The 226,831-nt window shown below is 64.4% G+C and carries 214 protein-coding genes, 1 tRNA gene and 2 pseudogenes (1 of these 217 running past the window's edge); 113 read left to right on the top strand and 104 right to left on the bottom strand.

What is annotated here, in order from left to right; translation table 11 throughout:
* Positions 1–1,277: the 3' portion of a multidrug efflux RND transporter permease subunit gene (locus GGQ64_RS21670; RefSeq protein WP_183807414.1), read on the top strand. The gene continues 1,915 nt to the left of window position 1, outside the view; the window shows 1,277 of its 3,192 coding nt (coding positions 1,916–3,192); its start codon lies off the left edge, out of view; it ends in the stop codon at positions 1,275–1,277.
* 85 nt (positions 1,278–1,362) lie between these two features.
* On the opposite strand, the gene paoC is transcribed toward GGQ64_RS21670, so the two are convergent.
* The 3 genes from paoC to paoA are packed head-to-tail and all read right to left on the bottom strand — an operon-like array spanning position 1,363 to position 5,141.
* Complete coding sequence (paoC, locus tag GGQ64_RS21665; protein ID WP_183807413.1) at positions 1,363–3,546, bottom strand: aldehyde oxidoreductase molybdenum-binding subunit PaoC; 2,184 nt, start codon at positions 3,544–3,546, stop codon at positions 1,363–1,365.
* A 3-nt stretch (positions 3,547–3,549) separates the two neighbouring features.
* Positions 3,550–4,500, bottom strand: a complete 951-nt coding sequence (locus GGQ64_RS21660) for an FAD binding domain-containing protein (RefSeq protein WP_183807412.1) — start codon at positions 4,498–4,500, stop codon at positions 3,550–3,552.
* Entirely contained in the window at positions 4,497–5,141 is a 645-nt protein-coding gene (gene paoA / locus GGQ64_RS21655) for an aldehyde dehydrogenase iron-sulfur subunit PaoA (protein WP_183807411.1), read from the bottom strand. Before paoA ends, GGQ64_RS21660 begins: the two co-directional genes overlap by 4 nt.
* A 319-nt stretch (positions 5,142–5,460) precedes the next feature.
* On the opposite strand from paoA, the gene GGQ64_RS21650 reads away from it, so the two are divergent.
* The 10 genes from GGQ64_RS21650 to aguB all read left to right on the top strand — a co-directional run bounded on the left by GGQ64_RS21650 (position 5,461) and on the right by aguB (position 18,206).
* The gene (locus GGQ64_RS21650; protein ID WP_183807410.1) at positions 5,461–5,946 is read left to right on the top strand and encodes a (R)-mandelonitrile lyase; all 486 of its coding nucleotides are present in this window, start codon (positions 5,461–5,463) and stop codon (positions 5,944–5,946) included.
* Between the two features lie 184 nt (positions 5,947–6,130).
* Complete coding sequence (locus GGQ64_RS21645; protein ID WP_183807409.1) at positions 6,131–7,996, top strand: monovalent cation:proton antiporter-2 (CPA2) family protein; 1,866 nt, start codon at positions 6,131–6,133, stop codon at positions 7,994–7,996.
* Positions 7,997–8,246: 250 nt separating this feature from the next.
* The gene (locus GGQ64_RS21640) at positions 8,247–9,689 is read left to right on the top strand and encodes an NAD-dependent succinate-semialdehyde dehydrogenase (protein WP_183807408.1); all 1,443 of its coding nucleotides are present in this window, start codon (positions 8,247–8,249) and stop codon (positions 9,687–9,689) included.
* Positions 9,690–10,463: 774 nt separating this feature from the next.
* Complete coding sequence (locus GGQ64_RS21635; protein ID WP_183807407.1) at positions 10,464–11,582, top strand: ABC transporter ATP-binding protein; 1,119 nt, start codon at positions 10,464–10,466, stop codon at positions 11,580–11,582.
* 1 nt (position 11,583) lies between these two features.
* The gene (locus GGQ64_RS21630; protein WP_183807406.1) at positions 11,584–12,510 is read left to right on the top strand and encodes an ABC transporter permease; all 927 of its coding nucleotides are present in this window, start codon (positions 11,584–11,586) and stop codon (positions 12,508–12,510) included.
* A 4-nt stretch (positions 12,511–12,514) separates the two neighbouring features.
* Positions 12,515–13,327 carry an ABC transporter permease subunit gene (locus GGQ64_RS21625; RefSeq protein WP_183807433.1) on the top strand — a complete coding sequence of 271 codons (813 nt, stop codon included), beginning with the start codon at positions 12,515–12,517 and terminating at the stop codon, positions 13,325–13,327.
* Positions 13,328–13,346: 19 nt separating this feature from the next.
* On the top strand, positions 13,347–14,381 hold the full coding sequence (locus GGQ64_RS21620) for an extracellular solute-binding protein (RefSeq protein ID WP_183807405.1): 1,035 nt from the start codon (positions 13,347–13,349) through the stop codon (positions 14,379–14,381).
* A 69-nt stretch (positions 14,382–14,450) separates the two neighbouring features.
* Positions 14,451–15,632, top strand: coding sequence for a serine hydrolase domain-containing protein (locus GGQ64_RS21615; RefSeq protein WP_343059533.1), 1,182 nt, complete (start codon positions 14,451–14,453; stop codon positions 15,630–15,632).
* A gap of 21 nt (positions 15,633–15,653) precedes the next feature.
* Positions 15,654–17,324: an amidohydrolase gene (locus GGQ64_RS21610; RefSeq protein ID WP_183807403.1), complete on the top strand. Its 1,671-nt coding sequence runs from the start codon at positions 15,654–15,656 to the stop codon at positions 17,322–17,324.
* Between the two features lie 9 nt (positions 17,325–17,333).
* On the top strand, positions 17,334–18,206 hold the full coding sequence (gene aguB / locus GGQ64_RS21605; RefSeq protein ID WP_183807402.1) for an N-carbamoylputrescine amidase: 873 nt from the start codon (positions 17,334–17,336) through the stop codon (positions 18,204–18,206).
* 77 nt (positions 18,207–18,283) lie between these two features.
* Here the strand turns inward: aguB and GGQ64_RS21600 are convergent, their stop codons facing one another.
* Entirely contained in the window at positions 18,284–19,633 is a 1,350-nt protein-coding gene (locus tag GGQ64_RS21600; protein WP_183807401.1) for an MFS transporter, read from the bottom strand.
* 268 nt (positions 19,634–19,901) lie between these two features.
* On the opposite strand from GGQ64_RS21600, the gene cyoA reads away from it, so the two are divergent.
* The 10 genes from cyoA to GGQ64_RS21550 all read left to right on the top strand — a co-directional run bounded on the left by cyoA (position 19,902) and on the right by GGQ64_RS21550 (position 36,028).
* Positions 19,902–21,095 (top strand): ubiquinol oxidase subunit II, encoded by a 1,194-nt coding sequence (gene cyoA, locus GGQ64_RS21595; RefSeq protein WP_183807400.1) that lies wholly within the window; start codon positions 19,902–19,904, stop codon positions 21,093–21,095.
* Between the two features lie 31 nt (positions 21,096–21,126).
* Positions 21,127–23,130 carry a cytochrome o ubiquinol oxidase subunit I gene (gene cyoB / locus GGQ64_RS21590; RefSeq protein ID WP_183807399.1) on the top strand — a complete coding sequence of 668 codons (2,004 nt, stop codon included), beginning with the start codon at positions 21,127–21,129 and terminating at the stop codon, positions 23,128–23,130.
* A 1-nt stretch (position 23,131) separates the two neighbouring features.
* On the top strand, positions 23,132–23,752 hold the full coding sequence (cyoC, locus tag GGQ64_RS21585) for a cytochrome o ubiquinol oxidase subunit III (RefSeq protein ID WP_183807398.1): 621 nt from the start codon (positions 23,132–23,134) through the stop codon (positions 23,750–23,752).
* Positions 23,749–24,156 (top strand): cytochrome o ubiquinol oxidase subunit IV, encoded by a 408-nt coding sequence (cyoD, locus tag GGQ64_RS21580; protein ID WP_183807397.1) that lies wholly within the window; start codon positions 23,749–23,751, stop codon positions 24,154–24,156. Before cyoC ends, cyoD begins: the two co-directional genes overlap by 4 nt.
* 17 nt (positions 24,157–24,173) lie before the next feature.
* Positions 24,174–24,938 (top strand): SURF1 family protein, encoded by a 765-nt coding sequence (locus GGQ64_RS21575; RefSeq protein WP_183807396.1) that lies wholly within the window; start codon positions 24,174–24,176, stop codon positions 24,936–24,938.
* Between the two features lie 264 nt (positions 24,939–25,202).
* Entirely contained in the window at positions 25,203–30,716 is a 5,514-nt protein-coding gene (locus GGQ64_RS21570) for a DUF4082 domain-containing protein (RefSeq protein ID WP_246422829.1), read from the top strand.
* An 8-nt stretch (positions 30,717–30,724) separates the two neighbouring features.
* Positions 30,725–31,945: a GTP-binding protein gene (locus GGQ64_RS21565; protein ID WP_183807395.1), complete on the top strand. Its 1,221-nt coding sequence runs from the start codon at positions 30,725–30,727 to the stop codon at positions 31,943–31,945.
* 31 nt (positions 31,946–31,976) lie between these two features.
* The gene (locus tag GGQ64_RS21560) at positions 31,977–32,285 is read left to right on the top strand and encodes a hypothetical protein (protein ID WP_183807394.1); all 309 of its coding nucleotides are present in this window, start codon (positions 31,977–31,979) and stop codon (positions 32,283–32,285) included.
* Between the two features lie 21 nt (positions 32,286–32,306).
* Entirely contained in the window at positions 32,307–34,451 is a 2,145-nt protein-coding gene (locus GGQ64_RS21555; protein ID WP_183807393.1) for a peptidase domain-containing ABC transporter, read from the top strand.
* A 248-nt stretch (positions 34,452–34,699) separates the two neighbouring features.
* Positions 34,700–36,028, top strand: coding sequence for an HlyD family type I secretion periplasmic adaptor subunit (locus GGQ64_RS21550; protein WP_183807431.1), 1,329 nt, complete (start codon positions 34,700–34,702; stop codon positions 36,026–36,028).
* Between the two features lie 45 nt (positions 36,029–36,073).
* Here the strand turns inward: GGQ64_RS21550 and GGQ64_RS21545 are convergent, their stop codons facing one another.
* The 7 genes from GGQ64_RS21545 to GGQ64_RS21510 all read right to left on the bottom strand — a co-directional run bounded on the left by GGQ64_RS21545 (position 36,074) and on the right by GGQ64_RS21510 (position 44,158).
* Positions 36,074–36,715, bottom strand: a complete 642-nt coding sequence (locus tag GGQ64_RS21545; RefSeq protein WP_183807392.1) for an Isoquinoline 1-oxidoreductase subunit — start codon at positions 36,713–36,715, stop codon at positions 36,074–36,076.
* A 2-nt stretch (positions 36,716–36,717) separates the two neighbouring features.
* On the bottom strand, positions 36,718–38,871 hold the full coding sequence (locus tag GGQ64_RS21540) for a xanthine dehydrogenase family protein molybdopterin-binding subunit (protein ID WP_183807391.1): 2,154 nt from the start codon (positions 38,869–38,871) through the stop codon (positions 36,718–36,720).
* Between the two features lie 5 nt (positions 38,872–38,876).
* Positions 38,877–39,335 carry a (2Fe-2S)-binding protein gene (locus tag GGQ64_RS21535; protein ID WP_183807390.1) on the bottom strand — a complete coding sequence of 153 codons (459 nt, stop codon included), beginning with the start codon at positions 39,333–39,335 and terminating at the stop codon, positions 38,877–38,879.
* A 684-nt stretch (positions 39,336–40,019) separates the two neighbouring features.
* Complete coding sequence (locus tag GGQ64_RS21525; protein ID WP_210300346.1) at positions 40,020–40,811, bottom strand: alpha/beta hydrolase; 792 nt, start codon at positions 40,809–40,811, stop codon at positions 40,020–40,022.
* Between the two features lie 332 nt (positions 40,812–41,143).
* Positions 41,144–42,142, bottom strand: a complete 999-nt coding sequence (locus GGQ64_RS21520) for an aldo/keto reductase (RefSeq protein WP_183807387.1) — start codon at positions 42,140–42,142, stop codon at positions 41,144–41,146.
* Positions 42,108–42,548 carry a hypothetical protein gene (locus tag GGQ64_RS21515; RefSeq protein WP_183807386.1) on the bottom strand — a complete coding sequence of 147 codons (441 nt, stop codon included), beginning with the start codon at positions 42,546–42,548 and terminating at the stop codon, positions 42,108–42,110. The genes GGQ64_RS21520 and GGQ64_RS21515 overlap by 35 nt, the downstream gene beginning before the upstream one ends.
* A gap of 98 nt (positions 42,549–42,646) precedes the next feature.
* The gene (locus GGQ64_RS21510) at positions 42,647–44,158 is read right to left on the bottom strand and encodes an MFS transporter (protein ID WP_246422828.1); all 1,512 of its coding nucleotides are present in this window, start codon (positions 44,156–44,158) and stop codon (positions 42,647–42,649) included.
* Between the two features lie 67 nt (positions 44,159–44,225).
* On the opposite strand from GGQ64_RS21510, the gene GGQ64_RS21505 reads away from it, so the two are divergent.
* Positions 44,226–45,119, top strand: a complete 894-nt coding sequence (locus GGQ64_RS21505) for a LysR family transcriptional regulator (protein WP_183807385.1) — start codon at positions 44,226–44,228, stop codon at positions 45,117–45,119.
* A 325-nt stretch (positions 45,120–45,444) separates the two neighbouring features.
* Here the strand turns inward: GGQ64_RS21505 and GGQ64_RS21500 are convergent, their stop codons facing one another.
* The 5 genes from GGQ64_RS21500 to GGQ64_RS21480 form a co-directional block, all read right to left on the bottom strand.
* Entirely contained in the window at positions 45,445–46,161 is a 717-nt protein-coding gene (locus tag GGQ64_RS21500) for a maleate cis-trans isomerase family protein (RefSeq protein WP_183807384.1), read from the bottom strand.
* A 7-nt stretch (positions 46,162–46,168) separates the two neighbouring features.
* A complete protein-coding gene (locus GGQ64_RS21495; protein ID WP_183807383.1) occupies positions 46,169–47,284 on the bottom strand; it encodes an ABC transporter ATP-binding protein in 1,116 nt (371 codons plus the stop codon).
* 61 nt (positions 47,285–47,345) lie between these two features.
* Positions 47,346–48,428 carry an extracellular solute-binding protein gene (locus tag GGQ64_RS21490; protein WP_183807382.1) on the bottom strand — a complete coding sequence of 361 codons (1,083 nt, stop codon included), beginning with the start codon at positions 48,426–48,428 and terminating at the stop codon, positions 47,346–47,348.
* A gap of 50 nt (positions 48,429–48,478) precedes the next feature.
* On the bottom strand, positions 48,479–49,273 hold the full coding sequence (locus GGQ64_RS21485) for an ABC transporter permease (protein ID WP_183807381.1): 795 nt from the start codon (positions 49,271–49,273) through the stop codon (positions 48,479–48,481).
* Positions 49,270–50,241 (bottom strand): ABC transporter permease, encoded by a 972-nt coding sequence (locus GGQ64_RS21480; RefSeq protein ID WP_183807380.1) that lies wholly within the window; start codon positions 50,239–50,241, stop codon positions 49,270–49,272. Before GGQ64_RS21480 ends, GGQ64_RS21485 begins: the two co-directional genes overlap by 4 nt.
* A gap of 134 nt (positions 50,242–50,375) precedes the next feature.
* On the opposite strand from GGQ64_RS21480, the gene GGQ64_RS21475 reads away from it, so the two are divergent.
* A complete protein-coding gene (locus tag GGQ64_RS21475) occupies positions 50,376–51,368 on the top strand; it encodes a LysR family transcriptional regulator (protein WP_183807379.1) in 993 nt (330 codons plus the stop codon).
* Positions 51,369–51,749: 381 nt separating this feature from the next.
* On the opposite strand, the gene acnA is transcribed toward GGQ64_RS21475, so the two are convergent.
* From acnA to GGQ64_RS21450, 5 genes are all read right to left on the bottom strand, one after another.
* Positions 51,750–54,350, bottom strand: a complete 2,601-nt coding sequence (gene acnA, locus GGQ64_RS21470; protein ID WP_183807378.1) for an aconitate hydratase AcnA — start codon at positions 54,348–54,350, stop codon at positions 51,750–51,752.
* Between the two features lie 162 nt (positions 54,351–54,512).
* Positions 54,513–55,397 carry a GntR family transcriptional regulator gene (locus GGQ64_RS21465; RefSeq protein ID WP_183807429.1) on the bottom strand — a complete coding sequence of 295 codons (885 nt, stop codon included), beginning with the start codon at positions 55,395–55,397 and terminating at the stop codon, positions 54,513–54,515.
* A gap of 85 nt (positions 55,398–55,482) precedes the next feature.
* Entirely contained in the window at positions 55,483–56,982 is a 1,500-nt protein-coding gene (locus GGQ64_RS21460; protein WP_183807377.1) for a tripartite tricarboxylate transporter permease, read from the bottom strand.
* A gap of 10 nt (positions 56,983–56,992) precedes the next feature.
* On the bottom strand, positions 56,993–57,466 hold the full coding sequence (locus tag GGQ64_RS21455) for a tripartite tricarboxylate transporter TctB family protein (RefSeq protein WP_183807376.1): 474 nt from the start codon (positions 57,464–57,466) through the stop codon (positions 56,993–56,995).
* Positions 57,467–57,518: 52 nt separating this feature from the next.
* Positions 57,519–58,490, bottom strand: coding sequence for a Bug family tripartite tricarboxylate transporter substrate binding protein (locus GGQ64_RS21450; protein ID WP_183807375.1), 972 nt, complete (start codon positions 58,488–58,490; stop codon positions 57,519–57,521).
* A 1,070-nt stretch (positions 58,491–59,560) separates the two neighbouring features.
* Between GGQ64_RS21450 and GGQ64_RS21445 the strand changes: the two genes are divergently transcribed.
* The 10 genes from GGQ64_RS21445 to GGQ64_RS21405 all read left to right on the top strand — a co-directional run bounded on the left by GGQ64_RS21445 (position 59,561) and on the right by GGQ64_RS21405 (position 66,176).
* Positions 59,561–60,589, top strand: a complete 1,029-nt coding sequence (locus GGQ64_RS21445) for an alpha/beta hydrolase (protein WP_183807374.1) — start codon at positions 59,561–59,563, stop codon at positions 60,587–60,589.
* A gap of 47 nt (positions 60,590–60,636) precedes the next feature.
* A complete protein-coding gene (locus tag GGQ64_RS21440; protein WP_183807373.1) occupies positions 60,637–61,737 on the top strand; it encodes an alpha/beta hydrolase in 1,101 nt (366 codons plus the stop codon).
* 65 nt (positions 61,738–61,802) lie between these two features.
* On the top strand, positions 61,803–62,165 hold the full coding sequence (locus tag GGQ64_RS21435) for a carboxymuconolactone decarboxylase family protein (RefSeq protein ID WP_425488531.1): 363 nt from the start codon (positions 61,803–61,805) through the stop codon (positions 62,163–62,165).
* Between the two features lie 3 nt (positions 62,166–62,168).
* Positions 62,169–62,660, top strand: coding sequence for a (R)-mandelonitrile lyase (locus tag GGQ64_RS21430; protein ID WP_183807371.1), 492 nt, complete (start codon positions 62,169–62,171; stop codon positions 62,658–62,660).
* Positions 62,653–63,126 (top strand): cytochrome P460 family protein, encoded by a 474-nt coding sequence (locus GGQ64_RS21425; protein WP_183807370.1) that lies wholly within the window; start codon positions 62,653–62,655, stop codon positions 63,124–63,126. Before GGQ64_RS21430 ends, GGQ64_RS21425 begins: the two co-directional genes overlap by 8 nt.
* Positions 63,123–63,509 carry a tyrosine-type recombinase/integrase gene (locus GGQ64_RS21420; protein WP_183807369.1) on the top strand — a complete coding sequence of 129 codons (387 nt, stop codon included), beginning with the start codon at positions 63,123–63,125 and terminating at the stop codon, positions 63,507–63,509. The genes GGQ64_RS21425 and GGQ64_RS21420 overlap by 4 nt, the downstream gene beginning before the upstream one ends.
* Before the next feature lie 417 nt (positions 63,510–63,926).
* Entirely contained in the window at positions 63,927–64,163 is a 237-nt protein-coding gene (locus GGQ64_RS27885; protein WP_246422827.1) for a hypothetical protein, read from the top strand.
* 98 nt (positions 64,164–64,261) lie between these two features.
* Positions 64,262–65,128, top strand: coding sequence for a DUF4747 family protein (locus tag GGQ64_RS21415; RefSeq protein WP_183807368.1), 867 nt, complete (start codon positions 64,262–64,264; stop codon positions 65,126–65,128).
* Positions 65,128–65,688, top strand: a complete 561-nt coding sequence (locus GGQ64_RS21410) for a hypothetical protein (RefSeq protein ID WP_183807367.1) — start codon at positions 65,128–65,130, stop codon at positions 65,686–65,688. Before GGQ64_RS21415 ends, GGQ64_RS21410 begins: the two co-directional genes overlap by 1 nt.
* Positions 65,689–65,939: 251 nt before the next feature.
* Complete coding sequence (locus tag GGQ64_RS21405; protein WP_183807366.1) at positions 65,940–66,176, top strand: hypothetical protein; 237 nt, start codon at positions 65,940–65,942, stop codon at positions 66,174–66,176.
* Positions 66,177–66,793: 617 nt separating this feature from the next.
* Here the strand turns inward: GGQ64_RS21405 and GGQ64_RS21400 are convergent.
* From GGQ64_RS21400 to GGQ64_RS21385, 4 genes are all read right to left on the bottom strand, one after another.
* On the bottom strand, positions 66,794–67,102 hold the full coding sequence (locus GGQ64_RS21400) for a hypothetical protein (RefSeq protein WP_183807365.1): 309 nt from the start codon (positions 67,100–67,102) through the stop codon (positions 66,794–66,796).
* 327 nt (positions 67,103–67,429) lie between these two features.
* On the bottom strand, positions 67,430–68,209 hold the full coding sequence (locus GGQ64_RS21395) for a hypothetical protein (RefSeq protein ID WP_210300345.1): 780 nt from the start codon (positions 68,207–68,209) through the stop codon (positions 67,430–67,432).
* Entirely contained in the window at positions 68,209–69,306 is a 1,098-nt protein-coding gene (locus tag GGQ64_RS21390) for a GSCFA domain-containing protein (protein WP_183807363.1), read from the bottom strand. The genes GGQ64_RS21395 and GGQ64_RS21390 overlap by 1 nt, the downstream gene beginning before the upstream one ends.
* A 153-nt stretch (positions 69,307–69,459) precedes the next feature.
* Complete coding sequence (locus GGQ64_RS21385; protein WP_183807362.1) at positions 69,460–69,831, bottom strand: DUF1515 family protein; 372 nt, start codon at positions 69,829–69,831, stop codon at positions 69,460–69,462.
* A gap of 107 nt (positions 69,832–69,938) precedes the next feature.
* Here GGQ64_RS21385 and GGQ64_RS21380 point away from each other — a divergent pair, with 107 nt between their 5' ends.
* Complete coding sequence (locus GGQ64_RS21380) at positions 69,939–70,172, top strand: hypothetical protein (protein WP_183807361.1); 234 nt, start codon at positions 69,939–69,941, stop codon at positions 70,170–70,172.
* On the opposite strand, the gene GGQ64_RS21375 is transcribed toward GGQ64_RS21380, so the two are convergent.
* Entirely contained in the window at positions 70,145–70,318 is a 174-nt protein-coding gene (locus GGQ64_RS21375) for a hypothetical protein (RefSeq protein ID WP_183807360.1), read from the bottom strand. The two genes, GGQ64_RS21380 and GGQ64_RS21375, sit on opposite strands and share 28 nt — an antisense overlap.
* Before the next feature lie 11 nt (positions 70,319–70,329).
* Positions 70,330–70,992 (bottom strand): glycoside hydrolase family protein, encoded by a 663-nt coding sequence (locus GGQ64_RS21370; protein ID WP_183807359.1) that lies wholly within the window; start codon positions 70,990–70,992, stop codon positions 70,330–70,332.
* A gap of 80 nt (positions 70,993–71,072) precedes the next feature.
* On the opposite strand from GGQ64_RS21370, the gene GGQ64_RS21365 reads away from it, so the two are divergent.
* Positions 71,073–72,050: a class I SAM-dependent methyltransferase gene (locus GGQ64_RS21365; protein ID WP_183807358.1), complete on the top strand. Its 978-nt coding sequence runs from the start codon at positions 71,073–71,075 to the stop codon at positions 72,048–72,050.
* Here GGQ64_RS21365 and GGQ64_RS21360 read toward each other — a convergent pair.
* From GGQ64_RS21360 to GGQ64_RS21305, 12 genes are all read right to left on the bottom strand, one after another.
* Positions 72,047–73,300: a sialate O-acetylesterase gene (locus GGQ64_RS21360; RefSeq protein WP_183807357.1), complete on the bottom strand. Its 1,254-nt coding sequence runs from the start codon at positions 73,298–73,300 to the stop codon at positions 72,047–72,049. The two genes, GGQ64_RS21365 and GGQ64_RS21360, sit on opposite strands and share 4 nt — an antisense overlap.
* Positions 73,301–73,354: 54 nt before the next feature.
* Positions 73,355–74,239, bottom strand: a complete 885-nt coding sequence (locus GGQ64_RS21355; protein ID WP_183807356.1) for a hypothetical protein — start codon at positions 74,237–74,239, stop codon at positions 73,355–73,357.
* 3 nt (positions 74,240–74,242) lie between these two features.
* A complete protein-coding gene (locus GGQ64_RS21350; RefSeq protein ID WP_183807355.1) occupies positions 74,243–75,691 on the bottom strand; it encodes a baseplate J/gp47 family protein in 1,449 nt (482 codons plus the stop codon).
* A complete protein-coding gene (locus GGQ64_RS21345; RefSeq protein ID WP_343059532.1) occupies positions 75,663–76,199 on the bottom strand; it encodes a phage GP46 family protein in 537 nt (178 codons plus the stop codon). The genes GGQ64_RS21350 and GGQ64_RS21345 overlap by 29 nt, the downstream gene beginning before the upstream one ends.
* Positions 76,200–76,213: 14 nt before the next feature.
* A complete protein-coding gene (locus tag GGQ64_RS21340; protein WP_183807354.1) occupies positions 76,214–76,699 on the bottom strand; it encodes a phage baseplate assembly protein domain-containing protein in 486 nt (161 codons plus the stop codon).
* Positions 76,696–77,742, bottom strand: coding sequence for a phage baseplate assembly protein (locus GGQ64_RS21335; protein WP_183807353.1), 1,047 nt, complete (start codon positions 77,740–77,742; stop codon positions 76,696–76,698). The genes GGQ64_RS21340 and GGQ64_RS21335 overlap by 4 nt, the downstream gene beginning before the upstream one ends.
* On the bottom strand, positions 77,743–78,357 hold the full coding sequence (locus GGQ64_RS21330; RefSeq protein WP_183807352.1) for a hypothetical protein: 615 nt from the start codon (positions 78,355–78,357) through the stop codon (positions 77,743–77,745).
* On the bottom strand, positions 78,357–78,815 hold the full coding sequence (locus tag GGQ64_RS21325) for a DNA circularization N-terminal domain-containing protein (RefSeq protein WP_183807351.1): 459 nt from the start codon (positions 78,813–78,815) through the stop codon (positions 78,357–78,359). Before GGQ64_RS21325 ends, GGQ64_RS21330 begins: the two co-directional genes overlap by 1 nt.
* Positions 78,815–81,361: a phage tail tape measure protein gene (locus tag GGQ64_RS21320; protein ID WP_183807350.1), complete on the bottom strand. Its 2,547-nt coding sequence runs from the start codon at positions 81,359–81,361 to the stop codon at positions 78,815–78,817. Before GGQ64_RS21320 ends, GGQ64_RS21325 begins: the two co-directional genes overlap by 1 nt.
* 115 nt (positions 81,362–81,476) lie before the next feature.
* Positions 81,477–81,785 carry a hypothetical protein gene (locus GGQ64_RS21315; protein ID WP_183807349.1) on the bottom strand — a complete coding sequence of 103 codons (309 nt, stop codon included), beginning with the start codon at positions 81,783–81,785 and terminating at the stop codon, positions 81,477–81,479.
* 3 nt (positions 81,786–81,788) lie between these two features.
* Positions 81,789–82,163 (bottom strand): phage tail tube protein, encoded by a 375-nt coding sequence (locus GGQ64_RS21310; protein ID WP_183807348.1) that lies wholly within the window; start codon positions 82,161–82,163, stop codon positions 81,789–81,791.
* A gap of 27 nt (positions 82,164–82,190) precedes the next feature.
* Positions 82,191–82,436: a hypothetical protein gene (locus GGQ64_RS21305; RefSeq protein WP_183807347.1), complete on the bottom strand. Its 246-nt coding sequence runs from the start codon at positions 82,434–82,436 to the stop codon at positions 82,191–82,193.
* On the opposite strand from GGQ64_RS21305, the gene GGQ64_RS21300 reads away from it, so the two are divergent.
* From GGQ64_RS21300 to GGQ64_RS21260, 9 genes are read left to right on the top strand one after another with little or no spacing between them, the layout of a single operon-like run.
* On the top strand, positions 82,435–83,376 hold the full coding sequence (locus tag GGQ64_RS21300; RefSeq protein ID WP_183807346.1) for a phage Gp37/Gp68 family protein: 942 nt from the start codon (positions 82,435–82,437) through the stop codon (positions 83,374–83,376). The genes GGQ64_RS21305 and GGQ64_RS21300 overlap by 2 nt on opposite strands.
* Positions 83,373–84,266, top strand: a complete 894-nt coding sequence (locus GGQ64_RS21295; protein WP_183807345.1) for a DNA adenine methylase — start codon at positions 83,373–83,375, stop codon at positions 84,264–84,266. Before GGQ64_RS21300 ends, GGQ64_RS21295 begins: the two co-directional genes overlap by 4 nt.
* Positions 84,263–84,505 carry a hypothetical protein gene (locus tag GGQ64_RS21290; RefSeq protein WP_183807344.1) on the top strand — a complete coding sequence of 81 codons (243 nt, stop codon included), beginning with the start codon at positions 84,263–84,265 and terminating at the stop codon, positions 84,503–84,505. The genes GGQ64_RS21295 and GGQ64_RS21290 overlap by 4 nt, the downstream gene beginning before the upstream one ends.
* Positions 84,502–84,693: a hypothetical protein gene (locus tag GGQ64_RS21285; protein ID WP_183807343.1), complete on the top strand. Its 192-nt coding sequence runs from the start codon at positions 84,502–84,504 to the stop codon at positions 84,691–84,693. Before GGQ64_RS21290 ends, GGQ64_RS21285 begins: the two co-directional genes overlap by 4 nt.
* Entirely contained in the window at positions 84,683–84,889 is a 207-nt protein-coding gene (locus GGQ64_RS21280) for a hypothetical protein (RefSeq protein WP_183807342.1), read from the top strand. Before GGQ64_RS21285 ends, GGQ64_RS21280 begins: the two co-directional genes overlap by 11 nt.
* The gene (locus GGQ64_RS21275) at positions 84,886–85,479 is read left to right on the top strand and encodes a hypothetical protein (protein ID WP_183807341.1); all 594 of its coding nucleotides are present in this window, start codon (positions 84,886–84,888) and stop codon (positions 85,477–85,479) included. Before GGQ64_RS21280 ends, GGQ64_RS21275 begins: the two co-directional genes overlap by 4 nt.
* On the top strand, positions 85,476–85,997 hold the full coding sequence (locus tag GGQ64_RS21270; protein WP_183807340.1) for a hypothetical protein: 522 nt from the start codon (positions 85,476–85,478) through the stop codon (positions 85,995–85,997). Before GGQ64_RS21275 ends, GGQ64_RS21270 begins: the two co-directional genes overlap by 4 nt.
* The gene (locus GGQ64_RS21265) at positions 85,994–86,236 is read left to right on the top strand and encodes a helix-turn-helix transcriptional regulator (RefSeq protein ID WP_183807339.1); all 243 of its coding nucleotides are present in this window, start codon (positions 85,994–85,996) and stop codon (positions 86,234–86,236) included. The genes GGQ64_RS21270 and GGQ64_RS21265 overlap by 4 nt, the downstream gene beginning before the upstream one ends.
* 17 nt (positions 86,237–86,253) lie before the next feature.
* On the top strand, positions 86,254–87,348 hold the full coding sequence (locus tag GGQ64_RS21260; protein ID WP_183807338.1) for a tyrosine-type recombinase/integrase: 1,095 nt from the start codon (positions 86,254–86,256) through the stop codon (positions 87,346–87,348).
* A 58-nt stretch (positions 87,349–87,406) separates the two neighbouring features.
* On the opposite strand, the gene GGQ64_RS21255 is transcribed toward GGQ64_RS21260, so the two are convergent.
* A tRNA-Ile gene (locus GGQ64_RS21255) sits at positions 87,407–87,482 on the bottom strand.
* Between the two features lie 141 nt (positions 87,483–87,623).
* Between GGQ64_RS21255 and GGQ64_RS21250 the strand changes: the two genes are divergently transcribed.
* Positions 87,624–88,370 (top strand): SIMPL domain-containing protein, encoded by a 747-nt coding sequence (locus tag GGQ64_RS21250; protein WP_183807337.1) that lies wholly within the window; start codon positions 87,624–87,626, stop codon positions 88,368–88,370.
* A gap of 365 nt (positions 88,371–88,735) precedes the next feature.
* Here GGQ64_RS21250 and GGQ64_RS21245 read toward each other — a convergent pair whose 3' ends face one another.
* From GGQ64_RS21245 to GGQ64_RS21230, 4 genes are all read right to left on the bottom strand, one after another.
* Positions 88,736–89,119, bottom strand: a complete 384-nt coding sequence (locus GGQ64_RS21245) for a hypothetical protein (RefSeq protein ID WP_183807336.1) — start codon at positions 89,117–89,119, stop codon at positions 88,736–88,738.
* 444 nt (positions 89,120–89,563) lie between these two features.
* Positions 89,564–89,920 carry a nuclear transport factor 2 family protein gene (locus GGQ64_RS21240; protein ID WP_183807335.1) on the bottom strand — a complete coding sequence of 119 codons (357 nt, stop codon included), beginning with the start codon at positions 89,918–89,920 and terminating at the stop codon, positions 89,564–89,566.
* Positions 89,921–89,996: 76 nt separating this feature from the next.
* The gene (locus tag GGQ64_RS21235; RefSeq protein WP_183807334.1) at positions 89,997–90,419 is read right to left on the bottom strand and encodes a secondary thiamine-phosphate synthase enzyme YjbQ; all 423 of its coding nucleotides are present in this window, start codon (positions 90,417–90,419) and stop codon (positions 89,997–89,999) included.
* A gap of 93 nt (positions 90,420–90,512) precedes the next feature.
* A complete protein-coding gene (locus GGQ64_RS21230; RefSeq protein ID WP_183807333.1) occupies positions 90,513–90,866 on the bottom strand; it encodes a DUF1428 domain-containing protein in 354 nt (117 codons plus the stop codon).
* A gap of 309 nt (positions 90,867–91,175) precedes the next feature.
* Between GGQ64_RS21230 and GGQ64_RS21225 the strand changes: the two genes are divergently transcribed.
* Positions 91,176–92,207: a FecR family protein gene (locus tag GGQ64_RS21225; RefSeq protein WP_343059531.1), complete on the top strand. Its 1,032-nt coding sequence runs from the start codon at positions 91,176–91,178 to the stop codon at positions 92,205–92,207.
* Between the two features lie 155 nt (positions 92,208–92,362).
* Here GGQ64_RS21225 and GGQ64_RS21220 read toward each other — a convergent pair whose 3' ends face one another.
* A complete protein-coding gene (locus GGQ64_RS21220) occupies positions 92,363–93,256 on the bottom strand; it encodes an AraC family transcriptional regulator (RefSeq protein WP_183807331.1) in 894 nt (297 codons plus the stop codon).
* Between the two features lie 149 nt (positions 93,257–93,405).
* Here GGQ64_RS21220 and GGQ64_RS21215 point away from each other — a divergent pair, with 149 nt between their 5' ends.
* Together GGQ64_RS21215 and GGQ64_RS21210 are read left to right on the top strand one after the other, a co-directional pair.
* Positions 93,406–94,161, top strand: a complete 756-nt coding sequence (locus GGQ64_RS21215; protein WP_183807330.1) for an SDR family NAD(P)-dependent oxidoreductase — start codon at positions 93,406–93,408, stop codon at positions 94,159–94,161.
* 203 nt (positions 94,162–94,364) lie between these two features.
* Positions 94,365–94,526, top strand: a complete 162-nt coding sequence (locus GGQ64_RS21210; RefSeq protein WP_183807329.1) for a hypothetical protein — start codon at positions 94,365–94,367, stop codon at positions 94,524–94,526.
* Between the two features lie 74 nt (positions 94,527–94,600).
* Here the strand turns inward: GGQ64_RS21210 and GGQ64_RS21205 are convergent, their stop codons facing one another.
* The 3 genes from GGQ64_RS21205 to GGQ64_RS21195 all read right to left on the bottom strand — a co-directional run bounded on the left by GGQ64_RS21205 (position 94,601) and on the right by GGQ64_RS21195 (position 99,369).
* Complete coding sequence (locus GGQ64_RS21205; RefSeq protein WP_183807328.1) at positions 94,601–96,769, bottom strand: CHASE2 domain-containing protein; 2,169 nt, start codon at positions 96,767–96,769, stop codon at positions 94,601–94,603.
* A 252-nt stretch (positions 96,770–97,021) separates the two neighbouring features.
* Positions 97,022–97,597, bottom strand: a complete 576-nt coding sequence (locus GGQ64_RS21200) for a transglycosylase SLT domain-containing protein (RefSeq protein ID WP_183807327.1) — start codon at positions 97,595–97,597, stop codon at positions 97,022–97,024.
* A gap of 110 nt (positions 97,598–97,707) precedes the next feature.
* Entirely contained in the window at positions 97,708–99,369 is a 1,662-nt protein-coding gene (locus tag GGQ64_RS21195) for an alpha/beta hydrolase (RefSeq protein ID WP_183807326.1), read from the bottom strand.
* Positions 99,370–99,821: 452 nt separating this feature from the next.
* Here GGQ64_RS21195 and GGQ64_RS21190 point away from each other — a divergent pair, with 452 nt between their 5' ends.
* Positions 99,822–100,928 carry a branched-chain amino acid ABC transporter substrate-binding protein gene (locus GGQ64_RS21190; RefSeq protein WP_183807325.1) on the top strand — a complete coding sequence of 369 codons (1,107 nt, stop codon included), beginning with the start codon at positions 99,822–99,824 and terminating at the stop codon, positions 100,926–100,928.
* 254 nt (positions 100,929–101,182) lie between these two features.
* A complete protein-coding gene (locus GGQ64_RS21185; RefSeq protein WP_183807324.1) occupies positions 101,183–103,039 on the top strand; it encodes a methyl-accepting chemotaxis protein in 1,857 nt (618 codons plus the stop codon).
* Between the two features lie 281 nt (positions 103,040–103,320).
* Here the strand turns inward: GGQ64_RS21185 and GGQ64_RS21180 are convergent, their stop codons facing one another.
* The 10 genes and pseudogenes from GGQ64_RS21180 to dnaG all read right to left on the bottom strand — a co-directional run bounded on the left by GGQ64_RS21180 (position 103,321) and on the right by dnaG (position 117,972).
* Positions 103,321–103,614, bottom strand: a complete 294-nt coding sequence (locus GGQ64_RS21180) for a GYD domain-containing protein (protein ID WP_183807323.1) — start codon at positions 103,612–103,614, stop codon at positions 103,321–103,323.
* Positions 103,615–103,736: 122 nt separating this feature from the next.
* Complete coding sequence (locus tag GGQ64_RS21175; protein ID WP_246422826.1) at positions 103,737–104,897, bottom strand: DUF930 domain-containing protein; 1,161 nt, start codon at positions 104,895–104,897, stop codon at positions 103,737–103,739.
* A gap of 108 nt (positions 104,898–105,005) precedes the next feature.
* On the bottom strand, positions 105,006–106,403 hold the full coding sequence (gene eglC, locus GGQ64_RS21170; RefSeq protein WP_183807321.1) for an endo-1,3-1,4-beta-glycanase EglC: 1,398 nt from the start codon (positions 106,401–106,403) through the stop codon (positions 105,006–105,008).
* 200 nt (positions 106,404–106,603) lie between these two features.
* Positions 106,604–108,038 (bottom strand): annotated as a pseudogene (locus GGQ64_RS21165) (DUF1254 domain-containing protein).
* Between the two features lie 259 nt (positions 108,039–108,297).
* A complete protein-coding gene (gene rpoD / locus GGQ64_RS21160) occupies positions 108,298–110,346 on the bottom strand; it encodes an RNA polymerase sigma factor RpoD (RefSeq protein WP_183807320.1) in 2,049 nt (682 codons plus the stop codon).
* A gap of 418 nt (positions 110,347–110,764) precedes the next feature.
* A complete protein-coding gene (gene tdh / locus GGQ64_RS21155) occupies positions 110,765–111,799 on the bottom strand; it encodes an L-threonine 3-dehydrogenase (protein ID WP_183807319.1) in 1,035 nt (344 codons plus the stop codon).
* Positions 111,800–112,013: 214 nt separating this feature from the next.
* Positions 112,014–113,201, bottom strand: coding sequence for a glycine C-acetyltransferase (locus GGQ64_RS21150; protein ID WP_183807318.1), 1,188 nt, complete (start codon positions 113,199–113,201; stop codon positions 112,014–112,016).
* Positions 113,202–113,331: 130 nt separating this feature from the next.
* The gene (locus GGQ64_RS21145; RefSeq protein ID WP_183807317.1) at positions 113,332–113,781 is read right to left on the bottom strand and encodes a GFA family protein; all 450 of its coding nucleotides are present in this window, start codon (positions 113,779–113,781) and stop codon (positions 113,332–113,334) included.
* Positions 113,782–113,836: 55 nt separating this feature from the next.
* Entirely contained in the window at positions 113,837–115,711 is a 1,875-nt protein-coding gene (gene recQ, locus GGQ64_RS21140; RefSeq protein ID WP_183807316.1) for a DNA helicase RecQ, read from the bottom strand.
* Positions 115,712–115,953: 242 nt separating this feature from the next.
* On the bottom strand, positions 115,954–117,972 hold the full coding sequence (gene dnaG, locus GGQ64_RS21135) for a DNA primase (RefSeq protein WP_183807315.1): 2,019 nt from the start codon (positions 117,970–117,972) through the stop codon (positions 115,954–115,956).
* Between the two features lie 203 nt (positions 117,973–118,175).
* Here dnaG and GGQ64_RS21130 point away from each other — a divergent pair, with 203 nt between their 5' ends.
* Positions 118,176–119,060: a hypothetical protein gene (locus GGQ64_RS21130; RefSeq protein WP_183807314.1), complete on the top strand. Its 885-nt coding sequence runs from the start codon at positions 118,176–118,178 to the stop codon at positions 119,058–119,060.
* Positions 119,061–119,220: 160 nt separating this feature from the next.
* Here GGQ64_RS21130 and GGQ64_RS21125 read toward each other — a convergent pair whose 3' ends face one another.
* On the bottom strand, positions 119,221–119,670 hold the full coding sequence (locus GGQ64_RS21125) for a GatB/YqeY domain-containing protein (protein ID WP_183807313.1): 450 nt from the start codon (positions 119,668–119,670) through the stop codon (positions 119,221–119,223).
* 336 nt (positions 119,671–120,006) lie between these two features.
* Between GGQ64_RS21125 and carA the strand changes: the two genes are divergently transcribed.
* Complete coding sequence (gene carA, locus GGQ64_RS21120; protein ID WP_183807312.1) at positions 120,007–121,227, top strand: glutamine-hydrolyzing carbamoyl-phosphate synthase small subunit; 1,221 nt, start codon at positions 120,007–120,009, stop codon at positions 121,225–121,227.
* Positions 121,228–121,298: 71 nt separating this feature from the next.
* Here carA and GGQ64_RS21115 read toward each other — a convergent pair whose 3' ends face one another.
* Positions 121,299–122,684: an MATE family efflux transporter gene (locus tag GGQ64_RS21115; RefSeq protein WP_183807311.1), complete on the bottom strand. Its 1,386-nt coding sequence runs from the start codon at positions 122,682–122,684 to the stop codon at positions 121,299–121,301.
* A 207-nt stretch (positions 122,685–122,891) separates the two neighbouring features.
* Positions 122,892–124,142: a TCR/Tet family MFS transporter gene (locus GGQ64_RS21110; RefSeq protein ID WP_183807310.1), complete on the bottom strand. Its 1,251-nt coding sequence runs from the start codon at positions 124,140–124,142 to the stop codon at positions 122,892–122,894.
* Positions 124,143–124,479: 337 nt separating this feature from the next.
* On the opposite strand from GGQ64_RS21110, the gene GGQ64_RS21105 reads away from it, so the two are divergent.
* Positions 124,480–124,959: a DUF2938 domain-containing protein gene (locus tag GGQ64_RS21105; protein WP_183807309.1), complete on the top strand. Its 480-nt coding sequence runs from the start codon at positions 124,480–124,482 to the stop codon at positions 124,957–124,959.
* 73 nt (positions 124,960–125,032) lie between these two features.
* On the opposite strand, the gene ypfJ is transcribed toward GGQ64_RS21105, so the two are convergent.
* The 3 genes from ypfJ to GGQ64_RS21090 form a co-directional block, all read right to left on the bottom strand.
* Complete coding sequence (gene ypfJ / locus GGQ64_RS21100; RefSeq protein WP_183807308.1) at positions 125,033–125,962, bottom strand: KPN_02809 family neutral zinc metallopeptidase; 930 nt, start codon at positions 125,960–125,962, stop codon at positions 125,033–125,035.
* A 194-nt stretch (positions 125,963–126,156) separates the two neighbouring features.
* Complete coding sequence (locus tag GGQ64_RS21095) at positions 126,157–126,795, bottom strand: NrsF family protein (protein ID WP_183807307.1); 639 nt, start codon at positions 126,793–126,795, stop codon at positions 126,157–126,159.
* Positions 126,796–126,797: 2 nt separating this feature from the next.
* A complete protein-coding gene (locus tag GGQ64_RS21090) occupies positions 126,798–127,331 on the bottom strand; it encodes a sigma-70 family RNA polymerase sigma factor (RefSeq protein ID WP_183807306.1) in 534 nt (177 codons plus the stop codon).
* A 188-nt stretch (positions 127,332–127,519) separates the two neighbouring features.
* Between GGQ64_RS21090 and GGQ64_RS21085 the strand changes: the two genes are divergently transcribed.
* The 6 genes from GGQ64_RS21085 (at position 127,520) to GGQ64_RS27880 (ending at position 134,718) form a co-directional block, all read left to right on the top strand.
* Entirely contained in the window at positions 127,520–127,843 is a 324-nt protein-coding gene (locus tag GGQ64_RS21085) for a BufA1 family periplasmic bufferin-type metallophore (protein ID WP_183807305.1), read from the top strand.
* A 32-nt stretch (positions 127,844–127,875) separates the two neighbouring features.
* Positions 127,876–128,793 (top strand): MNIO family bufferin maturase, encoded by a 918-nt coding sequence (gene bufB, locus GGQ64_RS21080; RefSeq protein WP_183807304.1) that lies wholly within the window; start codon positions 127,876–127,878, stop codon positions 128,791–128,793.
* Positions 128,780–129,595: an HvfC/BufC N-terminal domain-containing protein gene (locus GGQ64_RS21075; protein WP_183807303.1), complete on the top strand. Its 816-nt coding sequence runs from the start codon at positions 128,780–128,782 to the stop codon at positions 129,593–129,595. The genes bufB and GGQ64_RS21075 overlap by 14 nt, the downstream gene beginning before the upstream one ends.
* Before the next feature lie 64 nt (positions 129,596–129,659).
* Positions 129,660–130,103, top strand: coding sequence for a DoxX family protein (locus tag GGQ64_RS21070; RefSeq protein WP_246422825.1), 444 nt, complete (start codon positions 129,660–129,662; stop codon positions 130,101–130,103).
* A 249-nt stretch (positions 130,104–130,352) separates the two neighbouring features.
* A complete protein-coding gene (carB, locus tag GGQ64_RS21065) occupies positions 130,353–133,838 on the top strand; it encodes a carbamoyl-phosphate synthase large subunit (protein WP_183807301.1) in 3,486 nt (1,161 codons plus the stop codon).
* A 262-nt stretch (positions 133,839–134,100) separates the two neighbouring features.
* Positions 134,101–134,718: a MafI2 family immunity protein gene (locus GGQ64_RS27880; RefSeq protein ID WP_246422824.1), complete on the top strand. Its 618-nt coding sequence runs from the start codon at positions 134,101–134,103 to the stop codon at positions 134,716–134,718.
* Here GGQ64_RS27880 and GGQ64_RS21055 read toward each other — a convergent pair.
* A pseudogene (locus tag GGQ64_RS21055) lies at positions 134,715–135,097 on the bottom strand (IS5 family transposase); the annotation flags it as partial. The gene GGQ64_RS27880 and the pseudogene GGQ64_RS21055 overlap by 4 nt on opposite strands.
* Before the next feature lie 360 nt (positions 135,098–135,457).
* On the opposite strand from GGQ64_RS21055, the gene greA reads away from it, so the two are divergent.
* A complete protein-coding gene (greA, locus tag GGQ64_RS21050; RefSeq protein ID WP_183807300.1) occupies positions 135,458–135,934 on the top strand; it encodes a transcription elongation factor GreA in 477 nt (158 codons plus the stop codon).
* A gap of 10 nt (positions 135,935–135,944) precedes the next feature.
* Entirely contained in the window at positions 135,945–137,024 is a 1,080-nt protein-coding gene (locus GGQ64_RS21045) for a glycosyltransferase family 4 protein (protein ID WP_183807299.1), read from the top strand.
* A 17-nt stretch (positions 137,025–137,041) separates the two neighbouring features.
* Here GGQ64_RS21045 and GGQ64_RS21040 read toward each other — a convergent pair whose 3' ends face one another.
* Together GGQ64_RS21040 and GGQ64_RS21035 are read right to left on the bottom strand one after the other, a co-directional pair.
* The gene (locus GGQ64_RS21040; RefSeq protein ID WP_183807298.1) at positions 137,042–137,941 is read right to left on the bottom strand and encodes a glycosyl transferase; all 900 of its coding nucleotides are present in this window, start codon (positions 137,939–137,941) and stop codon (positions 137,042–137,044) included.
* 4 nt (positions 137,942–137,945) lie between these two features.
* Complete coding sequence (locus tag GGQ64_RS21035; protein WP_183807297.1) at positions 137,946–138,413, bottom strand: winged helix-turn-helix transcriptional regulator; 468 nt, start codon at positions 138,411–138,413, stop codon at positions 137,946–137,948.
* 236 nt (positions 138,414–138,649) lie between these two features.
* On the opposite strand from GGQ64_RS21035, the gene trxB reads away from it, so the two are divergent.
* The gene (trxB, locus tag GGQ64_RS21030; protein ID WP_183807296.1) at positions 138,650–139,624 is read left to right on the top strand and encodes a thioredoxin-disulfide reductase; all 975 of its coding nucleotides are present in this window, start codon (positions 138,650–138,652) and stop codon (positions 139,622–139,624) included.
* Positions 139,625–139,739: 115 nt separating this feature from the next.
* Positions 139,740–140,636: a LysR family transcriptional regulator VtlR gene (locus GGQ64_RS21025; RefSeq protein ID WP_183807295.1), complete on the top strand. Its 897-nt coding sequence runs from the start codon at positions 139,740–139,742 to the stop codon at positions 140,634–140,636.
* 396 nt (positions 140,637–141,032) lie between these two features.
* On the opposite strand, the gene GGQ64_RS21020 is transcribed toward GGQ64_RS21025, so the two are convergent.
* The gene (locus GGQ64_RS21020; protein WP_183807294.1) at positions 141,033–141,185 is read right to left on the bottom strand and encodes a hypothetical protein; all 153 of its coding nucleotides are present in this window, start codon (positions 141,183–141,185) and stop codon (positions 141,033–141,035) included.
* Between GGQ64_RS21020 and GGQ64_RS21015 the strand changes: the two genes are divergently transcribed.
* The 4 genes from GGQ64_RS21015 (at position 141,178) to GGQ64_RS21000 (ending at position 145,291) form a co-directional block, all read left to right on the top strand.
* Complete coding sequence (locus GGQ64_RS21015) at positions 141,178–141,471, top strand: ArsR/SmtB family transcription factor (protein ID WP_183807293.1); 294 nt, start codon at positions 141,178–141,180, stop codon at positions 141,469–141,471. The genes GGQ64_RS21020 and GGQ64_RS21015 overlap by 8 nt on opposite strands.
* Positions 141,472–141,537: 66 nt before the next feature.
* Entirely contained in the window at positions 141,538–142,656 is a 1,119-nt protein-coding gene (locus GGQ64_RS21010; RefSeq protein ID WP_183807292.1) for an alkene reductase, read from the top strand.
* A 433-nt stretch (positions 142,657–143,089) separates the two neighbouring features.
* Entirely contained in the window at positions 143,090–144,043 is a 954-nt protein-coding gene (locus GGQ64_RS21005) for a lytic transglycosylase domain-containing protein (protein ID WP_183807291.1), read from the top strand.
* A gap of 150 nt (positions 144,044–144,193) precedes the next feature.
* A complete protein-coding gene (locus GGQ64_RS21000) occupies positions 144,194–145,291 on the top strand; it encodes a calcium:cation antiporter (RefSeq protein WP_210300343.1) in 1,098 nt (365 codons plus the stop codon).
* A 152-nt stretch (positions 145,292–145,443) separates the two neighbouring features.
* Here the strand turns inward: GGQ64_RS21000 and GGQ64_RS20995 are convergent, their stop codons facing one another.
* Positions 145,444–146,646: a pyridoxal phosphate-dependent aminotransferase gene (locus GGQ64_RS20995; RefSeq protein WP_183807290.1), complete on the bottom strand. Its 1,203-nt coding sequence runs from the start codon at positions 146,644–146,646 to the stop codon at positions 145,444–145,446.
* Between the two features lie 340 nt (positions 146,647–146,986).
* Here GGQ64_RS20995 and GGQ64_RS20990 point away from each other — a divergent pair, with 340 nt between their 5' ends.
* The 6 genes from GGQ64_RS20990 to GGQ64_RS20965 all read left to right on the top strand — a co-directional run bounded on the left by GGQ64_RS20990 (position 146,987) and on the right by GGQ64_RS20965 (position 152,141).
* Positions 146,987–147,871, top strand: coding sequence for an EAL domain-containing protein (locus GGQ64_RS20990; protein ID WP_183807289.1), 885 nt, complete (start codon positions 146,987–146,989; stop codon positions 147,869–147,871).
* Between the two features lie 215 nt (positions 147,872–148,086).
* Complete coding sequence (locus GGQ64_RS20985; RefSeq protein WP_183807288.1) at positions 148,087–148,548, top strand: hypothetical protein; 462 nt, start codon at positions 148,087–148,089, stop codon at positions 148,546–148,548.
* 136 nt (positions 148,549–148,684) lie between these two features.
* On the top strand, positions 148,685–149,890 hold the full coding sequence (locus tag GGQ64_RS20980) for a PQQ-dependent sugar dehydrogenase (RefSeq protein ID WP_425488530.1): 1,206 nt from the start codon (positions 148,685–148,687) through the stop codon (positions 149,888–149,890).
* A 106-nt stretch (positions 149,891–149,996) separates the two neighbouring features.
* Entirely contained in the window at positions 149,997–150,896 is a 900-nt protein-coding gene (locus GGQ64_RS20975) for an EamA family transporter (protein ID WP_183807287.1), read from the top strand.
* 458 nt (positions 150,897–151,354) lie between these two features.
* Positions 151,355–151,570, top strand: coding sequence for a cold-shock protein (locus tag GGQ64_RS20970; RefSeq protein WP_183807286.1), 216 nt, complete (start codon positions 151,355–151,357; stop codon positions 151,568–151,570).
* A 148-nt stretch (positions 151,571–151,718) separates the two neighbouring features.
* A complete protein-coding gene (locus tag GGQ64_RS20965) occupies positions 151,719–152,141 on the top strand; it encodes a BA14K family protein (RefSeq protein ID WP_183807285.1) in 423 nt (140 codons plus the stop codon).
* 76 nt (positions 152,142–152,217) lie between these two features.
* Here the strand turns inward: GGQ64_RS20965 and GGQ64_RS20960 are convergent, their stop codons facing one another.
* The 3 genes from GGQ64_RS20960 to GGQ64_RS20950 all read right to left on the bottom strand — a co-directional run bounded on the left by GGQ64_RS20960 (position 152,218) and on the right by GGQ64_RS20950 (position 153,743).
* Positions 152,218–152,859 (bottom strand): MBL fold metallo-hydrolase, encoded by a 642-nt coding sequence (locus GGQ64_RS20960; RefSeq protein WP_183807425.1) that lies wholly within the window; start codon positions 152,857–152,859, stop codon positions 152,218–152,220.
* 112 nt (positions 152,860–152,971) lie between these two features.
* A complete protein-coding gene (locus GGQ64_RS20955; RefSeq protein WP_183807284.1) occupies positions 152,972–153,151 on the bottom strand; it encodes a hypothetical protein in 180 nt (59 codons plus the stop codon).
* A 133-nt stretch (positions 153,152–153,284) separates the two neighbouring features.
* Positions 153,285–153,743, bottom strand: a complete 459-nt coding sequence (locus GGQ64_RS20950) for an Lrp/AsnC family transcriptional regulator (protein WP_183807283.1) — start codon at positions 153,741–153,743, stop codon at positions 153,285–153,287.
* A 134-nt stretch (positions 153,744–153,877) separates the two neighbouring features.
* Between GGQ64_RS20950 and hppD the strand changes: the two genes are divergently transcribed.
* Positions 153,878–154,987, top strand: coding sequence for a 4-hydroxyphenylpyruvate dioxygenase (hppD, locus tag GGQ64_RS20945; RefSeq protein WP_183807282.1), 1,110 nt, complete (start codon positions 153,878–153,880; stop codon positions 154,985–154,987).
* Positions 154,988–155,253: 266 nt separating this feature from the next.
* Positions 155,254–155,523: a hypothetical protein gene (locus GGQ64_RS20940; protein WP_183807281.1), complete on the top strand. Its 270-nt coding sequence runs from the start codon at positions 155,254–155,256 to the stop codon at positions 155,521–155,523.
* A 68-nt stretch (positions 155,524–155,591) separates the two neighbouring features.
* Here the strand turns inward: GGQ64_RS20940 and GGQ64_RS20935 are convergent, their stop codons facing one another.
* Positions 155,592–156,482, bottom strand: a complete 891-nt coding sequence (locus GGQ64_RS20935) for a branched-chain amino acid aminotransferase (RefSeq protein WP_183807424.1) — start codon at positions 156,480–156,482, stop codon at positions 155,592–155,594.
* A 272-nt stretch (positions 156,483–156,754) separates the two neighbouring features.
* Between GGQ64_RS20935 and GGQ64_RS20930 the strand changes: the two genes are divergently transcribed.
* From GGQ64_RS20930 to GGQ64_RS20920, 3 genes are read left to right on the top strand one after another with little or no spacing between them, the layout of a single operon-like run.
* The gene (locus GGQ64_RS20930) at positions 156,755–157,234 is read left to right on the top strand and encodes a MarR family winged helix-turn-helix transcriptional regulator (protein WP_210300351.1); all 480 of its coding nucleotides are present in this window, start codon (positions 156,755–156,757) and stop codon (positions 157,232–157,234) included.
* Between the two features lie 15 nt (positions 157,235–157,249).
* Positions 157,250–157,951: a response regulator gene (locus GGQ64_RS20925; RefSeq protein ID WP_183807279.1), complete on the top strand. Its 702-nt coding sequence runs from the start codon at positions 157,250–157,252 to the stop codon at positions 157,949–157,951.
* 41 nt (positions 157,952–157,992) lie between these two features.
* Positions 157,993–159,378, top strand: coding sequence for an ATP-binding protein (locus GGQ64_RS20920; RefSeq protein WP_183807278.1), 1,386 nt, complete (start codon positions 157,993–157,995; stop codon positions 159,376–159,378).
* Positions 159,379–159,387: 9 nt separating this feature from the next.
* On the opposite strand, the gene GGQ64_RS20915 is transcribed toward GGQ64_RS20920, so the two are convergent.
* The 4 genes from GGQ64_RS20915 to GGQ64_RS20900 all read right to left on the bottom strand — a co-directional run bounded on the left by GGQ64_RS20915 (position 159,388) and on the right by GGQ64_RS20900 (position 161,811).
* The gene (locus GGQ64_RS20915; protein ID WP_183807277.1) at positions 159,388–159,729 is read right to left on the bottom strand and encodes a tRNA-binding protein; all 342 of its coding nucleotides are present in this window, start codon (positions 159,727–159,729) and stop codon (positions 159,388–159,390) included.
* A gap of 112 nt (positions 159,730–159,841) precedes the next feature.
* Positions 159,842–160,660 carry a pyrroline-5-carboxylate reductase gene (gene proC, locus GGQ64_RS20910; RefSeq protein ID WP_183807276.1) on the bottom strand — a complete coding sequence of 273 codons (819 nt, stop codon included), beginning with the start codon at positions 160,658–160,660 and terminating at the stop codon, positions 159,842–159,844.
* Between the two features lie 2 nt (positions 160,661–160,662).
* Positions 160,663–161,163 (bottom strand): type III secretion system chaperone family protein, encoded by a 501-nt coding sequence (locus tag GGQ64_RS20905; protein WP_183807275.1) that lies wholly within the window; start codon positions 161,161–161,163, stop codon positions 160,663–160,665.
* A gap of 387 nt (positions 161,164–161,550) precedes the next feature.
* Positions 161,551–161,811 carry an accessory factor UbiK family protein gene (locus tag GGQ64_RS20900; RefSeq protein ID WP_183807274.1) on the bottom strand — a complete coding sequence of 87 codons (261 nt, stop codon included), beginning with the start codon at positions 161,809–161,811 and terminating at the stop codon, positions 161,551–161,553.
* A gap of 206 nt (positions 161,812–162,017) precedes the next feature.
* Here GGQ64_RS20900 and lgt point away from each other — a divergent pair, with 206 nt between their 5' ends.
* From lgt to GGQ64_RS20875, 5 genes are all read left to right on the top strand, one after another.
* Positions 162,018–162,851: a prolipoprotein diacylglyceryl transferase gene (gene lgt / locus GGQ64_RS20895; RefSeq protein ID WP_183807423.1), complete on the top strand. Its 834-nt coding sequence runs from the start codon at positions 162,018–162,020 to the stop codon at positions 162,849–162,851.
* A 16-nt stretch (positions 162,852–162,867) separates the two neighbouring features.
* Entirely contained in the window at positions 162,868–163,968 is a 1,101-nt protein-coding gene (locus tag GGQ64_RS20890; protein ID WP_183807273.1) for a class I SAM-dependent methyltransferase, read from the top strand.
* 118 nt (positions 163,969–164,086) lie between these two features.
* Complete coding sequence (gene pgeF, locus GGQ64_RS20885) at positions 164,087–164,863, top strand: peptidoglycan editing factor PgeF (RefSeq protein ID WP_183807272.1); 777 nt, start codon at positions 164,087–164,089, stop codon at positions 164,861–164,863.
* 34 nt (positions 164,864–164,897) lie between these two features.
* Complete coding sequence (locus tag GGQ64_RS20880) at positions 164,898–166,049, top strand: M24 family metallopeptidase (RefSeq protein WP_183807271.1); 1,152 nt, start codon at positions 164,898–164,900, stop codon at positions 166,047–166,049.
* A 119-nt stretch (positions 166,050–166,168) separates the two neighbouring features.
* Complete coding sequence (locus tag GGQ64_RS20875; protein WP_183807270.1) at positions 166,169–166,978, top strand: hypothetical protein; 810 nt, start codon at positions 166,169–166,171, stop codon at positions 166,976–166,978.
* A gap of 41 nt (positions 166,979–167,019) precedes the next feature.
* Here the strand turns inward: GGQ64_RS20875 and GGQ64_RS20870 are convergent, their stop codons facing one another.
* Complete coding sequence (locus GGQ64_RS20870; RefSeq protein WP_183807269.1) at positions 167,020–168,573, bottom strand: calcium-binding protein; 1,554 nt, start codon at positions 168,571–168,573, stop codon at positions 167,020–167,022.
* A 528-nt stretch (positions 168,574–169,101) separates the two neighbouring features.
* Between GGQ64_RS20870 and GGQ64_RS20865 the strand changes: the two genes are divergently transcribed.
* The gene (locus tag GGQ64_RS20865; RefSeq protein WP_183807268.1) at positions 169,102–170,034 is read left to right on the top strand and encodes a ribose-phosphate pyrophosphokinase; all 933 of its coding nucleotides are present in this window, start codon (positions 169,102–169,104) and stop codon (positions 170,032–170,034) included.
* A 310-nt stretch (positions 170,035–170,344) separates the two neighbouring features.
* Positions 170,345–173,626, top strand: a complete 3,282-nt coding sequence (locus GGQ64_RS20860) for an Ig-like domain-containing protein (RefSeq protein ID WP_183807267.1) — start codon at positions 170,345–170,347, stop codon at positions 173,624–173,626.
* On the opposite strand, the gene GGQ64_RS20855 is transcribed toward GGQ64_RS20860, so the two are convergent.
* A complete protein-coding gene (locus tag GGQ64_RS20855) occupies positions 173,535–174,284 on the bottom strand; it encodes a sulfotransferase family protein (RefSeq protein ID WP_183807266.1) in 750 nt (249 codons plus the stop codon). The two genes, GGQ64_RS20860 and GGQ64_RS20855, sit on opposite strands and share 92 nt — an antisense overlap.
* 103 nt (positions 174,285–174,387) lie before the next feature.
* Between GGQ64_RS20855 and GGQ64_RS20850 the strand changes: the two genes are divergently transcribed.
* From GGQ64_RS20850 to pth, 6 genes are all read left to right on the top strand, one after another.
* Positions 174,388–174,975 (top strand): Kazal-type serine protease inhibitor domain-containing protein, encoded by a 588-nt coding sequence (locus GGQ64_RS20850; protein WP_183807265.1) that lies wholly within the window; start codon positions 174,388–174,390, stop codon positions 174,973–174,975.
* Between the two features lie 165 nt (positions 174,976–175,140).
* A complete protein-coding gene (locus tag GGQ64_RS20845) occupies positions 175,141–176,334 on the top strand; it encodes a benzoate/H(+) symporter BenE family transporter (protein WP_183807264.1) in 1,194 nt (397 codons plus the stop codon).
* Between the two features lie 183 nt (positions 176,335–176,517).
* Positions 176,518–177,129, top strand: coding sequence for a 50S ribosomal protein L25/general stress protein Ctc (locus tag GGQ64_RS20840; protein WP_183807263.1), 612 nt, complete (start codon positions 176,518–176,520; stop codon positions 177,127–177,129).
* Between the two features lie 184 nt (positions 177,130–177,313).
* Entirely contained in the window at positions 177,314–179,716 is a 2,403-nt protein-coding gene (locus GGQ64_RS20835; protein ID WP_183807262.1) for a putative bifunctional diguanylate cyclase/phosphodiesterase, read from the top strand.
* 14 nt (positions 179,717–179,730) lie between these two features.
* Positions 179,731–180,486, top strand: coding sequence for a substrate-binding periplasmic protein (locus tag GGQ64_RS20830; protein ID WP_246422821.1), 756 nt, complete (start codon positions 179,731–179,733; stop codon positions 180,484–180,486).
* Positions 180,487–180,604: 118 nt separating this feature from the next.
* On the top strand, positions 180,605–181,321 hold the full coding sequence (pth, locus tag GGQ64_RS20825; protein ID WP_183807261.1) for an aminoacyl-tRNA hydrolase: 717 nt from the start codon (positions 180,605–180,607) through the stop codon (positions 181,319–181,321).
* A 42-nt stretch (positions 181,322–181,363) separates the two neighbouring features.
* Here pth and clpS read toward each other — a convergent pair whose 3' ends face one another.
* Entirely contained in the window at positions 181,364–181,675 is a 312-nt protein-coding gene (clpS, locus tag GGQ64_RS20820; RefSeq protein ID WP_183807260.1) for an ATP-dependent Clp protease adapter ClpS, read from the bottom strand.
* A 151-nt stretch (positions 181,676–181,826) separates the two neighbouring features.
* On the bottom strand, positions 181,827–182,213 hold the full coding sequence (locus GGQ64_RS20815; RefSeq protein ID WP_183807421.1) for a DUF983 domain-containing protein: 387 nt from the start codon (positions 182,211–182,213) through the stop codon (positions 181,827–181,829).
* A 287-nt stretch (positions 182,214–182,500) separates the two neighbouring features.
* Here GGQ64_RS20815 and ychF point away from each other — a divergent pair, with 287 nt between their 5' ends.
* Entirely contained in the window at positions 182,501–183,604 is a 1,104-nt protein-coding gene (gene ychF / locus GGQ64_RS20810; RefSeq protein ID WP_183807259.1) for a redox-regulated ATPase YchF, read from the top strand.
* A 57-nt stretch (positions 183,605–183,661) separates the two neighbouring features.
* Here ychF and GGQ64_RS20805 read toward each other — a convergent pair whose 3' ends face one another.
* Entirely contained in the window at positions 183,662–184,762 is a 1,101-nt protein-coding gene (locus GGQ64_RS20805) for a hypothetical protein (RefSeq protein ID WP_183807258.1), read from the bottom strand.
* A gap of 110 nt (positions 184,763–184,872) precedes the next feature.
* On the opposite strand from GGQ64_RS20805, the gene GGQ64_RS20800 reads away from it, so the two are divergent.
* Together GGQ64_RS20800 and GGQ64_RS20795 are read left to right on the top strand one after the other, a co-directional pair.
* A complete protein-coding gene (locus tag GGQ64_RS20800) occupies positions 184,873–185,340 on the top strand; it encodes a MaoC family dehydratase (protein ID WP_246422820.1) in 468 nt (155 codons plus the stop codon).
* Positions 185,327–185,794, top strand: coding sequence for a MaoC family dehydratase (locus tag GGQ64_RS20795; protein ID WP_183807256.1), 468 nt, complete (start codon positions 185,327–185,329; stop codon positions 185,792–185,794). The genes GGQ64_RS20800 and GGQ64_RS20795 overlap by 14 nt, the downstream gene beginning before the upstream one ends.
* 53 nt (positions 185,795–185,847) lie before the next feature.
* Here GGQ64_RS20795 and GGQ64_RS20790 read toward each other — a convergent pair whose 3' ends face one another.
* The 4 genes from GGQ64_RS20790 to petA form a co-directional block, all read right to left on the bottom strand.
* Positions 185,848–186,390: an adenine phosphoribosyltransferase gene (locus GGQ64_RS20790; RefSeq protein WP_183807255.1), complete on the bottom strand. Its 543-nt coding sequence runs from the start codon at positions 186,388–186,390 to the stop codon at positions 185,848–185,850.
* 125 nt (positions 186,391–186,515) lie between these two features.
* Positions 186,516–187,391 carry a cytochrome c1 gene (locus GGQ64_RS20785; protein ID WP_183807254.1) on the bottom strand — a complete coding sequence of 292 codons (876 nt, stop codon included), beginning with the start codon at positions 187,389–187,391 and terminating at the stop codon, positions 186,516–186,518.
* A gap of 28 nt (positions 187,392–187,419) precedes the next feature.
* Positions 187,420–188,694 (bottom strand): cytochrome b, encoded by a 1,275-nt coding sequence (locus GGQ64_RS20780; protein ID WP_183807253.1) that lies wholly within the window; start codon positions 188,692–188,694, stop codon positions 187,420–187,422.
* 14 nt (positions 188,695–188,708) lie between these two features.
* Entirely contained in the window at positions 188,709–189,287 is a 579-nt protein-coding gene (petA, locus tag GGQ64_RS20775) for a ubiquinol-cytochrome c reductase iron-sulfur subunit (protein ID WP_183807252.1), read from the bottom strand.
* A 225-nt stretch (positions 189,288–189,512) separates the two neighbouring features.
* Here petA and GGQ64_RS20770 point away from each other — a divergent pair, with 225 nt between their 5' ends.
* Positions 189,513–189,878, top strand: coding sequence for a nucleotidyltransferase family protein (locus GGQ64_RS20770; RefSeq protein ID WP_246422819.1), 366 nt, complete (start codon positions 189,513–189,515; stop codon positions 189,876–189,878).
* A gap of 32 nt (positions 189,879–189,910) precedes the next feature.
* Positions 189,911–190,129, top strand: a complete 219-nt coding sequence (locus tag GGQ64_RS20765) for a HepT-like ribonuclease domain-containing protein (RefSeq protein ID WP_246422818.1) — start codon at positions 189,911–189,913, stop codon at positions 190,127–190,129.
* 95 nt (positions 190,130–190,224) lie between these two features.
* Here GGQ64_RS20765 and GGQ64_RS20760 read toward each other — a convergent pair whose 3' ends face one another.
* Positions 190,225–192,093, bottom strand: a complete 1,869-nt coding sequence (locus GGQ64_RS20760) for an ABC transporter ATP-binding protein (RefSeq protein WP_183807250.1) — start codon at positions 192,091–192,093, stop codon at positions 190,225–190,227.
* Between the two features lie 417 nt (positions 192,094–192,510).
* A complete protein-coding gene (locus GGQ64_RS20755; RefSeq protein WP_183807249.1) occupies positions 192,511–194,364 on the bottom strand; it encodes an ABC transporter ATP-binding protein in 1,854 nt (617 codons plus the stop codon).
* Positions 194,365–194,758: 394 nt separating this feature from the next.
* On the opposite strand from GGQ64_RS20755, the gene GGQ64_RS20750 reads away from it, so the two are divergent.
* On the top strand, positions 194,759–195,220 hold the full coding sequence (locus GGQ64_RS20750) for a tRNA (cytidine(34)-2'-O)-methyltransferase (protein WP_183807248.1): 462 nt from the start codon (positions 194,759–194,761) through the stop codon (positions 195,218–195,220).
* Positions 195,221–195,242: 22 nt separating this feature from the next.
* Here the strand turns inward: GGQ64_RS20750 and GGQ64_RS20745 are convergent, their stop codons facing one another.
* Complete coding sequence (locus GGQ64_RS20745; protein WP_183807247.1) at positions 195,243–195,815, bottom strand: NADPH-dependent FMN reductase; 573 nt, start codon at positions 195,813–195,815, stop codon at positions 195,243–195,245.
* Positions 195,816–195,890: 75 nt separating this feature from the next.
* On the opposite strand from GGQ64_RS20745, the gene soxR reads away from it, so the two are divergent.
* Positions 195,891–196,346, top strand: coding sequence for a redox-sensitive transcriptional activator SoxR (gene soxR, locus GGQ64_RS20740; RefSeq protein ID WP_183807246.1), 456 nt, complete (start codon positions 195,891–195,893; stop codon positions 196,344–196,346).
* 72 nt (positions 196,347–196,418) lie between these two features.
* Here the strand turns inward: soxR and GGQ64_RS20735 are convergent, their stop codons facing one another.
* From GGQ64_RS20735 to GGQ64_RS20725, 3 genes are all read right to left on the bottom strand, one after another.
* Positions 196,419–197,702 carry a hemolysin family protein gene (locus tag GGQ64_RS20735; protein ID WP_183807245.1) on the bottom strand — a complete coding sequence of 428 codons (1,284 nt, stop codon included), beginning with the start codon at positions 197,700–197,702 and terminating at the stop codon, positions 196,419–196,421.
* Positions 197,703–197,786: 84 nt separating this feature from the next.
* The gene (locus tag GGQ64_RS20730) at positions 197,787–198,968 is read right to left on the bottom strand and encodes an MFS transporter (RefSeq protein ID WP_183807244.1); all 1,182 of its coding nucleotides are present in this window, start codon (positions 198,966–198,968) and stop codon (positions 197,787–197,789) included.
* Between the two features lie 125 nt (positions 198,969–199,093).
* Positions 199,094–199,354: a hypothetical protein gene (locus GGQ64_RS20725; RefSeq protein WP_183807243.1), complete on the bottom strand. Its 261-nt coding sequence runs from the start codon at positions 199,352–199,354 to the stop codon at positions 199,094–199,096.
* A gap of 177 nt (positions 199,355–199,531) precedes the next feature.
* Here GGQ64_RS20725 and hemF point away from each other — a divergent pair, with 177 nt between their 5' ends.
* From hemF to GGQ64_RS20710, 3 genes are all read left to right on the top strand, one after another.
* Positions 199,532–200,443, top strand: a complete 912-nt coding sequence (gene hemF / locus GGQ64_RS20720) for an oxygen-dependent coproporphyrinogen oxidase (RefSeq protein ID WP_183807242.1) — start codon at positions 199,532–199,534, stop codon at positions 200,441–200,443.
* Between the two features lie 152 nt (positions 200,444–200,595).
* On the top strand, positions 200,596–200,853 hold the full coding sequence (locus tag GGQ64_RS20715) for a hypothetical protein (protein WP_183807241.1): 258 nt from the start codon (positions 200,596–200,598) through the stop codon (positions 200,851–200,853).
* A 127-nt stretch (positions 200,854–200,980) separates the two neighbouring features.
* Positions 200,981–201,166: a DUF1059 domain-containing protein gene (locus GGQ64_RS20710; protein WP_183807240.1), complete on the top strand. Its 186-nt coding sequence runs from the start codon at positions 200,981–200,983 to the stop codon at positions 201,164–201,166.
* A 139-nt stretch (positions 201,167–201,305) separates the two neighbouring features.
* On the opposite strand, the gene GGQ64_RS20705 is transcribed toward GGQ64_RS20710, so the two are convergent.
* From GGQ64_RS20705 to GGQ64_RS20695, 3 genes are read right to left on the bottom strand one after another with little or no spacing between them, the layout of a single operon-like run.
* Entirely contained in the window at positions 201,306–202,568 is a 1,263-nt protein-coding gene (locus tag GGQ64_RS20705) for a CCA tRNA nucleotidyltransferase (protein ID WP_183807239.1), read from the bottom strand.
* Entirely contained in the window at positions 202,565–203,197 is a 633-nt protein-coding gene (locus tag GGQ64_RS20700) for an NUDIX hydrolase (protein ID WP_183807238.1), read from the bottom strand. Before GGQ64_RS20700 ends, GGQ64_RS20705 begins: the two co-directional genes overlap by 4 nt.
* Complete coding sequence (locus GGQ64_RS20695; protein ID WP_183807237.1) at positions 203,194–203,817, bottom strand: DUF1285 domain-containing protein; 624 nt, start codon at positions 203,815–203,817, stop codon at positions 203,194–203,196. The genes GGQ64_RS20700 and GGQ64_RS20695 overlap by 4 nt, the downstream gene beginning before the upstream one ends.
* Before the next feature lie 162 nt (positions 203,818–203,979).
* On the opposite strand from GGQ64_RS20695, the gene GGQ64_RS20690 reads away from it, so the two are divergent.
* The 4 genes from GGQ64_RS20690 to GGQ64_RS20675 are packed head-to-tail and all read left to right on the top strand — an operon-like array spanning position 203,980 to position 210,807.
* Complete coding sequence (locus tag GGQ64_RS20690; RefSeq protein WP_183807236.1) at positions 203,980–204,993, top strand: AAA family ATPase; 1,014 nt, start codon at positions 203,980–203,982, stop codon at positions 204,991–204,993.
* A gap of 13 nt (positions 204,994–205,006) precedes the next feature.
* On the top strand, positions 205,007–205,927 hold the full coding sequence (locus tag GGQ64_RS20685) for a DUF58 domain-containing protein (protein ID WP_183807235.1): 921 nt from the start codon (positions 205,007–205,009) through the stop codon (positions 205,925–205,927).
* Entirely contained in the window at positions 205,924–208,737 is a 2,814-nt protein-coding gene (locus GGQ64_RS20680; RefSeq protein WP_183807234.1) for a DUF4159 domain-containing protein, read from the top strand. Before GGQ64_RS20685 ends, GGQ64_RS20680 begins: the two co-directional genes overlap by 4 nt.
* Positions 208,738–210,807 carry a hypothetical protein gene (locus GGQ64_RS20675; protein WP_183807233.1) on the top strand — a complete coding sequence of 690 codons (2,070 nt, stop codon included), beginning with the start codon at positions 208,738–208,740 and terminating at the stop codon, positions 210,805–210,807.
* A gap of 186 nt (positions 210,808–210,993) precedes the next feature.
* On the opposite strand, the gene GGQ64_RS20670 is transcribed toward GGQ64_RS20675, so the two are convergent.
* The gene (locus GGQ64_RS20670; protein ID WP_183807232.1) at positions 210,994–211,539 is read right to left on the bottom strand and encodes a GNAT family N-acetyltransferase; all 546 of its coding nucleotides are present in this window, start codon (positions 211,537–211,539) and stop codon (positions 210,994–210,996) included.
* A gap of 282 nt (positions 211,540–211,821) precedes the next feature.
* Between GGQ64_RS20670 and GGQ64_RS20665 the strand changes: the two genes are divergently transcribed.
* Positions 211,822–212,808 carry a glutathione S-transferase family protein gene (locus GGQ64_RS20665; protein WP_183807231.1) on the top strand — a complete coding sequence of 329 codons (987 nt, stop codon included), beginning with the start codon at positions 211,822–211,824 and terminating at the stop codon, positions 212,806–212,808.
* Between the two features lie 22 nt (positions 212,809–212,830).
* On the opposite strand, the gene GGQ64_RS20660 is transcribed toward GGQ64_RS20665, so the two are convergent.
* A complete protein-coding gene (locus GGQ64_RS20660; protein ID WP_183807230.1) occupies positions 212,831–213,322 on the bottom strand; it encodes an NUDIX domain-containing protein in 492 nt (163 codons plus the stop codon).
* A gap of 282 nt (positions 213,323–213,604) precedes the next feature.
* Here GGQ64_RS20660 and GGQ64_RS20655 point away from each other — a divergent pair, with 282 nt between their 5' ends.
* The 4 genes from GGQ64_RS20655 to GGQ64_RS20640 all read left to right on the top strand — a co-directional run bounded on the left by GGQ64_RS20655 (position 213,605) and on the right by GGQ64_RS20640 (position 216,851).
* A complete protein-coding gene (locus GGQ64_RS20655) occupies positions 213,605–214,519 on the top strand; it encodes a metallophosphoesterase family protein (RefSeq protein ID WP_183807229.1) in 915 nt (304 codons plus the stop codon).
* A gap of 114 nt (positions 214,520–214,633) precedes the next feature.
* The gene (locus tag GGQ64_RS20650) at positions 214,634–215,236 is read left to right on the top strand and encodes a tetratricopeptide repeat protein (RefSeq protein WP_183807228.1); all 603 of its coding nucleotides are present in this window, start codon (positions 214,634–214,636) and stop codon (positions 215,234–215,236) included.
* A gap of 250 nt (positions 215,237–215,486) precedes the next feature.
* Positions 215,487–216,005, top strand: coding sequence for an RNA polymerase sigma factor (locus GGQ64_RS20645; protein ID WP_183807227.1), 519 nt, complete (start codon positions 215,487–215,489; stop codon positions 216,003–216,005).
* A gap of 3 nt (positions 216,006–216,008) precedes the next feature.
* Positions 216,009–216,851 (top strand): anti-sigma factor family protein, encoded by an 843-nt coding sequence (locus GGQ64_RS20640; protein WP_183807226.1) that lies wholly within the window; start codon positions 216,009–216,011, stop codon positions 216,849–216,851.
* A gap of 94 nt (positions 216,852–216,945) precedes the next feature.
* Here GGQ64_RS20640 and leuA read toward each other — a convergent pair whose 3' ends face one another.
* Positions 216,946–218,652 carry a 2-isopropylmalate synthase gene (gene leuA, locus GGQ64_RS20635; protein WP_183807225.1) on the bottom strand — a complete coding sequence of 569 codons (1,707 nt, stop codon included), beginning with the start codon at positions 218,650–218,652 and terminating at the stop codon, positions 216,946–216,948.
* A gap of 415 nt (positions 218,653–219,067) precedes the next feature.
* On the opposite strand from leuA, the gene GGQ64_RS20630 reads away from it, so the two are divergent.
* Positions 219,068–219,265 (top strand): hypothetical protein, encoded by a 198-nt coding sequence (locus tag GGQ64_RS20630; RefSeq protein ID WP_183807224.1) that lies wholly within the window; start codon positions 219,068–219,070, stop codon positions 219,263–219,265.
* A gap of 96 nt (positions 219,266–219,361) precedes the next feature.
* Here GGQ64_RS20630 and GGQ64_RS20625 read toward each other — a convergent pair whose 3' ends face one another.
* Positions 219,362–219,967 (bottom strand): ATP-dependent Clp protease proteolytic subunit, encoded by a 606-nt coding sequence (locus GGQ64_RS20625; RefSeq protein WP_183807223.1) that lies wholly within the window; start codon positions 219,965–219,967, stop codon positions 219,362–219,364.
* Between the two features lie 266 nt (positions 219,968–220,233).
* Here GGQ64_RS20625 and GGQ64_RS20620 point away from each other — a divergent pair, with 266 nt between their 5' ends.
* Together GGQ64_RS20620 and GGQ64_RS20615 are read left to right on the top strand one after the other, a co-directional pair.
* Entirely contained in the window at positions 220,234–220,812 is a 579-nt protein-coding gene (locus GGQ64_RS20620) for a HupE/UreJ family protein (protein ID WP_183807222.1), read from the top strand.
* Positions 220,813–221,027: 215 nt separating this feature from the next.
* Complete coding sequence (locus GGQ64_RS20615) at positions 221,028–221,381, top strand: SPW repeat protein (RefSeq protein WP_246422816.1); 354 nt, start codon at positions 221,028–221,030, stop codon at positions 221,379–221,381.
* 130 nt (positions 221,382–221,511) lie between these two features.
* Here GGQ64_RS20615 and queF read toward each other — a convergent pair whose 3' ends face one another.
* The 5 genes from queF to GGQ64_RS20590 form a co-directional block, all read right to left on the bottom strand.
* Complete coding sequence (gene queF, locus GGQ64_RS20610) at positions 221,512–221,976, bottom strand: preQ(1) synthase (RefSeq protein WP_183807221.1); 465 nt, start codon at positions 221,974–221,976, stop codon at positions 221,512–221,514.
* Entirely contained in the window at positions 221,973–222,890 is a 918-nt protein-coding gene (locus GGQ64_RS20605; RefSeq protein ID WP_183807220.1) for a cation diffusion facilitator family transporter, read from the bottom strand. The genes queF and GGQ64_RS20605 overlap by 4 nt, the downstream gene beginning before the upstream one ends.
* Before the next feature lie 176 nt (positions 222,891–223,066).
* On the bottom strand, positions 223,067–223,435 hold the full coding sequence (locus GGQ64_RS20600; protein WP_343059534.1) for a type II toxin-antitoxin system VapC family toxin: 369 nt from the start codon (positions 223,433–223,435) through the stop codon (positions 223,067–223,069).
* A gap of 124 nt (positions 223,436–223,559) precedes the next feature.
* On the bottom strand, positions 223,560–224,282 hold the full coding sequence (locus tag GGQ64_RS20595; protein WP_183807218.1) for a hypothetical protein: 723 nt from the start codon (positions 224,280–224,282) through the stop codon (positions 223,560–223,562).
* A gap of 95 nt (positions 224,283–224,377) precedes the next feature.
* Entirely contained in the window at positions 224,378–226,567 is a 2,190-nt protein-coding gene (locus GGQ64_RS20590; protein WP_183807217.1) for an anthranilate synthase, read from the bottom strand.
* Positions 226,568–226,831 lie beyond the last annotated feature (264 nt).

Raw genomic sequence — 226,831 nt, 5'->3', positions numbered from 1 at the left:
CGAGCTTCGCAAGCTTCGAGGAGCGGCTGGAGCACGGCCACAACGCCGACCAGATCATCGGCCAACTGTTCGGCAGCCTGCAGAGCATCCAGGAGGCCTTCATCATCGCCGTGCCGCCGCCCTCGATCCGCGGCGTCGGCAATTCCGGCGGCTTCAAGATGCAACTGGTCGATCTCGAAAGCGCCGACATGAGCCGCGTGCTGGGGCTTGCCTACCAGATGATGGGGGCGGCCAACCAGACCGAGGGGCTGACCGGCGTCTTCACCACTTTCTCCGCCTCGAGCCCGCAATTCTACCTGGAGATCGACCGCGACAAGGCGCGCGCCCTGAACGTGCCGATCCCCAACATCTTCGAGACGCTGTCGATCAACCTCGGGACCTCCTACGTCAACGACTTCAACGCCTTCGGCCGCGTCTACCAGGTGCGCGCCCAGGCAGACCAGCAATTCCGCCTCGACCGGGCGGACATCCTGGCGCTGAAGGTCCGCTCGGCCACCGGCGCGCTCGTGCCGCTCGGAACGCTGGTCGATATCCGCGACGCCAGCGGCCCGACGCTTGTCCAGCGCTACAACATGTTTGTCTCCGTGCCGCTGCAGGGCAATCCGGCGCCCGGCGTCTCGACCGGCACGGCGCTCGACAAGATGGAGGCGCTGGCCGGCGAGATGCTGCCCGCCGGCACCTCCTTCGAATGGACGGAACTCGCTTTCCAGGAGCGGGCGACCGGCAATACGGCGCTGTTTATCTTCGCCCTGTCGGTGGTCTTCGTCTTCCTCGCGCTCGCCGCGCAATATGAGAGCTGGGTACTGCCGCTGGCGATCATCCTGATCGTCCCGCTCGCGGTGCTTGCCGCCCTGATCGGCGTGTACCTGCGCGGGATGGACAACAACATCCTCACACAGATCGGCCTGATCGTGCTGATCGGGCTGGCGGCGAAGAACGCGATCCTGATCGTCGAGTTCGCCCGCCAGGCCCAGCGCGAGGGCAAGACGGCCGTCGAGGCTGCGGTGGAGGCGACGCGCCTGCGCCTGCGGCCGATCCTGATGACCGCGTTCGCCTTCATCTTCGGCGTGGTGCCGCTGATGATCGCGACCGGCCCGGGCGCCGAGATGCGCCAGTCGCTCGGCACCGCCGTCTTCTCGGGCATGCTGGGCGTGACCTTTTTCGGCCTGTTCCTGACGCCCGTCTTCTTCGTGGCACTGCGCTCCGCCGGCCGGCACCACCCGGAAAAGGTCAGCGAGCGCCGCAAGGACGCGGCACTGGAGGCGGCCGACCTCTGATCGCGGGCCGCCAAGCCACATAGCGCGGGCGGCAGGACATTGGCTGCCGCCCCCGCTTGTCGCTAGTCCCGGCTATCGCGGGCGCCTATGCCTGCGGCAGTCTGTCGATCATCTTGTCGATCGTGACCGGGTAGTCGCGTACGCGCACGCCGGTGGCGTTGTAGATCGCGTTCGCGATCGCCGCCCCCACGCCGCACAGGCCGAGTTCGCCCACCCCCTTCGCCTTCATCGGCGAGGAAAGCGGATCGGTCTCGTCGAGGAAGATCACCTCCTGCTCGGGAATGTCGGCATGCACGGGCACCTCGTAGCTGGCGAGGTCATGATTGACGAAGAAGCCGCGCTTCTTGTCCACCGCAAGCTCTTCCATCAGCGCCGCGCCCACGCCCATCGTCATGGCGCCGATCACCTGGCTGCGCGCGGTCTTGGGATTGAGGATGCGGCCCGCCGCGCAGACGGCGAGCATGCGGCGGATGCGCACCTCGGCCGTCAGCGCATCCACGCCCACCTCGATGAAGTGCCCGGCGAACGTCGCCTGCACCGAGCTCTCGTTGAATTTGCCGAACTCCATCGCATCCTCGGCGACGATCCCCTCGCCGCCGGCAACGGAGGCAAGCGGCATGGTCCGCTCACCCGTCGCGATCTTGCCGTCGGCAAAGGCGACGGCGTCGGAATTCAGACCGAGCTTCCTGGCGATCGCCTCGCGCAGCTTGACGCACGCCGCATAGACGCCGGCGGTGGCACTGTTGGCGCCCCACTGACCGCCCGAGCCGGCGGAGACCGGAAAGCGCGAATCGCCGAGCCGGACGGCAACCTTGTCCAGGGATACGCCCATCATCTCGGCCGCCGTCTGGGCGATGATCGTGTAGCTGCCGGTGCCGATGTCGGTCATGTCGGTCTCCACCGTGACGACGCCGTCGCTGTCGAGCCGGACCCGCGCAGCCGATGTCATGACCGGCGCGCCGCGATAACCCGCGGCCATCCCGATCCCGATGAGCCATCGCCCGTCGCGGACCTGCCCCGGGTTGGCATTGCGCCTGTTCCAGCCGAACCGTTCCGCCCCCATCCGCATGCACTCGACGAGCTGGCGCTTGGAGAAGGGACGATCGGGCTTTTCCGGATCGACCTGCGTGTCGTTCAGCGCACGGAAGTCGATCGGGTCCATGCCGAGCTTTTCCGCCATCTCGTCCATGGCGATCTCCAGCGCCATCAGGCCGGGCGCCTCGCCGGGCGCCCGCATCGCATTGCCCTCCGGCAGGTCGAGCAGCGCAAGCCGCGTCGCTACCATCCGGTTGGCGCCGGCATAGAGCAGCCGCGTCTGGTCGGTGGCATTCTCCGGCTCGCCGTCCTTGAGATTGCCCGACCAGGACTCGTGACCGATCGCGGTGATCCTGCCGTCCGCGTCCGCGCCGATGCGGATCCGCTGGATCGTCGCCGGACGGTGCGTGCCGTTGTTGATCATCAGCGGACGCGGCAGCGCCACCTTGACCGGTCGCCTGGCGGCGCGGGCACCGAGCGCTGCCAGAAGCGCATCGGCCCTGAGGAACAGTTTGCCGCCGAAACCGCCGCCGATATAGGGCGAGACCAGATGCACCTTTTCCTGCGGGATGCCGAGCGTCGCTGCCAGATCGCCCTGCCCCCAGTTGATCATCTGGTTGGAGGTCCACACGATCAGTTCGTCTCCCTCCCAGGCGGCGAGCGAGGCATGCGGCTCCATCATCGCGTGCGACTGGTCCGGCGTCGTGTAGGTCTGGTCGAACTGCACGGCGGCCGCGGGGAAGGCGCCTGCAAAATCGCCGACCTCGGCGTCGGGATTGCCGCGCACCTTGTCCTTCATGCCGGCGAGATCGTAGCTTCCCTCGACCGCCTCGTAGTCCACCCTGATCAGGGCCGCTGCCGCGCGGGCCTGCTCGAAGGTCTCGGCCACCACCACCGCAATCGCCTGGTGATAGTGGTCGATTTGCGGGCCGCCGAGCAGCTTGGCGACGTTCTTCTCACCCTTGCCGAGCTCGCCGGCATTCTCGGCGGTGACGATGGCCAGCACGCCGGGCGCAGCCTTGGCCTCGTGCAGGTCCATCGACCGGATCAGCCCCTTGGCGATGCCTGCCGCCACGGGATATCCATAGGCCGGCGCCAGCGTCGCCTCGCGCCATTCGTAGGCGTAGGTTGCCGTACCTGTCGCCTTGTAGCGGCCGTCGATGCGGTCGATCGGCTTTCCGACCACCTTCAGCTGGTCGATCGGATTGGTCGTCGCGGGACTATCGAATTTCATCGCTCAGCTCCTTGCCTCTTCCAGCACTGCGGCAAGCGTCCGCTCCACCAGCGTCAGCTTGAAGGCGTTGTGTTCGGTCGGTCTGGCGTCGGCGAGCAGGCGCTCGGCCACCGGCTTGGCCCCGCTCGGCATCTCGGTTTCGGCCGCCTCGACACGCCAGGGTCGCGGCGCGATCCCGCCGACGGCCACCCGGCCCGTTCCGTCCGGGTGGATCACCGCCCCGACCGAGACCAGCGCAAACGCGTAGGAGGCGCGGTCGCGGACCTTGCGGTAGAAGTGCCGGCCACCCGGCGGCGACGGCAGCGTGACCGCGGTGATCAGTTCGCCCGCCTCCAGCGCCGTCTCGACCTGCGGCGCCTCACCCGGCAGCCGATGGAAATCGGCGATCGGGATCGCCCGCGTCGCGCCGTCGGGCTTGACGGTCTCGACCTTCGCATCGAGTGCGCGCATCGCGACCGCCATGTCGCTCGGATGGGTGGCGATGCAGGCGTCGCTGACGCCGATCACCCCGAGCTGCCGGCTGAAGCCGTCGAGTGCCGAACAGCCGCTGCCGGGCCGGCGCTTGTTGCAGGGCTGGCTGGTGTCGTAGAAATAGGGACAGCGCGTCCGCTGCATCAGGTTGCCGGCGGTGGTCGCCTTGTTGCGCAACTGCCCCGAGGCGCCCGCCATCAAGGCGCGCGACAGTATCGCGTAGTCGCGGCGAACGCGCTCGTCCGAGGCAAGGTCGGTGTTGCGCACCAGCGCGCCGATGCGAAGCCCGCCGTCGTCGGTGCTCTCGATCCTGTCCAGCCCGAGCCGGTTGACGTCGATCAGGTGGGTGGGCGTCTCGATCTCGAGCTTCATCAGGTCCAGGAGGTTCGTTCCTCCCGCGATGAAGCGGGCGCCCGGGGTGCCGGCAGCCTTCGCGGCGGCGTCGGCCGCGGAGGTGGCGCGTTCATAGGTGAAGGATTTCATGCCTGCCTCCCCGCGACGTCCATGACGGCGTCGACGATGTTGGAATAGGCGCCGCATCGACAGATGTTGCCGCTCATCCGTTCGCGCAGCTCCGCCTTCGTCACCTGCGGCCGCTCGTCCGGCGCGACACCTGCATGGCTCGGAATGCCGGCCTTGATCTCCTCGAGCACGGCGACGGCGGAACAGATCTGCCCGGGCGTGCAGTAGCCGCACTGGAAACCGTCATGCTTGATGAAGGCCGCCTGCATCGGGTGCAGGTCGGTCGGCGCGCCGAGGCCCTCGATGGTGGTGATGCTGTCGCCGTCGTGCATCACGGCCAGCGTCAGACAGGAATTGATCCGCCGGCCGTCGACCAGCACCGTGCAGGCGCCGCATTGGCCGTGGTCGCAGCCTTTCTTGGTGCCGGTCAGTTGCATGTGCTCGCGCAGGGCGTCGAGCAGCGTCGTCCGCGTGTCCAGCTCCAGTTGCCGGCGCGTGCCGTTGACGTCGAAGGAGACCGACGTTTTCGCCGCAGCGCCTTCGGCCGGCCCCGTCGCCTGCTGCGCGCGGCTGGCGGAGACCGATGCGGTGACGGCAACCGATGCGGCGGTGCCGGCGAGCAATCCACGTCTCGTCATTTCCAGTTCTCTCCTGAGGTTCATGGCGCGATTCCATCCCTTGATAAGCTGTCGACAGGAAATCTGACAGTTGGGCGAACGAGGACGCCCGGTTGCCTAACGACCGTGTGGCCGGATGGTTCAATCCTCCTGCCTTCACGACATCGTGGGTCACCGACCGCAGGCAGCCGGCGGGGACCGCCCGCGCGATCACGATTATATGAACGCCATTCCCCGCTTCATGGGGATCGCAGCGCCCGACGGACTGGACTTCCGGCCGATATGCCACCATCACTTTTTCAGGAGGGGCGAATGGCGCGGCCCGCCGCGCAAGCATCGACAAGAGGCGAAGGAAGGGATCGACATGAAACCATTTTATGCGACAGGCATCTTGCTTCTTCTGCTGACTTCGGTCTGCTCCGCCCAGGATGCCCCCCAGGCTGCCCCCCAAGACGCGCTGGTGAAGATCACCCGCAGCGGCTCCCAGCCGCCCGAGATCGGCATCCCCGACTACTACGCCGGCACCGTTCGCAAGGAGGCGCTCTTCGACGCCGACGAGCCCTCGCGCGTCGTTGGCGGCGTGGTCACCTACGAACCCGGCTCGCGCACGGCATGGCACATCCATCCGCTCGGCCAGGTCCTGATCATTTCCGCCGGAGTCGGCCTGGTCCAGCAGTGGGGCCAGCCGGTCCAGGAGGTCAGGGAAGGCGACATCATCTGGATTCCGGCCGGCGTGAAGCACTGGCATGGCGCCACCGACAATTCCCGCATGCGGCACGTTGCGATCACGGAAGCCCTGGACGGCAAGTCGGTGGAATGGCTGGAAAAGGTCGACCAACAGGACGGCTGACCGTGCCGGCGGCGGCAGGCGCCGCCCCTGAGCCGCGTCACGCGCAGTTCTCCCGTTCCCCGGATGAAGGGTTATCTGGAACGCAGAAGGCTTGCGCATCCCGTATGGTTGCGTTACCCGGCCTTACGGGCAATTCTTGACATAAGCCAATACCCTCAGCAACGAAGCAGGAGACTGACGAACGATGGCCGCCGAAACAGCATCGCACGGTGTCGATCTCATTCCGGTCGTGACGCTCCTTGCAGCCGGCGTCATCGCGGTGCCGCTGTTCAAGCGGTTCGGCCTCGATTCCGTCCTCGGCTACCTCGCCGCCGGCCTCATCATCGGTCCCTTCGGCCTCGGCCTCTTCACCGATGCGCAGAGCATCATCCATGTCGCCGAACTGGGCGTGGTGATGTTCCTATTCGTCATCGGGCTGGAGATGCGGCCGTCGCGCCTCTGGGGCCTGCGCAGCGAGATCATGGGGCTCGGCTTGCTGCAGGTCGTCCTTTGCAGCGCGCTCCTGACCTTCGCCGGCATGGCGCTCGGCTATTCGCCGTCGGTCGCCTTCGTCTTCGGCATGGGCTTCGTGCTGACATCGACGGCGATCGTCTTCCAGATCCTGAACGACCGCGGCGAGCTTTCTACGCCGAAGGGACAGAGGATCGTGTCGATCCTGCTTCTCGAGGACCTGGCGATCGTCCCCCTCCTCGCCGCCGTCGCCTTCATGGCACCGGGCGCGGAATCCTCCGACCTGTCCTCGGACCTGATGCATGTGGCCATCGCCCTCGGCGCTTTGGTGGCGCTGATCCTGATCGGGCGCTATCTGCTGAACCCGCTGTTCAAGGTGCTGGCGCAGGCGGGCGCCCGCGAGGTGATGACGGCCGCCGCCCTCCTCGTCGTCCTCGGCGCCGCGCTCGCCATGCAGCTCGGCGGGCTGTCGATGGCGATGGGCGCATTTCTGGCCGGCGTCATGCTGTCGGAGAGCACGTTCCGCCATCAGCTGGAAGCCGACATCGAACCCTTTCGCGGCATCCTGCTCGGCCTGTTCTTCCTCGGCGTCGGCATGGCGCTGGACGTCAACGTGGTCGTGGCCAACCTTCCCCTGATCTCCTTTGCCGTCGTGGCCTTCATGCTGCTGAAGGGCATCGGCATCTACGCCGTCGCCCGCCTGCTCCGGTCGAGCCGTGAAGAGGCGATCGAGCGGGCGGCACTGATGGCCCAGGGCGGGGAGTTCGCCTTCGTGCTCTACGCCGCGGCGACGACCTTCGGCGTGATCGACGCGCAAACCAACGCCATCTTCACCTCGACCGTCATCATCTCGATGGTGCTGACGCCCTTCGTCACCATGGCCGTCAATGCGGCCGCCACCCGGCTCACGCCGGCCGCGGCCGCAACGTCGCTCGATGGCATCGATGCACCCGACGGGCTGACCGGCAACGTCCTCATCGTCGGCTTCGGCCGCTTCGGCCAGATCGTCAGCCAGCCGCTCCTCGCGCGTGGGCTGGAAGTCTCCATCATCGACAACGATGTGGAGATGATCCAGGCCGCCGCCGAGTTCGGCTTCAAGGTCTATTACGGCGACGGCACCCGGCTGGACATCCTCCACGCCGCCGGCGCCGAAAACGTCGGCGCGATCATCGTCTGCGTCGACAAGGCCGACGTGGCGCTGCACATCGTCGAGCTGGCCAAGGCGGAGTTTCCGCTGGTGCAGGTGTTCGCACGCGCCTACGACCGCGGCGCCGCGCTGTCCCTGATCGCCGCCGGCGTCGATTACCAGCTTCGCGAAACGCTGGAATCCGCGCTTGTCTTCGGCTGCTACGCCCTGACGAAGCTCGGTGTGCCGGAACCGGAAGCCGAAGAGATCATGGAGGAGGTCCGCCGCCGCGACGAACAGCGGCTTGCGATCCAGCAGGTCGAGGGATTGTACGGCGGCAAGCAGTATTTCCAGGGCAACCGACCGACGCCCACCCCGCTGACCACGCCGAAGCGGACCGGCCGGTCGGGCAACGCCGAAGCCGAGGCGGTGCTCAAGGGCTCCGCCGACGTCGGCGGCACGGCGGCGACCTGACGCCCGGCAACAGCGACAGGCGCATCAGGGCTGCACGATTTGCACAACAGGATCGCCCGCCGACGCGCTATCACAATCCCTCGACTTCGCCGGCCATGGTTTGACACAGCCGCGCCCGGCACGTTACGGCTCGCGAGCCCTGCTGCGACTGCGGCAGACAGATGCGGCCCCGCCCCGGGCGGCACCGCAAAATGACATCGACACTCGCCGGCCGCGGCCCTGCGGACCGATCGAGAACGGGAGTTCACGCATGGCAGACTATTCCTACCCGCACACGCACCTCTTCCTGAACGGCGAATGGAAGCCCGCGGCAGGCGGCGAGACGATCGCCGTCACCGATCCCGCCACGGGCGAGGTGATCGGCCAGGTGGCCAAGGCCGGCATCGCCGATCTCGACGCAGCCCTTGCAGCAGCGCAGGCCGGCTTTGCGACCTGGAGCGCCACGTCTGCCTACGAGCGCGCCCGCATCATGCGCAAGGCGGCCGACATCCTGCGCGAGCGCAAGGACAGGATCGGCTGGATCATGACCCGCGAACAGGGCAAGCCGCTCGCCGAAGCCATCGGCGAGGTGGCCGCCGCAGCCGACCTGATCGACTGGTTCGCCGAGGAGGCGCGTCGCACCTACGGCCAGGTCATCCCGTCGCGTGCGCCGAACGTCTCGCAGCAGACCATCAAGCTGCCGGTCGGCCCGGTCGCGGCCTTCACGCCGTGGAACTTCCCGATCAACCAGGTCGTGCGCAAGCTCTCCGCGGCCCTTGCCGCCGGCTGCTCGATCATCATCAAGGCGCCCGAAGAGACCCCGGCATCGCCCGCCGAACTGATCCGCGCCTTCGCCGACGCCGGCGTGCCGGCCGGCGTCATCGGCCTCGTCTACGGCGTTCCGGCGGAGATCTCGGAATACCTCATCCCCCACCCCGTCATCCGCAAGGTCACCTTCACCGGCTCGACCCCGGTCGGCAAGCACCTGGCCGCACTCGCCGGCAGGCACATGAAGCGCGCGACGATGGAGCTCGGCGGCCATGCGCCGGCGATCATCATGGCGGATGCGGATATCGACAAGGCGGCCAAGGTGATGGCCTTCTCCAAGTTCCGCAACGCCGGCCAGGTCTGCGTCTCGCCGACGCGCTTCCTCGTCGAGAAGCCCGCATACGGCCGGTTCGTCGACGGTTTCGTCGCGGCGACCAAGGGCGTTAAGGTCGGAAGCGGCCTCGATCCCGCCTCCACCATGGGCCCGCTCGCCAACGAGCGCCGCATCCCGGCGCTGGAGGAACTGATCGCGGACGCCGTCGAGCAAGGCGGCAAGCTCGAGACCGGCGGCCGCCGGATCGGCAACAGCGGCAACTTCTTCGAGCCGACGGTGCTGACCAACGTGCCGGTATCGGCGCGCATCATGAACGAGGAGCCCTTCGGCCCGGTCGCCATCATCAACCCGGTTTCCGGCCTCGAGGAGGCGATCACGGAATCGAACCGCCTCCCCTTCGGCCTGGCGTCCTACGCCTTCGCCTCCTCGCAGGCGGCCGTGCATGCGATCGGGACGCGGGTGGAATCGGGCATGACGACGATCAACCACCTGGGCCTGGCGCTGCCCGAAGTTCCCTTCGGCGGCATCAAGGATTCCGGATACGGCGACGAGGGCGGTTCGGCCGCGATCGAAGCCTACCTCGTGACCAAGTACGTCACCACCGCGGCCTGACGGCCGCACCGCGACCGGGACCTCGCACACGAACGCACGAAGAAGCCGCGGACCGATCCGGTTCGCGGCTTCCGACTACTGACAAAGCCTTGTTCCGGGCGTTCATTTCTTCAAGCAGGCCACCAAACGGGAGCCGTCATGCCGGACTAGATCCGGCATCCAGCGCGCGCAAGTCCTTGCGCGCAAAAGGTTTCTTTCGCACCGCAGACGCGACGCGGCTGGACCCCGGATCAAGTCCGGGGTGACGGAAGAAATGGGAGACACCGACAGGAACACGTTTGTAGGCAAACTGAAAGTGCGGACCGATCCGGTTCGCGGCTTCCTCATTCTTCTGCGCGGGGTTCACCACCCCCGCAGATGGCTCGGGCGATACCACTGTATAGTGTCGCCGCGTTCAGTTGACCGCTATCCTCTCTTCATCGCCCCCATCGGCGTGTAGCGCGGCCCCTCCCGCTACCGGCTCCGGAGATCTCCCCTCCTCCGAGGCCCGCGGATCGAGCGATCCGCCTGACCGCCCAGTCCCGCCCTGGGCGGTCCTTTTTGCTGCTCGATCATGGAACCGGATTCTGGCGAAGCCCTTGCCATTCGCGCCGCGCTGCTCAACTATTGCACACGCGTAGAATTTGCCCTTTACAGTTTTCATCGAACTGTGATTTGTTGTGATCATAATTATAAAAAGCCTATCACAAAGCTGAAGAAGAGCCGTCCAAACGGCCGCCCAACCCCCGGATCTCGGAAGAGGAAACCGAGTTCCGGACGAGACATGGGGAACTTATGGACCAATCCCGAGCGACGGCCGCCCATGGCGGCGCCATCGGAATGCATGGCATCAAGAAGTGGTTCGGGAATTTCCAGGCCGTCGACGACGTGTCGCTGGAAATCCGCCCGAACGAGTTCTTCACCCTGCTCGGCCCTTCCGGCTGCGGCAAGACCACGCTGTTGCGGATGATCGCCGGCTTCGAGATGCCGACCGAGGGCAGCATCCGGCTCGACGGCACGGAGATCGCGAGCCTCCTGCCCAACCAGCGGCCGGTCAACACAGTCTTCCAGAACTACGCGCTGTTTCCGCACCTGACGGTGGCGGAAAACATCGGCTTCGGCCTGAAGATGCTCGGAAGACCGAAGGCGGAGATCGCCGCCACCGTGGCCGAGATGATCAAGCTCGTGCATCTGGAAGGCCGTGGCGGCGATCCCGTCACCCAGCTCTCCGGCGGCCAGCAGCAGCGCGTGGCGCTCGCCCGCGCCCTTGCCCCCAGGCCGAAAGTGCTGCTGCTCGACGAGCCGCTCTCCGCGCTCGACCTGAAGCTCAGGAAGTCGATGCAGATCGAGCTGAAGCGGCTGCAGTCGGAGACCGGCATCACCTTCGTCTTCGTCACCCATGACCAGGAAGAGGCGCTGACGATGTCCGACCGCATCGCGGTGATGAGCCATGGCAAGGTCCGCCAGGTCGGCGAGCCCTGGGAGATCTACGACCGCCCGGCCGAGCGCTTCGTCGCCGACTTCATCGGCGACACCAATTTTCTCGACGTCGACGTGGTCGCGATCGAAGGCGAGCGGGCGCGCGTGCGGCTGGCCTCCGGCGCCGAGATCCCCGCCACCTTCCCCGCCGACATCCGCCCGGCAGGCAAGGTGACGATCGTCATCCGGCCGGAACACGCCCGCGCCGTCTCCACTGGCCTCTCGCCCGCAACCCCGCAATCAGTCCCGCTCTCAGGCACGGTCCACGACGTCGTCTATCTCGGCACGGACACGCATTTCCACGTGCGCCTCGAGGACGGGACGAATTTCATGGTCCGCCAGCAGAACGCCCGCAGCGGCCCGTGCGGCTTTGCGGTCGGCGATCCGGTGGGGATCGAACTCAGCGACGACGTCGCCCAGATCCTGAGGGATTGAGATGAGCGTCAGCCCCGCCGAACTCAGCGAGACGCTCCGCCGGAAGGACATCCGCGACCGCTGGTTCCTGAGCGCCCCCGCGCTCATCCTGATCGGCGTCGCCAGCGCCGGGCCGCTCCTGATCGTCGTGCTCTATTCCTTCCTGGCGCCCGGCAGCTACGGTGACGTGAAATGGGCGTTTTCCACGGACGGCTGGTTCAACGTCTTCTTCTCCCGCGACATCTTCGACGAGACCGTCTCGCTGGCCGAAGCCCATTTCAGCATCTTCTGGCGCTCGATCCGGGTGGCGCTTGCCACCACCGTCCTGTGCCTGATCCTGGGCTTCCCGACCGCCTATTTCATCGCCACCCGCCCCCCGCACAACCGCTCGATCTGGCTCTTCGTCATCACCATCCCGTTCTGGACGAACATGCTGATCCGCGCCTTTGCGATCCAGGAGGTGATCCGCACCGAGGGCCTCGTCAACACGCTGCTGCTCAAGCTCGGCATCATTTCCGCTCCGATCCAGATGCTGTTCACCGATTTCGCCATCCTGCTCGGCATGACCTACGTGCACCTGCCGCTGATGGTGCTGCCGCTCTATGCGAGCCTGGAGAAGCTGGACTTCCGCCTCGTCGAGGCGGCCTACGATCTCTATGCCTCGCGCCTGAACGTGCTGCTGAAGGTGATCGTGCCGCTGGTGAAGCCCGGCCTGATCGCCGGCTCCATCCTCGTCTTCATCCCGGCGCTGTCGTCCTACGTCATCCCCCGCGTGCTCGGCGGCGGCAAGAACCTGATGATCGGCAACCTGATCGAGCTGCAGTTCGGCCAGGGGCGCAACTGGCCGCTCGGCGCGGCCCTGTCGGTGACGCTGGTCGCGATCGTGCTCGTGGCGCTCCTCTTCTACGTCCGCAACGTCGGCAAGAGCGGAGGCGGCGCGCATGGCTAGAAACGTGGCCAGGAATTTCTCGATCAAGCGGCTGCCGGGCTTTGCGACGATCGCCATGCTCTGCTTCTTCGTCCTCTACCTGCCGATCGCCACGCTGGTGGTCTATGCCTTCAACGCCGGCACGTCGATCGCGATCTGGGAGGGCCTGTCGCTGCGCTGGTTTGCGAGCGCCTGGCAGAACCAGCAGGTGATCGACGCCTCCATCCGCTCGCTGCAGATCGCCTCGGTCGCAGCCGTCATCGCCACCGCCTGCGCTACGCTCGCAGCCCTTGCGACCACCCGGACGACACCTTATCGCGGCCTGACCTTCAAGTACTCGATGCTGAACATCCCGCTGCTGGTGCCGGAGATAGTCACCGCCGTGGCGCTCCTGATCCTGTTCTCGCGGATCAAGGTGTGGACCGGCTATTCCGGCCTCGGCTACCTCATCGCCGCCCATTCGGCCTTCTGCGTCCCCTTCGCCTACCTGCCGATCCGTGCGCGGCTGGAAAACATGGACCTGTCGCTCGAGCGGGCGGCGGCCGATCTCTACGCCACGCCCTACAAGACGTTCCGCTACGTGACCCTGCCGCTTCTCTGGCCCGGCATCCTCGCCGGCCTGATGCTCGCCTTCGTCATCTCCCTGGATGACGTGGTGATCACCGAATTCGTCAAGTCCGGCGGCCAGGACACGCTGCCGACCTACATGCTCGGCCAGTTGCGCCGCGTCGTCACCCCGGAGATGAACGCGATCTCGACCGTGTTCCTGATGCTGTCGCTCGCCATCGTCACCGTCTTCTTCTTCATCAGCCGAAATCCGCAGAAAGACGAACCATAACATCCTAAAGGAGAACAGCATGAAATCGGTACTGGGAGCAGCAACCTTCGCCGCAGGGCTCATGGCCTCGACGGCCATCGCATTTGCCGCCGGCGAACTGAACATCTTCAACTGGGGCAACTACACGAGCCCCGACATGATCAAGAAGTTCGAGCAGGCCTACGACGTCAAGGTGACGATCACCGACTACGACAGCAACGATACCGCCCTCGCCAAGATCCGCCAGGGCGGCCACGGTTTCGACATCGTCGTTCCCTCGGCAAGCGCGATGCCGACCTTCATCTCCGAAGGCCTGCTCCTGGAATCGCACCCCGATCAGATGGAGAACTTCAAGAACGTCGATCCGCAGTGGGTGGACGTGCCCTTCGACCCGGGCCGCAAATACTCCGTTCCGTGGCAGTGGGGCACGACGGGCGTGACCGTCAACAAGGCGGTCTATTCCGGCGACATCAACACGTCGGCGATCTTCCTGGACCCGCCGCCGGAGTTGGTCGGCAAGGTCAACGTCCTTCCCGAGATGTCCGACGTCATGCACATGGTCGTCACCTATGCGGGCGGCGAGCCCTGCACCGGCGACCTGACCGTGCTGAAGAAGGCGCGCGACCTGCTGCTCGCCGCCAAGCCGAAGTGGATCGCGATGGACTACGGCAACATCGAGAAATACTCGAAGGGCGATCTCTCGGCCGGCACCAACTGGAATGGCGCCTCCTTCCGCTCGCGCCTGCAGAACCCGGACGTCGTCTACGGCTATCCGAAAGAAGGCTATCCGGTCTGGATGGACAATGCCGCGATCCTGGCCGACGCCAAGAACGTCGACAACGCCAAGCTCTTCCTGAACTTCGTCATGGACCCCGAAAACGCCGCCATGCTCTCGGCCTTCGCGCGCTATGCCAACGGCATCAAGGGTTCCGACGCCTTCATGCCCGAAGACATGAAGGCCGCACCGGAAATCGTCATTCCCGACGAGCTCAAGGCCGCCGGCAAGTTCAACCTCGCCTGCCCGCCGGAAGTCCAGGAACTCTACACCAAGATCTGGACCGAACTGCAGAAATAACACGCATCGAACCGGGAGGACCGCGGACGCGGGAGCGCGAATGCTCCCGCCTGTCTGCGGAGAATGACCATGACATCGACATTCAAGGACGAGAACGGGTTCGCCCGCCGCGACGTGACGCTCGCGAACTGGCGCACCGCCCCTTTCAGCCGCTGGGCCTTCCACAACGTGCGCGATCTCGTGCCGACGGCCGAATTCCGAAGCCGCCGGCCGGAACCGGAAGAGGCGCTCGACAGCCGCGACCGGCTCGATGCGCGGCTTGAGACGGCGCTGGAGGGGGCCGCGACGATCCGCGCCTATCTGGAAAAGGCGCAGACCGACGGCTTCCTCGTCATGCGCGGCGGCCGTGTCGTCCTCGAGCACTATGCCGCCCACTCCGGCGTCAACGCCCGCCACATCGTCTTTTCGATCTCCAAGTCGCTGACGGCGCTGTTGTCGGGCATTCTCGAGGCCGAGGGCGTGATCGATCCCGACCGTCCCGTTTCCCACTACCTGCCGGAAGCAAAGGGCGGCGCCTATGGCGACTGCAGCTACCGCGACGTGCTGGACATGCGCATCAGCCTCGATTTCGAGGAAGCCTATCTCGATCCGAAGGGCGCCTTCGCCCGCTATCGCCGCGCCATGCTCTGGAACCCGCCCTTGCCGGACGAGACGCCGGAAACGCTGGCCGGCTTCCTGATGACGCTGAAGAAGGGCGACGGCCCGCATGGCGGCCCGTTCTCCTATGCCTCGCCGAACTCCGACATGCTCGGCACCATTATCGAGCGCGTGACCGGCGCACGGTTTTCCGACCTGTTCGAAGCGCTCGTCTGGCATCCGCTGGGCGCCACGAACGACGGCTACGTCACCGTCGACGCCATCGGCACGCCCCGCACCGCCGGCGGCATGTGCGTGAGCGCGCGCGACCTCGCCCGCATCGGCGAACTGATCCGCACCGGCGGCGTGGCCGGTGGCAAGCAGGTCGTCCCCGAGGCCTGGATCGTCGACATGACCCAGAACGGCGACCGCCAGGCATGGCAGGAGGGCCGCAACGTCGACCTTCCAAACGGGCGCTACCGCAGCCAGTGGTATCAGTCGGGAGAGGAGGACGGCGCCTATTGCGCGATCGGCATCCACGGCCAGTGGCTCTATGTCGATCCCTCGACCGAGACCGTGATCGTCAAGCTGTCCTCGCAGGACGACCCGCTTGGCGACGAAACCAACCACGACATGTTCACCTTCTTCCGGACCCTGTGCCGGATGGCGCTCTGACGCGACCGGGCAGGAGTTCCCATGCAGACCAAGGCAGACCTCATCATCCGCAACGCGCGCGTCCTCACCATGGACGAGGCCAGGCCGCGCGCAGGCGCGGTCGCGATTGCCGCAAACCGCATCCTCGCCGTCGGTGCGGAGGCGGACGTGCTCGCCCTTGCCGGTCCCTCGACCCGCGTGATCGACGCGCGCGGCGGCACCGTGCTGCCGGGCTTTAACGAATCCCACATGCACATCTTCCCGGGCTCCGTCGAGCTCAGCGAACTGTCGCTCTACAAGGTCAAGGGCTACGCGGCGCTGGAGGAGGCGGTCCATGCCTATGCCGCCCAGTATCCGGACCGTCCCCTGCTGATCGCCCAGCATGCCGACTATTCGATCCTCTCCGACGACGAGCGGCTGACCCGCCACGTCCTCGACCGCATCCTGCCCGGCCGGCCGCTGCTGGTCGTCGCCCCCGACCACCACACCGCCTGGGCCAACACGATCGCGCTGAAGAAAGCCGGCCTTATCGAGGGACGCGACGTCGGCATCGGCAACGAGATCGTCATGGGCGAGGACGGGCTTGCCAATGGCGAGCTGCGCGAAAGCAACGCCATCCGCCCGGTGGCCGCCCTCGGCGAGACAGGTGGCCGCGAGATGCTCGGCATCGGCACCGGCGGCGAGCCGGACGGCGTCACCGCCGAAGACAGGGCCAGCGACATCGCGGTCCTCAGGCAGGGCCTCGCCTATGTCGCCTCGCTCGGCATCACCTCGCTGCAGAACATGGACGGCAACCACTACCAGCTGGAACTGCTAGCCGAGATCGAGAAAGCCGACGGCCTGCCGGTGCGCGTGCGCATGCCCTATCACATGAAGAACTTCATGCCGCTTTCCGACCTTTCCGAGAAGGCCGCGCAATGGCGCGAGGAATTCTCCGGCGACCGCCTGCGCTGCGACTTCGTCAAGATGTTCATGGACGGCGTTACCGAAGGCGAGACCGCCGTCTTCGTCGACGACTATGCCCACAAGCCGGGCTGGAAGGGCGAGCCGCTGTTTTCCCAGGAGCAGTTCGACGCGATCGCCGTGGAGGCCGACCGGCTGCGCCTGCCCGTGGCCGTGCACGCCATCGGCGACGGCGCGGTGCGCATGGTGCTGAACGGCTACGAGGCGGCGATCAAAAAGAACGGCAAGCGCGACAGCCGCAACCGCATCGAGCATATCGAGGTCGTCCATCCCGACGACATTTCCCGCTTCGCCGAGCTCGGCACCGTCGCCTCCATGCAGCCGACCCATCCGCCGGGCTGCGCCGGCCTGCCGCTGGAGCCCTATCTCGGCTTCATCGGCGAGGCGCGCTGGCCGCTCGCCTTCGCCTGGAAGACGCTGGTGGACGCGGGTGCCGGGATCGTCTTCGGCACCGACTGGCCGGTCTCGCCGCTCGACCCGATGAGTTGCATCCGCGACGCCATGACCCGAACACCGTGGCGGGAGGGAGACCCGGACCAGCGGCTGTCGCTGGAGCAGACGCTTGCCGCCTATACAAGCACCGGTGCCTGGCTGGAATTCATGGAGGACCGCAAGGGCATGCTGAAGGAAGGCTACCTCGCCGACCTCGTCGTCCTTTCGGGCGACATCGAGGCGACCGCTCACGAGGATTTCCCCGCCATCCGCCCGGTGGCGACCATCTGCGATGGCCGCATCACCCACCAGGCCTGAGGATCGATCATGCGCACCGTCACCGTCGCCGCCACGCAGATGACCTGCACCTGGGATACGCAGGCCAACATCGAACGGGCGGAAGCGCTCGTTCGCAGGGCCGCGTCGCAGGGTGCGAACGTCGTGCTCGTCCAGGAGCTGTTCGAGACACCCTACTTCTGCCAGGACCAGGACGCGCAGTTCTTCGGCCTGGCGAAGCCGTTTGCGGATAACCCCGTGGTCGCGCACTTCGCCCGGCTCGCAGCCGAACTCGGCGTCGTCCTGCCGGTCAGCTATTTCGAACGGGCGGGCAAGGCCCATTTCAATTCGCTCGCCGTCGTCGATGCCGACGGCACCGTGCTCGGAAACTACCGCAAGAGCCACGTTCCCGATGGCCCCGGCTATACCGAGAAGTTCTACTTCTCTCCCGGCGATACCGGCTTCCGGGTCTGGAAGACCCGCTACGGCACGATCGGCTGCGGCATCTGCTGGGACCAGTGGTTTCCGGAGGCTGCCCGCGCCATGGCGCTCCTGGGCGCCGAGATCCTGCTCTACCCGACCGCGATCGGCAGCGAGCCGCACGATCCCTCGATCGACAGCGCCGCCCACTGGCAGCGGGTGATGCAGGGCCATGCCGCCGCCAACCTGATGCCGGTGGTGGCCTCCAACCGCATCGGTACGGAGGACGGGCGAAACGGAACGTCGATCACCTTCTACGGCTCTTCCTTCATCGCCGACCAGACCGGAGCGAAGGTGGCCGAAGCGGACCGGGAGACAGAGGTCGTGCTGACGGCGACCTTCGACCTCGATGCGATCGAACGCCAGCGCCAGGCCTGGGGGCTGTTCCGCGACCGGCGGCCGGAGCTCTACGCCCCGCTTTCGACCCTCGACGGCGCCCTTTGATCACCGCACCAACGTAAGAAAGGGCCCGCGCAACGACTGCTGCGCGGGCCCTTTGCATTTCCGGCCGGAGACTTGCCTCAGCGCCTCTCCGGTTCCGATCCGTCGCTGGTCTGGTCCAGGACACGGCTGACGGCGAGGACGACCAGCGTGCAGATCGCACCCGAGATCAGGTAGCCGCCGATGAAGATGATGCCGAAATTGGTGGCGAGCCCCAACGCCACCAGCGGCGCGAACGCGGCCCCCACGAGCCAGGCGAGGTCGGAGGTGAGTGCGGCGCCGGTGTAGCGGTAGTACTGGCCGAAGCGCGACGACATCACGCCCGAGGCCTGGCCGAAGGACAGGCCGAGGATACCGAAACCGATGATGATGAAGGCATCCTGGCCCTTGCCGCCGGCATCCAGCAGGAACGGGGCGGAGAACGAGAAGATGGCGATGATGACCGCACCCAGCATCAGCTGGCTGCGCCGCCCGATCCGGTCTGCGATCACGCCCGAAAGCACGATGCCGACGACGCCGACGGCAGCACCGATCACCTGCACGAACAGGAACTCCGCCGGCGACTGCCCGCCGTTCAGCGTGACCCAGCTCAAGGGGAAGATCGTCACCAGGTGGAACATGGCGAAGCTTGCGAGCGGCACGAAGGCCCCGAGCACGACGTCACGCGCATGCTTGCTCAGCATTTCGAAGACCGGCCGCGCCTCCAGTTCCTGGGCCTCCATCGCCGTGCCGAACTCCTTGCTGCCGACGATGCGCAGGCGCGCGAACAGCGCCACGACGTTGATGGCGAACGCCACGAAGAACGGATAGCGCCAACCCCAGTCGAGGAAGTCCTGCTCGGACATGTTGGAGATGAGATAGCCGAACAGCACGCTCGCCAGCGCAAAGCCGATCGGCGCGCCCAACTGCGGGATCATCGCATACCAGCCGCGACGGTTGGGCGGGGCGTTGAGGTTCATGAGCGAGGCCAGGCCGTCCCAGGCGCCGCCGAGCGCAAACCCCTGCCCCAGCCTGAACAGCGCCAGGAGCGCAACCGCCCAGTATCCGAAGGTATCGTAGCCGGGCAGGAACGCGATCGAGGCCGTGGAGCCGCCTAGGATGACGAGCGCCACCGTCAGCTTCGTCCCGCGTCCGTAGTTGCGGTCTATCCACATGAAGAAGAAGGAGCCGACGGGGCGGGCGATGAAGGCCAGCGGAAAGATCGCAAAGGACATCAGCGTCGCTGCGACCGCATTGGGCGCGAAGGGGAAGATGAGCTTGGGGAAGACGAGCACCGAGCCGATGCCGTAGACGAAGAAATCGAAGAACTCCGACATGCGACCGATGATCACACCGATGGCGACGCTGCCCGGCGAAATGGGCTTGTCGTCATGGAAGCGCCGGGCGTCGGCTTCGAGGCCCTTCGATGTGGGGTTGGCAACCGTTGCCATGTCATTCATCCTCCTGGCGATGATGCGCCTCTTCGGAATGTTGATCAAACCCCCGAAGAGATCAAGAAATGCGCTGATAAAAAACTTCGGCCGTGCCCGTTTGCAGCCTTTTCGTACCCGTCTGTGAGCATGCCTGAACCTCTGCTACAGTGCCCCGGCGCCTCTTGTGCAACGCGACAGATTGCTGCAGTGCGACAAATGAACCCATTTCCCCCGGCGCTCCGACGCGAGTAGTCAAAACTTAGACAAACGCAAATTCGAGTCCGAAATGTCTATTAAGTTCAAGTCCGCGGCAGGCCTGCTCGCCCTCCTGCCCCTATTGGCACTTTCCGGATGCAACATGGTCGTCATGTCGCCGTCCGGCGACATCGCCGCGCAGCAAAGGGACCTGATCGTCGTCTCGACCGTGCTGATGCTGCTGATCATCGTGCCGGTCATCTGCCTGACGTTCTTCTTCGCCTGGCGCTACCGCAACTCCAACGCCAACACCGACGCCAAGTACGATCCCGAATGGCATCATTCGACCGGCCTCGAGGTGGTGATCTGGTCGGCGCCGCTGGCGATCATCATCGCGCTCGGCGCGATCACCTGGATCAGCACCCACAAGCTCGACCCCTACCGCCCGCTCGAGCGGATCGATGCCGAGCGCGCCCTCCCGGCCGAGACGAAGCCGCTGGTGGTGGAAGTGGTGGCGCTGGACTGGAAGTGGCTGTTCTTCTACCCCGACTACGGCATCGCCACCGTCAACGAGATGGCAGCCCCCGTCGACATGCCGATCCAGTTCAAGATCACCGCCTCCTCGGTGATGAACTCCTTCTACGTGCCCGCCCTTGCCGGCATGATCTATGCCATGCCCGGCATGCAGACCCAGCTCCACGCCGTCATCAACAAGGAAGGCGACTTCGAGGGCCTGTCGGCCAACTACAGCGGCGACGGCTTCTCGCACATGCGCTTCCGCTTCCACGGCCTGCAGCAGGGCGGCTTCGACGAATGGGTCGCCCGCGTCAAACAGAACGGCACCGCATTGAACCGCGACGCCTACCTCAAGCTCGAAAAGCCGAGCATCAAGGATCCGGTCCGCTACTTCGCCACCGTCGATGACGGGCTCTTCCAGGACATTCTCAACATGTGCGTCCGCCCCGGCCAGATGTGCATGAGCGAGATGATGCATGTCGACATGATGGGCGGCGCCGGCGTCGAAAGCCACGAGAACCGCCAGAAGCTGGAATACGACAATCGCCACGCCGGCGAGGAAGCGCCCGGCGCGACCCATCCCGCCACCGGCAACGCCCCCCGCAGCGAGGTGCCGGCCGAAGGCGTGGAGGGCAGCGGCACACCTGCGGCCCCCGACATGAATCACAACATGAACCATGACATGCATCAGGGCCATTCCATGCCGGAAGACGGCCAGGACGGGCCGGCCCCGGCGCAACTGAACACCAACGACAGCACACAGCCCTGAGGCTGCATTTGTAGAGAATTTGGACAGATCGATGTTCGGCAACACTACTCTGACGCAATTCATCTTCGGGAGGCTCACCTGGGAGGCCATCCCCTACCACGAGCCCATCCTCGTGGTGACCTTCATCGCGGTCGCGCTCGGCGGCATCGCCCTGCTTGCGCTGGTCACCTGGTTCAAGCTCTGGGGCTACCTCTGGAAGGAGTGGTTCACCAGCGTCGACCACAAGAAGATCGGCATCATGTACGTGGTGCTGGCGCTGGTCATGCTTTTGCGGGGCTTTGCCGATGCGATCATGATGCGCATCCAGCAGGCCTGGGCCTTCAACGGCAGCGAGGGCTATCTCAACCCGCATCACTACGACCAGATCTTCACCGCCCACGGCGTGATCATGATCTTCTTCATGGCCATGCCCTTCGTGACCGGGCTGATGAACTACGTTGTGCCGCTGCAAATCGGCGCCCGCGACGTCTCCTTTCCGTTCCTGAACAACTTCTCCTTCTGGATGACGACTGCCGGCGCGATCATCATCATGATGTCGCTGTTCGTCGGTGAATTCGCCCGCACGGGCTGGCTCGCCTATCCGCCGCTGTCAGGGGCCGACTACAGTCCCGGCGTCGGCGTCGACTACTATATCTGGGGCCTGCAGGTCGCAGGCGTCGGCACGACGCTGTCGGGCATCAACCTGATCGCCACGATCGTGAAGATGCGGGCGCCGGGCATGACCTTCATGAAGATGCCGATCTTCACCTGGACCGCGCTCTGCACCAACATCCTGATCGTCGCCACCTTCCCGATCCTGACCGCGACGCTTGCCTTGCTCTCGCTCGACCGCTACGCTGGCACGAACTTCTTCACCAACGACCTTGGTGGCAATCCGATGATGTACGTCAACCTCATCTGGATCTGGGGCCATCCGGAGGTCTACATCCTCGTGCTGCCGGCCTTCGGCATCTTCTCCGAAGTCGTCGCCACCTTCTGCGGCAAGCGCCTGTTCGGCTATGCCTCGATGGTCTACGCGACCTGCGTGATCATGATCCTGTCCTACCTCGTCTGGCTTCACCACTTCTTCACCATGGGCTCCGGTGCGTCGGTGAACGCCTTCTTCGGCATCACCACCATGATCATCTCGATCCCGACGGGGGCGAAGATGTTCAACTGGCTCTTCACCATGTATCGCGGCCGCATCCGCTACGAAGTGCCGATGTACTGGACGGTCGGCTTCATGTTCACCTTCGTGCTCGGCGGTATGACGGGCGTTCTTCTGGCCGTGCCGCCGGCAGACTTCGTCCTGCACAACTCGCTCTTCCTGATCGCCCACTTCCACAACGTCATCATCGGCGGCGTCGTGTTCGGCCTGATGGCGGGCGTCGTCTACTGGTGGCCCAAGGCCTTCGGCTACAAGCTCGATCCCTTCTGGGGCAAGATGAGCTTCTGGTTCTGGCAGATCGGCTTCTTCTTCGCCTTCATGCCGCTCTACGTGCTCGGCCTGATGGGCGTGACCCGCCGCGTCAGCCAGTTCGAGGACCCCTCGCTGCAGATCTGGTTCATCATCGCCGCCTTCGGCGCCGTCCTGATCGCGCTCGGCATCGCCTCCTTCATCATCCAGATCGCCGTCAGCTACCTGAGGCGCGACCAGTTGCGCGACTTCACCGGCGACCCGTGGAACGGCCGCACGCTCGAGTGGTCCACGTCCTCGCCGCCGCCGGAGTACAACTTCGCCTTCACCCCGGTCGTGCACGATCACGATAGCTGGTACGACATGAAGAACCGCGGCTACGAGCGCCCGCTCGGCGGCTTCAAGCCGATCCACATGCCGAAGAACACCGGAACGGGCGTGATCCTGGCCGGCCTCAGCATCGCGCTCGCATTCGCCCTGATCTGGTACATCTGGTGGCTCGCGATCGTCTCCTTCGTCGCCATCGTCGCCGTGTCGATCGCCCACACCTTCAACTATAACCGGGACTTCTACATTCCCGCCGAGACAGTGACAGAAACAGAGGACGCGCGCTCCGAGCTGCTGGCGGAGCGGACCTGACATGAGCAACAAAGCACTCCAAGAAACCGAAGCGCCCCAGTTCTATCTGGAGGACGACCACCATCCCGAAGGCAGCACCATGCTGGGCTTCTGGATCTACCTGATGAGCGACTGCCTCATCTTCGCCGTGCTGTTCGCCACGCATGGCGTGCTCGGCCGCAATTATGCGGCCGGCCCCTCCCCGGCCGATCTGTTCGACCTGTCGATCGTCGCCTTCAACACGGCAATGCTGCTGTTCTCGTCGATCACCTACGGCTTCGCCATGCTCCAGATGGAGCGCAACGCCAGGATGGAGACGATCTTCTGGCTCGGCGTGACCGGCGTCTTCGGCCTGATCTTCCTCGCGCTGGAGCTCTACGAGTTCTATCACCTGATCCTCGAGGGCGCGGGCCCCGGCCGCAGTGCCTTCCTGTCGTCGTTCTTCGTGCTCGTCGGCACACACGGCCTGCACGTCACCTTCGGCGTCATCTGGCTCGTCACGCTGATGGTGCAGGTGAAGATGCACGGTCTCATTCCGGAGAACCGCCGCCGGCTGATGTGCCTGTCGATGTTCTGGCACTTCCTCGATGTCGTTTGGATCGGCGTCTTTTCCTTCGTCTACCTGATGGGAGTTCTCGGATGAGCTCGCAAGCCCACGCACCCGCCAACGAAGATGCCCACAACGTCCACCATGGCCACAGCCACGGATACGGCGCCGGCCACGGCTCGCTCAAGACCTACCTGATCGGCTTCGTCCTGGCCGCCATCCTGACCGCCATTCCCTTCTGGCTGGTCATGGGAGACGTGTTCGAGAACAAGCTGATCACGGCCGTCCTGATCATGATCTTCGCCGCCGTGCAGATCGTCGTGCACATGGTCTGCTTCCTGCACATGAACCCGCGTTCGGAAGGCGGCTGGACGATCATGGCGCTGATCTTCACGCTGATCATCGTCGCGATCATGCTCGCCGGCTCGTTCTGGGTCATGCATCATCTCAACGTGAACATGATGCCCATGTCGCCCGAGATGATGAAGAACATGCCCTGACCGGCCGGAGGGCACCCATGGCCGCCGGCCATAAAGCCCACGGCGACGTGGCGGCACCGGGTGCCGCCCGCGCCAGAAGATTCCCCTTGGCCTTTGCGGGCGGGATGCTCCTCCTGGCCGCCGTCTTCGTGCTGCTCGGCACGTGGCAGGTGCAGCGGCTCTTCTGGAAGCTCGACCTGATCGCCCGCGTCGAGGCCCGCATCCATGCGGCCCCCGTGGCGCCTCCCCCGCGCCCGACATGGCCGGATATCTCCGCGCCGACCCACGAATACCTTCGGGTGACGGCCGAAGGCACGTTCGACAACGCACGGGAAGTGCTGGTGCAGGCGGTGACGGAGCGCGGCGCCGGCTTCTGGGTCATGACGCCGTTTCGCCAGGCGGACGGCACGACGATCCTCGTCAATCGCGGCTTCGTGCCGCCCGACCGTCGCGATCCCGCCTCCCGCAGCGAGGGCGAGGTCACAGGGCCTTCGCGGGTGACCGGCCTGCTCCGGATGAGCGAGCCCGGCGGCGCCTTCCTGCGCTCCAACGATCCGGCGGGCGATCGCTGGTACTCGCGCGACGTCTCGGCAATCGCGGCCGCGACGGGTCTCTCGGGGACCGCTCCCTACTTCATCGACGCCGACGCGTCGCCCAACCCCGGCGGCCTGCCCACAGGCGGGCTCACGATCGTCCGTTTCCGCAACAGCCACCTCGTCTACGCGCTCACCTGGTACGCCATGGCCGCGATGAGCGTCGGCGCCCTGCTCGCCCTCAGGCGGCACGCACGCCGCAAGGACTAGCCCCCATCAGTTCGCCTCCGCCCGACATGTCCGGCCGCCGCCGCATGCGAATGGGCGCGCGTCCTACTCCCTTGACGCGCATGGCGCGCGCTTCGCACCGGCGGGGGGAATGCGCCCTAGTCAAATAGGGGGAGACCCCGCGCCGTCAGGTACTACCGATTGCGGTAGTTTGTCGGCGCCGAAATGTCGGCAGAATGCTCTGCGGGCAAAGTCGTTCGAGATCCAGTCGAGATCGTTTCGGCACAGATGGAGCGCGGGGCAATCATGTTCAGGTTTCAGATCAAGAACCATGACCTCTTGAGCGTATCGGGTGGTTCGGCAAGAACCTATGTCGGCGCGACCAATGGAGCACACCCTACCGGTGCGAACACCGACCTTTCCGCCGGCACACCGGCTTCGCACGGGGCGCAGACGGCCAACGATGCGGGCTTCGGACCCGCGCTGGGCCGCATGCTGCAGCCGATCGCATCTGCCCTGTCATTCGCATCGGATCTGAACCCGTCTTCGGGAACGCCGGCGACGCCGTTGCCGGGCGGGCCGGCCATCGCAGGCCCGGTCTCGCTGTGGTCCTACCTCTTCAGCGCGCCGCTGGGAGACTGGAGCGCCCTGAAATCCCCCGACACCGGGAGTAAGTCCGGCGCAACGGATGCCCGCGGCAAGCCGCCCATCTCGTCGTTCGGCGCGGCCGCGCCGGCTTCGGCCTCGGCGGATGCGGCGGGTCCCGCGAACACGCCGGTCGACAGCGGCGCAACGAGCCCGCAGACCTCCGCCACGCCGACCGTGAAGGTTCCGACGGGACAGACGGGCGGCAATCCGGAGGGGACGGGAAGTCCCACCCCGTCGATCAAGTCCGTCTCCCCCACCACGCAAGGCGGGCAGGAGAGTGCCCTCGAGGGCAGCGACAGCGAGACCATCGCGCCCGAGATGGTCGTCGGCCCGTCCGGCTCGGAGATGCCGGCCGAACAGACGATGACGCCCTCGGCTGCCGCCACGGATACGCAGGCCTTCGCGCCGGCCACACCCGGATCGGCGCCGGATGCCGCGCCGAGCGACGAACCCGGAGCCGCCACGCTTGCAGCCGCGGCCGCAGTGCCGAACAAGATCGCCCTGGAAAACATGAAGCAGGGCAACTCCATCGACGAATGGGGTATCTCCGGCGACGGCGACGGCAACATCCAGGGGTTTGCCACCGAAATCAGCACGGATGTCGGCGGCACCGTGGACTTCAAGATCGCCACGGATTCCACGCACTATCGCATCGACATCTATCGCCTGGGCTACTACGGCGGCGACGGCGCCCGCCTGGTGGACTCCGTCGAAAAGACGCTGACCACCGCCCAGGACCAGCCGCACCCGATCGTCGACATGTCGCTCGGCCTGATCGACTGCGGCAACTGGTCGGTCTCCGCAAGCTGGGGCATCCCGGAGGATGCGGTTTCCGGCGTCTACATCGCCAAGCTCGTGCGCCTGGACGGCACCGAGGGCGAGAGCCACATTCCCTTCGTCGTCCGCGACGACAGCTCGACCAGCGACATCGTCTTCCAGACGTCCGACACCACCTGGCAGGCCTACAATGCCTGGGGTGGCGCCAGCCTCTACTACGGCGAAGTGCCGGTCGATCCCGCCGACATGATCGGCTACATGCCGCCCAACTGCAGCTGCGGCCTGACTGCGATCGGGCGCGCCTCCGCAGTCAGCTACAACCGTCCGATCATCACCAATACCAGCCCGATCGGTGGCACCCACGACTTCATCTTCGGCGTCGAGCACTCCGCCATCCAGTGGCTGGAGCAGAACGGCTACGATGTCTCCTATATTTCCGGCGTCGATTCCAGCCGCAACGGCGCGCAGCTCCTCAACCACGATGCGTTCCTCTCGGTCGGCCATGACGAATACTGGTCCGCCGAGCAGCGCGCGGCCGTCGAGGCGGCTCGCGATTCAGGCGTCAACCTCGCCTTCTGGGGCGGGAACGACATGTACTGGAAGATCCGCTGGGAGAACAGCATCGACGGCAACGGCACGCCCTACCGCACGATGGTCTGCTACAAGGAGACTTGGGGCACCAGCACCGATCCGAGCGACACCGGCACGGGCACCTGGCGCGATCCGCGCTATGCCGATCCCGGGCAGGAGCCCGAGAATTCGCTGATCGGCACGATGTTCACCGTCGACGGCTACCGGACCGACGAGATCACCGTGTCCAGCGACTTCTCCAACCTCCGCTTCTGGCGTGACACCGATATCGCGGATCTGGAGGCGGGCGAAACCTACACGATGCCGAAGAACATCCTCGGCTACGAGTGGAATTCCGACGTCGAGAACGGCTTCCGGCCCGCCGGCCTGATCAACATGTCGCTGTCGACCGTCTCGGTGAACTCCTACCTGCGCGACTACGGCACCACGGTCGGCGACGCCGAGGTCAACCACAGCCTGACCATGTACCGCGCCGAGAGCGGCGCTCTCGTCTTCAGCTCGGGGACGGTATTCTGGTCGTGGGCGTTGAACGACCAGCATTCCGGCCCCGCCATGCCGACCGACAAAAACGTCCAGCAGGCGATGGTCAACATGTTCGCCGACATGGGCATCCAGCCGACGACGCTGGTATCCAGCCTGATCCTGGCATCGGAATCGACGGACACTCTCCGGCCCACATCGACGATCACCACCCCCGTCGTCGGTGCCAGCTTCATCGAGGGCCAGCATGTCACCGTCACCGGCACCGCGGCCGATCTCGGCGGCGGCGTCATCGCCGGGGTGGAGGTTTCCACCGATGGCGGCGAGACCTGGTTCAAGGCCACCGGCCGCGAGAACTGGAACTTCAACTGGGTCGTCCAGGCGAGCGGCACCTACACGATCATGTCGCGCGCAGTCGATGACAGCCTGAACCTGGAGACCCCGTCAGCCGGCAAGCAGGTCAACGTCAACCTGCCCTCCAGCACCGTCAGCCTGTGGACGCAGGCGTCGAAGCCGACGCAGGAAACCGTCATCGACCGCGACGCCGTCGAGGTCGGCCTGCGCTTCGAGACGACGGCCAACGGGACCATCGAGGGCATCCGCTTCTACAAGGGCTTCTACAACACCGGCAGCCACCGGGTCAGCCTCTGGGACGAAAACGGCAACCAGATCGCCACCGGCATATCCACGAACGAATCCATCACCGGCTGGCAGACGGTCAAGTTTACAAGCCCCGTCCAGGTCACCGCCGGCACGACCTATACCGCCTCCTACCACACCAAGGGCTACTACTCCTCGACCTACGACTATTTCGACACCGCTTACCAGAACGGTTTCCTCAAGACGGGGGAAAACGCCAGCGTCTATTCCTACACCAACACGCCGGGCACCTTCCCCGGCAGCGTCTCGGACGGGCGGAACTATTGGGTCGACGTCCTCTTCAACCCCGGCACGAACGCAGCACCTGTGGCCGTGGACGACAACGGCTTCACCATCGGCCGCAACGGCATGCTGACGCTGTCGATCGCGGCACTGGTCGCAAACGATACGGATGCCAATGGCGATCCGCTGACGATCACCGCCGTGGGCGGCGCCGTCAACGGTACCGTCACCCTCAACACGCAGACCGGCACCGTCGTCTTCCAGCCGAACCAAGGCTATTTCGGGCCGGCGAGCTTCACCTACACTGTTTCTGACGGGCGCAACGGCACCGACCAGGGCGCCGTCAGCCTCACCGTCGAGGAAGGCCCGAGCGGCGTCTCCCTGTTCGAGCCGACCGCTGCGCCAGTGGGCCCGGTCTATGTCGACGGGACCGGCGTCGAGCTCGGCATGAAATTCGTCGCCTCGTCGGCGGGCGAGGTTACCGGCATCCGCTTCTACAAGGCTTCCGGCGATACCGGCACGCATACCGGCGCGCTCTACAACGCGAACGGGACCCGGATCGCCTCGGTGACGTTCGCCAACGAGTCGCTCAGCGGCTGGCAGACCGCCACCTTCTCGACCCCGATCCAGATCACGGCGGGCCAGACCTATACGGCCTCCTATCACAGCAGCAACGGCACCTATTACGCCACCGGCAGCTATTTCAACTCGCCGCGGACGAACGGGCCGTTGACGGCCCCCCCCTCCGCCTCGTCGGACGGCGGCAACGGCGTCTTCCGCTACGGGGCCAGCGGGCTGGTCCCGACGCAGAGCTACAACGCCTCGAACTACTGGGTCGACGTCGTCTTCAAGCAGAGCACGGCGAACACGGTGCCCGTGGCCGCAAACGACAATGGCTACGTGGCGACCTACAACACCGCGCTCTCGATCGGCGCGTCCTTGCTGCTGGCCAACGATGACGACGCGGATGGCGACACGCTCGTCATCACCGGCGCCGGGAACGCGACGAACGGCAGCGTTGCCTACAACAGCCAAACCAATTCAGTCGTCTTCACCCCCACGGCGGGATACACCGGCGCGGCCAGCTTCTCCTACACCGTCTCGGACGGCCGCGGCGGCACGGATACGGCGACCGTGAGCCTGACGGTGGCGCCACAGTCGAACGCCACCAGCCTGTTCTCGCCCTCCGACACCCCGGCGGTGACGTCGAGTTCGGATACGTCTCCGGTCGAGCTCGGCATGAAGTTCGTTGCCTCCGCGAGCGGCCAGATCACCGGTCTGCGCTACTACAAGAGCGCCCAGGACACGGGCACGCATACTGGCTCGCTCTGGACCGCCGCAGGCGACCTGATCACCTCGGCCACCTTCGTCAACGAGAGCGCGAGCGGCTGGCAGACGGTCCTGTTCGCCCAGCCGGTCACCATCGCGGCCGGCACGACCTACGTCGCGAGCTACCAGTCGAACGGCCGCTACGCGGTAACCTCGAACTACTTCACCACGACCCGGACGAACGGCGACCTCAGCGCGCCCTCGAGCGCCACGAGCGGCGGCAACGGCCTCTTCGCCTACGGCTCCGGCAACGAGTTCCCCAACCAGAGCTGGAGTTCGTCGAACTACTGGGTCGACGTCCTGTACGAGCGCAACACCGCCAACACCGCGCCGGTCGCCGTGAACGACCCCGGCTACCAGACCCAGACCGGCACGCCGATCACGATCCAGGCCTCGGCCCTTCTCGGCAACGACAGCGACGCCGACGGCGACCCGCTCACGATCACCGGCGTCTCCAACGCCGTCAACGGCCAGGTTTCGTTCGACAGCCAGGCCAACACGGTCACCTTCACGCCGACCGCCGGCCACCAGGGCGCCGCGAGCTTCCGCTACACGATCTCGGACGGGCAGAACGGCACTGCGTCCGCCCAGGTCTCGCTCAACGTCAACGCGCCGGCCACTGATCAGACCGTATTCTCGGCCAGCGCGACGCCGACGACCGTCTCGGTCGACGACAACAGCCCGGTCAATCTCGGGATGAAGTTCCAGGCGGACGTCGCCGGTTCGATCACCGGCATCCGCTTCTACAAGGCCGCCAACAACAACGGACCGCATACGGGTTACCTCTGGACCGCGGACGGCGACCTGATCACCAGCGCCACCTTCACCAACGAGACGGCGAGCGGGTGGCAGACCGCCGATCTGGCCTCGGACGTGGAGATCGACGCGAACTCCACATACATCGTCTCCTACAGCACCAACGGCAACTACTCGGCGACCTCCGGAGGCTTCAACTCCGAGGTCTCGAACGGCAATCTGCGCGCCCTCTCCTCCACGCTGAGCGGCGGCAACGGGGTCTATTCCTACGGGTCCTCGGGCGTGATGCCGGCGAGTTCCTACAACAGCACGAACTACTACGTCGACGTGGCCTTCCGGCCGCAGTTGGCGGCATGAGGAGGTCGATGGCGGTCTTGAATGGCGACAATCGGCTCCCCGTAACCGTTCTTTCGGGGTTCCTGGGAGCCGGCAAGACGACGATCCTCAACCAGGCCCTGCGCAACCGCGAGGGTCGCCGCGTCGCCGTTATCGTCAACGACATGAGCGAGGTCAACATCGACGCCGATCTCGTGCGCGACGGTGCCGGCCTGTCGCGCACCGACGAGACGCTGGTCGAGCTGACCAACGGCTGCATCTGCTGCACGTTGCGCGACGACCTGCTGAAGGAGGTCCGCCGCCTGGCTGCCGAGGGTCGGTTCGACTACCTGCTGATCGAAGGGACCGGCATTGCCGAGCCTTTGCCAGTCGCGGCAACCTTCTCCTTCCGCGACGAGGCGGGCCAGGCCCTCAGCGACGTGGCGCGGTTGGACACGATGGTCACCGTCGTCGACGCCGCAAGCCTGCTCTCCGACTACAGGAGCGCCGATTTTCTCCGCGACCGCGGCGAGGCGCGCGACGAGGCCGATGCGCGGACCCTTGTCGACCTTCTGGTCGAGCAGATCGAGTTCGCCGACGTCGTCGTCGTCAACAAGGTCTCCGAGGTGGCTGCCGGCACGCGGGCAGAGATCCACCGGATCATTACAGCGCTCAACCCCGATGCCCGCGTCGTCGAGGCGGACTACGGCCGCATCCCGCTGGAAGCGATCCTCGATACCGGCCTGTTCAGCGAGGCCAAATCCGCACGGCACCCGTTCTGGCACAAGGAGCTCTTCGGCTGGGGCGACCACGTGCCGGAGACCGAGGAATACGGCATCGCAAGCTTCGTCTATCGCGCAAGGCGTCCCTTCGATCCGGCGCGGTTCCACGCCTTCCTGGCGATGGAGCGGCCCGGCCTCTTGCGCGCAAAGGGGCACTTCTGGCTCGCCAGCCGCCCGGACTGGATCGGCCTCCTGTCGATCGCCGGCACGCAGGTCCGCGCCGAGCCGAAGGGGATGTGGTGGGCAAGCGTGCCGCGCGCCCACTGGCCGCGCCACGCGCAGTTCCAGGAGATGCTGCAACGGCACTGGACCTCCGCCTGGGGCGACCGGCGCCAGGAGATCGTCTTCATCGGCAGCGGCATGTCCGAAGACGCCATCCGCCAATCCCTCGACGATTGCCTGGTCGGCGCGGACACCGGCTACGACCCACGCCTCGCGCGCGGGCTCTTCGACCCCTTCCCCGTCTGGGGACACGATCATGTCGCCTGAGCGACGCAACGCAACAACCAAGGAGGCCAAAATGTCCAGCGAACTCTATTCCGACGGCATCGGCGAGATCACCGTCACCGGCACCATCGTCCGCATCGACCTGATGTCGCTCTCGGCCACCGAGCGCGACGCCAGCAACAACCCCGTCCCCGTCTTCCGCCAGCGCATCGTCATGCCCGTCGATGCCTTCGCCAACGCCGTGGACCTGATGCAGAAGGCACTGGGCGGGCTGGTCGAGGCCGGCGCTGTCCGCCGCATCAGCGACGCGCCGAACGTGCAGGCGGCCGAGGCCGCGCAGAAGGGACAGCCGACCTCGAACGCATCGCCCAACTTCAACTAGACCCGTTCGGGGCCGCAGCGCATGACCACGAACCCGCATACGAACCTGCAGTGCCTGGTGCTGGTAGCCCGTCATCATGGCGTCGACCTCTCGCCCGAGCGGCTGATGCACGACTATGCCGTGGGCGATGTCCCCGTCACCCGGCGCCAGATGCTGCGCATGGCGAAGGATGCGGGACTGCGGGCGCGCCACGTCACCCTCGACTGGGACGGTCTCTTCACGCTCGGCGAGGCATTTCCCGTCATCGCCGAGCTGGAAAACGGCAACTGGATCCTGATCGCCGGCGCCGGCGGCGAGGGCGACAACCGGATGATCCGGGTCCTCGATCCGCTCGCCGAGCGCCCCGAGTTCATGCTTCTGGAGAAGGAGCGCTTCCTGCGGTCCTGGCGCGGCTCGGTCATTCTCGTCAAGCGCAACTACCGCATGTCGGACGTCGATCAGCCGTTCGGCTTTCGCTGGTTCATCCCGGAGATCATCCGCCAGCGCAGCCTCTTTCGCGACGTGGCGCTTGCAGCACTCGTGCTTTACGGGCTGGGGCTTGCGACCCCGATCTTCTTCCAGCTCGTGATCGACAAGGTGCTGGTGCACCAGAGCTATGCCACGCTGACGGTGCTGACGATCGGCATTGCGATCGCGCTCGTCTTCGACGCCGCCTTCACCTTCCTCAGGCGATACCTGCTGCTCTACGCCACGAACAAGATCGACATCAAGATCGCCACCCGCACCTTCGGCCACCTGCTGAACCTTCCCGTGGCCCTCTTCGAGCAGACCTCGGCCGGCGTGCTCGTCAAGCACATGCAGCAGACGGGGCGCATCCGCGAATTCCTCACCGGCCGCCTCTTCCTGACGCTGCTGGACGGGCTGTCGCTCTTCGTCTTCGTGCCGATCCTCTTCCTCTACAGCGTCAAGCTGACCCTCGTCGTCCTCGCCTTCGCCGCTCTCGTCGGCCTCGTCGTCATGCTGCTGGTCGGCCCCTTCAACCGTCGCCTGCAGGCGCTCTACCAGGCCGAGGGCGAGCGCCAGGCGCTGCTGGTCGAGACCGTGCACGGCATGCGCACCGTCAAGTCGCTGGCGCTGGAGCCCCGCCAGCGCAAGGTCTGGGACGACAGCTCTGCCCAGTCCATCTCCGTCCGCTTCCGCGTCGACCAGATCTCGGCAATCGCCCAGTCGCTCATCGGGCTGGTGGAAAAGCTGATGAGCGTCGCCATCATCGGGCTGGGTGCGCTCGACGTCTTCAGCGGTGCGATGACCATCGGCGCGCTCGTCGCCTTCAACATGCTCGCCGGCCGGGTTTCCGGACCGCTCGTGCAGATTGTCACGATGGTGCATGAGTACCAGGAAGTCGCGCTGTCGGTGCGCATGCTGGGCGAGATCATGAACCAGCGGCCCGAGCAGTACGGCCGCGGGCGCGGCATGAGGCCGGAGTTGCACGGCCGCATCGAGTTCGACAACGTGACCTTCCGCTACGGCGCGGACGGCCCGCCGGCACTGGACGCCGTCTCCTTCACCGTCCCGGCCGGCTCGGTCTTCGGCATCGTCGGCAAGAGCGGCTCCGGCAAGACGACCGTCACCCGCCTGATCCAGGGCCTCTACCAGAACCAGCAGGGGATCGTCCGCATCGACGGCTACGACAGCCGCGAGATCGACCTGGTCCACCTGCGCACCAGCATCGGCGTGGTGCTGCAGGACAACTTCCTGTTCCGCGGCACCGTCCGCGACAACATCGCCGCCGCAAGACCCGACGCCACCATCGAGGAGATCGTCGAGGTCGCGCACATGGCGGGCGCCGAGGAATTCATCGAACGGCTGCCGCGCGGATTCGAGACCATGCTGGAGGAAAACGGCTCCAACCTTTCGGGCGGCCAGAAACAGCGCCTCGCCATCGCCCGCGCGCTGCTCACCAATCCGAAGCTGCTGATCTTCGACGAGGCGACCAGCGCGCTGGATCCGGACAGCGAGGCCATCGTCCGCCAGAACCTCAGCCGGATCGCCGCGGGCCGCACCGTCATCATCGTCTCCCACCGCCTGTCCACGCTCGTCGATGCCGATGCCATCCTCGTCGTCGATCGCGGCAAGGTCGCCGACATCGGCCGCCACGACCAGCTCGTCTCGCGCTGCATGACGTACCGGCACCTGTGGAGCCAGCAGACGAGGCAGGTCGCATGAAAAAGAGAACCGGACCCCAGGGGAGCGCCCCCCCGAACGGCGCCGGCCCGGATGACAGGCCGAGCGACGGCAAGCCGGACGTGGACAGGTCAAATGAAGACGGGCCAGTCGAAGCCGATGCCAGCAAAGTCGAGGTCAGCAAAGTCCAGGCCGGCGAGCGCAAGGCGGCTGGAGACGACCGGGCCGCTGCGAAGAGCAACCTGCCGGTCCCGGTCAAACAGCCTGGCACCGACCTCGTCGTGCAGCGGATGCTGCCGCCGGTCATCGCCGAGTTCCAGAGCGACGCAGTGGAACTGGAGGAGCGCGTGCCGCCGCGCATCGCCCGGCTGACGCTCTACGGCATCACCGCGCTGATCGCCGCCGCGATCGCCTGGGCGAGCCTGTCTGAGATCGACGAGGTGGTCGTCGCGCCCGGCAAGCTGATCACCACCAAGCCAACGATCGTCGTCCAGCCGATCGAGACGTCGATCGTGCGCACCGTCGACGTTGCCCAGGGCGATACGGTGCGCGCCGGCCAGGTGCTCGCGACCTTCGACCCGACCTTCAGCCAGGCCGACGTGGATCTGCAGCGCGCCAAGTTCGCAGCCCTCGATGCGCAGTTGAACAGGCTTTCGGCGGAGCTCGGCGGCAATGACTATGCGAAGTCTGCCGGCTTCTCTCCCGACGAGAGGCTGCAATTGCAATTGTTCGGCCAGCGTCTCGCCTTCCATACCGCGCAGTTGCAGAACTTCGACCACCAGATCGCCGGCCAGAACGCCACCCTCGTCGCCAGCGCGAACCAGCAGCACATTCTCGCCAGCCGCAAGCAGAACCTGGCCGAGATCGAGGCGGCCCGCGAACTCCTGTGGCGGACCGACAGCGGCTCGCGCATCAATTTCCTCGGCGCGCGCGACGCGCGGCTCGACGTCGAGTCCGACCTGTCGCAGTTGCAGGGCCGTGCGGCGGAAGCCGTCCATGCGCTCGCCAAGCTCAGGGCCGACCGCCAGGCCTTCATCGAGGATTTCCGCCGCACCACCATGGAGCAACTGGTCGAGACGAAGACCCAGCACGATGCGGCCGCCGAGGAACTGAAGAAGATGGAGCGCCGACGCGACATGGTCGAGATGCGGGCGCCGGCCGACGCGGTCGTCCTCGACATGGCGCAGCGTTCGGTGGGGTCGGTCGTGCGCGAGGCCGAGCCGATGGTGACGCTCGTCCCGCTCGACGCGCCGCTGGAAGCCGAGATCTCGATCAATTCCCGCGACATCGGGCAGGTCACCGTCGACAAGGACGTCCGTGTCAAGTTCGACGCCTATCCGTTCCAGAAATACGGCACCGTCACCGGCAGCATCCGCACGGTCAGCCGCGACGCCTTCAGCCCGAGCCAGCAGGAGACCGCTGCAGGCCAGCCGCCCACGCCCTACTTCAAGGCGCGCATCCCGCTGGCGAACACCGAACTCCACTATGCCGGAAAACCCGTGCGTCTGCTTCCGGGCATGACCGTGTCGGCCGAAGTCAAGGTCGGCCGCCGCACCGTCATCTCCTATTTCCTCTATCCCCTCGTCCGCGGACTGGACACCGCCCTGCGCGAGCCGTGACGATCAGGCTCGTCGGGCGCGAATCTGAAAGGATCGCGACGTACTTCAATCAGGACATTCGGCCCCTGTCGTGACCCACGCGTCGATCAGGGCGGCAAAGGTTACCTGCGAGCCCGGGGGCGCGCTCCTGCCTTCGCCCGGATGCCAGGCCCAGCCGACCAGGTGGTCCTCTCCCATGTGGCGCACGAGGTCGGCATGCGAGCGATTGCCGTTCCGCTCCGTGTCCTTCACCTGCCGGCAGATCTCGCCGACCGTCAGTCCCTGCCAGGCCATGCTGGCCGGCGCCAGCGACCAATGGGCATTGCCCGGAATGGATTTCAGGCGGCTGCCGACGATCGGACGGTTCTCGGCGCCGTGGCAGGCGGCGCAGGCAAGCCCCGCCGGGCCCACGGCGCTCTCGGCTGCGATCATCAGCGGCACATGCGGATGCAGGTTTTCGCCCTGGGTGGGGCTGCGCGTTGCCGGATGGCAGTTGATGCAGCGTGGATGCGTCAAAACACGGCTGGCCTCCACGAAAATCGCCTTCGAGCGTGCCCCGGTGTCGGCAATGGTCTCGAAGTCGGAGACCGCCTTGAGGGTTCCGCCATCGGACGTTTCGGCATGACTGCGCAGGGGCCCCATGCCGGCGGCGACGCCGACCGCGACTAGCGCGGCAAGGAGCGGCATTGCAAGCAGTTTCCCGGCCATGGTCACACCCTCCGCAATTCACTTTGGTCGATCGGGAGCGATCGCAGCCGCTTGCCGGTGACGACGAAGAGCGCGTTGAGGAGCGAGGGCGCCACACCGGGGGTGCCGATCTCTCCAATGCCGCCCGGCGCCTCCGAACTCGGCACGATGTGCACTTCGATCTTCGGCGTCTCGTGGATCCGCAGAACGGGGGAATCGTCGAAGTTGCCCTCGACGACAGCGCCGTTCTCGACCGTGATACGCCCATAGAGGGCGGCGCTCAGGCCATAGACGATGCCGCTCTGGATCTGGGCCTCCACCGTGTCCGGATTGATGACCTGGCCGCAATCGACCGCGCAGACGATGCGATCGATCTTGAGGCTTCCGTCCTCGGCGATGCCGGCTTCGGCGATCATCGCGGCAAAGCTGCCGAAATCCTCCGCAACGGCGATCCCCCTGCCCATCCCTTGCGCAGGCGCGGTCGACCAGCCCGCCTTCTCGGCCGCAAGATCGAGCGCGCCCAGGAGACGCGGCTTGTGCTGGAGCAGCCGGCGGCGGTATTCGAGCGGATCGACGCCGGCGATATGGGCCAGTTCGTCGATCCCGCCCTCGACCGGCGGGATGTTGCGCGTGGCGCCGACGCCGCGCCAATTGCCCGTCAACATGCCGTCCGGCGCCTCGTGCCGCACGAAGTCCGTATATTTGTTGGCGATGGCATAGGGAGATTCCGCGCCGGCCATGATGTCGAGGTCTATGCCGTCGCGCGTGAAGGCCGGCAGCCAGCGCGCCATGACGGAGGGGCCGATGACGCGGTGGCGCCAGGAAACGGGCATGCCGTCCGCATCCAGGGTCGCCGTGACCTTGCTGTAGTTGAGGTAGCGATAACAGTCGTGGCGGATATCCTCCTCGCGGCTCCAGGTCACCTTGACCGGGCCATCGACCTGCTGCGCGATCTTCGCCGCCACGATGACGCTGTCGACGTCGAGCCTGCGGCCGAAGCCGCCGCCCAGCAGGTGGTTGTGCACCACGACCTTGTCCACCGGCAGCCCTGTGACATCGGCCACGGCCTGCCTCGCCCGACCCATGACCTGCGTGCCGACCCAGACCTCGCAGCCGTCGCTGCGGATATGGAGCGTGCAGTTCAGCGGCTCCATCGCCGTATGCGTCAGGATCGGCAGCCGATAGACGAACTCGTGGACAGGACCGTGCTCGGCTTCCGCCTTTTCGACATCGCCCTCGTTGATATGCGGCAGGGCGCTGCCCTCGATCGCATTCTCGGCGCGTCCTTCGAGATCGGCCAGCGTAAGATTGCCGTTCGGACCCGGATCCCAGTCGATGGACAGGGCAGCGAGCCCCTTGCGGGCGGCACCGGTATTGTCGGCGACGACGGCGACGGCATCATCGATCCGCACGACCTGCCTGACGCCCTTGACCGCCAAGGCGGGGGCATCCTCGAGCGAGCGCAGCTTGCCGCCGAAGTGGGGACAGAGTGCGATCGCCGCATAGGACACGCCGTCCGGGCGGGCATCGATCCCGAACTTGGCCGAACCGTTGACCTTCTCCGGACTGTCGAGCCGCCGGACGGACTGGCCGATCACCTTGAAACTGGTCGCAGGTTTCAAAGGCACTTCCTGCGGGACGGCCTGCGCCGCTGCCGCCTCCACCAGGCTGCCATAGGCGGCGCGGCGGTTGCTTGCGGCATGAACGACCTGCCCGGCCTCGGCCGTGCAGGTCTCCGGCGCCACGTCCCAGCCACGCGCAGCGGCGTTCACCAGCATGACGCGCGCGGTGGCGCCGGCCTTGCGCATCTGCTCGTAGACGCCGCGGATGGCAAGCGAGCCTCCGGTGATCTGGTCGCCGAGCAAGGGGTTTGCATATAGCGCAGGATCGGCGGGCGCGTGCTCCAGTTCCACCTGATCGAGGGAAACTTCCAGTTCCTCGGCCAGAAGCATCGCCACGGCCGTGTAGATGCCCTGCCCCATTTCCACCGACGGCATGACGAACACGATCTTGCCTTCGGCCGGAATGCGGATGAAGGCACCGGCCTCGAAGGCCTCCGGTGCGGCGGACGAAGGCGCAGGCCTCAGGCCGATGACGAGGCCGGAAGCCGTCAGCGATGCGCCGATCAGGAAATGACGGCGCGATACGGGAAGGGTGACTTTGTCGTGGATGGACATCACACTCACCTCTCCGCCGCGGCCAGCTTGATCGCGGCGCGAATGCGCGGATAGGTGCCGCATCGACAGATATTTCCGGCCATGACCGCGTCGATGTCCTCGTCGGTCGGCGACGAATTGGCCGCAAGGAGTGCCGTGGCGGACATGATCTGCCCGGACTGACAGTAGCCGCACTGGACGACATCGATGTCGAGCCAGGCCTTCTGCACCCGCGCGCCCTCCACGGTCTCGCCGATCGCCTCGATCGTGGTGATCGGCTTGGACACCGCGTCGGAAACCGGCATGACGCACGACCGCACAGGCAAGCCGTCGACGTGCACCGTACAGGCGCCGCACATGGCGATCCCGCAGCCGAATTTCGTTCCGGTGAGGCCTATGGTGTCGCGCAGGACCCACAGCAGCGGAATATCGCCGTCTACATCGATGGAATAGGACTTACCATTGACCTGGAGATCGTATGACATGTGAATATCGGCTGTTAGCCGCCCCCGGGGATCCATGCCGCAACGCGAAAGCTAGCAGAACTTCCGCGCAACCACGGATTAACTTTTTTGTGAAGCCAGGATACGTGATAGCTCTTGCAAGCCACCGTTTGGCCACATTCCGGATGGCCCAGACTTGCGATCGCCACCGCGATGCTTGAAGCTCCGCTGGTGGAAAACTGGTTCATCGCGGAGCGCTCGGTGCCAATGCTGGTAGGAGAGTTCAGGCAGCCAAGGGGTCTCTCCTTTCAGCATGAATCCTTCGGTGCATTTGGATGCACGACACCACTTCACTTGCTTTGGGTACGTGGCAAATTGGCGAGGACGACAAACCATTGGTATGTGCTCGGGCAACCGGCATTGGATGGAACGGAGTCCTTGAATCAATGGGACTTTCGTGCTGGCGGCTCGGCGGCCGCGACCGTTGTTAGAAAGTCGTCGCGAGGATGAATGGCAATGCACAAGCTGATCGTGGAGCCGAGAGCGAACCTCGAGGGAAACGCCGAGAGACGCTGAAGAAGCGGGCTTCCGCGACGCCATCAGCCCAGGCCGTCCGGCCCGATGTGCGGACCAGCGCCCGAACTCGGTGGCCTGCCCTCAGTGCCTCGTCATCGACAAGCCTGCCAACACTGCCTGTCGCGCCGATCACCAGCACCAGGAGCCTGCTCATGGAGCAACCTTTCCGTCCGGTCTTGGCATAGATTTCTTCCAGAATTCGCACGCGGCCGCTATCCAGCCCTGCGCGGACGTGCCCGCACCGGTACCGAAGCCGTGGCCGACGCGCGGGTACTCGAGATATTCCACGGATGTCCCCGTCCTGCGCAGCGCATCGATCCGACGGCGCATGGTCGCGGGCGACGCGATGCCATCGTCTTTTCCGACGACTGCGAAGGTGGCCGGCTCCACGGGCGCGCGGGCCGTATACGCCATGACGACCGTAGTGGGCCCGTCGATCCTGTCGCCGCCAAACGCGGCCACCCCGCGCGACCCGATAGATGCGGCCATTCTTGCACCCGCCGAACTGCCCCACAGCGAGTAGCCTTCCGTGGATATGCCAAGCTTTCGGGCGTTGTGGAACACGAAGGAGAGTGCCGCGGCCATGTCTTCGGTGGCTACCAAGCCGCCAGCACCGGCCCGGTATCGGACGACGAAGGCGTTGTATCCGCAGGCGTTGATCTCGTTGGCGTAGGGAAATCCTTCGTGAACTGAACCGACATAGGCAAACCCGCCTCCCGGCGCGATCATCGCGAAAGATGCGTCGGGTGGGCCTCGGAAGAAGAACAGCCCAGCCCTCGCCTTGCTGGGGTCGCTACGCTTCTCCTCCTCGGAGTAGATGTCGAAGAATACCTGATGTCCGGCTGCGAGGTCCTCGATCATGCGATTCAGTCCGGCCACCACAACGTCAGGCTTGACTTCGCTGTGGTAGGGCAGCAGCGAAGCGATCTGGTCGAGACGCATCTCCGGATCGTAGCCCCGACCATCCCACGGGAGAATGAGCGGTGCGAATCCTTTGAAGGCGGGATGTGAGAGTAGATGGCCTATTCGCTCGCCAGTTGCGAGATGGCGCACGGACGAACTATCCGCGAGTTTGTCAGCTTGACCCGGCTGGACTGACAATTTGTCCGCCTTCTCCGCGGCTGCCGACATTGGGGCAATCGTAAGCGACAGGACGAGGCCTGCAGCCCGCAGGGGGCCGGGCTTCGCCCTTGAGGGTCGTCCGGCGGATTTGGATTCGAATGCGGACATCGTTGCGTCGGGCCGCCTGCCGATCGAGCGGCCCGTCATACTGTTCAGTGACCGGTCATTTTGAGGACGGCCTCCGGGAGGCGCTCGCCCTGCACGTCTATCTTCGATGCCTCCTGATCGATCTCCGACAGATCCTCAGGTTTCAGCATCAGATCTGCGCCGCCTATATTCTCTTCGAGGCGGTGGATTTTGGTGGTGCCGGGGATCGGCACGATCCATGGCTTCTGAGCCAGAAGCCATGCAAGCGCCACCTGTGCCGCGGTGGCCTGCTTGCGTGCCGCAACCGTCTTGATCACTTCGACCAGCGCGAGGTTGGCCTTTCTAGCCTCGGGAGAGAAGCGCGGCACCGCATTCCGGAAGTCTCCTTCCTCGAACTTGGTGTTCTCGTCGATCTTCCCCGTGAGGAAGCCCGCGCCGAGAGGCGTGAAAGGAACAAAGCCGATGCCGAGTTCTTCGAGAACCGGAAGCAACTCCTTCTCAGGACCGCGCCAGAAGAGCGAATACTCGCTTTGCAGCGCCGTGACCGGCTCGACCGCGTGGGCGCGTCGGATCGTCTGGACGCCCGCCTCCGAAAGGCCGTAGTGCTTCACCTTGCCCTCGGCCATCAACTCCTTGATGGTGCCTGCGACATCCTCGATCGGCACGTTCTGGTCGACGCGATGCTGGTAGAAGAGGTCGATGCGATCGGTCCTCAACCGCCTCAATGCAGCATCGGCGACGTCCCTGATGTGCTCCGGCCGGCTGTTTGTTCCGCCCGAGCCGCGCTGTCCGGTTTCGAGGTCGATGTCGAAACCGAACTTCGTGGCGATGACAACCTGGTCGCGGATGGGCTGAAGCGCCTCGCCGAGAAGCTCTTCGTTTGCAAACGGCCCGTAGGCTTCCGCCGTATCGAACATGGTGACGCCCCGGTCATGGGCGGCGCGGATGAGATTGATCATCTCGGCCTTGTCGCCGCCCTTCCCGTACACTCCTGTCATGCCCATGCATCCCAACCCGAGGGCCGAGACTTCAAGTCCGGTATTTCCAAGCTTGCGCTTCTGCATTGTCTTTTCCTTCTTGATATTGGGCGACCCGAGTGATCAGCTTGGCTGCGGCGCTTCCACGCCAGAGTAGACAAGCACCTGATCTGGAAGCCTTGCGCCGCGAATCTCGATGGCGTCGACCGCCTCGTTCAGCTCCTTGAGCTCCCGACGGTTCGATCGTCGTCTGATACGTGTGGCTCATGTTCTGGACGCCGATGCCGATGCTGGAAACCTCCAGCGAGCCGAGCCGGCGAAGGCCAAGCCCCGCAGACGCGGCGGCAGAAGCGCCCGCCTCCTGCGCCAGCGTGGATCCGACTTCCAGGATCGGAACCGATGCTAGAGCGCCTGTGGCACCGAGGAAGAGACGGCGGCTGAGCGCGGCGCTCTCGCCGACCGGATGCGGTGTATCGCTGTTCTCATTGGACATGTTGTTCTCCATCAGCTTCGTGGTCGAATGTAGTGTGTGCGTTCGGTCGGATTAGACGCCGAGGACCGCATGTCCCTATTGGAAGAGCTTATGAATGGTCAGGCATCGGCAGCGCAGGCAGTCCTGGCTTCATCGAGCTTGGCCGAGTTAGCCTCGCCGACCGACGGGACAATGGTTGTCAGTGTGATCAGAAACCCTAGGATCAGCATGACCGTTCCAGCGTCGAAGGCGTGCGAGACGCGGTAGGCGGTCAGATCCGCACCGCTGAGGCCGGCCGATCCAATGGCTGCAATCGCTATAAGGGCACTGAGACCGACGGAGCTTCCAATCTGGTGGGCGACGTTGACCACGCCAGAGGCCGCTCCGGCATCTGAATGATCCACACGGGCCACACCGGAGGATGTCAGGGGGCTGAGCGTCAGACCCTGGCTGACCCCGATCAGGATCATCGGCAACGCTACGGCGCTCCAGTAATCGGATCCCACGCCCGCACGGCTCAACCAGCCCATGGCGATGATGCCGATGAGCATTCCGGCGACCAGAACCGTATTGCGACCGAAGCGGCGGATGAGACGCGGCACGATCATCGCGATCGGGACGTGCAGGATCGTCGCAGGGACGAAAGCCAGGCCCGTGAGAGCGGGGCGGAAGCCGGCGACTTCCTGAAGATAGAGCGTCGTGAAAAAGAAGAACCCGACCATCGCGGCGAGATAGAGGACGCGCGCACCGTAGGCGCCCGATCGTTCCACGTCAGAGAACAGGCGGAGCGGAAGAATGGGCTGCCGCGCACGGCGTTCGATCAGAACGAACAGGCCAATGAGGACGATGGAGGAAAGGAGAATTGCGACGGTGGTGGCGTCCCAGCCTGCCTGTGCCGAGCGAATGAACCCGTAGACGAGCGCGCTCATTCCGATTGTCGATGTGAGCGCACCCGGGACATCGAAGGCACCTGGACGCTTGCCTGTTTCAGGGATGTAGGCGCGCGCCGCGAGGATCATTGCTATCCCGATCGGCAGGTTGAGCAGGAAGCCGACACGCCACGACAGCCAGTCGGCGAGAAGGCCGCCGGCGATCAGCCCAACGGTGGCGGAAACCCCCGCCGCGGCGCTGTAGAGCGACACCGCCCGGACACGCTCTTCGCCCTCGTCAAAATGTGTCTGCAACAGAGCCAGCGTCGAAGGTGCGAGAATGGCCGAACCCAGCCCCTGGATCGCTCGCCAGGCAAGCATCCATGCGGATGATTGCGAGGCACCGATCGCGACTGAAGCCAAGGTGAAGATCGCCATGCCGACCATGAACATCCGACGGCGGCCGAGGATGTCACCCGCTCTTGCGCCGAGCAGAAGAAATCCCCCGAAAGTCAGCGTGTAGGCGCTCTGCACCCAGGCAAGCCCAGCATCTGTGAAACCAAGTTCGTGATGGATCTTGGGCAACCCTGTGAGCACGACCGAGATGTCGAGGACGATCATCACATAGCTGATGAGGATGATGGCGAGGATCGCGGTCTTGTTTGAATGGGAGGCGGTCGATTGTTCGGTAGGCATCGCTCGTCCGTTCTGCGCTTTGCAAGGCCGTCCTCCACGACGAAGCTGCGGTTTCGATGCTGGCAAGATATTCCTTGCCGACCATTTCGATTAGAGGCACTAATCGGGATGAAGCTATAAGGGCGCCTAATGAATGCCGCAGGAGAACTTCAACGATCTGGTCGCGTTCGTCACGGTGGCGCGCGAGGAGAGCTTTACCCGGGCGGCCGTAAAACTCGGCGTCTCCCAGTCGGCGCTCAGTCAGACTGTGCGCGGTCTCGAGGAGCGGCTTGGTCTTCGGCTGCTGACAAGGACGACCAGGCGCGTCTCGCCGACGCCTGCGGGAGAGCGCCTCCTTCAGACGGCGGGGCCTCGGTTCGATGAAATCCAGTCAGAACTGTCGGCGCTCAGCGAGATGCGGGATAAACCTGCCGGAACCGTCCGGATCACGGCGGGTGAGCACGCCGCGATCTCCGTTCTCGCTCCCGCACTCGAAAAAATCCTGCCAAATTACCCCGAGATCAACGTCGAGATTACCGTGGACTACGGGCTGACGGACATCGTTGCGGAGCGATACGACGCGGGTGTTCGCCTTGGGGAGCAGGTCGCCAAGGACATGATCGCCATTAAGATCGGTCCGGAGATGCGTATGGCCGTCGTGGGAGCGAAGTCGTATTTCCAACGCAATCCGTGGCCCGAAACGCCCCAAGACCTCACGAACCACAACTGCATTCAGATTCGCATGCCCACCTATGGAAACATATTTCCCTGGGAGTTCGAAAAGGACGGGCATGAGGTCAAGGTCAGGGTCGAAGGCCAACTCGTCTTCAACAACATGGGAATGCGTCGCGACGCCGCGCTACGTGGACTTGGTCTGGCGTATATGCCCGAGGACCAAGTGGTGGAAGATGTCCGTAGGGGTGATTTAATCCGGGTTTTGGAAGACTGGTGCGAGCCGTTTGCGGGCTATCATCTGTACTACCCCAATCGAAGGCATGCCTCTCCGGCATTCGCGGCTGTCGTGGATGCGCTGCGCTTCCGAGCGTAGCGTTCCTTTCACGCGTAGCAACCACCGCTCTTGCCGCTCATGTTCGACCTATCTGGGCCTACAGCAGTCAAAATGCCTCTGTCCACTTTGCGCCCGACAGCGGACACGGGCTCTGCTTGGAGAAGTGGCCGATTTGGGGCCGCTGGCCGACCGTCCGCTGCCAGGACACCCAACACGAAAAGCTAACATCAGAGCTATTGCCGCCGAGGTCTGGGATCCGCCGATCTCGTTGAAAAACTCGGCAGGTTGAACTGCTAGCAACGGTGAAGCCGGCATGCCTGAGAGTTTTCGCCCCTCTGCCCTATCATCAACATAAAGCTGGGAATCAAAATTCGCGACAAGCCCAAGAAAACTCTTCATTTGTAACACCGAGTTTCCGGATAGCAGACAATATGCCGATTGCAGCAGAATCGAAAACGGTGATGCCAAGCTTGGACGTCAGTGTTCCGGCAAGCGCGTAACCGGAGAGATTGGTGCTCCAGATCAGAATTCCGTCGGGCTTGCCAGCGGCAAGTTCGTCAACGAGGCGCGCCATGGTCTCGATATTGACGTTCGCAGCCTCGAAATTATCGCGGACCTCAAGGTCGCGGCGCGTGACGATCTCTATTCCTTCCCGCGCAAAGTTTTCCTCGAGACGGACGCCCTCAGCGGGGGTGCCCTGTTGAAGAATTGCGATGCGTCTGATGCAGCGTGATCTGAAAAGTGCCACAGTCTCCAGCGCCGTCGTGGTTGCGGGGATGCCGGTTTCCCGTTCGATCAACTTGCAGAGCTTACGGTCAGGTTCGAAACCGAGCAGTGCCCCCCGGGTGGCGTTCCACAGTATGACACCGGGGCGAGCCTGCGCCAGCATTCCTGCCGCGTTCAGAAAGGCCGCCTCGTCATAGCCCGCGGCGGGATGGCCGCCATAGGGAACACGGGAAAAACATGCATCGATGCCCGGAAAACCCTCGATGATCGCTCTAGTGACGCGCTCGACGACGCGGTTGGACGAAGGCAGGAGCACGCCGAATGCGCGCGCTGCCACGGAAGCTGTCATCTTCATCTGTCTGTCACTGCTCCCGGACGATCAATGTGCGCTCGGCGGACCAGTTCGCGGTCCATCTCGTTCCCGGTTCGGGCGGTGTCGCGCCGATGGCTTCGATCGGCAGCGCGCAGACGAATTCGAGGCCCGGAACGTCCAGCCAGACGGAAAGCGATTGGCCCTTGAAGACCGTTCTGAGAACGTTTCCGCTGATCGTGTTGGTCTCTCCACCGGAAGGCTCGCCGGGTGTAAGACGGATGCTTTCCGGCCTGACTGCAACGATCGCCTTTTCGCCTGCGCCAAGGTTGGTCGTCATGCTGCTGGTGAAAACATTCCCGGAAAGTCCCGCCAGGGTCGTCATGCCGTTCCGGCTTTCGAGGACCGCCGAGGGTATGAAATTCGACGTACCGATGAAATCCGCGACGAAATGCGATGCCGGTCGCTCGTAGACCTCGCGTGCGGAGGCAACCTGCTCGATGCGTCCGCCGCGCATGACTGCGATCTGGTCGGCCAGCACAAGCGCCTCTTCCTGGTCGTGGGTCACGAGGATCGTCGTCAGCCCCAGTTTGTTGCAGAGCTGGCGCAATTCGATCTGCATCGCCTCGCGGAGCTTCTTGTCAAGCGCTCCGAAGGGCTCGTCGAGGAGAAGGACCTTCGGTTGGTAGACGATCGCGCGGGCAAGCGCGACACGCTGCTGCTGCCCGCCGGAAAGGGCGGCCGGCATGCGATCTTCGAAACCGGTCAGATGCGTGAGCGCCAACGCCTGTTTCACGCGATGGGCCATTTCCGCCTTCGGGGTGCCGCGCATCGACAGGCCGAAGGCGACGTTTTCCAGAACGGTCATATGCGGAAACAGGGCATAGTTCTGGAACAGCATGCCGAGATTGCGGCGATGGACCGGAAGCGTGGTCACCGGCTTTCCGTCGATGGAGATCTCGCCCGATGTCGGCTGGACGAGGCCGGCGATCATGCGCAGCGTCGTCGTCTTGCCGCACCCGGAGGGGCCGAGTAGCGCCAGGATCTCGCCGCTTCGCGCTTCCAGATTCACGTCGCTGACCACCTGGCTGGCGCCATATCTCCGGCTGATGCCGCTAAGGCTGACACTGCCGCCGCCGCGGTTGGTTGTCACTGCAGGATTGCCCATCGGCACTCTCCATCGGTTCGAGACGACCGGCGATCCGCCGGCCGTCGCTCAGGCTTCAAGGTCAGACGGCGAAAATGCCGTTCATCTTCTCGGTCCAAGCGGAACGCTTGGCATTGATGAATTCCCAGTCGGGCGTAAACAGACCACGCTTGTCCATTTCGGAAAGCGGATAGGCGATGTATTTCAATGTGTCTGCCGAGAATTCAATGCCGCTGACCGGCGGTGCCGTCAGGGCATATTCGCTGAAGGCCTTCTGGACCTTGGGTTCAAGCATGCGGTTCATGAAAGCGACCGCGACATCCCGGTTCGGCCCGCCCTTGACGAGGACCTGGCAGTTGTTACCGGCGAAGCTGCCTTCCTTCGGGAAGCTCATGGTCACCGGCGCGCCCTTGGCCGTGTAGGGATAGATGTATTTTGACAGCTCCAGAAGACCGATGTCTGCCTGGCCCTGTGCCACCTCGTTCGCAGCCTGCGGACCGTTGTCGAACAGGTTCATGATGTTCGGCTTCAGTTCGGCGACCTTGTCGAAGCTGTCATCGATCAGATACTGCGCCTCTGCAAACGGCTTTCCGGACTTGATCGACGCTGCGACGATCAAGAAGAAGACCGAAGGCGTGTTCTTCGGACTGACAAGCTTCAGCTTGCCGGCATATTCCGGCTTCCACAGGTCGGCATAGCTTGCCGGAGGGCTGACGGCAGTATTGTGGAACATGCTTGCGACCGATATCGCAAGTGCGCTGCCCCAGCCGCCGAAAGCGAACTTGTCATAGAGGTTGGCAAGCGCGGGCATGTCACCTTTCGGCAACTGGTCGATCAGGTCCTCCGCCTTGCAGATCGGAATGGCCACGTCGTCAATGAACATGACCGAGAACTTCGGATTGTCCTTTGTCGCGCGCATCTTGCCGACATTTGCAAGCGTGAAGCCCTCTTCCGCCGTGACCTTGCAGTTGAAATCCTTCTCGAAAGCCGGAATGATTTCCTTCTTGACGAACTCGCCTTGCGAGCCGCCCCAGATCCCCACATGGATTTCCTTGCCGGCGGCGAAGCCATTGCGGACGAAACCCGCCGGGGCCGCCAAGGGTGCGGCAAGCGCTGCGGTAGCGAGCGCAAGCTTGCCGAATTTACGTCTTGAAATGTCTGTCATGTAACTTCCCCTATTGTGGTTGATTCGGTGATTGGAGACTGAGGACCGGATCAGCTTGCCAAGCGGGCGAGGTTGATCCCGAAAACCCTTTCGATGACGAGCACGAGAAGCAGAGCGAAGAAGATCATCAGCGAGGCGATAGCCGCGATCGAAGGATCGAAGGATCGTTCAATGACGGTGTAGAGATACAGCGGAATCGGGAAGTGGTTACCATCGGCAAGCCACATCGAGATTGGGTAGTCGTCAAAAGACACGATGAAGCAGAACACGCCGCCGGCGAGGATGCCGGGCCTTACCTGTGGCCAGACGATCCGCGTCGCGACAACATGCGGCGGCGCACCAAGAACGGCTGCAGCATCTTCCAGATTGCGGTTCGCCAGAACGAAGCTCGCTGACACCGACCGGATCACATAGGGTAAGCAGACGACGGTGTGACCGATAACAAGCTGCAGCAGCGTGGCGCGGAAATTCATCATCGAGAAGAACTGCAGCAGCGCGATACCGGTAACGATGAGCGGCACGATGAGCGGCGATAGAATGATGCCGAGCATGATGTCCTGTCCGGGCACCTTGAAACGCGTGAGTCCTGCGGCACAAGGAATACCGAGCACGAGCGAAACCGTCGTGACGATCGCCGCCAGTTCAAGGGAGAATAAGAAGCTGCCCCGCGCTTCCGGGTTTGCGAGCACCGCGGCGTACCATTTCAGGGTGAAGCCCTGCGGCGGGAAGACGATGAAGGCCGTGTCGGAGATCGACATGAGCAGTGGCACGACGAGCGGTGCGACCACCATCAGAAGGATGATTGCAACGACGATCCTGATGGCTGGACTGACAGTTTCGGTCATCGGGCGCTCTCCGTCCAGCGGGCGAAGCGCCGGTTGACTGCATTAAGGAAGACGAGGTTGACGGTCAGCACCATGACGATCAGCAGCGTGGAGATGGCGGCGCCGAAGGGCCAGTCGTTGAGTGTCAGGATCTGCTGCTCGATGAGCGTGCCCAAGAGCGGTGAGAAATTGCCGCCAAGGATCTGCGGCGTGACATAGGCCGCCGAACTTAGCGAGAAGACCAGCGATGCTCCGACGGCCAGCCCCGGCAGGCTGAGCGGGAAAACGATCCGGATAAAGACCTTGAGCCTTGTTGCGCCTGCGACGCGTGCCGCTTCCTCGACCGTGCGGTCGATGCGGCCTATCGCGGCTGCGAGCGGCATGACCATGAAGGGCAGATACACATGGACGCAAGCGATCAGGACCGCCCATTCCGTATACAGCAGGACTGGCGGGCTGGTGATGCCAACCTGTTTCAAAATCCAGGCGAACGCGCCGGCCTTGTTAAGGATCGTCTGCCAGCCATAGGAACGGACGACCACATTGACCAGAAGCGGCGCGAGGATCGTGATCGTCACGAGTCTTGCGAGCGACGGGCCGCCACGTGCGATGGCGATGGCCAGCGGGTAGGCGAAGACCATGGCACAGAGACTGGTCAGCAGCGCGATCCGCACGGTCCGCATCAGGATTCTGAAATAAAGATCGGAGGAAAATAGGCGGGTATAGTTTTCGAACGTGATGCCCTCGACCATCACGCCATCGACGCTGTGGGAAGAAAAGCTCGACACGATCATCGAGAGGACCGGCCAGAGGAACCAGATCGCCAGGAACAGAAGCGCTGGAGCAACGAGAAACAGGCCTGTATGGCGGGTCGACGAAAATGCCGTCCAGAACATTTCGGCGGGGCGCGAGAAGCGTCCGGCGACGGGGCCGGCCGCCATTACCTCTTCGCTCTCCCGCGGAGTTTCGAAGGGTATTGTTCTTTCCATGCTTCGCATCAGAATTCACCTTCGGCGGTATCTTGCCTTGCTCTCCGCCTTGACAATCGAGGAGATTCGCGTTGCCGTCTATCGCAGAATGGGCAATTCTCCATTCGAGAAATTAGAATGCCGAAGGATATTGGATGCGCGGATCTCTGGTACCTGCATCGCTACGCTATGCCGATCAGGTCGCTCGCTCCGGCTCGATCCAGAAGGCCGCGAAAGAACTGAATGTTGCGGCATCCGCAATCGACCGGCAGATCCTGCTGCTGGAGGAGGATCTGGGAGTCGAGCTTTTCGAACGCCTGCCACGCGGAATGCGGCTGACGGCGGCGGGCGATGCCCTGATCACGCTCGCTCGTCGCTGGAAAAGCGACGAGCGCCGCGCGGTGACCGAAATCCGGCAGTTGCAGGGTGTCCATCAGGGGCATATGCGGCTGGTCGCCATGGATAGCCATGCCAACGGCTTCCTGCCGCAGTTCATTGAGAAGCTGGCGGTCCAGCATCCGCGTATTTCTCTAGCAGTGGAGATAGCAAGCCCCGACGACGCGTTGACCATGCTCATGTCCGGTGAGGCGGATATCATCGCCGCCTTCAATCTGTCTCCACGACGCGACGTACATGTTCTGTGGAGCGCCGAACTGCCGTTCGGCTGCGTCGTGGCACCCGGCCACGAACTGTCCAAAGTCGCAACGACCAGTCTGCAGGAAGCCGTGCATTATCCGATCGCCCTGCAAAGCCGAGCGCTATTCATCCGCCGCTATCTGGATGCCCGTTACAGTTGGCTTTTCAACGATCCGCAGAAGGCGGTGGTGACCAATTCACTGCAACTCGTCAAGAATCTGGCGCGAAGCGGCCGATATATCGCCTTCACATCCGAGTTGGATGCTGCACCGGAGATCATTGCGGGCTCGCTTCTGTTCCGGCCAGTGCGCGACAAGGGCGCCGAGCCTCAGACCGTAGGCCTGGCGATCGATGCAAAGAAGCCGCTTTCGCGCGTCGGACGTATTGTCGGTGACCTGCTCAAGAGCGAACTCGAAATATGCCTGCGATCAGTTCGCCAGATATCCGAAGTATCGACACGGCTTGATGACCGAGCGACGGGTCCCCCGACGAAAGGGCGCCGCAATTCATGACTGCGACCTTGTTGCGTTCATATCCTCATTCAAGGAGGCCGTGAATTGGACCAATGGTTTGAGCGTTTGACCGAGCCGGTCGCCCTGCCCGAGTTCGCGGCTGCAAGCATCGGCCGGCAAAGCTATACCATCAGGCTCGACGTCGAACTCCCTGAAATCGCCTACGGTGTGCTCTATATGGTGGGCGGCTCGGGAGAGGCCTCTCGGTCTATATGCACTGTCGCGCTAAGGGCTGGCCAATCCTACGGATCGACCGTCTGTCATCTCACTAGATTTGATGGCTGCTTTCAGGACGGCAAGTAAAAGATCCGAACGACCGAGTTGCCGGCGTAAAGCCGCCGAAGCCGATAGTTGAAAAATGTCGGCTTTGTGCGCCTTGTGTCATTTTGCTGACGTCAGGTCCTGCAATATGCGCGGTAGGATTCCCCCCGCCCTCAGATTCTCGACTTCGGCCATCGTCTCGATTGCCGCTGTTGCCACAAATTCATGGATGGTTCCGTCGGCCCGTCGAATGGTTACGTTTACGGGGCAGCGGGGTGCAATGAGAGATTCGTCCGCTTCAATTTCAAGGATATCACCTACCTCCAAGCCCAGTGCTGCAGGACCATATTGAGGTGGCAATCTCATCGGCAGAATTCCAATGCCGATGAGATTGGAGCGATGAATACGCTCGAAGCTCAAGGCCAGCACTGCCCGGACGCCCAGGAGTGAGACACCTTTGGCTGCCCAGTCGCGCGACGACCCCATGCCGTATCTCTCTCCGGCAATGATCACGACAGACTGATCTGCTGCTGCATATTTTTGTGCAGCACTCCAAAGCGGAAGAACCTCTTGCGACGGCCAATGAATGGTCGATCCGGCCGGTATTCCGTCCCCCAACATGTTGTCGACCGTGCGGTTCGTAAATAGGCCGCGAACCATGGCCTCCCAATTGCCGCGGCGAGACGCGTAGACGTTCAGGTCCTTCGGGTCGTCGCCCATCCCGATGAGATACCGGCCGGTCTCGCTCTCCTCAGCTATGGCGCCGGCAGGTGATATGTGGTCGGTCGTGATGTCGTCGCCCAGAACGAGCAGTGGGCGCGCTGTATAGTTTCCAAGTAGACTTCCTGTGCCGACACATGCGAAAGGCGGCCGACGGATGTAAGTCGACGCTTCATCCCATGGAAAAATCGTCGTCTCGGGAGCATCGAGCTCACGCCAGACGCGGCTGGCTTCAGCCTCTTCGTAGGCAGGCGTGTAGTCACCTGCGTCTGCCGCCAAGGCAAGGGCTTCGTCAATCTCGGAACTCTTCGGCCACAGCATCGACAGAGTGACGGCTTCCCCGGTCTGCGAATAGCCGATGACGTCAGTCAAGATGTCGAGGTCAACAGTTCCAGCCAATGCGAATGCAATCACCATCGGTGGCGAGGCCAGGAAGCCCGCCTCGAGCTGCGGATGAACGCGTCCGGGGAAATTCCTGTTGCCGGAGAGGACTGCGACAGGGAGGATGCCACGTTCGGTCATCGCTTTGGAAATCGGCTCCGTCAGCGGACCGGAGTTGCCGATGCAGGTCGTGCAGCCATACCCAACGATCCCAAAGCCCACGGCCTCGAGGTCCGAAAGGATGCCGGAGCGCCGGAGATAACGCTCGGCCGTTGGCGAGCCCGGCGCTAGAGAGGTCTTGACCCAGTGCGGTGGGTGAAGCCCGTATATCCGGGCTTTACGGGCGAGCAGGCCTGCGGCCAGGACAAGTCTGGGATCTGACGTATTGGTGCAGCTTGTGATGGCCGCTATAGCAACAGCACCGTCATCAGGCCCGCCCCCACCAGCGGCCGGCGTTCCATCCTTCTTCATCGGCGCGATGGCAGCTCTGGTCTGGCTGACGGGCAACCGATCCTGCGGCCGGGAAGGTCCGGCAAGACTCGGTTCAACACGAGACAGGTCGATTTCGACAACGCTTGTGTAGCGCGGCGTCGCCTCAGGATCGAACCAGAGGCCGACGCGACGGCAGTACGTCTCCACCAGGCGTATGTGGACCTCCACTCGTCCGGTGGAGCGCAGATAGGCAAGCGTGTTCGTGTCGATCGGGAAATATCCGCTGTTGCCACCGAATTCAGGGGTCATATTCGCAACGACGGAGCGATCGCCGGCCGTGAGTTCCGACACGCCAGGTCCATAGAATTCGACGTATTTGTCCTGAAGGTCGATACGGCGAAGGACGTGCGTCACCACAAGAGCCAGGTCCGTCGCCAGCACGCCATCTTTCAGTTTTCCCGACAGTCTCACGCCGACGACGTCGGGCACGCGAAGGGCAACCGGCATGCCGAAGAAGACGCTTTCCGCCTCCAGCCCTCCCACGCCCCAGGCAAGCACCCCGATGCCGTTGATCATGGGGGTGTGACTGTCGGTACCGATCAGAGTGTCTGGCGCAATCCAGCGCTTTTCTTCATTGGGAACAAGGCTCACCACCGTCGCCAGCTTTTCGAGGTTCAGGGTGTGCATGATACCCGTCCCGGGAGGATGGACGTGAAAGTCCGCCAGGGTACTGGTCGCCCATTTCATGAAGCGGTATCGCTCAGCGTTCCGTTCGAACTCACGCGCCATGTTGCGCTCTAGTGCGCCCACGCCACCAAAGAAATCTACCGCCACTGAGTGGTCGGTGGAGACGTCGACGCGCACTACGGGATTGAGCAGTGCCGGATCAGCGCCGGCCTCCGCAAGCGCAGAACGCATGCCGGCGATATCGACAAGGGCCGGACCGCAGGTCGTGTCATGCATAAGAACGCGGTTTGGCAGGAACGGGATCTCCTGGTCGCTGGTGCCGGTATCGATCCATCCGAGGATTGCCGCCTTCGCCCGTTCAGCATCTTGTCCCGCGGTACGAAGCACGTTCTCCAGCAAGATGCGATGGATATAGGGAAGGCGTTCGAGCTTATCGCCGGCCACCTGCGGCAGGTCGATGAAGTCATATTCCTCATTCTCGATGGTGATTTTCTCTGTCATCATTGGCTCTGCACTTCCGCATGTAGTCGTTGGTGGCGATTGCGATCTGGAGCTAAGACCTCCATTTTTTCATTATATGATCATATGGTGCATTTTGAGAATCGCCGCACTCTCACCTCATCCGTCTCACCGGAATCTCAAAACAGCTAGTTGGCATGCGAATTAGACCTGCGGGGCCTTTATGCGACCTGCGCCCATAATGTGGGTGTAAAGAAAAGCGGCCGCCTCGGTTCGTCGACCGGCTTCGAGCAGGTCCAGGATATGCAGATGTTCCGTCGTCTGCCTCGGCAACCGGCTTCTGTCGATCGTGACGTGATACTCGACAAGCCGGCGCAGTCTGTTGATGCGCTTGATGGAATCCAGGAAGAATTCGTTTCCTGCGCAAGCAACAAGCGTCTCATGGAAGTCGTTGTTCGCCTTGAAGATCTCTGCGCGCGACCAGTGTTCGTATCCGCCGTCGCGCAGCGCCGTCTGTGTTTCACGCGCCTTGAGGAAGCCTTCCTTGTTCAGCTCGAACGTCGGCAACAACATGGCCTGCTGCTCGATAACGGCACGAAAGACATAGCCCTCCTCGTAGCTCTGACGGGAAGTGAGGGTTCTTGTAAACGACCATCCGTTTCCTGGAAGCCTCTCGATCCATCCCTCCTCGGCGATGCGATGGAGAACCTTCAAAAGCTTCGTGCGCGGCAGTTCATAGATCCGCATGAGTTCGCTTTCGCTCACACGCTCGCTCAGAGCGCCGGAAAGGCGGTCTTCCGCGATCCGGAAGTAGGCGGCCTCGTCGCCCTCCGGATGTTCGCCTCCGTCCTCCTTCGCCACCTCGATCTTATCGCTATCCATCCCGAGGAAATATCCGCGATTGGGTTCAGCACGGACGATGCCCCGCTCTTCCAGCTTGCGTAGCGCACTCATGACCGGCGCACGGGAAACGCGAAACGTATCAGCAAGCATCTGCAACGGCAGGTGTTCGCCTTTTCGCATGCCATTGGCCCGCACGAACTCGATGATGCTCGTGCTGATCTGAGGTGAGAGGCTATTTCTTGCCATGTCCGTCTCGAGCCACTTCTTCTTCACTATGACAATCGGACCAGTTCATCCTGCTCATGACTTAGTCGGCACGAGCCGCCGCGCGTCAATCCTCGTCGTGCTGGAACCGCGACAACCCACGGAAGATAAAGGGCGCAATCAAGGCGATCGTCGCAATGGCGATCATGATCGCGGAGCTGGGATGCTGGAACAGTATCATTGGATCACCAAGGCTCATCTGCAAGGATCGACGCAGCGCGTTGTCGGCGAGCGGGCCTAGGATCAGGCCGACAACAGCCGGCGCTATCGGATAGTCGTATCTCCTCATCAGGAAACCGATGACGCCGAATCCCGTCAAAAGGAGGAGCTCCACAACAGAGGGATTGGCCGCTATCGTTCCCATCGACGCGAAAACCAGAATGCCAGCATAAAGCCATGGCAACGGGATCTTGAGCAGTTTCACCCACATGCCGACCAGCGGGAGGTTGAGGACGAGCAGCATGACATTGGCAATGAAGAGACTTGCGACTAGCCCCCACACCAGATCGGCATGCTGGGTGAACAGCAGTGGACCTGGCTGGATATTATATTGCTGGAACCCGGCGAGCATCACTGCGGCGGTCGCCGACGTCGGTAGCCCGAGTGTCAGAAGCGGGACGAGTGTGCCGGCTGCCGATGCGTTGTTGGCAGCCTCGGGCCCGGCTACACCCTCGATTGCGCCCTGACCGAACTCCTGAGGCTTCCTGCTCAGCCTGCGTTCGATGTTGTAGCTGAGGAAGGTCGGGATTTCGGCACCGCCGGCCGGCAATGCGCCAATCGGGAAGCCGAGAACGGTTCCGCGAAGCCAGGGCTTCCAGGAGCGTCCCCAGTCTTCCTTCGTCATCCAGATCGACCCTTTCACCGGAATGGGCTTTTCCGGCTTATGGAGGTGGCGGGAGGCCACCAAAAACGCCTCGCCGATTGCAAACAGGCCGACCGCCAGGGTGGTGACTTCCACGCCATCGAGGAGTTCTGGAACGCCGAACGTCAGCCGGGCCTGTCCGGTGAGCTGATCGATCCCCATCAGGCCGAGCCAGAGGCCAAATGCCAGGCTCGTGAGACCGCGCATCGGCGACGAACCGAAGGTCGCAGAGACGGTCACGAATGCGATCAGCATCAGACCGAAGTAGTCCCAGGGACCGAATTTCACGGCAACCTTGACCAGTATCGGAGCCAGAAAAGCAAGGCCAAGGGTGGCTATGAGAGCGGCTACGAACGATCCTATCGCCGCGGTTGCAAGTGCCGGACCGCCTCTGCCCGATCGGGCCATCTTGTTGCCTTCGAGGGCCGTAACGACCGAGGCACTTTCACCGGGTGTATTCAGAAGAATTGCAGTGGTGGAACCGCCATACATGCCCCCGTAGTAGATCCCGGCGAACATGATGATCGAGCCGCCCGGATCGAGCTTGAATGTCACTGGCAATAGCAATGCGACGGTCAACGCCGGACCGATCCCCGGCAAAACGCCGACAGCCGTGCCAATCATCACGCCGATCGCAGCATAAATCAGGTTTGCGGGCTGGATCGCAAGCGCAAAGCCCTCGATGAGGAAGGAAATGGAATCCATCTGACGAACCTCAGAAAAGCTTCTCGAGCGGGCCTTGCGGCAGCGCAAGCGTCAGCAGCTTGTTGAACAGTAGGAACACGAACACGCCGATAGCGGCCCCGAGACAGAGGTCAACTAGGAACGCTCGGCGGCCGAAAGCGTGGGCAGTCAGAGCGAAGAGCAGGGTCGACCCGAGGATGAAACCACCGCCAAGCCATATCGAGCCAATGAGCCCACACAATGCGAGGCCGATCCAGCCAACGGCCTTCCAGTCCGCGACTTCCACTTCGACATTCGAGGGCTTGAACGCGGACACCAGATGCCCGACCGCAAGAACGGCAAACAGGAGGGCGACGAAATAGGACGCGGCACTCGCGCTCATTCCGTAGGCCGCGCGGGTCGTCATCTGACTGGCGTCCCAGTAGGTGATCACTGCTATCGCGAACAATACGATGGCAATCACCGCCGGGGGACGGTTCGGAGTGTGGATCGGTCTAGGAGTCATTGTGTCCTCGTCGCAAGCGGGAGGAGCAGAGCCCCTCCCTTCCAGCGTCACATCAATCGGCAAGGCCAATGGAGGTCAGGATGGACCTGACGCGGTCATTCTCCGATGCGATGAAAGTCTTGAATTCATCGGTGGGCGCGTAATAGTCGGACCAGCCGCGGGCCTTCAGGATTGCCTGCCACTGTTCCGATTTAACTGTGTTGTCCACGGCGGCCTTGAGCGCATCGAGATCAGCACCCTGGACATCCGGACCGGCGAAGATGCCGCGCCAATTCACCAGCTCGATGTCGAGGCCCTGCGCCTTGAGCGGCTTCGCTTCTATACCTTCGATCGGTTCCGGATAGGAGATCGCCAGTGCCCTCAGATCGCCGGACTTGATCTGGCCTTCCCATTCGCCATAGCCGGAAACACCGGCAGTAGCCTGGCCGCCAAGCATTGCCGCGAGAGACTCGCCACCACCGGAATATGCGACGTAGTTGATCTTGGCCGGATCTGCCCCGGCCGCCTTGGTCACCAGAGCTGCCAGAATATGGTCAGCACCACCAGCCGACCCGCCGACCCAGATCGTCTTGGCGACGTCCGTCTTGATGGTGGCCAGGAGATCGTCGATCGTTTTGATGGGGGAGTCCTTTGAGACCACAATGACGAGAGGATCGCCGGTGAGGCGCGCGAGAGGCGTTACCTGCGTCAGGTTGACCGGAGACTTGTTGGAAATGCTAGCGCCTACAAGGGTAATGCCAGCGACCAGCAGTTGATTGGGGCTACCTTTGGCCGATCCAATGAACTGGGCAAGGCCGACAGTCCCACCCGCACCCGGAACGTTGACCACCTGCACGCTCTTTGCGTTGCCCGTCGCCATCATAGCCTCCTGCAGCGAACGGGATGCAGAGTCCCAACCGCCACCCGCACCCGCAGGGGCCGTGATTGTCAGCTCGAGATCCTGTGCAGTTGCCGAAAGGCTTCCGAAACTAAGAACGCTTCCGACGATGGCGGCCATCAAACCGTATTTCATAAAATTGCGCATCGCGATTTCTCCTCCTCGCATCGCGGGGCTCACCTCCTGAGCCGGACATCGCAGAATTTGCATTATATCGTTATAAAAGTAAATATGGGAAATTAGACATTCATGCCCGGTGCCCACCAGCTGAGCTCTAGCCAGATGATCGGTCGCCGCGGCCGGTAAGAAGCGGAAATTATTGCCGCCAACCGACCCGGTTGCCTAGCTCCAAAGCCAGGGCACAAAAATTGCGTTCGAGGCAAAGCGGACCGGGCGGCTTGCAGGATCCTCACAGTGTTGGGCGAACGGCCGGAAGGAGGGCGCGAAGCCGTATCGAGTCCTCTATGTCAGCTTCGGGCCCAAAAGCGGATACGTCAGTTCCGGTATCGCCTACGTGAATCCAATTCCGTCGAGCGCTTTTTTGGATCGAAGAGATGTGTCACTGGTTTCCAGCTTCCGTGCATATCGGTTTGCCCCGGTGCGAACCCCGAGTACGATCAATCTGACAGCACATATAGGTCGACGCGCCTCTGCCTATTCCGGACGCTCGTGGAGCCCAGGTATTTGAGGCCGCAGGCGCTGCCGACCGCAAGTAGCCCCACAGCGCCGCCCCCGCCATCAGCGACGCTGCGACGGTCCGGCCATACACCGCGAGCTTGATTCCCCTCCGCTCAGCGAATGCAAGTGCTCGACTCGTCGGCTCGGCCAGCGTCGGCGTATCGGTTTCCAAGGCATATCTCCGGACACTTGATGTGGTCGCCGGGGTGCGTGAAAGTCCTATGGCGGTACAAGAGCGCAAACTTTGTAATTTGGACAATCCTGTGGCAGCAGAACTGCGCCGAACGCAAAACAATCAGCTCCTTTAGCGCTATTTCCAGGGCTTCGAGGTCGATGCGCCCTCCGAACATTATCGAAAAAGTAATCAACAATTCGTGATTGATTAGGACAGCTAATAACCTCATCCTGTTCGCGCCGACTAATCCGGTCAGCCTACTCGGGATATCGTTTCTCATCGCAATCCTCGAGAGAGTATGATGAGACCCGAATTCAAAACGCTGGCGACCGTACTGACATTTCTGTGTGGTCTGGGAGCATCGATGCCGGCTTCGGCTTCGGCTTCCGACGTCACGAAGCCTGAACCCCTGGTCATACAGGAGCAGGGCAGCTTCGCGGTCGGCGGCACGGTGTCGACCACACCCGGGACTTACGACAACAACGCGCCGACGGCCGAAGGCCAGACCCTGCACGGCGACCACGCCTACGTATTCTATCAGGCTCCGCAGAATCCGAAGCCGCTCCCGATTGTCATGCTCCACGGAGCCTATCAGTCCGGACGTAGCTGGGAGACGACACCGGACGGCCGCGAAGGATTCCAGAACATCTTCCTCCGGCGCGGCTACTCGACCTATATCGTGGACCAGCCGCGCCGAGGCCGCGCTGGCAACAGCACGGTCGGCACGACGATCGAGCCAACGCCCTACGACCAGCTCTTCTTCGACCAGTTCCGCATCGGCAAGTGGCCGAACTACTTCAGCAACGTACAATTCTCCCGTGATCCGACGGCGCTCGATCAGTTCTTCCGGTCCGTCACCCCGAACACCGGACCTTTCGATGCCAACGTGATCTCGGATGCCATGTCGGCGCTGTTCGACAAGACTGGACCTGGAATCCTGTTCACGCATTCTCAGGCAGGCGGCCCGGGATGGCTGACGGCAATCAGGAATCCGAACGTCAAGGGCATCGTGGCGCTTGAGCCGGGTAGCGGCTTTATCTTCCCCGAAGGCGAGGTCCCGGCCGACATGCCGAGTGCTGCCGGCACGCTCAAGGGCGAGGCCGTTCCTGCGGCCGACTTCGAGAAGCTGACCCGCCTGCCGATCGTCATCTACTACGGCGACAACTTCCCGACCGAGCCCACCGCCGAGCGCGGACAGGACAACTGGCGTGTCCGGTTGGCGATGGCGAAGCTCTGGGTCGCCGCCGTCAACAAGCATGGCGGCGACGCGACGCTCGTCCACCTGCCGGACATCGGCATCAAAGGTGGCACGCATTTCCTGATGTCGGACCTGAACAATGTCGAGATCGCCGATCAGGTCTCGAAGTTCCTCGCCGACAAGAAGCTGGACTGACCCGGCAGCACGCCCCGCGCACGTCCGACAAACTGAGGATACCTACGATGACCGACGAAATCATCAACACGAAGAGACGTGAGTTCCTCGGAGCATCCGCCCTCTTCATCTCCGGGGCAATGTTAGGAGTTTCAACCATGGCAACCACCAAGGCTGTCGCAGCCGACTACAAGCAGAATCCTTTCACCCTCGTCTACGATGGTGCGATCACCAGGAACGAGCCGGGCAAGGTCAACATCCATCCGGTGAAGTACAAGCTCAATGGCCTGGACATCGTCGCCAATGTCTACACCCCGGCCGGCTACGATCCCAACAAGAAGTACCCTGCAATCGTCCTCGCGCATCCCAACGGAGGCGTGAAGGAGCAGACAACAGGCCTGTATGCCCAGCGTCTCGCGGAACGGGGCTTCATCACGATCACGGCCGACGCCGCCTATCAGGGGGGAAGCGGCGGCGCACCACGGAGCGTCGACAAGCCTCAGTACCGCATCGAGGACATCCATGGGATGGCCGACTTCATTAGTGGCTTCCCCGGCGTCGACACCGCACGGCTTGGACTGTTCGGCATATGCGGCGGCGGTGGCTACTCGCTGGCTGCTGCCAAGACCGACAAGCGATTCAAGTCCGTAGCGACGCTCAGCATGTTCAATTCGGGACGCGTCCGCCGCAATGGCTTCCAGGACTCGCAGATGGATTCGATCCAGAAGCGGTTGCAGCAGGCATCCGCGGCCCGTACCCAGGAGGCTGCGGGCGGAGAGATGATCTATGCGGGCGACGCCAATCTGACGGACGCGCAGATCGATGCCCTCCCATTCGATCTCTATCGTCAGGGCTACCACTACTACTGGCGCACCAATGCCCATCCCGGCTCGACCTTCAAATACACGATGAGCAGCCTGATGGACTTGATGCGCTGGGATGCCACAGACGAGATCGAGCTGATTGACGTCCCGCTGCTGATGATTGCAGGCAGCGACGCTGACACCCTTTACATGACCGAAGACGCCTTCCCCAAGGCCACTGGCACCAAGGACAAGGAACTCTTCAAGATCAAGGGCGCGAAGCACATCGAGACCTACTGGGTTCCCGAATATGTCCAGTCGGCGCTGGACAAGCTGACACCATTTTTCAACCGAACGCTGGTCTGAGGTGGAACCCGATGAAGCATCTCCTCCTGAACACTTTCCTCACCGTCGGCATCGTCGTGGCGGCGATGCCGGGCGCTGCCTGTGCCCAGTCAAATAGCGAAGCAAAGGACAGCCCCGTGACCTCTCGAGCTCAGCAGTTGATGGGTGGCACCGCGCCGAAACTGGCGGAACTAACCGATGACGTCCTCTACAAAGACATATGGGAACGCCCCGAGCTATCCAAACGCGACAGGAGCCTTGTGACGATCTCGGCCCTGATCGCGCTCAATCGCCCCGATCAGCTTCGCTCTCATATCCGCCTGGGGCTGCAGAATGGCCTGACCAAGGAGGAGATCGTCGAAACGATCACCCACATGGCGTTCTATTCAGGATGGCCGAGTGGCGTCTCCGCCGTCGCAATCGCCAAAGATGTATTTGCGGAGAAGTAGTCCATGAACACCAGATCGATGCTCACCGCCGCCGTGGCCTTTAGCGCCTCGGCAGCTCTCGCCGAACCTGATCGTGCCGTCGTAGTCACCCACTCCGGCTCTCAGGTCGCCACCGCAGGGTCTCCCCAGAACTTCACCGGCTCCGTCAAGGTGCAGTCTCGCTTCCAGGCCTCGCCGCCCGCCCGAGTCGGCGGCGGCCTCGTATCCTTTGAACCCGCCGCCCGCACCGCCTGGCACACGCACCCGCTCGGCCAGACGCTGATCGTTACGGAAGGAACGGGACGCGTCCAGCACTGGGATGGCGACATCCAGGAGATCGGGCCTGGCGACGTCGTGTGGATTCCTCCCGGTGTGAAGCACTGGCACGGCGCTTCGCCGGAACAAGCGATGTCGCACATCGCCATCGCGGAGGCCCTGGATGGAAAGACGGTCGATTGGATGGAACACGTGACCGACGAGCAGTATAGCCCGAGCAACGGAGATGCGGATGAATAGGATCATCCACACGATCGGAGCAGCCGCCTTCGTGGCGAGCGCCGTGATCCTCGTTGGCGTGCAGGTCCACGCCGAACCAACCCGGGCAACCATGCCGGACATTGACAAGCTCGTCCACTACACCACCGTCGAGCGTGGCGAGGTGACTGAGCATATCATGACCACGCGCGAGGCGATCGAGGCCGTCAAACGCGGCGAGCCGATCCCGAATGGCACCCATGTCGCACTGGTTGACTACCGCGAGGGCAAGGTCTTCCGCTACTTCATCATGGAGAAGGGCGAAGGCTGGGGACAGGATTACGACGAGAACCGCCGCACCGAAGACTGGCAGTTTCAATGGTTCAAGCCGGACGGCACCATCAACATGGACGAGAACACGGCCCGTTGCCAGCGGTGCCATACGTCGCGGTCCGACAGGGACTTCCTGTACACATTCAACGACATGCGGCGGTTCGAATTCGAATGAACGGCATCTTCCGCGTCCGCCTGATCCTTGATTTCATCGAAGTCGGATTGATTGTCGCCTGCCTTGCCTATTGGTGGCTCGACAACCTTTACGGCAAGCCGTTCTCCCAGAAGAGCCTGACGAACCATATGGCCGTTTGGTGCGAGCAAGCCGGTATCCCACCCGGTTACACCCTGCATGGACTGAGGTCGACCTTCGCCAATAAAATTGCCGAGGGCGGCGCCGATCCCTTCGCCGTCCAGAAAGCGTTGGGCCACAGGAATTTTCGAACAACTCAGATCTATCTCAAGAAGCTAGACGCGACGCCCATGGCTGTACGAGCTGCGGACGCGGCGGCACGAAGAGTGGCGCAAATTCGAAGGATTCGAGATAGTGAAAAGTAGCCCGATCCGAGAGTCACTTATCGATTTGTGACTCGTTTGTGATTCTTGTGGTTAACCCATTGAAATGGGATAAAGATGGTGGGCCCGGAGGGCCGCATAATACATCGCAAAAACAAATGGATAACCGGACGGTTAGCCAGCAGAGTTTCCCCTCTGTTCCCGATGTTTGCCAACCGTCTCGATCGGTCAGCCGCGGACCGCAGCGCAAAGGTTCGAGACAGAAGAATTCTCCGCAAAGGCTCCAATCCCATTTAAAATAAATAATATCAATTACATGTACGCGTTATGGACATTTGTAGTTGCCACGGAATTGCTACGCTTTTTTCAAAAGTGTCCAGCCAGGTGAGCCGCAACTAAATCTCCAGTTGACTTCGCCCGCTAGAGAGAACATTTATAGAACATCGAAAAGGTGCTCCGATGGCAATGGCTGAGAAATATATCGTCCTTCCCTTTAAGCGCGTTCGAGGCGGTCTAGCGCCCGGGGAAATGCGTGCTGCATCAACCGCTGCTGGCGCCGAGAAGGTGGCCTCCGCCATGGCGCCCCGCCACATCGGCGTAGCCGCCTATGCGGTCCAGGTAGACATGGAAAGCGGCAACATGAGTAGCCCCCGACTTCTAGCTCAGTTCGGTGAAATTGGAGACCTGACTGCATAAGTCGACACTTCCCTGCGCCATCCAACCACCTGTGGTGGGGCTTCCCAAACTCACGCAACCCGTTATAACAGCGCGTGAAACTCGCCGGTGAGGGGAAAATGGCGCGCAAAATTAAGATATCGTCTTCTATTCTCAACATCAGGCTGCATCCACACAGCCCTGAAATCTACAGTTCGTTCATCAAGGATGCTTATGATCTGAAGAGGATCATTCGCCTGCACGGCGATCGGCACGGTATTATTTCTTTCCTTGATAGAAGTAGAGCGGATCGCGGCATAATCACTGGGACCATAACAACATTCGTCGTTGTGGAGATTGACGGTGATTGGTTTGATACAGAAAAACTTTCTGAGGCTACGGACACGCAGGTATCACAAGTTAGCATTCCAGAAAACCTGCACCCGAATTCAGCCCAATTTTTGTTTCACTTTGACATCAATCGGCATAAAATTTATGTCCAAAACTACTCAAGAGGTAAGGTTCTAACGCCTTCTCAGGGGTTGCTGTTCTTTAATTCTTTGGCGCAGTCAATAGAAATGACTGAGAAATATAATTACGCAAATATCACATTGGTACAGAGTAAGGATGGGCTTAAAAAGCTATTCAAATTGGACAGGATTGATCGTATTACCATTACAATAATGAAGCCAAACGCGGACATTTTATCAGACGACTTCGAGGCGCAAATTGAAGCACATCTAGCGGAGTCGCACGCTAAGAAACTCTCCATTACATACCACGCAGAGCCTGGCGAGTCGTTGGTGCCAACTCCCGATATCAATACGTTGAGCGACGCTGCACTGGAGAATGGCGACGTCGAAGTCGCAGGCCGAAATGATGGTGCTAGCGTCCGAATGTCTACCAGCGAAATTCCGCGCGTCTTGCAGGATAGATATGATCCAGACCTAACGACTGAGAGTCAGGCGTTCACACGTCTAGTTACAGAGGGGGCAGACGGAAACTAGTGTCCGCTAAAAGTCAACTCATTGCCTTCAAGCGCTCACTGCAACGCTACTTCCATGCCTATGGTGGTTGGGCGGACACGGTGTCATCACCGCTATTCCTCCTCTCCATTATCATTACCGCGATAAGCTACAGTCATTGGATAAGCCCCGACTGGCTTCCTTTGAGCCAGTCACTTGTGCCAAGCCTTTTGGGGTTTAGTCTGGGAACGTATGCGTTGCTTTTCAGTCTTATGACGGGGCGTTTGAAGCGCGCGCTGAAGCTGGTAAAGAATAGTCGAAATATAAGCTATCTTGATGAAATTAATGCCACTTTTTTTCATTTTATCATGGTTCAGGTGATTTGTCTGGTGTGGGGTGTTCTCTATAGTGGAAGATGGCTGGTGGATCTCATGGAGATAACTTCTCCATACTTCGAGTATCCTGAGGCTGCGTTTTTCTACCTAGCTGCGACTGGGTCTTTTATAGGGCACTTTTTTCTGGTGTATTCGATTCTTCTCGTCATAGCTTCTGCTCAGATTGTTTACCGACTGGCTTCGATCACCGACCCCGCAGACAGCTGATACATAGTTCGGAGCTGGCGACGAAGCGGTGAGGGAAAGCCTTCTTCGTTATATGTGATTGCGGCGTTCGAGACAGAAGAGTTCTCCGCAAAGGCTTCAATCCCAATGGCTTGCGCATTTGTGGGGCAGAAAATCTGGCATTGATATCCCTATGCTATTTTTCTTCGGCGTCCCACAAACGCTGCGATTGGCCGGCCATTGACATACCTCGACAACGAGAACATTTATAGAACAAATGAAGAGGTGATCCGATGGCAATGGCTGAGAAATATATCGTCCTTCCGTTCAGGCGCGTTCGCGGAGGCCTAGCGCCCGGCGAGATGCGCGCCGCGTCAACGGCCGCCGGCGCCGAGAAGGTGGCCGCAGCAATGGCGCCGCGTCACATCGGTGTCGCCGCGTACGCAGTTCAGGTCGATATGGAAAGCGGCGACATGAGCAGTCCCAGACTGCTAGTGCAGTTCGGCGAGATCGGTGAGCTGGCTGCGTAGAAGCTGGATAAACCTGACCAAGTTTTGACTGATCGCGGAGGGGCGGGCAGAACCGCTTTAGTTCCGCCCGCTGGGGCCGAAACTACGCCGAGCGCGGTCCGTTGCTGCTCGCAGCGGAAGATTGCGCCCATGGCGGGGCATCGCCCGTGACCTGCGTAATCGCTTCGCACACAGACTGGCTGAGAGCGCTCAACGCCTTGTAGTCGTCTCCGGATGTTGTCAGTTCCCTGCATATGTCCTGAAGCGCGCCATGCAGCACGGTCGCTGCGCGCATGAACTTTTCGCGCTCACTGCCGTACATTTCCAGGTGTCGGGAAGATCGTCGAGCCATTGGCTGGTTCCTCTTGTTTTCGTCGGGCCGCATGCCTCCATGAAGTCATGCCACAGCGAGAACGAAAATGGAACATCTACAGTGAGCGACAGGGCGAGCCGCGCGCCGTCCCACATGGATCAAGTCCCCTCATGATGGCACATTGTGGCGGCGAATAACGACGCGATGGCGGGAAGGCACTTCGGCATGACCCAACATGACGTCGCGGATATTCTCGCTCACGAGGAATTCATGCGGAAGCGAAGGGCGGGTCTGATTTGAGGCGCGATCTATGTGGCTCTACGAACTACGATAATCGGCTCTTCGAAACGTCGAAGCTGCGGCAGACCTGTACTATTTCTTCGAGGACAACGCGCTCGGGCGGGATCCGCATCTCGAACCCGCCATCCGGATTCGACTGTTTGCTCTCGCCTCCCATGATCGGAACCACCTGAAAGTCGTCGCTCCTGAACGGGGAGTTTCCCGCGATACGGAATTCATAGCCGGGGAAGTGGTCCGAAAGGTATACTGAGAAGCGGTCCTGGGCGCCGATAAATTCTTCCACCCGTCTCGTAGGCGGGACTATGATGAACTGGCTCACTGCTTTCCGCGACATTTTCTTCTCCCCTATTCAGGGTTGAAGAGCATGCTTTCGGGAGAAAGTCGATTCGTTTGCGGTGGAGAGTGTGGCCGGGGCATGCATCTAGCGGTCCCGCTGGGCCAGCTTGCGTGCCGATTCGCAGGGTTGACGAGCCTTTTTCAGTTTGGTGAAATATCCTCGTTCTGATGCGTGCCTGAACTTAACTGCCGGCGGCAAATCCGCCGGTTCTTTTTGGGCCGAGGCGGAGGGTGCGATGCGCGATCCGTGGTGGCTCTACGCGATGCTGGTTGCATGCATTCTACTGGCGCTGGCGAGCATGGTAGGGCATGTGTGGCAGGCGCTCTAGCGGTCCGGCAGAGCCTTGCGTATGATCGCGAGCGCGTCTCGCAAGGAGATCTCGCCGAACTCAGCATTCATATGGACGTAGTCGCGAACGTCGTGCGCCCGGTCCAGCCCCTTTTCGAGCCTGACGGCGCCCACGCAATACTTGCCCTTCGTGAATATGCCGTCGACGACCGTCTCCTCGGGCTGGGGAGCGACGGTGCAGTGCTCCCGCAACCTGTCGAGCATCGAGTTGTAGACATTCATCATATAGTCGCGACCCTTGACGAACCGCCAATAGGCGTAGGACGCGTCGTCGAGGGCGCGTTCGCTGACGAGGGGGCAAGGAATGTAGAAGACAGGCGCGGACGTGATCGCGTGCACATGCTCGACATTCTGGACGGCGCCCGAAGCGGAATAGAAGTACTCGGTCGCGGCCCGCAGGTACGACTCGGATATGGGCTGAACGCTATGCTTCAGGGTCTCGATCATGTCCGGCAGCCGGTGGTTCTTGAACATGTGCACGAGACGTTCGTAGCTCAGCCCCATGCCGATCAGCAGGAAGGCGTCATAGTCGCCGGTAATCCGATCGAGGCCGCCGGAGGTCCAAAGAAGCGACTCGCGGACGCGGTCATTGTCGGGCACGATCGCACCGTCCTCGACGTGCAGGCGGCTGACGACGCCCTTGATCCCGCCGAAAAAGGTGATCCTGACGTCGGGATAGTCCTGCTTGATCGCCTCCCAGGCCAATTTGAAGGCCGCCATGTGGGAATTGCCGAGAATACAGATATTGAGAGACATTATTTCGAAAACGCCTTCAGGAGTGCTTCCTCGCAAACAACATCCTCTTGCGACGCGGTGCGCAGACGCTTGCCGTCCAGCGGCGGATGCTCGCTAAAGAAGTGCCGCATGACCATGGCGACGGCCCTCGGCTGAACCTCGCGCTTGTCCTCCTCGAAACGCGCCGCTCCGAGAAATGGCGTGCTCAGCAGTTCGAAGGAGGGGAAATAGTCGACGTCGGCAAAATCCTCGTAGAGCTGCGCAGCGGCGGCACGAAGGACAGCCTTGGATCGAACAGTGGCCGCGAGCACATGCGTATCGACCGCGGACACGGCAAGCGGCACCGGAGAGACGGTCACCAGGAACTTCATCTCCGGGTTGAAGCTGTGCGCAATCTTCCGAAACGCGACAAAATCGTCGTAGACGTCCTGGACGCGGAAGTTCACGAAGGCATGCGCGCTCTCGTCATAGGAACCGACCAAGCGCCCTTCGATCGGCGTGCCGGGCGCCTGCGCATAGACGAGACCGGAGCGCCTGCTCATCCAGGCTTCCGTAAGCCCGAACGTGAAGACGAAGAGCTTGGCCCTTTCCAGGAGCCGCCGGACACGCGAAACGTGGTCCGCGCGCTGCAGGAGCACCTCTTGAGGTGAAGCGAGCCCCTTCGGCTCGACGCTGGGTCGCAGAGCGTCCCAGTAGCGGTTCGCCCGGCTCCAGACGAGATCGTCGGCATCCGGCTTCATCAGGCCCGCCGCCTCCTCCGCAAGCTGGCGAAGGCGCCTTGTGGTATAGATATTGCCGTAGCGCGCGGAATAGGTGTCATAGCCGAACCGCTTTGCCACCATGCCGGCGACGGAGGGCAGGCCCGGCTCGAGGTCGAGAACCGTATAGCCGTTCAGCTTCAGGTTCTTCGCCACATGCTGGGCGAAACAGCTTCCGGCGGTGGCAGTGTCCAAGCCTTCGATCGAGAACTTCTTCGTATAGATGTTCTCCACCGACTTGAAATCGGCCGGCTGCACCGCCTTCGACCAGAACTGGCGGTCGGGAAGACGCATGTACGGCGATGCTTTCGGCTGGGTGTCCGGCGCTCCGACCGGCTCGACATTCTTGGAGTCCCTCATGACCGCCACTACGACTACTTCCGATACACTGTGACCCGGACCACCCCGAAAGAAAACGCCGAGCGGTGGATTTTGGCGAGATCTATCGTCTCGCCAATATGAGGTCAACCGCAAGCCGCCGCCGCGGTCCCCCATTGGCGCGGCCGAGCCGTTTCATCCTTTGCCGATGATCACCATGCCAATTCGCCTGACCGCATCGGCGAAGGTGACGCCGAGCACCATCCCGCCGATGCCGATCACGCCGAGTGCGCCGATCCCCATCAGCTTCCAGCGCTTCACATCGTCGGTGACCGGCTTCATCTCGGAGACGTCTTCTTTTATCTCCGACGAAACCGCCTCGAGAGTGCCGACGCGCGAGACCAGTTCGTCCATTCGCTTGTGGACTACCGCCCGGCTCGCGTCGGACTTGTCCTCCGATCGCCGGCCACTTTTCTCCATCCGCTGCATGGATTGCTGCAACCCGCGCATACCCTCCGCGAGTTCGCCAAGCTGACGGTGTACATAGGCATCCTCATTTGGCGACATGTCTGCTCCTGGTTGTCACGGGATATTGACGCCCGCGACACGAATTTCCATCTTAGTATCGTTTTTCGGGGCGCCACGGGCTGACGCCCCGAAGAGGGAGAAACGTCATGATCCATCGTCACCTTCCGAATGAAGGCTTCATCGATCCTGCAGGTCTCTCGATGCTGGGGGACGTGTTCGACGAAGTGTGCCGGCAACGGCAAATCGTGGCTGAGAGCGAGCCAGCATTCGCTCTGGCCAAGCAACTGCTCAGCCTCTACCAGCAGGGTATCCGTGATCGCGAGAAGCTGCTCGCGATAGTCGAACCGCCCGATCAGGACTTGTTCGCAGGCGCGATGTAGGTCAGCACGGCCGGCAGCAGCGTCGTGATGGCGTAGAGCGCGAGATAGCCGTACCAGGGCGTGCCTTCCGGCATGAACGGCAGGCCGATGGTTCCGGTTGCTGCACCGCCGGCTGCTGCTGCGATGGCTTTCGAGATCTTCTGCATGGTCAGTCCTTTCAGGGCTTGAGGAAAAGAGTACGTTCGGATGCACGGCGCTTGACGAGGCCCGGCATTGTCTTGCCGGCCGCCTTAACCCACACGCCGAACTGATCGGCCGCGCCCGGCCGATCACCGGCATTCAGCTTCTTGACGAGCGTGGATTTCGAGAACGCGCCGACGCCGATGTTGAGGGCCAGCGAGACGAGCGCGTCGAACTCGTTCTGGTTCAGCGGCACCTTTACGGCGGAGCGAACGCCGGCCTCGAATGTCTTGAGGTCGCGCGACAGGATTTCATCGCTTTCCGCCGCGGTGATCCTCATGCCCTTGACGACCTTCGGGGGGCCAGCGGCACTCGTATGGCCGACGCCGATCGTCCAAGGCTCCCCGCCCGTCGCCGGGTCCGGATATGCCGTCAGGACATTGTCCTCGTGAGCGGTGATAGCCTTGCGGCCGGCCGGGCTGGTTGCCATCACTCCGGCGGGGATCACGGCCGGCGCGGCCTTGGCTCGCAGGCGCTCCCATGTCTTGGGACCAGCGATGCCATCGACCGCCAAGCCTTCCGCAATCTGGAAGATCCTGACGGCGGCCTTGGTCTTTGCCCCGGCGATGCCATCGGCCGGACCAGGGTTATAGCCAAGCGCGGTCAAGCGCCGCTGCAGATCCTGCACGGTCGTGTTCATAGTGATGTCCTTTTGAAGATGGTTTGGCTTTAAATTTCGGGCGCGTTGTGACAAATGGTCAGTGGGTAAAAGGGGCCGAGATGACCGACGAACTCATTGCCGCAGCAAAGCGAAAACACGACTGCCGCGATGGCGCGGGCGCCCACCGCGCCCAGCACAAGATGTCGACGTCCTACAATCGGTATCCGACCATCTTTCGCAGCAGCCAGGCGTGGGCCGTAAACAAGTATGGGCCATCCATGAATGGCGGCGCCCTCAAGATACTGTCATTCGGCTGTAGCGATGGCTCGGAGGTGGCGACCCTGCGGGCGTACTTCCCTTCAGCCACCATATTTGGATGCGACGTCGACCCGATCCCGTACTCAAAGAATGTGGTCGCTCGTCGCGCCGGGATCTATTTCGACAGCACGCCCGAAACGATCGCGGAAAACGGCCCATTTGATTTGATCTTCGCTCACTCTGTGCTTTGCAAGCACCCAGTGGCGCTCTCCATCCAGGCAGAGTTTCCGTTCGATCAATTTGAGGCGCTCGTCGGCCCGCTACATTCATCACTCATTGATGGTGGCCTGATTTCCATCTTCAACGCGAGCTATCTGTTCACGGACTTGGGGATCTCTGAAGGGTATCGACCTGTTCGAACTCCCGAGATCTATACGAATGGCAGAAACCCCAAGTGGTCCCGGTCCTACGAAGCCCTGACCAGTATCGGCGCAGGTCGGCTATCAGTCATCGAAAGTGATCAAGTCAGCTCCAATGATCTCCGGGACTGCCTATTCGAAAAGCAACCGGGATCGGCCATCGATCTTGAGTGGGGTGCCCCCGAGCCGAAGGGCGCGCAACAGGTAGCGAAGAGGACATACCTTAGCGATCGAGACGAGCTTCGTGAATCGCTCCATCGCGATGCAAGTGGCGACTACTGGGCTCGCCGCCATTGGATCATAGTTTCCGGCCTCAACTCGACCCAAGCGCTTCCGGCCTGGTGGGAACGCAGCAGCCCCCATCAGTTTTCCAACACCGCCCCATCGATCACAGGCTTGGTGATAACCAGAGACGACTAGATCAGATCCATCAAGGTCGCGAGATTTGCCTCAAACAGCGCTCCGCCAGCCGGCGCTGCGGAGCCCGCGAAATGGACGCCATCGATAGTCGTGAGGCTACCAACGTCCGCGCATTTGACGCGGGGCCTTGTAAGTGGGAGCGATTCCAACACTGCTTTGATGTTCGCCCGCGCCGGTGCGACGGACCCAACGACGACAGGCGCCAACGAGGACAGAATTTTGTCGGCGTCAAGAAAGCCGAGCATTTCATCGAACTGGTCCGGGTAAGTGCCTGCGGAAGTGTCATCCGCCTCGCCCTGCATCCATAGCATAGCGTCCACGAAATGCACCCCTGCCGCGCTAAGGACCGCCTGCATGCGGGTGTACAGGTCAGCGCGGGCATTCCCGTTGACCCACCGTTCTATGGGCATGCCGTTTGCCGCCACGAGGATGATGCGGACATTCTTGCCCGTTCGCATGTGCAGGTGGTGGGCCGCGTGGGCGAAGAAGTTGTTCCGATGCAACCCCGCATCAGGCAGCCGGAAAGGGTCATCGCCCTGACGGCATCGGCCCCATCGGTTTCCAAGAGCGGTCAGATCCAGAATATTGTTGGAGCAATTCCAGACGGAAACATTAGGCGAGATGTTCCACGGCCCTCCGGTCCCCTGGAACCACGCGTTACTCTGGCCCATGCAGAGCAGTGTGAGCGTCCCGGGCGACAGGACGGGGTCGAGCCACCAGCCCGACGCATCAAGACGCTCTTCCCCGAGTGTGGCGCTCACGGTCGATCCCATCTGCGCAAAGATGGCGCCGGAGTTGCTGCGAGCGTAAGCGTTGATCCATCTCCCAGTGTGGTTCACGGCCATGCCCCTGACGGCAGGCAGCGTTCCGGGAGCAAAGGGGGAAGGGAATGTCCACACGGACGGAGCTGACGACCGGGCGATATTGAACGCCATTGTGGCGGTGTCCATCAGCGGGCCGTCGCTATGAAGGCACTCCATCCGGCCATTTGCGAACTTCACGAATTCGCCGTTGGCATTGCGTCCACTATCAAAAATCGCGCCACCGGGCATCCGAAACCAAGAAGTCCCGTCGAACTCGAGCGCCGCAATATCACCCCATCGCGAAAGACACGCCACTGGGCAGGAGTGATCGTCGACAACGTTCACCAGGTTGGGAGAATTGTCGGTTTTTTGAACAGCCACGCGGAAGCCCACGGGAGCACTGGGCAGCGATACGGTCAACAAACCGGTCAAGGCATTGGCGGCCATGACCTTTCGATTGTCCGATAGGCCCACCGAGATGATGCAGAACCCGCCCATAGCTTAAAACCACGTCCCGATAGCGCGAGCCGTAGTATTTACCACTGTTGCCGATGTGGCGGATGCGAACTGCCGCAGTATTGCTTGGGTCGTGGTCGGGCTATCGTTTGCCGCCCAACGAGATGTCCCGGCCTCGCAGGCAGGATTTACCGTTGGCGCGACGTTGAATGCCATTGGGAATATCCATATGATGTTCGAGCCAGAGCGGAAAATATTGCCAGTGGCAGTCTGAGTGTCCAGCGTTCCGGCGGCAGAATTCCAGCATTCCTGCACACCATTCGCGCGCCTGATAAATGATCCGTTGGCATTGCTACCGTACACCTCTTCGCCGACCCGATCCGCGATGAGCCAGTTCGTGCCATCGGATACCAGCTTCACCGACTGACCGGGGAGCCGGAGGACGAACGTCGCCGCTCCGTCGATCGTGCCTGCCGCCGGCGTGATCGTGACGGCATTGTAACCGGTGCCTGACTTCTTGATCGTCACCGAGTAGCCGGCCCCGGCCGTCACCGCACTCAGCAGTGAGCAGGCCAGCGCGCCGCTTGTAGCGTCACCGCTCACAAGGGCGCCGTTGTGGGCTGCCGTCACCGAGAACGCGGCAGAGAAAGACGCAGGCACGGGGGCGAGCGCTGCGTTGACGCCGCTCTTCTGAAGGGCTCCAGCAACGTTGACGCTCCCCTCTACCGTCCCGCCCGACTTGTCGAACTTGCCGTCCAGTGCGTCGGCAACCGTGCCGCCGTCGTGAGAGACATCCGTCGACTCCGTCAGCTTGTTGATCTGGTCGACAGTGAGCCGCGCGACCGCACCGTCCATCATCGCGGGAACAGAGTGGAACTTCGAAGGAAAAGGGGTCGTGTCGAGGTCTTCGATCGTTACGCCTTCGGCCATCGGTCAAGCTCCTGCTGAAAAGTGCATGGTGATGGATTGCATCATGTCGTACATGACCACCGCGTTGAGGCCGTAGCGGTCGACCGGGATCGCCGGAGCGGCCCCCGTCATGGCAACCGCGTCCGCACGGCTCGGCCCGGGCGCGAAGATGTTGAAGTCATGGTCGGCGCCGGCAATGGTGTGATTGTAGGAAAGCCGGGCCTTCACCAGGTCGACGACCCTCGGTCGGCGCGCCCAGTCGTAGACATGCTGCATGAGCACGTTGGCGCCGTTGTCGCTTGCGAGCTGGATGTCCGATCCGTTCACCATTGCCCGGAGATCGAGCCGCGCCCTGTTGGCAAGATTTTTGACGGTCGGGACGTTGGCGCCGTTTGTGACGACCCTTGCAAAGAGGATGTCGTCATAGCTGCTGTCCAGCACTTCGTTCGCCTCTGTCGTGGGCGAGCCGCCGGCGTTGTACCCCGCATCTGCGAGATCCTTGGTCTCCGCAATCCATGACCGCGAAAGCCAGAACGGATCGCTTGCAACCCCCGGACGCCCCCGCTCGAACAGCATGGAAGTCAGCGCAGCAGAGATCCGCGCGCGGACATCGGTCGTATCGCCGGCGAGGTTGGCGATACTGACGTCGATCGTGCGCGCGATCGGCGCCGCAGCGACCCCGTCATCCACGCGGATCAGCCGGCGCCGATCGATTTCCGCCTGCACCCCCTCGATGTCGCCGTCGGTCGGGATAAGACCGGGACGCCCCTCGAAGAGGAAAAGCACCGACAGGAAGGACGGATTGTTGCTGCCTCGGAATGCCCAGGCCTTGACCACGCCGGGCACGGAAAGTGCGGCGCGCTCGTAGTCGGCAAGCGTGCCCGCCCCGGGCGGGTTGCGCTTGCGCTGCAAGCCGCGCCGCCTCAGGCTTTCGTCTTCCTCGACGTCCGCCCCCCCGCCCAGGCCGGCGTCGTCGACAGTCCAGGTTGCCGCCAGGTCGGACCAGAGGATCGGGTCGGCCAGCGAAAGGGTCCCGCCTGCGTCACGATTGGAGGTCGCACCCAGCTTTTCCGCCTTGACCGGGATTGTAATCAGGCCGACCGGCGAGGCCGCCGCAGACTGCACCGAGACGTAGATGTCCGATCCGGATGTAAAGCGCACCCCGGCGGGAACGCTGGCGTTCGCGGTCGCGGTCCCCTCGATGCGGCCCGCCGCCGCCGCGGCAGGCTTGCGGTAGATCCCGACGTCCGAGCAGTGCCGCACCAACCACGCGCCTGTCGCCGTCGACAGGAACAGCTGCCGCGTGAGATAGGCCATGCGCAGTTCGAACTCGTGCGACAGGGCGGCGATCACCTTGCCGGTCACGGTCAGGACATTGTTCGCGAGCGAGGCATCAGTGCCCGGCATGTACTCGCGATAGGCGCCCCGCACACGTGCGGAGATTTCAGCCAGCGAGCGGACGGTCCACGCCATCGATCTGCCTCCAGAGAATTTCGAATTTCGTTGCAAAGACCTGAGCGCCGTCGCGGCCATAGAGCGAGACGGAGAGGTCGAGACGGTTGGCGACGCGGTTGACGGTCGCGTTCGCGACGGCACGTGTGACGGCGCCCTGGTTGATCAGCGGCTGCAAGGCCTCGGAAGCGTAAGTTTCCGCGATCGTCTCGATGCCCTCGAGGAGCGCCGAGCGCCGCAGCAGCCAGAGACGGGAGCCGAGCGGCGTCTCGTCAGGGCCGAGGTCGAAGCTGTCGCCGATCCATCCCCGGTTTGCGACGCCGTCCGGCAGCTCGTGCGGCTCGACGCGCCGGTCGGTCATCAGGCAGATCAGCACCTGCGTGGCGAGCCCCTGTTCGGCGCGCAGGTCGCCCGGCGCTTCGACATGGTCGAGCCTGTTGATGGCAAGGTCGCCGGCGAGCCCGTCCCACACCAGATCAGGCGCGCGATAGGGTTCCGCGGCGTCCGGCAGCGGAATGATTTTCAGCACGATAGATCCATCCTTCAGGCCGGCTCGGCCGTGTTAGCCCCGCCAGGCAGGACGCCCCCGTGCACATGGTCGTGGCCGATGTTTTTGCCGTTGTGCGTGACCGCGCCGCCCTGGAAGTCAAAACCGGAGGCGGAAATCGTAAGGGAAACGCCACCCTTTCGGATGACATAGGCCTCGCCGGCAACGTCGATGACGATACCGTCCCCCATGAGGACCTTGATGATATTGCCCTGCGCGTCGTAGAGCGCCGACCCGCCGGACGGCAGGTCCTTCGGGCGATGATCGGCATGCTCCCCTCCCAGCAGGAAGGCCTCGTCCGATTGTGCGTTGGGCTGGAACAGCAATCCCTTCGCGCCCTTGATCGGCATCGACGCAAAGCCGTGCGGTTCGGGCCGATGCACGCGCGTGAACCCCTGAGCGTAAGCGCCCCGGCCGTTGACGAATTGCTGCCCGCCCTTTTCCTCGACCGTGCCGTCGAACTCGAAGCGCCTGCCGGTCATTCCTCTTCCCACTCCGCTGTGATGTCCCCCGGCGCCTGGTAGGCCGCAGCCGATTTGCCGCGCGGGTTCTCGCCGCCGTAACCCCGCGGGTCCGCAAGCGAGAGCGTTGCCGTCGTGCCGTCCTCGCTGTCGCCGCTCTGCACCAGTGTCACGCTCTTGATCAGCATCATGCCGTTGATGCCGATCCAGTCGTCTTCGACATGGACGAGATAGTTCGGGGTCCAGACCCGGCCCCCGCTGTCACGCCAGCCCATGACGGTGATTTCCGCCGTCGAGCCGTTCCCTGCCGCACGCTTGGCGCGCCACTCGGCGCGTTTCTTCATGCGGTCGACGGTGCTCTCGCCCTCATGCGACAGGATCAGCGGCCGAGAACGGGCCACGCCGCTGTCACGTACTGTCGCCTGTCCGCGCAGCTGCTGCGATTCCATGCCTTCGGTCAGTTGGCCGCGCACCTTGACGTCCGAATGCCGGCCCTCCTCGGTGAAGGTGGCGGATGCGCGCTCGATGTTCCGCCCGAACACCAGCCCGCCGGAATGGGTCCCGGCCGGCTTCGTGGCAAGCTTCAGCTTCCCCTCGGCGGTATCGTGCAGCAAGATCCCGCGCCCGCGCGCCCGTCGCTCCAGCGTCCCGAAGAGCGTTTCCCCGACACGCAGGCGATGCACCGGCTCTTCCGGGAGGCCACCGTCGTCCTCGATGCCTATCCCGAGCCCGTCGAATTCGCGGCCGATATCGGCAAGGTTCTTCTTCAGAACTTCGCCGGTCGGATGATCGACGGAGCACTCGGTGGCATCGACGGTCCGGGACACGAGCGTCACCACAAGCGACCGCATTTCCCGGTCGTGTTCCGGGGTCACATCCCGCACGTACCCCGTCAGCAGCACGCCACCGGCCGATACCGTCACCGCCTGGCCGGTCCGCACACTGACGGCGGGGCCCGTTGGATCGACGTCGACCGTCGCCGTGCGCACAGCCTCCTCGATCGACATCGACAGGGAAAAGCTCTTGATCGCCGGCAGGCCGGGGATCGAAACGGTTTCCAGCATCTATTCCGCCAGGACGTCAAACAGGGATGGCATCAGCATCGGCGTCGCCGATCGCGCGATGTCGACGACCTGCCGCGCGCGGTTCGCGTCGCCGTAGAGATGATAGGCCGCGACCGTCGAAGGGATCGAGAGCGGCGTCGAGACCTGCGCCATCGGCGCCGCATTCGCAGCGATCTCAGACACGAGCCGCACCGCCACCTGCACGAGCGAGCGCAGCCACGCGTAAAGATCCGGACCAAGCGGAGAGGCAACCGCATAGGCCTCTTCCGCTCTCGCCTGCAGCGTGGATCGCGCCTTGCGGGCCGCCTGTCGCGATGGCCAGCCGATCCGGCCGACCGCAAGCGCCAGCGCAACGGCGGAGAGCAGCACAATCGCATCGCGACTGGCGCCGGCATCGAGGTCGACCTCTGCCAGCGCGGCATAGGCCGGCTCGTCATCGGCATTCTCCGCGACAATCCGCACGAGATCGATGACCTCGGCCGCGAAGGCCGCGGCATCGAGGGCCGCCGCTGCATCCACGCGACGCGCGATCTGCGCCTCATCCTCGGCATCGCGCACGATGCTGCCCGCCACGGAGGTGAGCCAGACGAGAACGGTGCTCCGGTCGGCCGCCATCAGAACAATCCTCCAAAGGACGCCGCCGCGGCGGCGATCCCAATCGAAAACGCGGCCCGTACATCGCCCAGCAAGAGTCCGACCGCGCCGGCATACCCCGGAACGGCGGCACGAATGTCGAAGGCGACATAACCGTTTCGGTCACGCTCACGCGCCCGGCGCCAGTCGAGCACGTGGACGGAGATCGCGCCGTCGATGGGCAACATCATCATTCCTGCACCGGGCGCATCGAGCGCCGCCGTCAGGCCGTGCGCCCGTCCATCGGCTGCGTCGCCCGTCACATAGGCGGTGACGTCGACCATGCGGGTACGCCGTCCCTGATCCTCAATGACCGAGATCTCGCCGCCCGCGAATTCGTGGATGGCCGCCCGCCGCCCGCCGGAGAGGTCTTCCCCTTCGACGTAGAACGCGACGCCGCGAAACGAGGCCGGCAACAGTGTCAGCGCCCAGTCACGCATCAGAATGCACTCCCGCCATTGGCTCCGGAAAGTTCGGGCATGCTGCGCCCCGTATTGGCCTTGACCGGATTGGACTTGGCCGGATTGGCGCTCGCTGCGCCCGGTACGTTCACGCCCACCTTCACCTGGCTGGCCGACGCGGCAAAGGCCTGACCGATTGCCGCGCCGATCTGGGGTGCGATGCTGGCGAGGATGTCGCGCACGACGCCCGCCATCTCGGTCCCAACCGCCCCGGCATCGGAACTCATTCGGGCGATGGCCGCCTGTGCGAGCGCCTCGCCGACCGGCTGCGCCTCCTCGGGACTGAAGAAATCCTTGATCCCTTCCCAGGCACGCGTCGGCGTCCACGGCTCCATGCCGGCATGGCGCTCGACATAGGAGCGGCGGTCACCGTCGCGCATCGCCTCCACGGGGCTCTTGTCGAGCCGTGGGTACTGCTTGTCCACGACGCTGTCGCTATAGACCTTCTTCGGTTCCCAAGGCTGATACCCGACCGCGGGCCCGGAGAAATCGTCCGGCGCCGAGGGGTGGTTCCAGTCCAGCCCGGACTTGTTGAGATAGTCGATCTCGGCGCGACGCGCGAGCATCACAGCCGTCATCTGGTCGCGTCCGGCGTCCGCCTCGATATAGGTCGGGCGGCTGACGGGAACGGCGACGGTGCCCGTCGACTTGCCGAGATCGGACAAATCCGGCGCAGCGCGGCGCTTCGGCGCCTCCGACGGAAGCTCCTTTTCCGGCCCACCAGGCGGCTTCGGCCCGAGATCGGACAAACCATGCGCGGGACGGGGCGTTGGTATCGGCCCCGCCTCCGGCATGGCGCCTTTGCTCGCTCCGCCGCCCGGAAATTCCTTCTCCGACTTCCAGCCTTCAGGCTGCTTCGGACCAAGGTCGGACAAATCCTGCGTGAGGCGCCGCGCCGGTAACGGTCCCGTCTCCGACATGGCGGCTTTGCTCGTTTCGCCGCCGCCATCAGGCAGCTTCGCACCAAGGCCGGAGACATCAGGCGCGGGTCGGGGCACCGGCATCGACCCCGCCTGCGACATGGCGGCTTTGGCTGCTCCGCCGCCCGGAGCCCCCTTCGCCGGCGTGCCGCCATCAGGCAGCGTTGGACCGAGGTCGGCCACGTCCTGCGCGGGGCGCGGCGACGGTATCGGCCCCGCCTCCGGCATGGCGCCATTGCTCGTTCCACCGCCCGGAAATTCTTTGTCCGCCTTCCAGCCATCGGGCAGTTTCGGGCCCTGCTCGTACTGCGCACGCAGGGCCGGATCCTTGAACCCGCCCTCGATGGCGAGGCGATCGTGCTCTTCCTGACTCAGGGTCAGCCGGTGCCACTGACTTTCCAGATAACCCATGCCACGGTTCTTCAGCGCGCGGTCGACGGCCGCCGACTTGTCGGTGGCATCATTGATGGCATCGAGCACCGGTACGACGCCGCCGGCAACCTTGCCGCCGAGGGATGTTTTCATCTTCTCCCAACTGGCAGCCATCCGGTCGATGCTCGCCTGCGTGTCGCTGGTCACCTTCTGCAGGTCGCGAAACACGGTCCCATCCACCTGAGCGGTGTTGAGAACCCTGACGAATTTCTCAAGCGCCTCCGGGCTTGTAATGAGCGATTGCATGCCGAGACGGAATTCCTGGTCGGTGAACAGCAGGGGCAGCTTTGAGAGGTCACCTTTCAGCGCCTCCTTTGAAAGCCGCACGAAGGCGGAGATGGCGTCTTCTCCGGATGCCTTCGCCGCTTCCATTTCCTTGCGCAGGTTGATCCCGAAATCGGCGAACTTCTTCGCCGTCTGTTCGGAGAACATCTTGCCGAAGATGTTCTGCGCCTGCGTTGCCGCCGCCGATGCGGAGCCGGTGTCTTCGCGCAGGGTCTGCAGCACGGCGATCAACTGCTTCAAACCGCCCTCACCTGTGTACCCCAGCGAGGCGAAGGAGTTGGCAAGCTCCGGGATGAAAGCCGCCATATCCTTGAGTTCGAACTGACCAGCCTTGCCCCCCATGACCATGATGTCGAATGCATGCTGCATTTCGCCCGCCTGGATCTTCAGGGCCGACGAAGCCTTGATCGCCGTATTGGCGATATCTTCCGTGGCCGATCCGGACGCCTGGGCGGTCGCCAGAACGGAAGGCAGGAAGTCCATTGCCTCCTTCAGGCTGAGACCGGACGAGACCAGCGTGTCGAGCGCACTGACGGCTGCGTCCACCGGCAGGGCCATCTCCTTCGAGACGTCCTGCATCCTCCGGAACGCCGCCTCGGTTTCCGCAGCACTGGCGTCTGCCGTGATGCCGATCCGCGCCATCTGCCGCTCGATCGCAGCAAAATCCTTCACCGCACCCGCGGCAAAAGCCCCGAGGGCGGCCGGCGCCAGATACCGCCCCATGACCGCGAATGTCGATGCGGTCGTGCGGCCGAGCACACCCTGCTGGGCATTGAGCGAGGCAGCCTGCCGGTTGACCTGCTGCAGCCGGCTTCCGACCTGCTGCAGCACGCGCCCGGTCCGGTCGACGGCGGAGATTTTGAGGCGGGCCTCGACTTCACGTGTCACGACGCGCGTTCCTTCATTTGGATGGCTCGATCAATCCAGTAGTGGATCTGGCGCAGGGTCATCGCCTCGACGCGCGATGCGTCCCAGCCGAACCGGAACACGAGCACGTCGGCGCTCAGGTCGCCGTCGGCCCATCCTGAAAAAAACCGATCACCGCTCGCGCAAGCGCCCGGCTGTCCCTGGCATTCAACTGACCGAGATCCTCGGAGGTCGGAGCGACCGCCAGCTGATCGACATACTGATTGATGACATCCGGCAGCGTGATCAGCACCGCCTGGCCGCTCGGGCCCGGCTGCCACTGCTGTGGCTCCCCGAGCCCGTCGATGTAGATTTCCTTATAGGTCGGCTCCCGCAGCTCGACCGTGGAGAACTTGCCGGCATGGCCGGTATAGCTGCGCGAAAGGGGGACGATCGTGTTCGCCACGCGTTAGCCCTCCGTTTTCCGGTAGCCTTCGGCGGCGAGCGACAAGCCCGTCACTTCGCCGTTGATCCGGTTCTTGGCCGGATCGCCGACGAGAAAGGCCTTGGTGAAGTAGTGCGTGACGCCGGTCTGGTCCTCGATGAAGGTCACGTTGAACCGGTCCGACTTCATCAGCCGGTCGTGATTGAGACCACGATCGGCAAAGGTGAATTCCGCCCGGCGCGGAACGGGGGTCAGGGTGCGGTCGACGCTCCCGTCCTGGTTGGTGACCGCCTCCGTCGATACGCCGGAGGTATTCATGGCGAGCGTTCCGCGCAGCGAGATCTGCTCTCCGGTGGAGAGCTTCATGCGGATGATCCCGCCGAAATCTTTCTTGCCCATTTCTCAGGTCCTCTCTTTTGCTTCCGGTCAGGCAGCGACGCTGCTGATCTGGCTGTTGGCGACCGCGAGGCCGGCGAAGATGTCCATCGCGTTGACGAAGTCGAGCGGCAGATGGATGTTGACGCGGTTCGCATTATCCTTGTCGCGGACAACGGTCAGCGCCTCGATGATGGCGTCGGCGTTCTCGAGGACGCCGGACATCTCCAGGTAGCTGTGCACCAGCGTGTCTGCCACAATGGTCAGCTCACCCCTTGCGATGGGGCGCACTGACATGGCTGACAACACCGAAATCGAATGGACCGACGCCACCTGGAACCCGATCACCGGCTGTTCCGTCGTCTCCCCCGGCTGCACCAACTGCTACGCCATGAAGCTCGCCGGCACGCGGCTCAAGCACATTCCGAGCCGCGCCGGCCTGACCCGCGACAGCAAGGCCGGCCCCGTCTGGACCGGCGAGGTGCGCTTCAACCACGAATGGCTGGACCAGCCGCTGCGCTGGCGCCGCCCGCGCATGATCTTCGTCTGCGCCCATGGCGACCTCTTCGCCGAAGGCGTGCCCGACGCATGGATTGACCAGGTCTTCGCCGTGATGTCCCAGGCGCCGCAGCACACCTTCCAGGTCCTGACCAAGCGGCCGGAGCGGATGCGTGAATATTTGACGCGCAGCCAGCTCGGTCATCAGCTCGTCGCCGCGCTCATCCAATTCGCATTCTCCGTGCCGGAGCCCGGCCGCTGGCCACACATGCCCCTGCCCAACGTCTGGCTCGGAGTTTCCGTCGAGGATCAGAAGCGCGCCAATGGGCGCATCCCGGTCCTGCTCGACACGCCTGCCGCGATCCGCTGGATCAGCGCAGAACCATTGCTCGGATCGCTTGATGTTGCATGGGCGCTGTCACTCAATCCTCTGGACATCGCGGCAGGCCTATTGGCGCGCGGACATTTTGCTCCGGGGCTGGAGAAGATCCGGCACCTCGACTGGGTCGTCGTCGGTGGCGAAAGCGGCCACGCCGCCCGACCGATGCAGCCGGAATGGGCCGAGAGTCTGCGCGACCAGTGCGCCGCCGCCGGCGTGCCATTTCTATTCAAGCAGTGGGGCTCGCACAAGCAGACGTCCGACTGCAACGGCCGCTACATGATCCCGGCCACCAAGAAGGAAGCCGGCCGACTGCTGGACGGCATCGAGCACAACGGCTTCCCGGAGGTGCGCCGATGACGCCGGTACTTCCTCCGTTGCGGTGGCACGGCGGCAAATGGCTTGCCCCCTGGATCATCAGCCACTTCCCGCAGCACAGGGTCTACGTCGAACCATTTGGCGGCGGAGCATCCGTATTGCTCCGCAAGCAGCGCGCCTATGCCGAGGTTTACAACGACCTTGACGAGCAGGCCGTAAACCTCTTTCGCGTTCTGCAGGATGGAGCCGCAGCGGAGCGCCTGGTGGCCGCGCTGGAGGTCACACCGTTCGCGCGATCGGAATATGAGCTGGGATGGGAGATAACGGACGAACCGCTTGAGATGGCGCGCCGGCTCATCATTCGCAGCTTCATGGGATTTGGCTCCCATGCTCATGCCGATATGGGCCAAGGTCACCGGACCACAGGATTTCGAGCGAATTCCAATCGATCAGGCTCCACGCCGGCGCACGACTGGGCTCGATATCCCTTTCGCCTCGCGTCCATTGTCGAGCGGATGCGTGGCGTCGTTATAGAGCGCCGGCCGGCGCTGCAGGTCATGCAGACGCACGATGGCGCTGACACCCTGCATTACGTGGACCCACCGTACCTACCCGAGACGCGCGGGCGGAAGAATGTTTACGACGCGAAGCACCAGTATCGCGACGAACTGACCGTCTCCGATCACGAGGAGCTGCTCGATGCGCTTCGTGTTCTCAATGGCATGGTCGTTCTGTCCGGCTATCCTGCTGCGCTGTACGACGACGCCCTTTCGGACTGGATGCGGGTCGAGCGTCAGGCGCTCGCCGACGGAGCCCGTCCGCGGATCGAAGTCCTGTGGATCAACCCCAATTGCGCGGAGCGCCTCGAGCAGCAGTCGATATCGCTGTTCGACGGCATCGAGCACAACGGCTTCCCCGAGGCGCGCCGATGACGGAAAAGCACCGCATCCTCACCCCGCACCAGCAAGAGATTTCGGCCGCGATCTGCGCCGTCCTGCAGGGCTGCGAGCATGCCGACGCCTTCCCCGCCATGGTCAGCGTGATCGCCGCCACCATCAACAACGCCGCCGCATGCCGGCACGAAGCCCTGTTCGTCGCCGAGGCTCTGGCTGACAACCTGGTCAACCTCGTCGAAGCCGGACAGGACGGCCTGCTGGAGATGGCGCCATGAGCGATTTCGACCGCTTTCTCCGCAAGCCGTTTCTGTCGCCCTACGACCTCTTTGGCTACGGGCTGGCATATCAGCTTTATCAGGAACACGGACTGCTCACCGCCGCGGCCGTCTGGACGATCTATGCCATCATCGTCCCGGCGGTAGGCGTAGCCGCTTCCCGAGGGGGCCCACGCCGTGACGATTGAAGCCCTCGACCGCGAGCGCCAGGTCTGCTGCGACGGCTGCCCCGCCTCCTATCCGAACACCTATGGAACCGACGACTTCGACGTGATGATCGCCGATGCCAAGGCCGCCGGCTGGATGATCAGCAGGCGCGCCGGCAAATGGCTGCACTTCTGCGCCGACTGCAAGCCCGATCAGACGAGAGGATCGCTGCTGTGACCGATCGCCCGATCCTGTTCTCGGCTCCCATGATCCGCGCAATTCTCGCCGGTACCAAGACGCAGACCCGGCGGATCATCAAGCCGCAGCCCGACGGTATTTCGGAAGGTCAGATACCCAGTCAGCTGCGTATCGCTGTTGGCGACCGGCTCTGGGTCCGCGAGGCATGGCATGCAGCCCGGTCACTCAATAGCACGCGACCGAGAGACATACCGACCGATGCCGATATCGAACATGCGGCCACCGCGCGCAGCTACGCCGATATCGGGCTAAAGGGAAAACTACGTCCCGGCATGTTCATGCCCCGATGGGCCTCCCGTCTCACCCTCATCGTCACCGACGTTCGCGTCGAGCGGCTTCAGGACATCAGCGAAGCCGATGCACGCGCCGAGGGCATTGTGAAGGTCGGCCGGTTCTACGGCCTTGAGGATGCCGACTGGGATTGCGCGTCCACCGAATCCGCCGTCGACGCCTACGCCGCGCTCTGGGAAACCATCAACGGCGACGGCTCCTGGCAGGCAAACCCATGGGTCGCCGCCTACACTTTCACCGTGCAGCTGCAGAGCATCGACGAGGCGGCCGCTCGATGAACCAGCAAGACGTCAGCCCAGCTCAGAAGCGCATGGAGGCGATCCGCACGCGCGCCGCTCGCGCCTCGCGTGACTGGAGCGTGATGGCCGACGGCCAACTCTGTCTGATGACGGGCGAAGGCGAGGCCGAGGCTGTCGTCCTGCGCGTCACCGACGAGGCACCGGTCGACGATCGCGAGTTCGTCCTGCACCTGCCGGACGATCATTTCTGGCTGCTCGACATGTACGACCGCCTCGCCGAGCGCCACCGCAAGGCGCTGGCCGAAATCGACCGGCTGTCGCCAAAGCCGAAGGACTTCAGCGCCGAATGCGCAATGAAGTGCGCCAAAGATCACGCCTTTCGCCGGTTCCTCGAGGAGCGACACAACCTGGACACTTCGGATCTGGAGCGGATCAAGACCCGAGTCCGCTCCATCCTCGCCATCCAGTCGATGACGGAACTCAACACAGACGAAAACGCCCGCAAGCGCTGGCTGTCGCTGCGGGCGGAATTCGATCAATGGAGGCGGGCACGATGAGCCGCCACGCAGATACCATTGCCTATGCCCCGCGCGGACTGCGCCGGGAAGAGGCGGCGCGCTACATCGGCGTCGGCGCGTCGAAGTTCGACCAGATGGTCGCCGATCGGCAGATGCCGAAACCGAAGAAGGTCGGAGGCTGCGTGATATGGGACAGGATCGCACTCGATGTCGCGTTCAGCGAGCTGCCGGATGAAAGCTCGAACCGCATCGACGACATATTGTCAGGCCGACGCTAGACGCCTATCGTCCCCGCATGCTTGATCCGGAAGAGCCCCGCCCCTACCTCTCGTCATTCCTGGACCGGCACGGTCGTCGTCGCTGGCGCTATCGTCGCGCTGGCAAGACGGTGTCCCTCCCCGGCACGCCGGGTGAACCGGAGTTCCAAGCCGCCTACACGGCGGCCGTTGAAGGTCGGAAGCATGTCCCAGCCAAGGTGCTAGCACACCCGTCTTCCGCCCTGCCGGGGTCGTTCAAGGCCGCATGGAAGAAGGTACTCGCATCGCCGGAATGGCTGCGCCACGACGAAGCGACGAAGGCAAAGAACACCCGCCTTGCCGAAGAGTTCCTGAAGCTTCGCCTGGTCGCCGATCATCCGGCCGTCTGGGGCGACATGCTGGTGCGCGATCTCAAGCGCCGCCACATCAAGGACATCCTGGCTCGCTTCGCCGCCACCCCTCACAAGGCAAAGCACCTGCTGGTCGCCATCCGGAAGATGATCTACGCCGCGCTCGACGAGGAGTGGATTGAAACCGACCCGACCTGGAAGCTGAGCTACCGGCCGGAATACAAGGGCTGGCGCGCATGGACAGACGATGAACGCGCGAAGTTCGAGGCGCGCTGGCCACCCGGCACCACGCCGCGCACCGCCTATGGCCTCGCGCTGTGGCTCGGCAACCGCCGCTCCGATGTGGCGCGCGTCAAATGGAGCTGGTTCGATTTCCGCAAGGGAACGGTGACGATCGAGCAGAAGAAGGGTGGCAAGACGCTCGTCCTGCCGCTGACGCCGATGCTGCGCGACATCGTCCAGCCGCTGGAGCGCAAGGGCGAATTCGTGTTGATGACCGCCTATGGCGAGCCCTTCTCCGAGAAGTCGCTGACAGGTCGCATGGCCGACTGGACCAAGAGCGCCGAGATGCCGAAAGGCTGCACGATGCACGGCCTGCGCAAGTCTCTTGGCAAGATGCTGGCCGAAACCGGCTCGACCACCCGCCAGCTGATGGAGACGCTCGGTCACGATAATATCGAGCACGCCGAGCTGTACAGCCGTGAGGCCGAACAGCAGCGACTTGCGAGGGACGCCATGACCCGACTCACTCGCGGCCTGCAGCCTAAAAAACCGCGTGGCTAACCGTTTGGCTAACCCGGCTGGCTAACCACCATATAACATATTGATTTATAAGGTGTTTTGGTGGGCCCGGAGGGACTCGAACCCCCAACCAAGCGGTTATGAGCCGCCGGCTCTAACCATTGAGCTACAGGCCCTGCCGCCTGGGCGGCTCGGGGTCAATGGTGGCCCCGGGGAGTTTCGTCTAGACGAAATATTCGCGCGCGACAAGCGCCGCCGCAATGCTTACACAATCGCACTGGATGAAACGTGCGAGGACAACCAATGGGAGACCCCTTATGCTTCGAGTAGGATTTTCGCGTGCGCTGACCGCAGCCACAGTGGCAGCGGCGCTCACGGCTGCGGCAACCGCGCCGGCCTTTGCGCAAGAGACACGGCCGCGCGAGCCCGTGATCACGGTGACGGGCGAAGGACGCGCCGACGTCGCCCCCGACATGGCGGTCGTCGATCTCGGCGTCCTCAAGGACGGCAAGACCGCCCGCGAGGCGCTGGACGCCAACAACGCGGCGATGGCCGAGGTGATGAAGGCGCTGAAGGATGCCGGCATCGCCGAGCGCGACCTGCAGACCTCCGGCTTCGTCATCAACCCGCAATACCAGTTCCCGCAAGGCGACAATGGCGAGAACAAGCCGCCCGTCCTGGTCGGTTTCCAGGTCTCCAACATGCTGTCCGTGCGCATTCGCGACCTCGCCAGGCTCGGCGCCATTCTCGACCAGACTGTGACGCTCGGCGCCAACCAGAGCGGCGGCATCCGCTTCACCAACGACAAGCCAGAAGCCGCCATCAGCGAGGCGCGCAAGAAGGCCGTGGAAGACGGCATCGCCCGGGCGCGCGAACTGACGGCCGCCGCCGGCATCGATATCGGCAAGGTGCTGGAGATCTCCGAGACCTCCTTCCGTCCGCAGCCCGTGCCGATGATGCGCGCCGCGATGGCCAAGGACTTCGCCCCCGAGGCGGTGCCGGTCGCAGCCGGCGAGAACAGCTACTCCGTCACGGTCACCATGACCTTCGCCCTGAAGAACTGATCACAGATCGACTGCATCGCCGGAAGAGGCCAAGGAGGCAGGCCGGCATCCGCCGGCCGCCACTGGCGCCTGAGCCTGCTGACAACGCCTTGTTCCGGCCATTTCTTCGAACAGGCTCAAAAGGGGCCGTCATGCCGGACTAGATCCGGCATCTAGCGCGCTCAAGTCATTGATCGCAAAAAAGAATCTCTTGCGCCGCAGACCCGGTGCGGCTGGCCCCCGGATCAAGTCCGGGGTGACGTAAGAATGGGAGATCCCGACAGGAGCGAGTTTGTCAACAAACAGAGGCGGCGCCGGATGGCGCCGCCTTTTCATATTATGGTGTTGATGCCAATGGCGCTGTTCGGCCGGCACCCACCCCTGCCTCAGCGCCAGATCGCCGGGCAGCGGGCCACATTCGCGAAGGCCATGCGGGCGTAGCGATGGTGTCGCCAGCCCTCGACCACGACACGGCGGTGGCTGACATCGGCGATGCGGGCGCGGTGCAGGCCGTGGTCGCGCGCCTTCTCGACGGCGAGCCAGGGCGCGCAGCGTCCGCGCCCGCGGCGATCGTCCCAACGCCCATGGCGATCGCCCCAACGACCATGGCCATCGTAACGATCGCTACGATGGCCGTAGTAGCCGTCGCGGTAGCCGACCGTCTCGATGCGGACGTCGAGGCCGCCGGCCGAAGCGGCGGGAGCGGCGGCGGAAAGGCCGGCAAGGGCAAGCAGGGCAACGGCAAGGGATTTTCCGAAGAACGTCGACATCAGGGGCTCCATCGAGTGCGCCGTCGACTGCGAAAGCGTGTCGGACGACCGCGGGTTTCAATGAAGTCAGGCTAGCGCCGGGCCGCTGAACGGTTGCAGAACTGCACGTTCAGCCGTCGTTCAGCCACGCGCCTTGGACGAGACGCTGCGGAATCACGCTGCGCCGAACAGGTTAGGCGGCGGCGGCAATGGCCAGCGAGCGATAGGCCATGGCGGAACAGCCATATGCGCCAGTCCTTTCCCCTGCGCGATTGCAATCTCCTGGTAACGGCGTTTCCATCTCGCCCAATGCGTGACAGAGATTGCAGGCCACGCCATTCGCGCCGCGACTCTCGCCAGCAACCGGCGCGGTGTCATCCCGTCGGGTTCATGGTCTTGGCGCCTGGTTGCCGGCCGGGCAACCACCGCGGGCGCCATTCTCGCCCTCGTTCAAGGTGACACGTCCTACGCGCCTGACTCGGCAAACATCGACAGCCGCGTGATCCTGCCGCCGTCCAGTTCGAGGACGAACAACCTGTCAGCCGAGCGGGCGGCGCCCGAAGCGTCCTTGCCGCGCGCCGTCACACGGATCGCCACAGGCGATCCACCCGTGGCCTGCATGACGACCGCGTCGCCGAAGGCCTCGTCGAGAGCGGCGAAGTGCCGCGCGAGCCGGTCGCGCAGGGCGTCGCGTCCCATGTCGCTGCTCCCGCCGATCCCCGAGATTGCGACGTCCTCGTCCGCAAGGGCGGCGATCGCCGCGTAGTCGCGCGCATTCAGCGCCACGACAAATTCCCTTGCGATGGCTGCTCCATCCGGCATGTGTCGATCCTCCCGTCTGTCCTGCAACGATTGCCAGTAGAAATGCGCAAGGAGCGCGCTGTGTTCCGGTGCGCCGTCACGGCCCCAGGTGCAGGACGATCTCGCGCTCGTGCGGGCGGTCGCGATGTTCGAACAGATAGAGCCCCTGCCAGGTGCCGAGCACGAGCCGCCCGTCCGTCACGGGAATGCCGATCGAGACCTGGTTGAGCGCCGCCTTGATATGGGCGGGCATGTCGTCCGGCCCCTCCATCGTATGGGTAATCCAGCGCATGGACGGGTCATCGGACGGCGGCACCAGGCGGCGGAAGAAGGCGGCAAGGTCGTGGCGCACGTCGGGATCGGCATTCTCCTGGATGAGGATCGAGCAGGAGGTGTGGCGGACGAACACCGTCAGGAGCCCCTCCTCCGTGTGGTTCTCGCGCACGAAGGTCGCCGCCTGCGCGGTGAACTCGTAGAGCCCCTGGCCCTTCGTCCGGACGGAAATTTTCGTCTGTGGCACCCTGCCTCCCCGTTATACGTCAAAGTTTGGTTCAAAGCCTGCGTCCGGCCCCCACCCGGCATGCGCACGAGAGGGCCGGACGGACGGCGACGCTCACAGCTTCAGGAAGCTCTGGAAGCCGCCATAGATCATGCGCTTGCCGTCGAATATGTCCTGCCATTGTTCGTCGGCAAGGCGCGGATCGTCCATCACCTTGCCGACGACGGAGTCGCGCGTCTCGCGGCTGTCGTAGGTCACCCACGAGAAGATCACCACCTCGTCGTCCTTGGCATGGACCGCACGGGGAAAGGACGTGAGCTTGCCGTAGGGCACGTCGTCGCCGACGCACTCGACATAGGAAAGTGCGCCATGCTCTATCCAGATCGGCCCGGCGAGGCTCGCCAGCGCCTTGTAGTCGTCCAGCTTCTGTTTCGGAACGGCAATCAGGAAACCATCGACATATGGCATTGATACCTCCCAACGGGCGACGCCTCCGCGCGCCCCTTTCCGCCGCGCCGTTGCGCGGCTCGCACAGGACGAAGCAGCCGGTCGGTTTCCGACATCGGCCCGCAGCGGCGGCGTCATGGACGGCAACGAATGCCACGGGGCGACGGGCGACGGGTCCGGCGTATCCTGCAGATAACTGGCAGGATACGCCCGCCCCGACCACCGGACAACTGACCACTACCCCCTACCACCATTGCCGGAGAGACAATTAGACCTCACTGATATAATCTCTGCCACGCTCGGTCAGTCCGGATGCACCGGGAGGGGCGGATGTCGAAGTTGCAGCGTGTTGCGATCGCCCTCGCCGGATCGGCGATGCTTTGCTGCGCGCACGCAGCACCCGCCGCCGAAGTCATCGGCCAGGCATCGCATATCCGCACCAGCGTCACCGGCGACGGCCAGGAAATGGTGACGCGCGACCCCGTCCACCGTGACGAGCGCATTCGCACCTCCCGCTCCGGCCTGGGCCAGTTCGTCTTTCGCGACGGCACCAAGCTCGCAGTCGGCTGGGGCTCCTCGGTGGTGATCGACCGCTTCGTTTTCGACGGTGGCAATTCGCTGAAGAAGCTGACGCTGAATACCGCCAAGGGCACGTTTCGCTGGGTCAGCGGCCGGTCGAAGAGCACCGCCTACGAGATCGTCACGCCGGCCGGCACGATCGGCGTGCGCGGCACCGCATTCGATTTCTATGTCGCCGCCGACGGCACCACGGCGATGGTGCTGCTGAACGGCTCCGCCTCCTTCTGTGGCTCCGGCGGATGCCGTCAAATGGTTCGGCGCTGCGATTGCGTGGTCGCAACGCCGAACGGCGGCATGACCGACGTCCGGCGCGTCGACCGCAGCGTCCTGCGGCGGCTCGGCAACGCGCGGGCCCTTCCCTTCCTCTCCGGCCACCAGCAACTCGCCGGCGGCTTCCAGGACGGTGCCTGCAGCCTCGAAGCATCGATGCAGCCGCGACAGGAGCGGCTGGAGCGGCCACCGCGCCGACCCGAGCCGGCGCCGCCGCCCGAGAAACGCAGGAAAGTGGAACGGCCGAGCTGGGATCGCCCGGATCGCGAAACGCGCGGCAGGGACAAGCCCGATTTCGACACGCCCGGCCGCGTCAAGCCGGACCGGGATAGGCCGGGCTTCGACAGGCCCGACAGGGACAGGCCGGACAGGGACCGCCCGACACGCGAGACCTCCGATCGCGACCGGCCCGGCCGCGACAGGCCCGACCGCGATCGGCCGGACCGCGACGGGGGCGGCCCGGATACGCCGGGCAGGGACAGCCCCGGCCGCGACCGTCCGGATTTCGACTGAGCGCGCGGCGATCTTCTGGGTGATCTATGAGGCGGTTTCTCAGGCACCTCCCCGTGCTTCACGACCGCAACTTCGCGCCTGCCGCCATCACAAGGATGCCGTTGACGGCCCCTGTGACGGCCCAGGCAATCGGTCAAGCGCAAGGTCCCAGCCGATCACGCGGCGGCCACGGCCCAGCGTCTGAGCGCCTCGGTGTCCCTTGCCGGCGGCCGGCCGAACATCCGGCCATACTCGCGGGTGAATTGCGACACGCTCTCGTAGCCGACCGCAAAGGCAGCAGCGCTTGCCGGCATGCCTTCCGCCTGCATCAGCCGCCGCGCCTCGATGAGGCGCAACTGCTTCTGGAACTGCAGCGGTGACAGCGAAGTCACCGCGCGGAAGTGGCTGTAGAACGACGACGGGCTCATGCCCGCCACCGCCGCGAGGCGGTCCACCCGCAGGGGCCGGGCATACTGCTCCCTGAGCACGGCGACGGCGCGGGCGACGCGCTGGGCATGCCCCTCCGGCCAGCCGAAGCGGCGAATGGCCGCCCCGTGCCGCCCGAGCAGCAACCAGTAGTGCAACTCGCGCACCCGCTGGGCATGCAGCACGGGTACCGATTCCGGGCGATCGAGCAGCCGCATCAGCCGCAGGGCCGCCTCCGTCACCTCGGCGTCGGTCGCCTCGAGCCGCACGGCCGCAGCGTCGGCGGAAGGCACGGTCCCCATCTCCACCGCCAGTTCCGCGATGACCGCCGGATCCAGATCCAGCACAAGCGAGAGATAGGGCCGGTCGGCGCTGGCCTGCGTGATCTGGCTCACGGTCGGCACGTCCGCGGTGACCAGCAGGGAATCGCCCGCGCCGAACGTGAACATCTCCGCCCCCATCGAGACCTGTTTGGTCCCCTGGAGAACGAGACAGACGAGCGGCTTCGAGATCGCGTGGACGAGCCCGCCGGGCGCTGTCGAGCGGATGGTCGTCAGGCCGGGGATCGGCGTCTGCGCCAGCCCGGCCGGATCGGCATGAGTCTCCACGTAGCGGCGAACGGCATCGAGCAGCGTATCGGTCATGGGGGCAAGCCTATCCGAATAAGGCCGGCCGCGCATCTTCTTTTGGAGAATCAGGCAAGGAACGTCGAGGTTCCGGCACGACGCCCACCCGCCTCGGCATCTATCACTCGGTCGTCCATCAGTATTTCCAGAAAGACAGGAGATCGACCATGATCAAGATCGCAATCGTCACCGGAGCCAGCCGCGGGCTCGGCCGAAACACCGCCCTGAGCATTGCCCGCGGCGGCGGAGATGTCATCCTCACCTACCAGAGCCGCGCCGAAGACGCGCAAGCCGTCGTAGAAGAGATCGGCGCCATGGGCCGCAAGGCGGTCGCCTTGCAACTCGACACCGGCAAGGTCGCAGGCTTCGCATCCTTTGCCGACCGGCTGCGGTCGGTGCTGCGCGAGACCTGGCGCCGCGACAGCTTCGATCACCTCGTCAACAATGCCGGCCACGGCGATTACTCGCTGATCGAGCAGACGAGCGAGGCGCAATTCGACAGGCTCGTCGACGTCCATTTCAAGGGCGTCTTCTTCCTGACGCAGGCGCTGCTGCCGCTGATCGCCGACGGCGGCCGTATCGTCAACCTCTCCTCGGGCCTCACACGGGTCTCGGCGCCCGGATGGGGCGCCTATGCGGCCGTGAAGGGCGCGGTGGAGGTGCTGAGCGTCTACATGGCCAAGGAACTGGGCTCCCGCGGCATCGCGGTCAACACGGTGGCGCCGGGCGCGATCGAGACCGACTTCTTCGGCGGCGCGGTCCGCGACACGCCGGAGTTCAACAGGCTCTTTGCCGACATGACCGCGCTCGGCCGCGTCGGCCAGCCGGACGACATCGGCCCGATGATCGCGAGCCTGCTGTCGCCGGACAACCGCTGGATCAACGCCCAGCGGATCGAAGTCTCCGGCGGCCAGGGCATCTGAAGGGCCACTGTGCCGCCGGTGCAATTTCGATCGGAATTGCGGACGCCGGGCGCAACAGCCCCATCAGGCAGCGATCGGCATACCAGGGGGCATACCAAGGGCGGCCGGGGCGTTTACGCCTCGGCCTCCCGCCGGAACCGCCCGCGACCGCGCGTTCATTTCGTCTGGCCGGCCTTGCTCTTGGCCTTGGGCGACGGCGCGACATGTTGCAGCGCCATCTCCTGATCGCGCGCCAGGCGCAGGTCGGCAAATGCACCCTGGATGGCGCCGAGCCCTTCGAGCGCGCCGAGATCGTCTCCGATCTCTCGAACGACTTTTCGACGCCTTTCGATCAACCGAAGTACCGCAGCGTCTATCTCGTCTAGGAATTGCGAAGCCATGCGTTAACTCCCCTTATGCGTGTATAATCGCACAAGACTCGCGCGCTGGCAACGCAGCTCTATTTTGCAGCCACATCCGGCGGATTTTCCAGCTCGCGCTGGAAATGCTCGCCCCGGCGGGCCATGCGGCGATAGAATTCCGGCAGCGCCTCGTCGATCGCCGCAGCCCTCTGCCTGGCCAGGCGAACGAGCTCGCGGGCCGCGCTGGACCGGGTGCGCAGCGCCTCGACGAGGCGCTCGTGGACCGCGGCCAGTTCGGTGAAGGCGCCGCTGGCCGCCACCTGTTCGTCGCCCACTACCGCAAGGATCTGCGTGCGCGACCGCCGTCCCCGCAGCGCCAGTCCTCCGGCCTCCAGAAGCGCCATGCCGGACAGGCCGCTCGCCGTGCTGTCCGAGATCAGGACGTCGTAGCCGACCTCCTTGCTGGCCGCTTCGATCCGGGCGGCGATGTTGACCGTGTCGCCCACGGCCGAATAGTTGAAATGCACCTCCGCGCCCATGTTGCCGACGCAGGCGAGCCCGGTATGGATGCCGACGCCGATGGCGACCTTCTGCCCGCCGAAGCCGAAGGCGTCGTCGGCGTTGAGGCGCGCAAGCGTCCGGCGCATGGCAAGGGCTGCGCGCACCGCCTTTGCGCCATGGTCGGCGACATCGACGGGCGCGTTCCAGAAGGCCATGATGGAATCGCCGATGAACTTGTCGAGCATGCCCTCATGGGCGATGACGTCGCGGCTCAGCGCATCGAGCAGCATGTTCAAAAACGCCACCACCTCCTTGGGCGAGCGGTGTTCGCTGATGGCCGTGAAGTCGCGCACGTCGACGAACATCACGGTCAGCTGGCGTTCGTCGCCACCGAGCTGCAGGGCGTCGCGGGTGTGCTCGACGCGATGGAGGAGCTCCGGCGAGAGATACTTGCCGAAGGCCCGGCGAACCTCCCGCCGCTCCCGGTCGATGACCAGGATCCGGAAGCCCGTGGCCGCAAAATGCGTGATCGTGCCGCAGACGATCGGGGCGAGCGGGTCTAGAAGCAGCCCGGCATAGAGAAAGGCGAGCCAAGAGGCTCCCAGCGCGGCGACCGTGACCAGAAGGCCGAAGGCGAGCGCGATGGCGGGACTGAAGGCCATCGTCAGCTGGACGATCAGGACCCCCGCAAGCGCGATCGAAACGATCTCCAGCCCGTCAGCCCAGTCGGGCCGCGACAGGAACCGGCCCGAAAGGACCTGCTCGGCCGCCTGGGCATGGATCGACACGCCCGGAACGTGCTGCCCGAGCGCCGTCGTGCGGATATCCTGCAGGCCCGCCGCCGAGGTCCCGACGAAGACGATCGCGCCCTGCAGCGCCGCGCGCACTTCGTCGGGCGGGCCTTCCTCGGCGAGCACCTTCGCCGCCGACACGTAGCGCTCGGCCCGGTCGGGGGTGACGTAGAGCCACATCTCGCCGGCGGCCGTCACCGGGATGACGAATTCGCCGACCTTCACCATCATGATCGTGTCGGGCTGGCGGGGCGCGTCGGCAAGCACGTAGGTCGACGCGCCCTGTGCGACGCGCAGCGCCTCCATCATCAGGTTCGGGTACAGATGCTGGCCGTCGCTGAGAAGCAGCGGCATCGTGCGCACCACCGAAGACGGGTTGCCCGGGTCGAGGCTGATGTGACCTATGCCGGCCGCGCGCTGCTCGAACTCGGGCAGAAGCGGCGTCGCCGCCCTGATCTGCGGCGGCGCGCCGAACGGCGCCTCGCCGGTGAAGGCGAAACCGGCCTTGACCTGCGGCATGAAACTGCCGTCGTTGGAAATGCCGAAGCCGAGCACGATCGGCCGGCCCTCGAAGGTGCGCGCGAAGAGCGCGTCGTTGTCCGGCAGCCGGCCCAGAAGCTCCGGCGAGACACCTTCGACCTCGCGCACGACGGAGCGCGGCGACAGGCGGTCGGGCTCCGAAAAGAGGATGTCGAAGGCGACCGCCGCCACCCCCATGTCGGAGAGCCGCTCGACCAGCCGCGCCAGCCGATCCCGCGGCCACGGCCATTGCCCCAGCACCTTCAGCGACGCCTCGTCGATGTCGACCACCCGCACCGGCAGGTCCTCGAACGGCCGCGGCGCAAGTCTCTGGTACTCGTCGAACACCGTTTCCCGCGCCAGCCTGAAGAACAGCGGATCGCTGGCCCGCAGCAGCGTCAGCGCTGTGACGATGACAAGCCCGACGATGACGCCGACCTGCTGCGCGCGTGTCATGATGCCCTGCTCGCCCTCCCCTTGCCCCCACGTTGGCCGCACGCAACTGCGACGCCCGACCGGATGCGCACCGGCACGGGCCATGCCCGGCGCGCCGGGACGGGTGGCGGAGGTGTCGGATGCCTATACCGGTTGCAGCCCCTGGCGATCGCCGAATGACCGACGCCGGGTGCCGCAGCATACAATGCTTTGCGCCCGTGGCCAGCGCCTGCGGGGAAATGCGTACCGGCCCGCGGGCCGGGGGTGCCCCGCCTACCAGCCGCTGCAGTTGCGCAACTGGCTGGAGTAGCGCGCCGCCATCTTCGAGGCGCGGTTCGCCCCCGCCTTGGCAGGCGCGCTCCAACTGCCGCGCTTATAGCCGGCATGACCCTCGTGGTAGGCGATGTAGAGCCGGTAGGCATCGTTGAGCGCGATGCCGTTCTTCAGGTGGCTCTGGTGATGGTACCAGCCGATGAAGCGGATGGCGTCGCCGAAGTCGTTGCGCTTGGCCATCCACCGCCCGGTCTGCTTCTTGTAGCTGGCCCAGGTGCCGTCGAGCGCCTGCGAATAACCATAAGCCGAAGAGACGCGCTTCCACGGAATGAAACCCAGCAATTTGCGGCGTGGCGGCTTGGCATTGTAGCGATAGCCGGACTCGGCATAGACCGTGGCCATCAGCACGGCGACGGGCACGCCGTATTCGCGCTCGACGCGGCGGGCGGAGCGCTCCCAGTTCTCGAACAGGCCGTCGCGCTGCTCGAAAACCGCGCAGGCATTGTCGGTCTGGCGCGGAACGGTTCCGCAGGCAACAAGCATCATCGTGAGGACGACGACAAAAACGCAACGCATCGCTCGATCTCTCAATTTTCGAGAGATTGATAAATCGTAAAGTTTAAGGTTTGGTTTTTACGCGCTTGCGAACTTCTTGTGCGCTTGCGAAAAGAGCCGCGGCCTCACCGTCACGGTTGCGCCCGGTCCGCCCGGAACGTCTCCTTCAGCTTGCCGATCGCTTCCGGCGTCCACTGGCCCTCGAGCCCGAGCACGGCGATCCAGGGATCGACGTGATGCTCGCCAGCATAGACATGGCCGAAGCCCATCGGCGTCGTCGTCGCCATCGCCATGTCGAGCCCGAGCTGCAGGAAGGTCACCAGCGGATACCAGCGCAATTGCTGCGACACGTCCGGGCCGCGCGGGCCGACCATCCAGGCCGGCGTCCGGCGATAGGCGCCCTCGTCGAAGAACGTCACCGGATCGCTCGCATACTGGAGGTAGACGATCCGCATCGGCCCCCACGGCGCGGTCGCCTCGCCGAGCGCATCCTTCTGGCTGGTGAAGCGGACATGGGAACCGTCGCCGAAGCGGGGCAGCCAGGCGGGCGTTCCCTCGTTGCGGCCGGCGGTGAAGCGGCGCCAGATCCGGCTCTCGAAGGGAGGGCCGACCCAGAGCGCGCCCTGGTAGGGATCGCCGATCACCTCGAACAGCTCCGTCGACTGCTCCGAGCTCAGCGCGCCGAGGCTGAGGCCATAGAGATAGAGCTTCGGCCGGGCATCTCGCGGCAGCTTCGTCCAGTGGCCGTAGACCTGACGGAAGAGCGCACGGGCGGCATCGGACCCGTAGCTCGGCTCCACCAGCAGCGACAGCCAGCTCGAAAGGTAGGAATACTGGATCGCGACGGAAGCGACGTCGCCGTCGGTCAGGTATTCGAGCGGCCCCATCGCCTCCGGATCGATCCATCCCGTCCCCGTCGGAACGATGACGACGAGGTACTTGCGCGAGAACCCGCCGGTGCGGATCAGTTCCTGAAGGGCGAGATGCGCCCGTTCCTCCGCGTCCTCCCCGGAACTCAGGCCCGCATAGACCCGCACCGGCTCCATCGCCGGCCGGCCGGTCAGGGCCGAGATCTCTTCCGGCCGGGTAATGCCGGCAACGAACTCGCGCCCGCGCCGTCCGAGATCGGGCCACGATACCAGCGACGCGGCGCTGCCCGTGCGCTGCGGATCGGTCGGCTGCGGCGTGTCCGGCTCGATAAGCTCGTCGAGCCTGCGAAGGGAGGAGTCCATCGCATGCAGCGCCGAGCGGAAGAGGACACCCTCCACCGCCGTCCAGAACAGCACCAGCGCGATCAGGCCTCCGACCAGGCTGGCGACACGCCGGGGGGCCACGCGCAACAGCGCCCGCGAAATGAGCCGCCAGGCCAGCGCGAACAGGCGGGCGACGACGATCACGACGATGAAGGTGGCAAGCGCGATCAGCCCGACCTTGAACGGGTGGCCGGTCTCGACCGGGGAGAGCTTCATCAGCGTGCGGATCGAATTCTGCCATTCGGCCGTCTGCCAGAGGGACGCGAGCACGACGACGACGCAGGCGGCAGCGGCCAGAAGCTTCACCCCGCGCCAAAGCCGGTTGGCTGGCATCGGCAGTTCCAGATAGGCCCAGACGAGCGCCACAAGCGTGCCGATGCCGTAGCCGACGGCGAAGCAGACCCCGGAGAGCACGCCCTGCGTCAGGTAGGTACGCGGCAGGAGGCTCGGCGTCAGCGAGCCGGCGAAGAACAGCGCGCCGAGTAGGAGACCGAGAACCGAAAGCGACGCCCAGAACTTCAGAATGTACCGATGCGCCATCGATTGCCCCTGCTTGCTGCCATGTCGCGGCAGATTGGCATGCCGGCTGTCGCGAGGCAATGCGTGGTTGCGGCACACGGCCGCAGCCGGACCATTCTCCAAGATCGCTCGAACTGCATGAATCGCTTTTTCCGCAATCGATAGCAACCACTTGATCTGAATGGATATTCTTGTGAACAGAGGCCCTACGCGATGGTCCCGGCGATCCGGTCCCTGCCCTGCCGATGCGACGGATTTCGCCGCCGCCCCTTGGGATGGTGTATAATTCGATTGCGGTTGCGTATTTATGTTGCGCGCAGCAGGCGCATTTCCTAGTTAACATGCTTAAATTAGCGCCATCTCGATCAAAAATATCGCATGTGCGCTTGGAGGCTACCGCTGCAACCTTGCCGGACGGCTAGGGCGGCACGCGGCTATCGGGATCCGTCGGATCTGCTCAAGGGAGATGAACCATGAAACTGAAGAAACTCGCCGGCGTCACGCTTGCAGCGACGCTGCTCCTGTCCAGCGCGGCCTATGCCGATATCACCATCGGCCTGATCGCGCCCCTCACCGGTCCGGTCGCGGCCTATGGCGACCAGGTCAAGAAGGGCGCCGAAGCGGCCGTCGCCGAGATCAACAAGACCGGCGGCATCCTGGGTGAAAATGTCGTCCTGAAGCTCGCCGACGATGCGGGCGAGCCGAAGCAGGGCGTCTCCGCGGCCAACCAGCTGGTCGGCGAAGGCATCCGCTTCGTGGTCGGCCCGGTCACCTCGGGCGTTGCGATCCCGGCCTCCGACGTACTGGCAGAAAACGGCGTGCTGATGGTCACCCCGACTGCGACCGCCCCGGACCTCACCGCGCGCGGCCTGCAGAACGTGCTGCGCACCTGCGGCCGCGACGACCAGCAGGCCTCGGTCGCTGCCGAATTCGTGCTCGGCAACTTCAAGGACAAGAAGATCGCGATCGTCCACGACAAGGCCGCCTACGGCAAGGGCCTTGCCGATGCCTTCAGGGCCGCCCTCAACGCCGGCGGCGTGACCGAGGTGCTCTACGAGAGCGTGACCCCGGGCGAGAAGGACTTCGGCGCGCTCGTCACGCGCCTGAAGGCCGAGGGTGCGGAGATCATCTACTTCGGCGGCTACCACCCCGAAGCCGGCCTGCTCGCGCGTCAGTTGCATGACATGTCGGTCAACGCCACGATCATCGGCGGCGACGGGCTTTCCAACAGCGAGCTCTGGGCAATCGGCAACGAGGCCGTGGCCGGCACGATCTTCACCAACGCCATCGACGCCCTGCAGAGCCCGGATTCCGCCAGGGCAGTGGAAGTTCTGAAGGCCGCCAACATCCCAGCCGAGGCCTTCACGCTCAACGCCTATGCCGCCGTCGAGGTGATCAAGGCCGGCATCGAGAAGGTCGGCAGCGCCGACGATGCGATGGCCGTGGCCACAGCCCTCAAGGCCGGCGAACCCGTGCAGACGGCGATCGGAAAGCTGACCTACGGCGAAACCGGAGACCTGACCTCGCCGAGCTTCTCGCTGTTCAAGTGGGAAGACGGCAACATCGTCCCGGCGAAGTAACGCGCCACACGACAGGCTGCCGGCGCCGGAACCCCGGCGCCGGCCCCGTCCCGGCAGGCGCGGTGCGTCCATTTGTCCCGGAAATGCGCGGCTTCCCGACAAGCCGGCGCGACGAGCCTTAGCGCTTGGTTAAGCTATGCGCGCTAGCTTTTGCGGCGGACAAACCGTCGGAGCATGAGGCGCCGATCTCCTCACATCTCCAGGCATTGGCGGCGGCCCCATGACGGCCCGCGCCGCGATTTCGGCGTCCTCCCATGAAGAACCTTCGAATTCCCATCCAGCTCTTCCTGCTGATCGGCGTGCTCATGCTCGCCTTTTCCGTCGCCACCTTCCTGCAGCTGCGCTCGACCACACAGATGATCTACCAGCAGCGCTACGAGATGCTGCGCACCGAGGTCGAGACGGCGCTCTCCCTGCTCAAGACCTATCACGACAGGGAACTCGCAGGCGAATTGACCCGCGAGGAAGCGCAGAAGCAGGCCTACGCCCAGGTCGGCGCGCTCGCCTTCAAGCCGGACGGCTATTTCTTCGCCTATGACGAAGACGTCACCATGGTGCTGCATCCGGATCCGAAGCGCGTCGGCCAGAATTTCAAGGGCAAGGCGGACAGCCAGGGCTACGCCTACCGCGACGAACTGGTGAAGCTCGCCAGGGCCGGGGGCGGCCGCACCGATTTCTACGGGCCGAAGCCCGGAGAGGACGGCGACGGCTTCCGCAAGACGGCCTATGCCGAGGAATTCAAGCCCTGGAAGATCGCCATCGTCACCGGCCTCTACATGGACGACCTCGACGCCGAGGTCTACTACACCATCGCCAAGGCGCTCGCGATCGGCATGGTCGGCACGGTCGTCGCCCTCATCCTCGCCTATGTCGTCGTGCGCGGCATCTCCCGTCCGCTGACCGCGATCCACGGCGCACTCGAGGCGGTTGCCGACGAGGACGTCGACATCGCCATCCCGCACACCGACCTGAACAACGAGATCGGCCTGATGGCCAAGGCGACCAGGTCGCTGCAGGAGAAGGTCCGCGAGCGCCATGCCATGGCCGTGCGCCAGCAGGAGCAGCAGCGCGAGCTCGAGGGCGAGCGCCAGCAGCACGCCTCCGACCAGCAGGCCGAGGCGCGCCAGCAGGCCCATGTCGTCTCCACCATCGGCGCCTCGCTGGAGCGGCTCGCCGAAGGTGACCTCACCGTGCGCTGCGGTGATCTCGGCCCCAAATATGCCGGCCTGCGCGACAACTTCAACGAGGCGCTCGCCCGTCTCGAGGAGGCCGTCGGCCGCGTCAGCCTCAAGGGCATCGACATCGGCGTCAGCAAGGAGGAGATCCGCCGCGCCTCCAACGAACTGGCCCAGCGCACCGAGCGCCAGGCCGCCAACCTGGAGGAGACCTCCGCCGCTCTGGACGAGCTGACGGTCGCCGTGCGCCAGACCGCCGAAGGCGCCCGCGATGCTGCGAGCCGCGTGGGTGCGGTCAGCGCCGAGGCCAGGGAGAGCGACGCCGTCGTCGCCCGCGCCATCGAGGCGATGAGCGGCATCGAGCAGTCCTCCGCCGAGATCTCCAAGATCATCGGCATGATCGACGACATCGCCTTCCAGACGAACCTTCTGGCGCTGAACGCGGGCGTCGAGGCTGCGCGTGCCGGCGAAAGCGGCAAGGGCTTCGCCGTCGTCGCCCAGGAAGTGCGCGAGCTCGCCCAGCGCTCGGCTGCAGCCGCCAAGGAGATCAAGGACCAGATCGCCCGCTCGTCGACCCAGGTCGACCAGGGCGTCCACCTGGTCGGCCAGGCCGGCGAGGCGCTGAAGCGCATCTCGCAGCAGATCGGCGGCGCTAATGAGATCGTCTCGAAGATCTCGCACAGCGCCCAGGAGCAGGACACGACGCTCCGCTCGATCTCGTCCTCGCTCAACCAGCTCGACGCCGCCACCCAGCAGAATGCCGCCATGGCCGAGGAAACCACCGCGTCTGCCGAAGTGCTCGCCAGCGACACCGGCGACCTCCTGGAACTGATCGGCAGCTTCAAGACCGCCCAGTCGCGGGGCCATGGCCAGTCAGCGCCCCTGTCCGCCCACCAGTCCGCTCCCCGGCCCGCCCCGCTGCGCAAGGCAAGCTGACCGTCGCGACCACCATGGGTCAAACCACCAGGCCACCAAAGGGGCCGTCATGCCGGACTTGATCCGGCATCCAGTGCGCTCAAGTCCTTGAGCGCAAAAGGTTTCTTTCGCATCGCAGACGCGACGCAACTGGACCCCGGATCAAGTCCGGGGAGACGGAAGAAGGGGAGCTCCGGATAGGAGCGAGTTTGTCAGCGAACGGAGGGCCGCCGGCATCGCCCGGCGGCCTCTTCTTTTTCTGAGATGTGTTGCGGCCGGATGTCGCCTCCTGCTTAGCGCGCCTAGCCGAGCGTCCCGATCAGTTCCCGATACGCCTTTTCAGGGAAGGCCTTGAGCGTCTTCGTGCGGACGTTGCCGCCCTGGCCGAGCGTCAGGCAGAAGCGGGCAATGACCGCGTCGTCCGGCGCCTCGCAGACGGCAACCATGTCGTGATCGCCCATGGTCAGATAGAAATCCTTGAACGAGCCCCCCATGTCGCCAAGCACCTTCTTGGCGGCATCGAGCCGCTTCGGCGACTCGCGTACGTTCTTCATGCCCTGTTCTGTCCAGTTGATCAGCATGATGTACATAGTCATGGCAGACCTCCCCTGCTCGCGTCGGCGACGCGGCGAACCTGCCTCAGCCCACCCGGATTATACGCCTGCGCCGCGACCCCAACAAGGAATACGGGAGCGCGCGGCCGGGTCCTGCCGCGGTTTCAGAGCGACGGGAAGCCCCTGCTTTTCCATTCGCCCCTCGGGACCTCCGAACCGATATCGAAGGCGAAGGAAACCACGCGCTTGGCATCGGAATCCACCTCACAGCGGAAGCTCAGGTTGTACCAGACGGTATTGGCGCGAAACGCCGCGCGCCGGATGTCGAGCACGGTGCCCTGCTGCAGGCGATAGGAGGGCAGGAGCTCCGGATTGTAGGACGGCGAGCCGTTCCGGAGCTGCGCCAGAAGCTCGGTGCTGCACAGTTGCTCGATGCGCGCGCTGCGCGGCACGTCGCCCATCGCCGTCCGCGCGATCGTGCCGCCGGTATCGTTGTCGGAATAGATGCGCTTGGCCTCGGTCAGCGGCTCTCGGGCCGCTTCCGCCTGTGCAGCAGCCATGTCGGCTTCCGCCGTCTCGGCCTCTTGCGCAGGTTTCGTCGCTTCCTCGCCCGCAGACGGCGCGCCGTCGACGAGCGCCGTCGGCACGCCTTCCTCCGTATCCGTTTCCGGCGGCGCAACATCCTGCGGATCGGGTGTCGCCGAAGCGTCCGCCGGTTCGCCCACATCTTCGGCGGCCGCCGTTTCCGACGTCTCCGCCTCGCCCTCGGCCGGTTCGTCCGGCGCGACGTCGCCCCGCGTCAATTCGCTGACGTCCACGCGCGGGCCGGTGTCTTCGTCGCCGAATTCCAGCACCGGTCGCAGGACCGGAAGCGGTCCCTGGTCGGGAAGCCCCGCCCCGGCCTGCTGCTGCTCCTGTTCTTGTTCCTGTGCCTCTGCCGGCGGCGGCTCTTGCGGCTGCTCTTCGGCCTGCTGCTCTTCCGGCTCCGGCGGCGGGGGTGGCGGCGGCGGCGGAGGCGCCTCGGCGCCCTGCTGCTCGGCGGGCTTCTGCTCTTCCGGCGGCGGGGGTGGCGGTGGTGGCGGCGGCGGTTCTTCTTCCGGTGGCGGCGGCTCCGCCTCGGCCTGCTGTTCCGGCTGCGGCTCCTCCTCCGGCGGAGGGACGAGCTCGACGCTGACGCTTTCCTCCTCCGGCACCGGCGGCTCGTATGGTGGCAAGTGGATGAGCAGGGCGATCACCACCGCGGCATGCAGCAGCACCGAGACGATCGCGCCCCAGCTTAGTTCCTTCATCCGCCTCTTTTCGACCTGCCTTGCCACCTGAGCCATCAGCCTTCGCTGCGCGCGCCGGTCCGGAGAAGCCCGAAGCCTGCGGCGCACGCCAACCACATCCGGTCAGTTTGGTTGTCCGGGCGGTGATTTCAAGGCAAGGCGATGTCACATGGACCAGTCCGCATCAAGCGAATAGGCGCGCACATAGTCGATTTTCATCTGCGCACCGTCGTCGAAGTCGCTTGACGGCGTTCCCGCGGTGCCGCCGACGGCGAGGTTGAGGACCATATACATCGGGTCGTGCATGTCGGCCGGCGTCTTCTCGCGGGCGATCTCGACGTCGTCGAAATACCAGACGAGCTCGTCCTCCGTCCACAGCACACCGTAATTGTGAAACCCGTCGGTGCTCGGCACGGAGGTCGCGGTCGTCTCGCTCGTGCGCGAACCGGTCTCCATTGAGTGAACGGTCGTGTGGATCGTGTTCGGTTCCTGCCCGCGCATCTCGACCACGTCCAGTTCCGGCGGCCAGGTGCCGTCCTCCGGCAGAAGCCAGAAGGCCGGCCAGGCACCCTGATCGTCGGGCATGTCGGCGCGCACCTCGAAATAGCCGTAGGTCTGCGCGAAGGAGGCATGGGTCGTGAGAATGCCGGAGGTGTAGTCGTAGCCGGACACGGCGGACTTCATGTCCTCCGGCGTCCGCTGGGCGGTGATCGTCAGGATGCCGTTCTGCACGGAGAAGGGATTGAGCGCCTTGGTCGGCCCGTAGGCCGGGTTGACGTACCACTGCAGTTCGCCGTTGGTATGCAGCGTCCCGCCGCTCTCCGGCGCCCAGGGAAATTTTCCCTCCCACAAGCCGCTCTTGCCGTTGTGCAGCCAGAGCGTGTTGAAATTGTCGAAGAAGCTCTGCGTCATGTTCGACTTGTCGACCGACAGGTCAAACTGGTCGGCGCCGAGTTGGTCGGCGGTGGTATTGGCAAAGACCAGCTTCTCGCCGCCGCCCAGATCAAGATGCAGGTTGTCGCCCTTCTGCGTTAGGCGCGCCTGCACCTGCTCGAACGATTTGATCCCGTAGCCCTTCAGCCGCACCGTGTCGTCGGCACCGAAGTCGGCGATCAGGTCGCTGCCGGTCCCCTTCTCGAGAAGGAAGATGTCCGCACCGCCGCCGCCAAACAGCACGTCGTTGCCGCGCCCGCCGTAGAGCGTCTGCGCTCCGGCCCCGCCGGTGATGATGTTGTCGAGCGAATTGCCGAAGCCGTAGCGCCCTTCGCCGGTCACCTCCAGGTTCTCGAAGTTCGTCGGCAGCGCATAGCTCATCCAGGTGGAGATCGTGTCGACCCCCTCGCCCGCCGCCTCGTTTGCGACGTTATGCGCGGAATAGAGATAGTAGATGTCGTCGCCGGTTCCCCCGTTCATCGCCACCGTCGCGCCGGCGCTGCCCCAGATGGAATCGTTGCCTGCGGTACCGTCGAGGATCGGTCCGGAGCCGACGGCGGAAAACCAGGCGGTCGATGCGCCGCTGTAGGTGAGCGGCTTGCCGAGGGCGTTGAGGATACTTGAACTCATCGGGCTTCTCCGTTTGAAGGCGCGGCCCCCGCCCCGGCGACAGCAAAGGGTCGCGGTGACGTGATGCCCATTTGCTGCGATGCAACAAATGAACGGTATCGCACACAAACGAAGAAGGCAACCGCCGGTCGAGCGGAAAGCCGCGCCGGCGGCTCACCGCGGCGCGGACGGTCGAAGACGGGACGGAACCGGCGGGTCGGTCAGGCCTTTCGCACCGCGGGTATGACCCATGAGCCGTCCAGGATCGACGGTGGGCTGTCGTCGGGCCAGTAGAGCCGCATCATCAGCACGAACTTGCCGCTTGGCGCCGGCAGCCAGTTGGACTCCAACCGCCCCCGGCGACTGGTGCTGGATATAGATCTCGGTGGAACCGTCGGGCTTGGTCTTCAGGTCCTGCCGCGCGCTGATCGAGTAGCGGTTGATCGGATTTTCGACGAAGAAGTACTTTTCGTTGTACATGGTGATCGACCAGAAGCCGCGGACCGGCGGCATCTGCCCCTTCGGGAAGGTGATCACATAGTTGTTCGCCCCGTTATAGGCCCGCCCGAGCAGCCCCTCCTTCATCTTCGTCGAGGTCGGGTAGACCGCGTCCTGCGGCCGGTTGGCGCCGAGCCCGATCGCCGTGATCAGCGCGCGCTGGAGGTAGTCGGTGCCGTAGACGCCGGTCTTGGTCGTGAAACCCCAGCCGTTGATGTCCTTCATGTCGCCGTCTGAGAACTTGAAGTGCAGCATGATGCGTCCGACGGCGATCTCGGGGATATGTCGGACGAAGCGCGTGTCGAGCTTGCTCTTGTCGAAATCCTGGCCCGGCACGATGCCGATCCGCGCCATCTTCTCCACCATCTCCCCATCCGCCGCCGTCGGCGGATTGGTCTTCATGAGTTCGCTCAGGAGCGTGAAGTATTCGACGGCGTCCATGCGATTGACCTGGTCGCGCACCGCGGTCTTCATGTCGATGCCCGGGTCGACCTTGCCCGGCGGCGGAGTCCACGGCTTGTCGTGAGCGCTGAGCGGGCAGAGCGTGCATGCGTCCTGGATGGCATGCACGGCCTTGTAGTCTTCCGGCGTGCCGGTGCAGTAGATGCGTCCCAGGATCCAGACGAGGCTCGTCGGCGACTTGTATTCGACGACACCGTCGGGAAGCTTGCCCTCCCAGCCTGGACCGGTGATCGCAACGGAGTGGGCCCCCTGCCCGGTCGTGCGCGATCCCGGCACCTGGAACACCGTCGTCCAGCCGTCCAGCATCGGAAAGAGGAAGTAGCGGTCGTCCTTCATGTCCGGGAACGAGAACACCCACGGCTCCTTGCCGACGTCGATGAAGGCGGTGGTATAGAGCGTGTCGGCGTTCGGGGCCGTGACGGCGGTGAACGAGGCGTCCGGATATTCGCGCAGCTTAATGATGTGCCCCATCGGCCCCTTGCTGCCCTCGGGCTTCTCGACGTTCGTGACCACGCGTCGCGTCATCTCCATGGTCACCAGCGGATAGCCGTAGATATAGGCCTCCACCGCAGTCCAGAAGTCGCCCTCCCCCTCGAAGGGGTCGACGATCGGAAGATCGAAGGCACGGGCTGGCAGGGCGCTTGCGGCGAGCAGGCCCATCCCGCCGAACGATACGGCACGGCGCGAAATCTTCATCGAAACCTCCCCCAAGGAAAAGTCGTGCGCGACGGGTCCCGCCGTCGGCGCCACGAGCAGAACGTGCATTCCCCGATGTAGGCACCCGTCCCGGCATGACCATCGGCAAGGAGGAGTAGACCCGGCGCACCCATCCGGCGTAGGCGCCTACACCCTCCGGCATAGGGGGCAAGGTTCGGCCATCGACGATCGAACCGGATGAAAAAAGGGGCCGAACACTCGGTCCGACCCCTTCGATGTTTTCCGGATGCCCGTCCGGTCAGCTGTCGAGGAAGCTTCTCAGCTTTCTCGAGCGGCTCGGGTGCTTCAGCTTGCGCAGCGCCTTCGCCTCGATCTGGCGGATACGTTCGCGCGTCACCGAGAACTGCTGGCCGACCTCTTCCAACGTATGGTCGGTGTTCATGCCGATGCCGAAGCGCATGCGCAGCACGCGCTCTTCACGCGGCGTCAGCGAAGCCAGAACGCGGGTCGTCGTCTCGCGCAGGTTCGCCTGGATGGCGGCGTCGATCGGCAGCAGCGCGTTCTTGTCCTCGATGAAGTCGCCGAGGTGGCTATCCTCCTCGTCGCCCACGGGCGTTTCGAGCGAGATCGGCTCCTTGGCGATCTTCAGCACCTTGCGGACCTTTTCGAGCGGCATGGCGAGCTTTTCGGCCAGTTCCTCCGGCGTCGGCTCGCGGCCGATCTCGTGCAGCATCTGGCGCGATGTGCGGACGATCTTGTTGATCGTCTCGATCATGTGCACCGGAATACGGATCGTGCGGGCCTGGTCGGCGATCGAACGGGTGATCGCCTGCCGGATCCACCAGGTCGCGTAGGTCGAGAACTTGTAGCCGCGACGGTACTCGAACTTGTCGACCGCCTTCATCAGGCCGATATTGCCTTCCTGGATCAGATCGAGGAACTGCAGGCCGCGGTTCGTGTATTTCTTGGCGATCGAGATCACGAGACGGAGGTTGGCTTCCACCATCTCCTTCTTGGCGATGCGCGCCTCGCGCTCGCCCTTCTGCACCATGGAGACGATGCGCCGGAACTCGGCGATCGAAATGCCGGTTTCGGTGGCGAGATTCTGGATCTCCTGGCGGATGTCGCGGATCGTCGCGTTCTCGTTCTTCGCGAATTCCTTCCAGCCCTTGGCGGCCAGGTTGCCGATCGACTTCATCCAGTTCGGATCGAGCTCGGCCCCGGAATACTGCTCCAGGAACGAATCGCGCTTGACGCCGTAGCTTTCGGCGAGCCGCAGCAGGCGACCCTCGTTCTGCATCAGCCGCTTGGAGATGTCGTAGAGCTGCTCGACCAGGCTGTCGACGCGGTTCTGGTTCAACGACAGCGACTTCACGGCCGTGATCAGCTCGTCCTTCAGCTCCTTGTAGCGGCGCTCCTGGGCGGGCGACAGCGTGCCGGTCGCCTGCAGGCGGGCTTCCACCTGCTGGTCCTGCAGCTTGCGCAGCTTCTTGTAGGTCTCGGCGATCGTGTCGAGCGTCTCCATGACCTGCGGACGCAGTTCCGCTTCCATGGCGGCGAGCGAGAGGTTGGACTCGTCGTCGTCCTCTTCCTCTTCCTCAGGCGCAGGCATGTCGCCGCCGACATTGGTGATGTCGTCGTCGTTGGCGGGCGAACGCGCCTTCCTGGCCTTTTCCTTTTCCTCGGCCGCCTTGCGGTCGGCTTCGATCTTCTCGGGGCTCTGGAACTGCGGGGCAGCCTTTGCCTCGGGACCCGAATAGGTCGTCTCGAGGTCGATGATCTCGCGCAGAAGCGTCTGGCCTTCGTTCAGCTCGTCGCGCCAGATGATGATGGCCTGGAAGGTCAGCGGGCTTTCGCAGAGGCCGGCGATCATCGTCTCGCGGCCTGCCTCGATGCGCTTTGCGATCGCGATCTCGCCCTCGCGCGACAGGAGCTCGACCGAGCCCATCTCGCGCAGGTACATCCGCACCGGATCGTCGGTCCGGTCGGTGGGCTCCTTCTTCTTGGCGGCGGCAAGTGCTGTGCCGCTCGAAGGAGCCAGCTCGCCGCCTTCGCCCTCGGTGTCGTCGTCGCTGTCGTCGTCGCTCTGGGCTTCCTCGGCTTCCTCGTCCTCGATGACATTGATACCCATGTCAGAGAGCATGGACATGGTGTCCTCGATCTGCTCGGAGGTCACTTCCTCCGACGGCAGGACCGAATTCAGCTCGTCCATGGTGACATAGCCGCGCTTCTTGGCGGCCTTGATCATCTTCTTGACGGCGTCGTCGGAAAGATCCAGAAGCGGGCCGTCCGGTGCACCTTCGCGTTCGGTTTCGGCTTCTTCGTTCTCTTTGACCTTTGTTGCCATTTAGTCTTCGCTTTCCTGGAGTATCCAGTTTCAGTGCCGCCGGGATCCATGCGAGCGCCCGCTTTACGCTCCGGCGCCGTGCCAACCCGTTTCACTGACCTAACGGAATGAAACTTAAATCCTGATTAACCACGCCTCGCCTCCGGAGGCCGCGGACATGCTGCCGTGGCAACATGATTGACATGACTTCCCGGTCCGCCGTACCGATCTCATTCTTTCCCAGAGATGGTGATTCCCAGATTTTTCGGCTCCGTCAAGCTTTTCCGCCAAAAAACCCGGAAAACCCTTTGATTCGGGTCTTCATGGGCAAAGTCACCGGTTGCGGGTGTTGGCCAACATGTAGGAGCGGTCGCGAAAAAGACAAGGGGCGCATTCCGCGCTGATTCGCAACCGCACCAGGCCGCCTCATCGGGCCGCCTCACCAGTCCATCACCACCTTGCCGGAATTGCCGGACCGCATCGCCTCGAAACCGTCCCGAAACTGGTCGATGCCGATGCGGTGGGTGATGATCGGCGAGAGGTCGAGGCCGCCCTGCACGAAGGCGATCATCTTGTACCAGGTCTCGAACATCTCGCGGCCGTAGATACCCTTGAGCGTCAGCATCTTGAAGATGACCTTGTTCCAGTCGATGCCGAAGCCGTCGGGGGCGATCCCCAGGATCGCGATCTTGCCGCCGTTGTTCATCGCGTCGATCATCGAGCGGAAGGCGGGCGGCGCACCGGACATCTCCAGGCCCACGTCGAACCCTTCCGTCATGCCGATCTTTGCCATCACCTCGCTCAGGTCTTCCTTCGACGCGTCCACCACATGGTCGATGCCGACCTTGCGGGCGAGTTCGAGCCGCACGGGGTTGATGTCGGTGATGACCACCTTGCGGGCGCCGGAGCGCCTGGCCACCATCGCGCCCATGATGCCGATCGGCCCCGCGCCGGTGACGAGCACGTCCTCGCCTACCAGGTCAAAGGACAGTGCGGTGTGCACCGCGTTGCCGAACGGGTCGAAGATCGCCGCCACCTCGTCGGGCACTTCGTCCGGGATCGGCACGACATTGTGCTCGGGGATGCAGACGAACTCGCCGAAGGAGCCCGGCCGGTTCACGCCCACCCCTTTTGTATAGTGGCACAGATGCCCGCGCCCGGCCCGGCAGTTGCGGCACTTGCCGCAGACGATGTGCCCCTCGCCGGAGACCCGCTCGCCCACCTGGTACTTGGTGACAGCCGAGCCGATCTCGGCGATCTCGCCGACGAACTCGTGGCCGACCACCATGGGCACCGGGATCGTCTTCTGCGCCCACTGGTCCCAGTTCCAGATATGCACGTCGGTGCCGCAGATCGCCGACTTCTTCACCCGGATCAAAACGTCGCTCGGTCCGACCTCGGGCACCGGCACGTTCTCCATCCACAACCCGACCTCGGGCTTCGCCTTGACCAGCGCACGCATCATGTTCGACATTTCAACAGTCCTCTTCGGTTGGCGCCGGCGTTTCTTGCCTCTTCTCCCCAGCGGGGAGAAGGTGGCCCGTAGGGTCGGATGAGGGGGCGGCACGGCACAGCCGTCCATATCTAAATCTGTTCCCCGCTCCTGCGTGAAATATCGCTGTCGCTCCCCCCTCATCTGTCCTTCGGACATCTTCTCCCCGCTGGGGAGAAGAGGGAAGCAAGAGCACTCAAATCACACCCAGGTCCCGCCCCACTTCGGCAAACACCGAGATCGCCTTTTCCACGTCCGCGCGCGAATGCGCCGCCGACATCTGGGTGCGGATGCGCGCCTGTCCTTTCGGAACGACGGGGAAGGAGAAGCCGATCACGTAGACCCCCTTCTCCAGCATCCGCGCCGCCATCTCCTGGGCGAGCGCCGCATCCCCCAGCATCACCGGGATGATCGGATGCCCCTCACCGGCGAGCGTGAAGCCGAGCTTCGTCATCTCGGAACGGAAAAGATCGGCATTGGCCGTCAGACGGGCGCGCAGGGCGTCGCCGTTGTCGATCAGGTCGAACACCTTCAGCGAGGCGGCCGCGATCACCGGCGCCAGCGTGTTGGAAAAGAGATAGGGCCGCGAGCGTTGGCGCAGCCACTCGACCATCTCGGCCTTGCCCGACGTGTAGCCACCCGACGCGCCGCCGAGCGCCTTGCCGAGCGTGCCGGTGATGATGTCCACCCGCCCCTCGACGCCGCAATGCTCGGCCGAGCCACGACCATGGCTGCCGACGAAGCCGACGGCGTGGCTGTCGTCCACCATGACCATCGCGCCGTATTTCTCGGCCAGGTCGCAGACGCCGCCGAGATTGGCGATGATGCCGTCCATGGAGAACACGCCGTCGGTGGCGATCAGCTTGAAGCGGCTGCCCTCGGCCTTCTTCAACTCCTCTTCGAGCGCGGCCATGTCGTTGTTGGCATAGCGGAAGCGCTTGGCCTTGGAGAGCCGCACGCCGTCGATGATCGAGGCATGGTTGAGCGCATCCGAGATGATCGCGTCCTCTTCGGAGAGCAGCGTCTCGAACAGCCCGCCATTGGCGTCGAAACAGGAGGAATAGAGGATCGTGTCCTCCATGCCGAGGAAGGCCGAGATGCGGGCTTCCAGTTGCTTGTGCTCCTCCTGCGTGCCGCAGATGAAGCGCACCGACGCCATGCCGTAGCCGTAGCGGTCCAGGGCAGCCTTCGCGGCTTGCGCGAGGTCCTCGCTGTCGGCGAGCCCGAGATAGTTGTTGGCGCAGAAGTTCAGGACCCGCGCCCCCGAGGCGACCTCGATCGTGCCCGCCTGCTTGGAGGTGATCACGCGCTCGGCCTTGTAAAGGCCTGCCGTTTTCAGGGCCTCGAGTTCGCTGCGCAGATGGGAGAGGAAGTCGGTGCTCATGAGGGTACGCTCCGGTCATCGGGATCGCCGGGTTCTAGCACGTCCGCTCTCCCCGCGCAGCCACCTTCATGGGGCATATGTCGCATGAGGCGCTCTTCAAACATGGCCATTTTCGGCGAAAGGAATGCGATCAGCGCGCGGCGAATTCGCCCACAAGCCCCTCATAGGCGTCGAACGGCGGAAGCCGTTCGAAACTGTGGACTGCCGGCGTCGCAACCCAGGGCAGCTTCTCGCTGGTATAGGTTTCGATGAAGGGAACGAACCAGCTCGCATCCTCCAGCATGGTCGGGCGAAGATTGACGAAGAAATCGATCCCCTTCGGCCGCGTGAACATCCACGTCATGCAGTGCGGACAGAAATGGTGACCGGCCTCGGCATTCGCACCGGCGACGACCGGCTCGCCCTCGACCACGGAGAACCCTTCGGCCGGAATGGCGGCGCTGAGCGAATAGGCGCTACCCGACATGCGCTGGCAGCCGGTGCAGTGGCACGCCATCGTCAAGAGCGGCGGCGCGCTGATCTTCAGCTTCGTACGTCCGCAGCGGCAGGCCCCATGCCAGGGCAAGTTCCATTCGGTCATCGGCTCTTCTCCCTTTTGTGCGACCGCCGCCGCCCCGCAGCTTGCGCCCCGGTCCTCACTCGCCCTCGACGTAATCCTCTATCACCGCCAGGAACGCCTTGCCGAACCGTTCGCGCTTGCTCTGGCCGATGCCGGGAATGTCGAGCAGTTCGTCCCAGTCGCCCGGCCTCTCCTTTGCAAGCGCTATGAGCGTCGTGTCGGGGAAGACGACATAGGGCGGCACGTCCAGATCCTTGGCGATCGACAGGCGCTCGGCGCGCAGCCGCTCGAACAGTTCGCGGTCGGAGCCTGCAAGATCGACCCGCTCGCGCGCCGCCGACGGTTTCGCCCCCCGCCCCGTTCTCGCCGGCGCGGGCCGATCCTTGCGGAACCTGACCTCCCGTTCGCGGCGAAACACCGCCCGCGCTTCCGCTTCCAGCTTCATCGCCCCGAATGCCGTATGGTCGATGCGGATCAGGCCGGTAGCCAAAAGCTGGCGGAACACCGATTGCCAGGTCCGCACTGGAATGTCCTTGCCCGCTCCGAATACCGGCATGTCGACATGGCCGAAGCGCTCGGTCTTCTCGTTGGCGACGCCCATCAGGACATCGATGACGTGGCCGGAGCCGAAGCGTTCGCCGGTGCGGTAGACGGCGGCGAGCGCGGTGATTGCGGCCTCCGTCCCGTCCCAGGTCTCGACCGGGTTGCGGCAGGTGTCGCAATTGCCGCAGCCGCCGGCATGCGCCTCGCCGAAATGAGCGAGGATCGCCTGCCTCCGGCAGGACACGGTCTCGCAGATCGCAAGCAGCGCATTCAGCTTGGCGCGCTCGACGCGCTTGACGTCTTCGGCGGCGTCCCCCTCGTCGATCATCCGACGGCGCTGCATCACGTCAGCCATGCCGTAGGCCATCCATGCTTCGGACGGCAGCCCGTCGCGCCCGGCGCGGCCGGTCTCCTGGTAGTAGGCCTCGACGGAGCCGGGCAGGTCGAGATGGGCGACATAGCGCACGTCCGGCTTGTCGATGCCCATGCCGAAGGCGACGGTGGCGACGAGGCAGAGGTTTTCCTCTTTGAGGAACGCGTCCTGGTTGGTGTCGCGAACGGAGCGGTCGAGCCCGGCATGATAGGGCCGCGCGCGGATCCCCTGCGCGTCGAGCCATGCCGCGGTATCCTCCACCTTGGCGCGCGACAGGCAGTAGACGATGCCGCTCGCATCCTTGTGGCGCGACAGGAAGCGCAAAAGCTGCTGACGCGGCTGGTCGCGCTCGACGATGTCATAGGCGATGTTCGGCCGGTCGAAGGAGGTGGTGAACACCTGCGCATTCGCCAGCGACAGGCGCTCGATGATGTCTTCCCGGGTATGCGGATCGGCGGTCGCCGTCAACGCGATCCGCGGCACGCCGGGATAGCGCCCAGCGAGCCGGTCCAGAGTGCGGTATTCGGGCCGGAAGTCGTGCCCCCACTGGGAAACACAGTGCGCCTCGTCGATGGCAAAGAGCGCGATGCGGGCGTTGCCGATCAACTCCGCGAAGCCGTCGGTGACGATCCGCTCGGGCGTGACGTAGAGAAGGTCGAGTTCGGCTGCGCGCACCGCCCGCATGACGGCGCCGGCCTCCTCGCGCGACAGGGCGGAATTCAGCGCCGCCGCACGCACGCCGAGTTGCTTCAGCGCCTCCACCTGGTCACGCATCAGCGCGATCAGCGGCGAGACGACGATGCCGACACCGTCGCGGCAAAGCGCCGGGATCTGGAAACAGAGCGATTTTCCCGCGCCCGTCGGAAACAGCACCACCGCATCGCCGCCCGCCGCCACATGCTCCACCACCGCCTGCTGCTTGCCGCGGAAGGCATCGTAGCCGTAGACGCGCTTGAGCACCTCCAGCGGACCGGGGTTTGCGGAAAACAGCCGCTCGGTCGAAAACGGCGGCTCCTGTCTTTCAAATGGCGGCATCGGGCCTCTTTCGGGAATCGTCGTGGCATCATCGCCAGGCGGCGCAGCGATGCAAGGGGCTCCGGGGTGGGAACGCGGTGTATGGCGCGAGTCGCAAGTCCTCCCTCTTCTCCCCGGCGGGGAGAAGTGCCGAGCAAAGCGAGGCGATGAGGGGTCTTCGCCGCAAACGCCACGCCCGCCCCCTTATCCGGCGCTACGCGCCACCTTCTCCCCGCTGGGGAAAAGAGGTACCGCGCCCGCCCCTACCCCTTGGCTGGCCCCTTGACGCGGCCGGACATCACGCCGAAACCGTCGATGATCGCTTCCTGGTTTTCCAACCGCTTGGTTTCCATCTGCACTTCCTGCAGCGCCCGGAGGATCTGCGGAACGCGCTCGCCATCGCCTTCTTCGGTTGCCTCCGCCAACTCGCGTTCCAACTCGCGCCGCTGCCACAGAAGCGCGCGCGTCCGCTTGTGCAGCGCCATCGCCTGCAGGTAGCCCTCGCGGGCGTCGCTGGGAGCCGCCGCCTCCGTCGCCGTCCACAGGCGCGAATTGCGGATCTGCTGGTCGAGCGCCTTGAGCATCGGCTCGAAACCGGAAGCCTCCAGTTCCTCCACCAGCCGCTCGCGCGAAAGCCGGTCGCCCATGCCGGCGGCGATGCCGAGCACGGCCGACCAGAAACGCTGCAGGTCGCGATTGTCGAATTCGATCGCCGAAACCTCGTCGTATTCCTCGAACAGAAGCTGCGGCTGGTTGACGATCGTCAGCACCAGCACGCTTTCGCGCAAGGCCGGCAGTTCCTGCGCGCCGCGCACCAGCGTCGACCGGGCGAGCCGGTCGGAGATCGTGGACGGCGTCGAGGACGGGCCGCCGGCGGTATTGCGCCCGCCCTGCTGGCGTCCCTGTCCCTGTCCCTGCCGCCCGCCGAAGCCGCGTCGCTCGCCGCCCTGGCGGGAGACGGGCTGGAAGAAAGAGTTCAGCCGGTCGCGCATGTCCTGCTGGTAGTGCCGGCGCACGTTCTCGTCGGCGATGACCGACACGAGCTGGCGCAGCCGCGCCTCCAGCTCCGCCCGGCTTTCCGGCGTTTCGTAGGTGCCGCCGCCGGCCTCCCGGCTCCAGATCATCGCGGCAAGCGGCCTGGCGCCGGCCAGCACCTTGTCGAAAGGCTCGCGCCCCTCGTGGCGAACGAGGTCGTCCGGGTCCTTGCCGTCGGGGAGCATCGCGAAGCGGACGGTCCGGTCCGGCCGGATATGCGGCAGCGCCAGCTCGGCGGCGCGATTGGCGGCGCGGATGCCGGCCCCGTCGCCGTCGAAGCACAGGATCGGCTGCGGCGTCATCCTCCAGAGCAGGTCGAGCTGGTTCTCCGTCAGCGCCGTGCCGAGCGGGGCAACGGCATTCTCGACGCCCGCCTGGTGCAGGGCAATGACGTCCATGTAGCCCTCGACGGCGATGATCGTGCCGCCGCCTTTTTCGTCCGGAGCGCGGCCTGCCCCCTGTGCTGCCCTCTGTGCCGCCTTGCGGGCACGGGCGAAATTGTAGAGCACGCTTCCCTTGTGGAAGAGCTCGGTCTCGTTCGAATTCAGGTACTTCGCCGGCGCGTCCGGCGACATGGCGCGGCCGCCGAAGGCGATTACCTTTTCCCGCGAAGACAGGATCGGAAACATGATGCGGTCGCGAAAGCGGTCGTAGGAAACGGGGATCTCAGGCCCGTGCACCACCAGCCCGCAGGCCTCGATCTGTTCCTTCGGCACGCCCTTGCCGGCGAGATGCTCCTTCAGTGCATTGCGGCTTTCCGGGGCATAGCCGAGCCGGAAGGTCTCGATCGTGCGGCCGGTCAGCCCGCGGTCGCGCAGATAGGCCCGGGCGCGGGCGCCGGCGGCCGACTGGAGCTGGTCCTGGAAAAAGACAGTCGCCATCTCCATGACGTCGAGAAGCGAGGTGCGCTCCTTCTCGCGCCGCTCGGCCTGCGCGTCGGGCTGCGGCATGGGCACGCCGGCCATGTCGGCGATCTGCTGCACGGCCTCGGGAAAGTTCATCCCGTCGAGCTCGGTGAGGAAGCGGAAATGGTCGCCGGAAACGCCGCAGCCGAAGCAGTGGTAGCGGCCCTTGCGGTCCTCGCAGTGGAAGCTCGGCGATTTCTCGCCATGGAACGGGCAGCAGGCCCAGTAGTCGCCGCGCGAGACGTTGGTCTTCTTCTTGTCCCAGGTCACGCGGCGACCGACCACGGCCGAAATCGGCACGCGATCGCGAATCTCGTCGAGAAACGAAGGGGAAAAGCGCATCTTTGAACGTGGTCTCCGTCGCCGCCGTCCGGGCGACCCTGCCTTTATAATGATTGCTGCGGACGAGCGCTACAATAGTCGGGCTGTCAACAGGCAATGCCGTGACAGGGCGCGAATTGCTAAAAATTAACTAAAGGTCGAAATTGACAGATGTACATCTAGTTGGCGAAGAGGAAGGCGATGCCAATACCGGAATGAACGACATGCCGATCACCGCCGCGACCCTCGAAACCGATCCCCGCTTCTTCTATGCCTTCCGGCAGGGCGCCCGGCTGCTTCTGGAAATCTACGATTCCGATCCGCCGCTGGCGCGGCTGTTTTCGTCGCAGCAGCGGTGGCTGATGAGCCATGCCGCCTTCGCGCTGGCCTGCTCGCGTGACCCTGAAGATCCGGCCAGCGGCCTCTATTCGGCGCGCTTCATCGGCCTGGTCGTCGAAAAGAACGTGGCGAGCAAGAACACCGCCGCCGATTTCATCAAGGAGATCGTGGCCAACGGCTTCGTGCGGGTCGTCAGCGGCCACGAGGACCGTCGCAGGAAGCCGCTGCAGGCAACGGAAGTCCCCGACCGGGCGATGTCGCAATGGCTCGAACTGCACCTGTCCGGGCTCGACGGGATCGACGGAGGAAACCGCGCCGAAATCTACCGGGCCGACCCGGCGCTGCAATACCGCCTGCAGCCGAAGATCGCCGAGCGCATCCTGGTCGAAAGATCGGTCCGCACCCAGGGACCAGCCTTCGATCTCTTCACCTGGGCGAATTTCGGCGGCCTCATCCTCGATCTCCTGATCGCCGAAGTGGCCCCCGGTGCGGACGCAGCGGGGCCTGCGACCGATCGCCTTCAGGCCGGCACGCTGTCGCTGACCGAGACCGCGCGCCGCTTCACCATCTCGCGTACCCATGTCGTGCGCCTGTTCGGCAAGGCGGCGGAACTGGGCGATATCGGCTGGAGCGGCAGGCGCGGCGAGAGCGACGTGTGGATCTCCCGCAGGCTGCTGCGGCAGTACTGGCAGTACCAGGCGGCCAAGCATGCGCTGGTAGACCAGGCCTTCGCGGACGTCGTCGGCTCCGAGTCCGTGCAGACGGCCTGACACGCGTCCGGTCTTGCGGATTCGCGCGGCCGACGCCTCAGGCCCCGGGCTCCAGGAAAGCGACGATCGCAAGACCGTCGCTGGGGTGCAGACAGCAGAACGCCGCGGACCTGCCGCGGCGTCTTCATTGCTCAATGGCCGGCGAAAACCTGCCGTCAGCCTACTTCAGCAGGTCCTTCACCACGCCCGAGGCCTTGGCGAAGTCCATCTGGCCGGGATAGCGCTCCTTCAGGGCGTTCATGCACTTGCCCATGTCGCGAAGGCCATGCGCGCCGGTATCCCGCACCACGTCGGCGCACAGGACCTTGACCTTGTCTTCCGAGATCTGTTCGGGCAGGAACCCGTTGATGACGGTGATTTCCTCGCGCTCCTGCTGGGCAAGCTCCGGGCGGCCGTTGTCGGCGTAGATGCGGGCCGATTCCTCGCGCTGCTTGATCATCTTTGCCAGGATCTGCCGGATGCCGTCGTCGTCGACCGGATCCTTGCCGGCGCCGCGATTGGCGATGTCCCGATCCTTGATTGCAGCCTGGATCAACCGCACGGTCGAGGTCCGTCGGGTATCCTTGCTCTTCAGAGCGTCCTTGAGGCATTCTGCGAATTGCTCGCGCATTGTCTTTCTCCGCTGGACCGCCTGCCGCTGCCGGGCGCGGTGGGTCCGCCTTTTGTCTGCTGTTGTCCGTCCGTTCGTGCGCTCTCATAGACCAGCAAGGCCACAGCAATCAAATTGATTGCTTAAGCCATTGATTCTGAACAGCGAAAATTCGAAGCAATCCACAGCCGGAAGGTTGACCGGGCGGCATGCTTTGTCTATTTTCCGGCACCTGCACGAAATTTGCATGTAGTGGCCTTGCCGCGGATTTTCCGCGTGCCCACGTCTGCGACATTAAATGGCGCCTGAACCCTCGCCTTTCAAGGCGGGCCGATCCGCGCCGGAAAAGGGATGACCATGACCGCGACTGCCCCTTCGACCGCCCCCTGGACCTCCGAAAAGCCCACCGCCCTCCTCGTTCTTGCCGATGGGACAGTGATCGAAGGCAAGGGCATCGGCGCGACCGGCAAAGTCCAGGCCGAGGTCTGCTTCAACACCGCGCTGACCGGCTACGAGGAGATCCTGACCGATCCCTCCTATCTCGGCCAGATCGTCACCTTCACCTTCCCCCATATCGGCAATGTCGGCACCAACGACGAGGACATCGAGGACCTGACGCCTGCGGCCCGCCATGGCGCGGTCGGCGTGATCTTCAAGGCCGACATCACCGATCCGTCGAACTACCGCGCCGCCAGGCACCTCGACCAGTGGCTGAAGGCGCGCGGCATCATCGGGCTGTGCGGCATCGACACGCGCGCGCTGACCGCCTGGATCCGCGAGCACGGCGCACCGAACGCGGTGATCGCCCATGACCCGGCCGGCGTCTTCGACATCGAGACGCTGAAGACGGAAGCCAAGGCCTGGAGCGGGCTCGAAGGCCTTGACCTCGCCAAGGTCGCCTCGTCCGGCCAGTCCTCGCGCTGGAGCCAGGAACCCTGGGTCTGGAACGAGGGCTTCGAAGACCTTTCCGAGACGGATGCGAAGTACAACATCGTCGCCCTCGATTTCGGCGTGAAGCGCAACATCCTGCGCCTGTTCGCCGGCCTCGGCTGCAAGGTCACCGTCATGCCGGCGACCTCCAGCACCGAGGAGGTGCTGGCACAGAAGCCGGACGGTATCTTCCTCTCCAACGGCCCGGGCGACCCGGCCGCGACCGGCGAGTATGCCGTTCCGGTGATCCGCGACCTGATCAAGTCGGACATCCCGATGTTCGGCATCTGCCTCGGCCACCAGATGCTGGGTCTCGCCGTCGGCGCGAAGACCGAGAAGATGCACCAGGGCCACCACGGCGCCAACCATCCGGTCAAGGACCACACCACCGGCAAGGTGGAGATCGTGTCGATGAACCACGGCTTCGCCGTCTCCTCCGACAGCCTGCCGGCAGGCGTCGAGGAAACCCACGTCTCCCTGTTCGACGGCTCCAACTGCGGCCTGCGCCTCGCCGGCAAGCCGGTGTTCTCGGTGCAGCACCACCCGGAGGCTTCGCCCGGCCCGCAGGACAGCCACTACCTCTTCCGCCGCTTCATCAACCTGGTGCGCGAGAAGAAGGGCGAAGAAGCGCTCGCCGAGCGGGCATAAGCCTCAGCCACAAGCGATCTGACGAACGAAAGCGGAGGCCCGGCGCCTCCGCTTTTTCGTTTGCGGGCTCTTCAGGCCGTGACGGCCCTCCCCTCCCGGGACACCCGCACGTAGAAGCGCCAGCACAGCATGATCGCAGCCGCAGTGAGACCGCAGAGGAAGCCGAGCCACACGCCGATACCCCCCAGGCCGAGCGGGAAGGCGAAGAGCCAGGCGCAGCCGAAGCCGATCGGCCAGTAGGACAGGATCGCCAGCAGCATCGGCACCCGCGTGTCCTTCAGCCCGCGCAGGAGGCCGGCCGCGATCGCCTGCAGCCCGTCGACGAGCTGGAAAATGCCGGCAATGACGATCAACGGGCCGGCATAGGCAAGCACCTGCGCAGCTTCGGTGGACTGGCGATCGAGGAAGATGCCGGCAAGCTGCGTCGGGATCGCCGCAAACAGGGCTGTGCCGGCCATGGCGATGCCCGTCGCCACGATCATGCAGGCGATCGCCGCCCGGATCACACCCAGATGATCGCCGCGGCCATACGCGACACCGACACGGACGGTCGCGGCCTGCGCCAGTCCATAGGGGAACATGAACGCGATCGAGGCGAACTGCAGGGCGATACCGTGGGCCGCGAGCTCGATCGTGCCGATGGAGCCCATCAGCAGCGACGCGACCGTGAATAGGCTGACCTCGGCGATGATGGTGAAGCTGATCGGCAGGCCGAGATGAAGCACCTCAACGAAAGCCGGCCAGTCGGGTCGCCAGAAGCGGACGAAAAGCTCGTAGCGCCGCATCTCCGGACGGCTCTGCACATAGGCCACCATCAGCACGAACGACAGCACGTTGACGCCGAAGGAGACATAGGCGGCCCCCTTGATGCCCAGCGCAGGCAGGCCGAAATGCCCGAGCACGAGCCCATAGGCGAAGAACGCGTTCAGGACGAGGATCGTGATCGTGATCCTGAGGATGATTCCGGCCTTGCCCACAGCGCTCGCAAGCCCCCGAAGCGTCATGAACAGCAGTGCGGGCGGCATGCCCCAGTGGGCGATCGTGAGATAGTCGCCGGCGAGTGCGGCCACCTCCGGCTTCTGGCCGGCAAAGAGCAGGATCTGCTCGGCATAGGAGAAGATCGGCGCCGTCAGCAGCGAATAGAGCAGCACCACCCACATGCCCATGCGCACGGAGCGGCGCACCGAGACGACGTCGCCGCGACCATAGGCCTGGGCCACCATCGGGATCACCGCCGTCGCAAAGCCCGAGCCGAAGATGAAGATGGTGAAGAAGAACTGGCTCGCCAGCACGATCGCCGCCAGATGCGCCGCCCCGAGCCGGCCGAGGATGACGACGTCGGTGGTATGGATCCCGAGCTGGGCAAGCTGCGCACCGATCAGCGGAATGCCGAGGGTGAAGGTCGCCCGGAAATGGGACGCCCAGCTGTTGTCGAGCCGCGGTGCGATCATGTGCATGTTGCTGCCACCTTTCGGTCGCTTCCGATCACATCGGCGCAAGGCGATCAATCCAATAGAATTGATCCATCCATCAAAAATGCCAGTTCGGCGCGAAAATCGTGAGATTTCGACGCAGGAGTGGCAAAAACCGGCGAGAAAATGCAGCGTCGAGCGCCGATTTCCGGAAAAATCGGCAAAAGTTGCCGCAATCCCTGCAAACCTGACCTAGCCGGCCGCTTCGACGGCGACGGGGACCGGACTGGCGTCGTTGCGGACCTTGAGAACGAAAAGGACGACGCCCGCAAGCAGGATGCAGGCCGCCAGCGCATAGGGCGCGCCGGCAAACGAGACGGCCGCGGCCGGGCCTGTGAAGAAGCCGAACATCTGTGTGAAGATCAGCGGCCCGACGATCGTCGTCACGCTCGAAAGGCTGGAGAGCGCGCCCTGCAGTTCGCCCTGCACGGACGGGGGAACCTTTGCCGACGCGATCGATCGCAGCGCGGGGTCCGCAACGTTCTCGATTGCCGTCAGCAGGATCACGGCATAGATCATCCAGCCCTGCCAGGAGGCGGCGTATCCGGCAAGCCCAAGTGTTGCGAACGAAAGGCCGAGCGCTGCCGTGCGCCATTCGCCGAGGACCGGAACGATGCGCGGCAGCGCAAACGCCATCACCAGCGCGGCGCAGATGCCGAACATGCCGAGCGACAGCCCGATCTGCCCTTCCGACCAGCCGTAGCGATAGGCTGAGACGAAGGCCCAGACGGCCGGATAGACGGAGTGGGCGAGCCAGTAGCAGAAGAAGACGAGCAGAACCCAGAGAATGCCGGGATAGTGGCGCATCTGCTGCAGCGCGCCGAGCGGATTGGAGCGCTTGAGCTCGAAGCGCCGGCGATGCCGCGCCTCCAGGCTTTCCGGCAGGAACGCCCAGGCGGCCGCGAAATTGAGAAGGGCGAGCAGTGCGGCGCCGAAGAAGGGAACGCGCGGGCCGAATTCCCCGAGGAATCCGCCGATCACCGGACCGAGGGCAAAGCCGGTGCCAAACGCGATCCCCATCAGCCCGAAATTCTTCGCCCGCGTCTCGTCGGTGCTGACGTCGGCGATATAGGCAGCGGCGGTGCCGAAGCTGGCGCCGCTGATCCCCGCCAGCACCCGGCCGACGAACAGCATCCAGAAGCTGGTCGCAAGCGCACAGATCAGGTTGTCGATCGCGAAGGTGAAGACGGAGACGAGCAGCACCGGCCGCCGCCCGAACCGGTCGGACAGGTTGCCGATAAGCGGCGCGAACAGGAACTGCATGGCCGAATAGACGATCAGCAGCCACCCGCCGTCGATGGCCGCCGTACCGATGTCGGCCCCCGTCAGCTCCGCCAGGAAGCTCGGCAGCACCGGCATGATGATGGCAATGCCGATCACGTCGAGAAACATGATCATGAAGACGAGGATCAGCCCCCGGCGGACGTTTTTCTCTTCGATCATCTGAAGGCATCCCGGCGCGAAAATCGCAGAATTCTCGGTGTAAAGCGTCATAATCCGGAACGGCGCGCGAAACAATACGTGAACATCGCAGTATTCTTGATGCGAGGATCGCAAGAATTGATCCATCGGGCCACTCAGCCGGCCCGGCGCCGTCCTCCTTTAGGAATTCCACCGGCACACACTACCCCCGCGCCGGGCAAGACCCCGACCACCCTACCGGGACACCTTGGGTTGCCGTATCGCATCCGCTACGATTGCGGACGACGATTCGAGATTTTTCGGGACCCGCGAAGAAAACGCCGCTCTGTCGGCTGCGGGGATCAAGGGGGCGGACTGAATGATCGAGCTTATCTGGCGTGGCGTACTGATCGGCGTCGGCGGAACCGTTGCGATGGACCTCTGGGCCGTCCTGCTGCACGTCGCCTTTGGACAGCCGAAGCCGAACTGGGCTCCCGGCGGGCGATGGTTCCGGCATCTGGCCGATGGGAAGGTGTTCCATGAGGCGATCGCGGATGCGAAGCCCTATCGTCATGAGAATGCCCTGGGCTGGACCGGCCACTACGTCGTCGGCATTCTGTACGGCATCATATTCGCGCTGATCGTCGGGACGGGCTGGTTTGCCGCGCCGAGCTTCCTGCCCGCCTGGCTCTTCGGCATCGTCACCATCGCCGCCGGCTGGTTCCTGATGCAGCCCGGCATGGGCCTCGGCTGGGCGGCGTCAAAGACCCCGGAACCGAACAAGGTCCGCCTGATGGGCCTTCTGGCCCACACCGCATTTGCGCTGGGGCTCTACGCCACCGCCTTCCTCATTCGCTAGCCCAGACGCCAAAAGGAGCCGCTCTCCAGGCCACCCGACCGGGCGATCATGCCGGTCGGGCGTGTCAAACGCCTCACACGTCGTTCGAGAACGTGTCGCAGTCCTGCACCCGGCCGCTGTCGAAGCCGCGCTTGAACCAGCGCTGGCGCTGCTCGGAGGTACCGTGGTTGAAGCTCTCGGGCACGACATAGCCCTGCATGCGCTTCTGGATCGTGTCGTCGCCGATTTGAACGGCCGCGTTCAGCGCCTCGTCGATGTCGCCGACGTCGAGCAGGCCCTTCTGCTCGGTGTACTTGCCCCAGATGCCGGCATAGCAGTCGGCCTGCAGTTCGACGCGGATCGACATCTGGTTCGCTTCCGCCTCGCTCATCCGCTGGCGGGCGTTGTTGAACTGCGGCAGCACGCCGGTGAGATTCTGCACATGGTGGCCGACCTCGTGGGCGACGACATAGGCCTGGGCGAAATCGCCCGCAGCATCGAACTTGCTCGCCAGTTCGTCGAAGAAGCCCATGTCGAGATAGACCTTGTGGTCGCCCGGGCAATAGAACGGGCCGGATGCGGCCGAGGCAAAGCCGCAGGCCGATTGGATGGAATCGGAGAAGAGCACCAGCTTCGGCTCCTCATATTGCTCGCCGCTCGCCTGGAAGATGCCGTTCCAGACGTCTTCGCTCTCGGCGAGCACGGTCGCCATGAACTGCTTGGTCTCTTCCTGCTGCGGCGAGTTGGCCCGCGTGGCGCTCTCGGTCTGCTCGAAGCCCGGCAGGTTCACCTGCCCGCCGCCGCCCTGCCCCAGGACCTGCAGCAGATCGATGCCCATCATCTTCAGCACGAAATAGATCACGACCAGGAAGATGATGGTGCCGATGCTCAGGCCGCCGCCGGCGCGGCGCGGGCCGCCGCCCATCGGGATGCGGAAGCCGCCGCCGCGGCCGAAACCGCCGGGCCCGCCAGCCCCGCGCTGATCCTCGACATTGCTGGATTGCCGACGGCCCTTCCATTCCATGATCGTTCCCTCTGTTGCACGGTCGAAACGGCCGAGAGGCGGTTTCGTTCCTGTCATTCAGTTATAGGGCGGAGAGCCCGGGTTGCAAACGGATTGAGCGCCACGATGGGCGATGTCCGGTCACGGTCGGCGGCTTGGCCGTCTCTCCGTCGCCATCGCCGCAGCATGAAGCCGACGCTGGCGTCCGCGGCCGCTCACCACCGCAGGACGAGCCGTCCGAGCAACGCTCCGAGGCTTGCCAGGATGGCGATGGCAAGCGGATACCAGACGGCAACGAACAACGGCGAATCGTCGGGGCAATGGGCGGCATAGAAGGTGGCGGCGATCCCACCCGCCAGCAGCCCCGACACGGCGCCGGCGGCAGTCGCGTTGGCGGGCGCGCCGTGCCGCATGGCCAGGAGCAACACGACAAGGGGGATGAACCCGATCAGGGGAACGAAGGTGAGGCATACCATGCTGTTGGTCCCGACCAGCCGGGCGGCCCAGGTCGCAGACGGCACTGCGACCAGTTCCAGCAGGACGGAAAGGGCGAGAAGCACCGGCGCCACCATAATTCCGGCCAGCGCCGTGCTCCAGTTGCCGCCCGGCCGCGAAACTGCGACCGCGAGGCGATAGGCGGCGACGGCCAGCGCAATCGTGAAAAGGAACTTGAAGACGAAGCGCACGGTGGAAAGCGCAGCACCGGCATCGGGACGGGGTCCGAGCAGCAGGAAGAACATGCCGGCGGCCACGAGCACCGCGGCCGCCAGCGCTACGATCCATGCCTGTCCCAAGGGGAGCCCCCCGCGCCGCGAATCCGCGGCAAGTGCCTTGATCAGGTCGTTCGTCTCCATCTTCATGTCCTTCCGAAGCGCCTGGCGATCGCCGCCAGCCCGCGGTGCAGCGCGACCCGCACGGCCGTCTCGTTCATCCCCAGGTCCCGCGCCGTCTCCTGGATCGAACTGCCCTCGATCGAAACCGCCGTCACCACCGAGCGCTGCCCGGGCGTCAGCACCTGCAGCGCCCGGTCGATCTCCCAGCTCCGCAGCACCTCCGGCTCTGCCGCCTCGACCTCTTCGAGCGCCGGACTGTCGGCCAGCGGCTGGCGACCATGGCGGCGGAAGGCGTCGATCAGCTTGTGGTTGGCTATGGCGAAGATCCACGGCCTGACCGGTTCGGCACTGCGCCAGGTGTGCCGTTTCAGGTGGATGGCGAGCAAGGTTTCCTGAACGATGTCTTCCGCATCCAGGCTACCGTGGGTCACCTTTCGTCTGAGCCACGTCCGCACCAGCTTCGCCACTGCCTCGAGGAATGCGCGGTAGGCACGCTCGTCGCCGTCGATCGCCGCAACGAGCATTCGCTCGAGACTGCGCTCCTCCGCTCTGTCCAACCTGCTTCTCCAGTCTGTTCGCCCGGGAGGTTCCGTTCGTTACAGGTCGCGCACGGTATTTGGCCTTTGCCAGCGGCGGTAATCACGAAGTCGTGTTCACCGGCAGTGTAACGCAAAGCCGCCACCAGCGAAAAAGCCGATGTGCGTCATGTGGCGCATCGAAAGCAAACCGCTCTGGAGAATACGATATGACAACTCGTTCAGCAGTAAGCACCATGGTTCTGGCAGGCGCCGTCGCATCGGCACTTTCGTCCCTGGCACTCGCCAGCCCGCTGTCGGAGGCAGACATCAAGTCCGCGATGGATGCCGGCAAGGAGAAGTGCTTCGGCGTCGCGTTGAAGGGGCAGAACGATTGCGCCGCAGGTCCCGGCACGACCTGCCAGGGCACCTCGACCGTCGACTACCAGGGCAACGCCTGGAAGTTCGTCGACGGCGGAACCTGCACAACCATGCAACTGCCCGATGGCCGCAAGGGTTCGATGGAGACCCTGGACCGCGACATTCCGGCCTGATCGAAGACGTGTGGAAAGCGGAGGAAACGGTGATGGAACCGAACAACCATGCGATCGGGCATCGCGCCCTTCGCTTTCCCGACTACCCGATCGACGGCATGGCGGGAACCAGCTTCAAGCACGAGCATCTGCCCGCGATCCTTCAGCAGGGTCGCCGGCAGGGGTTCTTCGAGGTCCATGCGGAGAACTATATGGGAGATGGCGGCCCGCCGCATCGCGCGCTGTCGCGCATCCGGGAGGACTACCCGGTCTCCATCCATGGCGTCTGCCTGTCGATCGGCGGCCCGCAGCCGCTCGACAGGCAGCACCTGACGCGTTTCAAGGCATTGATCGAGCGCTACGAGCCGGCGCTCGTCTCCGAGCACCTGGCCTGGTCAACGCATGAAACCACCTATTTCAACGACCTTCTGCCGCTGCCCTATAACGCAGACACGCTGCAGCACGTGGCCGAGCACATCGACGAAGTGCAGGAGACGATCGGCCGGCAGATCCTGCTGGAAAATCCGTCCAGCTATCTGACCTTCACGGAATCGACAATGGCCGAGACCGCGTTCATCCGGGAATTGGCACGGCGCACCGGCTGCGGCCTTCTGCTCGACATCAACAATGTCTTCGTCTCCGCCACCAATCTCAAGACGTCGGCTCTCGACTATCTCGCCGACTATCCGCTCGACCTTGTCCGGGAAATCCACCTGGCCGGGCACGCGACGCAGAGCGACGAGAACGGCGAGCTCCTTCTGATCGACAGCCACGACGGGCCGGTCGGCGATGCGGTCTGGAAGCTGTACGAGACGGTCATGGTCAGGACCGGCCCGATCGCCACGCTTGTCGAGTGGGACAGCGCAATACCGGACTGGCTGACGCTGACACGGGAAGCCGCAGCCGCGCAGGCGATCTTGGACCGCGGCGCAGTCACGGACGACAGGGGAGCGCGCCATGCAGCCGTCTAGCCTCGGGTTTGCCGCGGGACGCGAGGCCGCGCCCTATGCCGCGCACTTCGCCGGGCGTCTGCTCGATCCCGGAAAGCCAGCCCCGCCGGACGTAACCGACACCGGCGGCGGGGGAGCGGAACGGCGGTTCGGAATCTATCGCAACAATGTCACCGTCAGCCTGATCGGGGCGCTTGCGGCAATATTTCCGACGACACTGCGGATCACCGGGCCGGAGTTCTTCCGCGCCATGGCTCGGTTCCACATCCGCGCGACGCCGCCGACCTCCCCGTTGCTCTTCGAATACGGACACGACTTCGCGGCGTTCATCGCGCAGTACCAGCACGCCCGGTCGATGCCGTGGCTTGCCGATGTCGCGCGGATAGAGCGCGCCTGGCTGGATGCCTATCACGCAGCCGACGAGGCGGTACTTGCCATGGAACCGCTGGCTGCCGTGGCGCCGGAGGCGCTGGGGGCGACCCGGTTCATCGCCCATCCTGCAACCCGGTTGCTTTCTTCGAGCTACCCGGCGTTCAGCATCTTTTCCGCCAACCGGCAGGATGCACCGGTCGGACCGATCATGGCGACGGAGCCGGAATGGACTTTGGTGACCCGGCCGGTCTTCGACGTGGAGGTCCGCCGGATTTCGCCCGACGCAGCGATGATGATCGAAGGTCTGATGGCCGGCGATACGCTCGGGCGGGCTGCGGGCGAAGCACTGGCCACCTTTGCGGATTTCGACCTGCCCGCCGCGATCGCAGGCCTCATCGAGGCAGGCGCCTTCTGCGGAATTTCAACGAACGGAGCACGAGATGAAACATGAACCAATGCCGAGCCAATCGCCAGGCACGGGCCTCACCGGATATCTCCGCCGAGCAAGTACGAGCATGGGTGATCTTGCCCCGCTGTCCCTGGCGCAACTCGCCCTTCGGCTTGCCCTGGCGGTACCCTTCTGGCGCTCGGGGATCAACAAGTGGGACGGCTTCCTGCACCTGAACGATGTCGCGGTTCTGCTCTTTTCGTCGGAGTTCAAGCTACACTTGCCGGGCGGGCCCTATTCCTTCCCGTTTCCCGGCGCCGTCGCCTTTGTATCCGGCACGGCCGAGATCGTCCTTCCGATTCTATTGGTGTTCGGCCTTGCATCCCGCGCCGCCGCACTCGCGCTTTTCGCCATGACGATTGTCATCCAGCTGACCGTGCCGGACGGATGGCCGATCCATGTGACATGGGCGGCCATGGCGCTGGCGATCATTGCATGGGGACCTGGACGATGGTCGATCGATCAGCTTGCCGGACTCGATCGTCTCGCATCCGGACCGCATTCCCGCTGAAGGCAGCCGATCCGGCATCCCGGTAAGCGGGCAGGAACAACCCTCGCAGCAAGACTTGCGCGGCGGTCCGATGCCGGCGCGCCATTGTCCTTCTTAATTCTGTTTGATCCGCCATTTTCGGGGTTCCGCTTGGCTTGGCATTTGCCTATAAGCCGCTTCTAGCCTTTTAAGACGATGCCTTGAGCGCCCCGGCCGGTGAACCTCCCACCCTGGCCGGTTTTTCGCGCAGGCAAGAAAACGGATAGAGCCATGCCCAAGCGCCAAGACATCAAATCGATCCTCATCATCGGCGCGGGGCCGATTGTCATCGGGCAGGCCTGCGAATTCGACTATTCCGGCACCCAGGCGTGCAAGGCGCTGAAGGAGGAAGGCTACCGGGTCATCCTGGTCAACTCCAACCCGGCAACGATCATGACCGACCCGGGTCTGGCGGACGCCACCTACATCGAGCCGATCACCCCGGAAGTCGTGGCCAAGATCATCGCCAAGGAACGCCCCGATGCGCTGCTGCCGACCATGGGCGGCCAGACGGCGCTGAACACGGCACTCTCCTTGAAGCGCATGGGCGTGCTGGAGCGCTACAACGTCGAGATGATCGGCGCCAAACCTGAGGCGATCGACAAGGCGGAGGACCGTGCGCTGTTTCGCGAGGCGATGGCCAAGATCGGACTGGAGACCCCGCGCTCGCTTTTGGCCAACGCCACAGAGATCAAGGACATCGATCGCAAGCTGCATGTGGCCGAGCGCGACAAGCTGAAGGCGTCCCTTTCCGGCCCCGAACTCGACAAGGCGCTGGACGATCTGGAAAACACCTGGAACCTGGGCGAGACCGACCGCAAGCAGCGCTACATGAGCCACGCCATGGCCATCGGCGCGCAGGCGCTCGACACCATCGGCCTTCCGGCGATCATTCGCCCGTCATTCACGATGGGCGGCACCGGCGGCGGCATCGCCTACAACCGCTCGGAGTTCTTCGAGATCGTCAACTCCGGCCTCGACGCCTCGCCGACCACCGAGGTCCTCATCGAGGAATCGGTGCTCGGTTGGAAGGAATACGAGATGGAAGTGGTCCGCGACACGGCGGACAACTGCATCATCATCTGCTCGATCGAGAACATCGACCCGATGGGCGTGCATACAGGCGATTCCATCACCGTGGCGCCTGCGCTGACCTTGACCGACAAGGAATACCAGATCATGCGCAACGCCTCGATCGCGGTGCTGCGCGAGATCGGGGTGGAGACCGGCGGCTCGAACGTGCAGTTCGCCGTCAACCCCGAGAACGGCCGCCTCGTCGTCATCGAGATGAACCCGCGCGTCTCGCGATCCTCGGCGCTGGCCTCGAAGGCCACCGGCTTCCCGATCGCCAAGATCGCCGCCAAGCTCGCGATCGGCTACACGCTGGACGAACTCGAAAACGACATCACCGGCGGCGCGACGCCGGCCTCCTTCGAACCGTCGATCGACTACGTCGTCACCAAGATCCCACGGTTCGCCTTCGAAAAATTCCCCGGCGCCGAACCGACGCTGACGACGGCGATGAAGTCGGTTGGCGAGGTCATGGCGATCGGCCGCACCTTCGCCGAATCGCTGCAGAAGGCGCTGCGCGGGCTTGAGACCGGCCTGACCGGCCTCGACGAGATCGAGATCCCCGGCTTCGACGAGGGTGACGGCAAGAACGCGATCCGCTCCGCCATCTCCACGCCGACGCCGGACCGGCTGCGCATGGTCGCCCAGGCGCTGCGCCTCGGCTTCACCGCCGAAGAGGTGCACGAGGGCTCCAAGATCGACCCGTGGTTCATCGCCCAGTTCAAGGCGATCGTCGACATGGAAGTGCGCATCCGCGAGCACGGCCTGCCGGAAGACGCGCAGAACCTGCGCATGCTGAAGGCGATGGGCTTCTCCGACGCCCGGCTTGCGACGCTCTCGGGCAAGCGGCCGAAGGAAGTGGCGGAACTGCGCAACAGCCTCGACGTGCGCCCGGTGTTCAAGCGCATCGACACCTGTGCCGCCGAATTCGCCTCGCCGACCGCCTACATGTACTCGACCTACGAGCAGCCCTTCGCCGGCCAGACCCGCTCGGAAGCCGGCATCTCGGACAGGAAGAAGGTCGTCATCCTCGGCGGCGGTCCGAACCGTATCGGCCAGGGCATCGAGTTCGACTACTGCTGCTGCCATGCCGCCTTCGCGCTGAAGGATGCCGGCTATGAATCGATCATGGTCAACTGCAACCCGGAGACGGTCTCCACCGACTACGACACCTCCGACCGCCTCTATTTCGAGCCGCTGACGGCCGAGGACGTGATCGAGATCCTCAAGGCCGAGCAGACCAATGGCACGCTGGTCGGCGTCATCGTCCAGTTCGGCGGCCAGACGCCGCTGAAGCTTGCCGAAGCGCTGGAGAAGAACGGCATCCCGATCCTCGGCACCGCACCGGACATGATCGACCTCGCAGAAGATCGCGACCGCTTCCAGAAGCTGCTGCAGAAGCTGGACCTCGCCCAGCCGAACAACGGCATCGCCTATTCGGTCGAGCAGGCCCGCCTCGTCGCCGGCGAAATCGGCTTCCCGCTGGTCGTTCGCCCGTCCTACGTGCTCGGCGGCCGCGCCATGCAGATCATCCATTCGGAATCGATGCTGCAGACCTACCTGCTCGACACCGTCCCCGGCCTCGTGCCCGAGGACATCAAGCAGCGCTACCCCAACGACAAGACCGGCCAGATCAACACCCTGCTCGGCAAGAACCCGCTTTTGTTCGACAGCTACCTGACCAACGCGGTGGAAGTCGACGTCGATGCGCTCTGCGACGGCGAGAGCGTCTTCGTCTCCGGCATCATGGAACACATCGAGGAAGCCGGCATCCATTCGGGCGACTCGGCCTGCTCGCTGCCGGTCCGCACGCTTTCGCCCGAGACCGTCGACGAGTTGGAGCGCCAGACCAAAGCATTGGCAAAAGCGCTGAACGTCGGCGGGCTGATGAACGTGCAATACGCCATCAAGGACGGCACCATCTACGTGCTCGAAGTGAACCCGCGCGCCTCGCGCACCGTGCCCTTCGTCGCCAAGACCATCGGCGCGCCGATCGCCAAGATCGCCGCCCGCGTCATGGCCGGCGAGAAGCTCGACGTGGCGATCGCGGCTTACGGCGAAAAGCCCGATCCGCGCAACCTCAAGCACATCGCAGTGAAGGAAGCCGTGTTCCCCTTCGCCCGCTTCCCGGGCGTCGATACGCTGCTCGGTCCGGAAATGCGCTCGACCGGCGAGGTCATGGGCCTCGACCGGAACTTCGCGCTCGCCTTCGCCAAGTCGCAGCTCGGCGCCAGTGTCGACCTGCCGCGCGACGGCGCCGTCTTCGTCTCCATCCGCGACGAGGACAAGGAGCGGGTATTGCCGGCCGTCCGCATGCTCGTCGAGATCGGCTTCAGGGTCATCGCCACCTCCGGCACCGCCCGCTTCCTCGCAGAGCAGGGCATCGAGGCAACAAAGGTCAACAAGGTCCAGGAGGGCCGTCCGCACATCGAGGACGCGATCCGCAACCGCCAGGTCCAGCTCGTTATCAACACCACCGACGGCAGCAAGGCGATCTCGGATAGCAAGTCGTTGCGCCGCGCCGCGCTGATGCAGAAGGTGCCCTACTACACGACGATGGCGGGTGCCGCCGCGGCAGCGGAAGCCATCAAGGCGCTCAAGGAAGGCCAGCTCGAGGTCCATCCGCTGCAGAGCTACTTCGCATAAGACCGTCACCACGGCCTGCCACCGCGCCAGACTTCCCTCCCGGCGAGCCCGGGCGGCACCTGGAGTTGGGCGGTGGCCGTCGTCGTCCGGATCTCGCGCCATTTGGGCATGACCGGCAAAGAGCGCCTTTCATCCGTCGTGACGCAGTTGTCTCCTGCCCGACCGGCTGCACGCCCTAAAATGCCCCGGGCCTCACTGTTAGGCCCTGTTGACAAAGTCCGTTGTGATAGTGCGATAAGATCGCTCGATGACGGAGGTTTGGATGTCCGCGTTTGATCGAGAAATAACACTTCGACTGAGTGTGCAACACGCGTTGCTTGGGGAAGTCTCGTCGGCGCTTGCCGCTGTTTCGTGCGGCTGGAATGACAAGGACATTGTCCTCGAATTCTTGGTTGACTCGGACTTCAGCGATGAAGATCGAGAACGCATGGAGATAGTCGCATCTGAGGTCGTCGCGGATTTCGGAGATGAAACGATAACGACTGTCTTCACGTCACCACCTTCAGTTGGGCCGAAGGTTCCAGTCGCTAAGCGATGGTGGGCTTACAAGCGATTTCAGCCAAACGTCATGTCAGTTGAGCGAAAACTTGAGTGGTCCTACGTTGTGCATATACTCGCGCTTATAGACAGGCTCTTTCAAGAGAAAGCGTCGTGGCCAGAACTCATCAAGCAAGTAAGAGGTGCATCCGGCGTGGATATTTTGACGGCGGAAAAGATTGCGCTTTCTCACAATGGATGGAGACGATTGTGTAACTATCGGATCAATCATGATCCTGAATGCAAGAAGCAGGCGGCACGACACATCAAAATCCATGGGCCAAGCTCACTGATTTCATCAGTCGGCGGAAGCTTTTCCGTCGCAGAGCCAGAGGTGAACTAAAGACGTTCCGCGAAGTGCGGCAGCCAGATTTTTGCTGTCCCCAGTGAAAGGAACGCTTCGAAGGAAATGCGGGTTTTGTCGCTACGGGTGGCAACCCTGCGGAACTGCTTGAGTCGATTGAACATTCGCTCGATGCGGTTGCGGCCTTTATATGTCCTAAAGTCGCAGGATGGCGGGTTTTGCGGTTCGCCTTCGGCGGGATAACTGGACGAACACCGTGGATTAGCTTTTCGCGAATGGCGTCGCCATCGTAGCCCTTGTCGGCGAGAAATGACCTGGGTTTGCCCACGGGTATGGCAAGAAGAGCGGGAACGGCGCTGTAGTCGGAGGTTTCGCCACCTGTCAGGGCAAAGCCAAGAGGACGTCCCTGACCGTCTGCACCACGCTCGGTCGGCAACAGCAGTTCGATGATCCGCCATTCCGCATCACTCAAATCGCCTCGAGCCATGGCTGCCTCCTAAAAGGCAGTCTTGAATCACGCCTCAGCCGATTTGGGAATCCACTTTGTCAACAGGGCCTAGCTCTTTGGAAACGAACTGTTCTGTCGCAGAAATGTTTTCCGCCTGTCCTTGGTAGGACTTAAGGACGCAGGAAATAAACTGGCTTTTGCTGGCTGATTTCTGCTATAAGCGCTGTTCAAACAGTTCCGCGGGTTCCGGGGTTAACGCCCCGGAAACCGTTTTATTTTGCGTTCATGCCTGCGGAAAGCATGGCAACGCGACGGGAAGGACAAAGGAAAATGGTCGATAAGGTACCGATGACTCAGGGCGGTTTCGTCAAGCTGCAGGAAGAACTGCGCTGGCGCCAGCAGGAGGAGCGCCCGCGAATCATCGAAGCAATTTCCGAGGCGCGCGCCCATGGCGACCTTTCGGAGAATGCCGAATACCATGCCGCCAAGGAAGCGCAGAGCCACAACGAGGGCCGGGTCAGCGAGCTCGAGGACCTGGTCGCCCGTGCCGAGGTGATCGACCTCTCCAAGATGTCCGGCGACACCGTCAAGTTCGGCGCGCGCGTCAAGCTCGTCGACGAGGACACCGAAGAAGAGAAGGTCTACCAGATCGTCGGCGACCAGGAAGCCGATGTGAAGGAAGGACGCATCTCCATCTCGTCGCCGATCGCGCGTGCGCTGATCGGCAAGGAAGTCGGCGAATCGATCGAGGTCAATGCGCCCGGCGGCTCGAAGGCCTACGAGATTCTCTCCATCTCCTGGGGCTGATGCGCCAGGCATGACCGGCTCCCGCAAAAAGGACGCCGCCCGCGTCGACATCGCCGATGTCGACGTCGTGGCGCCGAACTTCAAGCGCCGCCTCTCCGGCGTCACCTCGACCATAATCCAGTTGGTGCCGATGCAGCGGGCCCTCGGCCAACGGGTGGCGACGCTCGGGCCGGGGCTGCCGGACGACCTGCCGCATCTCCGCTTCCGCGATCTTCTCTCGCTCTGGCGCCCGCCGGCCGGCCGCAGCCACCGCGTGTGGCATGCGCGCCGCAACACCGAGATGCTGCCCGGCATCGTGATGAAGACGCTCCTGCGCATGCCGCTGAAGCTGCTCTTCACCTCGGCCGCCCAGCGCCGCCACAGCCGCTACACGAAATTCCTGATCCGCCGCATGGATGCGGTCATCGCCACCAGCGGCCGCTCCGGCTCCTTCCTCGACGTCCCGCACACCGTCATCCGGCATGGCGTGGACCTCGAGCGGTTCCACCCGCCCGCAGGCCCGGACGACACGATTTCGGCAACAGCCCTGCCGGGAAGATACCTCGTCGGCTGCTTCGGCCGCGTGCGCCACCAGAAGGGCACGGACCTTTTCGTGCGCGCCATGATCGCGCTCCTGCCGCGCCATCCCGAATGGACCGCCGTGATCTCCGGCAGGATCACGCCCGAGCACAAGGCCTTCGGCGACGCCCTGAAGGCGGAGATTGCCGTAGCCGGGCTGTCCGACCGCATCGTCTTCCTCGGCGAGGTCGACGACATCAAGCCCTGGTATCGCCGTCTTGCGCTCTATGTCGCCCCCTCCCGCAACGAGGGCTTCGGCCTCACCCCGCTGGAGGCCATGGCCTCGCAGACGGCCGTGGTGACGTCCGATGCCGGCGCCTATGCGGAGATGACGATCGAAGGCGAGACGGGTTCCGTCGTCCCCGCCGGCGACGGAGCGGCGCTGACGGCCGTGATCGACCGCTACATGTCCGATCCGGAAAAGACGATTGCCGCAGGCGCCAGGGCGCTGGACCACGTTCGCGCGAGCTTCGCCCTCGAACGGGAGGCGACGGCCATCGACGAGGTCTACCGCCGCCTGCTATCGCAGTAGCTCTCCCAAGCCCCGTCTCAGCGCCGGCGCTCCAGCCGGTCGTCGAACGGGATGCCGATGTCCGCAAGGGCGGAGACCGGCGAAAAGTTCGCCATCGCGATCCCTTGCTCCGCCGCCACGTGCCTCGCCAGCGCGACATGCCCCAGGATGCGTGCCTCCGCCCCGGCAATGCCGGAGAAGGCGGCCCGCCCCCTCTCCTCGTAGAAGCGCGGCTCGGCCGCGTTGCGGATATCGACGCCGGCGAAGCCGATCGTCTTCGGGCGAAGTGCGACGGCAAACTGCAGCGCGGAAACGGCCACCGATCCGCCCTGGAACACGCCGCGCTCGGGCTGCAGCGAGAAGCCGCAGTCTCCCGATGGATCCAGCCGCACGAAATCGAGCACCCCGATCTGCGCGGGCGTGCGGCGCGGCAGGCCATAGGGCTTGCGGATATCGTTGACGAGGATCACGCGCTTGTCCGACAGCCAGCCGCGATCGTGCTCGCAGATCGCCCGTAAGGCCGCGACAGAAAACAGGCAGACCTGGCCCGCGGCGACCTTCTCCCGCATCAGGTCGAAATGCCGGTAGACGAAGCGCTCGTCCTCGACGGCAACGGCAAGCGGCGTTTCGACCGGGCCACCGGCGAGATGGATCGCCCCGTTCAGAAGGATCGCGCTTGCCGGCTCGAGCCGGGAGAGGTCGGCGCCGGCCACCGACGGCCCCGAGCCGACGACATGGATCCACTCGCGCGGTCCATCGATGAGGATGCCCATGTCCTGCAGCGCGGCCACCGGCCGGCGGCGATAGTGCAGCACCCGCCTCTCGTCGATCGAAAGCCCGGGAAACCAGTCCTGCACATGGGCGAGATTGCGGCCGAGCAGCAACCGGGCGCCGAGCTTGACCAGCGAGCGGGAGAACGGGCGGTCGGATCCGGCCAAGGCCTCAGATCTCCACCAGCCCGAGCTTCTTGACCTGGCGAATCGTCAGCATGGTGCGCACCGTGTCCACGTGCTCGTTGGCCGTCAGAACCTCGATGACGAAATCCTGGAACCGCGTCAGGTTCTCGGCGACGCAGTGCAGCAGGAAGTCGCTGTCGCCCGATACCATCCAGGCCTGCCGCACCAGCGGCCATTCGGCGGTGACCGCGGCAAAGGCCTTCAGGTTCGCCTCGGACTGGTGCTTGAGCCCGACCATGCAGAAGGCGACGAGGTCGAAGCCGAGCGCCGGCGCGTTCAGCATCGCATGGTAGCCTTGGATGATGCCGGCCTCCTCCAGCTTGCGGACACGCCTGAGACAGGGCGGAGCGGAAATACCCGCCTTGGTGGCGAGTTCCACATTGGTCATGCGACCGTCGGCCTGGAGTTCCTTGAGGATCTTGATGTCGATGGCATCGAGTTCTGCGCGAAACACGGATGAGCTTCCCCTGTCTGTTTTGCACGCGCATTACCAGAAACCGTTCGCCGACGTAAGATAATTGCAGGCGCAGGCACAAAAATGTCACGCCCCATCGCCAAGTCTGTTGGCAAATGCGGCCTTGCCCTTGAATAATGGGGGGCCGCACTCATAAATGAACGACGATTTCCCTACTGAGCCCGAGAGCGCGCTTCTGCCGCGACGCCGGGCGAGCACTGCCAAGGAGCGCAGCCATGTCTGCCCGTCACGTCAAGGTCCTGATCATCGGCTCCGGCCCGGCCGGCTATACCGCAGCCATCTACACCGCCCGCGCCATGCTCGAGCCCGTGCTGATCGCGGGGATGGAACAAGGCGGCCAGCTGATGATCACCACCGACGTCGAGAACTACCCGGGCTATGCCGACCCGGTGCAGGGCCCGTGGATGATGGAGCAGATACTCAAGCAGGCCCAGCATGTCGGCGCGGAGATCGTCAACGACCTCGTCACCGAGGTCGATCTCGACGTGCGGCCGTTCCGCATCAACACCGATAGCGGCAACGTCTGGACCGCCGATGCGCTGATCATCGCCACCGGCGCCAAGGCCAAGTGGCTGGGGATCGAGACCGAGCCCAAGTTCCAGGGCTTCGGCGTCTCCGCCTGCGCCACCTGCGACGGCTTCTTCTACCGCAACAAGGACGTGATCGTCGTCGGCGGCGGCAACTCCGCCGTGGAAGAGGCGCTCTACCTCTCCAACCTGGCAAAGACCGTCACCGTGGTCCATCGCCGCGATTCGTTCCGCGCCGAGAAGATCCTGCAGGAACGCCTGTTCGCCAAGGAAAACGTCAAGATCGTCTGGGACCACGAAGTGACCGAATATCTCGGCGCCGATGCGAAGCCGCCAATGCCGGCATCGGTCAACGGCGTGCGGCTGAGAAACACCAGGACCGGTGCTGTCACCGACATGGCCATCGACGGCGTTTTCGTCGCCATCGGGCATGCGCCGGCCGTCGAACTTTTCGAGGGCAAGCTGAAGCAGAAGCCGAACGGCTACCTGTGGACGGCGCCCGATTCGACGGCGACCGACGTACCGGGCGTTTATGCCGCAGGCGACGTCACCGACGACATCTATCGCCAGGCGGTCACGGCCGCCGGCATGGGCTGCATGGCCGCGCTCGAGACTGAAAAGTATCTCGCGGGTCATATGCCTGTCGCAATTGCGGCCGAGTAGAAGCCGCCTATAACGCGAGGCGGGCCGTCCCGCACTCGCGGAAGTGGGAACAGTTCATCAGCAACGGGCGGGAAACGGACAGCGTTCCCCGCCTTGAAGACATATGGGGGAAAGAATGGCGCTCGACTGGGACAAGCTGCGGATATTCCACGCCGCGGCGGAGGCCGGTTCGTTCACGCACGCAGCCGACAAGCTGCACCTGTCGCAATCCGCCATCAGCCGCCAGGTCAGCGCGCTCGAGCAGGACGTCGGCATCAAGCTGTTCCACCGCCACGCCCGCGGCCTGATCCTGACCGAGCAGGGCGAGATCCTCTACCGCACCGCGCACGACGTGCTGATGAAGCTCGAAAGCGTCCGCGTCCAGCTGACGGAGACGACCGAGAAGCCGAGCGGCAAGCTGAGGATCACCACCACCGTCGGCCTCGGCCAGGGCTGGCTGACCGACAAGGTGCAGGAATTCCTGGCGCTCTATCCCGACATGCAGGTGCAGTTGATCCTCGACAACGAGGAACTCGACGTCAACATGCGCCATGCCGACTGCGCCATCCGCCTGCGCGAGCCGCAGCAGTCCGACCTGATCCAGCGCAAGCTCTTCACCGTGCACATGCACGTCTATGCCGCGCCCTCCTACATCAACCGCTACGGCGAGCCGCAGTCGATCGACGATCTCGACCACCACAAGATCATCACCTTCGGCGAGCCGGCGCCCAACTATCTGCTCGACGTCAACTGGCTGCAGATCGCCGGCCGGGATTCGGACAATCCGCGTCCTTCCGTGCTGCAGATCAACAGCCTGACCTCGATCAAGCGCGCCTGCCTGCTCGGCATCGGCATCTCCATGCTGCCGGACTACATCGTCGGCCGCGACCCGGGCCTGCTGCAGCTCGTCACCAATGCGGACGTCCCCTCCTTCGATACCTATTTCTGCTATCCGCACGAGATGAAGAATGCGGCCAAGCTGAAGGTCTTCCGCGACTTCATCGTCTCCAAGGCGCGCAACTGGAACTTCTGAGCTCTTGGAATATGCGTCTCGAAACAAAGGCCTGCGCTCATCGCATGGCTGACATGCACACAAAAAGATTGCCGCCTGCCCAAAAAACCATCATACAGCACCCAGCTGATGCACATCCGGTGGTTTTCCTCCCAGTGCCACCCGCAGCAGCTGTTCCCCTCTGGAGGTTTTTACCTTCAAAACTATAAAGGGCCCAAGTTCATCTTGTGGCCCTCTTTTTTTGCCCTGTCGCCAGCGGTTTTTGCTCATTTGCAATTATTTTCTCCGATTGCCCAACGGCGCGATAATCCTTTCCCTTGAAAGCGCAGCCGCACTGCCCCATATCGAACATAGCCGATGCGACTGGCGGTCTATTTCCTCCCAGTACCGCCGCATTGGCTGTTCCCCTCTGGAGGTTCAGACCTTCACACCTACAGGGCCCAAGCTTCGCTTGAGGCCCTTTTTTTTGCGCGTGCAAACAAATCCGCCCTCGCCGCCCTTGAATATCGAAAATCCGCGATCCAAATATCGATCAATCGCGATATGGCGAAATGAGACGATGATGGACACGGTCGAAATCCTCAAGGCACTGGCGCATCCGGCACGCCTCCAGATCCTGACCTGGCTGCGGGAGCCCGAAAAGCACTTCGCCAGCCAGGAGCACCCGCTCGAAATGGGTGTCTGTGCGGGCCAGTTCGAGCGCTGCAGCCTATCGCAATCGACGGTCTCGGCCCATCTCGCCACGCTCCAGCGCGCCGGCCTCGTCACCACGAAGCGCGTCGGCCAATGGGTCTTCTACAAGCGGGACGAGGAAGCGATCGCCGCCTTTCTGAAGCACCTCGACAGTTCCCTCTGACCAGCCCAATGCCGCGGCCCCTCTGAAAGGCCGCGGCCGATCCTCCCAACCTAAAAAGGAACCACCATGACCAGCCTGTTCGATCCCCTTGAAGCCGGTGACCTCAAGCTTGCCAACCGCATCGTCATGGCGCCGCTGACGCGCAACCGTTCGCCGGGCGCCGTCCCCAACACGCTGAACGCCACCTATTACGAGCAGCGCGCCACCGCCGGCCTGCTGATCACCGAGGGCACCGCCATCACCCAGCAGGGCCAGGGCTACGCCGACGTGCCGGGCCTCTATACGCCGGAGGCGCTGGCGGGCTGGAAGCACGTCACCGAAGCCGTGCACCGCGCCGGGGGCAAGATCGTCACCCAGATCTGGCATGTCGGCCGCGTCTCGCACACGAGCCTGCAGCCGAACGGCGGCCAGCCGGTCGCCCCCTCCGCGGTCACGGCCAAGTCCAAGACCTATATCATCAACGAGGACGGCACCGGCTCGTTCGCCCCCACCTCCGAGCCCCGCGCGCTCGAGATCTCCGAGATCGTCGGCATCGTCGAGGACTACCGCAAGGCCGCTCGCGCGGCGATCGACGCCGGCTTCGACGGAATCGAGATTCACGCGGCCAACGGCTACCTGCTCGACCAGTTCCTGCGTTCGGGCACTAACGAGCGCACCGACGCCTATGGCGGCTCGATCGAAAATCGCGCCCGCTTCCTGTTCGAGGTCGTCGCCGCCGTCACAGCCGAGATCGGCGCCGGTCGTACCGCGATCCGCATCTCGCCGGTCACCCCCGCAAACGACATTTCCGATTCGAACCCGCAACCGCTGTTCGAGCATGTCGTGGCCGGCCTGCCGGACGGCCTCTCCTACATCCACGTCATCGAGGGTGCGACCGGCGGCGACCGCGACTTCCTGCAGGGAGAGACGCCCTTCGACTATGCCGCGCTGAAGGCCGCCTACCGCAACAAGGGCGGCAAGGCCGCCTGGATGGTCAACAACGGCTATGATCGCGAGCTGGCGACCAAGGCCGTCGAAAGCGGCTATGCCGACCTCGTCGCCTTCGGCAAGCTGTTCATCGCCAACCCCGACCTGGTGGAGCGCCTGCGGGACAACGCCCCGCTCAACGCCCCCGACCAGGCCACCTTCTACGGCGGCGGCGCCAGGGGCTACACCGACTACCCGGCAAAGGAAAAGGCCGCCTGATTTCCGGCACGGCAGCGAGGATGGGGACGCGGGGTGCTTCACCGATCCCCCGCCCCTCATCCGGCCTGCCGGCCACCTTCTCCCCGCAAGCGGGGAGAAGGAAACGCACCGCATGGCCCCGCCATGTTCTCCGGTCGCCGGAAGACGCAAGCGGCTGGCGTCGTCGCTGATCTCCCCATCCCATCCGCACCATGCCTCCCCCCATCCTTCCGACCTTCTGCCGCGAGAACGGCGTCTCGGCCCCATCGCCCTTCTCCCCGCCTGCGGGGAGAAGGTGCCGGCAGGCGGATGAGGGGCAGCCACCGTGACCCCCAACCCCGTCAGCCCTATCCGACACCGCCTGCGTCCGTCCCTCGCCTCCACCCGGCGTTGCCGCCGCCTCCCGAACGATGATATCAAGGCGGGCACGCTGGCAGCGCGGGGGACCTTGGCGATGTTCGGAGCGAGATGGCGATCCAGTCTTGTGCGCCATTCTGGGGCCGTGACGGCGTGGGCGATCTTGCTTGCCACGATCCTCTGCCTGCCGCAGCCCACCGCCGCACAATCCGAATGGCGCGCACCGCCCCCCTGCCTCTTCTCTTCTACGCTCTCCGACGGCAGCCGTCTCTGCGTCCGCACCGACACCTACAACCGCGACATCTGCGTGGCGATGGAAAGCTACGCCCGCCTCAACGCGCTGCCGCCGGACTACTTCGCCAGGCTGATCTGGCGCGAGAGCCTATTCCGCCCCGACGCCGTGAGCCCCAAGGGCGCGGAGGGGATCGCCCAGTTCATGCCTGGTACGGCGAGGCTACGCGGACTGGATAACAGCTTCCATGCGTTGCACGCGCTCGACAAATCGGCCGAGTATCTCGCCGACCTGCGCGACCGCTATGGCAATCTCGGCCTCGCGGCCGCCGCCTACAATGCCGGCGAGGCGGGCCTGAATACCTTCCTCGCCACCGGCCGGCTGCCCTTCGAGACGCGCGCTTATGTGATGGCGATCACCGCCAACACGGCCGAGCAATGGAAGGATGATCCGCCGGAGACGCTCGATCTCACACTGGAAAAGGACAAGCCCTTCCAGGAGGCCTGCGTGGCGCTTGCCGACAGCCGGCGGATGCGGGAGATCGTGTTTCCCGACGAGGGCGTCTGGGCGCCCTGGGGCGTGCAGCTCGCCGCCCATTTCAGCAAGCCCGCCGCCCATCGGCTGTTCATGATGGCGGTGGAACGCCTGCCGGCACCGATCCGCGCGGAGAAGCCGCTGATTCAGCGCGAGCGCCACGCGCGCTTCGGCGCACGGCCACGCTACACCGCCCGCATCGGCCGTCAGTCCCGGGCCGAGGCCGACGACCTGTGCAACGATATCCGCAAGGCCGGCGGCGCCTGCATCGTCTTCAAGAACTGACACAGCCCCGCCTGCTGGCGGCGCACCGGGTCGATCGGCAGTTGCCAAGTCGCGGATGCGGACTATCTCTCTCGATGGGCGGCGTATTCCAATCATTCCCGATGGTTAGGCGCTGGTCCGGAATCACCTTCTCAGCCACGGACAACTTCCTTGACCAAGCCAGGCCTCCTCAGACGGGAACTCTTCCTCATCATCGCCCTCCTGGTGGCCGTCGCAGCCTATGCCGGCGAACACGAGATCCTGGCGGCCGGGCGCACGCTGACCCTGCTCGCCGCCTTCGGCATCGTCGCCACTATCATCCTCGCTTCCACCCGCGTCGCCCATCATGCCGAGATCCTGGCCGTCAAGGTGGGCGATCCCTACGGCACGATGATCCTGACGCTCTCGGCGGTGCTGGTCGAGGTCGTCGTGCTCGCCATCATGATGCGGGGAGAGACGTCGCCGACGCTGGTGCGCGACACGATCTACGCTGCCGTGATGCTGGACATCAACGGCATCATCGGCCTTGCCGCCCTGCTGGGCGGCCTGCGCCACGGCGAGCAGCCCTACAACGACGATTCTAGCCGCACCTACAGCGTGATGATCCTGACGGCGATGGGGATCTCCATGATCGTTCCGGAGTTCGTGCCCCGCACAAGCTGGCAGGCCTATTCGGTGTTCACGATCTGCGCGATGGTCGCCCTCTATACGCTGTTCCTGCGCATGCAGGTCGGCCAGCACAGCTACTTCTTCAGCTATGCCTATCCGCGCGCCGCCCGTGGCGACCAGCATGCCACGCATCCCGAAGCCGACCAGCCCGCCCTGCCCTCGATCCTCGTCATCCTTGCCGGCGTGATCATCATCGGCGCGCTCGCCGAACTGATGGCGGCCACGCTGAACGTGGGGCTGGAAGGAACCGGCGCACCGCCGGCGCTGATGGCGGTGATCGTCGCCGCCATCTCGGCGGCCCCCGAGATCCTCACGGCGATGCGGGCAGCGCTTGCCAACCGCATGCAGTCGGTCGTCAACATCGCTCTCGGCGCCTCGCTGTCGACGGTGATCCTCACCGTGCCGGTGATGGAGGCGATCGCGCTCTACACCGGCCAGCCCTTCATCATGGCGATGACGCCGGTACAGACCGTCATGGTCGCCATCACCCTCGTCGTCGCCGCCATCAACCTCAACGACGGCATGACCAACGCGATCGAGGGCATGACCCATTTCATCCTCTTCGCGACCTTCGTTATGCTCACCGTGATCGGGCTATGATTCATTAAGATCAAGGCGTTACAGAAAAATCCGAAATCGGTTCGCAAGAGACTTGAATCGGCCTGCGAAGGCCTTCGGCCATCGACATGCGGGCAACAAAAACCCGCCATCGCTGGCGGGTTTCGCAAATGCCAAAGCTGGCTGGCTGCCGCTTACTTGCAGGCCGCGCAGAAGCGCTGGATGCGCTTGCAGGCTTCTTCGAGCTGGGCCTCGGAGGTTGCATACGAGATGCGGAAGTTCGGGCCGAGGCCAAAGGCCGAGCCGTGGACGACGGCGACGCCTTCGGATTCCAGAAGCTCGGAGACGAAGTCCTCGTCGGTCTCGATCACCTTGCCCGAGGGTGCTGTCTTGCCGATCAGGCCCTTGCACGAGGGGTAGACGTAGAAGGCACCCTCCGGCGACGGGCATTCGATGCCCTTGGCCTGGTTGAGCATGGAGACGACGAGGTCGCGGCGACCTTCGAAGATCTTCTTGTTCTCGGGGATGAACGCCTGCGTACCGTTCAGCGCCTCGACGGCGGCCCACTGGGCGATCGAGCAGGCGCCCGAGGTCTGCTGGCCCTGGATCATGTCCATCGCCTTGATCAGGTTCAGCGGGCCCGCGGCATAGCCGATGCGCCAGCCGGTCATCGCATAGGCCTTGGAGACGCCGTTCATCGTCAGCGTGCGGTCGTAGAGCGTCGGCTCGACCTCGACCGGAGTGGCGAACTTGAAGTCGCCATAGGTCAGGTGCTCGTACATGTCGTCCGTCAGGATCCAGACATGCGGATGCTTGACGAGCACGTCGGTGAGCGCCTTCAGCTCGTCATGCGAATAGGCCGCGCCCGACGGGTTGGACGGCGAGTTGAACATGAACCACTTCGTCTTCGGCGTGATCGCGCGGTCGAGATCCGCGGGCGTCAGCTTGAACTTGTTTTCCTGGGTCGTCGCCACGAAGACCGGCGTGCCGCCGCAAAGTGCCACCATCTCCGGGTAAGAAACCCAGTAGGGCGTCGGGATGACGACTTCATCGCCCGGATTCAGTGTCGCCATGAAGGCGTTGAAAAGAATCTGCTTTCCGCCGGTGCCGACGATCGTCTGGGCGGCGGTGTAATCGAGATTGTTCTCGCGCTTGAACTTCCTGACGATCGCCTCGCGCAGTTCCGGGATGCCGGAGATGGGCGTGTACTTGGTCTCGCCGCGGTTGATCGCCTCGATGGCAGCCTGCTTGATGTTGTCGGGCGTGTCGAAGTCCGGCTCGCCGGCCCCCAGGCCGATCACGTCGCGGCCCTTGGCTTTCAGTTCGCGCGCCTTCTGCGAGACGGCGATGGTGGCGGAAGGCTTCACACGGGAAAGGGCGTCGGCAAGAAAGGCCATGGTCAATTGTCCGTTTTCGGGTTCAAAGACAGCGTGAGGCCAAGGGGCCGCGCAAAAACTGCCCCTAGGCGGATAGGTCTATGGCCAAACTGCAACGGTCTGGCAAGACGCGACATGGCAAAAACACACCGGCAGGCCGGATCCGCCCGCTGGATGAATAAGTTTCATGGACCCCATAAGGCGGAGCGATGGGTCACGCCGGAAGGAGGCCCCTGACCAAATCTGCAACGAATGATTGCATGCCCCCGGCATTTTACTGGAAACCTTAAGCGCGGGTTAAGGCCTGCGGCGGTAGTTTCGGGAAGGCCACCCGGCATTATCGGTGTGCCGGAAGACACTCATGATCGAACGCAGCATATTTGCAAACATAAACAGGGATGCCGACGGAACGACGACGGCGAGCTACGGCCACTACACCCTCCAGTCGGCACTGCAGCCCATCCTGCGCGAAACCTCCGGGGGCCGGCTCGAACTCGAGGCGGTCGAGGGGCTGGTGCGCGCCAGTTGCGAGGGCACGCTCGTGCCGCCGGCGGACTTCTTCGCACTGGTGCCGGAAGAGGACCGGCCGATGGTCGACAGCCTCTGCCGCAGCCTGCACATCCTCAACGTCGGGCAACTCGCCCGCAAGGATGTAACGCTGCTCGTCAATTCCCAGCCAGGCCTTTACCTCTCGCCCCACGCGATCCGCCAGGAAGTCGACCGCATGCGCCTTGCCGCCCACGAGGCCGGCATGACGCCGGCCCGGATCGCCTGCGAGATCCGTGAATGGCCGGGCGACGATCCGGACACGCTCGCCCAGTTCGCAAGGCAGCTCCACGAGGCGAATTTCCTCGTCGCCATCGACGAGTATGCGGCAACCGAAGAAGACATCGCCCGGCTTGCACGCCTTTCGCCGGACCTCTTGAAGTTCGATCCGATCTGGGTGAAGCGCTTTGCCGAGGGCTCCGCCGGGACCGGCCTCATGCGGGTGATGGTCGCGCGCCTCGAGCGCGACGGCGTCCGCCCGATCGTCACCAACATCGAGGAACCCTGGCAGGCGGAATTCTGCCGCGAGATCGGCATGCCGCTGATGCAGGGCTACCTGCTCGCCCGGCCGCAGGTCGCGCCCACCTCGTTCGAGCTGGACTTCCCCGAGGAACAGGCGGCCCCGCCAGCGCCGGGCCACGCCGCACACGAAGCGCGCGCCTACAGGACGACGCCTCGCTTCGGCCGCCGCACGGTCTGACCGGCGCCCCCCCACAACAGCGGTCTAGGACGTCCCGTACGGGCGATTTATTCGTCTCGCGGCACGCGCGAACGAACCTTTCTGCAACCGCCACGATTTCACCACAACAACTGTCGGGAGGCGCCGCATTTCAGTCCCCCTGACGCCGATTTCGGCGTGCCTTCTTGCTATCAACAGGGCGCCAAGCCCGCAGCAGATCGCAAGGGGGTAGGGAGATGTTCATCGACGACGAAAAGGCAGTCCGTGACCATCGCCGGCGCGAGGGCCGGACGGTCCTCTACATCACGCTGACGGCGCTCGCAGCCTGCGTGCTGATGTTCGTGGGCCTGATGAACGTCGCCAATGCCGCAGCCCTCGACGACGAACGCAAGGTCATCGACGGCATGACCGGCGATACGCATCTCTCGCTCGACTTCGGCACCACAGGCGCCGTTAACACCACCGGCCACGCCGGAAAGTTCACCATCTCCGCCCCCGCCCTGTCGGATGGGCTCAACACGATCACGACAGCCGCGACCGCTCACGCGGACGACGAAGACGCAACGTCGATCGACCGACGCCTCGCCACCGCACTCGGCCTCGGCGCACTGATCGTCGTTGCCGGCGTCGGCCAGTTGGCCGGACGGGCCACCGAAACCCTCCCCGCCGGCGACACGCGCCGCAGCAGCGAGGCTTGACGATAGCCCCCTCCTCCAGTCGGTGGGCGCAGGACCCGGGGGGCATCCCTGCACCCCGCGGTTCCCGCGCCCGCCGCCCTCTTGAAAACGCATGACTACCGCTTCAGTTATGTGGCAGACGGAGGAATGATCGCCCATGCAATCGACTGACCGCCCTGCAAAGCTCCCTGCGACCACAGGCAGGTCACTGCGGTTGGTACGCCGGGCGATGGCGCACCTCTCCGCGACTGTCCTGCTGGCAGCCGGTGTTGGTACCACGGTGTCCGCCGCACCGCAGGAGTTCCCCACCAGCAAGGTTCCCCTTGCCGTCAAGCCGATCGCGACAGGCCTGAAGCATCCCTGGGCAGTCGAGGTCCTGCCCGACGGCGCCACCATCGTCACCGAGCGCGAGGGCAACCTGCGTATCGTACGCAACGGACAGTCTTCCGCCCCGATCCGCGGCGTCCCGCGCGTGGTGGCACAGGACCAGGGCGGATTGCTCGACGTGGCACTCGCGCCCGATTTCGAGACGAGCCGCATCCTCTTCCTCAGCCACAGCGCGCCCGGGCAGGACGGAGCGGGCACGGCGATCACGCGCGCCCGCCTTTCGGCCGACGAAAAGAGCCTCGAGGACGTGCAGCGCATCTTCACGATGAGCAAGGCCACGCAGAGCGGCGAGAATTTCGGCTCCCGCATCGCCATCGCAGCCGACGGCAGCCTGTTCTTCGGCACCGGCGACCGGGGCGAGCCCGAGCGGGCGCAGGATCCGCGCGACCATGCCGGCGCGATCCTGCACATCGCGGCCGACGGCAGCATCCCCGCCAGCAATCCCTATGCGGGGCACGCGGGCGGATTGCCGGAGATCTGGTCGAAGGGGCACCGCAATCCGCAAGGCATCGCCATCGACCCGAAGGACGGAACGCTCGTGACCGCCGAGCACGGGGCGCGCGGCGGCGACGAGATCAACCTGCCGCAGCCGGGCCGCAACTACGGCTGGCCGGTCATCAGCTACGGCAAGGACTATTCCGGCGCCGAGATCGGCGAGGGCACCGCCAGGGACGGATACGAGCAGCCGGCCTACTACTGGGATCCGTCCATCGCCCCCGGCGCCGTCGCGGTCTATCGCGGCGCGATGTTTCCTGAGTGGGACGGCAACCTGCTCGTGGCAGCGCTGAAGTACCAGACGCTCGTCCGGCTGGAACGCGACGAGACGGGCGCCATCGTCAGCGAAGAGCGCATGCTGGACGGCGCCTTCGGCCGGCTGCGCGATGTCAAGGTCGCCCCCGACGGGGCGATCCTGCTGCTGACGGACGAAGACGACGGCGCCCTGCTGCGCGTATCCAGGCTCCCCTCTTCGCAGTAACAGGCGTGCACAGGATCGCTACCGGCGGCAGGAAAGCCGGCCGCTTGCCCAATTTCGAGGCAGATGCTAACGGCTTGGCCAGATCATCCCAAATCGAGGGCCAACCGTGTCGCGCCTGCAGGCGAATCTCCTTCTGTTGCTGTCCGGCGCTATCTGGGGTGCGGGCTTCATCGCCCAGTCGACCGCGATGGAGAGCCTGGGGCCGATCTGGTTTATCGGCCTGCGCTTCGCCGTGGCCACGGCCGTCGCCCTCCCCTTTGCCCTGTTCGAGAAGACGCGTGCCCCTGCCCCGACGTCTGTGGGAAACCGCCTCGGCTTCGTCCTGACAGGGCTGGCCCTGTTTGCCGCCGCGGCAAGCCAGCAGGTCGGGCTGCTGACCACGTCGGTCACCAATTCCGGCTTCCTCACAGGCCTCTACGTGGTCTTCACGCCGATCCTGACCACGTTCGTGCTGCGCAAGCGGCCGCACTGGGTCGTCTGGCCCTCCGCACTGACGGCAACGGTCGGCATCTTCCTTCTGAGCGGCGGCGCCTTCTCGGCGCTCTCGACCGGCGACCTGCTGACGATCCTGTGCGCCTTCCTCTGGTCGGTGCAGATGATCTGCGTCGGCATCTTCGCGATACGCTCGCAGCGCCCGCTGGCGCTGTCTCTCGTCCAGTTCGCCGTCTGCGCGGTCCTCGGCTGCGCCATCGCCGCGGCGATCGAGCCGATCAGCCTGGCGGCGATCCGCGGCGCGCTGTTCGAGATCCTCTATGCCGGCTTCTTCTCCAGCGGCCTCGCCTTCATCTGCCAGAACGTCGCCCAGCGCTATACGACGGCGCCGCAGGCGGCCATCTTCCTTTCGAGCGAGGCCCTGTTTGCCGCCTTGTTCGGCGTACTCCTGATGGGCGACAGCATCACGGCTGCCGGATACGCCGGCTGCGCGATCATTTTCGTCGCGATGCTTGCGACCGAACTTGTGCCGGAGTTGGAGAAAACCAAGGAAAAGCGGGGCGAAGCGGCATAGTTCGCACCCTTCTTGAACATGTGAACCAGAGCCCTCCGGCCTTTGCTGTCCCCCGGCCGTGTTATTGGGCTGCATGCTCAATATAGTTGCTATGATGCCTGCGAAACTGTTCCGGAATGCTGCAAGTCTATTGCCCTATCCGCTGAAACGCCGCCAAAGCAAGGCGGCACATGAAGTGTTCGAAACTTTTGCTTGCCAATTAATGATAAACACAGCACTCTTCCCGTGTTCGGGCAATTTGCGGACATGGGAAGACCTTCAATAATAGCGCGCCGGAGACGCGATAAAAATCCGGGCAGCCGTGCTGATAAGTTCCATGAGAGGAACAGCGCTTGGCTGGCTGCGGTAAAACAGGACCCTTTCCTCACATCGGAACTGCCTGCCTCACGCCCCCTCGGGGGCAAACGGAAATGCTGCCCGCCGCCAAACTATCGGGCAGAGAGAAAAGGACCTGACGCATGGCCGAAACTGGCACTGTAAAATTCTTCAACACCGAAAAGGGCTTCGGTTTCATCAAGCCCGACAATGGTGGTGCGGATATCTTCGTACACATCTCTGCCGTACAGGCCTCCGGCCTGAACGGACTCGCCGAGAACCAGAAGGTAAGCTTCGAAACGGAACCCGATCGCCGCGGCAAAGGCCCCAAGGCGGTCAACCTGCAGATCGCCGGCTGAGGCGGTCTTCAAACAAGTTCTTTGCGACCCGGCATCCTTGCCGGGTTTTTTTTGCCCGGCTCCGTTCAGCGCCCGTTCATTGGCATGCCCCTAGGATCACCGGCATCGGATGGTCGCACGTTCGCGATCAGAACCAGGGACGAATGAGATGAACAGATACTTGAAGTCGGCCGTTCTGGCATTTGCAGTGGCAGCGACAACGCTCTCCTCCTTCGGAGCCGCCGAGGCACGCGACCGCGATCACTGGCGCCACGGCCGCCACCATAACAACGACGCAGCCTGGGCAGCCGGTGCTGCCGGCCTCGTCACCGGCGTGATCGTCGGCAACGCGATCGCCAATACCCCGCGCTATGACGACGGCTACTACCGCGCGCCGCCGCGCCGCGTCTATGTCGAGCCGGAATACCGCCCGGTTCGCCGCGTCTACCGCGAAAGGGTGGTCGTCGGCACGCTCGAGCCCTGGAGCCCGGAGTGGTACGACTTCTGCGAAAACACCTATCGTTCCTTCAACCCGCGGTCCGGCACCTTCGTCGGCTATGACGGGATGGAGCACTTCTGCGTCGCCGGCTGAGGCAGGCACGGTAGTACGCAGGAAAAAAGGCGGATGGGAAACCATCCGCCTTTTACTTTGCATCTTTCGGCGGCGTTCAGATGCCGCGCAGGAAGGGATTGGTCAGCCGCTCCTCGCCGATCTTGCCGCCTGGGCCATGGCCGCAGATGAAGCCGACGTCGTCGCCGAGCGGCAGCACCTTGTCGCGGATCGAGGCGAGCAGCACCTTTTCGTCGCCGCCCGGCAGGTCGGTCCGGCCGACCGAACCGCGGAACAGCACGTCGCCCAGATGGGCGAAATTCTGCTTACGGTTGAAGAAGATCACGTGACCCGGCGCATGGCCGGGCGTGTGGTAGACCTCGAACTCGTGTTCGCCGAAGGAAACACGGTCGCCATCCTCGAGCCAGCGGTCGGGAACGACGTTCTGCACCTTCATGGCGACACCGAATTTCTCGGCCTGCGTCTCCATGCGCTGCAGCAGCGGCAGGTCGTCCTTGTGCGGGCCGACGATGTCGAGGCCGAGCGCCTCCTTGAGTTCCTTCGCCCCGCCGGCGTGGTCGAGGTGGCCATGCGTCAGCCAGATGGCCTTCAGCGCGATCCCGTTCTTCTGCACCACGTCGACGATCGTCTCGACGTCGCCGCCCGGATCGACGATCACGCCTTCCTTGGTGTCCATGTCGAACAAGATCGTGCAGTTCTGCTGGAAGGGGGTGACGGGGATGATGCCCGCCTGAAGCATGCCCATGGGGTCCTCGCTGGGAATTGGTGCTGACCCCGCATATAGCCGCTCCCGGCCCCGGATGCCACGGTCGATGGCAAGACCACGCAAGGGACCGGGCCGGCGGACGTTTTCAGCGCGCGCTGGCGACCTGCTGCATCGCCGCGGTCTGGCCGGCGACGGCGATCGGGGCGGGCGTCACCGTCGACAGAAGCAGCGCCACGACGGCGATGTTGGCAAGAGCGTAGGCGTAGACTACTGCGCGCAGCCGAACTGCAACGGCACCGCCCTCTGCAAGCTTCCGATTTTCCATTGACCCTGTTCCTTCGACCCGATGACGGTGCCTGATTGACTGAATGCAACCTACAACGACGATCCGGGCCGTTCTGTTCCGCTGGAAACACGGACAGGAACAGCAATCTATTCGATGGGCTCAGACGGGGCGATCAGACGGGAAGCGCCGTCGTCTCCTTCAGCGTGTCGAGCACGATCGCCGTCTTCACGTGCGAAACGGACTCGTGCGGCAGGAGCACGTCGTTGACGAAGGCCGACAGCGCCTTCAGGTTCGGCACCACCACCTTGATGATGTAGTCCATCTCCCCCGTCAGAGAAAATGCCTCCAGAACCTCCGGCAGGCTGGAGATGAGCCGGGCAAAGCGCTGGGCATTGTCGCGATTGTGCGTGGCGAGCGTTACCGTCACGATGATGACGATGCCGAGGTCGAGCTTCTCGCGGTCGAGTTCGGCCCGGTAGGCCCGGATGATGCCCTCCTCCTCCAGCCGCGCGCGCCGCCGCGAGCACTGCGACGGCGACAGGTTGATGCGCTCCGAGATTTCGTTGTTGGTCAGGCGCGCATCCTGCTGCAAAAGCGCCAGCAATTTTCGATCGACTGCGTCGAGGTGCATGATTTCGCCTCCAATCCATCATTGCATGCAAAAATACGTCACAATAGGCCGATTGACCACCGACTTTGCAAACATCATGCAGCGCGTTCGGCGCATACTTCCGATCGAACCGGCAATTCGAGGAGGAGAATGCCATGGGACCTTTCCCGCACGACGCACCGCCGGCTGTGATCAGCGCCGAGAACCCGGCGGGCACCGACGGCTTCGAATTCGTCGAATTCGCCCATCCCGAACCGGAGAAGCTGCGCGAGCTCTTCACCCGCATGGGCTATGCGGAAGTGGCAAAGCACAGGACGAAGGACATCTCCGTCTGGCGCCAGGGCGACATCAACTACATCCTGAATGCCGAAAAGGGCTCGTTTGCAGCGCGCTTCGTCGAAAAGCACGGCCCCTGCGCGCCCTCGATGGCCTGGCGCGTCGTCGATGCGCAGCATGCGCTGAAGCACGCTTTGTCGATGGGCGCGGAGGAATATACCGGCACCGACAAGTGCATCGACGCACCGGCGATCGTCGGCATCGGTGGATCGCTGCTCTATTTCGTCGAGCGCTACGGCGAGAAGGGGTCCGCCTATGACGCCGAGTTCGACTGGACCGGCGAGCCCAACCCGAGGCCTGCCGGCGTCGGTTTCTACTATCTCGACCACCTGACCCACAACGTCTTCCGCGGCAACATGGACAAGTGGTGGGCGTTCTACCGCGAACTGTTCAACTTCCGGCAGATCCACTTCTTCGACATCGCCGGCAAGATGAGCGGGCTGGTCTCGCGGGCGATCACCTCGCCCTGCGGCAAGATCCGCATTCCGCTGAACGAATCGACCGATGACCGGAGCCAGATCGAAGAGTACCTGCGCAAGTATAACGGCGAAGGCATCCAGCACATCGCCGTCGGCACCGATGAGATCTACGACGCGACCGACCGGCTGGCCGAGAACGGCCTGAAATTCATGCCCGGCCCACCGGAGACCTACTACGAGAAGTCGCAGAACCGCGTCCACGACCACGATGAGCCGCTACACCGGCTGAGGAAGCACGGCATCCTGATCGACGGCGAAGGCGTGGTCGACGGCGGCACGACGAAGATCCTCTTGCAGATCTTCTCAAAGACCGTCATAGGCCCGATCTTCTTCGAGTTCATCCAGCGCAAGGGTGACGAAGGTTTCGGCGAAGGCAACTTCAAGGCCCTGTTCGAATCGATCGAGGAGGACCAGATCCGCCGCGGCGTCTTCAACGACGCAGCCGAATAGAAGTCGGACTTCACGCCTGCTTCCGTCGCCGTGCCCGGGGCCTGCCCCGGGCATCTGCGCGTCTGCCTACCGCCGCTTGAAAACAGGCCTGCCACGCCGAAAAACACTGAAAAATTGACAGCTTGCAATTTCGCAACCACCATACGTGTGCCGAGGGTATCGGCACTGGCGATTCGGCCGCCCGGGAGGGGGCCTGCCAGCTTCACGTGTTCGTCGCCGGAAGGTCTCGACGCGCTTCCGGCACGACCCGAACGGGGGGACTGCACATGGAAGCATTGATGCCACTCATCACACAGCTCATCAGCGGCGCGGTCGGCGGCAACGCCGTGGGTGCCATGCTGAAACAGCAGGCGACCAGCGTCATCGTGCGCACGATCGTGGGCGCAATCGGCGGTGTCGGCGGCGGCCTGCTGCTGCAGGCGGTGGGCGGCGAGGCCGGCCTGTCCGTGCTCGTCGCCAATGCGCTGGGCGGCCTGATCGGCGGTGGCGTCCTGCAGGCGATCGCAGGCAGCCTGCTCGGCCGCAAGCAGGCCTGAGCCGGGGCCGACTGAACACATCAGACCCGTGAAAAGGCGGCGCGAACGTGCCGCCTTTTCAATCCGCCCTACTCCGCCGCAGCGGCGACCGGATGGACCTCGCGCATGTAGTCGTTCATCAGCGTCTCGCAGATCGCAGCCGGGGTGAAGCGGTAGGGCCCGATTTCCGACACCGGTGTCACCTCGGCGGCCGAGCCCGTCAGGAAGCACTCGCTGAAGCCGTCCAGTTCGTCGGGCATGATCGCCCGTTCGACGACCTGGTAGCCGCGGCGCTTAGCAAGCTCGATCACCGTCTGACGGGTGATGCCGTTCAGGAAGCAATCCGGCGTCGGCGTGTGGATGACGCCGTCCTTGACGAAGAAGATGTTGGCCCCGGTCGCCTCGGCCACCTGGCCGCGATAGTCGAGCATCATCGCATCCGCATAGCCCTTGGCTTCCGCGGCATGCTTGGAGATCGTGCAGATCATGTAGAGGCCGGCGGCTTTGGATTCGCACGGCGCCGTCCTCGGGTCCGGCCTGCGGTACTCGGCGATGTCGAGGCGGATGCCTTTCAGCTTCTCGGCCGGATTGAAGTAGCTGCCCCACTGCCAGATGGCGATCGCGACGTTGATCCGGTTCTGCTGCGCCGAAACGCCCATCATCTCCGATCCGCGCCACGCGACCGGGCGCACATAGGCTTCCGAGAAGCCCTGCCGCTTGAGAAGCTCGACGCTCGCCGCATCCAGTTCCTCGACCGGATAGGGGATCTTGAAGCCGAGGATCTCGGCAGACCGGTGCAGGCGCCGGTTGTGCTCCGTCAGCTTGAAGATGCGCCCGCCATAGGCGCGCTCGCCCTCGAACACGGCACTGGCATAGTGCAGCCCATGCGTCAGCACGTGGATCTTCGCGTCCGCCCAGTCGACGAATTCGCCGTTGAACCAGATCTGGCCTTCCATTTGATCGAAGGGAACCGCCATGATGCTATCCTCCCGGCCCGAAGGGCCGTTCTTGATGTTGATTTTGCTGCCCGATACGGTCTAACCAGAAACAGGCATGATACTGCCTTGCCAACAGCGCCGGAAGCGCCGGTGAGAACGGGAAGACCGCTTCGGCGCGACGGATACGAGGGGCCGTCGGCAAGTTGTGGACAACGCCTATCAAGAGTGTAAAAATATGTCAACAACGCTGACATATTTTTACGGATGTTGCGCGAAGTGCTGCTGCGAGGAAAGGAAATGACCGCGTGGGACGATTGACTTCGGAACGCAAGGCGACGATCGAGTTCTGCGACCAGCCTTTGACCGGCGAAGGCGGCATCGACTTCGAGATCATCGAGGGCTTCTTCTTCGCCTATCGGGACTTCATCTCCGACCCCGACGCCATCCTCGAGAGCAGCGGCTTCGGGCGCGCGCACCATCGTGTCGTCCACTTCGTCAACCGCGAGCCGGGGCTGACGGTGGCCGACCTGCTCGAAACGCTCAAGATCACCAAGCAGAGTCTTGCGCGGGTTTTGAAACAACTGATCGATTCGGGCTATATTCGCCAGGTGGCCGGCCCGGAGGACCGCAGGCAGCGCAAGCTGTATCCGACGCAGTCCGGCCGCGATCTGGCGCTGGCGCTGGCGCAGCCGCAGCAGGAGCGCATCGAGCGCGCCTTCGAGGGAATGAGCGTGGAAGACCGCAAGGCCGTGACACGTTTCCTCGCCGGAATGCAGAACGCGCGCCAAGAGTAACCGGGACAGACGAAAATGACGATGCAAGACAGGCCCTCCGACGACGCCGCCCACCTCCTGATCGTCGACGACGACAAGCGCATCCGCGAACTTCTCAGCCGCTACCTGGTTGGTGAAGGATTTCGCGTCACCGTCGCCGGCGACGCCGACGAGGCGCGCCGCAGGCTGGATGGCCTCGACTTCGACCTGATCGTCATGGACGTGATGATGCCGGGCGAGACCGGCCTGCAATTGACCCAGAGCCTGCGCGCGATCCGCAACATACCGATCATCATGCTGACGGCACTGACGGAGACGATGGCGCGCATCGAGGGGCTGGAGGCCGGCGCCGACGACTACCTCGCCAAGCCCTTCGAGCCGCGCGAACTGGTCCTGCGCGTCAACAACATCCTCAAGCGCAACGCCCAGCCCGCCACGCCGAAGATCGAGCAGGTCATGTTCGGGCCATACACCTTCTCTATCGTGCGCAAGGAACTCAAGCGCGGCGGCGATCCGATCCGGCTGACCGACCGTGAGCAGGAGATCATGCTGCTCTTTTCGCTGCGCGCCGGCGAGACCATACCGCGCCACGAACTGATCGGCGAGGAGACCGACGTCGGCGAACGAACGATCGACGTCCAGATCAACCGCCTGCGGCGCAAGATCGAGGACGATCCGACCAATCCCGTCTGGCTGCAGACGGTGCGCGGCATCGGCTACAGGCTGAGCATCGAGTAGCAGCACAGGCCGGTGGAGAGAATGAAACGGCGACCCGCGACATGACAGCCTTCGAAACCTTCAAGCGCGAAATCGAGCGGACGCCGCTGGCAGGCTGGCGCAACGTCGCCAAGTGGCTGCGCCGGCGGCTGCCGACCGGGCTCTACACGCGTTCGCTGCTCATCATCATCATCCCGATGGTACTGCTGCAATCGGTCGTCGCCTTCGTCTTCATGGAGCGCCACTGGCAACTGGTGACGGAGCGGCTGTCGATGGCGGTCACGCGCGACATCGCCGCGATCATCGACCTGATCGACACCTTCCCCGATGGCAGCGCCAATGCCGAGATCGTCCGCATCGCCCGCGACCGGATGAACCTCAACATCGCCATCGAGAAGGGCAACGATCTGCCGCCGCCGCAGCCGAAGCCGTTCTTCAACATCCTCGACCATATACTCAGCGCCCAGATCACGAAGCAGATCAGGCTTCCCTTCTGGATCGACACGCTCGGCGACAGCGACCTGGTCGAGATCCGCATCCTCGTCGCCGAGGACAAGACGCTGCGCGTCTATGCCCGCCGCAACCACACCTACGCCTCCAACACTCACATCTTCCTCGTCTGGATGGTGGGCGCCTCGCTCGTGCTCCTGACGATCTCGATCCTGTTCCTGCGCGGGCAGATCCGCCCGATCCTGTCGCTGGCACACGCGGCAGAGAGCTTCGGCAAGGGGCAGAAGATGCCCGAGGACTTCGCCCCGCGCGGAGCAGACGAGGTGCGCCGCGCCGGCCTCGCCTTCATGCTGATGCGCGAGCGCATCGAGCGGCAGATGGAGCAGCGCACGGCGATGCTGACCGGCGTCAGCCACGACCTGCGCACGATCCTCACCCGCTTCAAGCTGCAACTGGCGCTCGCCGGCAAGAACCCGGACCTCGACGGGCTGAACAAGGACGTCGAGGACATGCAGAGCATGCTGGAGGGCTATCTGTCCTTCGCCCGCGGCGAGGCCGAGGAGGACGTCGGCCATCTTCGCCTCAGCAACCTCTTCGACAAGTTCGAGTTGGAGGCGGAACTCCACAACAAGGAACTGACCAGCACGATCGAGGGCGAGGACGAGGTGATGGTGCGGCCGAACGCCTTCTCGCGGCTTGTCGGCAACATCGTCTCCAACGCGCTTCGCTATGCCGGCAAGGTGCAGATCCAGGCCCGCCACAGCGCCAAGTGGCTGACGATCGTCGTCGACGACGACGGACCGGGCATCCCAGAGCGTTCGCGCGACGACGTGTTCAAGCCGTTCTTCCGTCTCGACGAGGCCCGCAACCTCGATTCCTCCGGCACCGGCCTCGGGCTGGCGATCGCCCGCGACATCGCCCGCAGCCACGGCGGCAACGTCACCCTCTCCGACAGCCCTCTCGGCGGCCTCCGGGCAACGGTCCGGATTCCGGCTTAGGCTCTATCGTCAGCACAGCCGTGCGCCGTTCGGCACCGGGCGCTCGGCGGCGGCGAGGACGATTGCGCCGGCCTCGTCGGCAAAGCCCAGCGTCAGCACTTCCGAGCGGACCGGCCCGATCTGCCGCGGCGGGAAGTTGACGACGCCCAGCACCTGCCGGCCGACCAGGCGCTCGGGCGCGTAGTGGACGGTGATCTGCGCCGAGGACTTCTTCAGCCCGATCTCCGGTCCGAAATCGATCGTCAGCTTGTAGGCCGGCTTGCGCGCCTCCGGAAATTCGGCGGCCTCGACGATGGTGCCGACGCGAATGTCGACCCGTTCGAAATCGGCAAAGGAAATCGGCTCGGACATAAGATGCTCCATGAATGCAAATTCTGTGCCCCGGCCGGGACCGCCTCGAGGTAGTCGCCAAGGGTTATCGCATGGAAATCGGGCGGTCGAGCCCCGCCCGTGGGGACCAGCCTCAGCCGGCGAGTTCCTCGGCGCGCTTGCGCGCGGCTGCGATCGCCCGGTCGAACAGCGGCTGCATCCCGTCCTTGTCCATCAGGACGGCGAGGGCGGCTGCCGTGGTGCCACCCGGCGAGGTGACGTTCTGGCGAAGTTTCGAGGCGTCATCGGGGGACTGGTGAAGAAGTTCGCCAGCCCCCGAGACGGTTTCCCGCGCAAGACGCATGGCGAGGTCCGCCTGCAGGCCGGCTTTGCGGCCTGCCTCAGCCATGCACTCCACGAGATAGAAGACATAGGCCGGACCGCTTCCCGAAAGGGCAGTGACGGCGTCGATGTCGGCTTCGCTTTCGACCCATTCGACCGGGCCGCTGACCTTGAGCAGCGCGTGGACCTGCTCGCGCTGATCGGCGCTGACCCGGCCGTTGGCAAAGGCACCGGTGACGCCCCGGCCGATCATCGCCGGCGTGTTCGGCATGGCCCTGACCATGGCCGCCTGTCCCAGGTGCGCTTCGAGATTGCCGAGGGTCTTTCCGGCCGCGACCGAAACCACGACCGTTTCCGGCCCGACCAGCCCCTTCAGCGGCGGCAGCACGATGTCCATGACCTGCGGCTTGACCGCGACGAAGAGGACGCCTGCCGCAACACCGGCGGGTGCCGCCGTCTCGTGGCGCACGCCGTTGTCGGCAATGAGCTTCTGCATGGCCGGCGACGGGCCGGGATCGATGACGAGGACGGTGGCGCCGGGCACGCCACTCTTGAGCCAGCCCGCGAGCATTGCCCCGCCCATGTTGCCGGCACCGACAAGAACGACTGGACCGGCAGTCTCCACGCCCATGTTTACGCTTCTCCGACCGTCTCGAACATCACCGCATCGACTGCGGCCTGCGCTTCCATTCCCGACCAGACGACGAACTGGAAGGCCTGGAAATAGGCCTCGCAAGTCTCCAGCGCGCTGGAAAGCAGCACCTCGACCTGGCGGTTCGTCGGCTCGGCACCGCCCGCAAGCAGCAGCGACTGGCGGAAGATCACCACGTCCTCGTGCCGCCACAGGTCGAAGTGCCCCATGAGCACCTGGCCATTGACGTGAGAAAGAAGTCTGATGACCTCGTTAACACGGCTTTCGGGCACCTTGATGTCGAAGGCGCAAGCAAGGTGCAGCGCTTCGAATTCTTCCATCCAGGAAAAGGAAACGTGGTAGTCGCTCCACTTGCCCTCGACCGTCATGGCGATCTCGTCTTCGCCGGAGCGCTCGAACGACCAGTCGTTGTTTGCTGCGACGAATTCGATCATGTCGACCGGATTCGACTCCCGTACGATTTCCAATTCCATCAGGCTCATGCGTCACCCTTTTGACCGGAAAGGCACACGTCATCGCGACCACGCACGACAGCAACGCAGATACCCACTCCGGAAGAACACTGAATGATTTCGCAGCACTGCCAGAGTCTGACTTACTAACCCTGCCCCAAGCTGGCGTTGCCGTCTCGAATCATCATTTAAAATCAGTGTATAACGGCAGAGTCCCGACACCAGCCCCTCTCACCTTTTTTGTCGCCACGGTTGTGGACAGTGGTTGCCAAAAAGATTCAGCGCGGGACCTCAAGTGACTCTGCGATAAGGATTTTTTAACGATGTCCACAGGGCCAAAATTTCTTCAAAAAAAGAAGGCCGGCGCGGGGTGCCCGCGGCCGGCCTTCCCTAACGTGAGCCGGCGGCTTCGTCCGGCTATTTTTTCGCGCCCGCAATCTTCGCCTCAAGCGCCGCGATGCGCTGCAGCAGCGCGTCGTTTTCCTCGCGCGCCTTCACCGCCATCTCCCGCACCGCCTCGAATTCCTCGCGCTTGACGAGGTCCATGCCGTTCAGGAAGCGGTCGGCCTGCGCGCGGAAGACCGTCTCCATTTCCTTGCGCACGCCCTGCGCCGCGCCGGCGGCGTCGGTCATCAGCTTGGCGAAGTCATCGAGAATTCGAGTGGTTCCGGTGGTCATTGTCGGCCTCCTCGGCTTTAAGCATGTCGCGGCCCAGCGCCGCCTCCACCCTTGAGGTAGGATGCGGCACCCGGCGATGCAAGCGGAATCGCTTGGGGACGATCCGGCCTGCGCTCTCATGGGACCGATCGATCCGGCAGTATCCGCTTGACCATCGGATAGCCGGACGCCATCTTCCGCGCCGACCAACCGGACCAGAGCCCTTGATCCCAACAGCCGAACTTTTCGCCGTCATCGCCTTCCCGAACATCGACCCGGTCGCGTTCTCGATCGGCCCTGTCGCCGTCCACTGGTACGGTCTCGCCTATGTGGTCGGCATTCTGCTCGGATGGTTCTACGCCCGCAGGCTGGTTTCCCGCTCCGACCTCTGGCCGAAGGACACGCCGCCGATGACGCTGGCCCAGCTCGACGACTTCCTCGTCTGGGCGGCACTCGGCGTCATCCTCGGCGGGCGGATCGGCTACATCCTGTTCTACGACTTCGCCGCGATCGTCGACGATCCGCTGCGCGCCTTCCAGATCTGGAACGGCGGCATGTCCTTCCACGGCGGCTTCACCGGCACCACGATCGCCATGATCCTCTTTGCCCGCCGGCATGGCATCCGCATCTGGAGCCTGTTCGACATCGTCGCCGCCGTCGTGCCGATCGGCCTGTTCTTCGGCCGCATCGCCAATTTCGTCAACGGCGAACTCTGGGGCAAGCTCTCCGGTGCGCCCTGGGCCTTCGTCTTCCCCAATGCCGGCCCCTTCGCCCGCCATCCGAGCCAGCTCTACGAGGCCGCCCTGGAGGGCATCGTCCTGTTCTTGCTGCTGGCGATCGCGATCTATGCCTTCAAGGCGCTGAAGCGGCCGGGCCTGGTCACCGGCATGTTCGTGGCCGGCTATGCGCTCTGCCGCATCTTTGTGGAATTCTTCCGCGAGCCGGACGCCCAGCTCGGCTACCTCTTCGGCGGATGGCTGACCATGGGTATGCTGCTGTCGCTGCCGATGCTGGCGCTCGGCATCTGGGCGATGCTGCGCGCCCGGCCTGCCGCTGCCTGAAAGACCGAGGCCGGCCATGTCGACACTCCTCGCCAGCAAGATCAAGGCCCTGATCCGCACCAACGGCCCGATCAGCGTCACCGACTATTTCTCGCTCTGCCTCGCCGATCCCGAGCACGGCTACTACAAGACCCGTGAGCCCTTCGGAACCGAAGGCGATTTCGTTACCGCCCCCGAGATCAGCCAGCTCTTCGGCGAGATGCTCGGCGTCTTCATGGTCAACGCCTGGCAGCAGAACGGCGCCCCGGCCGCTGTGCGCTTCATCGAGATCGGCCCGGGCCGCGGCACCATGATGGCCGACATGATGCGCGTCGTCTCGCGGCTGGCCCCGAAGCTCTACGACAACGCGAGCTTCCACCTCGTGGAGACGAGCCCGCGCCTCAAGGACGTGCAGAAGGAGACGCTCGGCGATCGCGCTGCGCGGGCCGACTGGCACGGGAGCTTCGACGAGGTGCCGGAAGGCTTCACGCTCCTTGCCGCCAACGAGCTCTTCGACGCGATCCCGATCCGGCAGTTCGTCCGCACCCCGACCGGGTTTCGCGAGCGCATGGTCGGGCTCGATACCGATGGCGAACTGACCTTTGCCGCGGGCGTGGCCGGCATCGATCCCGACCTTCTGCCGGAAGGCCACAGCTCCCAGCCGAACGGAGCGATCTTCGAGATCGCTCCGGCCCGCGAGGCGGTGATGGCGGCGATCTGCGAGCGGCTCCGGCTGAATGGCGGAGCGGCGCTCGTGATCGACTACGGCCACGTCGTCACCGGCTTCGGTGATACGCTGCAGGCGGTCCTGCGCCACGCATTCGACCCGCCGCTCGCCCATCCGGGTGAGGCCGACCTCACCAGCCACGTCGATTTCGAGCGGCTCGCGACCGTCGCTCGCGACAGCGCGCTGCGCGTGCATGGGCCCCTGCACCAGGGCGACTTCCTGATGGGGCTGGGGCTTTCGGACCGCGCCGCAGCACTCGGCCGCGGGCGCGACGAGGAACTGCAGCGCCAGATCGTCGCCGACGTCGAGCGGCTGGCCGGTTCGGGCGCCGGAAACATGGGCGACCTGTTCAAGGTGCTGGCCGTCTCCCGCGGCGAGGCGGCGCTCGCACCGTTCCGCCCCGCGGATTGACAGCCCGACCACCGGCGATCAACATCGCCCCCGTTTTGAATCGGACGCCGCATTGTCCGCAAGCCCGCCATGGTTTCCGGTCTCCGGGCGCCGCAACGAAGCGACGAAGGATGACGCCGTGCTTTCCCCTGTTCAGTCCCCGCTGGTCTCGCGCGCTGCCGGAAAAGCCGTCCACCACGGCTATTTCACGCGTGAAGGCGGCGTATCGGAGGGCGTCTATGCCGGCCTCAACGTCGGCCTCGGCTCGAACGACGAGCGCGCGCGGGTGGTGGAAAACCGCGCCCGGGTCTGCAACTGGTTCGCCGTCGACCCGGAGCGCCTGGCGACCGTTCACCAGGTCCATTCCCCCGATGTCATCGCCGTTGACGACAGCTACGACGGAAAGCGCCCGCAGGCCGATGCGCTGGTGACCGCGACGCCGGGCCTCGTGCTCGGTGTGCTGAGCGCCGATTGCGGACCGATCCTGTTCGCCGATCCCAAGGCCGCAGTCGTCGGCGCCGCCCATGCCGGCTGGAAGGGCGCGCTGACGGGCGTACTGGAAAACACCATTGCCGCCATGGAGGCGCTGGGCGCCTCCCGAGGAGACATCGTCGCCTGCCTCGGCCCCTCGATCAGCCGGCGCAATTACGAAGTCGGCCCGGAATTCGTCGAGCGCTTCGTCGGAACGGACCCGTCCTACGGCGCGTTCTTCTCGCCGTCGGAGCGGCCGGGCCACGCCATGTTCGACCTGCCGGCGCTGACGCTGAAGCGGCTGACGGAAGCCGGCATCGAGGCGGAGAACCTCGACATCTGCACCTATCCGCAGGATGCGAACTGCTTCTCCTACCGGCGTTCGGTGCACCGCAAGGAACCCGACTACGGTCGCCAGATCTCGGCGATCATGATCCGCGGCTGAGCAACAGACAAGAAAACGGACAAGGGAGCGAGGCATGGCCCTGCAATTCGAAACCGAGGAATATGCCAACCGGCTGCAGCGACTGACGTCGAAGATGCGCGAGGAAAAGCTCGACGCCATGCTGCTTTTCGCCCAGGAGAGCATGTACTGGCTGACCGGCTACGACACCTTCGGCTACTGCTTCTTCCAGACGCTGGTGGTGCGGGCGGACGGCGAGATGGTGCTTCTGACGCGCTCCGCCGACCTGCGCCAGGCGCGCCAGACCTCGACGATCGGCAAGATCGAGATCTGGGTCGACCGGGCGAACGCGGATCCGGCGATGGACCTGAAGAACCTCCTGTCGGAGATGGACCTGCTCGGCTGCCGCATCGGCGTCGAATACGACACCCACGGGCTGACCGGCAGGAACGCCAAGCTCCTCGACAACCAACTCCAGAGCTTCGGCGAACTCGTCGACGCCTCGTTGCTCGTCGGCCGCCTGCGGCTCATCAAGAGCGCGGCCGAGATCGTCCATGTCGAGAAGGCGGCAGCACTTGCCGACGATGCGCTGGACGCGGCCCTGCCGCTGATCGCGCCCGGCGGGGACGAGGCGGCGATCCTTGCCGCCATGCAGGGGGCCGTGCTCGCCGGCGGCGGCGACTACCCGGCCAACGAATTCATCATCGGCTCGGGCGAGGATGCGCTGCTCTGCCGCTACAAGTCCGGCCGGCGCCGTCTGGATGCGCAGGACCAGCTCACGCTCGAATGGGCGGGCGTCAGCGCACACTACCATGCAGCGATGATGCGCACCGTCGTCATCGGCACGCCGACCGACCGGCACCGCGAGCTCTACAGCGCCTGCCGCGAGACCATGCAGGCGATCGAGATGGTGCTGCGGCCGGGCAATACCTTCGGCACGGTGTTCGACACCCACGCGCGGATCATGGACGAACGCGGCCTGGCGCGACACCGGCTGAACGCCTGCGGCTATTCGCTCGGCGCGCGCTTTTCGCCCTCCTGGATGGAGCAGCAGATGTTCCACGTCGGCAATCCACAGGAAATCCTGCCGGACATGTCGCTGTTCATCCACATGATCATCATGGACTCCGACACGGGAACCGCGATGACGCTGGGCCAGACCTACCTGACGACGACCGACCAACCGAGGGCATTGTCGCGCTACGGGCTGGATTTCATCGACATCTGACCCCCGCCGGCCGGCCCGCAGGAAAATCCGGGAATTGACACGCAACGACGCCGCACCGCATAAATCCGTCCGTGGAATGGAGGGACGATGCGACTTTCCGGACGGCGGACGTGAAACGGATGCGTGAGCTGAAGCAACGGCTGGCCCTGATCGGTCTTCTTTTCCTGGGAGGCTGCAACAGCACGGATGCGCTGACGCCACCCATGGACGTGGGCGGTGCAGCGGCCCAGTCGCCGCCGGTGACGCAGCGCGACCTGGACCAGATGAGCGCCGACAGCCGCCCCGTCGGCAACGCGCAGGCGAGCGCTATGGGCGCGCCGCGGCAGCCGGCCCCTTCGGACAGCCTCGAATCGCAGGCCGCGGCCCTGTCGAACGGCAATGCCAACCCGGTTGCAAGCGGCGAAGGCGGCGCCGTCATCGACGACCCCTCGCCCGGCAACACCACGCCGGCGACCGGGGAGACGCCCCGCCAGCCCACGGCACCCCAGGCGCAGCAATCCGCAGCATCAACTCAGCAGCCCGCCGCCCCGCAGACGCAGACGGCGGCAGTGAACCCCGCTTCCGGTGAAAGCATCCGCTTCCTGCCGATCATCGGTGCGCCGGTGGAAGCAGTGACGCCGCTCTCGCGCCAGCTCGGCGCGCAGGCGCGGGCGCAGGGCCTGACGATCAAGAGTTCCTCCGACAACACCAGCCGCCATATCCTGAAGGGCTATTTCTCGGCCATGGCGGACGGCGGCAGGACCACCGTCACCTATGTCTGGGACGTGCTCGACAGCTCCGGCGCCCGCCTGCACCGCATCCAGGGCCAGGACAGCGTCGAGGCGACGGCGAAGGATCCCTGGGCGGCCGTTCCCGCAGGCACGATGGAAGCGATCGCCAGCCGCACGATCCAGGAATACATGTCCTGGAAACAGCAGAACGGCGGCTGAGGCGGCGCGAGAGATCGGGCCCCGCCTCGCCGGCACGGACGTCAGGCGAACAGGAAGTCGTCGGCAGCCAGGTTCGCCACGCCGGCAACCGTGATGTCGTTGTCAGCGTCGAAGCGGATGACGCTGTCGCTGCCCACCAGATCGATGTCGAGATCGGCGAAGGCATGGATCCCGCTTCCAGCATAACCCTTGAGGTCGATCCTGTCGGCACCCTTTTCGAACGCGACCGTGTCGTGGCCGTTGTGCGGAGCGAACACGAAGCGGTCGGCGTCCGCGCCGCCGATCATGTGATCGTTGCCGACGCCGCTGGTCAACGTGTCCCTGCCGATCCCTCCGTCAAGTTCGTTGTCCGTCCCGCCGATCACGGTGAGCTTGTCGTTGCCCGAGCCGCCCTTCAGGATGCTCGCCCCGACCGACCCGGCAGCGACGGTTGCAATGAGCGTGTCGTCACGGGCGCCGCCGTCGAGTCGGTTCTGCGCGAGCGAGCTCGCGTTCTCCGGCGCATTGTCGAGAGCGACTTCGAGATACGCCTCGAGGCGATCGTTGCCGTCTCCGCCCTTCAGCACGTTGGCAATGTCGAACAGGCCGGTGCCGCCGCGCGCATGCACGGTCAGTTGTGCCTCCAGCGTGTCCCAGCCGTCACCGCCGTCGAGATGCTGCAAGGCCGCAGCCGTACTTCCCACCGAAGCCGAGATCATCTCGGCCTTCAGGTCGTCGCCTCCGCTGCCGCCGTAGAGGCGGCTGGTGATGTCGATGAACCAGTTGCCGTTGTCTTCGTGCCGGACGTCCAGGGTGTCGTTGCCGCTGCCGCCCCAGAGCTCGTTGATGCCGACCGGCGACGACGAGTTCGAGTTGGTGTAGCCGAAGGCGCGCAGAATGTCGTTGCCCGCATCGCCACTGAGCGAATTGCGCACCAGCTCGGTTCCGTTCGCGCGGCCTCTCGCCGAAGCGTCCAGGATATCGTCGCCGGAGCCTCCCCTCAGCACGTTGATGGCCGTCGCTGACATTGCGTCGTGCTCGGTCTCCGCCTGGGCGGTGATCCGGTCCTTGCCGCTGCCGCCGTCCACGTCGTTCCTGACAAAATTGTCCCTTATCGCGCCGCGCGCGTCGGCCAGGACATCGATCGTGTCGTTGCCCGTCCCGCCGAAAACCTTGTTCTTCAAGGTGACGTTGCCGAAAATCCAGGGGGTGACATTGGCCACGGCCTTGATCGTGTCGGCATCGTTGCCGCCGGAGAGAAGGTTCTCCGCGCTGAACTGCTGGCTGGAAATCGGCGGGCCATCGCTCTGCAGCGTGACCTTCGAATCCAGCCTGTCCCTGCCTTTGCCGCCATACTGAATGGCGAGCCCCTCGACGGGATCACTGGACGACGCCAGCACCAGGACGTCCGTGCTGAGCCAGTCATGGCCCTTGCCGCCGACAAGCCCCGTGCGATTGTAGGTCGTGTTCAGTTCGTCGTTGCCGTCCATCCCGAAGACGGCATCCCGCTCCGCTGCCGCGGCCAGGACGTCGGCGTATCGCGTGCCGACGATCGTGCTGTTGATGGGATTGATGCGTGCGAGCCACTTGAACGCGGCCAAATTTACATTAGCCATCTTCGCCTCCCGCCATCCGGCAAGTACTTTCAAGGAATTTCCACGGCCATGCACTGACGTTGCTTAAATCAGCAAACAACTCAGGAGTGTTTTCAGGATGGACCATGGTGTTCTGGGATATGCCGTTTGTCCACGTAGACAAATTCATGCAGTCGGCTTCCGAAGTGTTCCCCCGAAAGACTTAACCTTGGACCTTGCGGGTCATCGTGGAGCAGGCACCGCGCTTCGAATCCACCACCATGCGGTACCAGAATGGGTAAAAACCGTCCTTCGCTGCTCCGGATGCGGGACAGGCCCGGCCATCGACGGTCCCTCCACCGTCACGCGCAATATGCACGGACAGACCCGCAAGAGCCGCCATTTGCATGCACGTCTGGCTCAGCACAGGCACGGTCAGGACCACCCTCGCGGGCACTAGGTGAGGGAAAGAGCGGAAAACCCTTAGGCACGGGACTTGCATTCACGCTGGGGAACGCTAAAAGGCAGCCCATCGGCATTCTCGTAGGCCATCAGACAGGCGGACCATAGATGAAGGTTTTCGCGGGCAACTCGAACCGGCTGCTGGCCGAAGCGATCTGCAACTATCTCAATGTTCCCCTAGGCCGCGCAAGCGTGCGTCGTTTTGCAGACCAGGAGATTTTCGTCGAAGTTCAGGAGAACGTACGCGGCGAGGACGTCTTCCTCGTCCAGTCGACCTCGTTCCCGACGAACGACCACCTGATGGAACTGCTGATCATGATCGACGCGATGCGGCGATCGTCGGCCCGCCGCATCACCGCCGTGATCCCCTATTTCGGCTATGCCCGCCAGGACCGGAAGCCCGGTCCGCGCACGCCGATCTCCGCCAAGCTCGTCGCCAACCTGATCACCGAAGCCGGCGCCGACCGCGTCTTGACCCTCGATCTGCACGCCGGCCAGATCCAGGGCTTCTTCGACATTCCGACGGACAACCTCTACGCCATCCCGATCCTGGCGCGCGACGTGAAGGAAAACTACGACCTGAAGAACGTGATGGTCGTCTCTCCCGACGTCGGCGGCGTGGTGCGCGCCCGTGCGCTGGCCAAGCGGCTGGACTGTCTGCTCGCCATCGTCGACAAGCGCCGCGACCGGCCGGGCGAATCCGAAGTCATGAACGTCATCGGTGAGGTGGCGGGGAAGGACTGCCTCCTGATCGACGACATCGTCGATTCCGGCGGAACGCTCTGCAACGCCGCCGAAGCCCTGCTGAAGAACGGCGCCACCAGCGTCACCGCCTACATAACCCATGGCGTGCTCTCCGGCGGTGCCGTAGCCCGCGTCACCTCGTCGAAGTTGAAGGAACTGGTGATCACCGACTCGATCCAGCCGACGACGGCGGTCCAGTCGGCACACAACATCCGCGTGATCACCACCGCCGGCCTGCTCGGCGAAGCGATCAACCGGACGGCCGCCGAAGAATCCGTATCCAGCCTGTTCGATTGACGCCGACCGGCACCCGGGCCGGTCCTCTCAGCACATCCCGCCCGCCCTTGCCAGTGCGCGCTCTGCACCGCGCGAGCGGCGAACGACTGCTGCCGGTCGCCGAAACGAATCGGCCAAAGTAACCATTTTACAACTTGCAAGCCGAAAAATGCGCGCAACGATTGCGCAACGTTGAATTGTATTCTAGCTTGGCGACCGGGGACAAGAGTAGCAACGCCATCAGTGAGGCGAACGGACCGACGCGCGTGCCAGCAGGCTAGCGCGAGGGCTTTCGCGTGGCGGGAGCTCGCCCCTAACAGGGGTTTGAGCCATGAGCCATGCAACCGGAACGATGGTGCTCCTCGATCAATCGGTGCCGCCGAGGCGGGCGGTGACGGTCGGTGACGGCCATGGGCGCTATATCATTGCCCATCCGGACGACGGCACGGCCATCGCAATTCACGGATTCACGGTCGACGGACAAGCGCAGACCTTCACGCTCGAAGGCAATATCGGCGCCGTGCAGCTCTGGCTGGTTCCGCGCTCCGGCGACCCGGAGGCGGGTTTCATTCTCCTCTGGCATGGCATGAGCAGCCCTACCCTGTACCGGCAATTTCTCGATGCGAACGGCGAACCGGTCGGCGGGGAACCCGAGATCCTCGCCTCGGAAGAGTGGACCTACATCAACGGCGCGGTCGTCGGAACTGTCTCGGACGGCAGAAGCATCGTGGCATGGGTGGACTGGCGGGGCGTCAACGTGCAGGCCTACGATGCACAGGGCGCGCCGTCCGGCGAGCGGACGATCTATCCCGACTATTTCTACGAACCCTGCTTCGTCCCGGACGAGGAAGGCGGCTTCAGCATTGTCGGGATCCAGTATGGCGCCTACAGCAACGCGATCCTCGGCCTGCGTTTCGATGCCGAGCTTCAATATCAGGAACTGAAGACGATCGCCGTGACCCCTGAACCGCCGGCGATCGCGACGTTGCCAGACGGCGGATTGATCGCCGGCTGGATCTCCGACGGCAGCCTCGGCATCGTTTTCATCGATGCGTTGGCGCTGGAAGAGACCAACGCCGTGTCGTTCGACCTGTCGTCACCATCGGCATACGGTTCGCTGGCACTGGCGCAGATGACCGATGGAGACATTGTCGCGACATGGATGCAGCCTGGCGCAGACGGGGAGCCGCCGGCGCTGGTGGGCCTGCGCATCAATGCCGACGGAAGCCTCGACGGAGGGGTGTTCGAGATCGATGGCCGACCGGGTATAGCCCCGAACCAGCCCGCCACCATCACCGCGGTCGCCGGCGGGGATTTCTTCATCACCGTCACTGTGAAGGAGGGTGGCATCACCGCGGTCCACCACATTGAGGTGAACTATGTAAGCGACGCGCCGGAGGGCGTGGATCGGACCGTGGCGCTCACCGAGGATGGCACCTATCGATTTGACCGCGACGACTTTGAGCTTCGGGACGCCAACCATGACCGCCTCACGGCCATCGAGATCACAAGCCTCCCGGATCGCGGGACACTCAGCCTCGGGGATGAGGCTGTCACCGCCGGCATGCGCATCAGCGTCGAGGATCTCGCCCGCCTCGTCTACCGGCCCGACCCTGACGGCTACGGAACGTCCCATGCCGCCATGGGCTTTCGCGTCGTCGATAGCGGCGCCAGTGGCGCGGACGGATCGCGCAACGTGGCCGTCCTGCCGAACACGATCACCTTCGACGTCGCCCCCACGGCCGATGCGCCATCGGGCAGCAACCGGGCCATCTCGATCCTCGAGGACGGCTCGCACATCTTCCGGTCTGCCGATTTCGGTTTTCACGATGCCGACGGCGACGCGTTCTCGATGCTCCAGGTGACGAGCCTACCGGCCGGCGCGCTCCTGCTTGACGGGAAAAAGGTCGCCGCAGGCCAGCGGATCGATGCCGAGCAGTTGTCCAGCCTCGTCTACAGTCCCCCGGCCAACGCCGGCGGTTTGACGAGCTTCACGTTTCAGGTAATCGATGACGGCGGCGGGATCGATGCGACGCCGAAGACGTTGCGCTTCGACATCCTCGCCGTGAACGACGCGCCGTCCGGCACGAACAGGACCATCGCCCTGCTGGAGGACGGTCGCCACGCCTTCAAGGCAGCAGATTTCGGCTTCTCGGACAAGGCGGACGGTCATGCCCTGCACTCGGTCCGGATCGCCGGCCTGCCGTCTTCCGGCACGCTGACGCTCGACGGCAAGGCGGTGAAGGCCGGGCAGACGGTTGCCGCGGCAGACATCGCAAAGCTCGCCTACACGCCGCTTGCCAACATGAGCGGCACGGCGTCCCTCACCTTCCAGGTCGTCGACAACGGCGGCACCGCAAACGGCGGCAAGAACATCGACCCGACACCGAACCTGCTCAGCTTTCGGATCACGCCGGTGAACGACGCGCCGTCCGGCACCGACAGGACCGTCGCCCTGCGGGAGGACGGCCGCCACGCCTTCAAGGCAGCCGACTTCGGTTTCTCGGACAAGTCGGACGGCCACGCACTGCAGGCGGTCAAGTTTGCCAGCCTGCCGGCAACCGGTACGTTGACGCTGAGCGGCAAGGCGGTGAAGGCCGGGCAGACGGTTGCCGCGGCAGACATCGCAAAGCTCGCCTACGCGCCGCCCGCCAACGCCACCAGCACGGCGTCCTTTACCTTCCAGGTCATCGACAACGGCGGCACCGCGAACGGCGGCAAAAACATCGATCCGACGCCGAACAGGCTCCGCTTCGACATCGCCGAGGTCAACGATGCCCCTTCGGGCGCCAGCAAGACGATCAGGATCGTCGAGGACAAGCGCTACAGCTTCAAGGTCGGCGATTTCGGCTTTTCCGACAAGGTCGACGGCGACGCGTTCCATGCCGTCAAAATCGCATCCCTTCCCGTCGCCGGCACGCTTACCCTTGCCGGCAAAGCGGTCAAGGCCGGGCAGGTGGTCGATGTGTCGGACATCGGCAAGCTTGCGTTCACGCCCCGGGCCAATGAATTCGGCAAGGGTTTCGCTTCCCTGAAATTTCAGGTTCTGGATGACGGCAAGACGGCAAACGGCGGCAAGAACATCGACCCCAGCCCCAACACCATCACCTTCGATGCATGCCACCGACATGTTCCGGGGCACGGGCAAGGCCGACACGTTGAAGGGAACGAAGGGTCACGACATCCTCGACGGCCGCGCCGGCACGGACACGTTGTCAGGAGCCGCCGGTCCCGACACCTTCATCTTCAAGAGCGGCTACGGCCGGGACACGATCCGGGATTTCGACCCTTCCGGCAACGACCAGGACAGGCTCGATATCTCCGGCCTGAGATCCGTCACCGGCTTTACGGACCTCAAGCAGAACCACATGCGCGCCCATGGGCCGGACGTGTGGATCGACGGCGGCCACGGCGACGTTCTCATCCTCAAGGGCGTGAAGATCGCCGACCTGACCAAGTCGGACTTCCTGTTCTGAAACGACGATCGGCCTGCCTCGCGGCCGCACGGCCAGCGGGGTTTGTCACTCGGGAGAACGACGGCGGGGAGACGAGCGGCCGAACTTGGCCGACCACGTATCGAGCCATTTCTGCGCAGCCGGAAAGCGGCCGCTGACGGCTAGCGCCCTGACATCCGGGCGAACGCGCGCCCAATAGGACCGCTCCTGCTCCTCGGTCAGGACGCGCCCGGCAGTCCGGCGTGAATTGTGGACCCGGACGTCCGCAGGATCCTCGAGACCCAGGCCGACGAACTCCTGCACCTTGCGCGCCGTGCCCACGGGGTCCTGGCAAAGATCGTCGAAATCGAGCAGCAGCAGCGAATCCGAAAGCCCCGCGGCATCGAACCGCTGGATGTGGCTCCAGTATCGGGACGTGTTACTGTAGACTCGCAGCGCTCTCGGTTCCGGCAGGGTCCGCCCCCTGCTCACATTGTGGGACATTTGGGAATCGATGCGGTCGATCGGGTCGCGCAGGATATAGACGAGCTTCTTCTGCTTCTTCAGGGCCGCAATGCGCTCCGCGCAACCGTTTTCGAGATAGTTCTTCGAGTAACTCGGCGAAGCCTCGAGCGTCCACGTCCCTTCGGGCGGTCCCTTCCTGAAGTAGCGATCGTAGCTCCGCCCGCGGTCTTGAAGGAAATAGTCGAGTTCCTTCATGCTCTTGTAACCGTTCACATGCGACATCGTGATCTGCGAATGCTGTGAAAGGAGATTATGGAGCGTCGTGGTGCCGGCCTTCATGGCACCTATGATGATGATATGACCTACATGCATCGCAAAACCGTCTTGAATGCCTCTTGCCGCTGCCGGTAACATGGGAGGGCATCGGCGTCGAGTATATTATTAGCCGGCACTTTGGGACTTTGGGAGGTCGCGCATGCCCGACAATGCAGGTTTCATCACCAGGTACGCGCGTCGTCTTTGCATCTCCTTAAGCCTTCTTCCGCTCCTCGCCGCCTGCACGGTCGAGACATCTCCCGGCCATGGCGGCGGACCGTCGCCGCGGCCGCCGGCCGCTTGCACCATGGAGTATGCACCGGTCTGCGGTGAGCGGGGCGCGCGCCGCCAGACCTTCCCCAATGCCTGCGAGGCCCGCAGCCGCGGCTTCGATATCGCCCATCGCGGGCAATGCCGCAGTGAACCCGACGTCCGCGCCTGCACGCGCGAATACGCCCCGGTCTGCGGCGAACGCGGCGGACGCCGGCAGACCTTCTCCAACGCCTGCGAGGCGCGAAGCGACGGCTTCCGCATCGTCGCCCGCGGCGAATGCCGTCGGCAGCCGCCTCCCCGTCCCGATCGTCCCGGCAGACCCGAGCGCCCCGATCGCGAACCGGAGCGCATGTGCACGATGGAATATGCTCCCGTCTGCGCCGAACGGGACGGCAGGATGCGCACGTTCCCGAACGCCTGCTCGGCCGGCAACGACGGCTTTCGCGTCGTGCGCCCTGGAGAATGCCGCCGCTGACCATCCTGCGCTACCCCTTGCGTGGCACGATGGGCGGCGCGCGGGCGTAATCCATCTCCCGCCGGCGCGGCAAAGCAAGCATGGGCGTCGAGCCGGCGGGCCATTCGCATCCTCCGCAAGTTGTGCTAACGAACGTCCATCCGCCAACCCTCGTCATAGTTCCACATGCTCCGCGACTTCTCCCTACAAGCGCTCTTCATGGGCCTGCTCACCGCCTTTGTCGGTTTTGCCAGCTCCTTTGCCGTGGTGCTGCACGGCCTGACCGGCGTGGGCGCCAGCGAAGCGCAGGCGGCCTCGGGGCTGATGGCCCTGTCCGTATCGATGGGACTGTGCGCAATCGTGCTCAGCGCATGGACGCGGCTTCCGGTTTCGATCGCCTGGTCGACGCCCGGTGCTGCGCTGCTCGCAAGTTCCGGCACCGTCGAAGGCGGCTTCGGCGCAGCCGTTGGCGGGTTTTTGATCTGTGCTGCGCTGATCGTGCTCGCCGGGCTCTGGAAGCCGCTGGGGCGCATGGTCGCCGCCATTCCCGCCACGCTGGCAAACGCCATGCTTGCCGGCGTGCTGATCGGTCTCTGCTTCGCCCCGGTCAAGGCGATCGCCTTCGACCCGGTACTGGGCCTCGCAATCGTCGGCGCCTGGGGGATCGTCGGCGCCATCAACCGGCTCTTTGCCGTTCCGGCAGCACTCTGCGCCTTCGCGCTGGTGCTTGCCTTCGGCATCGACATCCCGCAAGGCGCGCTTTCGGCTATCGCCGGCCAATTCCTGCCGCCGCTGGAGATCGTCGAACCGGTCTTCAATCTCGCCGGCGTCGTCAGCATCGCCCTGCCGCTGTTCATCGTCACGATGGCCTCGCAGAACATTCCCGGCATCGCGGTCCTCAAGGTGAACTACTACGAGCCGAACCCCGGACCGCTGTTTGCCACGACCGGCCTGTTCTCGCTGCTCAGCGCGCCGTTCGGCGGTCACGCGGTCAATCTCGCCGCCATCACGGCTGCGATGTGCGCCGGCGAGGATGCCCATCCGGATCCGCGCCGCCGCTACTGGGCGGCGATCGTCGCTGGCGTGGTCTACGTGATCTTCGGCCTCCTGGCAGGTGCCGTCACCGCCTTCGTCACCCTGGCCCCACCGGTCCTCATCCAGGCAGTCGCGGGCCTAGCCCTGATCAGCGCCTTCGCCGGGTCCGCCATGAACGCCTTCAGGGAAACGGACACGCGTGAAGCGGCGGCGCTGACCTTCCTGACCACGGCCTCGGGGGTCAGTTTCGGCGGCATCTCCGGCGCCTTCTGGGGGCTCGTCGCCGGCGGCCTGATGATGGGCCTCGGCCGCCTCGCCGCCAAGCGCCGGTCCAGGAAGGCCTGAGTTTCCGGATATTCCGGCCCGCTCTTGCATTTTTGGGCGTTCTCGGCTATGCGACCGGCGTCCGCGCAGACACCCTTGGAGGCAAACGCGGATGAGGCTTTCACGAAATCCTCAAGTTTCGGACGGTCGCGGCCTGTGCCACGCCCGGCGAAGCTCTCCAGTAACACTTGAAAGGTCCATGCTATGAGCCACGCATCCTACGAGCTCAAGGCCGAGACGCGCGAACGGGTTGGTAAGGGGTCCTCCCGCGAACTTCGCCGCAACGGTCTTATCCCGGCTGTCATCTATGGTGACAAGAAGGCCCCCATTTCGATCGCCCTGTCGACCAAGGACGTCACCCAGCGCATCCACGCCGGCGGCTTCATGACGACGGTTGCCACGATCGACGTCAACGGCGAGAAGATCTCGGTCCTGCCGAAGGACTACCAGCTCGACCCGGTCCGCGACTTCACCCTGCACGTCGACTTCCTGCGCGTCTCCGCCGACAGCCGCGTCACCGTCCAGGTTCCGGTTCACTTCGTCAACGAAGAGAAGTCCCCCGGCATCAAGCAGGGCGGCATGCTGAACATCGTTCGCCACGAAGTCGAGCTGCACTGCCCGGCCAACGACATTCCGGAAGCCATCACCTTCGACCTTAATGGTTTGAAGATCGGCGACAGCATCCACATTTCGCACACCAAGCTGCCGAAGGGCATCAGCCCGGTCATCTCCGACCGCGACTTCACCGTCGCAACCATCGTCGGCACCGCTGCCGCGAAGGGAGAGGAAGCCGAAGCCGAAGCAAGCGAAGAATAAGCTTCTTCCAAGTCGGTTCGTTCGATCGAAACCCGCCTTCGGAAACGGAGGCGGGTTTTCTTGTGCCCGAAAGCGTTGACTTCAATAACATTTAAGAAATTCAAGAAATACTCACAGGCGGGTTTGAGACCAAACGAGAAAAAGACATGCTGGCGACTGGTGCCGGCACTGCAAGGGGGATGGCATGAAGATCCATTCTGTCGAAAGCCGCTTCGTCGCGATCGTCTTCGGCGCCTTCCTGCTTTTCGTCGCCCCGCTCTTTGCCCTCTTCCTCGCCCTCTCGTCCGAGCGCGTCACCCGCGAACGGCTGCACGACGCAGAGATCCTCCTCCAGGCGAACGTGCAGGCGCTGGGCAAGCCACTCTGGGACCTGGATGCGGACAGCACCGGGACGATCGTGGCCGCCTTGCAGGCCGGTGCCAACGTGATCTATGTCCGAGTCCGCGATACCTCCGGCACGATCGACATCCAGATGCCCCCGTCCCCGCCGGATCGGGACACGGTGCAGTCGACGGTCGTCTCCGACATCCTCTACGAGGCCCGCGAGGGTACGCGCAAGGTCGGAAGCGCCGAGATCTGGGTCGCCGAGGCCGGCCCGCTCTCGCGCTTCACCAGGGACGAGACCGCCGTATTCCTCATCTTTCTCTTCGCCGTGGGCACGCTCTTCGTCGCCGCGATCATCGGCAACCGCGTCACGATCATCCGGCCGCTGATGCGGCTGACGGCCGCCATCGAGGCGACCCGGCGTCTCGGCTCGCGCCACCAGGTCGACTGGACGTCGAACGACGAGATGGGATACCTCGCCCGCAACTTCAACGAAATGCAGAGCCGGCTGGAGCGCGAGGAAAACGAGCTGAAGCTGGCCCATGCCCGCACCACCGAGATCTACAACGGAACCCCCGCCATGCTGTTCACGATCGATGCGGACAACTGCATCGCCGCCGTCAGCGACTACTGGCTGGTCGCCACCGGCTACAGCCGCGAGGCCGTGATCGGCAGGGGGTTTACGGAATTCGTCGATGCCGCCGACCACCTGATCTACCGTGACCGCCACGAGAAGGGCATCAACGGCGAGGGAGCCTGCGAAGTGACTGTCCGCTTCCACCGGGCCGATGCATCGGTGATGGACGTGCTGGTCCTCGAGGCGGGCATGGAGGCAGGCAGCGGGCAGCGCGGGCCGACGCTTTCGGTGATGACCGACGTCTCCGGCCTGAAGGAGGCGGAAAACCGCAACCACCGACAGGCCATCACCGACCACCTGACCGGGCTTCTCAACCGCCAGGGCTTCGAATCGGTGCTGGGCGAACTCATCGCCAAGGCCGAGGAAGAGGAACAGCAGCTTGCCTGCCTGTTCCTGGATCTCGACCGGTTCAAGTGGATCAACGACAATCTCGGCCATGCCGTGGGCGACCAGGTCCTGTGCGAGGTCGCGGTCCGCCTGCGCAACCAGTTGCGCTTCAACGACATGATCGCCCGGCTGGGCGGAGACGAGTTCGCGATCCTGCTCATCTCGGCGGATGCCGTCCAGGTGGCGATGGACATCGGCGAGCGGCTGTGCGGCGCCCTCAAGGAACCGGTGGTGATCAACGGCAGCCGGCTCAACGTCAGCGCCAGCATCGGCGTCGCCGTCTACCCGGATCATGCCGCAAGCGCCGGCGATCTCCTGCAGAAGTCCGACATGGCGATGTATGCCCGCAAGCGCAACGGCAAGAACGGCACGCGGCTGTTCGACGACGAGATCGTCGACATCGCCCGCAAGCGCCTCGAGATCGAGCAGTGCATCGAGCAGGCGCTGCGCGAGGACTGGTTCGAGGCTTACCTGCAGCCGATCGTCGAACTCGGCACCGGCCGCATCGCCGGCTTCGAGGCGCTGATGCGCCTGCGTCATCCGGAAAAGGGCGTGCTCGTCCCCGACGAAATCGTCGGCGTGGCGGAAGAGAACGGGGCGATCGGCAAGGTCGGCGACGTGATCTTTGAAAAGGCGATCCGTGGCCTTTCGGCGGTTTCGCAGGTCAGCGGCATGGGAGATTGCTACCTCGCCGTCAACTTCTCGCCGCTGCAATTCGACGCCGCCCTGCCGAGCCGGCTCGCCGCCATCCTGCTCGAACACGGCGTCACCGCCTCGCGGATCGTCGTGGAGATCACCGAGGCCGTGCTGATGCTCGACAATCCCGCGGTTCGCCACGTGCTGGACGCGCTCGGCGAACTCGGTTGCCGGATCGCCCTCGACGACTTCGGGACCGGCTACTCCTCGCTCAGCTATCTCAACCGTTTCCCGGTCGACATCGTGAAGGTGGACCAGTCCTTCGTCCGATCCATCGGCACGCAGGAGGCGGAAATCACCCGCAAGAGCCGCACGCTGATCGAAGGCATCACGATGATCTCGCACCAGATGGGATGCATCGTCGTCGCCGAGGGCATCGAGACCGAGCACCAGTTGCAGATGCTGACCGAGATCGGTCTGGATTTCGGCCAGGGCTATCTCTTCAGCGAGCCGCTCCCCCTTTCCAGCCTGATGGCGAGGCTCCCGCACCTCGCCGCCCGACAGCCGAGTCATGAACGCACCGCCATGGCCGGACAGCTCTGAGAGGGTTTGCGAGAATGATGCCGACGAAGATCGTCCTTGCCGCCCTTGCCCTCCTGGCCGTGGGCGCAAGTCTCGTCCGCCCTGGCCTTGCCGCCGACATCACCTTCGTGACGGAGGAATATGCCCCCTTCAACTATTCCGAGGGCGGTAGCATCCGGGGCATCGCCGTAGAACAGGTCCGCAAGATTGCCGAAGCGGCCGGCGTCTCCTACCGCATGGAGATCATGCCCTGGGCGCGCGCCCTGATGCTGGCCGAACGGGAGGCCCGCCACTGCGTCTTCACCACCGGCCATACCCCCGATCGGCACGAAAAGTTCAGCTGGGTCGAGCCCCTGCTCCGCGACCAGATGGTCATGATCAAGCGCAAGGACAGCCCGATCGTCGCGACCACGCTCGAAGAGGCCCGCGCGTTCAGGGTCGGCTCGCAGCGCGGCGACATCGGCTACGATGTCCTGAAGCAACTGGGCTTCACCGACATCGACCTCGCCACCGACATGGCGATCACGCTCGGCAAGCTCAAGAGCGGCCGGATCGACCTGATGCCGACCTCCGTGAAGACCTACGACGCGCTGATCGCCGAAGGCGAACCGATCGAGCGGGCCATGCTCATGGAGGGGCAGGTCTACGGCATCGCCTGCAACAGGACCGTACCCCGGGAGACGATCGATGCCCTGCAGCGGGCGCTCGACGCCCTCGTCACCAGTGGCGACCAGGATGCGATCTTCGCCCGCTACGGCCTGCCTCCCAACACGCGCACGGCACAGCGATAGATCGGCCCGCGCCATGTGCGGGATCGCCGTGTCCTCAGAAATCGGTTGACATCGCCCGCAATTGGCGGTGGGACAGCGGCAGAGAGACGGTCTTTTCGACACTACGCGAGCGCGTCCCATGCTGATCATCGCAGGCCTTGGCAACCCTGGCCCCAAATATGCCGGCAACCGGCACAACATCGGCTTCATGGCCGTGGACGCCATTCACCGCAAGAACCCGTTCTCGCCGTGGTCCAGGAAGTTCAAGGGCGAGATCGCCGAGGGCGAGCTTGCCGGCGAGAAGGTGCTGCTCATCAAGCCGCAGACGTTCATGAATCTTTCCGGCGAAGCCGTCGGCGAGGCGATGCGCTTCTACAAGCTCGCCCCGAAGGACATCGTCGCGATCTATGACGAGCTCGACCTTGCGCCCGGCAAGGCGCGCATCAAGGCCGGCGGCGGCCACGGCGGCCACAACGGCGTGAAGTCGCTCGACGCCCATTGCGGCCGCGACTATCGCCGTCTGCGGCTCGGCATCGGCCATCCGGGCATCAAGGAGCTGGTGCACAACCATGTGCTCGGCGATTTCGCCAAGGCCGACCATGCCTGGCTCGATCCCCTTCTCCACGAACTGGCGATCAATGCCGACATGCTCGTGCGGGCCGAGGATTCGCAACTGATGAACAAGCTGGCGCTCGCCATAGGCGGCACGCCGGAGGAGAAGGGCGCTGCGCCCAGGAAACCGGCCGGCCAGTCCCACATCCGCCCGGCGCGCAACCACAACCAGCCCAAGGTTCTGCCGACATCAGGCCCGATGGCGGATATGCTGAAGAAACTGCTCGGCAACAAGGGCGAGTGAGCCCCCGGCGCGGCAGGCGGTCGCCCGAGCAACCTTGCCCGCCTACTCTTCCGGCTCGGTCCGGAACATCAGCGGAAAGCCGGCCTCCTTGGCGAGATCCGTCGCCTCGGTCGCCTTGGTCTCGGCGATGTCGCGGGCGCAGACCACGACCACGCAGGTCCCGAGCTTGTGCGCCGTCATCATCACCCGGTAGCCCGCCTCCTCGCCCATGCGGAAGACGGCGCGCAGCACGAGCGTGACGAACTCGCGCGGCGTGTAGTCGTCGTTGACGAGGATCACCTTGTAGAGCTTCGGACGCTCCAGCTTCGGCTTGGTGGCGGTCTTCGGCCTGACCGCCGTGTCCTTGCTGCTCATCGGAAGGGACGTCTCCTAAAGGATCGGGGCAGCCTTCGCGGCTATTGCCCCGCCATTGTGCAACGCCATCCGCGGCGTCGCAAGGGCAAGGGCGGATTCCGATCCGAAGAGAACCTTCCGGCAGCGCCGGTCGCACGCCGCAGCCGCGCCGTCACCCCTGCTGCTGGGTGCGGACGACCTTTCCTTCCTCGGCCTTGTAGAAATACTGGCTGGCCACCAGCCACCCCTTCAACGGCCTGAGCGGCGGGATGCAGGTGGCAAGGAGAAACGGTCCCGTCACGAAGAGCTGCGTCCAGAACGAAGCGCTGAAGGTGACCTCCAGCCAGACCGCGAGCAGGACGCTGGGCACGCAGGCGAAACAGATCACGAAGAAGGCCGGACCGTCGGCAGGATCGGCAAAGGAATAGTCGAGCCCGCAAGCCTCGCACTTCGGCTTCAGCGTCAGGAAGCCGTCGAACAGATGTCCCTGGCCGCAGCGCGGACAGCGTCCCCTGATGCCTGTCTCCATCGGCGGCAGTGGTGGATAGTCCTCGACCATGATGCGGATCCTTCCGAACGAGCCATTCAATATCGTCATTGAATGCAGTCATATCAATACAATCAGCACCAGGCGTTGTCGAGACGGCAGAGTGACGCAGCCGGTTCAGTCTTGATGCGCAGAGAAACGACCGATCCATGAACAATATTGACTGGATGATTGTATTGATGTCGTGCCATCGCGCGACGCGCCCCGTGCCCGTATTCGCGGTGCTGCGGACTTGACCTCCTCCGGCCCTTCCCCCATAGCGAGGGCAAGGATCCTTAAGACACGGACGGACCATTTCCATGGGTTTCAAATGCGGTATCGTCGGGCTGCCGAATGTCGGCAAGTCCACCCTCTTCAACGCGCTGACCAAGACGGCCGCCGCGCAGGCCGCCAACTATCCCTTCTGCACGATCGAGCCGAACACCGGCGAAGTCGCGGTCCCCGATCCGCGCATGCAGAAGCTCGCCGCCATCGCCGGGTCGAAGGAGATCATCCCGACCCGCATCTCCTTCGTCGACATCGCCGGCCTGGTGCGCGGTGCCTCCAAGGGTGAAGGCCTCGGCAACAAGTTCCTCGCCAACATCCGCGAAGTCGATGCCGTCGTGCACGTGCTGCGCTGCTTCGAGGATGACGACATCACCCATGTCGAAGGCCGCATCAACCCGGTCGGCGATGCCGACACGATCGAGACCGAACTGATGCTCGCGGACCTGGAAAGCCTGGAGCGCCGCGTCGAGCAGACGCGCAAGCGCGCCACCGGCAAGGACAAGGAAGCCACCGCGCAACTGCCGATCATGGAAGCCGTGGTGAAGCTCCTGAACGAAGGCAAGCCCGCCCGCCTTCTCCTGAAGACGCTGGCGCCGGAAGATATCGAAACCCTCAAGGGTCTCAACCTCCTGACCTCGCACCCCGTTCTCTACGTCTGCAACGTCGCCGAGGCCGACGCCTCGACCGGCAACGAACACACAGCAGCCGTCGCCGCCATGGCCAGGGAACAGGGCGCCGAATGCGTGATCATCTCGGCAGCGATCGAATCCGAAGTCGCCCAATTGCCGGAAGAGGAAGCCCAGGAATTTCTTTCCGCGCTCGGTCTCGAGGAGGCCGGCCTCGATCGCCTGATCCGTGCCGGTTACCACCTGCTCGACCTGATCACCTATTTCACCGTCGGCCCCAAGGAGACCCGTGCCTGGACAATCGTGCGCGGCACCAAGGCGCCCGCAGCAGCCGGCGTCATCCATACCGACTTCGAACGCGGCTTCATCCGCGCCTTCACCATTTCCTATGACGATTACCTTGCCTACAAGGGCGAAGTCGGCGCCAAGGAAGCCGGCAAGGGCCGCGACGAAGGCAAGGAATACATCGTCCAGGACGGCGACGTCATCCACTTCCGCTTCAACACCTGATTGCCGCACCCTGCACGCCGGCGCGAGCATCGCCGCGCCGGGTGCTTGCGCACGCGGTCAGTGGACCGCGTGCAGCCTCGAGGCGATGTCTTCCGGCATGAAGCCCATCACGAAGCGTCGCAGCGCCGGCCAGAAGATGCCCACGCCGAGCACGACGATGCCCACCGCCAGGATGGTCACATAGACATAGCTCGTCGCCTCGAAGGCATTCTGGCGAAGCAGCGTCCAGATCGCAACGCCGAGCGACAGCAGGCCCGACGTCACGAAGGCGCGCCGGTCGATCACGAGCCCCACGAGCATGAAGCCCGAGACGATGGCGATGACAACCGCCGCCTGGACGTAAGTCGCCTCCCCGCCCGGCCATTGCCCCGAAAAACGATCGAGAAAGACAAAGGCGAGCAGCGCATAAAGCAGGAAGGGGGCCGCGCCGAGATGCAGCCAGAAGGCGATATCGGAGCGGCGCGTCTGCCGCTGCGGGTCCGACAGGTCGTAGCGCATGGCCGCCGCGAACAGGCCGAGCACGGCCAGAAGGAAGACCAGCGCCGAAGCCAGGCTATGCTCGGCGACGAACTGATCGGTGCCGGCGATCCGGCCGAGCAGGACAAGGACCAGCAGGACCGCGAGCGCAAACGCCGAAATCAGCGTCAGGGCCAGCGAAAGCGGCACCCGATAGCGCCAGTAATAGAGGCCGAGCAGGACGGGATAGCTCGCCAGGAACGCGCATGCATAGGTGATGGCGTCCCAGCCCGCCGCGATCGGCCCGATCACAGTCCCGATCAGGTAGCCGGCCCCTTGCACGAAGGCGATCGTCAGCGCGACGGCCGGTAGCGCCAGCCGCTGCCGGCGCACCAGCACTTCGCTCAGCAGGATGACGGCCGGGAGAAGCGCCAGCACGCTCGCAAGCCCCGACAGGCCGACGAGCGCCACGACAATGCCGATGGTGATCAGCACGTCGTGGAAGCCGCGAACGAAGCGCGGCGCTTCCGTATCTGTAATGTCGCGCGGCGGGTCGGCTACCTCTTCGGACGCGGCCGCTGCCGCTGCGGGAACGTAGCTGCCGTGTGCCGCGAGGAAGGCTGCAAGCTCCGCGACCTGGCCGTCCCCGACAATGCCCTGCCTGGCCGCCTGCCTGAGCGTCTCTTCGAGTTCCGTCGTCACGTCTCTTCCGTCCCGATTCCAGCGCGATGCGCTCTTTGATTGCAAGACCGGTGGTATAGTTTTCTGCTATGCAATGCCAGCCGCATCTGTCCGCCAAAGGAGGTTCGCTCTTGCTCTGTTTCGAAGATTTTCCGGTCGGCCGGCGGTTCGATTTTCCGAGCCGGACGATGACAGCCGAAGAGATCGTGGCCTTTGCGACCGAGTTCGACCCGCAGCCAATGCATATCGACGAGGCGGCCGGCAAGGCTGGCGTGCTCGGCGGGCTCGCCGCCTCCGGCTGGCACACCAGCGCCGTCATGATGCGGATGCTGTGCGAGAGCTACATCGACAGAACCGCCGGCGAAGGCTCTCCCGGCGTCCAGAGCATGGAGTGGAAGCGGCCGGTCCTTGCCGGCGACACGCTCTCCGGCCATTGCCGCGTCACCGAGGCGCGCACATCACGCTCCCGACCCGAGATCGGCATCGTACGCTTCGTCGCGGAAGTCACCAACCAGCGCGGCGAGACGGTCGCTGTCTGTGACTACGCCAACATGATCCGCGTCAAGGCAGGGGAGGCATCCGCCGATGCGCATGGCTGAACTCTATCCGATCGAACAGAAAATCGTCCTCGGATCGCACCTCTTCACGGCAGACGATATCGTCCGCTATGCGCGCCAGTTCGATCCGCAGCCATTCCATGTCGATCCGGAAGCGGCCAGGCATTCGCTGTTCGGCGGCCTCTGCGCCTCGGGCTGGCATACCTGCGCGGCCTGGATGAAGACCTTCCTCGCCTTCTGGGCCGCAGAGTGCCTACGGCTGAGGAAAGAGGGCAAGGTTCCGCCCGAACTCGGCCCCTCGCCCGGCTTCCGCGACCTGCGCTGGTTCAGGCCGGTTTTCGCCGGCGACGTGATCACCTATTCCGCGACGCTGCTCGATTCGCGCGAGCAGGGGTCTCGCCCCGGCCGGCTGATCGACACAATCCTGTGCGAGGGCATCAACCAGAATGGCGAGCCGGTGATCCGCTTCGAAAGCAAGGTCATGGAATTCGCCTGAGCTTTTGAAGGCGCCTCGACCCCTCGCCGGGCGCCTCTCCCGGTAACGCGGGTTCAGTGGCCCTCGTAGGCCACCAGCGTGCGCACCTCGACGTCCAGTTCCTCCAGCTTCGCCCTTCCGCCGAGTTCCGGCAGGTCGATGACGAAGCAGGCGGCGACGATATCGGCTCCAAGCTGGCGCAGCAGCTTCACGGCGGCGACGGCCGTGCCCCCGGTCGCGATCAGGTCGTCGACCAGAATCACCTTTTCGCCGGGCCTGAGCGCGTCCTTGTGCACCTCCATCTCGTCGACGCCGTATTCCAGGCTGTAGGCGATGCGAACGGTCTCGCGCGGCAGCTTGCCCTTCTTGCGGATCGGGATGAAGCCGCTGGACAGCTGGTGCGCCATGGCGCCGCCGAGGATAAAGCCCCGCGCCTCGATCCCCACGACATGGGCGATCCCCGTGCCGGCATAGGGATGGACGAGCTCGTCGACCGCCCGCCGGAACGCCCGCGGGTTGCCCAGCAGCGTGGTGATGTCGCGGAACATGATGCCCGGCTTCGGATAATCCGGAATGTTGCGGATGGAAGCGATCAGTTCGTCCTGGAGCGTGGTCATGAGGGGGTTCCGTATGCAGATCGGGATAGAAAAGAAGGCCAACGGCCGTCCAATGCAAGGCCAAATTGTCGCGCAATAAAAAAGGCGGCCCGAGGCCGCCTTCTTAGATTACTCATAATAGCCGCTCAGTGTTCCTTGCTGGCGTAGACCGATTTCTTGGTCAGGTAGATCAGGCCGGTGAAGATCACCAGGAAAACCATGACCATGAAGCCCGTGCGCTTGCGCGCCTCGAGGTGCGGTTCGGCCGCCCACATCAGGAAGGCCGAGACGTCATGCGCATATTGGTCGACCGTCTGCGGCGAACCGTCGTCATAGGTGACCTGGTCGTCCGAGATCGGCATCGCCATGGCGAGTGCCGAAGCGTTGGCGAAGTATGGGTTGTAGTGCGTACCCTCGGCCACTTCGACGCCGGCCGGCGGATCCTGGTAGCCGGTCAGAAGCGAGTAGATGTAGTCCGGCCCGCCTTCCTGATACTGCGTGAAGATGTCGATGACGAACTGCGGGAAGCCGCGGGTGATGCCGCGCGCCTTGGCGATCAGCGAGAAGTCCGGCGGGGCCGCGCCGTTGTTGGCTGCCGCAGCCGCTTCATGGTTGGGGAATGGCGACGGGAAATAGTCGGTCGGGATCGCCCGGCGTGTGAACATCTCGCCATCCGGGTTGGGGCCGTCCTCCACCTCGTAGTTGGCCGCGAAGGCCTTCACCTGCTCCGGGGAATAACCGAGGTCGCCGAGCGTGCGAAAGGCGACGAGGTTCATCGAGTGACAGGCGGCACAGACCTCGGTGTAGACCTTCAGGCCGCGCTGGAGCTGGCCCCGGTCGTACGTGCCGAACGGGCCGGCGAACGACCACTCCTGCTCGCGCGGGTGGTTGATCGGGAAGTGCTGGGTCGCGTGCTCGGCTTCCGCACCGCCGGCAGCGTGCTCCTCCTGTGCGGTCGCAATCGAGACACCAAGGCCGGCAACGACTGCGAGCGACAGAATGCTTGCAACAAGCTTTTTCATTTTTTCGGTTCCTTTCGTCGCGTCGCGATCAGGCCTTGGCCAGCGTTGCGGTGGCGTTCTTCTTTTCCAGAACCGCTTCCGTGATGGAGTTCGGAATGCGCTTCGGGGTCTCGATCAGGCCGAGGACCGGCATGATGACGAGGAAGAAACCGAAGTAGTAGAGCGTGCCGAGCTGCGAAAGGACGATGTAGATGCCTTCTGCCGGCATGGCGCCGAGCCAGCCGAGCATGATGGCGTTGGCGACGAACAGCCAGAAGAACAGCTTGTACCAGGGACGGTACACGGCCGAGCGGACCTTCGAGGTGTCGAGCCAGGGCAGGAAGAACAGGATGATGATCGAACCGAACATCACCAGAACGCCGCCGAGCTTCGAGTCGATCGGGCCGACGTTGAAGGTGATGGCGCGCAGCATCGCGTAGAACGGCAGGTAGTACCATTCCGGAACGATGTGGGCGGGCGTCTTCAGCGGATCGGCCGGGATGTAGTTGTCCGGATGGCCGAGGTAGTTCGGCATGTAGAAGATGAACCAGGCGAAGACGATCAGGAAGATCGAGACGCCGAGCGCGTCCTTCAGCGTTGCATAGGGCGTGAACGCGACGGTGTCGGTCTTGGACTTCACCTCGACGCCGGTCGGGTTGGTCTGGCCGGTCACATGCAGCGCCCAGACGTGCAGGACGACGACGCCGGCGATCATGAACGGCAGCAGGTAGTGCAGCGAGAAGAAGCGGTTCAGCGTCGGCTGGTCGACGGCGAAGCCGCCAAGCAGGAACTGCTGGATCCACTCGCCAACCAGCGGGAAGGCCGAGAAGAAGCCGGTGATGACGGTCGCACCCCAGAAGGACATCTGCCCCCAGGGAAGCACATAGCCCATGAAGCCGGTCGCCATCATCAGCAGGTAGATGACGACGCCGAGGATCCACAGGATCTCGCGCGGCGCCTTGTAGGAGCCGTAGTAGAGGCCGCGGGCGATATGGAGATAGACGGCGATGAAGAAGAAGGATGCGCCGTTGGCATGCATGTAGCGCAGCAGCCAGCCGTGATTGACGTCGCGCATGATCTTTTCGACCGAATTGAAGGCGACCGCCGTGTCGGCGGCATAGTGCATGGCCAGCACGACGCCCGTCAGGATCTGCGCGATCAGCATGACCGAAAGCATGGCGCCAAACGTGTAGGCGTAGTTCAGGTTACGCGGAACGGGATAGGAGACGAAGCTGTCATGGATCATGCGCGGCAAAGGCAGGCGCGAATCGACCCATTTCTCGATGCCGGTGCTCGGCTGGTACGTGGAATGCTCAGCACTCATATTCGGTGTTCCCCTCAACCGATCCGGATAACGGTGTCTGATACGAATGAATAGGTCGGCACGTGGAGGTTCTCCGGCGCCGGACCTTTTCGGATGCGGCCCGCAGTGTCGTAGTGCGAGCCATGGCAGGGACAGAACCACCCGCCGAAGTCGCCGGCCTGGCCGAGCGGCACGCAGCCGAGATGGGTGCACGAGCCGATCATGACGATCCAGTTTTCCTTGCCCTCGCCGGCCGAACGGTCGAGGTCGCTTGCCTCGGCATCGGCGGGAACGTTCGCGTTGCGCGCGACCGGATCCTTCAGCTCTGCCATCGGAACGGACTTCGCTTCCTCGACTTCCTTGTCGGTGCGGTTGCGGATGAAGATCGGTTTGCCGCGCCATTTCGCCGTCAGCGACATGCCGGGCGTCAGGCTCGAGACGTCGACTTCGATCGAGGCGAGCGCGAGCGTCGAGGCGGACGGGCGCATCTGGTCGATGAACGGCCAGGCAAAGGCCGTAGCGCCGACGACGCCGGCCATTCCGGTCGTAAGGTAAAGAAAATCGCGACGCGAGGGCTCGCCCGCGGTACCGCCTGTAGTTTCGTGTTCGCTCACGACCTGACCATCCTCTCCAGCAACTCCGCGGCGAACCGCAACTGCCTCTCTGCACCCGAGAATCCGGACACAATACGGCCATAGATTCCCCGCCAATCGGGCGCGTTCTATGCTTGATCGCGAAATATGTCCAGCCTTGGCAGGTGGTGGTGGGCACAATGTCGCGGGAAAAGCCAGACGTGTGTTTTCATTGACGCATTGGGCCCAAGCCGGACATGGACCGGGATGTGGGCAAGCTGGCTGGCAGGTGACGGCCCCATGGTAACGCCGCGCCTCATCGGCTACGCTGTATCAATGGACAGGAAAGAGATCATAAAGCTGATCGAGCAGATCAAGCCGAACCTGGAAGCAGAAGGCGTGGCGCACCTGGCCCTGTTCGGCTCGCGCGCGCGCGGGGATAACCGGCGGGAAAGCGATATTGACATTCTGATCGACGTCACGCCGGGCAGCCCCTTCTCGCTCCTGAACCTCGTCGGGGTGGAGCACATCGTCGCCGACGCCACCGGCCTCACGTCGAACGCCGTCTTGCGTCGCAGCCTCGACGAGGACTTCCGCAAGACCATTCAGGCCGATATCGTCGAGATCTTCTGATGGCTGACCGGACGGAACGCCGGCTTCGCGATATGCTGGACGCGATCGAACAGATCGAACGGATGCTTGCGGAAAAAACGCTCGAGGATTTGAATGGCGATCGGTACCTGCGCGCTGCCTATGAACGGTTCCTGGAGATCCTGAGCGAGGCGTCACGCCATGTTCCGCCTGATCTGAAGGACGCATTTCCCGATATTCCCTGGCGCCGAATTGCCGACATCGGCAATCACCTGCGGCATGCCTACCAGTAGATCGATACCGAAGTGCTCTGGAACATCCACTCTTGCGGCGAACTGGACTTGCTGCGATCGGCAGCGGAACAGTTTCTGCAGTCAGACCGATAGCTCTACTCCGCGGCAGCATCCTGGGCGAGGAAGCCGCCGGACTGGCGCGCCCACAGCTCGGCATAGATGCCGCCCCTGGCGACGAGTTCGGCATGCGATCCCTGCTCGACGATATGGCCGCGGTCCATCACCACCAGGCGGTCGAGGGCGGCGATTGTGGAGAGCCGGTGGGCGATCGCCAGCACGGTCTTGCCGTGCATCAGCCGGTCCAGGTTGGACTGGATCGCCGCCTCGACTTCCGAATCGAGCGCCGACGTCGCCTCGTCGAGGACGAGGATCGGCGCATCCTTCAGCATGACGCGTGCGATCGCGATCCGCTGGCGCTGGCCGCCGGAAAGCTTCACCCCGCGCTCGCCGACATGGGCGTCGTAGCCCCGGCGTCCGCGCTGGTCCTCCAGCCGCAGGATGAATTCGTTGGCTTCCGCCTTGGCGGCGGCGTCGATCATCTCCGCCTCGCTGGCATCCGCCTTGCCGAACAGGATGTTGTCGCGGATCGAGCGATGGAGCAGCGCGGTATCCTGGCTCACCATGCCGATGTTGGCGCGCAGGCTCTCCTGCGTCACCGCCGCGATATCCTGGCCGGCGACGAGGATGCGTCCGCCCTCGAGCTCGTAGAAGCGCAGGAGCAGGTTGACCAGCGTCGACTTGCCGGCGCCCGAACGGCCGACGATGCCGACCTTCTCCCCCGGCCGGATGGTCAGCGACAGGTCCTCGATCACGCCGCTTTCGCGACCATAGTGGAAGCGGATGTTCTCGAAGCGGATTTCCGGCCGGCTCACCACCAGCGGCCTGGCATCCGGCCGGTCGACGAGGCCGATCGGCTGCGAGATCAGTTCGGACGAGTTCTGGATCGTGCCGATGTTGCGCATGATGTTGTTCAGCTGCGTCATCAGGCGGTTGAGCAGGAAGTTGAGCCGCAGCACCAGCGCCATCGTGAAGGCAACGGCGCCGGACGTGATCGACGAGGCGAGCCAGAGATGGATGCAGAGCACGCCCATCGAAACGATCATGATGCCGGACAAAAGCGCCATCGAGGCGCGCACTCCGGTGAGAAACCGGGCGAAGCGCCGGATCGTCTCCTGGTAGGTTTCGAAGCCCTGCAGCATGTAGCGGTCGTTGACGTCGTCGCGGCCGAACAGTTTGAGCGTCTGGATATTGGAATAGGCGTCGACCATGCGCCCGTTCAGCATCGAGGCGGCCTCGGCCGAATCCCTCGAGTGGTGGCGGATACGTGGCACGAAGAAGCGTGCCAGCAGCGCAAAGACGCCGATCCACACGCAGATGATCGCAGCCAGCCTCAGGTCCAGCCCACCGATCAGCACCAGCGTCGAGGCTGCGTAGATCGTCACGAACCAGACGCTTTCCATGAACGAGGTGATGACGTCCCCGGTCGCCTGCCCGGCCGACCAGACCTTGGTGACGATCCGTCCGGAAAAGTCGTTCTGGAAGAAGGAGAGCGACTGGCGGGCGACATGCGCATAGGACTGCCAGCGCACCATGTTGTAGAAGCCCTGGGTGATCACCTGCTGGTCGAACAGCGCCGTCAGGAACGTGACGGCGAAGCGGACAACGCCGATCAGCGCCAGCATCGCCAGCAGTTCGTAGCCGTGCCCGGCGATCAGGCCGGCCCAGCCGTCCTCCGGCTTCACGCCTGCGAGGATATCGACGATCCGCCCGACGAACCAGAAGGTCGCAGCCTCGATTGCGGCTGTCAGCCCGCCGAGGATCAGCATGGCGACGAACGGCCCCGGCGCCTGGCGCACGTAGAACGCGGTGAAGCCGATCAGGCCGGAGGGCGGACGCAGGTCCTCGGTCCGCGCGAACGGCCTGATCCAGTTTTCGAAATAGGAGAAGAGCGCGCGCAGGACCATGGTCGAAGATATAGGCCGATTCCGCGACGCGGCAAATTAAACTTCGGCAAGCAAGGACGGCCTGGAAGGACGACTTCTGTGCCTCAGCGGGCACGACGGAGGTGTCGGGACAGGTGCCGTTTGCGCATGGGAAGTGCCGCCACACCCTCTCACCGTCACACCGGACCCGATCCGGTGTCCAGCAGCGCCGCGTCCGCGGCGCGAGAGAAGCACCTTTGCGCGCAAGGACTTGCGCGAACTGGATGCCGGCTCGGGGGCCGGCATGACGGCGGGTTTTGGGCAGGCGAACGAGAAGCCCCGGCAGGCGGCGTACGCACCCAAGTAGGCCAGAAAAGGCCGGCGCGGTGTAACTGGTGCTCACGCGGCGCGCCTGGCAGACGCACCGCGTTCGGTTCGCTACCGCCAGCGGCAAAGACGCTACTCCGCCGCCGCCTCGCTCTTCTCGTCGTCGGCGATGAAGCCGCCGGACTGGCGGGTCCAGAGGTCGGCATAGATGCCGCCGCGGGCGACGAGCTCGGCATGCGTGCCCATCTCGTGGATGTGCCCCTTGTCGAGCACGACGAGCCGGTCCATCTCCGTCAGCGTCGACAGCCGGTGGGCGATCGCGATCACCGTCTTGCCCTCCATCAGCGAAAACAGGTTCTCCTGGATCGCCGCCTCGACTTCGGAGTCCAACGCCGAGGTCGCCTCGTCGAGGATCAGGATCGGCGCGTCCTTGAGGAACACACGGGCGATCGCGATGCGCTGGCGCTGGCCGCCGGAGAGCTTGACCCCGCGCTCGCCGACCTGGGCATCCAGGCCCTTGCGGCCGTGCAGGTCGACCAGGTCCTCGATGAAGCTCCAGGCATTGGCGCGCCTGGCCGCCTCGACGATCTCGGCATCGCTCGCCTCGGGCCGGCCGTAGGCGATGTTGTCTCGGATCGAGCGGTGCAGCAGCGAGGTGTCCTGCGTGACGACACCGATCTTGCTGCGCAGGCTGTCCTGCGTGACATTGGCGATGTCCTGGCCATCGATGGTGATGCGCCCCTTCTCCAGGTCGTAGAACCGCAGCAGCAGGTTCATCATCGTCGTCTTGCCCGCACCCGAACGGCCGACGAGGCCGATCTTCTCGCCCGCCCTGATTGACAGCGTCAGGTCGCCGATCACGCCCTTGCTCTTGCCGTAGTGGAAGCCGACGCCCTCGAAGTCGATCGCCCCCTTCTTCGCCGACAGGGCTTCCGCCTGCGGATGGTCGGTGATGTCATGCGCCCTCGTCATCATCCCCATGCCGTCATAGACGGTGCCGATGTTCTCGAACAGCGCGGAGACTTCCCACATGATCCACTGCGACATGCCGTTGATGCGCATGGCAAGCCCGATCGCGATCGCGATCGCGCCGACCGAGATCGCCCCGTTCAGCCAGAAGCCGATCGATAGCGAAGCGATCGCAAACAGCGCCACGCAATTGTTCAGGTAGACGAGGATGTGGAACATCGTCACCTTGCGCATCTGCCGGTGCACGGTCTGCAGGAATTCGTCCATGCCGTTGCGGGCATAGTCCTCCTCGCGGCCGGCATGCGAGAACAGCTTCACCGTCGCGATGTTGGTGTAGCTGTCGACGATCCGCCCGGTCATCGACGAGCGGGCATCCGCCTGCTCGGCGGAGATCTTGCGCAGCTTCGGCACGAAGTACCAGACGATCGCCACATAGATGCTCATCCAGACGAGCAGGGGCAGTACGAGCCGGAGGTCCGCATTCGCCACCACCGCGATCATGGTGACGAAGTAGGTGACGACATAGACGAACACGTCGAGGATCTTCATCACCGTCTCGCGCACGGCGAGCGACGTCTGCATGACCTTGGTGGACACCCGGCCGGCAAACTCGTTGGCGAAGAAGGTCATGCTCTGGCGCAGCAGATAGCGATGCATCTGCCAGCGCGCGATCATCGGATAGTTGCCGAGCAGCACCTGGTGCATGATCAGCGAATCCAGCGCCACCACCGCAGGCAGGCCGACCAGCACGATCGCGCCCATCCAGAAGAGCCGCGTTCCCTCCGTCTCGAGGAAGCCGGCGCGGTCGGCATTCGACAGCCAGTCGACGATGTTGCCGAGGAACTGGAACAGCATCACTTCGCCGATGGCGATCAGCGCCGTCAGGATCGCCATGGTGAAGAGCCACGGCGCCGCCGGCCTCGTGTAGTGCCAGCAAAAGGCGAAAAGACCCGCCGGCGGAAGCTTCGGCTCCGCGGAGGGATAGGGATTCAGTCTGCTTTCAAACCAGCCGAACATGGTGGTTCACTCTCCGAAAAATGACCCGGACCCTCTGGGAAGCGGCCTGCGCCATGGGCAGGCAGGCACTTCGGGCCGGGAGACCGCAAGGCGGCGAACTGGGCCGGATGCGGTCGATTGAAAATGCAAAGTTGGGAAAAAGCGTCGAGCGCCTAGGCGAGACGGGGAAAAATACCGTCAAGGAGGCGTGGTCGATAAGCTGTGTCCATCCGGCTGCCTCCCTGTTCTCGCGTTGAGAGATGACGTTTGTTACCCTGAATTGCGTCGTTTTGCCAGCGCTTTCCGCCGGATCCGCCATCATCCGCCGTTCGTCTGTTGCCGGATCGGCACAAGCCGCCGCCCTGGCCTGCGAAGAGGCCCTTTGGCAAGGCTCCGGTTTGCGCTATGGCAGGGCATGTCCGACCTTCGCATTGCCCTCTACCAGCCCGACATCGCCGGCAACACCGGAACGATCCTGCGCCTTGCCGCCTGTCTCGGCCTCGGCGTCGACGTCATCGAGCCGGCCGGCTTCGACATATCCGACCGCAGCCTGAAGCGCGCCGGCATGGACTATCTCGCCGCCGTCGCGCTGACCCGCCATGTCACCTGGGAACGCTTCGAAGAATGGCGCCAGGCCTCCGGCCGCAGGCTCGTCCTCGCCTCGACGAAGGCTGCGACGCGCTATGTCGATCTGCGCTACCGGCCGGACGACGTCCTCCTCTTCGGCCGCGAGAGTGCGGGCGTGCCCGATCACGTGCACGAGCGGGCGGACGCCCGTATCCTCGTCCCGATGGTCGAAGGCCAGCGTTCGATCAACGTCGCCATGTCTGCCGCGATGATCGCCGGCGAGGCGTTGCGCCAGACGGGTTTCGCCTGAACCGCGGCCCTCTCCCCGGCCCTCAAGCGGCCGCACTGTCATAGACGGTCTCCTCGCGCGCGTTTCGAAGCGCCCTCGCCCACCAGAACAGCCGCCGCATCATGACAATCAGCGGCCCCCGCATCTGCGCCGGCCGGAAGGGATTGCCCTGCGAATCGAATTGCGACCAGGCGTGCGCCAGGCTCACCGTGTCGCGGATGGAGACGGCGTGCAGTTCGGCAAATACCTGCCGCAACTGCTCGACGGCGCGCAGGCCGCCGGAAACGCCGCCATAGGAAACGAAGGCAACGGGCTTGGCGTGCCAGGGCCTGTAGGCGCTGTCGATCAGCGCCTTCAGCACGGCCGGATAGCCGTGATTGTATTCCGGCACGACGATCAGGAAGGCATCCGCCGCCTCCAGCTTCGTCTCGATGATTGCTGCCGAGAACTCATCCGGCCCGCTGGCGGAAAAGGTCAGCTCTGCGGGATCGAGGATCGACAGTTCGCAGCCGCCGACATCGCGCAGTTCCGCCTTGAGCCAGTCTGCCACCGTATCGCAGAAGCGCCCCTCGCGGGCGCTGCCATAGATCATCGTGACGCGGATACTCTCGTTCATGCTGTGACTCCGGTTTTCATTGCAACGGAGTCGATGCTATAAAACCTCAACCATAGTTGAGGTCAACAGCACCCCATGCGAACACCCGAACAAAAGATTCCCTTCGAGCTGAGCGTCGGCGAGGTCGCTGCCCGCAGCGGCATCGCCGTGTCGACGCTGCATTTCTACGAGACCAAGGGGCTGATCCGCAGCAACCGCAACCGCGGCAACCAGCGCCGCTACCCGCGCTCCATCCTGCGCCGGGTGGCCGTGATCAAGATCGCCCAGAAAACGGGGATTCCGCTTTCGGAAATTGCCGATGCACTGTCGACCCTCCCGCACGACCGGCCGCTGGCGGCAGACGACTGGCACGCGCTTTCGCTGCGCTGGCGCAAGGCACTCGACGAACGCATCACGAGGCTGACCGCCCTTCGCGACCAGTTGGAGGGCTGCATCGGCTGCGGCTGCCTGTCGATGCAGGAGTGTCCCCTGCGCAACCCCTATGACGCGCTCGGCCGGGACGGGAGCGGGGCGAGGCTCATCGAACCCTGAGCGCCGCAAGCCCGCACCGCCCGCACCATCTCGGTGCGGGCAACCGTCATCCTGGGAGATCGCTCGTTTTCGTCAGGGAAGCCTGCTGGCCAGCAGCTTGTCGATCCGCCTGCCGTCCATGTCGACGATCTCGAACTGCCAGCCTTGCGTCTGGGCGATCTCGCCGGTCACGGGCAGGTGCTGCAGCACGTCGATGATCAGGCCGGCGACGGTCTGGTAGTTGCGGCTCTCCGGCAGGGACAGGCCGAAGCGGTCGGCCAGTTCGTCGATCGGCATGGAGCCGGATATCAGCCACGAACCATCGGCGCGCTGGACGGCATAGTCGTCGTCCTCGCCCTCGCCGATGTCGGAGCGGAACACGCCCGCGATCGCCTCCAGCACGTCGGCCGGCGTCAAGACGCCCTCGAAGTGGCCGTACTCGTCGTGCACGAGCAGCATCGGCACGTCGGACGAGCGCAGCGCCTCCAGCACGCGCATCGCGTCCATGCCGTCCGGGATGACCGGCGCCTGGCGGATATAGCTGCGGATGTCGAACGGCGCGCCGGAAGCGACGGCCGGCAGAAGCTCGCGTATCTGCAGGATGCCCATGATCGATTCGATGCCGTTCTCGCTGACCGGCAGGCGCGAGTGCTGGCTGGTGAAGATCTGCTGACGGAGTTCGGCTGGATCGTCGGAAAGGTCGATCCAGTCCACGTCCTTGCGCGGCGTCATCAGCCCGCGCGCCTCGCGGTCGGAGAAGCGCATCACGCCGGCAATCATGCTCTGCTCGCCGCTCTCGATGACACCCGCGGCCTCGGCCTCGGCCATCACCGCCTTGATCTCCTCGTCGGTGACGACGCTTTCGGGCGCCTCGTGCAGGCCGAGGGTGCGGAAGATCAACCGCGTGGAGCCGTCGAGCAGCCAGACGAACGGGCCGCCGACCTTGGACAGCATCGCCATGGAGGGCGCCACCATGCAGGCGAAGCGCTCCGGATTGCGCAGCGCGATCTGTTTGGGAACGAGTTCGCCGACCACGACCGACAGATAGGTGATCAGCGTGATGACGATGCCGTAGCCGAGCGGGCCAGCAAGCCACGCAGGGACCTCGGAATCGAGCAGGATCTGGCCGAGCCGCGCGCCGAGTGCCGCACCCGACACCGCACCGGCGAGAATGCCCACCAGCGTGATGCCGATCTGCACCGTGGAAAGGAACCTGCCGGGATTGTCGGCCAGCCGGATGGCGGCCTCGGCGCCGCGCCGCCCCTGGGCGGCCATTGTTTTCAGCCGAACCCTTCGCGACGAGACGATGGAGAGTTCGGAAAGGGCAAAGAGACCGTTGATGACGATAAGAAGAAATGCAATCGCAAGTTCGAACAAGCGGTGTTCGCCGGACGCATTGATCGAACCGGCACCTTTCAGCTATTTCAGATGGCCGCAATCTAAGGGCCGCGAAGTCCGGGGTCAATGCAATCCTTGGCCGGCCTTCGGGCGAATCCCGTTCAGCGCTGCCAGGCACGCAAGCGTGCCGATCGAGAGCGCAAACGCGGCCATCAGCGCCGTCCGGCTGCCGAAGCCGTCGATCGCGTAGCTGAAGAGGGGCGGTGCGGCGGCAAAGGCAAGGTTGAGCGGCAGGCCCGCCCGCGCGATCGCCGTGGCATAGTCGGCGCCTTCGAAGAAGACGAGCGGCATCGTCGCCCGGCTGACCGCCATGGCGCCGCTGGAAAGGCCGTAGAGAACGAGAAACGCGACGATCGACCACTGGGCACCGGAGCCGGCGATCAGGACGATCAGCGACACCGGCATCAGGCCGGCCGCGACGAGCCCGGTCGTCAGCCCGTCCCAGCGGTTTCCGCCGAGGAAATCGAGCAGCCGCGCCGACAACTGCACCACGCCGATGGCGGACGCGAAGCCGACCGCGAGTGCAGAAGGCACGGAAAGATCGCGAAACAGCGCGATGACGACGAGCTGGAAGCCCCAGGTGACGAAGCCGTTCAGCGCAATCGCCCCGACGAGCAGGCCCATGACCAGCCAGTATCGGCTGCCGTTCGCGCCGCGCCGGCCGGCATCGACGCCTTGCTTTAGTGCGGCCGGCCGCACCGGCGGCAGCCCGAAGAAGGTCAGCGGGACGACGACGAGCAGCATGGCGGCTGCGAAGAGGGCGAACGTCGCCCGCCACCCGAATGCGTGCTGCAGGAACGCGGTCATCGGCCAGGAGACGGTCGGCGCCAGCGCCATGGCGAGCATCTGCGCCCCGATCGCCCGGCGGGCTGCGGCGGCGAAGGCCTGCGACAGGTAGACATGCGCCGCGTTCGTCAGCGCGCCAGCGCCTGCAATCCCCAACACCACCCAGCCGGCATAGTAGACCGCAGGGTCCTGCGCGACGGCGAGGAGGCAGAAGCCCGGAATGGCGGCAAGGCTTCCCGAAATCAGGACCACGCGCGGGTCATGGCGCCGATAGAGCCAGGCCGTCGCCGGCGACGCCAGGGCCATGGCGACCAGCATCGCGGAAGGGCCGAGGAACACTTCGGTCGAATTCAGGCCGAGATCGGCGGCGATCGCATCGCCGAGCACCGAGACCGCCATGAACATGGTGGCCCAGGCGACAATCTGCGTGACGGAAAGGATCGCGACGGCGCGGAACATGAGGGAGAAATCCGGTGGAGCATTCTCCTACCGCATGCATGCAGTCACCGATGTGTCTGTCGCGCTACAACCTGTGGAAAAAACGAACGACGGCGTCCCGGCGGGGCGTCCAAGGGGCAGGACCGTCAGTCCGCGCTGGGCAGCCGGCGCATGGTGAATTCGATCCGGTCGCCTTCCAGCGGCCGCCAGCTTTCCACTTCGGTCCAGTAGGCGGCCTTCGGCCAGGTCTCGAACCATTCCCGCGCCTTCAGGCGCGCGGCATTGCGCTCGAGCTGGTAGGTCTCGCGGACAAAATGGCCTTTTTGCTGCGCGTTGCGCGACAGCCTGCTCTGTTCGATCCGCCGCTTCAGGCCGTCGAGCGGCGGAGGACCTGGAATACGCGCCATTCAGAAAGCCTCCGGCAGCACATTCATGACACCAAGATAGGATGCCGGCGCCACTTTGGCGAGTCCCGCCTTGCGCAGGTTGGTCGTGGCCAAAGGTTGCCAAAGGGCGACGAAAAATGGGAAATGAGGCACGAAGCAGAATCGGCCGCGCAATGCGGCCCCGCTGGGGAACAGACGATGGAACGACCGGACCTGCCAAAGGGCCTGCCGGACGACATAGCGGAGCGCAAGGCGCGCGCCCGGGCGTGGTTCGAAAGCTTGCGCGACCAGCTCTGTGCGGCCTTCGAGGCGCTCGAGGACGAACTCCAGGGTCCGCTCAGCGATCGGGAACCGGGACGGTTTGTCGGCCGCGACTGGCAGCGCGAGGAAGGCGATGGCGGCGGCGGCCGCATGTCGATGATGTCCGGCCGCGTCTTCGAGAAGGTCGGCATCCACACGTCCACCGTGCAGGGCGAGTTCTCGCCGGAATTTCGGGGACAGATCCCCGGCGCCAACGACGATCCGCGCTTCTGGGCGTCGGGCATCTCGCTGATCGCCCACCCCGTCAATCCGAACGTGCCGACCGTGCACATGAACACACGCATGGTCGTCACCACCAGCCACTGGTTCGGCGGCGGCGCCGACCTGACCCCGATGCTCGGCCGCAGGCGCGTCCAGGCCGATCCCGACACGGTGCTGTTCCACCGCGCCATGGAGATCACCTGCAAGCGGCATCCGGTCGCCGACTACCCGAAGTTCAAGGCCTGGTGCGACGAATACTTCTTCCTCAAGCACCGGGGCGAGCCGCGCGGCGTCGGCGGCATCTTCTACGACTGGCTGCACTCCCCGAAGGAAGCCGGCGGCTGGGATGCCGATTTCGCCTTCACCCAGGACGTCGGACGCGCCTTCGGCCTCGTCTATCCGAAGATCGTCCGCTCGAATTTCAACAGCGGCTGGACCGAAGAGGACCGCGACGAGCAACTCGTGCGCAGGGGCCGCTACGTGGAATTCAACCTGCTCTACGACCGTGGCACGATCTTCGGGCTGAAGACCGGCGGCAACGTGGAATCCATCCTCTCCTCCATGCCCCCGGTGGTGCGCTGGCCCTGACCGGCCCCCTGACTGGCTCTGACTGGCTCTGACTGGCCCGGACACTTTCCGTTCACGCGTATTTGCGTTGGATCAAGCTTCCCCGGCGCTTACTGGACTAGTCTTTGTTATGATACGATTGTCCTGCATGGTTCCATCGGAGGAGGGTTATCATGACGAACACGGCTGCCGGCATGCCGAGGGGCGAGGAGCAAGCGCTCGGGACTGCCGAACTCATCGACCGCATCGCTGAAAACATCCGCATCGCAAGCGGCACCAGCCTGCCGCGGGAATACTATCTGCAGCAGGCCCGCCAGCAACTGGCCGGACAACAACCGGCAGGTCAGCAATCTGGAAAATCACCCCCCGGAGCCACCAAGGACCAGGACCACCGGTCGTCGGCCTGCTTCGACGCATGGGCAAGGCGCTGACCTTCGCCTGAGGAGCGGAACCACGCCTTCCGCTCTGCGTTGCATCCTAGTCACGTTCTGATCCGGCCTCGGGCCGGCGGGACGAAGGATCAAGAAACTGCCAAGCACAAACATAGGGAGATATGCCATGAGACTGTTTGAATGTGGAACGCTCGTGCCCGGATGCGAGTGGCATACGCGCGCCGACAACGATGCCGAAGTCGTCCGCCGCGCGGTCGAGCACCTGCGCACCGCCCATGGCGAAACCGTCATTCGCGAGAACATGGTCGAGAACATCAAGTCACGGATCGTCGACGAGAAGGTAAGCGCCTGACCGGCTATCGCCTTTCCTGACGACCTGACCGGATCGGCGCCGCGCAACGGGCTTGCGCGGCGTTTCCAGTCCGGCTCCATGTCAGGGTCCGTTGTCCGGTCCCATTTGTCCGCCACGTTCCTGCTGGCGGATCTTACCGTCAGGCATCCTTCGCCAGCGTCTGCAGACGTGTCATCAGCGCTGCGCGGTCGAGGTTGAAATTCCCCTCCACCCATTCCGTCTCCAGCGCCTCCAGCACCTTGCCGACGGCCGGGCCGGCCGCGATGCCGGCGGCGAGCACGTCGGCACCGGAAAGCGGGAACGCGGGACGCGTCCAGCGGCCGGCGCGTTCCAGCAGGCGCTGGACGCGAGCACTTTCCGCCATCGCCTCCGGATCGCCCCCCTCCGCCTTCGACCGCGCCACGGCGAGTGCCAGCTTCAGACGCGTCGTCAGACCCTCGCGACCATCCCGATACAGCATGCGATCGAAGGCCGTATCGGCGAACGTCTTCGGGATCTCCGGCGCCGCGGCCCAGGCGGCGAGAGTGGCGCCTTCAGCGCGCGACAGCCTCAGCCGCTCCGACAGGGCGGCGAGCCGTTCGCCATCCGGCGGCACCATCGCCGAAAGCCGCAGCAGCGGGTCCGGATCCCATTTCAGGGCCTGCTCCGTCGCAATCAGCGCCGGAATGGTGTCGATGCCCCACTTCTCGGTTTCGGGCAGGATGGCGGAAAGCACGCCGGACTGCCGCATCCAGAGCAGCGCGCGGAACGGGTCGGGCGCGGAGAGAAGCTTCTTGGTCTCAGACCAGACGCGCTCGGCCGAAAGGGATGCGAGCCTGTCCTTTGCCCGCGCGCAGGCCCGCAGGCCATCCGCGTCAGGCCGGCCGTCGCCATAATAGGCGAAGAAGCGGAAGAAGCGCAGGATCCGCAGGTGATCTTCGGCGATCCTCTGGCCAGCATCGCCGATGAAGCGCACGGTCTTCGTCTCGATATCGGGCAGTCCGCCCACCAGGTCGATGACCTCCCCGTCCGCGGTCGCATAGAGCGCGTTGATCGTGAGGTCGCGCCGTTCGGCATCCTCCTGCCAGTCCGTTCCGAACGCCACCTGCGCCCGGCGGCCATCCGTCTCGACGTCCCGGCGCAGCGTCGTCACCTCGAACGGCGTTCCGCTTGCGACCAGCGTCACGGTTCCATGGTCGATGCCGGTCGGCACCGCCTTGATCCCGGCGGCCTTCGCACGCGCGACCACCTCCTGCGGCACGAGCGTGGTGGCGATGTCCACGTCCCCGGCCGGCACGCCCATCAGCGCGTTGCGCACAGCACCTCCGGCGATGCGGGCCTCGCCGCCGTCCGCATTGAGCAGGTCGAGCACACGCCGCAACGCCGGTTGCCTGAACCAGTCCTGATCCGAAAGCGACGTCATGCGTAGAGCCTTTCATAGATCACCCGGACAATGCCCGCGGTGATGCCCCAGATGTTCCGCCCCTCATAGGGCATGCGATAGTAGTGACGCTCGCCGCCGAGCCAGACGCCGCTTCCCGTTTCGTGGTTGGCGGGATCCATCAAAAACGACAGCGGCACCTCGAACACGTCGTCGACCTCGACCGGGTTGAGCGTCAGCGAGAATCCCGGCTGCACCACCGCCAGCACCGGGGTGATGCGGAAGCCGGAGAGCGCCATGTAGTCCGGCAGGCGCCCGACCGACTCGATCAGCCGGCGGTCGAGCCCGATCTCCTCTTCCGCCTCTCGCGCGGCGGCGGACTCGACATCATCGTCGTCCTCGTCCACCGCGCCGCCCGGAAAGGCGATCTGGCCGGAATGCTTGCGCAGGGTCGCGGTGCGCTGCGTGAAGATCAGGCGCGCATCGTCGCCCTCGTCCACGGCTGCGACCAGCACCGCCGCATCCTTCAGCTTCATCTCCTGCACATGCGCGACGGTCGCCGGGTTCATCCTGGCGTCGCCGCTCTCGCGCCAGCTGTCGGCGGTGATCGTCTGCGACTGCGCGATGGCGCGGCGGCGGAACTCGGTCGCACTGTAGAGGGGAGAGCTCATAGCAATAGCGCTTCCAGCTCTGCCGCCGGCATGATCGGAAACACGACGCCGCCCGAGCGGACGGCGAACATCTCCGTTCCCTCGACCGCGATCGTCTCGCCGAGCGCGACGATGTCGTACATGACCGGCCGCGCAACAAGCGCCTCCAGACGGCCGCGGACATGCAGGTAGGGCTTCAATTCTTTGTTATCGCCGTGGACGACGAAGCGCAGGGGATGGTCGCCGCCGGCCTCCACCACGTCGCCGACATTGGTGCGAAACGTCAGCACCTGAGTCTCTCCTTGCCCCACCGCTTCCATCTCGACGGCGACGAACGGCGCGTCGACGACGCGGATGCCGACCTTTTCCACAGGTGTTACAAGACAGGTCCTGCCGTCCTCCTCGCGCCGCAACACCGTGGAAAACAGCCGCACCAGCGGCGCCCTGCCGATCGGCGTGCCCATGTAGAACCAGGTGCCGTCGGCCCTGATCTCCATGTCGATGTCGCCGCAATCGGGAGGATTCCACTTCTCCACGGGTGGCAGGCCACGGTTTTGGTCGCCTTTGTCGGCTGCGGCGCGCGCAATCAGCGCCGCCAGTCCGGCCGCATCGCCCGAGGCCTGAATATCGCCCTTCGCCATTGTTCCGTCCCGGTTGGCCCCTATCTCAAGCACTTGTGACGAGATAGTCATTTCGACATGGCTTGTCAGCAGCAGGTGAGCCGATAAGCTCAACAATCGACCGTTGGAGCGACAAGAGCTTCGGCCCGACGGAAGGCGTAACCCGGTATTCTGGAGACGACCATGGGCGTTATGACATCCTCCGAGGCGGCTCTCGACGAAAAGGCCGTGGTCGCAGCCGCCGAGCACGCCCTGGCCGACATCGCAAGGATACGCCAGGAGGTCGGCAAGGTCATTTTCGGACAGGAGAGCGTGGTGGAGCAGACAATGCTCGCCGTTCTCTCCGGCGGCCATGCGCTGCTGGTCGGCGTGCCGGGCCTCGCCAAGACCAAGCTGGTCTCCACGCTCGGCACAGTGCTCGGCCTGAATTCCAGCCGCATCCAGTTCACCCCCGACCTGATGCCGTCCGATATCCTCGGCTCGGAAGTGATGGACCAGGACGAGAACGGCAAGCGCTCCTTCCGCTTCGTCCCCGGCCCGATCTTCACCCAGCTTTTGATGGCCGACGAGATCAACCGCGCCTCGCCACGCACCCAGTCCGCCCTCCTGCAGGCGATGCAGGAATACCACGTGACCGTCGCCGGCCGCGCCAACGACCTGCCCCGCCCCTTCCATGTGCTGGCCACGCAGAACCCGCTGGAGCAGGAGGGAACCTATCCCCTGCCCGAGGCGCAGCTCGACCGCTTCCTGCTGCAGGTCGACGTGCACTATCCCGACCTCGTCGCCGAGCGCCGGATCCTGCTGGAGACGACCGGCATTGCCGAGGCCGAGGCCGGCCAGGCGCTGACCGCCGAGCGCCTGCAGGAGATCCAGACGCTGATCCGCCAGATGCCGGTCGGCGAGACGGTGCTCGACGCGATCCTCGCCCTCGTTCGCTCCGCCCGCCCGGGCCACGGCAATGCCGAGACCGACAAGCAGGTCGCCTGGGGCCCTGGCCCGCGCGCCGGCCAGGCGCTGATGCTCTGCGCCCGCGCCCGCGCCCTCTACGAGGGCCGCCTCGCGCCCTCGGTCGACGACGTGCTGGCGCTCGCCGAGCCGGTGCTGCAGCACCGCATGGCGCTGACCTTCGCCGCCCGCGCGGAGGGCATATCGGTGCGCGACGTGATCGCCTCGCTCGTCCGGCAGGCCCGCGGCTGACGGGAGGCGCTGAATGGCCGCCATCGGAACCATCGTCGAGCGTACACCGTCGGCCGAAGTGCTTTCCCGGGCGCAGGCGCGCGCAGCACTCATCCCCGATTGCCTGGTCGAGGCCCACCGCCTCGCCAACACCGTGATCGCCGGCTGGCACGGGCGCCGCAAGCGCGGCATCGGCGAGAATTTCTGGCAGTTCCGCCCCTATGTGGATGGCGAGAGCCTGTCGCGCATCGACTGGCGCCGCTCCGCCCGCGACGACCACACCTATGTGCGCGACCGCGAATGGGAGGCCGCCCACACGATCTGGCTCTGGGCCGACCTGTCGCCGTCGATGATGTTCAAGTCCTCGCTCGGCAGCGTCTCGAAGGAAAGCCGCGCGCTCGTCGTCATGCTGGCGCTGGCCGAAATCCTGGCCCGCTCCGGCGAACGCATCGGCTGCCCCGGCGTCATGGAGCCGGTCGCCGCGCGCAATGCCGCAGAAAGGCTCGCCACCGCCATCGCCCATAGCCCCCTCACCGACGGCCTGCCGCGAACGGACATGATCCGCGGCTCCAGCGACATCGTCCTGATCGGCGACTTCCTCGACGCGCCGGATACCATCATGGAGCGCCTCGCCCCGCTCGCCCGACGTGGCCTGCGCGGCCATGTGGTCGAGATCGCCGATCCCGCCGAGGACCTCTTCCCCTATGCCGGGCGCACCGAGTTCACCGACCCCGAGACCGGGCAGAAGCTGACGGCCGGCCGCGCCGAGACCCTGAGGGAAGACTATACCCGCGCCTACCAGGCCCGCCGCGCCGCACTCGCCGACAGCCTGCGCCATCTCGGCTGGAGCTTCGTCGCCCACCGCACCGACCACCTCGCCTCCGAGGCGCTCGTCGCCGTCCACATGTACCTGTCCGGCATGCCGGCGCCCAAAGCGGCCGGAGATCGCCGATGAGCGCCCTTGCCTTCGCCTATCCCGCCGTGCTCGCAGCCCTCGTCGTGCTGCCGGCGATCTGGTGGCTGCTGCGGCTGACGCCGCCGAAGCCCGTCGTCGAGGCCTTTCCGCCCTTCCGCATCCTCGCCTCGATCCTCAAGCGCGAGGAGACGCCGGCGCGCAGCCCCTGGTGGCTGACGCTGCTGCGCATGCTGATGGCGGCCGCCGTGATCCTGGCGATTGCCGACCCGGTACTCAATCCACGCGAGAACACGCTCGTCGCCTCCGGTCCGCTCGTGCTCGTGATCGACAATAGCTGGGCTGCGGCCGGCGACTGGCAGCGCCGCATCGACACGGCGAGCGCCATGATCGACGACGCCGAGGCGCGCGACCTGCCGATCTCCGTGGTCTTCACCGTCGATCGCCAGCATGACGCCGTCCCCACGGATGCGGCCACCGCCCGCACACGGCTCGCCGCCGCCCAGCCGCGCCCGCTGCCCGCCCAACGCGAGCAGGCGGTCGCAGCGCTGAAGACGGCGCTGGCCGACACCCCGCCCGGCACGCTCGCCTTCCTCTCCGACGGCATCGCCGGCAGCGAGGACGACGGCACGATTTCGGCGCTGCAGGCGCTGCAGCCCGCCCAGTTGCGCCTCGTCGAGGGCGACGGCCGCAGCACGATCGCGCTGACCGACGCCAACAACGACGCCGAGACGATGGACGTGACCGCCAGCCGCCTTTCCGCCGGCGAGGCGCGCACGCTGGCGCTGACCGCGCACGACACCCGCGGCCGGGCGATCGCCAACGGCACCCTGAATTTCGCCGCCGGCGAGGCCAGGGGGACCGGCAGCATCGCCGCCCCCTTCGAACTGCGCAACGACTTCGCCCAGGTGACGATCGACGGCCTTGCGACCGCCGGCGGCACCTACATGCTGGACGACGGCTTCCGCCGCCGCCGCGTGGCGCTATTGACCGGCGAGACGCACGACGCCAGCCAGCCGCTGCTCTCCTCGCTCCACTATATCGAGCAGGCCCTGGCGCCCTTCTCCGATCTCGTCCGGCCCAATGTCGCCGATCTCGCAGCCGGCATCCCCGAACTGCTGGAGCAGCGCCCCTCCGTGATGATCATGGCCGACGTCGGCCGCCTGCCGGAGGAGACCTACGCGCCGCTGCAGCGCTGGCTCGAGGCCGGCGGCATGCTGATCCGTTTCGCCGGCCCGCGCCTGGCCGCCGCCCCCGCCGACGACCCGCTGGTACCGGTCGTCCTGCGCAAGGGCGAGCGCGCGCTCGACGGGGCGCTGTCCTGGTCCGAACCGCAGCCGCTCGCCGACTATCCGCCGACCAGCCCCTTTGCCGGCATGCCGCGCGCGGGCGACGTCCTCGTCAAGCGGCAGGTGCTGGCCGAACCGACCCCCGACCTGCCGGAGCGCACCTGGGCGAGCCTGGCCGACGGCACCCCGCTCGTGACCACCGGCAAGGTGGGCGCGGGCCGCATCGTGCTCTTCCATGTCAGCGCCGAGACCGGCTGGTCCAACCTGCCGCTTTCGGGCGATTTCGTCGAAATGCTCCGCCGCAGCGTCCAGCTGTCGCGCGGCGGCGGGGTCGCGGCCACCGGCGAGGCGCAGGGCCAGCACCTGCCGCCCTTCCGGCTCCTGACCGCCGCAGGCACGCTGTCCACCGACACCGGCGAAGCCAAGCCGCTCGATCCGGCTACCGCCGGCGCGGCACCCGCCACCGCCGACAATCCTCCCGGGCTCTATGGCTCGCAGGACGGATTTCTGGCCCACAACCTGTTTCCGGCGGGAACGAACCTGGCCCCGCTGCCCTTGGCCGACGCCCCCTCCGTCGCCCGCGAAAGCCTGATCGGCCAGGTCGCGCAGTCGCTGAAACCGGCGCTCTTCTTGATCGCCACGCTCCTCCTGCTCGCCGATTGCCTGATCGTGCTGATCATGGGTGGCGCCTTTGCGCGCCGCTTCCGGCCGGTCGTCGCACGCGGCACCACGGCCCTCGCGCTCACCCTCGGTCTCGGCCTTGCGCTCGCCACGCTGGCGCCATCCCCCGCACTTGCCGACGACACGCGGCCGAATGACGCCGAACTGCTCGACCGGATGGACACCACCCACCTCGGCTATGTCGTCACCGGCGAGGCCGACGTGGACAGTGTCTCCGAGCGCGGACTGGCGGGTCTGACCGAGTTCCTGACCTACCGCACCACGCTGGAGCCCGGCGCACCGGTGCCCGTCGACATCTCCAAGGACGAACTCGCCGTCTTTCCGCTGCTCTACTGGCCGGTGAGCGCATCCGCCGACATGCCGACCTCGGCCACGATCAGCCGCATCGATGCCTACATGCGCAACGGCGGCACGGTCCTGTTCGACACGCGCGACCAGTTTTCCTCGCTGGACAGCGGTGACACCAGCCCCAACACGCAGCGCCTGCGCGACATCCTGGCCAACCTCGACATCCCCCCGCTGGAACCCGTTCCGCCGGAGCACGTGCTGACCAAGTCGTTCTATCTGCTTTCGAATTTCCCCGGTCGCTTTACCGGCAGCCCGCTCTGGGTCGAAGCCGAGCTCGACCAGCAGCAGGATCCGAACCGCCCCGCCCGTTCGGGCGACGGCGTGACCCCGATCATGATCACCGGCAACGACTTCGCCGGGGCCTGGGCAATCGACGCCAACGGCATGGCGCTGCTTCCGACCGTGCCCCCGGACGAGACGCAGCGCGAGCACGCCTTCCGCTCGGGCGTCAACATCATGATGTACATGCTGACCGGCAACTACAAGGCGGATCAGGTCCATGTTCCCGCGCTTCTCGAAAGGCTCGGCCAGTAGATGAACATCGCCTTTTCCCCGCTCCTCCCCTGGCCTGTGATCGGCGCAATCGCTGCGATCGCCGCGGTCCTTGCGGTCTTCGCACTGTGGCGGCGCGTGCGCGGCGCGCCCTTGCGCGCGCTTGCCTTTGCGCTGCTGCTTCTGGCCCTTGCCAACCCGGTGGTGATGAACGAGCAGCGCGATGCGCTTTCCACCGTCGTCGCCGTGATCGTCGACCGCAGCCAGAGCCAGCAGAACTCCGATCGCACCGCGATGACCGACGAGGCGCTGGCCGAACTCAAGGAACGGCTGGCGCAATATCCGCGCATCGAACCGCGCATCGTCGAGGCCGGCGATGATCCGGATTCCGACACGCCCTCCACCCGCCTGTTCGACGCGCTCACCTCTGCGCTTGCCGACGTCCCGCCCTCACGCGTTGGCGGCGCCATCCTGCTCACGGACGGACAGGTGCACGACATCCCCGATCCCGCGGCGTTCTCGAGCTTCGATGCCCCGGTGCACGCGCTGATCACCGGACGGGAGGATGAATTCGACCGACGCATCGAGGTCCTCAACGCGCCGCGCTTCGGCATCGTCGGCGAACCGCAGGAACTGAAATTCCGCGTCACCGACGACGGCAAAAGTCCCGGCACCGCCGCGCGGGTGACGATCCGCCTCAACGGCAACGAGATCGCCTCCGAAACCGCAACGCCGGGCGTGGAGACGCCCTTCCGCTTCACCGTGCCGCGCGGCGGCAACAACGTGCTGGAGTTCCTGGTCGACCCGGTCGAGGGCGAGATCACTACGGCCAACAACCGCGCCGTCCACATCATCGACGGCATCCGCGAGAACCTACGCGTGCTGCTCGTCTCCGGCGAGCCCCACGCCGGCGAACGCGCCTGGCGCAATCTCCTGAAGTCGGACACGGCGATCGACCTGGTCCACTTCACCATTCTGCGCCCGCCGGAGAAGCAGGACGGCACGCCGATCAACGAGCTGTCGCTGATCGCCTTCCCCACGCGCGAGCTCTTCGTCGACAAGATCAACGAATTCGACCTGATCATCTTCGACCGCTACCAGCACCGCGGCGTGCTGCCGATCCTCTACTACGACAACATCGCCCAGTACGTCGAAAACGGCGGCGCGCTGCTGATCGCGGCCGGACCCGAGCATGCCGGCGACGATTCCATCGCCTTTACGCCGCTGTCGGTGGTGCTGCCGGCGACGCCGACCGGCGTGATGAACGAGAAGGCCTTCTTCCCGCGGCTGTCCGATCAGGGCCGCAAGCACCCGGTCACCCGCGGCCTCGAGGGTGCGCTGGACGAACCGCCGCACTGGGGACGCTGGTTCCGGACCGTCGATGTGGCGCCGCCACAGGGCAACACCGTCATGGAGGGCGCGGACGGCAATCCGCTGCTGGTGCTCAACCGCTACGGCAAGGGCCGCGTCGCCATGCTGCTGTCCGACCAGGGCTGGCTGTGGGCGCGCGGCTTCGAGGGCGGCGGACCGCATGTCTCGCTCTACCGCCGCACCGCCCACTGGCTGATGCAGGAGCCGGCGCTGGAGGAGGAAGCGCTGACGGCGCGCGCCTTCGGCCGCACGCTGGAGATCACCCGCCAGACGATCAAGGACGCGCCCGGGCCGGCGATCATGAAGCTGCCCTCCGGCGAGACGCGCCCCGTCGATCTGCGCGAGGACGGCCCCGGCCTCTACAAGGCCGAAGTCCGCACGACGGAAACTGGATTGTATGAGATCGAGAACGAGGGCCTGACCGCGCTCGTCCATGTCGGCGCCGTCGATGCGCCGGAATTCAAGGCAACGATCTCCACCACGCAGACGCTGGCCCCGCTCGCCGAAAGCACCAAGGGCGTCGTCCACCGGCTGGCCGACGACGAGGGCAGCCTCAGCGTTCCCCCGCTCCTGCCCGTCTCGGGCGCCGTGCGCGCCCCCGATCCGCAACGGCTGTCGCTGCGGATGACCAACGAGACGGTGCTGAAGGGTATCGACAGCCTGCCGCTGTTCGCAGGCTTCGCCGGCGTCGGCCTGCTGCTGCTGGCCCTGTCGGCCACGTGGTATCGCGAAGGGCGTTAGCAGCGCGATCGCAGATGCCAAGACCCCCTCTGGCCTGCCGGCCATCTCCCCCACAAGGAGGGAGAAGACCTGCTGCACGCGCTTCCCCAAAGTGAGCCTCGGCGGGGCGGCCAGGTTGAGCCCTCCCCCTTGTGGGGAGGGTGGGGTGGGGTTCTTCACATGCGATGCCCGGAGCGACCGGCCGCGTCAGCTCGCCTGCGCGAACTCGGCCGGCCCGGCTGCAGCCGCGTCATAGGGCCGCCAACCGATCTCGCCCTTCAGCCGCACGTGCGTGTCGGCGGCGATCGGCACGACCAGCACCCGGTTCGGATCCACCGGGCCGGGGAAGGCCAGCGCGTTGTAGGCGACCTTTTCGAAGCCGAGCGGGCCATAATAGGGCGGATCGCCCACGAGGATGACGGCCTCGGACCCTTTCCGCCGGGCCGCTTCCACCGCGATCCGCACCAGCTCGCGGCCGATACCCAGGTTCTTGTGCGAGGGCCGGACGGCGAGCGGGCCGAGCAGGTGGCCCTTCACTGAACCCGCCGTCACCGGCGTCATCCGCACGGACGCGATCGTCTCGCCATCGTCGGTGCAGATGAAGGACAGGGAAAGATCGTGCGGGCCCTGCTCGCGGATCCGCGCTGCGGCCCGCACGTGCCGGCCGGGGCCGAAGGCCTCTTCGTTGATGTGTTCGATGGCTGCGTCGTGGGACGCGTCTTCGGTCAGGTAGACGAGGTCGTGCTTGTGCATGGGAACAGGAACCGTGTGCGAGACAATGGGAGATGGTTTCGCCTGCGATGAGGCGTCACAAGCATCAGCGTCGTCGCGGGTTTCCTGCAAAGAACATCGTTCTGTCCGAGCGTTCCGATCATGCCACGGCGGCATGAAAATCCTGACCAGCGCGGATATCAGAAAATGGCCGCCCGTCAAAGCCCAAAACGCACTGTTCAGAAAATAGTGTCTATCCGCCCCCAACCGTTGCGCTATCTAGAGCCTCAGGTAAACGCGGCGATGGCGCCGAAGGAGACAGGCATGGGAAAGCTGGTAGACGGCGTCTGGCATGACGTCTGGTACGACACGAAGGCCACCCGCGGCCATTTCGAGCGCGCGGCCTCGCAGTTCCGCAACTGGATCACACCGGACGGCGCGCCCGGTCCCACCGGCGAAGGCGGCTTTGCGGCGGAGGCCGGACGCTACCACCTCTATGTCTCGCTCGCCTGCCCATGGGCCCACCGCACCCTGATCTTCCGCAAGCTCAAGAAGCTCGAGGACCTCATTTCGGTCTCGATCGTCGATCCGGTGATGCTGTCGAACGGCTGGGAGTTCAAGGGAACAGACGGCGGCACCGTCGACCCGCTGTTCGGCGCTGAGACCTTGTGGCAGGTCTACCTGAAGGCCGATCCGCACTATAGCGGCCGGGTCACCGTGCCCGTTCTCTGGGACAAGAAGCAGGGCCGGATGGTATCCAACGAATCCGCCGAGATTATCCGCATGTTCAATTCCGCCTTCGACGGGATCACCGGCTCGCACGACGATTACTACCCGGCCCCCCTGCGCGCCAAGATCGACGCTCTCAACGAGACGATCTACGACACGGTCAACAATGGCGTCTACAAGGCAGGCTTCGCCACCACCCAGGAGGCCTACGCGGAAAACGTCCGGACGCTGTTTGAGACGCTCGACGCGCTGGAAGAGCGGCTGGCGGGCCGGCGCTACCTGACGGGAGAGCGGATCACCGAGGCCGACTGGCGCCTGTTCACCACGCTCGTACGCTTCGACGCGGTCTATGTCGGCCACTTCAAGTGCAACATCCGGCGGATCGCCGACTATCCCAACCTGTCCGGCTACCTGCGGGACCTCTACCAGGTCCCGGGCGTGGCGGACACGGTGAACCTTGGCCACATCAAGACCCACTACTACCGCAGCCACCTGACCATCAATCCGACCGGGATCGTGCCCGCCGGTCCCGCGCTGGATTTCGCAGCCCCGCACGGCCGCGAGCGGCTGTTGGCCGCCTGATCCACCCGCGCCGGCGCGAGCCCTACCAGTGGTCGGCCGGCGCCGCGCGGCCGGCCACTTCCTCCAGCCGGCGCCGCGTCGCCGGCGTCGTTCCGGGCGGCAGCGCGCCGGGTGCGAAGAACTGCGCCTCCACGATCTCGCGATCGGCCATCTTCGGCGCGCTCTGGCGCACGTTCCGGCAGACGTAGAAGATCACATGGTCGCGCTTGCTGGTGCCCCGGTTGAAATAGACGTGGAACAGCTGCGGCGGATCGCCGGCGGAAAGATTGCCTTCCTCCCGCATCTCCTTCGCAAGAGCCTGCAGCGCCGTCTCGCGCCGCTCCACCCCGCCACCCGGAAGATGCCAGCCGGGCACGTAGCTGTGGCGCACGAGGAAGACTCGGCCCTCGGCGTCGAAGCAGGCCGCGCGCACCCCGAGCGTCATGCCGCGGGCATAGGCGAAATAGCCGTGCACCACGCGCGTCACCAGTCGCGCCCACAGGTTCCGCTTCTCCGGCGGCCGTTCGCTCTGCATGCCGATCCTCTCCAAAGCATGTCGCGCAAAAGTGTGCAGCGGTTTTGCGACAACGACATGCGAAAAAACAAGAGCTTAAAGCGCATAAAGCGAACCCGAAGGTTCGCGACGCGCTTTTAGCTGCTCCATCACATACGCTTCATCGCCGACCGTGCCGGAATCAAGGCGCGCGGGCGAACCACCTTCCTTGTCCACGCGCGATGCGCGGCCCGACTTCCATCTCCGCAACTAATCCGCGCATCCGGCATTTCCCTCGCGATCCAACTTGGTCTATTGAAAGCCATGTTCCGTCTCGCGCATATTTCCGACATCCATCTGGGCCCCCTGCCCGCCCTCACCATCCTGGAACTGGCATCGAAGCGAATCACCGGTTTCGTCAACTGGCATCGCAACCGGCGCCGCCATCTCTTTGCCAACACCCTCGACATCGTGATGAACGACATCGAGCGTCGCGATCCGGACCATCTCGCTATCACCGGCGACCTCGTCAACCTCGCCGCCCGGATCGAGATCGACACCGTGGCGAAATGGCTGGAGGAGATCGGCAGGCCGGAGAACGTCTCTGTCGTTCCGGGAAACCACGATGCCTATGTTCCCGGCGCCTACGAGCGCTCGACCAAGGGCTGGTACGCCTATATGCGCGGCGACAACGCCCCGTCCGGCTGGGACGAGGATTTCCACGTCTTTCCCTATCTGCGCGTGCGCGACAACGTCGCCATCATCGGCTGTTCCACGGCGGTGGCCACGCCCCCTTTCGCGGCGAGCGGATACTTCGGCCGGCGCCAGGCGCGCGAGACCGTCAATCTCCTGCGGGCCGCCGGCGAGGCCGGCCTGTTCCGCGTCGTCATGATCCACCATCCCCCCATCGACGGCGCCACCTCTTTCCACAAGCGGATGATCGGCATCCGCCGCTTCGCCGCCACCATCTCGTCCGGCGGCGCGGAACTGGTGCTGCATGGCCATACCCACCTCAACACGGTCTACTGGCTGAAGGCCGCGGCCGGGCCCGTCCCGGTGGTGGGGATCGCGTCGGCCTCGCAGGGACCGGGCGGGCACAAGCCGCCGGCGGGCTACAACATGTTCTCCATCTCCGGCGGTCCCGGCCACTGGAACCTCCTGCGCGAGCGCTACGAGCTGGACCAGTACGGCACCGATGTGCTGCTGGCCGAGACCACCCGCTTCCAGCCCGGGGAATAAGGGGGAATAAAGGGCCTGCCCGCGGCGTCTAAGCTGCAGGATGCGCGTTGGCCCTCACGACCGCGCAAGGCTTGGCGTATCCTTCCTCATCGACAATCCATGGAAGGATGGCAGATGTCCGCTCGACCGTTCCCCCGTCCCGCTTTCGCCGCAACCCTGACGCTCGCGCTTGCACTCTCCGGAGCCGCGCTGGCGGCAGACAGCGGGTCCGGCTCGCCGTCGACGCCGACGCAGACGACGACCACCTGCACCAACGGCAAGATCTGGAGCCCGGCCCGCAAGATGTGCCTCACGCCGCAGCAGATCAAGTCGAACTCCAAGGCCAAGAACGGCGCGCAGAAGAAGAGCGAGCTCGCGCCCGATGACATGCTCTACGAAGCCGCCCGCGAATTCGCCTATGCCGGCCAGTACGGCCATGCGCTGGAGGCTCTGAAAGCGGCGGAAAACCAGCACGACCCGCGCATCCTGAACTACTACGGCTTCACCTATCGCAAGCTCGGCCAGGTGGACCGGGCCATGGCATATTATCGCCAGGCCCTGCAGGCGGACGAAAACTACGTGCTTGCCCGATCCTACATGGGCCAGGCCCTGATCGAACAGGGCGACGTGCAGGGCGCCCGGGTGCAGCTCGTCGAAATCCGCGACCGCGGCGGAGAGGACAGCTGGGCCTACCGGTCGCTCCTGCAGTCGCTGGGCGGCGAGCGCGGCCACTACTAAGGCATAGGTTCCCCGGTACAGCTCCCCTGCGGCACAAGATCCCCCGCCGCAGGGCTTCGGCCGGAGGCCGTCAAGGCCGCCGGCCCAGGGCGGCACCCCTCCCCAAAAGGACAGGCTTGAACGCCGACACAGAAACTCCCTATTCTGAGCCGGTTTCAGCTTGCGTAGCAAAGGGTGGATGCTCCATACCAGAAGGGCAACCACTCACCGTGAATATTGACCGGATCTCGAACGTCCCCTTGGGAAGGCAATGCGTCAGTCGGCAGAATCAAATGAATTCCGGCGTGAATTGGTTGGTCTTCTGCCGAAATTGCGTCGCTTTGCCATGACGTTGACAAGAAACGCCAGCGATGCAGACGATCTCGTCCAGGAAGCCTGTGAGCGCGCTATCACCCGCAGCCATCTCTGGAACGGGGAAGGCCGGCTCGAAAGCTGGGTCTATGCCATGACCCGCAACCTCTGGGTGGACGAGGTCAGGAAACGGAAAGTCCGCACGGGATCGGGTACTGTCGATTTTGCCGAGCAGGACGATCTGCACATCGAGGCGTCCGCCGACAAGGCCGTCTACGCCAAGCAATTGCACCGAATGATCATGACCATGCCGGAGGGCCTCTCCAGCGTGTTCCTTCTCGTCAACGTGGAAGGGCACAGCTACCGCGAGGCGGCGGATATCCTGGCGATTCCGATCGGCACGGTGATGAGCAGGCTTTCGACCGCACGCATACGCCTCGCCGCCATGATCTCCGAACAGACAGAAAGAAGGACCTGAGCTTTGGAAGGCACGCAGGGTCTACCGCTGGAAGTACGCCTGTCCGCCTACCTGGACGGACAGTTGACGCAGTCAGAGGTGCGGGAAATCGACGGAATCCTCGCGCGAGACGAAAAGGCACGCACGCTCTTCAACCGCCTCAAGCTCGGCAGCGATCTCGGCCGCAAGGCGTTCGAGGACATGCTGCACGAACCGGTTCCCCTCGACCTCGTCCGCAGCATCAAGCAGGCCTCGATCGACAGCGGGCACGAGCGCGGCCCCGCGCTGAAGAGCCTGCCGCCGAAGGAAGCCCCAGTGCGCGACGGCCGCGCCCGGCTGGCGGCGGCTGGACTGGCTCTCATCGTCGCCGGCGCAGGGGCGGGCTATCTCCTCGGGATCTGGAAGCCGCCGCCGACCGCGCCCGCAGTGCAAACCGCGGCACCGCGCAACTGGCTGGACGATATCGCCGACTATCATCGCGTCTATGCCCGCCAGTCCCTCCATCTCGTCGAGGTGCCGGCCACCGAAAGCCAGCACATCACCCAGTGGCTGACCACCGCTATCGGCGTCGATTTCACCATTCCCGATCTCAGCGACAACGGCCTTACCTTCGAGGGCGCGCGCCTTCTCGTCGCCGGCGGCCAGCCGACGGGACAACTGATCTACCGCGATATCGACGGCCATGTCTTCGCGGTCTGCTTCCAGAGGGGCGATGCCGTGGAGGCGCGCACGGAACCCGCCACCGTCATCCGCAACGATCTCGGCCTCGTCTCCTGGCAAGACCGCAACGCAGCCTTCGCCTTCATCGGCCCGTCGTCGGAACCCGAACTCGACGCGCTGGCCGCCACGGTCGCCCGGATGATCTGATCGGCCGCCGCGCGGCCGCCTTTTTCCGTCCCCTGAAAACGACAAGGCCGCCCCGTCTTGCGGAGCGGCCAGCGAAGCGTCAGGTCGTGTCGGCTCAGCGGCCCGTTTCCTCCAGCACGCGGTTGGCGGCGGAAACGATCGCTTCGAGCGAAGCGGTGACGATGTTGGTGTTGATACCGACGCCGAACAGCTTTCCGCCCGGATAGGCGATCTCGACATAGGCGATGGCGGCCGCATTCGAGCCGCGCTGCAGCGAATGCTCGGAATAGTCCACCACCGACATCTCGACACCCGTATAGATCGAAAGCGCGTGGATGAAGCCGTCGATCGGCCCGGTGCCCTGCCCCTCGATCCGCTTGGTCTCGCCGCGGTCGGTGATCTCGGCTGCGACGATGCGCACGCCCTTGTGGGCGGTGTCGGGATAGGTGTGGTGGTCGACGAAGCGCAGGCGCGCGTCGGGCTGCGTCACGTAGCGCTCGAGGAAGCGCTCGTAGATGCGCTTCGACGGCACCTCCACGCCCTCCTCGTCGGTGATGCGCTGGATGTCCTCGCGGAATTCCACCTGCAGGTTGCGCGGCAGGTTGATGCCGTGGTCCTGCTGCAGGATATAGGCGATGCCGCCCTTGCCCGACTGCGAGTTGATGCGGATGATCGCCTCGTAGGTGCGCCCGACGTCCTGCGGATCGATCGGCAGGTAGGGCACCTCCCAGAGCGACTTGTTGGACGTCTTGATCGCCTTCATGCCCTTGTTGATCGCATCCTGGTGCGAGCCGGAGAAAGCCGTGTAGACCAGTTCGCCCACGTAGGGATGGCGATCCGGGATGACCATCTCGTTCGAATATTCGTACACCGCCTTGACGCGCTCGATATCGGAGCAGTCGAGTTCCGGGTCGACCCCTTGCGTGTACATGTTCAGCGCCAGCGTGACGACGTCGACGTTGCCGGTGCGCTCGCCGTTGCCGAACAGCGTGCCCTCGACGCGGTCCGCACCCGCCATCAGGCCGAGTTCGGTGGCGGCGATGCCGGTGCCCCGGTCGTTATGCGGATGCAGCGAGATGATCAGGTTCTCGCGGTTGTCGAGGTTGCGGCACATCCATTCGATCTGGTCGGCATAGACGTTCGGCGTCGCCATCTCGACGGTGGACGGCAGGTTGATGATCAGCTTGTTGTCCGGTGTCGGCCGAACGATCGCAGTCACCGCATTGCAGATCTCCAGCGCGACCTCCAGTTCGGTGCCGGTGAAGCTCTCCGGCGAATACTCGAACCGGTAGTCACCGCCCGCCTTGGCGGCCATGTCCATGATCATCTCGGCGGCATCGGTGGCGATCTGCTTGATGCCGTGCACGTCCTTTGCAAACACGACGCGGCGCTGCAACTCGCTGGTGGAATTGTAGAAATGGATGATCGGGCGCTTTGCGCCCTCCAGCGCCTCGAAGGTGCGGGTGATCAGCTCCGGCCGGCACTGGACGAGCACCTGCAGCGATACGTCGTCGGGCACGTTACCCTGCTCGACGCACCAGCGGGCGAAATCGAAGTCCGTCTGCGAGGCGGACGGAAAGCCGATCTCGATCTCCTTGAAGTTCATGTCCAGCAGGAGCTGGAACATGCGGGCCTTGCGATCGTGGCCCATCGGATTGACCAGCGACTGGTTGCCGTCGCGCAGGTCCACCGAGCACCAGATCGGCGCCTGCGTGATCGTCTTGCCGGGCCAGGTGCGATCGGGGATGCTCACCTGCGGATAGGGCTGATACTTTGCAGCCGCGTTCGGCATGCCTTGCTTGGAGGTGTGGATGTCGCTCATGTGCCTGTCTCTTCTCATCCCGGGCTCTCGCCTGCAGCCTCATAGCGGAACGTACTGCGCTTGGCGACGGCGAAAGCTGCCCTTGGAACCGGGCGGGTCTGATTTACGAAATGGGTGATGCGAGGAGCACTTGTGCCGGCGGGCTTTTCGGCCGCCGGGCGCTCCTCAAAGGACCCGGCAACCGCGCGTAAGGCCGAGAAGAAGGAGCGAGGTGAAGCTGCGCGCACGATCCGACACAGCCTCGCGGCTGCGGAAAATGCGATCGGCGATGATGCTTGCGCTCCTGGACATGGACCGGCTTATAGCGGCGAAGCATGAACCGTGCAAGTCGCGGCAAGATGATTTGTGAAAAGCACCCGCGGGCATTAGTCTGCTGGCGACGCCGATCGGGCGGCCATCTTGAGGGAATGAGACGATGAAGTTGCGTTACGTCCTGCTGGCGCTCATGGCCGTCGTCTCGGTCGGCTGCCAGTCCAACCCGCCGAGCCAGAAGACGCTCGATGCCACCAGCTACTGCTTCCGTCGGTTCGGCCCGATGAGCGACAACTACGATTCCTGCGTCTATGCCCGGCAGATGGGCATGGAAGTGACGCCGGCGACCCCTGGCTGGTAGCGCCACACGGTTCGCATCTTCGCAAGGCCCCGAAACGAAGAAGCCCTCCCGTGTTGCAACGGGAGGGCTTCGATGTCGGTCGCCTCAGTGCGAAGATCAGATGTCGCTCTGCGAGGTGATCACCTTCGAGACGAGGCCGTACTCGATGGCGTCCTTGGCAGACAGCCAGTAGTCGCGGTCCGTGTCCTTGGCGATCTTCTCGATCGGCTGGCCGGTGGCATCCGCAAAAATACGGTTCAGGCGCTCGTTCATCTTGATGATCTCTCGCGCCTGAATCTCGATGTCAGAGGCCATGCCGCGCGTGCCGCCGGACGGCTGGTGCAACAGGAAGCGCGTGTTCTGCAGGCAGACACGACGCTCCTTCGGCGCTGCAACGAAGATCAGCGCGCCGGCGGAAGCGACCCAGCCGGTGCCGATCATCCAGACCTTCGGCTTGATGAACTTGATCATGTCGTGGATGCTGTCGCCGGATTCGACGTGGCCGCCCGGCGAGTTGACGAAGATGCGGATGTCTTCGTCGCTGGCGGCGGCGAGCGCCACGAGCTGCGAGTTGACCTTCTGCGCCAGCTCCTGGGTGATGCCGCCATAGATGAAGATCGAGCGCGACTTGAAAAGGTTCGCCTCGGTTTCCTTGCCGAGCGGCAGCTCGGTCTTTTTCTCTTCTTCGTCGCTCATCGGGCAACTCTCCGCCTGTTGTCTCATAGGTCTTGCCGCAGTCAGATAATGCGACTCAGTGGCCAAGACAATGCAACAAAACGCCAATGGGGCGATAGAGGGCGGGAGAGGCAACGGCAAAAAGGGTAAATGCCGGGCGCACGCGGCAGGCCCCGGACCAGGCCCGAGCCGCGGGGGCCGCATCCGCTCTGCGTATATTTACGTATGGACTCCCTATCCTGCACCCCTAGGATGCCGATTGTATTGACGAAACGCCCGGCCGCCTCCCAGGTCGGACCATCATCGGGGACACCATGATCAGACGCACCCTGCTTGCGATCGGCCTCACCGTCGTATCCACAGCACCCGCCTTCGCCCATCTCGATCCGCAGGAGCACGGCTCCCTGATGGCGGGCCTCTCCCACCCGCTGTTCGGCCTCGACCATATCCTGGTCATGGTCGCCGTCGGCCTCTGGGCGGTCCAGATCGGCGGCCGCGCGCTCTGGGCGGTGCCCGCCGCCTTCGTGACGATGATGGCGATCGGCTTCGGCCTTGCGGTCGCGGGCGTGTCCCTGCCATTCGTCGAGCCGGTGATCCTGGCCTCCGTCGTGGCACTCGGCCTGCTGGTCGCCATGGCCGTCCGCCTCGACACCTCAGCCTCCGCAGCGATCGTTGCCGTCTTCGCCCTGTTCCACGGCCATGCCCATGGCGGCGAGCTCGGTGCAGCCGGTGCCCTGCCCTTTGCGGTGGGCTTCGTGATCGCGACAGCCCTGCTGCATGTCGTCGGCATCGCTCTCGGCCTTGGCATCGGCCGCATCGCCGGCGGCCGCACACTTGCCCGCATCCTCGGCGGCGCCACCGCCCTTGCCGGCGTCGCCCTCGCCTTCGGCTGATCGGTCTGGAACAGACGGAAACGACGCGGCGGCCGTAAGGTTCGCCGCGTTTTTCGTTGGAGCCAGCACTACACGGCCACGGTGCGCCCCGCTCATCACAAGCGCGCGATGCCTGCACTAACATTTTGAAAAACAGTTAGTTTTAGAGTAATCTAACTCATAAGCCGAGCAGTCCTGCACGGCGGGAAAATGCCTCACATACGGAGGTTGCAGCAATGTTTACGATGTCTGGACGGAGAGGTCAGGATATGGTCACTCTGATCCTGGCTTTTTGCCTGTTCATCTCCCCCTGGGTCGTCGGCTTCATAGCCGACACCACGCCAAGCTGGAACGCCTGGATCGCCGCCATCGTGCTCGGCGCCTTCGCGGTCATGACGCTCTCGGCCTTCGCGGAATGGGAGGAATGGGTGAACCTCGTGATCGGCCTGTGGCTGATCGCCTCGCCCTGGCTGCTCGGCTTCATGGCGAATACGAACGCGATGTGGACGCATGTGATCCTCGGTATCTGCACCGCCGCGCTGTCGGCCTGGGCAGTCTGGGACTATCGCCACCCGCATTCGCATGCCTGACGGACGCGGGCGGACGTCCATCCGCCCCGTTCGCTGCCCTTGAGCCGAAACGCCGGCGCCGCCCGCCCGGAAAGGACGAGCGGCGCGATCTTCTCCGCATCCCTGCATCTTCCGGAAACGCCGGTCGCCCTCAGCCCCGCCCGCGATAGGTCGGCACGCCCTGGTCGGGCAGCCAGACCCCCTCGGGCACGGCACCCGTCTGCCAGAACACGTCGATCGGAATGCCGCCGCGCGGATACCAGTAGGCGCCGATCCGCAGCCATTTCGGCGAAAGCAGGTCCACCAGCCGCTTGGCAATGAAGATCGAGCAGTCCTCGTGGAAGGCGCCGTGGTTGCGGAACGAATGCAGGAACAGCTTCAGCGACTTGGACTCCACCAGCGACGCATCGGGAATGTAGTCGATGACGATATGGGCGAAGTCCGGCTGCCCGGTCATCGGGCAGAGCGAGGTGAACTCGGGCGCAGTAAACCGCACGACATAGTCCGTGCCTCGGTTGCCGTTCGGCACCTTCTCCAGCACCGCCTCTTCCGGGCTTGCCGGAAGATCGACGTTGCGGCCGAGCTGCGAGAGGCTTGATACGTCGGTCTTGCTCATGCCTTGCTCCTTTCCACCTTCACCCTGATGCCATGCGCCTTCTCCGTCTCCGGCTCGACATGGATCGCTACCTGCGCGCCCTGATGGACCGTTTCGATCGCGGCTTCAAGCCTGTCACAGATCTCGTGCGCATCGGCGACCGCCATGCGCGCGGGCACGACGAGGTGGAACTCGACGAAGATCGCCTGCCCGGCCCGGCGCGTCTTCAGGTCGTGCACGCCAAGCGAGCCTTGCGCGTTTTCCGCGATCGCCTGCTTGATCGCCGCTTCCTCGGGCCCTTCGATCGCATGGTCCATCAGCCCGCTGACGGAACTGGAGATGATCGTCCAGCCCTGGAACAGGATGTTGACGGCAACGAGGATCGCGATCACCGGGTCGAGGATCGCATAGCCCGTGGCCAGCACGAGCAGCAGGCCGACGAGCACGCCGGCAGAGGTGACCACGTCCGACATGATGTGGTGGCCGTCGGCGAGCAGCGCCGGCGAGCGGTGCCGTTTGCCGGCCCGGATCAGGATCGTCGCCCAGACGACGTTGATCACGCTGGCAAGGAAGTTGATGGCAAGGCCGAGCGCCGGCTGTTCCATCAGCGTCGGCGCCCAGAGCTTCGGCACCGCCTCCTGCACGATCAGCATGGCGGCCACGACGATCAGCACGCCCTCGATGACCGCAGACAGGTACTCCGCCTTGTGGTGGCCGAAGGGATGGTCGGCGTCGGCCGGCCGCGAGGCATAGTGGATCGCCCCCCAGGCTATGACGGCGGCGACCACGTTGACGATCGATTCCAGCGCATCCGACAACAGCGCCACCGATCCCGTCACCCACCAGGCCAGCATCTTCAGCCCCAGCACGAAGACCGCCATCGGAATGCCGATCAGCGCCAGCCGGTTGACCGTTGCGTTCCCGTTCGTACCCATGATCGCCTTCCCTGCTGATGCAAACGAATTGCAGAAACCGCGCCCTTCAACGCAAAACCGCCCGCGCGGGGTTCGCGCAGGCGGTTTTCTCTTCGGCGTCTCTATCGGTCAATTCGGTCGGAATGTCAAAGGCGGAATGGCCTCACGCCGCCTTGGTCAACGATCAAATAGTGGCTTTAAAGCTGTAACTTTGTTTGTGGATCTTCAGGTGGCAACGGCAACTCACTGACTTGGCAGATTTCCACGCCGGTTCCTTGCAGATATTTTTCAAAACCCTGATCTGCGGTGTAGAGTGCACGCGCACCGCGCACGATTGCCGTAGCCGCGATCATTGCATCGTACTTCATGGCGACCTTCCAGCCCGGAGGTCGCTGGCCGGATGGGACGCTTTGCATGGCGGCTGCGATCCGCTCTCCGGTCTCGATCGCTATGACCGGATCGAATGCCTGTACAGAAAATACCTTCACTCTTCTGACGGTTTCAACGATCTCGTCGACTCGGTCCACCCTTCCCGCGACCAGTTCTGCAAGGGCCGGAGCCGGTATCGTGCTTCTTCCTTGCTTGCAGACAGGACTTCGATGAAGTGCCGGACTCGATCGGCCTCACGGTCAGTGTTTTGTGTGCTGTCAGGATCGATAAGAAGGACCAGAAAGCTGGTGTCCACGACGATCATGCGCTTCTTAGCTCATTAATCGCCTTGATAATGCCTTTTCCCGTACCCGGAGGAATTGCTTCACCGAGACGCAGCAAAACATCCTTTAGCTCATCCTCATTCAAAACCTCGAAGGAGGATGCAACTAGGTTGTCTAACGTCCATTTTCCGTTGCTATCCCGTTTCCATCGCCCCTCGCCACTCAGGCGAACATAATGATGGAAGAAGGATGCCAGCCTCTGGGCGCTGTGCGCATCTATGGAAATGCGAGCGGTCAGGTCCCCGTCGATCTCAAGACCGATTCGCACCATCTCACCTGCGCCTTCCAAGCGTACAAGCCGTCCCTGAACCGAAGTCGGCTGGCTCATCGCACGGATGGCCAAGGCCGACTTTGACTTGCCGGGAAACGGGATAACCTCGGCGCTTCGGGGAAGCCGCATCTCACCGCCCCAGCCATCTTCCGCAAGATACTCGTTGATTCGGCGCCAGGGAACGTTTGCCTCTGCGCTCGGCTCTCCGGTCGCAGCAGATCTTATACGTGGAGAAATGATGGGTACTTCCGACTGCGGCGCGGCTGCCACGATAACCACGCTGCCGTCATCAATCCTGCCAAGGTGAACGGAGTCCATACATCCCATGAGCCGGGCAAGCTCGGACATGTACGTAGCCAAACGGGCCATTGAAAGCGTCTCAGTCGTTGGCCCGGTTATCCGGAACGAGTATTCAAGGAAATCGCTCACAGAACCCTCCAAGTTCAAGACACCGGGCGCTCGACCTAACCGACGGACGCCATCAGACTAGCATAGTCACAGCAAACAGAAAGTGAACAAGAAGATCACGCCGCCTTCGTCTTTGCCTTTCGCGAAAGATGCGCCACCACGTTCTCGATCATCCGCATGCCGGCGTCGCCGCCGAGCGTCATGATCGATTCGGGGTGGAACTGGACGGCTGCGACCGGCTCCTTGGCATGCTCGATGCCCATGATCGTGCCGTCCTCGCTCTCCGCGGTGATGATGAAATCGCGCGGCAGCGTCGAGGGATCGGCGAAGATCGAGTGGTAGCGGCCGACCGTCACCTCCTTGCCGAGCCCGGAGAAGACGATGCCCGGCTCCAGCACGCGGATGCGCGAGGGCTTGCCGTGCATCGGCACGGCCAGCTGCCGCAGGTCGCCGCCATAGGCTTCCGCGAGCGCCTGCAGGCCGAGGCAGACGCCGAAGATCGGCAGGTCGCGGGCGCGCGCCTTCTTGATCGTCGCCTTGCAGTCAAAGTCCTTCGGCGTGCCCGGTCCGGGCGAGAGCACGACGAGGTCGGGCTTCAGCCGGTCGAACAGTTCGTCTGCGACGGGCGTGCGCACCGTCGTCACCGTGGCGCCGGTCTGGCGGAAGTAGTTGGCCAGCGTGTGGACGAAGCTGTCCTCGTGATCGACCAGCAGGATGTTGACGCCGGCGCCGACCGAGGCGACGTCGCGCTGGGACTTCGCCGCATTCCCGGCCTTGGCGTCACGGATGGCTGCGATCATGGCGGATGCCTTCAGTTCGGTTTCGGCTTCTTCTTCCTGCGGGTTGGAATCGTTGAGCAGCGTCGCTCCGGCCCGCACTTCGGCGATCCCGTCCTTGATGCGGATGGTGCGCAGCGTCAGACCCGTGTTCATGTCGCCGTTGAAGCCGACCATGCCGATCGCCCCACCATACCACAGCCGCGGGCTCTTCTCGTGCGCCTCGAGGAAGCGCATCGCCCAGAGTTTTGGCGCGCCGGTGACGGTCACCGCCCAGGCGTGGCTGAGGAAACCGTCGAAGGCGTCCATGTCGTCGCGCAGGCGCCCCTCGATATGGTCCACCGTGTGGATCAGGCGGGAATACATCTCGATCTGCCGGCGACCGATCACCTTGACCGAGCCCGGCTCGCAGACGCGGGATTTGTCGTTGCGGTCGACGTCGGAGCACATCGTCAGCTCGGATTCGTCCTTCTTGGAATTCAGCAGCTTCAGGATCTGCTCCGAATCCGCGATCGGGTCGTCCCCGCGCTTGATCGTGCCCGAGATCGGGCAGGTCTCGATGCGCCGGCCGGACACGCGCACGAACATCTCCGGCGAGGCGCCGACGAGATATTCCTGGTTGCCGAGATTGATGAAGAAGGAATAGGGCGACGGGTTGATCGCCTTCAGCCGCTGCGAGATCTCGGACGGCTTGCTGTCGCAGCGCTCGTAGAACTTCTGGCCGGGCACCACCTCGAACAGGTCGCCGCGGCGGAAGCTCTCCTTGGCCTTGGTGACGAGCTCGGCATATTCACCCGGCCGGTGATCGCCATGCGGGGGGATGATGTCGGCGGTCTTGAACGGTTCCGGCGCAATCGCCCGGTCCCTGCCCTCCGTGCTGATCCCGTCCTTGGCGAAATCGTAGCGGTCGATCCAGGCTTTGGCGGCATAGTGGTCGACGACGAGGATCTCGTCGGGAATGAACAGCACCATGTCGCGCTGGTCGTCGGGACGCTCCAGCTTCAAGTCGATGGCGTCGAACTGGAAGGCGAGGTCGTAGCCGAAGGCGCCGTAGAAGCCGAGATTGGCGTCTTCGGCCGAATGGAACAGATCGGTGACCGCGCGCAGGACCGTGAACACGGTCGGCATCTTGGAGCGCTCTTCCTCGGTGAAGACCCGGTCCGGCTCGTTGACCTTCAGGTCGAGCCGGCGGGGCGTCGATGCCCCCAGCGTAAGCTCTGCGACGCCTTCCAGCCGCGGCCTGATGATTTGAAGCAGCGCCTCGCCGCGGTCGTTATAGGCCTCGATCCAGACGTTGCGGCCGAAGGAAGAGATGGCGAGCGGCGGATCGACGATCGCGGTGTCCCAGCGGGTATAGCGGCCGGGATATTCGTAGTTGGAGGAAAAGACCGCGCCGCGGTGCTCGTCGAGCTTGTCGACATAGCTCGATATCGCGGTGGCATAGTCCGCATCCCGGCGCCGGCGCGTCACAGCGATGCCGCCCCGCGTCTCGTAGCTCTCGGCGCCGTCCGCCAGTTGCTTCGTCACCATTCCCTGCTCTCCTGTTCGGCCCGGTTTTCCAGCGGCCCGAATACGAAAAAGCCGCCTCGAAGGTTTCGGGCGGCTGTTCGTTTCAATCACGCATGACTGGTCGAGGCCGCCTTAGCGAGCCCACCACCAGATCGAAATGCTGCGTGCGTCTGTCATGGCCGGAATTGTTAGCGCGAAGCCGGTGCGAACGCAACCGGGATTTCTCGGGCCAGACACTGGTAATCGGGGGCCTCGGGGAAGGCTGCCATCCTCGCGTCCGCGGCT

Source organism: Mycoplana azooxidifex, assembly GCF_014196765.1.
Lineage (GTDB): Bacteria > Pseudomonadota > Alphaproteobacteria > Rhizobiales > Rhizobiaceae > Mycoplana > Mycoplana azooxidifex.
Note: the sequence above shows the minus strand (reverse complement) of the source record. Positions and strands in the feature narration are given on the sequence as shown.

What these genes read in the sequence shown, in the direction of transcription:
- GGQ64_RS21325 (WP_183807351.1), bottom strand. Translation starts at nt 78,815, where the DNA reads ATGCGTGACTGGGCGCTGACACTGTTGCCGGCCTCGTTTCGCGGCGTC.
- GGQ64_RS21565 (WP_183807395.1), top strand. Translation starts at nt 30,725, where the DNA reads ATGGCGGTCTTGAATGGCGACAATCGGCTCCCCGTAACCGTTCTTTCG.
- GGQ64_RS20710 (WP_183807240.1), top strand. Translation starts at nt 200,981, where the DNA reads ATGAGACTGTTTGAATGTGGAACGCTCGTGCCCGGATGCGAGTGGCAT.
- carA (WP_183807312.1), top strand. Translation starts at nt 120,007, where the DNA reads ATGACCGCGACTGCCCCTTCGACCGCCCCCTGGACCTCCGAAAAGCCC.
- GGQ64_RS21085 (WP_183807305.1), top strand. Translation starts at nt 127,520, where the DNA reads ATGACAACTCGTTCAGCAGTAAGCACCATGGTTCTGGCAGGCGCCGTC.
- GGQ64_RS21290 (WP_183807344.1), top strand. Translation starts at nt 84,263, where the DNA reads ATGACGGAAAAGCACCGCATCCTCACCCCGCACCAGCAAGAGATTTCG.
- recQ (WP_183807316.1), bottom strand. Translation starts at nt 115,711, where the DNA reads ATGCCGCCATTTGAAAGACAGGAGCCGCCGTTTTCGACCGAGCGGCTG.
- GGQ64_RS21015 (WP_183807293.1), top strand. Translation starts at nt 141,178, where the DNA reads ATGGACACGGTCGAAATCCTCAAGGCACTGGCGCATCCGGCACGCCTC.
- GGQ64_RS21210 (WP_183807329.1), top strand. Translation starts at nt 94,365, where the DNA reads ATGTTGCAGCGCCATCTCCTGATCGCGCGCCAGGCGCAGGTCGGCAAA.
- GGQ64_RS21300 (WP_183807346.1), top strand. Translation starts at nt 82,435, where the DNA reads ATGGCTGACAACACCGAAATCGAATGGACCGACGCCACCTGGAACCCG.
- GGQ64_RS21600 (WP_183807401.1), bottom strand. Translation starts at nt 19,633, where the DNA reads ATGGCAACGGTTGCCAACCCCACATCGAAGGGCCTCGAAGCCGACGCC.
- bufB (WP_183807304.1), top strand. Translation starts at nt 127,876, where the DNA reads ATGGAACCGAACAACCATGCGATCGGGCATCGCGCCCTTCGCTTTCCC.
- GGQ64_RS21460 (WP_183807377.1), bottom strand. Translation starts at nt 56,982, where the DNA reads ATGGATTCCATTTCCTTCCTCATCGAGGGCTTTGCGCTTGCGATCCAG.
- queF (WP_183807221.1), bottom strand. Translation starts at nt 221,976, where the DNA reads ATGAGCAAGACCGACGTATCAAGCCTCTCGCAGCTCGGCCGCAACGTC.
- GGQ64_RS20625 (WP_183807223.1), bottom strand. Translation starts at nt 219,967, where the DNA reads ATGAGACAACAGGCGGAGAGTTGCCCGATGAGCGACGAAGAAGAGAAA.
- GGQ64_RS20965 (WP_183807285.1), top strand. Translation starts at nt 151,719, where the DNA reads ATGAACAGATACTTGAAGTCGGCCGTTCTGGCATTTGCAGTGGCAGCG.
- GGQ64_RS21175 (WP_246422826.1), bottom strand. Translation starts at nt 104,897, where the DNA reads ATGGCTCAGGTGGCAAGGCAGGTCGAAAAGAGGCGGATGAAGGAACTA.
- GGQ64_RS21455 (WP_183807376.1), bottom strand. Translation starts at nt 57,466, where the DNA reads ATGACTCCTAGACCGATCCACACTCCGAACCGTCCCCCGGCGGTGATT.
- rpoD (WP_183807320.1), bottom strand. Translation starts at nt 110,346, where the DNA reads ATGGCAACAAAGGTCAAAGAGAACGAAGAAGCCGAAACCGAACGCGAA.
- GGQ64_RS21150 (WP_183807318.1), bottom strand. Translation starts at nt 113,201, where the DNA reads ATGAGCACCGACTTCCTCTCCCATCTGCGCAGCGAACTCGAGGCCCTG.
- GGQ64_RS21260 (WP_183807338.1), top strand. Translation starts at nt 86,254, where the DNA reads ATGCTTGATCCGGAAGAGCCCCGCCCCTACCTCTCGTCATTCCTGGAC.
- GGQ64_RS21045 (WP_183807299.1), top strand. Translation starts at nt 135,945, where the DNA reads ATGACCGGCTCCCGCAAAAAGGACGCCGCCCGCGTCGACATCGCCGAT.
- GGQ64_RS20685 (WP_183807235.1), top strand. Translation starts at nt 205,007, where the DNA reads ATGGCCGCCATCGGAACCATCGTCGAGCGTACACCGTCGGCCGAAGTG.
- GGQ64_RS21395 (WP_210300345.1), bottom strand. Translation starts at nt 68,209, where the DNA reads ATGTCTCTCAATATCTGTATTCTCGGCAATTCCCACATGGCGGCCTTC.
- GGQ64_RS21405 (WP_183807366.1), top strand. Translation starts at nt 65,940, where the DNA reads ATGGCAATGGCTGAGAAATATATCGTCCTTCCGTTCAGGCGCGTTCGC.
- GGQ64_RS20705 (WP_183807239.1), bottom strand. Translation starts at nt 202,568, where the DNA reads ATGACGTCGCTTTCGGATCAGGACTGGTTCAGGCAACCGGCGTTGCGG.
- GGQ64_RS21195 (WP_183807326.1), bottom strand. Translation starts at nt 99,369, where the DNA reads ATGGCGCATCGGTACATTCTGAAGTTCTGGGCGTCGCTTTCGGTTCTC.
- GGQ64_RS21610 (WP_183807403.1), top strand. Translation starts at nt 15,654, where the DNA reads ATGCAGACCAAGGCAGACCTCATCATCCGCAACGCGCGCGTCCTCACC.
- GGQ64_RS21385 (WP_183807362.1), bottom strand. Translation starts at nt 69,831, where the DNA reads ATGTCGCCAAATGAGGATGCCTATGTACACCGTCAGCTTGGCGAACTC.
- GGQ64_RS20990 (WP_183807289.1), top strand. Translation starts at nt 146,987, where the DNA reads ATGATCGAACGCAGCATATTTGCAAACATAAACAGGGATGCCGACGGA.
- GGQ64_RS21375 (WP_183807360.1), bottom strand. Translation starts at nt 70,318, where the DNA reads ATGCAGAAGATCTCGAAAGCCATCGCAGCAGCAGCCGGCGGTGCAGCA.
- GGQ64_RS21190 (WP_183807325.1), top strand. Translation starts at nt 99,822, where the DNA reads ATGAAACTGAAGAAACTCGCCGGCGTCACGCTTGCAGCGACGCTGCTC.
- GGQ64_RS21110 (WP_183807310.1), bottom strand. Translation starts at nt 124,142, where the DNA reads ATGATCGAAGAGAAAAACGTCCGCCGGGGGCTGATCCTCGTCTTCATG.
- ychF (WP_183807259.1), top strand. Translation starts at nt 182,501, where the DNA reads ATGGGTTTCAAATGCGGTATCGTCGGGCTGCCGAATGTCGGCAAGTCC.
- GGQ64_RS20755 (WP_183807249.1), bottom strand. Translation starts at nt 194,364, where the DNA reads ATGTTCGGCTGGTTTGAAAGCAGACTGAATCCCTATCCCTCCGCGGAG.
- GGQ64_RS20785 (WP_183807254.1), bottom strand. Translation starts at nt 187,391, where the DNA reads ATGAAAAAGCTTGTTGCAAGCATTCTGTCGCTCGCAGTCGTTGCCGGC.
- GGQ64_RS21215 (WP_183807330.1), top strand. Translation starts at nt 93,406, where the DNA reads ATGATCAAGATCGCAATCGTCACCGGAGCCAGCCGCGGGCTCGGCCGA.
- GGQ64_RS20980 (WP_425488530.1), top strand. Translation starts at nt 148,685, where the DNA reads ATGCAATCGACTGACCGCCCTGCAAAGCTCCCTGCGACCACAGGCAGG.
- GGQ64_RS21075 (WP_183807303.1), top strand. Translation starts at nt 128,780, where the DNA reads ATGCAGCCGTCTAGCCTCGGGTTTGCCGCGGGACGCGAGGCCGCGCCC.
- GGQ64_RS21145 (WP_183807317.1), bottom strand. Translation starts at nt 113,781, where the DNA reads ATGACCGAATGGAACTTGCCCTGGCATGGGGCCTGCCGCTGCGGACGT.
- GGQ64_RS21520 (WP_183807387.1), bottom strand. Translation starts at nt 42,142, where the DNA reads ATGCAGAAGCGCAAGCTTGGAAATACCGGACTTGAAGTCTCGGCCCTC.
- hemF (WP_183807242.1), top strand. Translation starts at nt 199,532, where the DNA reads ATGGAACGACCGGACCTGCCAAAGGGCCTGCCGGACGACATAGCGGAG.
- GGQ64_RS20835 (WP_183807262.1), top strand. Translation starts at nt 177,314, where the DNA reads ATGAAGATCCATTCTGTCGAAAGCCGCTTCGTCGCGATCGTCTTCGGC.
- GGQ64_RS21355 (WP_183807356.1), bottom strand. Translation starts at nt 74,239, where the DNA reads ATGGCCGAAGGCGTAACGATCGAAGACCTCGACACGACCCCTTTTCCT.
- GGQ64_RS20955 (WP_183807284.1), bottom strand. Translation starts at nt 153,151, where the DNA reads ATGGAAAATCGGAAGCTTGCAGAGGGCGGTGCCGTTGCAGTTCGGCTG.
- carB (WP_183807301.1), top strand. Translation starts at nt 130,353, where the DNA reads ATGCCCAAGCGCCAAGACATCAAATCGATCCTCATCATCGGCGCGGGG.
- GGQ64_RS21620 (WP_183807405.1), top strand. Translation starts at nt 13,347, where the DNA reads ATGAAATCGGTACTGGGAGCAGCAACCTTCGCCGCAGGGCTCATGGCC.
- GGQ64_RS21560 (WP_183807394.1), top strand. Translation starts at nt 31,977, where the DNA reads ATGTCCAGCGAACTCTATTCCGACGGCATCGGCGAGATCACCGTCACC.
- GGQ64_RS20715 (WP_183807241.1), top strand. Translation starts at nt 200,596, where the DNA reads ATGACGAACACGGCTGCCGGCATGCCGAGGGGCGAGGAGCAAGCGCTC.
- cyoA (WP_183807400.1), top strand. Translation starts at nt 19,902, where the DNA reads ATGTCTATTAAGTTCAAGTCCGCGGCAGGCCTGCTCGCCCTCCTGCCC.
- GGQ64_RS21245 (WP_183807336.1), bottom strand. Translation starts at nt 89,119, where the DNA reads ATGTCGACGTTCTTCGGAAAATCCCTTGCCGTTGCCCTGCTTGCCCTT.
- GGQ64_RS21435 (WP_425488531.1), top strand. Translation starts at nt 61,803, where the DNA reads ATGCCGGGCGCTGCCTGTGCCCAGTCAAATAGCGAAGCAAAGGACAGC.
- GGQ64_RS21240 (WP_183807335.1), bottom strand. Translation starts at nt 89,920, where the DNA reads ATGCCGGATGGAGCAGCCATCGCAAGGGAATTTGTCGTGGCGCTGAAT.
- GGQ64_RS21640 (WP_183807408.1), top strand. Translation starts at nt 8,247, where the DNA reads ATGGCAGACTATTCCTACCCGCACACGCACCTCTTCCTGAACGGCGAA.
- GGQ64_RS21525 (WP_210300346.1), bottom strand. Translation starts at nt 40,811, where the DNA reads ATGCGTCTCGACCAGATCGCTTCGCTGCTGCCCTACCACAGCGAAGTC.
- GGQ64_RS20830 (WP_246422821.1), top strand. Translation starts at nt 179,731, where the DNA reads ATGATGCCGACGAAGATCGTCCTTGCCGCCCTTGCCCTCCTGGCCGTG.
- GGQ64_RS20730 (WP_183807244.1), bottom strand. Translation starts at nt 198,968, where the DNA reads ATGTTCCGCGCCGTCGCGATCCTTTCCGTCACGCAGATTGTCGCCTGG.
- GGQ64_RS20780 (WP_183807253.1), bottom strand. Translation starts at nt 188,694, where the DNA reads ATGAGTGCTGAGCATTCCACGTACCAGCCGAGCACCGGCATCGAGAAA.
- GGQ64_RS20970 (WP_183807286.1), top strand. Translation starts at nt 151,355, where the DNA reads ATGGCCGAAACTGGCACTGTAAAATTCTTCAACACCGAAAAGGGCTTC.
- GGQ64_RS20940 (WP_183807281.1), top strand. Translation starts at nt 155,254, where the DNA reads ATGGAAGCATTGATGCCACTCATCACACAGCTCATCAGCGGCGCGGTC.
- hppD (WP_183807282.1), top strand. Translation starts at nt 153,878, where the DNA reads ATGGGACCTTTCCCGCACGACGCACCGCCGGCTGTGATCAGCGCCGAG.
- GGQ64_RS20815 (WP_183807421.1), bottom strand. Translation starts at nt 182,213, where the DNA reads ATGGTCGAGGACTATCCACCACTGCCGCCGATGGAGACAGGCATCAGG.
- GGQ64_RS20675 (WP_183807233.1), top strand. Translation starts at nt 208,738, where the DNA reads ATGAACATCGCCTTTTCCCCGCTCCTCCCCTGGCCTGTGATCGGCGCA.
- GGQ64_RS20870 (WP_183807269.1), bottom strand. Translation starts at nt 168,573, where the DNA reads ATGGCTAATGTAAATTTGGCCGCGTTCAAGTGGCTCGCACGCATCAAT.
- GGQ64_RS21310 (WP_183807348.1), bottom strand. Translation starts at nt 82,163, where the DNA reads ATGGGCAAGAAAGATTTCGGCGGGATCATCCGCATGAAGCTCTCCACC.
- GGQ64_RS21650 (WP_183807410.1), top strand. Translation starts at nt 5,461, where the DNA reads ATGAAACCATTTTATGCGACAGGCATCTTGCTTCTTCTGCTGACTTCG.
- GGQ64_RS21535 (WP_183807390.1), bottom strand. Translation starts at nt 39,335, where the DNA reads ATGTCATACGATCTCCAGGTCAATGGTAAGTCCTATTCCATCGATGTA.
- aguB (WP_183807402.1), top strand. Translation starts at nt 17,334, where the DNA reads ATGCGCACCGTCACCGTCGCCGCCACGCAGATGACCTGCACCTGGGAT.
- GGQ64_RS20655 (WP_183807229.1), top strand. Translation starts at nt 213,605, where the DNA reads ATGTTCCGTCTCGCGCATATTTCCGACATCCATCTGGGCCCCCTGCCC.
- acnA (WP_183807378.1), bottom strand. Translation starts at nt 54,350, where the DNA reads ATGACAGAGAAAATCACCATCGAGAATGAGGAATATGACTTCATCGAC.
- GGQ64_RS21205 (WP_183807328.1), bottom strand. Translation starts at nt 96,769, where the DNA reads ATGACACGCGCGCAGCAGGTCGGCGTCATCGTCGGGCTTGTCATCGTC.
- GGQ64_RS20925 (WP_183807279.1), top strand. Translation starts at nt 157,250, where the DNA reads ATGACGATGCAAGACAGGCCCTCCGACGACGCCGCCCACCTCCTGATC.
- GGQ64_RS20695 (WP_183807237.1), bottom strand. Translation starts at nt 203,817, where the DNA reads ATGGCGAAGGGCGATATTCAGGCCTCGGGCGATGCGGCCGGACTGGCG.
- GGQ64_RS21340 (WP_183807354.1), bottom strand. Translation starts at nt 76,699, where the DNA reads ATGACCGGCAGGCGCTTCGAGTTCGACGGCACGGTCGAGGAAAAGGGC.
- GGQ64_RS20620 (WP_183807222.1), top strand. Translation starts at nt 220,234, where the DNA reads ATGATCAGACGCACCCTGCTTGCGATCGGCCTCACCGTCGTATCCACA.
- GGQ64_RS21485 (WP_183807381.1), bottom strand. Translation starts at nt 49,273, where the DNA reads ATGACCGAAACTGTCAGTCCAGCCATCAGGATCGTCGTTGCAATCATC.
- GGQ64_RS20590 (WP_183807217.1), bottom strand. Translation starts at nt 226,567, where the DNA reads ATGGTGACGAAGCAACTGGCGGACGGCGCCGAGAGCTACGAGACGCGG.
- GGQ64_RS20850 (WP_183807265.1), top strand. Translation starts at nt 174,388, where the DNA reads ATGCCCGACAATGCAGGTTTCATCACCAGGTACGCGCGTCGTCTTTGC.
- GGQ64_RS20845 (WP_183807264.1), top strand. Translation starts at nt 175,141, where the DNA reads ATGCTCCGCGACTTCTCCCTACAAGCGCTCTTCATGGGCCTGCTCACC.
- GGQ64_RS21425 (WP_183807370.1), top strand. Translation starts at nt 62,653, where the DNA reads ATGAATAGGATCATCCACACGATCGGAGCAGCCGCCTTCGTGGCGAGC.
- GGQ64_RS21505 (WP_183807385.1), top strand. Translation starts at nt 44,226, where the DNA reads ATGCCGCAGGAGAACTTCAACGATCTGGTCGCGTTCGTCACGGTGGCG.
- GGQ64_RS21645 (WP_183807409.1), top strand. Translation starts at nt 6,131, where the DNA reads ATGGCCGCCGAAACAGCATCGCACGGTGTCGATCTCATTCCGGTCGTG.
- GGQ64_RS21570 (WP_246422829.1), top strand. Translation starts at nt 25,203, where the DNA reads ATGTTCAGGTTTCAGATCAAGAACCATGACCTCTTGAGCGTATCGGGT.
- GGQ64_RS20690 (WP_183807236.1), top strand. Translation starts at nt 203,980, where the DNA reads ATGGGCGTTATGACATCCTCCGAGGCGGCTCTCGACGAAAAGGCCGTG.
- GGQ64_RS21660 (WP_183807412.1), bottom strand. Translation starts at nt 4,500, where the DNA reads ATGAAATCCTTCACCTATGAACGCGCCACCTCCGCGGCCGACGCCGCC.
- GGQ64_RS27880 (WP_246422824.1), top strand. Translation starts at nt 134,101, where the DNA reads ATGTCCGCGTTTGATCGAGAAATAACACTTCGACTGAGTGTGCAACAC.
- GGQ64_RS21575 (WP_183807396.1), top strand. Translation starts at nt 24,174, where the DNA reads ATGGCCGCCGGCCATAAAGCCCACGGCGACGTGGCGGCACCGGGTGCC.
- GGQ64_RS20680 (WP_183807234.1), top strand. Translation starts at nt 205,924, where the DNA reads ATGAGCGCCCTTGCCTTCGCCTATCCCGCCGTGCTCGCAGCCCTCGTC.
- GGQ64_RS21265 (WP_183807339.1), top strand. Translation starts at nt 85,994, where the DNA reads ATGAGCCGCCACGCAGATACCATTGCCTATGCCCCGCGCGGACTGCGC.
- GGQ64_RS27885 (WP_246422827.1), top strand. Translation starts at nt 63,927, where the DNA reads ATGGCAATGGCTGAGAAATATATCGTCCTTCCCTTTAAGCGCGTTCGA.
- GGQ64_RS20890 (WP_183807273.1), top strand. Translation starts at nt 162,868, where the DNA reads ATGTCGACACTCCTCGCCAGCAAGATCAAGGCCCTGATCCGCACCAAC.
- GGQ64_RS21545 (WP_183807392.1), bottom strand. Translation starts at nt 36,715, where the DNA reads ATGGCCGGGAAACTGCTTGCAATGCCGCTCCTTGCCGCGCTAGTCGCG.
- GGQ64_RS20865 (WP_183807268.1), top strand. Translation starts at nt 169,102, where the DNA reads ATGAAGGTTTTCGCGGGCAACTCGAACCGGCTGCTGGCCGAAGCGATC.
- GGQ64_RS20650 (WP_183807228.1), top strand. Translation starts at nt 214,634, where the DNA reads ATGTCCGCTCGACCGTTCCCCCGTCCCGCTTTCGCCGCAACCCTGACG.
- pth (WP_183807261.1), top strand. Translation starts at nt 180,605, where the DNA reads ATGCTGATCATCGCAGGCCTTGGCAACCCTGGCCCCAAATATGCCGGC.
- GGQ64_RS20905 (WP_183807275.1), bottom strand. Translation starts at nt 161,163, where the DNA reads ATGAGCCTGATGGAATTGGAAATCGTACGGGAGTCGAATCCGGTCGAC.
- GGQ64_RS20765 (WP_246422818.1), top strand. Translation starts at nt 189,911, where the DNA reads ATGCTGGACGCGATCGAACAGATCGAACGGATGCTTGCGGAAAAAACG.
- GGQ64_RS21380 (WP_183807361.1), top strand. Translation starts at nt 69,939, where the DNA reads ATGATCCATCGTCACCTTCCGAATGAAGGCTTCATCGATCCTGCAGGT.
- greA (WP_183807300.1), top strand. Translation starts at nt 135,458, where the DNA reads ATGGTCGATAAGGTACCGATGACTCAGGGCGGTTTCGTCAAGCTGCAG.
- GGQ64_RS21440 (WP_183807373.1), top strand. Translation starts at nt 60,637, where the DNA reads ATGACCGACGAAATCATCAACACGAAGAGACGTGAGTTCCTCGGAGCA.
- GGQ64_RS21285 (WP_183807343.1), top strand. Translation starts at nt 84,502, where the DNA reads ATGAGCGATTTCGACCGCTTTCTCCGCAAGCCGTTTCTGTCGCCCTAC.
- GGQ64_RS21025 (WP_183807295.1), top strand. Translation starts at nt 139,740, where the DNA reads ATGGCGCTCGACTGGGACAAGCTGCGGATATTCCACGCCGCGGCGGAG.
- GGQ64_RS21415 (WP_183807368.1), top strand. Translation starts at nt 64,262, where the DNA reads ATGGCGCGCAAAATTAAGATATCGTCTTCTATTCTCAACATCAGGCTG.
- ypfJ (WP_183807308.1), bottom strand. Translation starts at nt 125,962, where the DNA reads ATGGAATGGAAGGGCCGTCGGCAATCCAGCAATGTCGAGGATCAGCGC.
- dnaG (WP_183807315.1), bottom strand. Translation starts at nt 117,972, where the DNA reads ATGCGCTTTTCCCCTTCGTTTCTCGACGAGATTCGCGATCGCGTGCCG.
- GGQ64_RS21230 (WP_183807333.1), bottom strand. Translation starts at nt 90,866, where the DNA reads ATGCCATATGTCGATGGTTTCCTGATTGCCGTTCCGAAACAGAAGCTG.
- GGQ64_RS20995 (WP_183807290.1), bottom strand. Translation starts at nt 146,646, where the DNA reads ATGGCCTTTCTTGCCGACGCCCTTTCCCGTGTGAAGCCTTCCGCCACC.
- GGQ64_RS21370 (WP_183807359.1), bottom strand. Translation starts at nt 70,992, where the DNA reads ATGAACACGACCGTGCAGGATCTGCAGCGGCGCTTGACCGCGCTTGGC.
- GGQ64_RS21515 (WP_183807386.1), bottom strand. Translation starts at nt 42,548, where the DNA reads ATGTCCAATGAGAACAGCGATACACCGCATCCGGTCGGCGAGAGCGCC.
- GGQ64_RS21360 (WP_183807357.1), bottom strand. Translation starts at nt 73,300, where the DNA reads ATGGCCGCCAATGCCTTGACCGGTTTGTTGACCGTATCGCTGCCCAGT.
- GGQ64_RS21475 (WP_183807379.1), top strand. Translation starts at nt 50,376, where the DNA reads ATGCGCGGATCTCTGGTACCTGCATCGCTACGCTATGCCGATCAGGTC.
- GGQ64_RS20745 (WP_183807247.1), bottom strand. Translation starts at nt 195,815, where the DNA reads ATGAACGAGAGTATCCGCGTCACGATGATCTATGGCAGCGCCCGCGAG.
- GGQ64_RS21220 (WP_183807331.1), bottom strand. Translation starts at nt 93,256, where the DNA reads ATGACCGATACGCTGCTCGATGCCGTTCGCCGCTACGTGGAGACTCAT.
- cyoB (WP_183807399.1), top strand. Translation starts at nt 21,127, where the DNA reads ATGTTCGGCAACACTACTCTGACGCAATTCATCTTCGGGAGGCTCACC.
- GGQ64_RS21490 (WP_183807382.1), bottom strand. Translation starts at nt 48,428, where the DNA reads ATGACAGACATTTCAAGACGTAAATTCGGCAAGCTTGCGCTCGCTACC.
- GGQ64_RS21445 (WP_183807374.1), top strand. Translation starts at nt 59,561, where the DNA reads ATGCCGGCTTCGGCTTCGGCTTCCGACGTCACGAAGCCTGAACCCCTG.
- paoC (WP_183807413.1), bottom strand. Translation starts at nt 3,546, where the DNA reads ATGAAATTCGATAGTCCCGCGACGACCAATCCGATCGACCAGCTGAAG.
- GGQ64_RS20725 (WP_183807243.1), bottom strand. Translation starts at nt 199,354, where the DNA reads ATGGCGCGTATTCCAGGTCCTCCGCCGCTCGACGGCCTGAAGCGGCGG.
- GGQ64_RS21200 (WP_183807327.1), bottom strand. Translation starts at nt 97,597, where the DNA reads ATGCGTTGCGTTTTTGTCGTCGTCCTCACGATGATGCTTGTTGCCTGC.
- GGQ64_RS21295 (WP_183807345.1), top strand. Translation starts at nt 83,373, where the DNA reads ATGACGCCGGTACTTCCTCCGTTGCGGTGGCACGGCGGCAAATGGCTT.
- GGQ64_RS20605 (WP_183807220.1), bottom strand. Translation starts at nt 222,890, where the DNA reads ATGGGTACGAACGGGAACGCAACGGTCAACCGGCTGGCGCTGATCGGC.
- GGQ64_RS21420 (WP_183807369.1), top strand. Translation starts at nt 63,123, where the DNA reads ATGAACGGCATCTTCCGCGTCCGCCTGATCCTTGATTTCATCGAAGTC.
- GGQ64_RS21540 (WP_183807391.1), bottom strand. Translation starts at nt 38,871, where the DNA reads ATGTCCATCCACGACAAAGTCACCCTTCCCGTATCGCGCCGTCATTTC.
- GGQ64_RS21005 (WP_183807291.1), top strand. Translation starts at nt 143,090, where the DNA reads ATGTTCGGAGCGAGATGGCGATCCAGTCTTGTGCGCCATTCTGGGGCC.
- GGQ64_RS20900 (WP_183807274.1), bottom strand. Translation starts at nt 161,811, where the DNA reads ATGACCACCGGAACCACTCGAATTCTCGATGACTTCGCCAAGCTGATG.
- GGQ64_RS21495 (WP_183807383.1), bottom strand. Translation starts at nt 47,284, where the DNA reads ATGGGCAATCCTGCAGTGACAACCAACCGCGGCGGCGGCAGTGTCAGC.
- leuA (WP_183807225.1), bottom strand. Translation starts at nt 218,652, where the DNA reads ATGAGCGACATCCACACCTCCAAGCAAGGCATGCCGAACGCGGCTGCA.
- GGQ64_RS21105 (WP_183807309.1), top strand. Translation starts at nt 124,480, where the DNA reads ATGATCGAGCTTATCTGGCGTGGCGTACTGATCGGCGTCGGCGGAACC.
- GGQ64_RS20670 (WP_183807232.1), bottom strand. Translation starts at nt 211,539, where the DNA reads ATGCACAAGCACGACCTCGTCTACCTGACCGAAGACGCGTCCCACGAC.
- GGQ64_RS21010 (WP_183807292.1), top strand. Translation starts at nt 141,538, where the DNA reads ATGACCAGCCTGTTCGATCCCCTTGAAGCCGGTGACCTCAAGCTTGCC.
- GGQ64_RS21615 (WP_343059533.1), top strand. Translation starts at nt 14,451, where the DNA reads ATGACATCGACATTCAAGGACGAGAACGGGTTCGCCCGCCGCGACGTG.
- GGQ64_RS20855 (WP_183807266.1), bottom strand. Translation starts at nt 174,284, where the DNA reads ATGCATGTAGGTCATATCATCATCATAGGTGCCATGAAGGCCGGCACC.
- GGQ64_RS21500 (WP_183807384.1), bottom strand. Translation starts at nt 46,161, where the DNA reads ATGAAGATGACAGCTTCCGTGGCAGCGCGCGCATTCGGCGTGCTCCTG.
- GGQ64_RS21350 (WP_183807355.1), bottom strand. Translation starts at nt 75,691, where the DNA reads ATGGCGTGGACCGTCCGCTCGCTGGCTGAAATCTCCGCACGTGTGCGG.
- cyoD (WP_183807397.1), top strand. Translation starts at nt 23,749, where the DNA reads ATGAGCTCGCAAGCCCACGCACCCGCCAACGAAGATGCCCACAACGTC.
- GGQ64_RS21305 (WP_183807347.1), bottom strand. Translation starts at nt 82,436, where the DNA reads ATGTCAGTGCGCCCCATCGCAAGGGGTGAGCTGACCATTGTGGCAGAC.
- tdh (WP_183807319.1), bottom strand. Translation starts at nt 111,799, where the DNA reads ATGTCGAACATGATGCGTGCGCTGGTCAAGGCGAAGCCCGAGGTCGGG.
- GGQ64_RS21130 (WP_183807314.1), top strand. Translation starts at nt 118,176, where the DNA reads ATGCCGATCACCGCCGCGACCCTCGAAACCGATCCCCGCTTCTTCTAT.
- GGQ64_RS21335 (WP_183807353.1), bottom strand. Translation starts at nt 77,742, where the DNA reads ATGCTGGAAACCGTTTCGATCCCCGGCCTGCCGGCGATCAAGAGCTTT.
- eglC (WP_183807321.1), bottom strand. Translation starts at nt 106,403, where the DNA reads ATGAGTTCAAGTATCCTCAACGCCCTCGGCAAGCCGCTCACCTACAGC.
- GGQ64_RS20920 (WP_183807278.1), top strand. Translation starts at nt 157,993, where the DNA reads ATGACAGCCTTCGAAACCTTCAAGCGCGAAATCGAGCGGACGCCGCTG.
- GGQ64_RS21635 (WP_183807407.1), top strand. Translation starts at nt 10,464, where the DNA reads ATGGACCAATCCCGAGCGACGGCCGCCCATGGCGGCGCCATCGGAATG.
- GGQ64_RS21400 (WP_183807365.1), bottom strand. Translation starts at nt 67,102, where the DNA reads ATGTCGCGGAAAGCAGTGAGCCAGTTCATCATAGTCCCGCCTACGAGA.
- GGQ64_RS21450 (WP_183807375.1), bottom strand. Translation starts at nt 58,490, where the DNA reads ATGCGCAATTTTATGAAATACGGTTTGATGGCCGCCATCGTCGGAAGC.
- proC (WP_183807276.1), bottom strand. Translation starts at nt 160,660, where the DNA reads ATGGGCGTGGAGACTGCCGGTCCAGTCGTTCTTGTCGGTGCCGGCAAC.
- GGQ64_RS20660 (WP_183807230.1), bottom strand. Translation starts at nt 213,322, where the DNA reads ATGCAGAGCGAACGGCCGCCGGAGAAGCGGAACCTGTGGGCGCGACTG.
- GGQ64_RS21550 (WP_183807431.1), top strand. Translation starts at nt 34,700, where the DNA reads ATGCTGCCGCCGGTCATCGCCGAGTTCCAGAGCGACGCAGTGGAACTG.
- GGQ64_RS20880 (WP_183807271.1), top strand. Translation starts at nt 164,898, where the DNA reads ATGGCCCTGCAATTCGAAACCGAGGAATATGCCAACCGGCTGCAGCGA.
- GGQ64_RS21095 (WP_183807307.1), bottom strand. Translation starts at nt 126,795, where the DNA reads ATGGAGACGAACGACCTGATCAAGGCACTTGCCGCGGATTCGCGGCGC.
- GGQ64_RS20915 (WP_183807277.1), bottom strand. Translation starts at nt 159,729, where the DNA reads ATGTCCGAGCCGATTTCCTTTGCCGATTTCGAACGGGTCGACATTCGC.
- GGQ64_RS20630 (WP_183807224.1), top strand. Translation starts at nt 219,068, where the DNA reads ATGAAGTTGCGTTACGTCCTGCTGGCGCTCATGGCCGTCGTCTCGGTC.
- paoA (WP_183807411.1), bottom strand. Translation starts at nt 5,141, where the DNA reads ATGAACCTCAGGAGAGAACTGGAAATGACGAGACGTGGATTGCTCGCC.
- GGQ64_RS21115 (WP_183807311.1), bottom strand. Translation starts at nt 122,684, where the DNA reads ATGCACATGATCGCACCGCGGCTCGACAACAGCTGGGCGTCCCATTTC.
- GGQ64_RS21390 (WP_183807363.1), bottom strand. Translation starts at nt 69,306, where the DNA reads ATGAGGGACTCCAAGAATGTCGAGCCGGTCGGAGCGCCGGACACCCAG.
- GGQ64_RS21430 (WP_183807371.1), top strand. Translation starts at nt 62,169, where the DNA reads ATGAACACCAGATCGATGCTCACCGCCGCCGTGGCCTTTAGCGCCTCG.
- GGQ64_RS21125 (WP_183807313.1), bottom strand. Translation starts at nt 119,670, where the DNA reads ATGCGCGAGCAATTCGCAGAATGCCTCAAGGACGCTCTGAAGAGCAAG.
- GGQ64_RS21365 (WP_183807358.1), top strand. Translation starts at nt 71,073, where the DNA reads ATGACCGACGAACTCATTGCCGCAGCAAAGCGAAAACACGACTGCCGC.
- GGQ64_RS20860 (WP_183807267.1), top strand. Translation starts at nt 170,345, where the DNA reads ATGAGCCATGCAACCGGAACGATGGTGCTCCTCGATCAATCGGTGCCG.
- cyoC (WP_183807398.1), top strand. Translation starts at nt 23,132, where the DNA reads ATGAGCAACAAAGCACTCCAAGAAACCGAAGCGCCCCAGTTCTATCTG.
- clpS (WP_183807260.1), bottom strand. Translation starts at nt 181,675, where the DNA reads ATGAGCAGCAAGGACACGGCGGTCAGGCCGAAGACCGCCACCAAGCCG.
- GGQ64_RS20985 (WP_183807288.1), top strand. Translation starts at nt 148,087, where the DNA reads ATGTTCATCGACGACGAAAAGGCAGTCCGTGACCATCGCCGGCGCGAG.
- GGQ64_RS20875 (WP_183807270.1), top strand. Translation starts at nt 166,169, where the DNA reads ATGCGTGAGCTGAAGCAACGGCTGGCCCTGATCGGTCTTCTTTTCCTG.
- GGQ64_RS20615 (WP_246422816.1), top strand. Translation starts at nt 221,028, where the DNA reads ATGTTTACGATGTCTGGACGGAGAGGTCAGGATATGGTCACTCTGATC.
- GGQ64_RS21185 (WP_183807324.1), top strand. Translation starts at nt 101,183, where the DNA reads ATGAAGAACCTTCGAATTCCCATCCAGCTCTTCCTGCTGATCGGCGTG.
- GGQ64_RS21250 (WP_183807337.1), top strand. Translation starts at nt 87,624, where the DNA reads ATGCTTCGAGTAGGATTTTCGCGTGCGCTGACCGCAGCCACAGTGGCA.
- GGQ64_RS21270 (WP_183807340.1), top strand. Translation starts at nt 85,476, where the DNA reads ATGAACCAGCAAGACGTCAGCCCAGCTCAGAAGCGCATGGAGGCGATC.
- GGQ64_RS20795 (WP_183807256.1), top strand. Translation starts at nt 185,327, where the DNA reads ATGCGCATGGCTGAACTCTATCCGATCGAACAGAAAATCGTCCTCGGA.
- GGQ64_RS21480 (WP_183807380.1), bottom strand. Translation starts at nt 50,241, where the DNA reads ATGGAAAGAACAATACCCTTCGAAACTCCGCGGGAGAGCGAAGAGGTA.
- GGQ64_RS20700 (WP_183807238.1), bottom strand. Translation starts at nt 203,197, where the DNA reads ATGAGCTCTCCCCTCTACAGTGCGACCGAGTTCCGCCGCCGCGCCATC.
- GGQ64_RS21180 (WP_183807323.1), bottom strand. Translation starts at nt 103,614, where the DNA reads ATGACTATGTACATCATGCTGATCAACTGGACAGAACAGGGCATGAAG.
- GGQ64_RS21330 (WP_183807352.1), bottom strand. Translation starts at nt 78,357, where the DNA reads ATGGCGGCCGACCGGAGCACCGTTCTCGTCTGGCTCACCTCCGTGGCG.
- GGQ64_RS21465 (WP_183807429.1), bottom strand. Translation starts at nt 55,397, where the DNA reads ATGGCAAGAAATAGCCTCTCACCTCAGATCAGCACGAGCATCATCGAG.
- GGQ64_RS21630 (WP_183807406.1), top strand. Translation starts at nt 11,584, where the DNA reads ATGAGCGTCAGCCCCGCCGAACTCAGCGAGACGCTCCGCCGGAAGGAC.
- soxR (WP_183807246.1), top strand. Translation starts at nt 195,891, where the DNA reads ATGCGAACACCCGAACAAAAGATTCCCTTCGAGCTGAGCGTCGGCGAG.
- GGQ64_RS21555 (WP_183807393.1), top strand. Translation starts at nt 32,307, where the DNA reads ATGACCACGAACCCGCATACGAACCTGCAGTGCCTGGTGCTGGTAGCC.
- GGQ64_RS20840 (WP_183807263.1), top strand. Translation starts at nt 176,518, where the DNA reads ATGAGCCACGCATCCTACGAGCTCAAGGCCGAGACGCGCGAACGGGTT.
- GGQ64_RS20790 (WP_183807255.1), bottom strand. Translation starts at nt 186,390, where the DNA reads ATGACCACGCTCCAGGACGAACTGATCGCTTCCATCCGCAACATTCCG.
- GGQ64_RS21070 (WP_246422825.1), top strand. Translation starts at nt 129,660, where the DNA reads ATGGGTGATCTTGCCCCGCTGTCCCTGGCGCAACTCGCCCTTCGGCTT.
- GGQ64_RS20665 (WP_183807231.1), top strand. Translation starts at nt 211,822, where the DNA reads ATGGGAAAGCTGGTAGACGGCGTCTGGCATGACGTCTGGTACGACACG.
- GGQ64_RS20645 (WP_183807227.1), top strand. Translation starts at nt 215,487, where the DNA reads ATGCGTCAGTCGGCAGAATCAAATGAATTCCGGCGTGAATTGGTTGGT.
- GGQ64_RS20770 (WP_246422819.1), top strand. Translation starts at nt 189,513, where the DNA reads ATGTGGGCAAGCTGGCTGGCAGGTGACGGCCCCATGGTAACGCCGCGC.
- GGQ64_RS20960 (WP_183807425.1), bottom strand. Translation starts at nt 152,859, where the DNA reads ATGCTTCAGGCGGGCATCATCCCCGTCACCCCCTTCCAGCAGAACTGC.
- GGQ64_RS20760 (WP_183807250.1), bottom strand. Translation starts at nt 192,093, where the DNA reads ATGGTCCTGCGCGCGCTCTTCTCCTATTTCGAAAACTGGATCAGGCCG.
- GGQ64_RS20950 (WP_183807283.1), bottom strand. Translation starts at nt 153,743, where the DNA reads ATGCACCTCGACGCAGTCGATCGAAAATTGCTGGCGCTTTTGCAGCAG.
- GGQ64_RS20750 (WP_183807248.1), top strand. Translation starts at nt 194,759, where the DNA reads ATGTCCGACCTTCGCATTGCCCTCTACCAGCCCGACATCGCCGGCAAC.
- trxB (WP_183807296.1), top strand. Translation starts at nt 138,650, where the DNA reads ATGTCTGCCCGTCACGTCAAGGTCCTGATCATCGGCTCCGGCCCGGCC.
- GGQ64_RS21225 (WP_343059531.1), top strand. Translation starts at nt 91,176, where the DNA reads ATGTCGAAGTTGCAGCGTGTTGCGATCGCCCTCGCCGGATCGGCGATG.